This is a genomic window from Actinokineospora cianjurensis, assembly GCF_003663795.1.
Taxonomy (GTDB): domain Bacteria; phylum Actinomycetota; class Actinomycetes; order Mycobacteriales; family Pseudonocardiaceae; genus Actinokineospora; species Actinokineospora terrae.
Genome location: NZ_RCDD01000003.1, coordinates 115343 through 346028 on the forward strand (window position 1 = coordinate 115343; position 230686 = coordinate 346028).

Here is a 230686-nt window from a genome sequence, read left to right on the forward strand (position 1 = left end):
TCGTGGTCGGCGCGTCCTGGGTGTTCGCCGTGGTGGTGGGGATGATGTCGGTGGTGCCCGCCGGACTGTCGCTGGGCGTCCTGCTCGGCGTTGCCGCGGCGTTCTTCCCGATCGCGGGCACCACCGTGATGACCTACCAGCTGACCAGCGTCCCGGACGAGCTGCGCGGCAGGCTCTCCGGCGTGGTCGGGCTGTGCACGGACCTGGCGGGCACGGCGGGACCGCTGGTCGGCGGCCTGTTGATCACGGTCACCGGCAGCGCGCGGACGGGCATCCCGGCCTGCGCGGTGCTGCTGGCCGTCGCCGCCGTCGGCGCCTCGCTCAGCCCGACCCTGCGCCGCTTCCCGAAAACCCCGTCCGGCAGGAGGAACCCGCCTTGATCCGACTTGAACTCACCGAACAGGACATCGTCGAGGTCGACAAGGTCGTGCGGGAGGTGGCGAGCCGGTTCTCCTCGGTGGAGGACCCGGAGTTCCACCGCGCGAGCCAGCTGCACGCCCACGAACTGCCCCGGCGGCTGCGCCAGGCCCTGGTGGACTTCCGGATGAGCGAGCCGTCCGGGGTGTTCGTCGTCGCCGGCCTCCCGGTGCACGACGGCGCGCTCGGCCCGACCCCCGCCGACTGGCGGGCCCCGCGCGACGGTGGCACGACGCTGCGCCACGACATCGCGTTCTTCCTGATCAGCTGCCTGCTCGGGGAACCGATCGGCTGGGCCACCCAGCAGGACGGCCGGATCATGCACGACGTGTTCCCGATGGCGGGGCACAAGCACGACCAGATCGGCTGGGGCAGCGAGGAACTGCTGGTCTGGCACACCGAGGACGCGTTCCACCCGCTGCGCACCGACTACCTGGCGCTGATGTGCCTGCGCAACCCGGACGGCGTCGAGACCACCGCGGCCGACATCGCCGACGTGGTCATCGACGACGAGACCCGGGCGGCGTTGTCGCAGGAGCGCTACCTCATCCTGCCCGACGACTCGCACCGCCCGGAGAACGCGGGCGCGGGCGATGCCGGGGCGGACCCGCGCGTGGTCGAGTTGCGGCGCCGGAGCCTGGAGCGGGTCGACAACGCCTTGAGTTCTCCCGAGCCGGTCGCGGTGCTGTTCGGCTCGCCCGACGACCCGTACCTGCGGCTGGACCCGCACTACATGAAGGACGTGCAGGGCGAGCAGGAGCAGCGGGCGCTGGACACCATCGGTGCCGCGGTGGACAAGGCGATGGGCGGGGTGGTGCTGGAGCCCGGGGACATCGTGTTCATCGACAACTACCGCGTGGTGCACGGTCGAAAGCCGTTCCAGGCCCGGTTCGACGGCACCGACCGGTGGTTGCGGCGGTTGAACGTGACCAGGGACCTGCGCAAGTCCCGGCACGCGCGGTTGACGGCCGAGTCGAGGGTCATCTACTGATCCTGGTGCCCGAGAACCGGCCGCCGTGGTGCGCGGCCGGTTCTCGGGGGCTAGCAGAAGGCGTAGCGGGTGATCAGCTCGTCGGCGTCGTCGACCAGGTCGCCGGAGCGCAGGCCGGTCTTGTCGACGTAGCGCTTGAGGTAGGCGGCGCCATCGGTGCCGCCGGAGCCCGCGATGTCGGGCAGGTAGGTGCGGCCCAGGCCGTAGTGCCTGCCGCGCAGGACGAGCAGGTGCTGCTCGACCTCAGCGAAACCCCGCGTCAATCTGCTGTCCACACCGGACAGTGCGGCATCGCGCAGGGACTGGAGTTCGCGCAGCCGGGCGTTGTTGATCTGGTCGAGGTGGGCGAACCGGGTGTAGGTCTCCAGCTTGCGCTCGTCGTAGCCGTAGAGCACCAACTCCATCAGGTGGTAGTTCAACGACTGGAGAGCGCTGGCGTCACCCGTCGCGTCGCGGAAGCCCAGGAACAGCTCCGGCGACAGGGTCTTGAGCATGTGGAAGACGCGGTTGATCAGGTCGGCGAACGCGGCGACCTGGCCCACCAGGAACCCCAGTCGTGACCTGTCCCCGCGCAGGGCGGCCAGCACCCGGCGGGCGCAGTGGCGCACCAGGTAGAACGCGAGTTCGCAGGCCAGGACGGCGCGGATGAAGGCGTGCTCGTCATGCTTGTCCGAGCGCCGCAGGCCGCAACAACGCTTGAGCACCAGCAGTTGCCGCTGCTTGCGCTCGTCGAGCCACGCGGCGCGCACGAGGTCGTCGGTCGTGGTGCCGGGTGTCACGGCGAGGCTGCCCACGTGGTCGATCAGCGATTCCAGCCTGCGGATCCGCTCGGCGATGTGCTCGGGGACGACCGTGTGCCTGGCGGCTTCCTCGTGTTCGATCCTGGCCAGTTCCGCCAGGGTGGCGTGCGCGGCGAGCAGACATCCGGCCACGACGTCGTCCTGGCGGGCGATGAACCAGTCGTGCACGTGCAGCGCGGTGTAGCGGTAGTACTCGGGGATGACCAGCCGCGTGCTGAACGGCCGGGTCAGCAGCCGCAGGGTCTCGTTCTCGTCGGTCGACGGTCCGGCCAGGGCGTCGTCGTAGGTGCGGGACAGGGCGTCGATCTCGTCGCGGGTCAGTTCCGAGAGAGCGGTACTGGCGAGCCGGGTGGCCAGCTCCTCGGCACTGCCGGGCAGCCGTTGCAGTCCAGTGTGGAGCGCGGTGTCAGGGTGCATGGTCCCCTCATCGGTCTCGGGTACTCAGACGCGGCGGCCGATCACCAGGTGCTTGTCGGCACTGGAGCGGCGCACCGCGCACTCGGTGAAACCTGCACCCCGCAACAGGTCTGTGTACTCCGCGGGTGTGCGATGGCGCCCCTCGGTCTCGAAGTGCATCGACAGGTTCATCACCGCGGTGGGCAACGGGCCGGTGCGGCCCTCGTCGAACAACCGCTCCATGACCAGCACCCGCCCACCAGGCACACAGGCGTCGTACGCCTTGCGTAACAGGGCGGCGCAGGTCTTGTCGTCCCAGTCGGACAGGATGTAGCCGAACGCGAAGGTGTCCCCCTCGGGCAGCGGATCGGTGAAGAAGCTGCCCGACGCGAACCCGAGCCTGCCCTCCAGCCGGTACCGGTCCACGGTCTCCTTGAGGAACTGCTCAACCTCAGGCAAATCGAACACGGTGGAAGTCAGCTCCGGGTAGATGCTCAACGCCGCCACCGAGAACGGCCCACTAGCCCCACCGACATCGACGAGCCTTCGTGCTTCACCGAGCTCGGCAAGCCCCGCCAACTCGTGCGAGACATGGAAACTCAACTGCCACATAGCATCGAGGAACCGCCTCGTGGAGGCCACATCCCGATACAACTCATCAAACGGCGCGGGCCGCTCAGCATCCACGGCCTTCTTCCCCCGCGCGAGGTAGTCCGCCAAGACCCCGAACTGCTCCGCGGCACTCCCCAGCAAGTGATCAACAAACCCGAGCACGTACTGCGGTTCGCGCTTGTCCAGGTAGGGCCGCGCATCCTCGGGCAGCCGGTGCCCGCCCTGGCCGTCACGCTCAACAACCCGCAACGACACCAGAACCAGCAACAACCGCTCCAGAGTCTCCCGATCCACCCCCAGCGCGCCACCCACATCACCCGACGTCGCGCCCCCGTGATCGGCGAGGTAGACGAACACCCCGGCCTTGTCAGCAAGGTGCAACGCCCGCGTGGCATACACCCCGAACACCGCCGTCCCCAACTCCGGAGGCATCACGACGACCACCTGCGCTTCCAGCCCACGACCCCACCCCGCAGTCCATCGACCAACCCGCACCACCCAGCACGCCGAAGTATCGAACCCGGCAACCGGCCCCCACCACGTGTTTGCGCTGCGAACAAAAGACCCTGCTCACCCACCCGCCCACCCCAAGGCCACACGAGCAGTGATCCACGTCACTCTCGATTGCCTGTGGGTGCGACCCCGCACGCGAGATGGACCGGACAGGCGTGCGGAAGGCCCGCGACCGAGGCGACACCGCCCTGCACCTGGTCAGCAGCGCCGGAAGGCATGGTGGAACTCTCCGAGTGGACTTCGCCGCAAGGTCATGTGGGCGATCCTCAAACGCAAGGTCTTCACCTAGTGGCAGGCAAGGGAAACCGAACGGAGCCACCACCACGGGCCCGGCTGGGCCGAGATCGACGAGGAGTCGAACGCTGGTATCGAACCGCCCGGACAGGCCGGATACTCACGCCGAGAGTTGGAACAACGGCAGTCACCGGCTGATGGCCGAGCCGGCAGTTCGCGCCCGGGAGTCACTTGGCGTTCTGGCGGCGGACTACCTCGGTGATCCAGGCGGGGGCGTAAGGGGAGGTGCAGTTGGGTGGGGTCGGGTAGTCCTTGAGGACTTCCAGGCGTTCGCCGATGGAGAGGGCTCGGGGGCGGTAGTGGGGGTGGGTGATGCCGATCTGGGCCAGGCAGTGGTTCATGGCCCATTGGAGGCGGGCGGCGGCGGGTTTCATCTCGGCTTCGATGGTGTCGAGCAGGGTTGGCAGGTCGAGGCCATCGGGGGTCTTGGCCACGCGTTCGACGGTGAGGGACCAGCCTGCGCTCGCGACCACGGGATCGGGGTCGGCGAGCCAGGTTAGGCGTAGGTGCTCGCAGTGCGGGGACTTCTTGACGACGTAGTTCACCAGCCAGTCGTGGGTCTTGGGGGTGCGGGACTGGCGGAGCATCGCGTCCAGTTCGGCGAGTGGGAACTCCTTGGGGCGACAGATCAGGGTCGCCAGCAGGCGGGCGGCGGTGTCGTCTGTTGCCCATAGTTCGCACGCGAGGGCGTGCTGGGTCTTGAGTTGCTTGGCCAGGGCGCGCAGCTTGGTGAGGTTGACGCCGTGGTCGTCGCCGTGGCGTTCGTTCACCGCGCGTGACCTCGGGTCGTCCAGTGCGGTCAGCTCGGCCAGCACCTCGGCCGCCGTGGTTTCGGTCATTTCGCCCTCCTGGGGTCAGCCTACGACCACCGATCGGGTGAACCGAGGCGGATCCCGGGCGTACGCGGTACGAATCACGCGAGGATGCTGCCGCCCGTCCCCCGTCAGCACCGGAAAGGCCCCAGCGTGACCGGATTCGCCGCGGAACTCGGCAAGCTAGCCGAGGGCGCGACCGCACTGGACGATCTCGCCAAGCGGACCGAGGAGCTCGCCGTCCGGCTCCAGGGTGCGTGCGCCGCGCCGCCGCAGGTTGGTGATGTGCAGGCGACGGCGGTGTACCAGCAGGGGCACTTCGACTGGACGCAGACGCGGTTCGAGGATCTGGTGGCGTCGGAGGTCGAGGTGGCCGGGTTCGCCAGGAAGCTGCGGGAGACCGCGGCTGCCTACAGCGGGGACGACACGGCCACCGCGCGGGCACTCGGGCGGATCATCGGTGGGCTGGGATGAACGTCTTCAAGTACTTCGGCATCGACGACATCCGCGACCTCGCCGACCGGGTGCTCAGCGGCAAACCGGCGGACCTCGACGCGCGCGCCCGGCTGTGCGAGGCCGCGCAGGCCACCACCAGCGCCACCGGTCGCGAACTGGCCGAACTCGCCGACGCGCTAGCAGCCGTGTGGACCGGACCGGCCGCTGACGCTGCCGTGGCCAGGCTCAAGACGGCGAGCGGTAAGCGGTACGAGCAGGCGGCTCAGTTCGCGGCGTCGGAGGTGTCGTTCCGCGCGGTGTGCATCGCGCTGATCAAGGTGCAGGAGCAGGCCAGGGACCTGGTCGACACGGCGAACCGGCTGGGGGCCGCCCTGGACCGGGCGCTGTCGATCGCCGACGACGCCATCTCGGTCCTGTCCGGGGCGGGCATCGCGAACTGGGCCCTCAAGAAGGCCACCGGGGTCGACCTCAAGGCGAAGGCCAAGGAGATCGTGCTGGACCTGACCAGGCCGATCCTCGACGAGGCGCTCGGCCTCAACGCCATCCTGGAGGCGGACATCCGGGCGTACGAGCGGGTGCTGCGCGCGGAGGCCGAGACCATCCGGAGCATGCCGGGCATCGTGCGACCGGACGCGGGACCGGTCGACCAGCCCGGCGACGCCGACCTCCGCCGTGACGCGCTGTTCCGCTCGGTCTACGGCCGCGACCCGGTGTCCGCCAACGACAAGCTCATGGCCGAGGCACTGGACCTGCAGGGCGGCGACGCGACCAACCGCGACCTGAACGCCCGCGTGGTCGTCATCCGGATCACCCCGGTCCCCGGTGCGGGCGTGGTGCACGGTTCGGCGTTCATCGGCGGCGACGAGGTGCTCAACCCGAAGCTCGACGGCACGCTGTTCGACAAGGGCGACAACCGCGGGTTCGACCGGTCCGCTCGTCCGGACCAGAGCCGCGTGTCGTTCTACGTGGACTACGAGACTGGCGTCGTCGTAGTGCGGCAGAACGCCTCGCACGCGACCAACGGCGACGTCGAGGTGGGCAATCCGTCGGTGGGTGTGGAGCAGGATGCCGCGGGCCGGGTCCGACTACGGGTGGACGCGGCCAATCCGCTGTCGCCCCAGATCGCGCAGGACGCCAACATCTCGGTGCGCGGCGACGTGGTGATCGACCCGCACGGCGGCCACGGCCCGGCCGAGGTCAACGGCAAGGTCACCCGCTTCCCGTCCTGGGAGGCATACCAAGCCACCAACGACGGCTCCCACAGCACACTGCTCACCCGCCCGGAGGAAGCCCACCCGGGCGGCACCGGCCCGCTCATCGGCCTCCCCCAACCCACGGTCCCGGTGGGCGAACACCCCGACACCCTCACCGACTGGCGCACCCACCACCACCCCGACCACGGCCACGACACGGTCCTCGACGAGATCCTCGAGTTCCCCACAACCCGCGGCGACGACTTCTACGACTACCCCGTCGACCGCGCCCCGTACCCCAGCATCGACAGCAACGGCCACATCATCATCCCGAGAGGCCACCCGGTGGGCTGAGCCCCATCGCGGCAGGCTCGATGTGATCGGCAGATGCCGAACAGGATTCCCCCGAGTCCTGCGACGCCTGCTGGACAACGGCGAGCCCTGGGAGCGTCACCATGCCGCCGCCAAAGCCATCGACCTGCTCTCGACTTCTGCGGCCGCGCCTGTGGACGGCAGAGGCTGACAGGTAAGGCGGGCCCGGCGGAGGGGTTGGCCGCCGGGCCTGCCGTTCAGGGGGTGGGGTGGTCCAGGTGGGTGTCCAGGGCCAGGGCCGCGGCGATGAGGGATAGGTGGGTGAAGGCTTGGGGGAAGTTGCCCAACTGCTCTCCAGTGGGCCCGATCTCCTCGGCGTAGAGGCCCACGTGGTTGGAGTAGGTCAGGAGTTTGTCGAAAGCGTAGTGGGCTTGGTTTAGGCGGCCGGAGCGGGCTAGGGCTTCTATGTAGAGGAAGCTGCAGAGGTTGAAGGTGCCCTCGGAGCCTGCCAGGCCGTCCGGGGATGCTGCGGGGTCGTAGCGGTAGACGAGGCTGTCGCTGACCAGGTCTTCGGTCATCGCGTCCAGAGTGGACAGCCAAGACGGGTCCTGTGGGGACAGGAAACCCATGCGGGGCATGAGGAGCAGCGAGGCGTCGAGGACGTCGGTTGCGTAGTGCTGGACGTAGGCGCGGCGTTCGGGGCTCCAGCCTCGGGTGGTGATCTGGTCGAAGACGGCGTCGCGGGCCGCGGTCCAGCGGGGTAGGTCGGCGGGGCGGGAGTGGGTGGTAGCGGCGCGGATGCCGCGGTCGAACGCGACCCAGGTCATCAGGCGGCTGTAGGTGAACTCCTGTTGGCCGCCGCGGGTCTCCCAGATCCCCTCGTCCGGTTGGTCCCAGTTGGCCGCGAGCCAGTCCAGCATCCCCGAGAACGAGCGCCAGCCCTCGATCCCGGCCATGTCGCCCACCTGGGCCAGCGCGTCCGCCGCCTCCCCATAGATGTCCAGTTGCATCTGACCGGCGGCCGCGTTCCCCACCCGCACAGGCGAAGACCCCCGGTAGCCCTCCAGATGCGGGAGGACTTCCTCCTGCAAGTTCGGATTACCGTCCACCCGGTACATGATCTGCAACGGTTCACCGGTGGCGGTACCTTCGTCGACACGGTCACGCAGCCAACGCCGGTACGCGTGCGCCTCTTCCGTGAACCCCAAGTCGATAAGAGCCCGCACGGACAACGACGCGTCACGGATCCAGGTGTACCGGTAGTCCCAGTTGCGTTCCCCACCAATCTGCTCCGGTAGGCCAAGAGTCGCGGCGGCGATCGGAGCGCCCGTCGGGTGGTAGGTGAGGAGCTTGAGCGTGATGGCAGACCTGTGGACCATCTGTTGCCAACGGCCGCGGTAGGTCGAGGAACGCAGCCAGGACAACCAGAACTCGCGACACCTCTCCAGCTCCTCCGCCGCGCTCTGCGGTGAGGGCGGCACAGGCGCGGAGCCTCCACTGTTGACGCTCGTCAACGCCACGACAGCGCTCTCCCCCTCGGACAGGGTAAACCGCGCCTGGATGTCGTCACCGTCAGCCAGTGGGTCGATGGGCGCGCTGACCTGTAGGTGCAGATCCGTCCCCGGCCCCTGGAACACCGCGGACCGGCCACCGGTAAGAGACAGGGTGTGCGAGGCGCGGCCGTAGTCGAACCGGGGTCGGCAGGTGAGGGTGAACGGCAAGGTACCCCTAACGACGCGCACAGCCCGAACGAGCCTGTGACGGTCAGTTGGCACGCGGTCGGTGATGGGAGCCATGAAGTCGACCAGCTCGCCAACCCCGCTCGGTGCCATGAAGCGCGTGACCACGACCGCGGTGTCCGACAGGTAGAACTGCCGCACCACCGTGTCTTCCGACAGGTCCGGTGCGATGCGGCAGTACCCACCGCGCTCGCTGTCCAAGAGCGAGGCGAACACGCTGGGTGAGTCGAACCGGGGCGCGCACCACCAGTCGACGCTGCCCTCGGCGGAGACGAGCGCCGCTGTCTGCAGGTCGCCCACCATCCCGTGCTCGGCGATCAACGGGTACCGGTTCACACAGTCTCCTTCGCTCGGTGCGGCCGACGACCACTGCCAGCGTGCGCGACGCCCCCGACCCCGCACCTCACCCGGAAGGGATCGAACCCCCGACGCGGCACCCGATCGGACTACACCGGCCCGGCAACTCCCGCGCTGTTGATCCGAGCGGCTGCGAAAGTGGAGCCGATCGGCGTCTTATCTCGTCGCGCGAATCGCCGTTGGATATGGGAGACAGGGCGTGCCGACACCACGCCGCTGACGCGCGGAGTTCCACCGGGCGGGCCCCAGGCAGGCCCACCGCGGAGCGGACCGCCGTCGCCGCACATCCACGTCGAGGGTCATCCGACACGAGGACCACAGCCACGCGCGGAGTCGCGCCGCCCGACCCCACGGAGAGGACCATGCACCTCATGCGCGCCGCGGTGATGCGGCGGGTCGGCGGCCCCGAGGTGATCGAGGTCGAGCGGGTCCCGGTCCCCGAGACCGAGGACGGCGAGAGCCTGGTCGACGTGTCCTTCGCGGGCATCAACTTCGACGACCTGGAGCGGCGGGCCGGGGACGGTCCGCCGCCGGAACTGCCTGCCGTGCTTGGGGTCGACGTCGTGGGCACGAGGCGGCGGGACGGACGGCGGGTGGTCGTGCTGATGCGCCACGGCGGCGGGTACGCGCAGGTCGCGACCGCTGACGACGCCCACTCGGTCGAGGTGCCCGACGGGATCAGCGACGAGCAGGCGGTCGGCATCTTCGAGCAGGGCGCGACAGCGTACGGCGCGTTGACGCTGGCGGGAAGGCTGAAGCCGGGTGAGACAGTCGCGGTGTCCGCCGCGGCGGGCGGTGTGGGACATCTCGCGGTCCAGATCGCGGTCGCTCTAGGCGCAAGAGTCATCGGGATCGCGTCAACACCCGCCAAACGCGCGCTGGTCGCCGGGCTCGGTGCCGACGAGGTCCTCCAGCCCACGAACCTCGACGAACAGCTAAGAGCCGTGACGGACGGTCGCGGTGTGGACCTGGTCGTGGACGCCACCGGCGGCGACCAGACCCGGGAGTTGCTCCGCGGCCTCGCTCCCTTCGGCAGGCTCGTCAGCTACGGCTGGCGCACCCCCGAACCGGGCAGGGGCACCATCTCGGTCACCACAGAGGAGCTCACCGACCGCTCCATCGGCTGCGCCGGGTTCTGGATGCGACATGTGGTCGACAACCGGACACTCCTGCGGCGGATCGCCGACCACCTGTTCCGGCTCGCCGCACGGCACCACCTGCGCGCCCACATCGACCGGATCGTCCCACTCGACCAGATCGGCGCCGCCCACGCCGCGATCGCCGCCAGGGCCACGGCGGGCAAGGTCCTCGTCGACGTGAACCGGGAGACCTGACGGTGTTCTCCCGCTACTGCCGCTCGGTGCTCAGCGTCCCCGCGACCGCGCCGCACCGGTTCACCTCCTGCCACGACGCGGGCGCCGACATGTGCGTGGTCGACCTGGAGGACTCGGTCCCGCTCAACCGCAAGGAGGAGGCGCGCCAGAGCGCGGCGGCGTTCTTCAAGGAACGGTCGCGGTGCGGCATCCGGGTCAACGCGGTCACCGACCCGGACGGCCTCCGCGACCTGTTGGCGCTACCGCACTACCCCGTGCGCCCGACGATCGTGCACCTGCCGAAAGTGGAGTCGCCGCGCGACGTCGAGATCGTCGACCAGGTGCTCGGCGCGGACGGCGACCCGCTGGAGCTGTTCGCCGTCATCGAGACCCCGCGCGGCGTCCAGCGCCTCGCCGACATCGCCACCGCCTCGCCCAACCTGCGCGGGTTGATCTTCGGGGCCGCCGACTACGCCGCCGCGCTGGGCATCGGCCTGGACTGGGAACCACTGGCCGCCGTGCGGGCGATGATCGTCAACGCCGCGCGGGCCGCCGGTCTGCACGCGATCGACTCCCCCACCTTCGAACTCGTGGACATGGCCCTGGTGCGCGCCGAGTCGGTCCAGGCGCGCAGGCTCGGGTTCAGCGGCAAGATCGCGCTGCACCCGCGGCAGGTGCCCGTGCTCACCGAGGTCTTCTCCCCCGACGCCGACCAGCTCGCGCACGCGGGCCGGGTGGTGGCCGCCGCGCGGCGCAGCGGTCACGGGGTGGCCACCGTGGACGGCAGGATGGTCGGTAGGCCGTTCTTCGCCGAGTCCCGGCGCCTGCTCGACGAGTTCGGCTCCCCCGCCGCCGAACCGCCCGCGCACCAACCGCCCCTGCTGCCCCACCCCCCAGGAGGACTCCGATGACCGAGACCGACGTCCGGGAGGTCACCGGCCCCCGGACCTTCCGCAACAGCACCGCGCTGGTGGACAACGCCGACCCGGTCTGGCAGGCGGCCGCCGACAACGGGCTGATCAACATCGCCGTCGACCACGAGTCCAACAACCGCTTGGTCGTCCCGGCGACCGGGCACGCGTTCGCGAACATGTGCTCCTGCTCCTACCTGGGCCTCAACCGCCACCCCGCGGTGCTCGACGGCGTGGTCAAGGCCGTGCGCGACACCGGCACGATCGAGCTGATGACGTCCACCACGCGCATCCGCCCGACGATCCAGCTCCAGCTGGAAGAGGAACTGGGCGACCTGTTCGGCGCGCACATCCTGCTCAGCACCACGTGCAGCACGGTGACCGCGGGGTTGCTGCCGCTGCTGGCCTCCGGTCACCTCGCGCCGGGCGGGCCGCGGGTCATGATCTTCGACCGGTACTGCCACTTCTCCATGTCCTACGTGAAGGCCACCTGCGCGCAGGAGAGCCTGGTGCTCACCAGCGGGCACAACGACATCGACTTCATCGCCGACGCCTGCCGCAAGTACCCGAGCGTGGCCTACATCGCCGATGGCGCTTACTCGATGGGCGGATCGGCTGCCCTCGAACAACTCCTCGAACTCCAGGACCGGTACGGGCTCTACCTCTACCTCGACGACTCGCACTCGCTGTCGATCATGGGTGAGCGCGGCGAGGGCTTCGTCCGCTCCCGGACCGCGCCCGGTCCGCTGACCACGATCGTCACCAGCCTGGGCAAGGGCTTCGGCAGCGGCGGCGGGCTCGCGATGCTGCACAGCGCCAAGCAGGTCGAGCTGCTCGCCCGCCACGGCGGACCGCTGGGCTGGTCGCAGAACCTGTCCGTGCCCACGATCGGCGCCGCGCTGGGCAGTGCCGCGATCCACCGCTCGCCGGAACTGGGCGAGTTGCAGGCGAGGCTGCTGGCCAACCTCGCGCACTTCGACGAACTGCTGCCCACTCCCCTGTCGGGCAACGGGTTGCCGGTGCGGCGCATCGACGTCGGCGACGCGGAGCGGGCCGTCCGGCTCTCCAGCGAGCTCTACCAGCGCGGCTACTACAGCTCGGCGGTGTTCTTCCCGATCGTACCGCGCGGGCAGGCCGGTCTCCGCGTGATGATCCGGTCCGATATGGAGCACGACGAGCTGACCACCTTCGCGGGCCACGTCACCGACCTGCTCGCCGCCGACCCCTCGTGACAGGAGAAGTGCCAGTGCGGCAGGAACACCCCATCGGGTATCGGCAGGTCGGCGAGAACCGGTTCCGGGAGGTCGTCGGGTTCTGCTACGAGGACCTCATCGTCGGCGCGGTGATCGAGCACCGTCCCGGGCGGACGGTGACCGAGATGGACAACGTCCTGATGTCCCTGCTGCACATGAACGCCGCGCCGCTGCACATCGACGCCGCCTACAGCGAAAAGGGCGCGTGGGGCAGGCCGCTGGTGTCGAGCCTGGTGACGCTGAGCATCGTCGCCGGGATGGCCGCCCGCAGCACCAGCGGCCGGGCCACGGCGAACCTCGGCTGGGAGCGGATCCTGCTGCCCGCACCGGTGTTCGTCGGCGACACGCTCTACGCCGAGAGCGAGATCACCGGCAAGCGGCTGTCGAAGAGCAGGCCGGGCGAGGGGATCGCGCACTGCCGCACGACCGGGAAGAACGCGACCGGGGAGGTCGTGCTCAGCTTCGAGCGCAGCTTCCTCGTCCCGACCCGCGACCACGACGGCGCCGACGCGGCCGGGTACTGAGCCCCCGTGCGCACACAACGCCATCCTGTTGACTCAGCCGACCTGCGGCGCTTCCGGGTGCTGGTGGCGGGCAACGCCACCTCGTCGTTCGGCAGCTTCCTGAACATGGTCGCGCTGCACCTGTTCGTCTACCAGGCCACCGGCAGCGCGTTCGCCACCGGCGTGTTCCTGGTGGTGCGCATGGCGTGCGGGTTCGTGGCGGGCGTGTTCGGCGGTGTCGTCGCCGCGCGCCTGCCGCGCAAGGCGGTGATGGTCACCTGCGACTTGGTGCAGGCGCTGGTGTTGGTCGTGTTCGCCGTGCTGCCGTCGGACGCCAGGGTGCACATGCTGCCGGTGGTCGCGGTATCGATCGGACTGCTGACCACGACCAGCGGGGTGGTGCTGCGCAGCAGCGTCCCCGATCTCGTCGGTCCGGAGAACCGGTTGCACGCCAACGGGTTGCTGGTGACCGGGCGGGCCATCTCGATGGCGGTCGGGTTCGCGTGCGGCGCCCTGCTGGTGTCCGCGGTCGGCTACCCGGTGGCGTTTCTCATCGACGCGGCGACGTTCGTGGTGTCGGCAGTGGTGTTGTTGTCCACACCGCTGCGGTTCCCCGGTCGCAGCGAAGCCCCAGCGGCGAAGGGCGGACTCCCCGGGCGCGCCGCGGTGGTGGCGCTGGCCGCGGCACCCGCCGTGCTGGCCATCGTGTTGATCCGGCTGGTCGACGCGTTCGGGTCGGCGTCGCACCAGGTCGGTGTCCCGGTGCACGCGACCCAGGTGCACCCGGGCGACCCGGCCGTGTTCGTCGGCGGGTTCTGGGCGGCGTGGGCGGTCGGGCTGTTCCTCGCCCACCGGGTCGCCAACCGGGTGTACCGGGGCGATCTCCGCCGGGGCGCCTGGGGGTTCGTGGTGGGGACGGCGGTGATGTCGTTGGCGTTCATCGGGGCGTTCACCGACGCGGCCTACCCGCTGGTGCTGCTCCTGCTGGTCGTGGCCGGGCTGGCCGACGGCTTCACCGAGATCAGCTACACCACCCGGGTGCAGGCCGAACCGGAACCCGCGCGCGGGCAGTACTTCGGTCTGGTGGCGATGGCCGAGAACGCGGGCTTCGGCATCGGCGTGCTGGTGGCGGGCGGGCTGCTGGACGCGTGGCGACCACTGACCGTCGTCGGGCTCATGCACGGGGTCGTCGTCGTGGTCGCCCTGACCTACCTCGCCACCACCCTCCTGCGCCGCCGCACGACCCGGGAAGTCCCCACCGCGAGTCCGAGGAGTTGACATGACCGGACCGAGCGACCGGCGGATCGCCATCATCGGCATGGCCGCGCGGTTCCCGGGCGCCGACACCCTCGACCGCTACTGGCAGAACCTGCTGTCCGGCGTGGTGAGCACCCACAGATCCACAAGGGACGAATTGCTGGCGGAAGGCTTCTCGCCGTCCACTGTGGATGACCCGGGGTTCGTGCCGGTGACCGGGGCGCTCGACGACATCGCCGGGTTCGACGCCGCGCTGTTCGGCATCAGCCCGGCGGAGGCCGCGGTGCTCGACCCGCAGCACCGGCTGTTCCTGCAGATCTGCCACGAGGCCATGGAGCACGGCGGGTACACCGGCACGGCGGGCCGGGTCGGGGTGTACGCGGGCAGCGGGATGAACCTGTACTCGCTGCGCAGCTACCTGCGCGCCCGCCTCGCCGACACCGACGCGGACGACCAGGTGGCCGCGCTGCGGGTGGTGATCGGCAACGAGCCCGACTTCCTCCCCTCGCGGGTGTCGTACCGGCTGGGGCTGACCGGCCCGGCCATGTCGGTGCGGGCCGCGTGCTCGACCTCCCTCGTCGCCGTGCACACCGCGATCTCCGCCCTCCTCGCGGGCGACGCCGACCTGGCGCTCGCGGGTGCCGCGGCCCTGCACGTGCCCCGCCTGGCCGGCTACACGTACCAGGACGGCTCGATCCTGTCTCGCAGCGGCAAATGCAGGCCCTTCGACGCTGACGCGGACGGAACCGTTGGTGGCAATGGGGTCGCGGCTGTCCTGTTGAAACCGTTGGCGGCCGCGCTGGCCGACGGTGACACGGTGCACGCGGTGATCCTGGGCTCGGCGGTCAACAACGACGGTTCCGCCAAGATGAGCTACACCGCACCCGGCCTCACCGGCCAGATCGACGTCCTTCGCGCCGCACTCGCCACCGCCGACATCGACCCCGCGTCCATCGGCTACATCGAGGCCCACGGCACCGGGACCGCACTGGGCGACCCGATCGAGGTCGACGCCCTGCGCGAGGTGTACGGCGACCGGCGGGACCCGCTGGTGCTCGGGTCGGTGAAGGCCAACATCGGGCACCTCGACAGCTGCGCGGGCATGTCCGGCTTGATCAAGACGGTGCTGGCTCTGCGCCACGGAACCGTGCCGCCACTGGCGAACCTGCGCACACCGAGCCCAGCGCTCGGCCTGGGTGAGGGGCCTATCGTGCTGCCCACCGAGGCGCGGTCGTGGCCGGTGGCCGGGGTTCGGCGGGCCGCGGTGACGGCACTCGGCGTCGGTGGGACGAACGCGCACGTCATCCTCGAACAGGCCCCGGCAACGCCGGAACCGGGTGGGCCGGTGCCGTGGGTGGTGCCGCTGTCGGCGCACGATGAGACGGCGTTGGCCCGGTTGGCCGAGCGGATGGCGGATGTCGTGGGCACCGTGCACTCGGCGGACGTACTCACCACGCTCGGGGCAGGTCGGCGTCGGTACCGGCATCGGTCGGTGTCGTGGGGTGATGACGTCGCCGAGGTGTTGCGCGCGGGCGGATCCGTGACGGGCACGGCGACCGACCCGGGGAAGGTGGTGTTCGCGTTCGCCGGGCAGGGTCTCGACTGCACCGGCGCGGCGCGGGGCCTGATGCCGTACCCGGCGGCCGCCTCGGTGTTGCGGCGCTGCGCCGAGCAGCACCGCCGTGCTTCGGGAACCGACATCCTCGGGCCACTGCTGGCCGACGCGCACTCGTGGACCACCGCCGAACTCCAGCCCGCGCTGCTGGCACTGCAACTCGCCCAGGTCGCCTTGCTGGAACGCCTCGGTGTGCGGCCGGATCTGGTGGTCGGGCACAGCGCAGGCGAGTATGCCGCGTTGTGCGTCGCGGGCGCTCTGTCCGAAGAGGACGCTGTGCGATTGGCCGGTGCGCGCGGCCTCGCGTTGCAGAGTGTCGCCGACGGTGGGCTGATCGCGGTCTTCGGCGACGTTGGCGCGTTGCCCGGACTGGAGATCGCGGTGCGCAACGGACCGTCGCACACCGTCTTCGGCGGGCCGATCGAGGCGGTCGAGGCCGCGGCGGAGACACTGACCGCACGCGGTGTCGACTGGACTCGCGTACCCGGCAACCGGGCGTTCCACACGGGGATGGTCGAGCCCGCGCTGGATGAACTCGCGCGGCAGGCGTCCCTAGTGGACTGGCGGCCGTTACGGCTGCCGCTGGTGACCGGGGTCGGTGGGGCGCTGCTGGCTCCCGGTACCGCGTTGGGTGCCGATCACGTGCGCGACCAGACCCGGGCGACCGCCGACTACCGCGCCGGCGTCGACCGGTTGGTGGCAGGCGGATCCCGCACGTTCGTCGAACTGGGCCCGTCGGGTGCGCTCAGCGCGCTCGGCAGGCAGTGGCCGACGACGGCCTGGCTCCCGCTGGTGCGCCGGGGTGCGGACAGCGTCGTACCGGGGCTCGCGGGGATGTTCTGCCACGGCGTCGAGGTCGACTGGGCCGCGCTGCACCCCGGTCGGCGCGTCCCGCTGCCCACCTACCCGTTCACCCTGGTCCGGCACTGGGCCGAGCCCGCCGTCGAGGAGGCCCCCGTGTCCGAGGTGCGCGAACTGGTCCTGCACAAGGTGCGCGAACTGACCGCACACTACCTCGGCGACAAACCGGACCGCGTCAGCGCCGACGTCGCCTTCGTGGACATGGGCGCCGACTCCCTGCTGATGGTCAACATGGTCCGCGACCTGCACACCACCTTCGGCATCCGAATCCCCATGCGAGACCTCTTCACCGACGCCGACACCCCGGACCGACTGACCGCCGCGATCGTCGCCCGCATGCCCGCCGCACAGCGCGACACCTTGTCGCCACCGGCGAGCCCCACCATGCCGATCACCCGGCCCGAGCCCCTCGTCCCGGCCGCGCAGCCGGTGCAGGCGCCCGTGTCGACACCCTTGGTCACGGGATCAGGGCACGAGGAGGTCACGGGATCAGGGCACGAAGGGATCATCCGCGAGCAACTCGCGCTGATGGACCGGTTCGCCCGGATCATGTCCGACCAGGTCGCCCTGCTCGGCGGCTCTCCCCCGTCACCCACGACCGGCGCGGCCCGACAACCCGCGGCCGACAGGGTCCAGGATCCCCTCGCCGACACAGTTCCGCGGTCCGCGACCAACACAGTCCGGCAACCTGAAGCCGCCCAACGCACCCTCGTCCAAGCGCCCTCGGTCCCGTTCCCCGCGACCACCACCCCGGACTTCAGCCTGTACTTCTTCGGCGACTACCCCCACGACGCCACCGGTGACAAGTACGCGGCCATCCTCGCCGCCGCTCGGTTCGCGGACCGCGCGGGCTTGCACGCGGTGTGGTTGCCCGAGCGGCACTTCGACTCCTTCGGTGGCGTGTTCCCCAACCCGTCGGTGCTCGCCGCCGCCATCGCCGCGCAGACGGAGCGGGTGCGGATCCACTCCGGGAGTGTCGTGCTGCCGTTGCACGACCCGATCCGGGTGGCCGAGGAGTGGTCGGTGGTGGACAACCTGTCCGGCGGCCGGGTGTCGCTGGGGGTGGCCCCCGGGTGGCACGCCAGGGACTTCGTGCTGGCGCCCGGGGTGTACGGGCGGCACCGGGAGGCGATGTACGAGCACGTCGAGACGATCAAGGCGCTGTGGCGGGGCGAGGCCGTCACCAGGACAGCGGGCAACGGCGAGCCGGTCGACGTGCGGCTGTTCCCCCGCCCGGTCCAGCAGGAGCCCGACTTCCACACCGCCATCCTCGGCAACCCGGACAGCTACCGGCAGGCGGCGGCGCGCGGGCTCGGGGTGATCACGAACCTGATGTCGCAGGGCGTCGACGAACTCGCCGACAACATCGCGCTGTACCGGGCGGCTCGGGCAGAGCACGGGTTCGACCCTGCGGCCGGGCGGGTGGTGGTCCTGCTGCACACCTACCTCGGCGCGGACACCGAGCGGACCAGGGCGGCGGCGTTCGGCCCGTTCTGCGCCTACCTGCGGTCGTCGCTGTCGTTGTTCAGCCAGGTCACCAACAGCCTCGGGTTCAGCATCGACCTGGACAACACCCCGGCTGACGACCTCGACTTCCTGCTGACCCGCGCCTACGACCGGTACTGCGCCGACCGGGCGCTGATCGGCAACCCCGCCGACGTCGAGCCGATCGCGCGCCGGTTGGCCGCGCTCGGCGTCGACGAGATCGCCTGCTTCGTCGACTTCGGCCTCCCCCCGGACCAGGTGACCGCCGCGCTACCCGCCATCAGCCAACTGCGATCCGCGTTCGCAGGCAAACCGCCACCCAGCGAGACGGCTCCCAGCCAGACAACAGCCAGCGAGACGGCTCCCTGGGAGACAACAGCCAGCAAGACGGCAACCGGCGAGACAGCCAGCGAGGCAATACCCGGGGAGACAACAGCAGGCGTGAGGACAGCCGGTGAGCGGGCACCCGGGGCGACGACAGCCGAGGAGATGACCACGGCCGAGCGGCAGATCTGGTACCTGGAGCAGGCGTTCCCCGGCAGGCCGACGCACAACGAGACGATCGTCGTCCGCCTCGACGGCGCGCTGGAGGTCCCCGCGCTGCGGTCGGCCGTGGCCGCGGTGGTGGCCCGACACCCGGCTCTGCGGTCGGTCTTCCGCGAGGTCGACGGCGAGCCAAGGCGGGTGGTGGCCCCATCGGCGGCGGCCGGACTGCCGATGGTGGACGACCTCGGGGCTGATCCCCGGCAGGCGGCGGTGCGGATCGCCGCCGAGGAGACCGCCCGCCCGTTCGACCTGGCACGGGGTCCGCTGTTCGAGCCCTGGCTGGTCCGCCTCGGCGACCACCGGCACCTGCTCGTGCTGCGCATGCACCACCTGGTCATCGACACCTGGTCGGCCGGGATCCTGTCGGAGGAGATCGCCGCCTGCTACCGGGCCGCGGTGGCCGGTGGCACGCCCGAACTGCCCGAGCCCGGCGCGCGGCGGACGTCGACCGCGGTGTCGGCCGAGTCGCTGGCGTACTGGACGGACCTGCTGGCCGACGCGCCGACCGAGCTGGCCCTGCCCATCGACCGGCCCCGGACCGCGCGGCCGACCGGCCGGGGCGCGACCACCCCGGTCGAGCTGGACGCCGCGGCGACCAAGGCGGTCCGCGACCTGGCCAGGCGGGTGCGGGCGACGCCGTTCATGGTCGTGCTCGCCGCGTTCGCGGTGTCGCTGCGCAAGCTCAGCGGCCAGACCGACGTCGTGGTCGGCACGCCGATGGCGCACCGGCCCGAGGGCACCGAGCGCACGGTCGGGTTCTTCGTGCACACCCTGCCGCTGCGGTTGGGGGTGCCGGACGACGCCACGTTCACCGACCTGGTGCTGGCGGCGCGTGAGCAGGTGCTGGGCGCGCAGGAGCACCAGGAAGTGCCGCTGCCGGACATCGTGCGGGCGCTGGGCGGTCCCGCCGACCCGTTGCGCAACCCGCTGTTCGACGTCCTGGTGCGGATCAACAACGAGGCACCGTTCGAGCTGGACCTGCCGGGGGTCGACGCGACCCTCGCCGACGCCGCCGTCGACCGCGCGGTGACCGACCTGGCGCTGCTGCTGACCACGACCGGCGACACCATCCGCGGCAAGCTGAACTACTCCGTCGACCTCTTCGACGCCGCCACCGCCGAGCGCGTGGCCTCGACATTCCTCGCGGCCGTCACCGCGGGTGTCGCCGAACCCGACCAGGTTCTCGGCGAACTCATCACCCTCACCGGCGTCGAGGCCGGCGAGCTGGCCGCGTGGCAGGACGGCGGCCCCAGAGTCGCACCACCCTCCGCGCTGCACGCCGGTGTGTCCGAAGTGGATGGTGTGGCGGTCGTCGACGAGTCGGGCGAGCTGACCAGGGCCGAGCTGTTCGACCGGGCGGCGGCGATCACGGCGGCAGTCGGGTCGGGGCCGGAACCCATCGGCATCCACCTGCCCCGCAGCGGTGACGCGGTCGCCGCGCAACTCGGGGTGGCGCGCGCCGGGCGGGCGTTCGTGCCGCTGGACCCGGCGCAACCACCGGCCCGGCTGGCGTTGATGATCGCCCAAGCCGGGGTCACGACGGTGGTGACGCGCTCGGCGTCCACCGCGCCGGAAGGGGTCTCCCTGGTGCTGGTCGACGACCTGCCCGCGCCGACCGACACCGTTGTGCTGCCCGCGCCGGACGAGGTCGCCTACGTGCTGTTCACCTCCGGCTCGACCGGCGCGCCCAAGGGTTGCGTCGTCGAGCACCGGGCGATCGCCAACACGATCGACTGGCTGTGCCGGGACCTGGGGCTCACCGCGCAAGACCGGCTGGCCTGGGTCTGCGCGCCCGGGTTCGACATCTCGCTCACCGAGGTGTGGCCCGCGCTGCGCTCCGGCGCCACCCTGCACATCGCCCCGGCCGAGCTGCGACTGGACCCGGTCGGCTTGCGGGACTGGATGGTGCGCGTGGGGATCACGATGACGTTCGTGCCCACGCCGGTCGGCGAGCTGCTGCTGGAGCTGTCGTGGCCGGAGGGGTCGCTGCGGCACCTGCTCACCGGCGGCGACCGGCTCCGCCGCCGTCCGGCACCGTCACTGCCGTTCACGGTGTGGAACGTCTACGGGCCGACCGAGGCGGCGGTGGCGTCCACGTGGACCCGGGTGTCCCCCGCTGGCGACGGTCCCCCGTCCATCGGCGGTCCTGTGCCGGGGACCTGGGTGCGGGTGCTCGACGCGGCCGGGCGGCAGGTGCCGGTGGGGGTCGCGGGCGAGCTGTACCTAGGTGGTGCGCAGCTGGCCCGCGGCTACGTCTCGGCGCAGCAGACCGCGGCCAGGTTCGTCGACCACCCCGAGCACGGCAGGCTCTACCGCACCGGTGACATCGTGCGCTGGCGGTCTGACGGCGAGCTGGACTTCCTGCACCGCAACGACTCCCAGGTCCAGATCCGCGGCTACCGGGTCGAGCCGGGCGAGGTCGAACACCAACTGCGGGCCCTGCCCGGCGTGCGGGAGGCGGCGGTCCGGGTGCTCGACGACGTCTCGCTGGCCGCCTATGTCGTCACGGGCGAGTCCACGGCGTCGCTGCGGGCCACGCTGGCGGCGCGGTTGCCGGACTACATGGTGCCGTCGGCGTGGATGGTGTTGCCCGCGTTGCCGTTGACCACCAGCGGCAAGCTCGATCGGGCCGCGCTGCCGTCGATCTCCACGGCGCCGGAGGTCACCGCGCCTGTCGGCGAGGTCGAGCGGCGGCTGCACGAGGTGTGGTGCGCCGAACTGGGGTTGGCGGCGGTGAGCGTGACAGCCACGTTCTTCGAGGTGGGCGGGCACTCGCTGAGCGCGATCCGGATGGTCAACCGGCTGCGCGCGGAGTTCGGCCCGGCGCTCGGCGTGCTGGACTTCCTCCGCACACCGACCATCCGGGGGCTGGCGGCACTGCTGGCGCCGCCGGTCGAGGTCGAGCGGACCGGGCCCGCGAGCACGGGGCAGCTGCACGGGTATCGGCTGACCCGCGCCAGCACCGTTCCCAACGTCCTGACCATCGCGATGCGGTTCGCGTTGCGGGGCGAGGTGGACCGGGAGGCGCTGGTGGGCGCGCTGACCGCGCTGGTGGCCCGGCATCCCGCGCTGCGCACCCGGTACCGGCGTGAGGGCGACTCACTGCGGCAGGAAGTACTGGCCAAGCGGCCGGTCACACTGCCTGTTGTCCCTGTTGCCGCTGGGGTTCTGGATGACGTTGTGGCCGAGTGGGCGGCGCGTGGGTTCGACCTCGACGCCGAACCCGCGTTCCGACCGGTGCTGTTCACGGTGTCCGAGTCGGTGGGTGAGCTGCTGCTGGCGATGCACCACTCGTTCAGCGACGGGTGGTCGATGGCGGTCCTCATCCGGGACCTCGGCGAGCTGTACCGGGCGCTCGTGACCGGCACACCGCCGGTGCTGCGTGAGGTGGCGGTCGACTACCTCGACTACACCCTGTGGGAACAGTCGTACCTGGCCCAACAGTCCACACAGGACCTTGTCGCGGGCTGGGCTTCGCGGAACGTTGGTGCACAGCCGTTGTTGCTGCCCACGGAACGCCCTCGCGAGGAGGTCCTCACCGGCGTCGGGGCATCGGTGGTCACGTCACTGTCACCTGAACTCACTGCCAGGGTCAACGCGGCGGCAGCGGCCCGGAACACGACTCCGTTCGTCGTCCTGCTCGCCGCTTTCGCCGCTCTGGGGCATGAACTGACCGGTGCCGACGTCATCGCCCCGCACAGCAGCGCCGCGAACCGCCCCGACGCGCGCTTCGAGGACGTGGTGGGCGTGTTCACCCACACGACGTGGGTGATGATCCCGGTCGCCGGGGCGGCGTCGTTCGACGAGCTCGTCGTCCGGGCCACCGAGGCCGTCTGGGAACGCCTCGAACTCCAGTCGGTCCCGGCGGTCGTCCTCAACGAGGCCCTCGGGTTTGCCGCGCACCCACCTCGGGTCCTCTTTGGTCTCTACGGCACCCCGCTGCCCGACTTGGAACTCGCGGGATTGTCGCCCGCCCACCCGGTGGACGTCACTTTCCCGGTAGCCCGCGCCGAACAGGGCTGGGCACTGTCGCCAACCCCCGACGGCGGCCTGTCGCTGTACGTCGAGTACTCCACCGACCTGTACACCGCCGACACGGTCAGGACCTGGACCGACCGCTTCATCACCCTGCTCGACCGCGGCCTGTCCACACCGAACAGTCGAACCTGGGGCAATGGGCCAGCCTGACCGATTCCGCGACCACGGTCGCCGCGGCAGGCAGCAGCACGACGTTCGAGCCGGTCAGCCTACTGGACCGGAAGATCCCCAACCGCGATAACGGACCCCGCCCACGGCGCCCGTCGCTGAGCCCTGGTGTACGTTCTCCCGGCGGCCGGTCCGACTGGGGAGAGTGGATCACGTGCGAGGCAAGGCTTTGGCGGCGGGCATCGCCGTGCTCGTGGCGTTGGTGGGATGCGGGCCCGTCGAGCAGGCGGGGACGAGTTCCTCGCCCGCACCGCCGAGGCGGTACGCGGATATCGCGGCGCTCGTCAAGGCGCTTGAGGCGGGCAACGCGGGTGGGTCGGTGTCGGTCGCGCTCGAGGGCGGGGACAGTGACCAGACGCGGACGGCCGCGGGCGTGCTCAACGTCGGCGCGGGCACCATGAAGGGCAGCACGACCACGACGGCGGGCGACGCTCCGTGGGACCTGCTCATAGTCGACGACCGCGTGCTGTTCGGCCGCAACGCCGAGGGCCGGTGGATGCAGGCGAACGCCACCGCGCGCGACACGGTCATCGCCGTGGTGTCGAAGTGGCCCGACGCCTTGACCGAGATCGACCCGAAGCCGGACGAGATCATCACCTACCCCTGACCCGCGGCGCGGCTGTCTCCGAACGCGACCTCTGCGGACCGTGGTCAGGTGCGACCACAGCGGCCGTGATCACCAACCCGTTGCCACGCAAGACCCCGCGTCAGAACGGGTACTGCACGAACGCCTCGCCGTCGAACAACCGCGCCGCGTGTTCGGTCATTCTCCGTCCGTAGACGCCGTGCGCGGTCAGTGCCGTGTAGCCGGATCCGGGTAGCTCGACGAGCCCCGCGGTGTGGGCCAGGTAGACGTCGAAACCCGGGTACATCAGGCCGAGGAACGGCAGGTCGTCGAAGTCCAGGGCCAGCACCGGGTGCTCCCCCGCCGAGTCCGGTTCGCCCACGGCCAGTACCCGGCGCGAGTCCGAGCCGCCCGGCAGCAGGAAGCACTCCGGGAACCGGGGCGCCAACACCGCGAAGTCCTCCGCCCACGCCTCGCTCATCTCCTCGGCGACGAACCGGTCGAGCGGCCGCGGTGACAGCGAGCCGTCGTCGGCGAACCAGCCGTGTCGGTCCAGCAGCGTGGTGTCGTAGGCGAGCCACGTCCGCAGGCTCGGCGACAGCGGGCGACCGGACGGGAAAGTCAACCGCGCCAGCGCATCGGCGGGCATGGGCCGCGGTGTGCCGTCGGTCACCCAGGGCACCGGCAGGTAGTCGTACATCGACCGCCCCGGGTCCGCGCGGACCGCGTCGAGCACCCGTCCCACCAGCTCCACACCGTGATCACGTCTTGTCACGGCCGGGAAGTTAGCAGGCAACACCGGCAGGTCCGATGTGGTCGAGAAAATCCCTGGCCAACTGTGTTGGACCGCGGTGTCCACCTGGGCCAGTATGTGCCTGCACTTCTGACTGAGGGGAAACATGAAACGTAACATCGCGTCCAGACGCCTCGCGCGTCTCGGCGTCGTCGTGGCCGCGGCCGTGGCCGGGACCCTGGTGGCGGTCAGCCCCGCGCAGGCCGAGCCGCAGCTCCCGTCGACCGGTCTGCGCCCGCTGGCGTGGGTCGGTGTCGACTCCCGGGACCCGAACGGCCGGATCACCTCCGGTCCGGTCCGGCTCGGGTCGTGGAAGGACGAGCAGGGCCGCAAGCACGTCGGCAAGGCTTACCTGACCTACGACATCTCGGCCTTCCGCGCCGCGAAGCTGTTCACCGCCAACGCCTTCTTCCGGGAGACCGCGGCGGCCGACTGCGCCAAGAAGCGGATGATCGAGGTCTGGGAGACGACCCCGGAGGACCACAGCCCGACCTGGGCCGACCAGCCCATCGAGCGCAACATCCTCCCGGGGACGAAGCCCACCCAGTGCGTGTCCCAGAGCCTGTCCTGGGACGCCACGGACGCGGTGCAGCACGCGCTCACCCGCGGTGACACCACCGTCACCCTGGCCATCCGCATCGCGGGTGACCAGGAGGGCAACGTCGCCTTCGGCCGCACCGTCGACCCGCCGTGGTCGACGCTCGGCCTGCGGTACAACCACACGCCCGACGTGCCGACGGAGTTCGCCGTCGGTGGGTACACCGGTTCCCCGGCGTGCCCGGCGTACCTGCCCGGCTACGACATCCAGGTCAGGGCGAGGGTGTCCGATCCGGACGGCAGCAACGGCCTGCGCGCCAGGTGGGCGTTCTGGCCGGTGGCCAACCCGTCCCAGCGCACGGAGGTCGTGCAGGACGCCAGCTTCTGGGCCGCGACCTCCGTGCCCAAGGCGCTGCAGGTGCACAACAGCAAGATCGCGGTGGCCGTGCGCGCGGAGGACGGGTTCGCGGTCTCGGCGTGGACGACGCCGTGCGAGTACACCACCGACACGCAGAGCCCCACCGCCGCACCGACGGTGACCTCCTCGGTGTACCCGCCCAGCACCGGCCAGTTCCCGCTCACCGGCGGGACCGGGGTGCCCGGTGAGTTCACCTTCGGCGCCAACGGTGTCGACGACATCGCGTCGTACCACTACGAGGGCCCCGGGGTGTGGGCCGATGTCCCCGCCGACCGCCTCGGCGGCTCGGCGACGGTGACGATCACACCGAAGTCCTGGGGCAACTTCCGGCTGTCGGTCACCGCGATCGACCGGGCCGGGCTGCGGTCCCCGGTCACCGAGTACGAGTTCCTCGTGCGCGAGACCGGGCCGTACCTCGAAGGGCCGTACCAGGTCATCGCGGGCCAGGCGACGGCGTTCACCGTCCGGGCCAACCAGGACGGCGCGGTGAGCGTGACCTACCGCCTCGACAACGGCCAGGAGACCACGCTGCCGCTGAGCGCGGAGGGCACAGCCGCGCTCTCGCTGACCATCCCGACGCTGCAGCCCGCGTTCCGCCAGGTCGTGCTGTGGACGACCGACGGGGCGGGGCGCCGCTCGGGGGTCATGAACCGCACGATCGCGGTCAACCAGGCCGAACCCGAGGTCACGGTGACCCCGGAGGAAGCCGAGGCGGGCGTCGAACGGACGATCACCTTCACCTCGTCCCGCTCGGACATCGCCTCGTACACCTACAGCCTCAACTACGGCGCGCCGACCACGGTCCCCGCGGTCAACGGCAAGGGGTCCTTCACCTGGACCCCGCCGGTCTCGGGCTACATCTCACTCGACGTCCACGGCACGACGACCTCGGGTGAGCGGACCGGCACCACGTACTCCTCGGTGTACGTCTCGCCGTCCAAGCCCGCGGTCAGCAGCGCGGAGTACCCGGAAGGCGCCACCTCCGGCGCACCCGGAACGCCGGGCACCTTCCACCTCGCCCTCACCGGTGCGGCGGAGTACGTCGTCCAGTTCGAAGGTGAGTACAAGTACGTCACCGCCGACCAGGACGGCAACGCGACGGTCGAGCTGACCCCGACCTCCGCGGGCCAGAAGTCCGTCTTCGTCACCGCCTACCTCGTCACCTGGGACTCGTCGGACACCCGCGAGTACCGGTTCACCGTGGGCGACGGCGCCTGATCCGAGCACGAGGCCGGGCCGCCCTCTCCGGGCCGCCCGGCCTTGTGCTGTCCCGGGGTGCTCGGGTCGGCGTTCTGCCTGCACCTCGGCGGTGGCGGGCCAGGCGGGTGGGTGGGAGAAAATGGGTAGGACCTACCTATATCGGCGTCCCTTGACCGTGTCAGGGTGCACGGGTGATGAGGCAGGCGGCCGAACCGGGCACCCGCCAGTCGGCGGAGACCTTCGGGGCGGACTGGTGGGTCGCGGCTGCGCCTGGGGTGACCGGTAGGCCCGCCTGGGTGGGGGTCGTCGAGGCCGCGACCAACGCCGTGGTGGTGGGTGAGACAGCGCAGGACTGGCGGAAAGCGCTGGCCCAGGCCCTGCACCCCCTCGTCGACGCCGCAACGACCGCCGCGCTCACCGACCAGAGCGCCAACGCGCAGGTCACCTTCGCCGACTGGCTGGGCAAGGAGCTGGTCAGGCTCGCCACCCGAGCCATCGTCGACACCCTGCACGCCCGCCGGGACCGGCTCATCGGCACCACGCCGCGCGAGCGGTTCGACGACTTCGTGCGCCTGCTGAGCACCCCCACCGGCCTGGCCGCCCTCTTCACCACCTACCCGGTCCTCGCCAATCTCCTGGCCCGGACCTGCGCACGGGCCGAGGCCGCCACCACCGAGCTGCTCGCCAGGTTCGACAGCGACCGCGCGGACATCGTCGAGACCCTGCTCGACGGCACCGACCCCGGCCAGATCACCCAGCTGACCCCCGGCCTCGGCGACCCGCACCGCGGCGGCCGGACGGTGACCAGGCTCGGGTTCGCCGATGGGCGCTCGGTGATCTACCGGCCCCGCGAGGTCGCCACCCACGCCACGTTCACCCGGTTCGTCGACCAGCTCAACGCCCACGTCCCCGACCTGGCCTTGCGCACGCCCGCCACGGTCGTCCGGCACGACTACGGCTGGGTGGAGCACCTCAACCCCGCGCCGCTGCCCGACCCCGCGGCCGCGACCGTCTTCTACCGCAGACAAGGCGCCCTCCTAGCGCTGCTCCACCTCCTGCACGCCACCGACATGCACTACGGCAACGTCGTCGCCTGCGGTGACCAGCCGGTGATCGTCGACGTCGAGACCCTCTTCCACCCCGTCCTCGCCACCCAGGGCACCGGGTGCCCCGCCGCCGCGACCCTCGCCGAGTCGGTGCACCGGACCGCGCTGCTGCCCGTCCCGACCGTCGGCGAGCACGGGACGATCGATATCTCGGGCATCGGTGCCGCCCCGGGTGGTTTCTGGCCCGGAACGGCCGTCGACTGGGCGGACCCCGGCACCGACGCCATGCGCGCGATCCGACGGCCGATCCCGTTCGTCGGTGGTGACAATCGGCCCACCTTCGCCGGGAGCCGCCTCGACCCGCTCGAACCAGCCCTGATCGCGGGCTTCCGCATCGCCTACGACGCCGTGCTGCGCCACCGCGAGGACTACCTGCGCCTCATCACCGAGTGCGCCGACCTCCAGGTCCGCGTCGTCCCCCGCCCCACCCGCGTGTACGCCGCGCTACTCGCCGAGTCCACCGACCCGGCCCTGCTGCGCGACGCCGAGGCCAGGAGCCGGGCTTTCGCCAAGCTCATGCCGTCCGAGCAGGCCGACCTGCTGGCCGGTGACATCCCGCTGTTCGCCTGCCGCGCGGGCGATCGCGACATCACCGCCACCGACGGCACCGTGATCACCGGCGCCATCACCAGGTCCGGCCTGGACTCCGCCCTCGACAAGGTCGCCGCGCTGAGCGAGTCCGACCGGCGCGACCAGGCGTGGGTGATCGCCGCGACCATGGCCACCGCGCACGCCGGGACCGAGCACCACACCCCGGCACCGTCGACGGGCCAACTAACCGGCACCGCGGCCGACCCGGAACGGCTGCTCGCGGCCGCCTGCGGGCTCGGCGACCAGTTGATCGCCGCCAGCCACGCCCGCGGCGGCCGGGTCAACTGGCTCGGCCTCGACCTGGTCGACGAACGGCAGTGGCTGGTGCTGCCGATGGGCGCGTCCCTGGGCAGCGGCTACCTCGGGGTCGCGCTGTTCCTGGCGCAGCTCGCCGAGTCCAGCGGCATCGCCAGGTACCGGGAGGTCGCCGCCGAGGCGATCACCGCGGTGCCCGGGCTCCTGGACACCCTGGCCGGGGCGCCGCACCTCGTCGCGGCCGTCGGCGGCGGCGCACAGCAGGGGCTCGGCGGCATCGCCTACGCCCTGGCGCGGCTGGCGCGGCTGCTCGGCGACGACGAGGTACGCGGCTGGGCGGCGCACGCGGTCGAGTTGACCGCGCACGCCACCACGCCGGGTGACCCGCACGGCTGGGACGCCGGCACCGCGGGTTGCCTGGCCGCCATGCTCGCCGTGCACACCGAACTGGGACTGCCGGAGGCGGCGCGGGTTGGGGCAGCCCGCGCCGCGACGCTCCAGCGGTACCTGGCGGTGGTCGACGAACCCCAGGGCGTGGGGTTCGCCGACGGCGCGGCGGGCATGGCGCTGGCCCTCTCCCGGTACGCGAGGTGGGTGCCAGGAGGGGATAGTGCCGCGTCGGGCATGGCGCGGCACGTGCTGGAAACCGCGGCGGCACCAGCCGACGACGTCGGCTGGTGCCGGGGCGCCGCGGGGATCGCGGTGGCGGCGCACGCCACCGGAGCCGGGTGTGATCTCCTTGGCGTGCTCGGCGCGACCGACCGGGCGGTGCCCGCGGACCTCGGTCTGTGCCACGGCGAGTCCGGGATCACCGAGGCGCTGCTGGTGCTGGCCGCGGCGGGGCGCTGCCCCCGGTCGGCGCTGCGGTCGCGGGCGGCCCTGCTGCTCGACGCGCTCGAGCGGCACGGCCCGGTGTGCGCGACACCGGGCGGGGTCACCACACCCGGCCTACTGCGTGGGGTCGCCGGTGTGGGGTACGGGCTGCTGCGGTTGGCTTTCGCCGACCGGGTGCCCTCGGTGATGACGCTGGAACCCGGGGTTCCGGCGGATGGTTGAGCACGAGTGACTAAGGGGAGTAACGGATATGCGTGACGACGATTTCCTGGACCAGGGTCGCGCCGGGGCGTGGCGGGTCATGCCCGCGGTGACCTTCGGTGTGCGGGCAGCCGCGCTGGCCGGTCTGGTGATCACCGCCGGTGCGGCGTCCGCGGTGGCGTTCGGGGCGCTCGACGACCCCGCGGCGGCGGTAGCCTTCGATTGGCCCGGTAGCACTACCTGCTGCCCGGAGCTGCCCAACTGACAAACGGCGCCGATCACTCGCGTGGCGCGACCGGCGGAACTCCTGGTGGTCGCTACCGATTCCGCCGGTGACCGCGCCACGCGACCATCGGGGTCTCCAGTGAGCATTCGCACTGCCGTTTGGTGGATAGACCGGAAATCGGGCCGCCACTACTGTCACGGCTCGTGGTGAACCGGTCGTCGCTGGTCGTGGGTCGCGACGATGAGCTCGGGACGATCGAGGACGCGCTGACCGCGGCCCGTGCCGGGCAGGGTGGCGCCCTGTTCCTGGTCGGCGAGAGCGGCATCGGCAAGACCCGGCTGGCCGCGGCCGCCGCGGACATCGGCTACGGCGCGGGTATGCGGTTGCTGCGCGGCCGCGGCAGCGTGCTCGGCCCGGCCGTGCCGTACCGGTCGCTGACGGAGGCGCTGCTGTCGCTGGTGCGCACCGGCGGCCCGATCGACCTCGACGCGCTCGGTCCGTATCGGCCGGTCCTGGCCGCGCTCGTCCCGGACCTGGGTCCGGTGCCCGCGGGTCAGGAGGTCGGGTCCCTGGTGATCCTGGCCGAGGCGGTGCTGCGGCTGACCGCGCTGGCCGGTGACGGCCGCGGCTGCCTGGTGATCCTCGACGACCTGCAGGACGCCGACCTGGAGACGCTGGCGGTCGTGGACTACCTGACCGACAACCTCGCCGGGCAGCGGACCGCGCTCGTCGGCACCATCCGCGCCGACCAGGGCCAGGCGTTGAGCTTCGCCAGGGCCGCGGGGGTGCGCGGCGCGGGCACGGTCCTGGAGCTGGGTCGCCTCGACCGCTCCGACGTGCGGCGGATGGCGGCCGCGCGGCTGTCGGTCGAGCCGCGGCGGCTGCCCGACGCGGTCGCCGACCTGCTGTGGGCCGGGAGCGGCGGCAACCCGTTCCGGGTCGAGGAGATGCTCGACGGGATGGTCGACAGCGGGCTGCTCGCCCGCGACGAGCAGGGCTGGCGGGTCACCGAGACCGACCGCCCCACTCCCCCGGCGACCCTGCTGCGCACCGTCGGCGCCCGGCTGGGGTCACTGGGGCCGACGGCCCGCGACGTGCTGTTCACCTGCGCCGTGCTGGGCAAGCGGTTCCCGCTCACGGTCCTGCAGGAAGCGACCGGGCTGACCTACCGCGACCTGCTCGGGCACCTGCACGGCGACAACGCGGCGCACCTGGTCGCCCCGGACGAGCAAACCCCGGACTGGTACGCGTTCCAGCACGCGCTGATCGTCGACGCGCTGCTGACGCTGGTGCCCGCCGCGGACCGGGCCGCGCTGAGCGGCAGGGTCGCCGACGCGGTCGAGTCGGTGTACCCGGGGTTGCCCGGCGAGTGGTGCCAGGTCACCGCGTCACTGCGGCTGGACTCCGGCCAGGCCGTCGCGGCGGGTCGGTTGTGGGCCATGGCGGGCAAGCGGGCGCTGCGCCAGGGCGCGGCCCAGTCGGCGGTGGCGTTGCTGGCCCGCGCGTGCGACCTGCTGGCGCCGGACACCAGCGAGCGCGCGGCGGCGCTGGAGGCGCAACTGCACGCGCTGGCCGAGGCCGGGGAGGTCGACCGGGCGCTGGCGATGGTGTACCTGCTCGACGAGGTGACCGGGCTGCCGCCGGACCGCCGCGCTCGCCTGCACACCCGGTTGGCGTGGGTGGCGGTGCACGCCGGGCGGCCGGAGGTGGGGTTGCAGTCGGTGGCGGCGGCGCGGGCGCTGCTCGGTCCGGGAGCGCCGGACGCGGAGATCGCGCCGATCGACGTGGTGGCGGCGCACCTGGAGATCGACGTGCCCGGCCACAACCAGCTGGGCAAGGCCGAGGAGATGGCGCGGCGGGCGGCGGTGGTCGCGGAGTCGGCCGGGTTGCCCGCGGTGGCCTGCCAGGCGTGGCAACTGGTCGGCGCGTTGACCCGGCAGCGGGATCCGGCCGAGGCGACGGCGTTGTTGGAGCGCAGCCGGGTGATCGCGGTCGAGAACAACCTGCCCATCTGGGAGGTCCACGCCCTCGTGCGCCTGGGACACGACGACGCGCTGCGCGACGCCGGGATCGACCGGCTGGAGATGGCGAGGGACTCGGCGTCGCGCATCGGGGCGGTGACCGCGCGGTACCAGGCCGAGGTCAACATCGCGCTGCAACTGATCCTGCGCGGCGACTTCGACGAGGCGGACCGGCTGACGGCGCAGGTGCTGACGGCGACCACGCGGTTGAAGCTCGTGGAGACCACGCAGTACATGCTGCTGCACCGCACTGTCCTATCAGGACACCGCGGTCGGCGCGCGGACATGGAGGCCGAACTGGCCCAGGTCCGGCACTGGGGCGGCGACCAGGCCCACCACGCGCCGCGCATCCACGGCCTGGCCGGGGCGTTCTGCGCGCTGATGGAGGAGAACCACGACCTGGCCCGCGCCGAGTGCGCGGCCGCCATCGACGCGGAGAACCAGAACCCGACCACGTTCCACCTGTCCGGCCGCTACGGCCTGGACCTGTTGCTGCGCGCGGTTTCCGGCGACCTGACCCCCGACGAGTTCACCACGATGACCGCCGCCCCGGCCAGCCGCCTGCGCTGGGACCGCATGTTCTCCGACTTCGCCGCCGCCGCACTGGCATCCCGCGCGGGCCGCTTCGAGGACGCCACCGCCGCCGTCACCCGCGCCATCGCCACCGGCGCCCCCTATGCGATGGCCCGCCACCTCGGCCTGCGCCTGGTGGCCCCGATCGCGTTGACGGCGAACTGGGGCACCCCCATCGACTGGCTCCGCGCCGCCGAAGACCACTTCCACCGCACCGGCGTCCCCACCGTCGCCGGAGCCTGCCGAACCCTCCTCCGCAAAGGCGGCGCCTCAGTAGCCCAACGCCGCGAGGGCACCGACGAAATCCCCCCCGCCCTCCGCTCCGCAGGCGTCACCGTCCGCGAGTACGAGGTCCTCCGCCTCCTCGTAGACCGCCTCTGCAACCGAGAAATCGCCGACGCCCTCCACCTCTCCCCCCGCACAGTCGAGAAACACGTCTCCAGCCTCATCGCCAAAACCGGCGAACCCAACCGCATAGCCCTCAGCAAATACGCCTCCACCACCGTCCAATCCTGACACTCCCCGGCTGATCCAGAAACGCACCCCCGACCCGGTAACGCCGACTCTCGGCCGCCGCGACGGAAGTGCTAGCGGGCGCGATTCGCGATGCCCTGCGGCCTGCCCGCATGTCAGTGACAGGTTGACCCCGACTACGACCTGCGTGGCGCCCACCGCCGCTATCGTGGTGTTGCGCCGACGATAACGTCGGTCATTCCCCTCAGTGAGGCCGAGTCGACGTACCAGTAGTCACCATGAGCGCTCACCGGCGATCTGACATCGGATAGGAAGAACCGCCCGCCGAAGTCGCGCATGGCGGGATCTGGGCCGTGCGCGTCGATCGGGTCGAACGGTATGTTGGAGAAGCCGATAGGGTCAAAGGCGGATACTGTGGCGTGCACGCGACCGCCCATGTCCCCAGGACGCACTCCGTCGAGGTGAAGCTGACTGGCGTGCTCGACTCCGACCCCGGGGCTGGCCACGAACACGAGATTGTCCGCGTTCAGCCCTAGGTCACGCGCGGTGTGTCCGATGACGGTGGTGCCGTAGCTGTGGCCGACAACCGTGGTGTTCACCGGTCCGGGATCGTGGGTGAGGGCGAGTCCGTCCTGGAAGTCACGCAACAACTTCTCGGCGTCGTCGGCGAAGATCGGGTCTACTGCGTACCCGATGGTCTGGGGAGCGTGGTAGCCGGCCCAGGTGATGACGGCGGTCGTGGCGCCGGGACTGGCTTTCGTCGCCGCATCCTGCATGACCTCGGCGCGGGCAAGATCGACACCGAAGCCGTCGTGTCCGCTGAACGTTCCCGGCACATAGGTGGCGACATTGTCCGCGTGTTCGGGGTTGCCGATGGCGACGATGGCCAGCCCCGATCTTTCCGCGCTCAGGCCCAACAGGTAAGCGGGCGGCTGCCCTGGTTGCGCGCTGTGCAGCCGGTCGCTGATGGCGTCGAGACCTTGCAGCCTGCCGACCATCTGCTCGATGCGATCGGCGAGTTGGATGGCCCTGAAGTGATCGGCGGGCGTGCGCAGATCTTGCACCATCCCGTACCTCAGTACCGCTCGTTTGCCGTCGACAGCGGCGAACTCGCGCCGCAGTTCGTCGATCGCACCTGGCAGGGTGTGTCGCAACCGCTCCAGTTCGACCCGGTTCGCCCTGTCCCGCACCACGGTCGGTACCCCGTCGAGCTTGCCGATCCACTCCGGGTGATCCCGCAGCACGGCCTCCCGCGCCGCGGGGGACAACGTGGCCCAGTAGGTGGCATTCTGGGCGGCGGTGCCGTTGGGCGGCGGCGCCTGCGGGGACAATTCCCACCGGGTGTCGAGAGCCGCGGCCTCCGCCGCGGCGGAGGCCGTGCGATCACCGGTGCCGGATGTGGATGCCAAGTCGGTGCCGCGGTGGAACGCGGCGTTCAGATCCGAATCGATCTCGTTCGCGGTGCGGATCGCTTGCTCGATCTCGAAGGCGACTCGATCGTGTGCGCGCTTGCGGTCCTCGGGGTTCCCTCGGTCCACACGGCAGAAGTCGTCGATCACGGCGCCAGTCTCGCTGACCGTGAAGTCGTAGCGGTGGGCCAACGCCTCGGCCTGGCGAATGACGCTCTGGACCGCGTCGATCGCGTCGACGGCTTGGTGCAATGCCTTGACGATGGTGGTGGTCGCCTCCGCCATGGTCTCCAGCCGCCCCAACAGCACGCGTTGCGTGGCACGCGCGGCATCAGCGGCCGATCCGGTCCAGCCATCGGTGGGAACCACCCTGCACAAGTCGTCGCCAGAGTGGATCAACACCAGGTTGCGCTTGCGCACGGTGTCCGCGATCGCTTCCAGCGCCGCGGTGTTCCAGCGCTTCACATCAGCGAAAGCCACCATCAACGAGGCCGAGGCGTGCCGCTGCCGATGATCGCACCCTCGGCTTTCCTGTCGGCGGCGAGGTACGCCCGTGCCGCCGCCTCCAGCGCGGTCACATGCGCGTCGGCGACGCCGCACCAGTCAGTGAACTTCCGCGTCCAGGTTCCCGCGAAACTGTGGGAGGTCACCGCCGTTCCGCTTCCGGGCATGGCCGCCGCGACATCGAGAACCGGCGCGCCGCTGTCCGCGCCGCGCAGTCCTCCCATGATGTCCTTGCCCCTGTTTCCCGCGGCAAGCACGTTCTCGGGTAGTACTTCGAACCCCATCGCCAGCCCCTGTCTTCCGGGTCGCACGCGGATCGGATCGGTGAAGCAGGAGAGTGCCTGAGCACAAGCCTCGATGTATCCCATCGTGATCAACTCGCTACCGCAAGTACCAGGACGTGTACACGTGGCCGGTTGAGTAGAAGTACTCAGGCCACAATCGGCAGGTCTGCGGAATTGCGCCGAGATCACGTGGCCCGCCGTGGCTCATGGGCAGAATGCGAGACGATCCCATGTTCGTCCGTTCATGCTGCTCCGGCCGTCAGAGTCACGAGGCTGTCTGGAAAAGACCGGCCAAGCCGTGGGATCGGGAGTGGGCGGGCCAGACGATGCGGGTGGTTGCTGGCGGGGCGTCGAGTAGGGGGATCGCGGTGCGTTCGGGCCAGAGCGAGGTGCGGGCGGAGTCGGGGGAGATAGCTGTGTTGTGCGCTGGGGCGATGAGGTGAGCTCGCGAGCCGGGGGGCGCGGCAATCCGGCTCTCCGCTGGCCGAAGTTGGACAAGATCGGCCGTATGCGAGGGCCCCTCCGCCCGAGGTCAGGTGGAGGGGCGCGGTTTCAGAACGCGGTGATCGTGCTGGGTGCTCGTTCGGCTCGGCTGAGGGCGCGGATCACCGCGACCGGACCATGTCGGCGGGCAGCCAAAGTACTCAGCAGATCGATGACGACCGCGTTGGTGTAATCAGGGAACTCCGGTGTCGGAAGGTCCACACTCACCGCGAGGTCGTCGGCGTGGACGACCAGTTCCATGGTGCGGGTGACGAGGAGGTCCTCAAGGGACAATGACCACGATCCCCATAGTCGCATTCGGACGGTTCGAGAGATCAGCGGCAGCGAGAGTGATGACAGGGCGGCCTCGTAGCGGTCTGCCAGAGCCGCAGGGCCGTCGGCGGCCAGGCGGTGGCCGCCGTCGCGGATGCCGGTGTTGGCGGGGCTGTCTAGGCCGGAGTCGATCCAGGCGGCGCGGGCGTAGTGGTCGAGTAGGGAGATCTGCTGCTCTTGCGGCAGCGGGTCGGCCAGTACCTCCGGTACCACTAGGACCTGGTACGCCAGGTGTGCGGCCAGGCCACCGACGCTGAACTCGGGGAGGGCGCTGGGTTTGTCCCAGGCGGCGGCCACGGCCGGGTCACGGAGCAGGGGCAGGGATGTCTGGGCGGCGGCGAGGAAGGCTTCGGTGCTCATTCCTCGATCGCCCCGCCCACGGTCCGGAGGTGTTCGCGGAAGGACACCGGCGGGTCGGTGGCGAGGTAGCGGTCGAACTGGACCTGCGACCGCAGGCTGTTGCCGGAGCGGATCCGGTCCGCCTGGGCGCGTTCGACGTCGCGGATGCCCTCGGCCAGGTCGAACAGCTCCTCGGCGCGGTCGGCGGGCACGAACAGGATCCCGTCGTCGTCGCCGAGGACCAGGTCGTCGCGCGTCACGGTCCACGGGCCGACGTCCGCGGACTCGAGCGCGTCGGGGCGGCGGACCTCTGGCACCAATGGGCCGGTCGGGATGGCGCCGAGGCTGAACACGGGCAGTCCGATCACCCGAATGTCGGCGGTGTCGCGGTGCAGCCCCCACACGACCACCCCCGACACCCCGGCCGTCCGCGCCTCCAGCACGACCAGGTCACCGACGCACGCGTGGTCCCGCCGCCCGCCGTTGTCCACCACGAGGACGTCCCCCGGTGACGCCGACTCGAACGCCTCCAGGAACACGTCCACGCTGCCCGCGTGCCGAGCAGGCAGGACCCGCCCGAACACGCGGTCCGCCGGGTGCACCCCCACCAGCGAGACCGTCCGCACCTCGACACCCGCGCGCACGCACGCGTCGGTCACGTGGGCCGTGGTCAGCTGGGCGAAACGGTCGGCGAGGTCGCTCACGAGGTCAACTCCAGTGCGTGGCCGGTGGTGGCGTCGACGTGGTCGGGGACGTCGTCGTGGTCGTCGCCCACCGACAGCGTGCCGGTGGGTTCGACCAGCAGGACCTGGGCGCCACCGGCGGACGACGGCTTGTGGTAGGTCCCGCGCGGCACGACGAACAGCGACCCCTGCGGCAGCACGACGGTCCGCTCGTCCGGGTCGCGCAGGGCGATCTCGATCTCGCCCGCGACCACCAGGAAGAACTCGTCGGTGTCGTTGTGCACGTGCCAGACGTGCTCACCGGCGAACCTGGCCAGCCGGATGTCGTAGTCGTTGACCCGCGCCGCCAGCCGGGGGCTCCATGCCTGGTCGAACGCCGCGAAGGCCGCAGTGAGGTCGATCGGTGTGTTCACCCCGCCCATCGTGGTGGTGCGCGCGGCGGTCGGCGAGTGCTAGTAATCGCACATGTCGAAAGGATCCTCGCACCGGGTGGTGGCCATCGTCGAGGACGGGTCGAACCCGTTCGAACTGGGCGTGGCCACGGAGTTGTTCGGTCTGCGCAGGCCGGAGCTGGACCGGACCTGGTACGACTTCGGGCTGTGCGCCGCGGAGCCGACCGTCCGCATGCACCTGGGGATGTTCACGCTGTCGGGGGTCCGCGGGCTCGACGCGGTGGACGGCGCGGACACGCTGATCGTGCCCAACCGGCCCGACCCGGTCGTGCCCGTGCGGCCCGAGGTGCTGGCCGCGGTCCGCCGGGCCGCCGATCGGGGCGCCAGGCTGGTCAGCTTCTGCACCGGCGCGTTCACCCTGGCCGAGGCGGGCGTGATCGAGGGACGGCGGGTGACCACGCACTGGCGGTGGGTGGACGAGTTCGCGCGCCGCCACCCGGGGGTGCGGCTGGAGCCGGACGTGCTGTTCGTCGACGACGGCGACGTGCTCACCGCCGCCGGGAGCGCCGCCGCGCTCGACCTGGGGCTGCACCTCATCCGCCGCGACCACGGCGCCGAGATCGCCAACATCGTCAGCCGTCGCCTCATCTTCGCGGGCCACCGCGACGGCGGCCAACGCCAGTTCGTCGACCGCCCCCTCCCACCCCGCCTGGACACCTCCCTCGCCCCGGTCCTGGCCTGGGCCCGCACCCGCCTCGACGAGCCCATCACCATCGCGGCCCTCGCCACCGCGGCCGCCACCAGCCAGGCCACCCTGCACCGCCGCTTCCAGGCCGAACTCGGCACCACCCCGCTGGCCTGGCTCACCACCGAACGCGTCACCCTCGCCTGCCGCCTCCTGGAGCACGGCACCCTCCCCCTGGACCACATCGCCCAAGCGTCCGGGTTCGGCACCGCCACCAACCTCCGCACCCAACTCCGCCGCCACACCGGCTTGACCCCTACGGCCTATCGCCGCCGCTTCGGCACTCCGACCGGGCCAAGGTAGGCCGGGCCGCCCTGTCCGCATCAGCTCACCCCAGGACAACCCGAACCGGTCCTCGGGTGACCGCGTCGTCTCCCAGTCGTACTTGCCCTCCGTGTTTCTCCAGTTCGGAGTGGTACGAGACGAAGCTCGCGATCTCGTGCGCGGAGAACATGAACAACCCCACCCACCCCGGCTGCTCCCGGCGTTCCCGCGAAGCCGGAAGGGCGGCCGTCGAACGGGTGGCATGGGTGCCACGGCAGGGTGGTCGTGGGGGCGGGTTGTTGACCGGTCCGCCCACCGGTGGGACGGTCCGTGCGACGATTGGCCCCCTCTCCTGGGACGGCGAAATGTTCAGACGCAAGGGTTTCCCGGTCGCGATCTCCGCGATGGCCGCGGTGGTGGGCCTGGTCGTGGCGCTGGCGCCCAATGCCATCGCGGCACCTGTCAGCTACAAGTTCGCCACTTGGAACATGCAAGGCGCCACAGCCTCGGGAGCCTCCTTGTGGCAGGTGAGAGTGGACCAACTCGGTGTTGCCGACCTGGCGGTGACCAATGACATCGTCGCGCTCCAGGAAGCCGGGGCCACCAAGGTGATCGACGACCGGGCAGGCACGAGTTGGGGTTGCGTCAAGCAGGTGAAGATGTTGCGCCTGGCCCGCGTCTGCGAGTGGACGATCTCCAAGGGCGGGAAGAACTACAAACGGGTCCTGTACTTCGTGGAGGCGGACGATCTGGCAACTGGGACCGGCCCGGCGGCGCGGAAGGCGAACTTGGCATTCGTCATCAATCCCACAAAGGTCGAAGTGCGGTCTTGGAACTACATTCCACCGGTTCGGTCCTCCACCTATCACGACGGTGATCGCGGTCTGCTGCAACTGGTTCTCAACGACGGCACGGTCGTCTACTCAGGACACGCCGATGCCCGGCCCGAGGGGATCAACATCGCGACCATGCTGCTCAAGGCGCGCGAAGCCACCGAGCGCCTGAAGAACGTGAACGCGTGGGTGTTGCTGGCCGACTTCAACGCGACGCCCAACTACCTCCGTCCGCACCTGCGGGAGCACGAACGCCTCGCGATACCCGGCAACTACACCATCAGAGGAACCCAGAGGGTCGTGGACTACCTGGTGTGGTGGGACGAAGCCCATCCCAACCGGTTCGCCGCGACGGTCGTCGAGGTCGCGAGCCCGACGCCTGCGCAGAAGTACGCGTCCGACCACCGCCCTGTGCGGTTCGTGAAGGTCTGACAGTGAGGATCCCCAGCGTGCCACGTGTCGCCGCGAATCTCGCGGTCACCATCGCCCTCGTCGCAACCACCATCGTCTCGGCGACCGCGCCCGCTGCCGCCGACCAGTACGCGTACCGGTACGGCCCGTTCGAGTTGCGACGGAACGCGAACTGCCTACGAACAGTTCCCAATCTGGCCCTGGTGATCGCTGGGCACGACGGGTTGAAGCTGAAGTGCGATACGTCGCACCGGCTCTTGGTGTTCACCGAGACAGATGATGGGCGCAGCACCTACATCCAACCTGTTGGCGGTGGGTGCCTGCGCCCGCAAGCTCATTCAGAGTCGATCGAGGTAGTGACCTGCGCCAAGGCGGATGCGGCCCAGCGGTGGAGGGTGACGACCTTCGATGATGGGGTCACCATGAGCATCAAGAGCAGCGACAACCGCTACATCACCATCGTGGGGGCAACTCCCGCCTCCCGCGTGATCGAATTGCACGCGCGAAGTGAGACGCTCAAGCAGTCTTGGGAGATGACCTACGTGAGTTACCCCGTGCTACCTCCTCTTCCCTGATGCCGGACGAGTCAACACAACGGGGAACTGGGCCGTCGAGTGCCGTGGCGGGCCACGGCGGTGATCAGGCATGCGAGAGCCAGTACCGACAGTGCGGTGCGGATGACGTTCCAGGTGACCCACGGGCCTTCGTAGGCCGAGCGCACAGCCGCCAGTTCCGCGTTGGCAGCTTCGGCTAGCTGCACGTTGAGTGGCACGTTGACCGTCAGCGTGAGGACGAACGCCGCGCCGTAGAAGGACAGTGCGGCGGTGGTCCAGGGGAGCAGCCCGCGGAGTGGGCGGCGGGTGTGGAGTGCGGTTGTGAGAGCGGTGAGTACGAGTGCCCCGAAGAAGCTCGGCGCGAAGGCGATGTTGCGGACCACCGCGTTGATGCCGCGCATCGCGATCACGAACGTCTCGTCGTCGACGGTGGCGAGGCCGGGCATGACCGAGCACGAGTAGGCGTAGAAGAAGCCCGCGATCAGGGCCATGAGGGTGGTGGCCAGCCACAGGGCGAGCAGGCTGCCCGCCGAACCGCCGCCCTGGACGTCGCGCTGGTGTTGCTCACCGAGCACGGCACCGATGGCCTCACCATGCAGGCGATCGCCGCGGCGGCGGGGTCGTCCAAGGAGAGCCTCTACAGCTGGTTCGGCAACCGCACCGGTCTGCTCACCGAACTCGTGCAGCGCCAGGCCGACACCGTCAACGCCGCGGTCACCGCCGCCCTGGACGTCCCCGGCGCCCTGGACTCCCGCTTGACCGCGATCGCCGAAGGGCTGCTGACCCTGCTCCTGAGCCCCTCCGCCCTGGCCATCAACCGCGCCGCCATGTCCGACCCGGACCTCGCCGCCCTGGTGCTGCAACACGGCCGTCACACCACGGGCCCCCTGATCGAGTCCTACCTCGCCGCCAACGGCATCCCCAACCCCCAGGACTCCTTCCGGCTCCTCTACGGACTCCTGGTCCGCGACCACCACATCCGCTGCCTCCTAGGCGAAACCCCACCCACCCCACCCCACCTCCACACCATCGCGAAGACGGCCGTCGACCACTTCCTCACCCTGGTCCCCACCAGCACCCGGTGAGTCAGGGGAGGCGGCCGTCGCAGTGGGGGTCTGTGGTGCCTTGGGGGGGTTTGGCGGGGAGGAGCCAGTCCAAGGCGGCGTCTTCGAGGAGCCAGCCGTGGGCGGTGAGGAGGGTGTTGGGGATTTGGGCGGGGCCTGGGCAGAGGACCTTGGCCAGTAGGCGGTTGTTGGGGACGAAGCGGACGTTGTGGTTGTTGTCCAGGAGGGTGGTCATGGTGTCGTCGACGGTGACCACGTTGCCGAGGGCGACTTCGGTGGGGGTGCGGTCCTCGCCTCCGGGGCCGAGGACCAGGGCGACCGACGGCAGCACCGGGACGTTGAGGAACATGGCGAGGAGGATGAAGGGGGTGACGAGGGCGCCCAGGGTGGCGATGCCGTGGGTGCCTGCCCAGGCGACGCGGTCGGGCAGCGGGCCGGTGAGGAACGGCGCGAGCAGCGGCGGGGCCAGCAGCAGCAGGGCGGACGCGACGTCGCCGGTGGTGATGGCGTCGATGATGGCCGGGAAGAACCACAGGTACTCGAGCACCGCCACCGCGACCGGCAGCAGGACGCACACCGGGAACACCAGGTCGTCGCGGCCGCGCCTGCGGATCGTCAGGCCGGCGATCGCGCAGCCGAGCAGCAGCAGCGTGGGCACGAACCGCAGTTCCCACACCAGCAGCGACCACAGGACCGCCGCGGCGACCAGCCAGTTCGGGGTCCGCTCAGCCGCCCGTTCCAGCCGTGACACGCGGCCCCGGTCGCTGCTGACCAGGGACATCAGCCCGAGCAGGTGCGCGGTGAGCAGGACAGCGGGCGGTACCTCCAGCAGGCTGATCACCAGCGAGCTGGCCAGTTCCAGCGCGTGCACGTGCTGCACCAGCAGCAGCATCGTGTTGAGGTCCTGGCCGCTGAGCTGCCAGAGCCGCAGGACGAGCAGGACGATCGGGAAGGCGGGCAGCAGCGTCAGGGTCCACTGGAAACCGGGGGCGTCATCAGACCCGCCAGCCTTTCCCACGGCCATTGCCGCACCTCCACCTCTGCCACGTCGGGTTGCCGGTCCGGCGGGATCAGCTGCGGCAGGCTGTGCTTGGCCATCGGCAGCAGGTACTTCGCGAACGCGTTCTCCCAGCGCTTGTCCTCCGGGTCGTGCGCGGAGCGGTAGAGCGACAGGTCGACGAGCTTGCGCAGCGCGTCGTTGCCGCCGGTGTTGACCGCCCACATCTCCTTGGCCTCCAAGGCGATGTCGTGGTGCAGCAACTCGGTCGGGTACTTCTGCACGAAACCGGCCAGGATCGCGGCGTCGGTGGTGACCGCGTCGGCCTCGTTCGCGCGCATCGCCTCGACGCAGGCGGCGATGGTCTGCCGGTAGACGATCTGCGCGCCCGCCTTCTCGGCCGCCGCCACCGAGGTCGACGTGGTCAGGGTGCACACCCGCTCGCCCTTGAGCTCGGTCAGGTCGAGCACCGGCCGGTGGCCCACCCTGGTGGCCACGGACTGCTCGGTCTCCAGGTACGGCTGGGAGAAGGTGACACCGGCGACCGCCACGCGCTCGGGGGTGACGCTGTAGGTGGCGATGACCAGGTCGACCCGCTGGCCGTCGACGCCGCGCATCTTGGAGCGGTCCTCGTTCTCGATCTCGATGAGCCGCACCTTGCGCGGCTCGAACCCGAGGTCGGCGCCGATCAGGTACGCCATCTCGACGTCGAAGCCGGAGATGTCGCCCGACTCGTCGCGGTAGCCGATGCCCGGCATGTCGGTCTTGATCCCGACCAGCAGCTCGGCCCGACCGCGCAGCCCGGCGGCCTCCTTGAGCTCGTCCTCGGTGGGCACCTGCTCCCACCACACCGCGACACCCACCGCAGCCACCACGGCGACGGCCGCGATCAGGGCGGCGAAGCGCAGCCACTTGGGTCGATCCGACATTGCGTGATCGTTCCACACCGGAACGCGACCCCGGGGCGGAATCGACGATCCCGGCCACCGGCGCGCAGGCGCCGCCACCGGGCGCGCGTGGTCCGCAGTGGACCTTGTCCCGGTCGTTCCCGCACGTCGGAACCACGAGGGGTGACCACCCGGATGCCTGCTGTTCGCGGGCCGAGCACCGTGCGACCGTGTCCCGACCCCCTCGGAAAGGACGGGCATGAGACGAGCCCTGACCCCCTTGGCCCTGGCCGCCGTCGCGGTCGCCACCGCGCTGTCCCCGGCCGCTGCCGCCTCCTCCGTCACGGTCAACTGCGACTCTGGCGGCAGCCAGTTCGTGTGCACTGTCGGCTACTCGGGCGCGAGCAACGCGACGATCCGCTGGTACCTCAACGGCTCCGCACTCCCCTGGCTCAACGACACCTCTAGCACCGGTCGTATCTCTTGCACCGGCGGCCAGGGCTTCACCGTCAGCGCTACCGTCACCGATGCCAACGGCCCCGCGACCGGCTCGGCCTCCTACTACTGCAATCCGGGCGACTGGCCGTAACCCTGAGCGTGTCCGCGTGGGCTGTTCAGGTGAAGGCACGCCAATCGGACATCCGGGGCGCGGCGTAAGGCGTCTACTCGAGGCGACGTGCCCCGCTGAGGAGGACGTGCCCCGCCAAGGGAGGAAGATGGCCGACCAGGAGCGTGTTCGGGGGATCGCCAGGGCGATCGTGGGCAAGCTGGCGCCGGAGGAGTTGGTGTTCTTCGAGCCCGCGAGCGAGGCGTACTTCCGCGACCGCGACCGGGATCCCGACGGCACCGGGGGGCGGGCCAGGCGCGATCCGCTCGCGTTCGGGGTCACCGAGGTCGTCGCCCTGGTCACGCCCGTCGCGCTGGTGGTGTCCGCCGCGATCGCGGACGAGGTCGTGGGGCGGACGGCCACCGCGGTCGTGGACCGGGGTGTGCGGGGCGCGCGGTGGTTGCGGCACAAGGTCAGGGGCGGGAACCGGCCCGAACTGCCCGCGAGGGTCGAGTTCGACGAGCACGAGTTGGCCCGCATCCGCGCGTCCGCCGCCGAGAAGGCCAGGGCCATGGGGCTGGCCGAGGAGCAGGTGTCGCTCTTCGTCGACGCGCTCATCGGCGGGTTGACTGATCCCAGCGACGGCTCGTGACCCTGGCCGAGGAGCGGACCCGCCGGACGGGGCCGATCCCGACCGGCATGGTCACCCTGTTCCTGCTGCTCACGGCCACCGTGTGCGCCACGGTCGGGCTCCTGGGGATGCTGGCCTGGTTGACCGTCGGCGACCACGTGGGCGACATGGTCGCCGCCTACGAGCGGTGCGCTCCCCCGACCACCGCGACCGACGAGTCGTTGTTCGAGGCCAACGACGCCGCCCACCGGTCCGTGAACTGCCTTGCGTCGATCACCGGGCAGCAGGCGGCGTGGGCGCTCTATGCCGTGCTGCTCCTCGCCGCGGTAGCGCTGTGCTTCTACCTGGCGTACCCACGCCTGCTGATCCGCCGCCACCGCCTGGTGCTCTTACGCGAACAGGGCGACCTGGCGGCTTACCTTGCCGAACTGCGTGACCTCGTCGGCCTGCGCCGCGCGCCGGTCTACCTGCTGGGTTCGCGCAGCGGCACGATGGACGCGCTGACCTTCGGCGCGTTCCGGCGCCGGTATGTGGTGCTCGACGCGGGCCTGCTGCGGGCATACACCCTGGACCGGGCCCGGTTCCGCGCCGTCGTGCTGCACGAGTTGGCGCACGCGCGCGGCCAGGACGTGCACCTCACGTACCTGACGAAGTCGCTGTGGTGGGCGTTCGTGCTCGTGGCGTGGGTCCCGGTGCTGGTGCAGGTCGCGGTCCTGCGGTCGTGGTGGGCGTTGATCACCGTCGCCGGGCTGGCCGTGGTGACCGCGCTGGTCCTGTTGACGCGCAACGCGATCCTGCGCGAACGGGAGGTGCACGCCGACGGTGTTGCCGCCCGGCACGACGGCCCGGACGGCATGCTCGGTGACCTGGTCTCGGCCGAGCCGCGGCCCGCGTCGCGGTGGCGGCTGCTGCTGGCGCACCACCCGGACCCGGCGTGGCGTCGGCGGGTGATCGACGACCCCGCGCTGCTGCTGCGGCCCCGGTGGTGGGAGATGCCCGCGGCGGGCCTCGCGGTCGGGGTGATCGCGCCGAACCTGTGGTTCGTCATCGTGTCGAGTCTGGTGTCCGTACCGGGCCTCAACTCGCTTGTGGTGGGGTGGCTCATCGGGCCCGCGCTGGCTGTACCGGTGGCGGTGGCGTCGTGGCGGACGGCGGTTCTTACTCCGGGCAGGCGCGCGGTGCGGGTACCGCTAACGCACGCGGTATGCCTTGCCGCCGGGTTCATCGTGGGTCAGCAGGTAGCGCTACGGGTGCTGATCCAGATCTCCACGCGCACGGACCTGGAGTGGCCGCACCCCGCGTCCGTGCTGCTGTTGGTCGCGGGCCTGGCGGTGGTGGCGCTATGGGCGTCGACGGTGTCCACGGCCTTCGACCACCCGCCGCGGTGGGTGCTGCCGGTGGTGGTGGCGGGCGTGGCGGGGGCGCTATGGCCATGGCTCGCGTCCTGGTGGGTGTGGACCGATGTCGACCGCGTCGGCTGGTGGGTCTTCCTCGACCAGGCTTCCAGCTACGACCTGACCATCCCGGACGTGCCGGGCTGGGTGAGCGCGCTCGCGCACTGGACGCAGGTGCGGTACGTGCCGCTGCACATGGCCACGTGGATCCCGTTCATCGTCCCGTTGCTGGCCCTGCTGTGGTTGGTGCCGATCCTGATCACCCGCTCGGTGTTCGACACGCGACGGGCGCTGCGGGCGGGGGTGATCGGCGCGGCGGCTTTCACCGTCGCCGCGGTCGTGGTCGTCGTCGCGGCCCGGCTGTGGTTGTCCGGGCAGGCCCGCGGCAGCGACGGGTTTCGCGTGGGGCTGCACTTCACGTTGGTGGCGGTCGCGGTCGTGGCCCAGGTCGGAGTCGCGGTGGGATTGCGCGGGCCGCACCGGGCTGTGCTGACGCCGCTGGCCGTGGTGACTACCGGGCTGCTGTCGACAGTCGTGCTGCTGTTCGGTGTGGACACGTTGGGTCGCGCGGTGGACGTGTGGCGGCGGCCCACCCGGTCGCTGTTCGCGTGGCCCGATCTCGACCTGGTGGTCGAGACGCTGAACCAGGTCGTGCTGACGGGGGCGGTGCTGTCCGCGTTCGGTGTGCTGGTGGCGGCGGGTCGGAAGTCTGCCCAGGTCGCGCCCCGGGGTGGGGTCGTGTTCCCGGCGCTGGTGGCGGTCGGGGCGGTGGCCGTCGGGGTGTTGACCGTGCCGAGCGCGTACCGGACCTGGGTGACCAGCACCGCCACCGGGGTCCAGCCGGTGACCGGCGCGGAATGCCTGCTGGGCACGTGGGTGGAGGTGGACCGCACCTCGGTGATGACGCTGAGCACGGAGGTCGGCCCGATGCGGTTCCAGAGCTCCGGCTCCGTGCAGGCTTTCGACTCGGACGGCACCGTAGTGCTGAGCCTCACCCCGATCCGCTCTGACCACAACGGGCACATCGCGCTGATGACGTACTCAGGCGCCGTTACCGCCGACTACCACGTAGACGGCGCCCAGATCCGCTACGACAACATCCGCCCCGGCACGACCTGGTCCGTCAGCGTCGACGACCACCCCGCAGTCCTGACCGGCCCCGTCACCACCTTCACCCCCGACGCATTCACCTGCACCAACAACACCATGACCCAAACCGGCACCGGCTACACCATCACCCTCACCCGCACCGCCCACCCCAACTGACCACGGCTTGGAGTCCGTCACGGGTTCCTGACGGAGGTGCGGGCCGCGAGGCGGTCGCGGCGGTCGGTGAGGCGGGCGATCTCGGCGTCCATGGCGGCCAGGCGGCGGTGGACGGTGCCGGTGGTTTGGGTGCACACGGCGGAGGCGTACTCGGGGAGGGTGTCGCCTTCGATGAGGTGCAGGCGGTCGGCGCTGGCCCGGATGTCCTCGATGGTGAGGCCCAAGCCGAGAAGTTGGCGGATGATGCGGACGCGTTCCACGTCGCGGTAGGTGTAGCGGCGCTGGCCGGTGTGAGAGCGGTCCGGCGGCGGCAACAGGCCGCGTTCCTCATAGAGCCGCATGGCGCGGGGGGTAGTGCCCGCTGCTGTTGCCGCGTCGCCGATCCGCATCTGGCCTCCTAGAGTTCCACGACCACCGTGCCCAGGTGGCGTCCCTCGAACACCTCCTGCAACGCGCGGGGCGCCGCGTCGATGCCCGGGACGCGCACATGGGGGAACGTCAGCGCGCCGCTGCGCAGCCAGCCGCCGAACCTGACCAGCCACTCGTCGCGTTCGTGCTGGTCGGGGCGGGTGGTCACGCCGTGCAGGCTGATGCCGCGCAGGATCAGCCCGAAGCTGTCGATCTCCACCGGCGCCTCAGTGCCAGAGCCGTCCACCTGCCCGGCCAACGCCCCGACCATCGCCACCCGCGCCCCCGGCCTGGCCACGTCGAGCACCGCCCGCAGGTGCGCCCCGCCCACGTTGTCGATGATCACGTCCGCCGCCTCGACCGGCTCCGCACCCACGACGAACGCCGCGTCGAACCCGAGCTCGTCCACCACCCGCCGCGCCTTCTCCCGCGTCCGCGCCGTGGCCACGACCCGGCCAGCGCCCAGCACCCGGGCGAGCTGACCCGCGATCGACCCGACCCCGCCACCCCCCGCCGTGACCAGGACCGTCTCACCCGCCCGCAGCTTCGCGAACCGCGTCAACGCCGCGTACGCCGTCCACGCCGACCCCAGGTGCGCCACCGGATCCGGCAACGCGTCCCCCAACGGCGTCACCCCCGCCGCGGGCACCACGACCTCCTCGCGCCACCCGGCCCAGTGCGACACCAACTCCCCCACCCGCCGCCCAGCCCCATCCCCAACCGCGACGACCTCCCCCACCGTGATCGACGGCGGCACCTCCCCGACCCACACCGGCGGCAACGGCGCCCCCTCGACACCTCCCGCGAACAACGTCCGCAACCGCGCCGACACCTGGAAGTACCGGTTGCGCACCAACACCTCCCCCGGCCCCGGCTCCCCCACCGCCACCTCGACGACCTCGAAGTCCTCCGGCCTGGGCAACCCCTCCGGCACCGCCACCAACCGAACCACCCGACCCACGACAGCCCACCTCTCCCCCACGCGACCACCACGCGGGCGCGGGCACGCTAACCCCTCACCCGCGGGTCAAGGGCAAGCCTGGAGTCGCCGACTGATCCTCTCGGCCAACTCCGGGCGGTTCTGCCCCGTGGCCAGGTCGAGCGCGCGGCGCCAGCAGGCCGCGGCCTCGGTGATGGAGCCCAGCGTGTGCAGGCTCTCCGCGAGCTTGTCGAGCACGACGGCCTCGTGGAAGACGTTGCCGAACTCGGGGAGCAGCTCCAGGCACCGGCGGTAGTGCTCGACCGCGTCCTCGTGCCTGCCCTGCCGCGCGGCGACCGAGCCGAGGTCGCTCAACGCGTAGGCGACCCCCTCGGTGTTGCCGATCTCGCGGTGCAGGGCCAGTCCGTACTCCAGGTACCGCGCCGCCGCGTCGTACTCGCCCGCGTCCGCGTGGTAGAGCCCCAACTGGCCGAGGACCTCCGCCTCCCACACCCGCAGTCCCGCCGTCTGGCACAGCTCCCGCGCGCGGCGCAGGCTGCTGATCGCCGCCGCGCGGTCACCCGCCTGGTCGTGGGCCCCCGCCATGGCGCGCAACGTGGCGACCTGGCTGGGCAGCGACCCCACCCGCTCGGCCAGTTCCGCCGCCTGGGCCAGGTGGACCACGGCGGTGGCGTGGTCGCCGCGGGCCAGCTCCACGTACCCGAGGTGGCGGTGGGTGACGGCCAGGACGGCGTCCACGTCGCGGTGGCGCCCGATCAGCTCGGCCGCGGCCAGCGCGGCCCGCCAGCTCGCCTGGCCGTCCGGTCGTCCCTGGCGGTGGTGGAACCCGACCAGCGACCACGCGATCTGCCACGCGGCCTCGGGCAGGCCCCGGCGCAGCGCGTACTGCTGGGTGTCGAGCAGCCCCTGGTGCTCGACCGCGAACCAGGTGATCGCGTCCCGCGCGGTCGCCAACACGACCAGACCGGGATCAGCGCCCCCGACGGGGATCTCGACAGGCGGCCGGTACGGCGCGAGCTTGCGCGCGCCGTCGTGCGCGGTGTGCACGAGGAAGTGGACCAGCCTGTGCACCGCAGTCGTCGTCTCCGGGTCATCGGTCGAGGTAAGACCGCCCGCGTAGAGACGAACCAGGTCGTGCATGCGGTAGCGGCCAGGTGCGTGCTGCCGCACAAGGTGCGCGGCCTCCAGCGCGCGCAGCAGCGATCGGGTCTTCGCCCGCGAGTGGCCGGTGAGCACTACGACCGAGTCAAGTCCGATGTCGTTGCCCGGTGCCGCGCCCAACAACCGGAACAACGCGGCTACCTGCGGCGCGAGCGACTGGTAGGACCAGGACAGCACCGCACGCAGGCTCATACCCGTGTCGCCCACATCCAGACCGTCGAGGCGTTCGGACTCCTCCCGCAACTCCTCGGCCAACCCCGCCAAGGACTGCCCCGGTTGCGTCACCACCCGCGCGGCCACGATGCCCACCGCGAGCGGCAGTCCCGCGCAATAGCCCAGCAGCTCCGCCGCCGCGTCGGGCTCCGCCGCCAACCGCTCGGCCCCGACGTGCTCGGTGAGCAGTTGCCGCGCCTGGGCACCGGTCAACACGTCCAGATCCACGATCCGCGCTCCCTTGCTGATCAGCTCGCCCAACGGCAGCCTGCTCGTCACCAGGACGGCGCACGACGCGCTGCCCGGCAACAACCGCAGCACATCGGCGCAGTCCTTGGCGTTGTCCACCACCACGAGCACCCGTTTGCCCGCCACCAGGCTGCGGTAGGTCGCGGCCTGCGCCTCGACGTCGGCGGGCTGGTTGTCCTCACCTACGCCGAGCGCGCCGAGGAAGCCCCGCAGCGCGCGGGTCGCGGGAACCGGCTGCTCGAAGGACGCGAACCCGCGCATGTCCACGTACAGCTGGCCATCGGGGAAGCGGTCGAGGTGCTGGTGCGCCCATCGCAACGCCAACGACGTCTTCCCGATCCCGCCGCTCCCGGTGACCACCGACAACGGCACCGCGGGCGCGCCACCGTCGACCACCGCGGTCAGCTCGGCCAACTCCGCCCGCCGGTTGACGAAGCACCCCGGCGGCGCGGGCAACTGGCGGGGCGTCGGCCGGTCGACCGCCGGGGTGGGGTGCAGGTGCAGCGCCCCGGTCACCGACCCGATCTGGATCACCGGACCGGTGTGCGACCCGCTGATGTCGTTGACCCTGACCTCGCCCCGCCCCTGGAACTCCCCTTCCGCCATCGGTTCCTCCCAACGCCGTGGCGCACCGTCGCCCCACTCGACCACAGGTGTCCTGCTGCCCGCAGCTGTTCGTGCCGGTGTGACCGGTTTGCGCGACACCTGGTCGTGAGCCTCCGTACACAGTGGTCCGTCACGGCCGCCTGCACCGACGGCCGGGTTGCGCGGTCCTGCACGGGCTTTGAACGCAAGCGGAACCGGAGGGGCGCCTGGGGGTGATGAGTACCGTGTCACCCGGCGTGCCGCGAGGGTCGTGGTGGTCGGGGCGGGGGCGGGAGAACGGTGGTGGGGTCTGCCGGGGCGCGGGAGTTGGGGGAGCGGCTCGCTGAGTTGAAGGCCAGGAGCGGGCGCAGCTACGACAGCATCGGGCGGCGGGTGAACCTGGGGAAGTCGACGGTGCACCGGTACTGCACCGGGGCAGCGGTGCCGGAGAAGTTCGGCGTCGTCGAGCAGATCGGGTTGACCTGCGGGGCCACCCCGGCGGAACTACTTGAGCTGCACCGGCTCTGGGCCCGCGCCGTGGATGCGAGCCCGGAACTCCCCCAGAAACCGCCCAAGCCAGCCGAACCGGACACGCCGCCACCGGCCCGATTACGCAGACGGTGGTGGCCCGCACTGATCGTCGCCGCTGCCGTGCTGGTGCTGATCGGCGGGTCGACGCCGATACCGCCCGCGCCCGTCCCGCAATGGGTCTCCGGTCCTGTGTGGATGCGGCCACCCACCCCGGTGCCGCGGGAGCTGTTCGGGGTCACGATCAACAGCGCGGTGGGCGCGATGCCGTCGTTCCGGGTCGGCGCGGTGCGGCTGTGGGACAGCGGGACGCGGTGGTCGGAGGTCGAGCGGCAGCGCGGCCGCCCCGACTGGACCACGCTCGACCGGCTGGTCGACGGGGCGAACCACGCCGGGCTGCCGGTGTTGTTCGTCTTCGGCGGTACACCCCACTGGGCCGCGCCGAACGGACCACCCACCCCCTACAGCGACAAGTCCTCGTCCGCGCCACCGGACGACCTCGCCGACTGGGACGCCTTCGTCACCTCGGTCGTCGAACGGTACCGGGGCCGGATCGAGTCGTACGAGCTCTGGGTTCTGGGCAACGACAAGCGATTCTACACCGGCAGCGTCGAGTCCCTGGTCGAGATGACGCGGCGAGCGGCGAGGATCCTGCGGGCCACCGACCCCGCCGCCACCCTGGCCTGCCCCGGCATGGGGCAGCTGTGGACGGACGAGGGCATGGCCGTGCTGCGCCGGTTCGCCGAGCTGGGCGGGTACGGGTACTGCGATGTCGCGAGCGTCAAACTGTTCCAGCGCCGCGCTTCCGACCCGCCGGAGTCGGTGCTCGAGCTGACCGACACCGTCGACCGCGAGCTACACGCCCTCGGGCTGCACCCGCCGATCTGGAACACCGGGACGACCTACACCATCCCGCTGGAGGGCAAGCTCGACGAGACCATGAGCCGCAACTACGCGGTGCGGTTCTTCCTCGCGGGTCTGTTCGCCCACGACACCAACCTCGAGCGCATGTACTTCTACAACTGGGGCGGCACCCGCATCCCGCTGGTGTTGCAGGCGGTCGGCGGCGCACCGACCTCGGCGGCCCTGGCGGTGGAGCAACTCCAGGTCTGGCTGGCCGACGCGCGGGTGCAGGGGTGCGGGCGTGGGCGCGGCAGCGGACTGCCGGACGCGGTGTGGCAGTGTGACTTCCTGATCACCGAAGGTGAGCGCGACTACCCGGCCGGCATCCTGTGGACCCACACCGGAACCGCCACCACGACCGCTCCCCCGGGCACCCGCGCCATCCGGCACCTCGACGGCACCACCGACGCCTTGCGCGCGGGCGAGCCGTTGGTCGTCACCGAGGAGCCGGTGCTGGTCGAACGCGGCTGACCGGCGTCCCACGGAACCCCGTCCCCGCAGGTCAGCGCCGAGACGACGTCCCACCGTCCCGTCTTGGTCCGCGGGGCCCGCCGCCTGCCCCGGGCGCTCCTAGAGTCTGGCCACCACAGGCAGTTCGAGGAGAGGACCCCCGTGCGCGTCAGATCGAGACTGCTCACCTTCCTGTCAGCCACCCTGATGCTGACCGGCCTGACCTTCGCGTTGACCCCGACCGTGGCCCAAGCCGACGCCTGCCGAGTCGGTGTGATCTGCGGCGAGGTCAAGAACGAGACCAACCGCACGCTCTACGCGCGGTACAAGGACCACGACAGCGACCCGTGGACCGTGCGGTCCCTGGCCCCCGGGCAGAAGCTGGGCGGGTGCTCGTCGCCGACCAACTGCCTCGACATCGACCAGGTGGAGATCCCCGCGGGCTGCGTCGCGCGGGTCAGCGTCGGCGGCAACGAGCGGTACTTCCCGATGGGCTGGGACCGGTGGAGCTCCGGCGCCTACGTCCGCGTCCTGGAGCTCAGGTGCCGCGACGGCAGGGTGTACGCCTGGGAGAACATCTGGAACGACGAGACCAACGGCGGGCTGAGCTGCAGCTGGCCGGAGGACGACTACAACTGGGGTGACAACTGCGGCAACTTCCGCAACCGCGCCAGCGCCGTGCAGAACAACGGCAGCACCACCTACAACAACGCGATCAACCTCTACTACCACACCGACCACACAGGAGCATGGGCCTGCCTCGGCCCCGCCAGCGTGTGGCGCGACATGCGCTGGAACTACTTCAGCTGGGGCGCGGGCCGCGACGGCTACACCTACTCCATCAACGACCAGGTCGCCTCGTCCAAGTGGGTCAGGACGTGCGGTACCCCGTAGTGGGGTCGAAGGCGGTGGCGTGGCCTCTTCACGGGGCCACGCCACCGCCGTTGATGCTGATCGTCCAGCAGGCAGGACAACAACGGGACACCAGCAACGCCAACCCGTTCGGACCTGTTCGCCCCGTGGCGGCCCATGCCTTCATAGGTCCATGACTGTGGTCAAGCGGCTGGCGGCAATGGCGGTGGCGGTGGCGGTCAGTGTGGTGAGCGCGCCCGCGGCGCTCGGGCAGACCGGGCCGCGGTTCCAAGTCAGCTCGGCGGCCGGGCGTCCCGGGATGGAGGTGGTGCTCAGCCAGGTGGACCCGTGTCCGGCGGGCACCGACAACACCGTCGCCAGGTTCATCGATGCCGCCGGTGGTGTGTTCACCTCGATGGGCACCTGGATGCCCACCAACCCGGACGGGTCGTGGCTGGCCGCACCCAGGTTCCTGCTGCCCGTCAACGGGATGGGCCAGGGTGGCCCTTATCTGCCCAGCCGTGAACCCGTGCCCGGTGCCGGGCAGTTCACCGTCGACTGCCAGCGCGAGGGCGGCACGACCCACAGCTACGAGCCCGAACCCTTCACTGTCACCGCCCGTTCGCCGCGGTTCACCGTCGATCCGCCGCTGGTGCGGCCCGGCAGCACCGTCACGATCCGGTCCACCGACGGCTGTCCGACCGGCCAAGCCGTGCGCGGCCAGATCGGCAATCTCAACCTGCACTTCGCCGAGCCCTTCGACCCGGCCGACGCCTCGTGGCGCGTCGAGGTCGAGATCCCCACCAAGTACCAGGACTTCATGCTCGGCGAGGTCGACTTCCCACTCGGCACCTACGCCATCTCGGCCACGTGCGTCACCGACGGGTCGTGGGCTCCTCTGGCCTACTACGCCACCGGCCTCCTGGAGGTCCGCACCGCTCCCGTCCGCTACATCGCCCTGGGTGACTCCTTCAGTTCCGGCCAAGGCGCGGGCAACTACACCGACGGCTGCTACCGCTCCGGCAACGCCTACGCCCACGCGGTGGCCGTCGGACTCGGCTTCGGCACACCGAACCTCGCGGCCTGTGGAGGTGCGGTCACCGGGGAGGTCACCCAGGCGTCGCTAGGTGGCCAGGCGTTCGAGCTCACCACGCTCACCGAGGCCGTGACGCTCACCGTCGGCGGCAACGACGCCCAGTTCGCCGATGTCATGGCCGCCTGCGTCAGCTCGCCGCTGCACACCGGTGCGGGCTGCGGCACCGACCAGGCGCTCAACGACGACGTCGCCGCGCGTCTGGCCATCCTGGACGGCACGGCCTGGGACCCCATGGACTACCGCCACCGGCCCCTCCTGCACGTGTACCGGACCATCCACGGCCAGGCCCCCAACGCGCACATCTACGTCGCGGGCTACCCAGACCTATTCGGCGACGACTACCGCGACTACACCTTCACCCCGGTCGGCTACGAGTGCTGGTTCGGTGGCCCCTTCATCTCCATCACCTACGCCGACGCACTCTGGCTGAACCAGCAGGCGCTCGCCCTCAACATCAAGATCGGCCAAGCCGTCAACGCCGCCCGCGCCGAAGGCATCCCCATCACCTACGTTCCCCCGACCCCGTTCGACGGCCACGGCCTCTGCGACACCGACACCGCCTGGTTCACCGGCGTCCTCCTCAACCCGGACTGGTCGGTCAACCCGGAAACGTTCCACCCCAACGCGAGCGGCCAGTCCGCCGGGTACGCCCCGGCCTTCCTGGCCGCCATGACCCCGCGGTGACGACTCCGGTGGACCGCCTCCCACTGTGGAGCGACCGGCGGTGGTGCAGGATCTGAGGCACGCCACCCGATCGGAGACCTCCATGGGCCTGTTCGACGTACCCCTGGAAGACGACCGCACCCAGCTCGACGCCGTCATCGAGGACTACCGCGGCGCCATCGAGGCGACTCTCGACGGGCTCAGCGAGGAGCAGGCCCGCCGCAGGCTCGTGCGCTCGGCGACGACACTGCTCGGGCTGCTCAAGCACGTCACCTGGATGCAGCGCGTGTGGTTCGAGGAGTGCGTCGGCGGCACGCCCCGCCGGGAACTCGGCCTGGTGCCGAGCCCCGATGAGTCCTTCCGGCTCGCCGACGACGACACCATCGCCTCGATCACGGCCGCCCACCAGCATGCCTGCGCCACCGCCCGGGCCGCAACCGCCGATCTCCCGCTGAGCACGGTCGTGACCGGCCACCGCGCTGGGCCGCGCACGCTGCACTGGGTGTACCTGCAAGTGCTGCGGGAGCTGGCCCACCACTGCGGACACGCCGACATCCTGCGCGAGCAGGTGCTCGTCGACTGAGGTTGCACGGAGCGTCACTTGGAGGTTCACCGCAAAGAGTGGTGACGACGATCGTCCGCTTGGGACGCACGGTGCCGGGTACCACTTATGGACGGCAGATCCGTGAACCGAGGGAGTGGCGATGAGACGCGCTAGAACACTGCTGACCGCCGTCGTCGTGACGATGGCGACATTCGCACCGGTCGCGCAAGCACAGCAGGCGAGACCGTTGCGCTGGGTGGCACTGGGCGACGCCTACACCGCGGGCGGCATCGACGCGGCAGGCAGAGAGGTCAGTGGCGTGCGCGACGGTTGCGTCCGTACGTCCGGATCTTATCCCGAACTGTTGCGCACCAGACTATCCGGCCGCTACGAGCTGACCAACGTCAGCTGCGCCGGGGCATCGATCGCGAACATCACGTACCAGCCGCAGATGCCTCCCGGCCACCTCATCCCGTTCTTCGACGTGTTCGACCCCGACTTCCCGTTCCCGCCCGTCCCCCGCCAACTCGACGCCGTCACCGCCGACACGGACCTGGTGACCGTCGGGGTCGGCGGCAACACCCTCGGGTTCGTCGAGCTCGTCTTCGCCTGCCTGCAACTGGGCGAGTGGGCCGATCCCGTCGCCGATCACCCGTGCGCCGACCACTTCAGCTTCGGCTGGGACGGCGTCCCCACCATCACCGACCGCCTGTCCCTGCTGGCGGCCGAGTACGACGGCATGCTCACCATGATCCGCAACGCCGCCCCCCGCGCCACCGTCCTCGCCGTGGGCTACCCGACGATCGTCCCCGCCGACCCCACCGCCTGCGACCACGGCCTCACCCCAGCGGGCCTGCGCCACTTCGCCACCGTGAGCTACCCGGACCTCACCTGGCTGCGCACCCAGGTCGTCGAGCAGATGAACCGCGTCATCGCCGAAAGCGCCGCCCGCCAAGGCATCCGCTACATCGACCTCTACACCCCCAGCGACGCCCACGACGTCTGCGAACCCGACGGCGTCAACTGGGTGGAGGGCGTCGTCGACCGAACCGGCCGCTGGGCGATGGTCCGGCCCAACACCAACGGGCACAACAACGCCGCCAACGCCATCCAGGCCGCGCTGGGCTGAGGTCCTCCGCCCATCTCATCGCGACAGTGACAGCCGAAGGTCCCCACCGGCTCCCCGCTGTCGAACACCTGGCGCGACGCGATCCGATGTGGATGTGGAGCATGGAGGAAGCCCCACTCCCCTCCACCTCAACATATAGCGCACCGGGGGGCTTGTGGCAAGACCCCGGGTGTGCCGCACAATTGCCCGCGCTATGGCCAGGAGCTGGGGAAATGGAGATCCAGAAGTGCGTGTGCTGTTGACGACGTGGGGATCGCGTGGGGACGTCGAGCCGCTGGTGGGGCTCGCGGTGGCGTTGCGGGGGCTAGGGGCGGAGGCGCGGTTGTGCGCGCCGCCGGATGGGGAGTTCGCGGGGTTGGCGGAGCGGGTCGGGGTGGAGTTCGTGCCGTTCGGGCCGTCGGTGCGGTCGGTGGTGGCCAATCCGAAGCCGCCGACGGCCGAGGACGCGTTCAAGCTGGCTCCCGCGCTGGTGGCGGCCCGGTTCGAGACGTTCGCCGCGGCCGCCGAGGGGTGTGACGCGCTGGTGGCGACCGGGCTGATGCCCGCGGGGGCGCGGGACGTGGCCGAGAAGCGGGGCATCCCGTACGTGCTCGCGTGCTTCCACCTGCTCGGGTTGCCGTCGCGGCACTCGTCCCCCGGGCAGCGGCCGGGCACGCCGTCCCCGGACGGGGAGACCGACAACCGGAAGCTGTGGGAGCAGGACGCCCAGCGGGTGAACGCGCTGTACGGGGCGGCGCTCAACAGCGGCCGGGCGGCGATCGGCCTGCCGCCGGTGGACAACGTGCGCGACCACGTCTTCACCGACCAGCCGTGGCTGGCGGCCGACCCGACGCTGTGCCCGTCGGAGGGCAAGACCGACCTGGACGTCGTGCAGACCGGGGCGTGGACCCTGCCCGACGACCGTCCACTCCCGACTGACCTGGCGGCGTTCCTGGACGCGGGCGCCCCGCCGGTGTACGTCGGGTTCGGCAGCATGGCGTCCTACATCCCGAAGGACATCGCCCAGGTGGCCATCCAGGCGGTCCGGGCCCACGGCCGCCGTGTCGTCCTCGCCCGCGGCTGGGCGGGCCTGGCAGCGATCGACGACGCCACCGACTGCTTCGTCGTCGGCGATGTCAACCAGCAGGCGCTGTTCCGCCGGGTTGCCGCCGCGGTGCACCACGGTGGCGCGGGCACCACCACGACCGCGGCCCAGGCGGGTGCGCCCCAGGTGATCGTGCCGCAGATCGCGGACCAGCCCTTCTGGGCCGCGCGCATCGCCGCCCTGGGCATCGGCGCCGCCCACGAAGGCCCCGCCCCGACCTTCGAGTCCCTGTCCGCCGCCCTCACCACGGCGCTGACCCCCGAGACCCGCGCCCGAGCGACCGCCGTCGCCAGCACGATCCGCACCGATGGAGCCACGGTGGCCGCGAAGCTCCTTGTGGCTGCGGCAAGTCGGAACTAGCTGCCGATCGGATGGCCGTGGCAGTGCCTGAATGGACTGCCACGGCCAACCTCGCTCAGCCGAACACACGCGCCACGACCCGTGCGGTATCGGCGACCAGTGCGTCCGAGCGTTCGGCGCCTTCTTTGTCGCGGCTTGTCAACACGGCGATGACGATCGGATCCCGGCCCGGCGGCCACAGCACGGCGATGTCGTTGCGACCGCCGTAGTCGGCGCTACCGGTCTTGTCACCGACGGTCCAGTCGCGGGGCACGCCAGCTCTGATGACGTCTTTGCCGGTGGTGTTGTTGCGCAGCCAGTCGTTGAGCAGCATCTGGTCCTCTTCGGACAGTGCACTTCCGACGGCGAACTGGCGAAGGTTCGTCGCCATGGCCCGGGGCGTGCTGGTGTCCCTCGGGTCTCCCGGAATGGCCGAGGAGAGGTCGGGTTCGTACCGGTCGGCGGACGTGACCTGGTCGCCGAGCGCGGCCAGGCCCGCCTTCAGTCCCGCGGGTCCGCCGATGCGCCGCAGCAACAGGTTTCCCGCCGCGTTGTCGCTGTACCGCACCGCCGCGTCACACAGTTCGCGCCAGGTCATCGTGCCCCCGACCGCCCGTTCGACGACCGGCGAGTTGGCCACCAGGTCTGCCGCGCGGATCGGCACCGACTCCTCAAGTTGCTGCGGCGTGGTCGCGTCCAGCACCAGGGCCGCAGCGAACGCCTTGAACGTCGACGCGTACGCGAACCGCTCATCCGCCCGGTAGGCAACCGCGCGCCCGCGCCCGGTGTCCACCGCGTACACCCCGAGCCGCGCGTCGTACTTCCCCTCCAACTGCGCGAACTCACGCACCAGCGCGGCATCCACCGCCTCGGCGCTGGAAGCAGTCGTCGTCCCGGCAGGCGGCGCACCACCCGAAACCTGCCCCGCCGAACACCCCGCGACCAGCACCGCCACAACCCACAAGCACCTCAGTCCAGACAAAACTCGTTGCCCTCAACGTCCTGCATCACGATGCACGACTCGTTGTCATCATCGGCAAGCAGCAACCGCACCCGCGTCGCCCCAAGCGCGATCAGCCGCGCGCACTCAGCCTCCAGCACAGCCAACCGCTCCTCCCCCACCAACCCAACCCCGACCCGGACGTCGAGGTGCACCCGGTTCTTGACGACCTTCCCCTCCGGAACCCGCTGGAAGTACAACCGCGGCCCCACCCCCTCCGGATCCCCACAGGCGAACGCCGCCCCCCGCCGCTCCCCAGGCAGCGACAGATCAAACTCCGCCCAAGACCCAAACCCCTCCGGCGGCGGCGCGCCATACCCCAACACCGCACACCAGAACCGAGCAACCCGCTCAGGCTCCGCACAGTCGAAGGTGACCTGGACCTGCTTGACCGACCCCATGCCCCCACCATAACCCCGCACGTCGCGGTCGCCTTCGCATTTGATGTTCCGGACGGTGCCCCTGGCGTCAATGGGGTGGTGTCGCGCTTGCGGGCGTCGCTAGGCTCGGGGTAGCAGTCGTTTCCCCGGGGAGGAAGCATGGCGGTCTTCCGGAGCAGGTTCGCGCGGGTGTTGGCGGTCATCGGGCTGGCGGCGGCGATGTTGGTGGGGGTGTTCGTCGGCACGGCCAGTGCCTGTAGTTGTCTGCCCGGCGGTGAGGGCGCGAAGTACGCCCGGGCGACGCACGTGTTCACCGGGGTGGTGGTCGGGCGGGCGTTGCTCTCGGGCGACCCGGATACCGCGCACGACGACAAGTACCGCTACCTGGTCCTGAACTACCGCAACCACAAGGGTTCCGCGCCTGCGCTGGTCGGCGTGGAAACCGCCGTCGGGGGCGCCACCTGCGGTATCGAGCTGGCCCTGTGGTCGTCGTACGTGGTGTTCGCCCAGGGCGACGCGAGCGATGGCGTGGTGGAGACGACGCTGTGCTCTGGCACCCGCCTCGCCTCGGGCGGGCCGCCCGTGACCGAGGAACCTCCGACCACGACGACACCGCGACCCACCGCCCTGGGTGGCTCGTCCCCGGCCTGCCCGCCCATCGCGTAGCACCGACGGCAGCCACCAACCGTGCTCGTTGACATGACACCGTTCTGACTGGTCAGCGGCGCGGTCGGTATCGGCTAGCCGCCCATGACCCGTTCCACACCCGCGCGGTCGTACCAGGACCGGTCGAACAGCACCATCTCCCCCGCCGTCGGCAGATGGGCGACCTAGCGCTGGAAGTACCACTGGCCGCGCTCGCGTTCCTTGGGCGTGCCCAGCGCCACCACGCGTGCTCCGCTCACGTCGCAGCGGTGCTCCCCGGTTCGCGGCCCACTTCGTTGACCCATCGCGACGGGGTGTCACCGGGGGGCACCGGTGACACCCCGTCGCCGGGTGGCAGGGCTAGGACGTGGGGGTCGGGTAGTAGGCGGAGTGTTCGATGAAGCCGTCGCAGACGCGGCCGAAGACGAAGCGGCCGAGGTAGCGGGTTGTCGAGGTGGGGGGTGTGACCCAGACGGCCGAGGAGACGTGTTCGAACTCGTGGCAGCCGTAGAGCAGCCAGTGGAACTTCTTGTCGGCGGTGTCGCCCGGGGCCAGGTAGATCTCGGTCGGGCCGGGGGCGGTGGGGACGGCGTTGGTGCGGTTGTAGGTGCCCGCGCCGGTGATGAGCTGCAGGTCACCGTAGCCGTTGAGGGCGCAGGGAGTCGTGCTGGTGTTGCGGGAGCGCAGGATGATGTAGGCGTCCCCGCCCTCGGAGCTGCGGTCGCGGAACTCGCCCTTGAGCTGGCTGCCGTCGCACGCCGGGACGGTGGTCTGATCGGGTGGTGCGGCCGAGCCGATCGCGGGTTGCGTCAGGCTTGCCGCCAGCGCCAGTGCGCTGAACAAGGATCCCCACATGGTGGATTCCCCCTTCGTTCGGGGAAGTTTGTACCAGTTCGCCGGGATGCGTTGGCACACAAGGAAGACCGGTTCACCCCATCGGCCGCCGCAGTCAGGCAGCCCGCCCATCGCGTTGCCCGGTGCGGCCCAGGCGCCATCGCGCAACCGCGCCAACACACCGGGCGCCCGAGGCTTCACGCTCTACACCCGTTGACACTCACCCTCGCGAACGCCTTCAAGCATTCGGCCACCGACAGTTCACGCACCAGCAACCTTCAAGCGGGGAAAGGGCGTCCACCCAGTGCGCGCTCACGACCTCCAGGGCATCCCGAATACGCGGTTCGTCAACCTCCGTGACGGCGCGGCGCAACCAGACCCAAGCGAGGACACGTCGACTCGATGCACTACCCCAACGACCCGCCCGGCATGGCTTCCTTGACAAGGGTTGCCCGGATCATGTGGTCGAGTAGGTCCGGATAGGACAGTCCGGCGGCGGCGAACATCTTGGGGACCTGTGACGCCTCGGTCATGCCCGGCATGGTGTTGACCTCGTTGAGCACCGGGCCGTCCGCTGTCAGGAAGAAGTCGACGCGGGCTAGGGTGCGGCAGCCGAGGGCTGTGTAGACGCGGAGGGCGGCGGTGGTGAGGGCTGTCGACTCGCTGTCGGAGAGGGGGGCCGGGATCAGGAACCTCGCGGCGCCGTCGTACTTGGTGGTGGTGTCGAACAGCGGGCCGTCGATGAGGATCTCCAGCGGGGGGCCGGTCCGCGCGGTTCCCGAGGGGTCTTCGAGGACCGCGATGTCGATCTCCCGGCCGGTCACCACGTGCTCGACCAGTACCCGGTCGTCGTGCTCGAAAGCCGCCAGCAGGGCGGGCCGCAGCTCCTCCTCGGTGCGCACGAGCCGGACCCCGAAGCTCGACCCCGCGGCGACCGGCTTCACGACCACCGGACGCTCGAAGGCCACCGGGTCCGCGGCCGTCACCAACCTCCCCGGCGCCGTGCGCACGCCGACCGCCTCGGCGACCAGTTTCGTTGCCCACTTGTCCATCGCGAGCGCCCCGGCCCGCGGCGGTGAACCCACGTACCGCAAGCCAGCCAACTCGAACAGCGCCGCCATCGCCCCGTCTTCGCCGAGGGAACCGTGCAGCAGCGGCAGCACGACCTCGCAGGTGGCCAGCGCGTGCAGCGCCCCCGCGAGACTATCCACTTGCGACGTACCGAACGGGCGCCGCTCGGCATCGCACCAGACGCCGTCCCGACCGATCGTGAACGCCACCGCCTCGTACTTCACCGGGTCGAGCGCCCTCGCCACCGACGCCGCCGAAGCCAGCGACACCTCGTGCTCGGCACTCTGCCCGCCCCCCACCACAGCCACCCTGACCCGCTCGGTCATCGCCCCAGCACCCCGCTCCCCACGCCTTCCACCAAAGGACACCCCCACGTCACCGGACGCTCCGGCTCACCCGGGAGCCGATGCCGGTCATGACCTCGTGCGGGATCGTGCCCGCCCACGCCGCCCACTCGTCCACCGTCGGTTCGCCGTCGCCGGGGCCGAACACCACCGCCTCGTCGCCCGGCTCCACCGGGCACTCGCCCACGTCCACCACGGTCTGGTCCATCGAGATCAGGCCGACGACCGGGCACCGCCTGCCCGCGACCAGCACCTGGGCCCGACCGGACGCCGATCTCGGCAGGCCGTCCGCGTACCCGAGCGGGAGCAGGGCCAGGGTGGTGGGGCGGCAGGTCACGCGCGTGTGGTCGTACCCGATACCGACCCCTGCCGCGACGCGCCTGACCTGGGCGATCGGTGCGGTGAGCCGCAGTGCCTGCCGCAGGGTGGTGCTGTCGGACGGGTCGATGCCCACCAGCCCGGCGCCGATCCGGACCATGTCCAGGTGTGCGGAGGGCAGGGTGAGCGTCGCGGCGGTAGCGGCCAGGTGCCGCACGGCGGGACGCAGCCCGGACTGCTCGGCCATGGCGACCCCGCGCAGGAACGCGTCGACACCGCGCGAGTTCGCCGGATGGCCGGGCCACCCGGCCATCGCCAGGTGCCCCATGATCCCCACGACCGTCACCCGACCGGCCACCTCAGCCCGTCGAGCGGCGGCCATCAGCGAGGACCACTCGTCCGGCGCGGCGCCGTCGCGAGCCATCCCGGTGTCCAATTGCAGGTGGACGCGCATGGGGTGACCGGCCGCGACGATGGCGTCGAGGTGCCGCGGGCTCGGCACCGCGAGATCGATCCGGTGCCCGGCCGCCGTCGCCACGTCCACCTCGACCGGGTTCAGCCAGCTCAGCACCGGCTCACCCACCCCGGCCGCGCGCACGGCGACGCCCTCGGCCAGCGACGTGACCCCGAGCCACGTCGCGCCATTCGCCACCGCCGTCCTGGCCACCGCGGCGAGCCCGTGGCCGAAGCCGTCCGCCTTCACCACCGCCATGACCTCCCCGGGCACGGCACGCACGAACCGGCGCGTGTTCTCGGCGACGGCGGACAGGTCGACGGTCAGCGTGGGAGCGGTGCGCGCGACCACGCGGGCGGGCGCGCTCACACGGTCACCGGGGCCTCGACCGGGCCGTACAGGGCGTGCGCGGCGCTCGTCATCAGCGCCCAGTAGCGGTCGCCGTACGACCAGTGCCACCACTCGGTCGGGTAGTTGACCAACCCGGCGCCGCCGAGCGCGTGCGCGAGGAGGGTCCTGTTCCGCCGCGCCTCGGCGTCGACCTCGGCGTGGAAGTAGCACGCCCCCGCGCTCTGCTCCGGGGTCTCGTCGATCCGCGTCCCCAGCCACAGGTCCACGCCCGCCCCGTCGACCAGCGTCAGGTCGGCCGCGGCCCCGGCCACGTGCGGCGCGACGGCGACCGGTGCGACGAACCTGCTGGAGAGCCGCGCCAACTCCACCTCGTCGGCGGCCGGGTGCAGGGACCGCAACTCGCGCGTGTAGTCGTCGATGATCGCCCGCTGGTCCACAACGGACCGGTACCCCTCGACCACCCGAAGCCCCACCCCGGCGGGCAACGCGGCCCTCGCCCGCACGAGCCTGCGCGCCAGGCCCGCCCGGACCAGCACCTCGGGCGCGAAGGGCAGGGGTACCAGCGGGTCGCCGTTGTCGACCACGCGCACGGCGTGGACGACCGGGTCGGAGAGCAGGATCGCCATGCCGCCAGATGCTAGGAACGCCGACCCGGCCGGGGAGTCGGCCGGAAGTACCCGGTCACTGACCGATCGGCCGACCCACGTCCAGCCGATCGGCCGAAACCGCAGCGCCGCCCGCGCTCGTCCACAGCGAACCGCGCGGCTGGTCCGGACCACGGTCCTATCGACCGTCGACTATCTCGACAATCGAATCGATCGCCATTCCGGGAACACCTGTCAAGTGCTCGTCAAACAGGCCGCGGCGCCGCCGGATGTCGGAACTCGTACCATCGCCCCAACCACCCAAGGACAGGAGTCTGCGCACACCCGGGGCGGTTCATACCCGTCATCGGCCCGGGCGGCATTGCTTTTCCTGCTCGGGTTCCACTAGATCACGATTCGTCGGCCGCATTCCCGGATCACCCCGAACGCACGGCCCTGACCAGGCGATGTCCCGCCGGGAACCCTTCCCCGCGCCGCCTGGACCACAAGGCGGAGTGTCGTTGACGTGCGCGAGTATGGACATTGACTGGAAGTTTCATGATAATCACTGTATGTGGAACTTTTCTTTGCCATCGAGATTGATGAGATCCCAGAGAATAGGGATCGCGATGGTTGCCAGTATTGCCATTGTCGTGGGGACGACGCTCGCCGTGGCGGGTACCGGGCAGGCATCGGCGGCGAACGCCCTCGCCGCGTGTGACGCCCCGGCGTGGGCCGAGGGCAACACCTACACCTCGGGCACCAGGGTGACCTACCTGAGCCGGACCTACAGCGCCAAGGTCACGCACACCGCGTGGCCGGGCGCCGGGTGGAACCCGGTCGCGGGGCAGTCGCTGTGGACGGACCTGGGTGCCTGCGACGGCAACCCGCCCACGTCGACCACCCGCCCCACGACGACGACTACGACGACCACGCGTCCGACGACGACCACCACCACAACCACCACGACCCCACCGACGACCACTACCACCACGACGACCACCCCGCCGACGACAACGACGACCACCGACCCCGGTGGCGAGACCTGCGCGGTGAAGTCGAAGCCCGCGGGCAAGGTCCTCGTCGGCTACTGGGAGAACTGGGACGGCGCCTCGAACGGCGTGCACCCGCCGTTCGGCTGGACGACCGTCTCGAACCCGGTCATCCGCCAGCACGGCTACAACGTGCTCAACGCCGCGTTCCCGGTGATCCGCTCCGACGGCACCGCGCTGTGGGAAGACGGCATGGACAGCACCGTCAAGGTCGCCACGCCCGCCGAGATGTGCGCGGCCAAGGCGCAGGGCCAGACGATCCTCATGTCGATCGGCGGCGCGACCGCGGGCATCGACCTGAACTCGGCCACGGTCGCCGACAAGTTCGTCGCGACCATCGTGCCGATCCTGAAGAAGTACAACTTCGACGGCATCGACATCGACATCGAGACCGGCCTGGCGGGCTCCGGCAACATCAACACGCCGTCGGCGTCGCAGGCCAACCTGATCCGCATCATCGACGGCGTGCTGGCCCAGATGCCGTCGAACTTCGGCCTGACCATGGCACCGGAGACCGCCTACGTCACCGGCGGCAGCGTCACCTACGGCTCGATCTGGGGCGCGTACCTGCCGGTCATCAAGAAGTACGCGGACAACGGCAGGCTCTGGTGGCTGAACATGCAGTACTACAACGGGAGCATGTACGGCTGCAGCGGTGACTCCTACCAGGCGGCGACCGTGCAGGGCTTCGTCAAGCAGACCGAGTGCCTGAACCAGGGCCTGGTCATCCAGGGCACCACCATCAAGGTCCCCTACGACAAGCAGGTCCCCGGCCTGCCCGCGCAGCCGGGTGCCGGTGGCGGCTACATGTCCCCCGCGCTGGTGTCCCAGGCGTGGAACAGCTTCGGCGGCAACCTCAAGGGTCTGATGACCTGGTCGCTGAACTGGGACGGGTCGAAGAACTGGACCTTCGGCGACAACGTCAGGTCGTTGCAGGGCCGCTGACCCCCGGTCACGACCCCGCGACGCCAGGAGCCCGTCCGGCCACACACCTGAGTGGCCGGGCGGGCTCTGCGCTTCCCGATCATTCGTAGCAGGCCGCGATCGCGACAGCGCGGTCGTGCAGCGAGATTCGCAACCATTGCGGGGTAAGGGCTTCCGCGTTGGTTCCAAGCTGCCACAACGCCCACTGCGCGTGCCTGGAATCCTGAAAGGACACTTCCAGCCGGAGCCAGCCGTCCACTTCGGTCTCCTCGGCGAGAACAGCCAGAGCGGTCTCCACCAGGTCTTCCCGCCGCGCCGGGTTCACGCGTGCCAGCACGACGACCTGGTCCCCGCCGGCGCGGAAGCGTGCGCCGCGTTCCTGCCACGCCCGGTCCAGGTCGACCCGGTCCGGTCGTTGCGCGGGTTCGGCCAGTGCCTCGGCGGCAAGGATTCGGGACAGTCGGTAGGTCCGGTCGGCGCCTTCCCTGATCGCCAACAGGTAGCCCAGACCGCGCACGGTGACCAGTCCGACCGGGTCCACGGTGCGCCACTTCGGGGCCTGATCCGTTGCCGCGTAATGGATGCGCAGTTTGCGCCCGGCGAACACCGCGCGCCGGACCTTCGCCGCGATCGCGTCGGGCACCTCCTCGCCCGCCTGCCCGCGGGAGAGCAGGTCGGTCGCCGGATCCACGAGCAGCCGTTGGACCGCGCCCGCCGCGGTGGCCCGATTGCCCTCCGGCAACGCGTCGACCACCTTGCGCATGGCCGAGGCGAGCGCGGAACCGAGGCCGAACACCTGCGCGCCGCGCCGTGATCCGGCGATCAGCAGGGCGAGCGCCTCGTCGTGGCTCAGGTCGGTGAGCTCGGTCCTGAATCCGGGCAACAACGCGAACCCACCGTGCCTGCCGCGTTCGGCGTAGACCGGGACCCCCGCCGCGGACAGCGCCTCGATGTCGCGCAGCACCGTCCGGGTGGACACCTCCAGCTCCCGGGCCAGCGCGGTCGCGGACAGCCGATCGTGCCGGCGCAGCAGCAGCACGATCGAGACCAGCCGGTCCGCGCGCATGGCCGGAGCCTACCGGAATACATGACACAAGATGTCGTGATTACTTGGCAGGCTCGGCGCACACCCACTCGAATGGAGCTCGACATGGCAGTGCGGCGAACGGCCGTCAACCCGGTGACCTGGTCGGCGGCGATGGGGTTCAACCAGGGCGAGATCGTCTCCGGGCACACCAGGACCCTGTACTGCTCCGGCCAGACCGCGACCAGCGCCGAGGGCACGCCCCAGCACGACGGCGACATGGGCGCGCAGCTGGCGCTGAGCCTCGACAACCTGGAGGCCGTCCTCGGCGCGGCGGACATGTCCCTGGCCAACCTGATCCGACTCACCGTCTACACCACCGACGTCGACCACCTCTTCCAGCACTACGGCGTCCTGGCGGCGAAGCTCGGCGCCGCCCAGGCAGCGCCACCCACCACCCTGCTCGGCGTGACCCGCTTGGCGCTCCCCACCCTGATGGTCGAACTCGAGGCAACCGCCGTGGCCTGACGCCCCGGGAGTCAACGGCCTAGCTGACGCGGGCGCGGTTCGCTACCTCCACGGGGGTACGTCATCGCGCCCGCGGCCAACTGGCGACGAACACCTGGTGACGGCGGGGTTCCGCCGCTGGAACAGGTGATCGACAGCGCCCTACGGTGCCGCCATGAGCTGGTTGCGACGTGGCGCGCTCGCCGGTGTCCTGGTCCTCGTCTCCGCGGTCCCGGCCGCCGCCGTGGGCTACGGCCTCGACCCGACCGCCTACCCGGTTCGCGAGCCCATCAGCTCACGGGTCGTCGACGACTGGAAGCTGGCGGGCCCGGCGTTGGCCTCCGGGGTGCAGATCGCGCCGCGGTGGGTGTTGACGACCGCGCACGCGCCCGGCCGGGTCGGCGGCACGTTCACCAACGCCTACGGCACCGCGACCATCGACGCGGTCACCTCGTGCGCCGAGTCCACATGCGACCTGAGCCTGTCCCACCTGGCCGCTGCCCTGCCCGCGCCCGCGTTCCCCGACCTCGTCGACGGCGGCCTGCCGGACGACAACAGCTTCGGTGGTCACGTGCTGGCGGTCGGCATGGGCGGCGGCCCGCTCACCGCCGGGTGGACGACCGTGACCGGCGCGCCGCGCCTGTTCTCCCTCGGCACCCCACCGTCGGCGATCTCCGGCGACAGCGGCGGTCCCGCGTTCTACCACCGCCCCGGCGACACGACCGGGCACCTGGTCGGGTTGATGACCGCCGCGGCGCTCGGGGTGATGCCGGGGGTGTACGACTTCTCCCCCGCCGCGCGCGCGTTCATCGACACGACCACCGGCGGCGCGGTCCGCTGGACCACGGCGGCCCAACTCGGCCCGTGGCCGACGCTGCCGCTCGCGGTCACCGACTTCACCGCCACCGCGACGGCGACCTCGATCACCCTGCGCTGGAACCCCGTCGTCACCGACCCGCCGGTCACCCGGTACACCGCCGTGCTGGTCAACCCGGACAACCCGCAGGGCCGCTGGTCGCAGCAGACGACGGGGACCAGCGCCACCTTCACCACCTCGCCGGGGCCGTGGGCGGCCTACGTGCTCCCGGAGAACGCCAACGGCCAGGCCGTCATGCCCGCCACGATGTCCGCGGCCTGGCCCGTCGTCACCATCCACCACCCGCGGTTCGTCTCCGCGGGCACGGTGCCCGGGCCGGTCGACATGGTCCAGGGCAGCGCGACCCCGACCGGGGTCCGGGTGAGCTGGGCCAGGGACCACAACGCCGCGGCGGGGGTCAACCGGAGCGAGGTTCGGTTGTGCGGGGGGACGGCTCCCACCTGCGCCAGTCCGCTCCTGACGAAGTGGACCGAGACGAACACGGCGGACTTCGAGTGGCCGCCGAACCTCGGTTACGGGGCCCCGTACACGGTGTCGGTCCGCGACACGAACCTGGCCGGGGTCGGCCCGGAGGTCGTCGCCAACGGCAACTACCTCCCCCTGCTCCCACCGACAGCACCGCGCCAGGTGACCGCGCGGGTCACCGACAAGGCGATCGAGGTCACCTTTGACCCCAGCGGCGACGACGCGGCCACCCTCGGCGTACCGCTGGAGACCTACCGCCAGCACGCCGCACCCGACATCCACCTCGTCTACACCACCGACCCGAACGGCGTGCGGCAGTTCCTGACCGCGACCAAGCAGGCGACCTTCCGCTTCCCCGTCGCGGGCCGCTTCTCCCCCGGCCGCCACCTGATCACGCTGACCCCGCGCAGCAGCATGTGGGGCGAGGGCCTGTCGATCACCATCCCGGTGGTCGTCGGCACCCCCGGCACGACCACCCGGGTCTCGGCACGGCCACCACAACCGGTCCTCACCGGGACCACGCCGCTGCGGTGGACCCAACCCCACCCCACCGACGACCAGGTCCCCGCGACCTCCTTCCTCGCCGTCGACCGCGCCACGGGCCGGGTCGTCGAACTGGGCGCCTCGACCAGGGAACTCGCCCAGCCGGGCCGGTGGTCACTGATCGCGGCGCACCGGGACTACGGCCAATCGCTGCCGGTGGGCTGACCCAGCCGCCACGCGAGCCCGGGTCGCCCAGCCTGTGCGGGACGGCCCGGTGTCAGTGTGTTGACTACCGGGCCCGCAGCGGTCGCCTGTCCGCCAGTTGGCGATGGCGGCGTCCAAGCGATCGCGGACGCTCCCGAAATCGGTGACGCGGCTGTCGAGGCGATCGCGTACAACAGCCATGCACGGTCGACGGCGTTGTCCATGTAGCGCCGCTGGCCAGTGGGACTGCGTCGCGAGATGAGCAGATCCTGTTCCTCGTAGTAGCGCGGCGATCGGACACCCGTGCCGGTGCCGAGTGCACAGCTGCGGCGCGCGCCCACGTGTGAGGGCTTCCGCGCCTGCGGCCGGAAGCGGGTCGCCGGTCACCGTGTTCTCGCACGGTCTCGGGTCCCCACTGGACGGCCATGGCCCGCTGGTCGACTTCTGGGCCGCCTACGGTTCCGCGATTGTCCAGCCGACCCACCTCGACTCCAGACCCGTGTGCCCGCCTCTCCGCTCCCCGCAGGGGTCCTCGCACATCGCGGTTCTGACGTGTCCGGTTGCAGGACACGCCAGGACGTCCTCGACCAACTCGACCTGCTGGAAGGCGGAGTCCCCGGTCTCGCAGGGCGCCTGGATCGAACCCGCGTCGCCGCGGCTGGGCGCTCTTTCGGTGGCCAGAGCGCGGGCAGCCTGCTGGGACTGCGCGTCCTCGTGAACGACCAAGTGGAGGACCCTGTCCGACTCACGGGCCAAGGCAGGCCGATCTGCCCCCTTCGCGGCGGTGAACTTCTCGTGGTTGTCCAAGCGCGGACCTCTAGGTCACGGTCCGTGGTCGGGTCGCCTCGACGGGGGTGAGAGGCAGGTCGCAGGGGTGTCAATGTCGCGTAAAGGTCCTGGTCGGGGGCGTCAAGGACGCGTCAGGCAGCGTCGAACGGGGTGTTCCGGCGTGCACTCTTCCGGCGTCGCGGTCCATCGGATGGGTCGCTCGAGGTCGGAAGGGAGCGCGCCGTGGCGGATCTTGCCTACGCGTTGCTGCTGGTCGGGGTGTTCCTGCTGCTGGCGTTGACGGTGCGCGGTCTGGAGAGGTTGTGAGCGGCACGGGCGTGGTGGCGAACGTCGTCGGTGGCGTGCTCGCCCTGGTGTTGATCGGGTACCTGTTCGTCGCGCTGATCAGGCCGGAGAAGTTCTGATGTCCTCGACTGTGGCGGGCCTGCTCCAGGTCGGCCTCCTGATCGTCGCCTTGGCCGTGGTGTACCGGCCGTTCGGTGACTACATGGCCCGGGTCTACACCAGCACCAAGCACTCCCGGGTGGAACGCGTCGTCTATCGCACGGCGCGGGTCGACCCGGACGCCGAGCAGCGGTGGGGCACCTACGCCCAAGCGGTGATCGGGTTCTCGTTCGTCGGCGTGGTCCTGCTGATCATCCTGCAACGCGTCCAGTCGATCCTCCCGTTCGACTTCGGGCGCGGCGACGTCGCGCCGGGCATGGCGTTCAACACCGCGATCAGCTTCGTGACCAACACGAACTGGCAGTCCTACGTCCCCGAGTCCGTCATGGGCCACACCGTGCAGATGGCGGGGCTCACGGTGCAGAACTTCGTCTCCGGCGCGGTCGGCATGGCGGTCGCGATCGCGTTGGTGCGCGGGTTCACCCGCGACCAGACCGACCGGCTGGGCAACTTCTGGGTGGACCTCACCCGCGGCACCATCCGGATCCTGTTGCCGGTGGCGGCCCTCTTCGCGATCGTGCTGGTGGCCACCGGTGTCGTGATGAGCCTGAGGTCCGGGGTCACTGTGGACGGTCACACGGTCGCCACGGCACCGGTGGCGTCGCAGGAGGCGATCAAGGAACTCGGCACCAACGGCGGCGGCGTCCTGAACGCGAACTCGGCGCACCCGTTCGAGAACCCGAACGGCTGGTCGAACCTGATCGAGATCTTCCTGATCCTGCTCATCCCCGTCTGCCTGACCCGCACGTTCGGCACGATGGTCGGCAACCGCAAGCAGGGTCACGTCCTGCTCGGTGTCATGGGCATCTTGTGGTCGGCGATGCTCGCGGTGATCTGGACCGCCGAGGCGAACGGCCTGCGTCCGTTGGAGGGCAAGGAAACCCGGTTCGGCGTCCCGTCGAGCGCGTTGTTCGCCGACACCACCACGGCGACCTCCACCGGCGCCGTGAACGCGATGCACGACAGCTTCACCGGCCTGGGCGGCGGTGGGACGTTGCTGAACATGCTCTTCGGTGAGATGACGCCGGGCGGTGTCGGCACCGGTCTCTACAGCATCCTGGTCATGGCGATCATCGCGATGTTCCTGGCCGGGCTCATGGTTGGCCGCACGCCGGAGTACCTGGGCAAGAAGCTCGGCAAGCGCGAGGTCACCGCCGCGGCGATCTCGATCCTGGCGATGCCGACCGTGGTGCTCGTCGGCGCCGGTATCGCAGCGGTCCTACCGAGCACGCAAGGCGCGTTGAACAATCCTGGCTCGCACGGGCTCTCGGAGATCCTCTATGCCTACGCGTCGGCGTCGAACAACAACGGCAGCGCGTTCGCGGGGATCACGGTCACCAGCGACTGGTTCCAGGCTTCCCTGGGTGTCTGCATGGCGCTGGGCCGGTTCATCCCCATCATCGCGGTGCTGTGCCTGGCCGGGTCGTTGGCCAAGCAGAAGAGGGTCCCGGAGACCGCGGGCACGCTGCCCACGACGGGTCCGCTGTTCGCGACCTTGTTGACCGGGGCGATCGTGCTGGTCGCCGCGTTGACCTTCGTCCCCGCTCTCGCTCTCGGTCCCATCGCGGAGGCCCTGCTATGACAACGACGACCCAGCGGACTCCCGAGAAGGTCCGCCAGACCCCCACCCCGGGCAGGCAGGTCTCGCCGGGCATCTTCAACCCCCGGCAGCTGCTCGCCTCCTTCCCCGACGCGCTGCGCAAGTTCCACCCCCGACACCAGCTGCGCAACCCGGTCATGTTCGTGGTCTGGGTCGGGTCGATCCTGGTCACGGTGTTCGCCCTCGGCGACCCGAGCGTGTTCACGATCGCGGTGGCGGTGTGGCTGTGGGCGACCGTCCTGTTCGCCAACCTGGCCGAGGCGGTCGCCGAAGGACGCGGCAAGGCGCAGGCCGAGTCGCTGCGCAAGACCAAGAAGGACGCCGTCGCCCGCCTGACGACCGGCGAGACCGTGCCCGGCACCGAGCTCAAGATCGGTGACCTCGTCGTGGTCGAGGCGGGCGAGGTGATCCCCGGCGACGGCGACGTGGTCGAGGGCATCGCCACTGTCGACGAGTCCGCGATCACCGGTGAGTCGGCCCCGGTGATCCGCGAGTCCGGCGGCGACCGCTCAGCCGTGACCGGCGGCACCACGGTGCTGTCGGACCGGATCGTCGTCAAGGTCACCACCAGGCCGGGTGAGTCCTTCGTGGACCGGATGATCGCGTTGGTGGAGGGCGCCGAACGGCAGAAGACGCCGAACGAGATCGCGCTGACCATCCTGCTGTCCACGTTGACGATCATCTTCCTGCTCGCGGTCGTGGCGCTGCAACCGTTCGCGATCTTCTCCGGCGGGCAGCAGTCGGTGATCGTGCTGACCGCGCTGCTGGTCTGCCTGATCCCGACCACGATCGGCGCGCTGCTCTCGGCCATCGGCATCGCCGGCATGGACCGGCTCGTGCAGCGCAATGTCCTGGCGACCTCCGGCAAGGCGGTCGAGGCCGCGGGCGACATCGACACCCTGCTGCTCGACAAGACCGGCACCATCACCTGGGGCAACCGCCGCGCCACCGGGTTCATCCCCGTCGGCGGAGCGTCCTTGGACGCCCTGGTCGACGCGGCGCGGCTGTCGTCGCTGGCCGACGGCACGCCGGAGGGCCGCAGCATCGTCGACCTCGCCGTGACCGAGTACGGCCGTTCCGCCGAGCCGACCGACCAGGAGAAGACCGGCGAGTTCGTCCCGTTCACCGCGCAGACCAGGATGAGCGGCATCGACCTCGGTGACCGCCGGGTCCGCAAGGGCGCTGCAGGCGGGTTCGTCCTCACCGACGAGACCAGCCGGGTGGTCGACGAGATCAGCGCCCAGGGCGGCACACCGCTGGTGGTCGCGGACAACGACGCTGTCCTGGGCGTGATCCGGCTGTCCGATGTGGTCAAACCGGGCATGAAGGAGCGCTTCGCCGAACTGCGCGCGATGGGCATCCGCACGGTCATGGTCACCGGCGACAACCCGCTCACCGCGAAGGCGATCGCGGCCGAGGCCGGCGTGGACGACTACCTCGCCGAGGCCAAGCCCGAGGACAAGATGGCCCTGATCCGCGCCGAGCAGGAGGGCGGCAAGCTGGTCGCGATGACCGGCGACGGCACCAACGACGCCCCCGCCCTCGCGCAGTCCGACGTCGGCGTGGCGATGAACACCGGCACCTCGGCCGCGAAAGAGGCCGGGAACATGGTCGACCTGGACTCCGACCCGACCAAGTTGATCGAGATCGTGGAGATCGGCAAGCAGCTGCTGATCACCCGGGGCGCGCTGACCACCTTCAGCGTCGCCAACGACCTGGCCAAGTACTTCGCGATCCTCCCGGCCATGTTCGCCGCGATCCACCCCCAGCTCGGCGGGCTCAACGTCATGGGGCTGCACTCCCCCAACTCGGCGATCCTGTCCGCGGTGGTCTTCAACGCGCTGATCATCGTGGTGCTCATCCCGCTCGCCCTGCGCGGCGTCCGCTACAAGCCCGCCAGCGCCTCGGCGCTGCTGCGGCGCAACCTGCTGATCTACGGTCTCGGCGGCATCGTGACGCCGTTCGCCGGGATCTGGCTCATCGACCTGCTCGTGCGACTCATCCCCGGGATCGGCTGACATGACCACCTTCGGCAAACAGGCACTGGCGGGACTGCGCGTCCTGCTCGTGCTCACCCTCATCACCGGCATCCTCTACCCGGCCGCCGTGTGGGCGGTCTCCCGGCTCCCGGGGCTCCAGGCCAACGCCGAGGCCGTGGACACCACCCTGGTCGGCATCGACCGCGAGGGCGACCAGTGGTTCCACACCCGCCCGTCGGCGGCGACGCTCCCGGCCTCGGGCGGGTCCAACAAGGGCGAGCTCAACGAGGACTACGACGCGGTCATCGCACAGCGCCGGGCCGAGATCGCGCAGCGCGAAGGCGTGCCGGAGGACCGGGTGCCGCAGGACGCCGTCACCGCGTCGGCCTCGGGGCTCGACCCGCACATCAGCGACGCCTACGCGCTGTTGCAGGTACCGCGGGTGGCCAGGGCGAACGGCATGTCGGAGGATCGGGTGCGGGAGCTCGTCACGGACAACACCGACGGCCGGGGCGCCGGGTTCCTGGGTGAGCCGGGGGTCAACGTGACCGCGCTCAACCGCGCGGTGCAAGCCGCCGGGTGACAGCAAGCCGCTGTGGATATCGGCGCTGTGGGTATCGGCGCTGTGGGAATGGACGAGATGAACGAGCGCAACCGCGGCGAACTGCGGATCTACCTGGGCGCGGCGCCCGGCGTCGGCAAGACCTTCGCGATGCTGGGCGAGGCGCACCGGCGCCGCGACCGCGGCACCGACGTGGTGGTCGGCCTGGTCGAGACGCACGGCCGGGAGAAGACCGCGCAGCTGGTGGCCGGGTTGGAGGTGCTGCCCCGCGCCCAGGTGCGCCACCGGGGGCGTGAGTTCGCGGAGATGGACGTCGACGCGCTGCTGGCCCGCGCGCCCGAGGTCGCCGTGGTCGACGAGCTGGCGCACACGAACGTCCCCGGGTCCCGCAACGCGAAGCGCTGGCAGGACGTCGAGGAGTTGCTGGCCGCCGGGATCGACGTGCTGTCCACGGTGAACGTGCAGCACCTGGAGTCGCTCAACGACGTCGTCGCGCGCATCACCGGCGTCGAGCAGCAGGAGACCGTGCCGGACGCGGTGGTGCGCCGCGCCGAGCAGGTCGAGCTGGTCGACCTCACCCCGGAGGCGCTGCGGCGGCGGCTCGCGCACGGCAACGTCTACGCCGCCCACAAGATCGACGCGGCGCTGGGCAACTACTTCCGGGTCGGGAACCTGACCGCGCTGCGCGAGCTGGCGCTGCTGTGGGTCGCCGACCAGGTCGACGTCGCGTTGCAGCGCTACCGCGCCGAGCAGCGCATCACCGACACCTGGGAGGCCCGCGAGCGCGTCGTCGTCTCCATCACCGGCGGTCCGGAGAGCGAGACCCTCATCCGGCGGGCTCGGCGGATCGCCGTTCGGGCCGGGGCTGAGCTGATGGTCGTGCACGTCATGCGCGGCGACGGCCTCGCCGGGCCGTCCCCGGAGTCGGTGGCCAGGTTCCGCAGGACCACCGAGGACGTGGGCGCGACCTTCCACAGCGTGGTCGGCGACGACGTCCCGAGCGCGTTGCTGGACTTCGCCCGGGGCGTGAACGCCACCCAGCTCGTGCTCGGCACCTCGCGGCGGTCGAGGCTGGCGCGGGCGTTCGACGAGGGTATCGGCTCGGCCGTCGTGCGGGAGTCCGGCTCGATCGACGTGCACATGGTCACCCACGACGAGGCCCGCCGGGCCCGCCGCTGGCAGGTCGGCACCAACGCGCTGTCGGGGTCGCGTCGGCTGTTGGGGTGGGCGTTGGCGTTGGTCCTGCCGTTCGCGGTCACCGGCATCGGGCTGCTCACCCGCGGTGAGGTGGCGTTCTCCACGGACCTCATCGGGTTCTTCCTCGCCACGGTGGTCGTCGCGCTGGTGGGCGGTCTCGGGCCCGCGGTCGGGGCGGCCCTGCTCGGGGCCGGGTTGCTGAACTTCTTCTTCACCGAGCCGTACTACAGCCTGTCGGTCAACACGCCGGAGAACCTGGTCACCCTGATCGCGATGCTCATCGTCGCGGTCCTGGTCGCGCTCGTCGTGGACCGGGCGGCGCGGCTGGCCGAGCAGGGCGCCCGGACGCGCACCGAGGCCGAACTGCTGGCCTCTTACGCCCGGACGGTGTTGACGAGTCCGCACCCCTTGGAGCGGCTGTTGGAGAAGGTGCGGGAGAACTTCAGCCTGGAGTCCGTCGCCTTGCTCGAACGCAGTGGCGGCGCGTGGAGTCGGGTCGCGTGCGTTGGTCCGCGGCCGTGTGATCAGCCCGAGGACGCTGACGTGAACGTGCCGGTGACCGCGGAGGTGCAACTGGCCCTGCGCGGGCGCGCTCTGCCTGCCAGTGATCAGCGCGCGGTGGAGGCGGCCGCCGGGCAGGCGCTGGTGGCGTTGCGGCAGCAGCGGATGGCGACCGAGACCGAGCAGGCCAGGCGACGGGCCGAGACCACCGAATTGCGCACCGCGCTGCTCTCGGCCGTGGGGCACGACCTGCGCACGCCGTTGACGTCCATCAAGGCCGCGGTCGGCAGCCTGCGCACGCCTGACCTGGTGCTGTCCGAACAGGACACCGCCGACCTGCTGGAAACCGTGGAGATCTCCGCCGACCGACTGACCGGGCTCATCGACAACCTGCTCGACTCCTCCCGGCTGGCGACCGGCGCGGTCGCCCCCCAACTGCGGGCGGTCACCTACGACGAGGCCGTCGCCCGGGCGCTGGCGGGCATCGACGAGCGGGACGTGTTGGCGGTGGACGTGCCCGAACACCTGCCGCCGGTCGTCGCCGACATCGGCCTGCTCGAACGCGTCGTGGCCAACGTCATCGACAACGCCCTCCGCCACGGCCGCCAGACCCCGCGCCGGGAAGTCGCCGAACCCGAGATCGCCATCCGCGCCAGCACCTACCGCGACCGCGTGGAACTCCGCGTCGTCGACCACGGCCGCGGCCTCCCGAAAAACACCGCAGACACCGTCTTCGCCCCCTTCCAACGCCTGGGCGACCGCGACAACACCCCCGGCACCGGCCTGGGCCTCAGCGTCGCCAAGGGCTTCACCGACGCCATGAACGGCACCCTCACCGCCGAAGACACCCCCGGCGGCGGCCTCACCATCGTGATCTCCCTGCCCGTGGCAACGCAGTGACGGGCGAACTCCTTACACTCGATACAGCTGCCGCTGTATAGTCGCGGCTATGGTGAAGTGTGAGACGCGCGAGGACGCGCTGGCGCGGCTGGGCAAGGCGTTGGCCGATCCGACCCGGTGCCGGATCCTGGTGGGCCTGGTGGACGGGATCAGCTACCCCGCGCAGCTCGCCGAACACCTGGGCCTGACCCGGTCCAACGTCTCCAACCACCTCTCCTGCCTGCGGGGGTGCGGACTGGTCATCGCCACCTACGAGGGCCGCCAGGTCCACTACTCCTTGGCCGACGAACACCTGGCGCGGGCGCTGAGCGAGTTGGTCAAGGTGGTGCTCGCCGTCGACACAGCCCAGCCCTGCCTCAACGAGGACAGTGCGAGCACGTGAGCGTCGAGCCATCTGCCCCGGCCTGCTCGGACGGGTGCCGCACCCCCGCGCCCGGCCCGGACCCACGACGACGGGCGGTTCTCGCGCGCCGAGTACGACTGCTGGTGGCCGCGACGATCACCTACAACGTGGTCGAGGCGGTCATCGCGATCACCGCGGGCACCATAGCCTCCTCCACCGCCCTCATCGGCTTCGGCTTGGACTCCGTCATCGAGGTCGCCTCGGCAACGGCGGTGGCCTGGCAGTTCTCGGGTGCGCGCCCCGAGGCGCGGGAGCGCACGGCGCTGAAGGTCATCGCGGCGTCATTCTTCGCGTTGGCGGCCTACGTGACCGTCGAGTCCACGCGCGCCCTGCTCGGGGCCGACACCGCTGACCACTCCACCGTCGGCATCGCACTGGCGGCGGTGTCGCTCCTGGTCATGCCGTTCCTGTCAGCGGCCCAACGACGCGCGGGCCGTGAGCTCGGCTCCGCCAGCGCCGTCGCGGACTCCAAGCAGACGCTCCTGTGCACCTACCTGTCCGCCGCGTTGCTGATCGGGCTCCTGACCAACTCCCTCTTCGGTTGGACCTGGGCAGATCCGCTGGTCGCACTGATCATCGCCGCCGTCGCGGTCAAGGAAGGGCGCGGGGCATGGCGCGGTCAGCATTGCTGCTGAACGCGGCGACTGGGATGGGTCCGTGGTCGGCGCCCGCTGGGGAGTGGACGCCGACCACGGGTTGTCGCTGGGGTCTATGTGAGGCAGGTCGGTTCGCCGGCGCCGGCAGGGACGGAGACGGCGTTCCAGGCGTTGCGGACTGTGGTCAGTTTGGGGCAGTCAGAGGGGTAGAGCTGGCGGGTGGCGTTGAGGGTGGCTGTGCGGGCGTCGGTGTAGGTCCAGGAGGGCTTCTTGAGCAAGAGGGCCTGCATCCAGATCTTGCCTGCGTCGCGGATTCCTATGCCTGTCACCGAAGGCGGGCCTCCCGCGCAGATGGGGCTGGCGGGCTTACCTGCCGGTGTTGAGCCTTCCGCCAGTAGGTAGAAGAAGTGGTTGGCGGGGCCTGCGCCGTCGTGGACCTCTATGGAGTTCATGTTGGGGAGGTAGCAGTCGGGTTCGTCGCGGGGGCCCAGGGATGGCTGGTACATGACGCGTTCTGGGCCGCGGCCCAGGGGGTTGGACTCGTTGGCCACCAGGTAGTCGGGCGGGTCGTTGGGGTTGTTGGCGTAGTGCTCGGTGAGGGCGCCCATGATGTCGCTGCTGGCCTCGTTGAGCTGGTAGGTCTGCGCGCCGCCGTCGAAGCCGCCCGGGGTGTGTTGGAAGACGCCGTGGGCGAACTCGTGGGCGACGATCTCCAGGTTCACCAGCTGCCTGGCGCCGTCCTTGGTGCGGCCGAAGTTGGCGGTGTGGCCGTTCCAGTACGCGTTGACGGCGGTCATGCCGACGAACATCGGCGCCCACTTGCCCTTGCCGTCCAGGCCGTCGCGCCCGAGCCAGTCCCGCAGCATCCCACCGAACCGCTGCGCGGCGTAGTACCCGTCGGCGCACGCGGTGGTCAGGTCGGTGCCGGAGCGGTTGCCGAACACGCCGGTGCCGTTGGTGACCGGGCCGTTGCCCTGGATGCCGCAGAACAGCACGCTGCTCGGATCGCTCAACGAGTACTTGCCCGACTCCAACCGCACCGAGATGGGCGCGTTCGGGTAGTAGTAACCATTCGCGGTCCCCGGCGCGCGAGCCCCCGGGCCGGGCCCGGCCACCGCCGACCACCCGACCGAGGTCGCCCCACCGAGCCACCCGACTTCGGCGGCCGCGGGTACGGGAATCAGCGGAAGCAACAACAATGCGCCCAGCACGGAATACGCGCGTTTCACGGTGGACTCCTCGCAGCAGAAGCAGGGACCACCGATAATCGCCGTTTACCGACCACCGCACAGCCGCTGTTCAGGGCCATAGCACAGTGGACTGAATCAACAGGAATAACCGGTACCGGCAACCACCGCAACAACATAAACTCCGACCGTGCGCGCCCAACACAAGTTGACACTGAACGAACTCGATGGCGACTGGGGCCCGCCACCGCCGGACACCACCCGGCTGGTCAGGACCACGCACCAGTTGCGCACCGTCCCGGTGGGCGAGCTGGACGACGAGGCGCTGCGCCTGCTCGTCCTGCAGAAGATCAGCCTGCGAATCCTGCTGCCCCACGCCCTCACCCTGCTCGAGGCGGACCCCTTGCTGGCGGGCCACCTGTACCTGGGCGCGCTGCTCGACGCCGTGCTCCTGGTCCCGGCCGAGCACTGGAGCAGCTACCCCGAGCAGCGCGCCCGCCTGGAGCGGATCGTCGACACCGACCTCCCGGCGGAGGTCCAACCCGCCCTGGCCGCGTTCCTGGCACCCGGGGAAGCGCCGAAAACCCAGGTCAGGGATGCTGGTGGTGGTCGAGCCAGGAGGAAATCGGATGAGCCCAGTTATCGCGGTGACCGGCGCAACAGGAAATATCGGCGGTAGGGTCGCCCGCCTGCTCAGCGACAAGGGCGCCACCCTGCGCCTGCTCGCGCGGGACCCGAGCGTCCTACCGAGCCTGCCCGGCGCCACCAACGTCCAGGGCGCTGAGTACGCCAACGGGCCCGCGCTCCAGGCAGCCCTGACGGGTGCCGACACGCTCCTCCTGGTGTCCGCGCGCGAGGCGGCCAACCGCGTCCACGAGCACACCACGGCCATCGACGCCGCGGTCGCCGCCGGGGTCGGCAGGATCGTCTACACGTCGTTCCTCGGGGCCGCGCCGGACTGCACCTTCACCTTCGGCCAGGACCACTGGCACACCGAGCAGCACCTCAAGGCCACCGGCGTGCCGTTCGTGGTGCTGCGCGACAGCATGTACGCCTCCGGGGTCCCGGCCATGGCAGGCGCGGGCGGCGTCATCCAGGGGCCCGCGGGCGACGGCAGGGTCAGCGTCGTCTCGCTCGACGACGTGGCCGCGGTGGCCGCCGGGGTGCTGCTCGACCCCGCGCACGACGGCCAGGTGCTCGACGTGACCGGCCCGGAGGCCATCACCTTCGCCGAGGGCGCCCGGATCCTCACCGACATCACCGGCCGCGAGGTCCGGTACGTCGAGGAGACCGAGGACGAGGCATACGCCTCCCGCGCCCACTACAACGCGCCGGAGTTCGAGGTGGCGGGTTGGGTGACCTCTTATACCGCCATCGCCGCCGGTGAACTGGCCACTGTTTCCGACACCGTCGAGCGGGTCACCGGGCGCCCCGCGCAGACCCTCGTCGAATTCCTGCGCGCGAACCCGGACAGCTACGCGCACCTGCTGAAGTGAGCACGACGGAATAAGCCCCGCGGTCCCCACCGCCGTTATCGTCGACAGGTACGGACCTGCGAGCGGATGGGGTGGACATGACCGTCACCGAGGTGCCGGACCGGGCGACCGACCGTCCACACCGGATCGCGCTGCTGGTCTTCATGGTGGTGGTCGTCGCGCACTGGGTCGAGCACCTGGCCCAGGCCGCGCAGATCTACGTGTTCGGCTGGTCCTCGGCGCAGGCGCGCGGCGTGCTCGGGCTGCCGTTCCCGAAGCTGATCTCCTCGGAGTGGCTGCACTACGGGTACGCGCTGGTCATGCTGATCGGCCTGTTCGTGCTGCGCAAGGGGTTCAGCGGGCGCGCCAGGCAGTGGTGGGACCTCGCGCTGGTGCTGCAGTTCTGGCACCACATCGAGCACCTGCTGCTGTTCGTGCAGGCGCAGAGCGGGTGGCGGCTCGGTGGGGCGGCGGTGCCGACCAGCATCGTGCAGCTCATCGTGCCCCGGGTGGAGCTGCACCTGTTCTACAACACCATCATCACCATCCCGATGGTGATCGCGGTCGTGCTGCACCAGCGGGCGCGAGCAGCGGCGGCGTGAGGCTCGCGGGACTGCTCGCCGCCCTGTTCTGCTGGGTGGTCCTGGCCGCTCCCCCGGCCGCGGCGCACGTCGACGTCCTCGGCTCCTCCCCCGCCGACGGCACCCGGCTCACGACGCCACCCACCCAGGTGAGCATCCGGCTCTCGGAGAACGTGGGTGTCCAGAAGGACGCGCTGCGGGTCGTGGACGTGCACGGCGAGGTGGTCAGCGAGGGCAGGGTCACCCAGGGCGCGACCGCCGAGGAACTGACGATCCGGCTCAAGCCCGACCTCCCCGACGGCACCTACCTGGTGCACTACGCGGTCGTGTCCGCCGACTCGCACCCGGTCCGGGGTGGGTTCGCGTTCGTGGTCGGCGACGGACCGCTGATGAACGCCGGTGGCGCTGTCTCCGACGCGGACGGCACCGACACCGCGGTCGACGTCCTCACCCGCGTGGTGCGGTGGATCGGGTATGGCGGTGTGCCACTCGCGGGCGGGTTGGTCTTCCTGCTGTGTTGCCGACCGACCCGAGACAGCGTCGGGCAAGGCGCCGTCCGCGCCGGGTGCGTAGTGATCGCGGTGACCGGGGTGCTCGCATTGGGCCTAGAGGGCGCATACGTCACCGGAGCCGGATTGTCCCGTGTCTTCGCCCCGGACTTGCTCGCGAACACGCTGGAGTCCGCCTACGGCAAACTGCTCGTCCTCCGCGTCATCGCCGCGGTAGTGCTGATGGTGATCGCGCGCCGCATGCTGCGCGCCGACGCGGGTCACGAGAAGCCCGCGCACACCAACACCGCCATCATCGCCGGGTTCGTGGTCCTGCTCAGTTCGGCCGCCGCCGGGCACGCCATCACCACGAAGGTCATGTTCGTGTCGCTGCTCGCGGACCTGTCGCACTACGGCGCGATGGCCGTCTGGATCGGCGGTGTGGTGCAACTGGCGCTACTCGCCAGGCATGAGGACCTCGCGGTCGGGTTGACCCGGTTCTCGCCGATCGCCAAGGTGTCCGTCGCGGTCATCGTGCTCAGCGGCGTGCCCATGACGGCCTCGTACCTCGGTTCCGTGCAGGCACTGTGGAGCAGTACGTACGGTTTGCTGTTGCTGGGTAAGACAGCCGGGTTCGTGATCCTGCTCGCGTTGGCCGACCGCTGCCGGGTGGCGGTACGCGAGGGACTCGCGGGTGGCACGACCTTGGTCGGGGTCCGCACCGAGACGCTGCGCCGCGTGTTGGTCACCGAGGTGGTCATCGCCGTGGCGGTGCTCGGGATCGCCGCGGTCGTCGCCACCACCGGAACCCCCGGCTAGATTCACCTTTCAGGGCGAAGGCACCCACCCGCCCGCGGTGCTAACGTCGACAGCGGTCGGCCGCTCACCCCGCCGACGGACAGTCCACTGTGGAAGTCCCCATCCCCGAACTCCCGGTGCGAACCCTTCACGACCAAGGGGCGGTCTTGGACGAACTGGCGGTGCGCGCCGTCGAGCGGGCGATCGAGGACATGCGCGGGCGGCTCGCCCAGTCGCTCACGGTCGAGGACATGGCCAGGGTCGCGCTGTTCAGCAAGTTCCACTTCAGCCGGGTGTTCCACCGCCACACCGGTGTCTCCCCCGCGCGGTTCCTGTCCACGCTGCGCTTCGCCGAGGCGAAACGGCTGCTGGCGACCACGACCCTCAACATCGCCGACATCAGCGCCAGGGTCGGCTACCGCAGTCCGGGCACGTTCAGCGCCCGGTTCAAGACCCGCGTCGGGGCGTCCCCGACCCAGTACCGCCAGTCCGCGAGAGGACACCGATGACCGAGCGCGTGCCGATGGTGCCCGAGACCGAGGCGACCGGCCGGGTCGCCGCACTCTACGAGCGGGTGCGCGCCGCGACCGGCCTGCCGTTCGTGCCGGACGTGTTCCGGTTGGCCTCCAGCACACCCAACCTGTTGGAGGTCGTGGTCGGCGGCTACACCAACGTCTTCGCCGACAGCGCGCTGTCGCGCGACACCAAGGAACTCGTCGCCGCGTGGACCTCCCGGCTCAACGACTGCGGCTACTGCACCGCCGCGCACAGTTGGTTCCTGCAACAGTTCGGCGGCTCGGCGGAACTGGCGGACGCGATCACCTCCAGCACCCGGATCGAGGACCTCCCGGTCGACGAGCGGACGGCCGCGCTGTTGCGGTTGACCGAGAAGGTCACCACCGGAGTGCCCGATGTGGACACCGAGTGGACGGAGGCGGCCCGCGGGTGGTCCCAGGAGGAACTCCTGGAGGCCGTGTTCTGCGCCGCCCTGTTCGCGTTCATCAACCGGCTGGTCACCACCCTGGGCCTGGCCGCGCCCACCCCGGAACCGGCGCCGTAGCGGGACACGGCGCCGGCTCGCGGGCGGTTCAGCTCAGAAGATCAGTTCACACACCGAGTTCGGCCGCGGCCAGCTCCGTGCCCCGCACCCGGGCGGCGACCTTGGCGAAGGCGACCTCCCGGGAGGTGGACACGTCGTCGGCGAACGGCGAGAACCCGCAGTCGTCGCAGGTGCCCAGCCGCTCGACCGGGATGTGCCTGGCGGCGGTGAGCACCCGGTCGCGGACCTCCTCGGGCGTCTCCACCCTCGGGTCGATCGGGTCGATCACGCCGACGAACACGAACTGGTCCGGCCGCGAGTGCTCGGCCACCACCGACAGCACCCGCTCCGGGTCGGGCTCGCTGGCCAGCTGCAGGTAGAAGCGCCCGGCGTTGAGCCGGAACAGGTGCGGCAGCAGGTCGGCGTAGTCGACGTCGAGGCTGTGCACCGAGTCCTGGTCGCCGCCGGGGCAGGTGTGCACGCCGATGCGGGCGCGCTCGACGTCGGTGAACCGGTCGAGCACCTGGTTGTTGAGCGCCACGAACGACTCCAGCAGCCCGCCGGAGGGGTCGAGCTTGAGGGAGAGCCTGCCCTCGGTGAAGTCGAGCTGCACGGAGTCGGCCCCGGCGTCGAGGCTGGTGCGGATGTCGGCCTCGGCGGCGTCGACCAGGTCAGCGAGGAACTGCTCCCTGGGGTAGCCGTCGATGCCGTCGGCCGGGTAGATCAGGCTCAGCGCGGACGGCGCGATGACGGCCTGCTTCACCGGCACGGTCGCGTGCTTGCGGGCCGCTTCCAGGTAAGAGACCGCGTTGGCGCCATAGCGGAACGGACCCCCGGTGAGCACGGGCAGGGTGCGGGTGTGGCCGTCGGCGAACGGGATGACCGCGCCGTTGGGGTCGAGCGCGGTGATGCCCTGCAACGGGTAGCTGACGAAGCTGGGCTTGGCCTGCTCCCCGTCGGTCACCACGGGTGATCCGGCCGCCGCCAGCGCGTGGATGGTGTCGGCGACCGCGTCATCGACCGCCACGGCCAGTCCGGCGTCGTCCAGGGTCCCCGCGGTGTGCGCGTCGAAGGCGTCCAGCAGGGTCTTGGGGCGCGGGATGCTGCCGATCAGCTCGGTCGGGATGGGCATGGGCTTCCTCTCGGGTTCGTACGGGGTGGTGCCGGTGGGGTTCGGGGGTTACAAGCCCGCGGTGAGCGCCGTGGTGAGGTCGTCGGCGAGGTCGGTGGGGTCCTCGATGCCGATGGAGAGCCGGACCAGGTCGTCGGTGATCCCGGCGGCGACGCGCACCTCGACCGGGATGGGGCGGTGCGTCATCAGGGCGGGGCACTCGATGAGCGAGCGGACCCCGCCGAGGCTGACCGCGCACGCGAACAGGTCGGTCCCGGCGAGCAGCTTCTCCACCTGGCCCGCGTAGCGGAAGCTGATGATCGACCCCGGCGCGCTCAACTGCCGGGCGGCGATCTCGTGGCCGGGGTGCGTGGGCAGCCCCGGGTACAGCACCTCGGTGACCCCGGGGGCGTCGAGCAGCAGGTCGACGAGGGTCTGCGCGGTGCGGACCTGGCGCTCGACCCGCACGGACAGCGTCTTCACGCCCCGGTGCACCAGGAAGCAGTCCATGCCGCTGGGCACGTTGCCCGCGAGGGTGCGGTGGTCGGTGAACGCCCGGTGCAGCGCGGGGTCGTCGCACACCAGGGCGCCACCGAGCACGTCGGAGTGCCCGGCGACGAACTTGGTGGTGCTGTGCAGGCTGACGTCGGCGCCCCAGCGCAGCGGCTGTTGCAGCGCTGGACTGGCGAAGGTGTTGTCCACCACCACCAGCGCGCCCCTGGCGTGCGCGAGCCGGGACACCGCGGCGATGTCGATGACCTTGAGCAGCGGGTTGGTCGGGGTCTCCAGCCAGACCATGGCGACGTCGTCGGCGAGCGCTGCGGCGGCGAGGTCCTGGTCGGACAGGTCGACCTGGTCGACGAGGACGCCGAACCGGCGCAGGCCGGTGATCAGCGCGTGCGTGCCGCCGTAGACGTCGTCGCAGCACACCAGCCGCTGCCCTGGCGAGAGCAGCGACAGCGCGGTGGTGGCGGCCGCCTGGCCGGAGGAGAACACGGCGCAGTGCGCGGCGCCCTCGACCTCGGCCAGGCACCGCTCCAGCGCCGCCATGGTCGGGTTCTCGCCGCGGGAGTAGAAGTGCGTCGGCGGGTCCTGGGCGAACCGGTCGTAGGTGGTGGCCACGTGGATCGGCGGCACGACCGAGCCGTGCGGACCGTCCACCTCGTGTCCACTGTGGACGACCCGGGTGGCGAACCGCATCAGACGAACCGCTCGGTCGGGTGCTCCGCGGTCCAGAACCCGGGCGCGACGGTGCGCAGCGCGTCGCGCACCACCTCGACCTCGGCCTCGGTGTTGTAGACGCCGAAGGAGAGCCGCACGGTGCCGACCACGTCGAAGGTGTCGACGAAGGTGTTGGCGCAGTGCACACCGCTGCGCACCGCGACCCCGTGCGCGTCGAGGTGGCCGCCGACGTCGTAGGGGTGGATGCCGTCGACCACGATGGACACGATGCCGCTCGGGTCGGCCGCGGGGTCGCCGACGACGCGGACCCGCGGGATGTCGGACACCGCGGCCACGGCGGCGTTGACGAGGGCGGCGTCGTGGGCGCGGATGGCGTCCCAGCCGAGATCGGCCAGGTAGTCGAAGGCGGCGGCGAGCCCGACGGCACCGGCGATGTGCGGGGTGCCCGCCTCCAGCCGCGCGGGAACCGGCACGTACCGGACCCGTTCGGTGGTGCTGATCCCCTTCACCGTGCCGCCGCCGACCTGGTACGGCTCCAGGGTGCCCAGCAGCGCGCGGCGGCCGTAGAGGACACCGATCCCCATCGGGCCGTACATCTTGTGCCCGGAGAAGACGTAGCAGTCGGCGTCGAGGTCGCGCACGTCGACCTGGCGGTGCGGCACGGCCTGCGCGCCGTCGACGACGACGGGGATGCCCAGCTCGTGGGCGCGGGCGACCATGTCCCGCACCGGGTTGACGGTGCCGAGCACGTTGGACACGTGCGTCACCGCCGCCAGCCGGACCCGCGGGCCCAGCGCGGCGGCGAACACCGCGGCGGGCACCGAGCCGTGCTCGTCGGCGGGCACGACCACCAGTTCCGCGCCGACCGACTCGCACAACCGGCGCCACGGCAACAGGTTCGAGTTGTGCTCCATGCCGGTGACCACGACCTGGTCGCCCGCGCCGACGAGGTCGCGGCCGAGGGTGTCGGCGAGCAGGTTGACCGCGGCGGTGGTGCCGGGCACGAACACCACCTCGTCGGGGTGCTCGGCGTTGATCGCGCGGGCGACGGTGGCGCGGGCCTGTTCGTAGACGTCGGTGGCGAGGTGGCTGAGCTGGTAATAGCCGCGGCCGACGTTGGCGTTGGCGTTCGTGTAGTGCGCGGTGATCGCCTCGAGCACGCGCAGCGGTTTCTGCGCGGTTGCCGCGTTGTCCAGGTACACCAGTGCCCGCCCACCCACCCGCGTGCCCAGGATGGGGAAATCGGCGCGGACCGATTCCCCCGGGGTCGCGCGACCGCGCGGCGCGGTGTCCAGCAGGTCGACCATGCGCTCTCCCGTCTCACCTCGGATCGGCCGCGCCCGGACCGTGTGCGGGCGTGCCGGTACCACCGGACCGGTCTCGTGCCCACCAGCCCGCCGTGCACCAAAGGAGGAAACGACCACGCTGGTCGCCGTCGCGGAGCTTACCACCGAAGGCAGGAGCGAGATACCCGCGCGCTCCCACAAAGGACTCCCGGCGAAACATGCTACAAACGGGGGAAAGGCCAGGTCTTCCCTTGACACGGGACCGCGCGGGCGGGGCAAGATCGAGCGCGGCTCACTATGTATTCCGTAAGTATGTTCTCCCGCTGCCGGGCAGTTGTGGCGAGCCAGAGATGAGAACACCATGAGCACTCAGCACGGTTCTCCCGACCGGCCCGGTGTCGTCGACGCGCCCCGGCGGGGCCGGGGGTTGGCGCCGCGGCTGCCGCTGGGCATGGCCGACTTCACCCGCCGGGGGTTCCGGGTGGACCGGCCGCAGCCGCGCGAGCACCTGGAGCGGCACGCGAAGTCGTTCCTCACCGGCTACAACCTCGCCGCCGCGCACTGGCCGCACGTGCGGGCCGCGGTCGACACGATGCCCGCCGAGGAGCGCGGGTTCGCCCACGAGGGCACCGCGATGTACGCGGGGCAGCGCGATGTGTTCACCCGGGGCCGCTCGGTGGCCGCGCTGCTGGCCGAGTCCGGCGCCGACTACCCGCACCTGATCCACGTCGGGGCCGGGTGGGCGCTGGCGGTGAGCGGGTTGCCGTTGCCGGTCCGGCTGACCGACACCCCGCTGCTGCGGTGGCTGGCCTACGACGGCGCCGGGTTCGCCGAGGTGTTCTTCGGCGGCCGCCGAGCGTTGCGCCGCCGGGCCGAGCGGGCGGGCGCCGACCCGCTGCGGCTGATCCGGCTCGCCGGGTCCGGCCGGGCGCTGTGGTTCATGACCGCGGGCGACCCGGACGACATCCAGCAGGTCATCGCCGAGGCACCGGCCGCGGCCAGACCCGCGCTGTGGAGCGGGGTCGGGCTGGCCAGCGCCTACGCGGGCGGGGTGCCACCCGCCGAGTTGGATACCCTGCGCGCGCACTCGGGCGCGCACGTCGGGCACCTGGTGCAGGGCGTCGTGTTCGGCGCGACCGCGCGCACCAGATCCGGCATCGTCCCGGCGCACACCGCGCTGGCCTGCGAGCGGATCGCGGGCACCACCCCCGACACCGCGGCCGAGTGGGCCGCCAGGGCCGCCGCCGACCTGGGCGAGCGCGCCGACGTCACCGCCTACCTGCGGTGGCGCGAGGGCGTGCGGGCGCTCGGCGCCTGACGCCGCCCCGGCACACACCACCCGGGACACCCGGGAACACCCCCATCCGACATGTCCGGCCGCGCGGCTTGCCAGCGCGCGGCCGATCGCGAGAGGTTGCCATGCCGTCCGGAAGCATCCGGCGCTCGTCGAGCGCCGTCGTCGCGGTCGCGCTGTGCGTGGCCGCGGGGCTGGTCACCGCGTTGCCGGAGACCAGCCAGGCCGAGCAGGACACCGTGGCGGCCCGGTTCGGGTTCCGCCAGGTGCCGGTCAACACCACCCCGGCGGGCGCGCGGTACGTGCGGCCGGTGCAGCCCGGCCTGGTGGGGATCCAGTCGTGGATCTCGGCCGTGGGCGCCGCCGTCGCGCTGACCGACCTGCGGGGACTCGGCCGCCCCGCCGACCTGTGCCTGGTGGACCCGCGCGACGACACCGTGCGGATCAGCCCGGTGCCCGAGGCCGGTGGCGCCCAGTACCCGGCGTTCGAACTGAAGCCGCAGCGGTGGGACGCGACGATGGCGCCGATGGGTTGCGTGCCCGCGGACATCAACGCCGACGGCGCGGTCGACATCATCGTCTACTACTGGGGCCGCTCGCCGGTGTTGTTCCTCAACCAGGCCACGCCGGGCCAACCGCCGTCCGCGGCGCTGCTGCCCGGCGCCGAACTGGTCGAGCCGATGCAGGTGTGGAACACGACCGCGCTCAACGTCGGCGACCTCGACGGGTCCGGCGACCTGGACATCGTGGTCGGCAACTACTTCCCCGACGGCGCCAAGGTCCTCGACCCGAACGCCACCGGCGACGCCAGGATGCGGATGCAGGACGGCATGGGCGACGCGGCCAACGCCGGGCCGAGCCGGGTGCTGCTGACCACGCCGACCGGGGTGCGGGGCGCCAAGCCCACGATCACCGACGTCAGCGCGGACGTCCCGGCCGAGGCGCTGCGCGGTTGGACGCTGGCGGTCGGCATGCAGGACCTCACCGGCGACGGGCTGCCATCGCTGTACCTGGCCAACGACTTCGGCCCGGACACGTTGCTGGTCAACAACTCCACGCCGGGCCGGGTGTCGTTCACCCCGGTCAAGGGCGCCAGGGACATGGTCACGCCGAAGTCGGAGGTGCTCGGCCGGGACTCGTTCAAGGGCATGGGCGTCACGTTCACCTACTCCTCGGGCACCGGGCTGCCGGACATCGCGGTCAGCAACATCACCGAGACCTACGCCTTGCAGGAGAGCAACATGCTGTTCGTCCCGGATGGGACGGTCGAGGATCTTCGCGCGGGCACGGCCCCTTACACCGAGCACAGCCAACGTCGAGGTGTCGCGCGTAGTGGCTGGTCGTGGGACATCAAGGCGGGCGACTTCGACAACGACGGCACCGACGAACTGACCCAGGCCACCGGATTCGTCCTCGGTGACCCCGGTAAGGACCGTTGGGCGCTGCTACAAGAGTTGGCCATGGGCAACGCGGAGCTGTTGAAGTACCCGGTGTCCTGGCCCAACTTCGGCCCTGGCGACGACCTGTCCGGCGCCCGCGACGCGAACAAGTTCTGGGTCGACGGCCCCGACGAGCGCTACCTCGACCTGGCCGGACAGCTGAAGATGACCCAGCAGGCACCTTCACGCGGGTTCGCGCTCGGCGACGTCAACGGCGACGGGTTGCTGGACATGGTCGTGGCCAACCAGTTCGCCGACTCGATGCTGCTGCTCAACACCGCGACCGGCGCGCCACCTGCCGCCGAGGTCGAACTCGTCGCCCCCGGCGGTACCGGGACCAGGCCCGCGATCGGCGCCCAGGTCGAGGTACCCGCGACCAAAGGGGTGCCCGCGCAGAAGACACAGCTCTACCCGGCCAACGGACACGCGGGCGCCTCAGGTGCTCAGCTGCATCTCGCGCTACCTCGCGGCGGTTCGGCCGACGCGACAGTCACCTGGCGGGACGCCGCGGGCCTTCACCGCGCGCCGTTGCGCCTGTCCGCGGGACACCACCGGTTCGAGCTCAAGCCCAACGGAGAGGTCGCGGCGCGATGACCACCGAGGCAACCAAGTCCACCCAGGTCCACCCGAACGGCATCACCGCGCTCCCGACCGCGCAGACCGCACCCGAGACGGCCGCGCCTGCGGTTGCAGAGGCCGCGCCTGAGGTCGCCCCGGTGAAGCGCAAGCGCGACCCGCGAGTGCTGGCGCTGCAACGGTTCGCCATGTCGATCTCGGCGTTCACCATCCTCGGGCACGTGTTCTTCGGGTTCGAGCAGGCGCCGATCACCCCCATCGTCTGCCTGCTGGTCGGGTACGCCAGCGCGATCGGTTTCGAGACCCTCGACGCGTGGGCGTATGAACGGCAACCGGAGTACGCGGGCGGCGCGCGCGCCCTGGGCGTGTTCCTACTACCAGCCCATATCGGCGCGTTGGCGTGCGCGATGCTCCTCTATGGAAACTCCTCGCTCTGGCCCTACCTGTTCGCGGTTGTCGTGGGCAACGCCAGCAAGTACGTGGTGCGGTTGCGGATCAAGGGCAGGCTGCGGCACGTCCTCAACCCGTCGAACACCGGCATCGCCGTCACGCTCGTGGTGTTCGACTGGGTCGGTATCTCCCCGCCGTACCACTTCACCAACTGGCTGCACGGGACGCTGTCCTGGTTGATCCCGCTGGGCATCCTGATGCTGGGCACCATGCTCAACGCCGGGCTGACCAAGAAGATCCCGCTGATCGCCGCGTGGGTCGGCGGGTTCGTGCTCCAGGCGCTGGTGCGGTGGCTGGTGCTCGACCACGCCCTGGTCGGCGCGCTGCTGCCGATGACGGGGGTGGCGTTCATCCTGTTCACCAACTACATGATCACCGACCCCGGGTCCACGCCGACCGCCCGGCGCGGGCAGGTGGTCTTCGGGCTCACCGCCGCCGCGATCTACGGGGTGCTGGTGTCGCTGGGCATCGTGTTCGGCCTGTTCTTCGCGCTGGTGATCACCTGCCTGCTGCGCGGCGGCGTGCTGCTGGTGGCCAGGGCGCGGGGGCGGGTGCCCGCGTGAGCAGACCGGGGGTCGCGATCGTCGGGATGGCCTGCCACTACCCCGAGGCCCACGACCCGGACCAGCTCTGGCAGGCAGTGCTCACCGGCCGCCGGGCGTTCCGCCGCATCCCGGCCGCCCGGCTGTCGCCCGCCTACCTCGGCGAGCGCGACGACCCGGACCGCACTTACGTGACGCACGCCGGGGTGTTGCGGGACTGGGAGTTCGACCGGTCCGCGTTCCGGGTGCCGGTGGGGGTGCACCGGGCGGTCGACCACACGCACTGGTTGGCGTTGCAGACCGCCGCCGAGGCGTTGGCCGACGCCGGCGTGCCCGACGCGGAGACGCTGCCGCGCGACGAGGTGGGTGTGGTGCTGGGCAATTCGCTCGGCGGGGAGTTCAGCCGGGCCGCGCAGCTGCGCACCCGGTGGCCGTTCGTGGCGCGGGCGGCGGGCGCGGCGCTGCGCAAGGGCGCGGTGGCCGACGAGGTGGCCGCGGTGGTGCTGGCCGAGCTGGAGGCCGAGGTCAAGGGCCGGTTCCCGGCGCCGACCGACGAGACCCTGGCCGGTGCGCTGGCGAACACGATCGCGGGCCGGGTCGGTAACCACTTCGACCTGCGCGGCGGCGGGTACACCGTGGACGGGGCGTGTTCGTCGAGCCTGCTGGCGGTGATCCACGCCGCGCGCGCGGTGGCCGCCGGTGAGCTGCGGTTCGCGTTGGCGGGCGGGGTCGACCTGAGCATCGACCCGCTGGAGCTGGTCGGGTTCGCTCGCGTGGGTGTGCTCGGGGTGGACGAGATGCGGGTCTACGACGCCGACCCGACCGGGTTCCTGCCCGGCGAGGGCTGCGGCGTGCTGCTGCTGACCACTGTGGACGAGGCGCGACTGCGCGGGATGCCGGTGTACGCCGAGCTGCTCGGGTGGGGGATCTCCGCCGACGGCGCTGGCGGGCTGACCAGGCCGTCGGTGGCCGGGCAGCGGCGGGCGATGGACCTGGCGTACCGGATGGCCGGGGTGGAACCGTCCGCTGTGGACCTGGTGGAGGGGCACGGCACGGGGACCGCGGTGGGTGACGAGGCCGAGCTGTTGGCGCTGTCGGGGTTGCGCGGGGCCGGTGCGCCGAAGGCGGCGTTGGGGTCGGTGAAGGCGAACATCGGGCACACCAAGGCCGCGGCGGGCGCGGCCGGGTTGATCAAGGCCGTCCTGGCCGTGCGGGCCGGGGTGCTGCCGCCGACCACGGGCTGCGTCGATCCGCACCCGGTGCTGCACTCTCCTGACACCCCCCTGCGCGCGCTGGCCGCCCCTGAGACGTGGGACCGGTCGACGCGGCTGGCGTCGGTGTCGGCGTTGGGGTTCGGCGGCATCAACTCCCACGTCGTCGTCGGGTCGACACGTCCGGCCGCGGACGTGGTGGCGCCGGTGGTGGCCGCGCCCCGGTACGACATCGTGCTGATGGCGGCCGGGACGGCGGCGGAGTTGGCGGAGGTGCTGGCCTCGCGCGCGGACTGGTTCGCCGGGTTGAGCGACGCCGAGCTGCATGACGTCGCCGCGAGCAGTCGCGCGGACGGGCCGGTGCGGTGCGCGTTGGTCGCGTCCCGGCCTGCCGAACTGGGTGCCGCCGCGGTGGCGGCCGCGGCGAGGTTGACCGCGTGGGATGGGACGCTCACGGTCGCCGCGAAGGCCGGATTCGTCCTCGCTCAGGGCGCGCCTCCCGCGGTCGGTTTGGTCTTTCCCGGTCAGGCAGCCCCGGTTCGGGCAGAGCTACCCGCGTGGGCCGCGAACCTGGACGTGCCAGCGCTACCTGTGGCCGTGCGCGCTGGGGACACCGATACCGCTGCCGCGCAACCCGCGATCATGCGGCAGTCGCTGGCCGGTCTCGCGTGGCTGGAGCACCTGGGGTGCACCGCCGTCGGCGCGGTCGGCCACAGCCTGGGCGAGATCACCGCGTTGGTCTGGGCGGGAGCTCTAGCCCCTGCCGCCGCGATGGGGCTGGCCGCTGCAAGAGGGCGGTTGATGTCCGAGCATGGCCTGCCCGGTACGTCGATGGCGGCCTTGGACGTTCCCGCTGATCGGCTCGCGGCCATGACCACGGGCACCTCGGTCGTGCTGGCCTGCGACAACAGCCCGCGGCGGACCTCGGTCGCAGGCCCGGCCGCCGAGATCAAGACCGTGCTGGACCGCGCGACCGCGTCGGGCGCGGGCGGGACCACGTTGGCGGTGTCGCACGCCTTCCACAGCGCCGCGATGGCCCCCGTGCGGGAACCGATGCGCGCGACGCTGGCCGGGATCGACTTCCGCCGCCCGTGCCGTCCGGTGATCTCCACCGTCACCGGCGCCTTGCTGGACGACGCGGACCTGCGCGCCGTGCTGGTGGCGCAGCTCACCGAACCGGTCCGCTTCCGCACGGCCGTCACCGACCTCGCGAGCCGGGTCGGGCTGCTGGTGGAGGTCGGCCCCGGCCGCACCCTCAGCGGCCTGGTCGCCGACTGCGCCCCGCACGTCCCGGTCGTCACGCTCGACTGCGGCGGATCGGGCCGCCCGCACGCCGTCGCCACCGCCGCCCTGGTCGCGGCAGGGGTGGCCGACCCGGCGCCGTGGTTCGCGGGCCGCTCCGACCGGTACCTGCCGCCCGGCACGCCCATGTCGTTCCTGCGCAACCCGTGCGAGGCCGACGGCGACCTCGAGCCCGTGTCCGCCAAGCGGGAGCCGGTGGTGGTGGCGACCGCGGACACCGGAGGCGACCCGCTGCTGGTCCTGCGGACCCGGCTGGCCGACGAGTGCGAGTTGGCGCTCTCGGGCATCACCGGGGAGACGTCGCTGTCGCGGGACCTGCACCTGAGCTCGTTGCGGATCGTCACGCTCATCACCCAGGTCGCCGCCGACCTGGGCCGCAAGACCCCCCGGGCGTTCCCGGCCTTCGCCGACGCGACCGTGGGCGAGGCGGCCGAAGTGCTGGCGGAGCTGGACCTCGCCGACACCCATACCGAGACCGGGGTGCGCGGGGTGGACACCTGGGTCCGGCCGTTCACGCACCGCTGGGTGCCGGGTGTCGCGCGCCGCGCCGCGAGTGGGGTCGAATGGTCGTCCCAGTCGACATGGCTCGGGTCGCAGGCCGGCTCGCCAGGTCGGACTGGATTCGTCGCGCATCTGGCCGACGACGCCGGCATCGATGAGGTCGCGGCGCTGCTCAGAGAGATCGGGGAGCGGCAGCCTGCGGTGGTGGTCGTTGTTCACCACGGTCACCCCGCTGCGGCGGCGGTGGCACGCAGTGCGCAGGTAGAGCTACCTGACGTCGCTACGACCGTCGTCCAGGTTCCGGCCGGGACGACCTCGCTGGATCCCACGTGGGTCGCGGGCAGTGGGCACCAAGAGCTGCGGGTCGGTTCGGACGGCTCCGTCGAGCACCTGACCACGGCCTTGTTCCACTCGGACGACCTCGGCGGCCTGCCGATCTGGGCGGGCGAGGTCTGCGTGGTGACCGGCGGCGTCACCGGGATCACGGCGCACACCGCGATCGAGCTGGCCCAGCGGACCGGGTGCGTGCTGCTGTTCACCGGGCGCAGGCCCGCCACCGATCCCGGTGTCGTCGATGGTCTCGCCGCCGCGCGCAGGCAGGTCGACGCGCACTACCACCCCGCTGACATCACCGACCCGCGCGCGACCGAGGGGACGATGGCCGCGGCCCGGGCCCTGGGGCCGTTGCGGGCGGTGCTGCATGGTGCGGCGGTCAACGAACCCCGCGTGATGTCGGCTGTAGAGAGCACCACACTGCGCCGTGCCGTGTCACCGAAGGTCGACGGTCTGCGCAACCTGCTCGACGCGGCGGGTGATGAGCTGCGACTGGTGGTGGCCTACGGGTCGATCATCGGCAGGACGGGTCTTACCGGGCAGGCCGAGTACTGCGTGGCCAACGAGTGGCTGCGGCACGCGCTCACCGAGTGGGCAGCCGCGCACCCGGGGTGTCGCGCGCACTGCGTCGAGTGGTCGTTGTGGTCCGGTGTGGGGATGGGGGCCCGCATGGGGGTCGTGGACGGCCTGGCTGCCCGGGGTGTCGTGCCGATCACCCCGGCCTCCGGTACGGCCGCGCTGCTCGACCTCTTGGGGCAGCCGGACGCTCCTACGACTGTCATGCTCAGCGGCCGCTTCCCCGACACGGCGACGTTGGCCCTATCGCACCCGGATGTTCCGCTGCTGAGGTTCTTGGAAGACACGCGAACCGTCACCCCGGGGGTGGAGGTCGTCGCGGACACAGTGCTGACCTCTCGCGATGATCCCTACCTGGCCGAGCACAGCATCGACGGGGTGTCCGTCCTACCGGCGGTGATGGGCTTGGAGGCGGTCGCTCAGACCGTGCAGGCCACCACGGGCTCACGCGACGGGTGGACCTTCCGAGACCTGGAGCTTCCCGCACCCATCACCGGTGGCGACGGTAGGAAGGTACGGATCGCGACCCTCGCCGCCGGCGACCAGGTGCGTGCGAGGGTCAGTGACGACAGTGACCGCTTCGACCTCGCGCGCCTGTCCGTGACAGTCGCACCCGCCTCTGCACCGCCGGCCGCGGAGCCCTGCGGGACTCCCCCAGCTCGTAGTGCGCCGCATCCCTACTACGGCCCGCTGTTCTTCCACACAGGACGATTCGAGCGCCTTCTCCGGTACGACTACCTCTCCGCCTTCGAGGTAGGGGCCTGGATAGACACATCTGGCACCGACTGGTTCGCCAGTGTGCACGCCCAACAGTTGCTCTTGGGGGATCCCGGGTTGCTCGACGCCAGCATTCACGTGCTGCTCGCCTGTCTACCGCACCGCACAGTGCTCCCGGTTGGCGCTGACGCGATCACGGTGTGGCGCAAGCACAACGGACCGGCCTACGTCCGCGCGCGGGAACTCGCCCACACGGCCGACGAGTTCACCTTCACCGTGGACGTCATCACTCCCGACGGGGACTACATCGCCCGCTGGGACGGACTGCACCTGCGCGCGGTCGGCACCCGCGAGTGGTCGACGCCCATCCCGGCACCGCTCGTGGGCCCGCTGTTGAGCAGGCGGCTCATCGAGTGCGGTGTCGCCGACCGCCTGGAAGTCCGCTCCCACCTGGCAGACGGCCAGGTCGAGTTGGACGCTCCCGTGTGGACGGCGATCGCCGGACCCGGCGAGCCGGATCACCTGTCGAGCACGCTGCAGGACAAGACCGGCGAGAACACCGAGCACTCCACGGCCCGGTCCCGAGCCATCCAGCGGGCACTGGCGCGAGCGGGCCTGACCGCCGACCCGGCCATCCTGTCCGTCGACGGCACCTGCGTCACCCTCCGCGCTGACGACCACTTCCGCGTCGCCAGCCTGCTCGTCGACGGCCACGCCCTCGCCGCGGTCGTCCCGTGACCCGCGCCTACACCTACCGCCACCGCGTGACCTTCGACGAGACCAACCTCGTCGGCAACGTCTACTTCACCCACTACCTGCACTGGCAAGGCCACTGCCGCGAACACTTCCTCGCCGACCACGCCCCCACCGCCCTCGACGCCCTCCGCGACGGCGACCTGGCCCTGGTGACGGTGTCGTGCGGGATGAACTTCTACACCGAGTGCTTCGCCTTCGACGAGATCGAGGTATCGATGCGCCTGGCCACCCGCGGCGGCAACCGCATCACCATGGACTTCGACTACACCCGCGACGGCGAGACCATCGCCACCGGGACCCAAACAGTGGCCTGCATGCGCAGGACCGAAGGGGGAATGGAACCGGTCCACCCCCCCGACGACCTCCGCGCCGCCCTGGACGACTACAGCTAGGGCGCGAGGTTGCCGCGCAGCCGCCCCGCGTAGCCGTTCTCGGCGTACCAGTCGCCGCGGCCGGTGGGGAGGAGGTCGAGGATGTGCCACACCGGGCTGAGCTGGTCGAAGCCGCCCTCGGCGTCGTCCATGAAGTTGGCTCGTTGGGTGTAGAAGTGGCGGACGCGGGTGCCTTCCCTGCGGAAGACGCTGGCCATGGGGAGTTGGTCGCCGGTGTCGGTCTCGGCGCCGACGTCGGTGTTGAAGGTGGTGGCGTGGCTGGACAGGAAGCGGATGCCGTCCCAGCCGCGGCGGTTGGCCCAGCGGCGGATCTCGGGCACGGGGGCCTTGGCGATCACGGCGAACGCGGCGTGGCGCAGGATGTGCCGGGACACGCCGTGGAAGCCGTCGACCCACAGCGAGCACATCGGGCAGACCTGCTCCTCGCCCGGGTGGAACATCATGTGGTAGACGAACAGCGTGTCGTGGTCGCCGAACAGGTCGAGCAGCGTGGTCTTGGTCAGCGGCTCGGTCAGGCCAAGATCGAGCGGGCCCTCCTCGAACTCGTAGTCGTCGAGCAGCGGTCCCTGGGGCATGTCGCGGCGTAGTGCGGCCAGGCGGTGGACCTCCGCGTGCAGCGCGTGCTCGGCGCGGTCCAACTCGACCCGCGCGGCGACGTACTCCTCGCTGGCCCCTTTCGGCCACATCGTGACCGAGTGCTCGGTGCTCACTGTGGTTCTCCCTGTGCTCATCGCCGGTTCCCCTCGTGATCGCCGGCGAGTCTATCGGCACCGGGCGTCACCGCGCGGGCTGGACCTGGCTCAGGAACTCGTCGAGAAAGGCTTGCGGGTAAAGGAAGACCTTCTGCTCGGGGTAGCGCGGTCGGCCCGTGGCGAGGTGGTCGCCGTGGAAGTACCAGCAGATCTGCCCGACCTGCTCGGTGAACAGCGCTGGCCACGCTTCCGCGGGATAGAGCCGCAGGTGACCACCGGTAGCGGCGAACTCGCCTCTAGGCCCGAACCCGGCACGTAGTGCGACGTGGCCGAACAGGTCGTGCACCACGCGGAGGATGTCGTTGTGGCACAGCGGCTCGCCGTCGACCTCCACGCCGCTGGGTTCGAGCATGGGGTGGTCGGCCGCGGTCGCGGTGCCATGACCGCATCGGGTGAGGTAGAGCCAGAGCACCCCGGTGCGGGTCACCTGGTCGATCAACGCCCGCGAGTCGGCATAAGGCTGGCCTTCACCGCGCCAAGGCCGGACGACAATGCCCGCGGCCTGGATCGCGGCGTACTGGGCCAGGTCTTCGCGGCACAGCGCCTCGTACGCGTCGCCGACGTCGGCGCGCAGGGGTGCCCGGTCGTGGTGGCGGGCCACGCGGCGGCAGAAGTCGGTGTCCACGCGGACCGCGGGGCGCAGGTAGTCGGGGCCACGATCGGGGAACCGGGTGGCCAGGTAGTCCGAGGCCACCGCGCGCAGGTCGACCGCCACACGATCAGGCTATCACTTTCCGAAGCGATCCGACCGCCGCGCGTGACCTCAGGTCAGGCCGAGCAACCGGGTGCACCGGCGGATGGCGTCGGCCGGGCCCTCCAGCTTGATCTGCCCGGCGGCCAGCGCGTCGAACGGGCTGACCATGCCCGCGCCGATCTGGATGAACGTGTCCGGGTCGCTGGAGACGACCACCCGCGCGCCCTCGGCCGGACCGGGCACGAACCGCACCTCGCCCGCGGCGACGATGACGCCGAAGGTCTCCTCGCCGACGCGGAACTCGTAGGTGTCGTCCAGCTCGGGGACCCGCCCGGTGTCCACCATGGCCTGCACGGCGATGATGCCCCACTCGGCGCGGATCTCGCCGCCGTCGCGGTCGTCGGCGGAGAGGAACTGCATGCCCCAGCGGGCCAGGCCGAGCACCGGGCCGCGCAGCTGCTGGCCGCGGTCGGTGAGCCGGTACTGCTTGGCGCGGCCGTCCCCGGCCACCGGCAGCTGCTCCACCAGGCCGTGCTCGGCGAGGGTGCGCAGCCGTTCGGCGAGCAGGTTGGGGCCGATGCCGGGCAGATTCTCCAGCAGTTCGGTGAACCGCAGCGCGCTCACCAGCAGCTCGCGGACCAGCAGCAGGGTCCAGCGCTCGCCGATGATGTTCAGCCCGGCGGCCAACCCGCAGAACTGCCCGTAGTCGCGCTTGCCCGCCATCACCGTTCCCCTGGCACCTGTGGAAGAACTGCCCGGGCGAGGACTTGCCCGAACCGGTCGCCGCCCGACGAACCCGATCCAAATAGTAACACCGAGAACCACCCGATGGTATTAACAGCTCGCCCATTGGGAGGACGGCAACCCGGGGAATGCCTGGTCCCACCGCGAATCGGGGTTGACCTTGGGGCTATACATTATAGGAGCTAACTCCCCATCCCCGGAGGTCTCGTGTGACCGTGACGGATGTGCTGACCCCGGCGATCGCCCCCGGCGCGGTGCCGGTGCTCGGCCACGCGCTGCTGATGAAGCGCGCCCCGCGCGAGTTCCTGCTCTCGTTGCAGGGCACCGACCCGGTGATCGGGATCCGGCTTGGCAGGCAGACCGTGTACGTCATCAACGACCCCGGGCTGATCAGGTCCGCGCTGCGCGACCCGGACACCTTCGGCAAGGGCGGCCCGATCACCGAGCGGTTCCGGGCGATGTTCGGCAACGGGCTGGGCATCTCGGACGGGGAGCTGCACCGCAGGCAGCGGGCGCTGATGCAGCCCGCGTTCAGCCATTCGCGCATCGTCGGTTACGCGGCGCAGATCACCGAGCAGGCCCGCGCGCGGTTCGGCGGCTGGCAGGACGGGGTCGAGGTGGCGGTGCACCAGGAGATGGCCGACCTGGCGCTGACCAACCTGACCAGGGCGATGTTCGCCGCCGACGGGGGCGTCGAGGTGGACGCGGACCGGTTCCGGGAGGCGACCGCGACGGTGCTCAACGGCCTGTACCGGCGGGTGATGGACCCGACCGGGGTGCTGGCGCGGCTGCCGACCCCGGCCAACCGGCGCTACCGGGCGGCCGAGTCGCACCTGCGCGGGGTGATCGACGGTGTCGTCGCGGCGTACCGGGCGGCCCCGGAGGACCGCGGCGACCTGCTGTCGATCCTGATGCTGGCCCGCGACGGGCAGGCCACGATGTCGGACCGGCAGGTGCACGACGAGGTCATGACGATCTTCATCGCGGGCGCGGAGAGCATCGCGAACACGCTGGCCTGGGCGTGCCACGAGGTGGCTGCGCACCCGGAGGTGGAGGCGCGGCTGTGCGCGGAGGCCGACCGGGTGCTGGCCGGGCGCGCGGCGGAGTACATCGACCTGGCGAGCCTGGGTTACACCAAGCAGGTGATCAGCGAGACGCTGCGGCTGCGCACCCAGGGCTGGGCGTTGAGCCGCACGACCACGCGGCAGACGACCATCGGCGGCTACCGGATCCCGGCGGACGCGGCGATCATGTACAGCCCGCACGCGCTGAACCACAACCCGGCACTGCACCGCGATCCCGGCGTGTTCAACCCGGACCGGTGGGAGGTGGGCGTGGCGCGCGCGGTGCCGCGGGGCGCGTACATCCCGTTCGGGACCGGTAACCACACCTGCATCGGTGAGCCGTTCGCGCTGACGGAGATGACCCTGACCCTGGCCTCTATCGCTTCCCGCTGGCGTCTGGAACCGGTCCCCGGCCACACCCCTCGTCCCAAGGTGGCCCTGACGATGCCGGTCGACGCTCTCCCCATGATCCCCCGCCGCCGCTTCCCGGCGACCGGTTGAAGCCCGCGGCGGGCTAGGCGGGCTTCTCGCAGGCGATGACGTGGTAGCCGATCTTGTCGCGGCACAGGGAGAACATGGTCGTGATGGCCGTGCTGAACATCGTGACGCGGTCGGAGCCGTACTCCTCGGCGAGGGTCGGGCGTTGCTCGGCCAGCGTGGTGAGGAACTCGTCGTAGGTGCGGCGGACCCGCTCACTCCAGTCGAGCGCGGCGGTGACGCGGAACCCGGCGCTCTCGGCCAGGGCCACGGACTCGTCGAGGGTGGCGGGTGGGTGGGCGATGGTGTTGGCGGTGAGGACCTCGCGGTCGGCGGCGGTCAGCTCGGCGGTGTGGGGGTACTCGGTGAACACCAGGCGGCCGCCTGGGCGCAGGACGCGGTGGATCTCGCGCAGCCACCGGGTCTTGTCCTGGGCGCTGGGCAGGGAGTCGAAGGCGAGCGCGGCGTCGAAGACCCCGTCGGGGAAGGGTTGGGCGGCGGCGTCGGCGTAGCGGGTGGTGACGCGCCCGCGCAGGCCCGCGGCGACCACGCGGCGGGCGGACTCGGCGACCTGCCAGTGGCTGACGGTGATGCCGGTGATGGTGACGGCGTGCCGCTGGGCCAGCCGGACGGCGGGTTCGCCGACGCCGCAGCCGACGTCGAGGACCTGTTCGCCCTTGCGCAGCGCCAGCAGGGCGCCGACCTCGGTGGTGAGGCGCTGCATCGCGGCCAGGAACGGGGTGTCGTCCTCATCGGACTCCCAGTACCCGACGTGCAGGTTGCCGCCGACCAGTTCCACGAGTTCGCCGATGTCGTCGTAGTACTCGCCGACCTGGTCGATGACCTGTTCCGACACGTCACTCACCCCTCGCCGCGTTGTCACTCCTGGCTTGTATAGCAGTTGGGCCGGGGATGACCAAGGGATCGCTCACCGTGCTATGTTCCTGAAGCAATCGTGCCCGGTGACGCGGGAGGTCGGCAGTGACGACAGCGGTGGTCCGCCGCACGGTCCCCCTCCCCGGCGACTACCCGTGCGGGCTCACCTGGGACGGCACCCACCTGTGGCACTCCGACCAGCCCGCCGCCGAGCTCTACGCGCTGGACCCGGCGGACGGCTCCGTGGCGCGCACACTGCGCTGCCCGGGTCTGCGCGCGGACCTCGCGTTCGACGGGAACCTATTGTGCCAGGTGGGTTATCGGCCCAAGCGGTTGCTCCTGGTGGACCGCGACACCGGCGAGCAGGTGGAGCGGCGGGCGGTGCCACCGGCCAACGGCAGGCTCACCGGCGTCGAGTTCGGTCCGGACGGCATCTGGATGGTGCTGCGCGGCCCGACCGTGCTGCAACTGCGCGACTACGAGTCGATGGCGGTGCTGGTCGAACACCCCGTTGGCGGCGGGGAACCGTCCGGGCTCACCTACGCCGACGGGGTCGTCGTGCACGGCGACTACGTCGAACGCCGCCTGCGCGCGACCGACCCCGCCACCGGCGCCGAACTCGGTTCCCTTGTGGTGGAGGGCAACCCGACCGGGATGACCTGGGACGGGAACCTGCTGTGGTACTGCGACTTCCCCGGCAAGCGGGCCTGCGCGCTCGACTTGCGCGACATCGTCGGTTGATCGACCTAGAAGGGGACACCACCGAAGTGGATGTGATGGAGGCGGGCCTGCGCGCCCGTTCGTGGTCGGAGATCAGGTCGTTGTTCGCGCTCGACGCCGACTCGACGCACCTCAACACCGGCACGGTGGGCGCGATGCCGTTCGAGGTGCTCGACGTGGTGGACCGGGTCACCCGGGAGTGGACCGGTGGGCTGCTCGACGTGTACCCGCCGGGGCTCTACCCGGAGCACCGGGCGACGATCGGGCGGTCCTACGGGGTCGACCAGGACGAGATGGTGATCACCCACAACGCCACCGAGGGCATGGCCAGGGTCATCCACGGCCTGGACCTGCGCGCGGGCGACGAGGTGATCACGACCAGCCACGAGTGCTACTCGGTGCTGTCGAACCTGAACCTGCTGCGCCACCGGCACGGCGTGGTGGTCACCGTGATCACCCTGCCCACCGGGTACGACGTGCGCGCCGAGGACGTCGTCGAGCGGTTCGCCGCGGCGATCACCCCGCGCACCAAGGTGCTGGCCTTCGCCGGGATCACCCTGTTCACCGGGACGATGCTGCCGATCAGGGCGCTGTGCGAACTGGCGCACCGGCACGGGCTGACCACGGTGATCGACGGTGCGCTGATGGCGGGCATGCTCGACTGCGACTTCCGGGCGCTGGGCGCGGACTTCATCTCGTGTTCGGGGTCGAAGTTCCAGTGCGGACCGCTGGGCACCGGGTTGCTGTACGTGCGCAACAAGGTCCACCCGGAGCACAACCCGCTGCCGCTGCCGACGTTCTGGCCGATCATCTCGACCTGGTACCCGATGCAGGGCACGCCGCCGCCGCGCACGACGACCTCGGTGGAGAGCTGCAACATCGGCGACTTCCTGCAGAGCGCGGGCAGCGCGAGCATCGCCCGCGGCGCGGCACTGGCGCGGGCGTGCGAGCTGTGGGACGAGATCGGCCGCGACCGCATCGAGCGGCGGGTGTTCGAGTTGGCCGAGCACGCCAGGGCGGCGGTGGCCGAGCGGTTCGGCACGGCCGCGATGTACTCCCCCGGCACCGACCAGCGGCTGCGGTCGCCGCTGATCGCGTTCCACCCGTTCCGCGACCCGGCCGACGCGTGGAACGTGAAGAAGGTGGCGGAGTTCGTGTCCCGGTTGGAGTCCGAGCACCGGATCTGGACCCGCTGGACGGAGTTCGACGTCGAGGGGTCCCCGCACCAGCACTACGCGGCCCGGTTGACCACGCACCTGTTCAACGACCACGCCGAGATCGACCGGGCGGTGGCGGTCATGGGCCGACTCGCCGAGCAGATGTCATGAGGGGCCCGGTGGAACGGTTGCGCCTGAGGGCGGGGATAGACCTACCTGAGCCGGTCGCCGCGCACCGCCACCCCTTGGCGGCGCTGACGAGGTTGCACGCCCGGCAGCTGTTCACCTACCGGGGCGACGCGGCACCCGGGAGTTGGCAGTCGGTAGCGCCAGTGGCGGACCTGGCGACCGCGGTGCCCTCGATCTACAACGCGGGTCTTGGCGCGCGCGGCACCTCTTACGTGATCCACCTGCGGCCCGACGTGTACTGGGACACCACCCCCGCGCGGCGGGTGACGGCACAGGATGTGGTGCGTGGCCTCAAGAGGCTGTGCACGCCGTTCTACCGTTCGACCGCGTTGCCGTACTTCCTCAGCACTGTCCGGGGGATGGCGGACTACCGAGACGGGCACCCGGCGTCGTTGCGCACCGCGGCTGACCTGGCCGAGCACGCCAACACCCACGACATCGCCGGGGTGTTCGCCCTCGACGAGCAGACACTGGTCGTCGAGCTGGACCACCCGGCGGTCGACGTCGTCGACGTCCTGGCCCTGCCGTGCGCCTCGCCAGCGCCGGTGGAGTACGACGCGTTCCTGCCCGACAGCCCGCAGGCGCGGGCGGCGTTGCGGTCGACGGGCCCGTACCGGCCGGTGTTCGACGGCGGACTCCGGTTCGAGCCGAACCCCGCGTGGAACCCCGAGTCCGACCTGGTCCGAGGCCAGCGCGCGTCGATCATCACCGTCAGCCCTGACGAGCCCACGCCGCACGTAGACCTGACAGTCGAGGGTGAGCCCACCTCCACGCTGCTCGGTGTGGACTACCTGGTGCTCAACCCGCGCGGCCCGTTGAGCGAACACACGGCGCGGCTCGCGATCGCGGACGCGATCACCCGCACCGCGCACACGATCATCCCGCCCGGCAACGACGGCCACCAGGCCACCGCACCCGCCAAGGCCGGGACCCTCCCGGCGGCGCTGTCGCTCACCCTCGCCCACCCCGACACCCCGCACGCCACCGCGGTCGCGTCCGGGATCGTGGCGGACCTGGTCGCGGTCGGCCTCACCATCGTGTCGCGGCCGCTCTCGCCCGCCGAGTCGCACCAGGCGGTGACCGGGCAGGCGGGCGGCTGGGACCTCCTGCTCGACAGCTGGTTCCCCGACTGGGGCCACGACAACGCGCGGGCGTTCCTGCTGCCGCTGTGCCACTCGGCGCACTCCCCCGCGGGCTCCGGGCAGCGGCGGGTCGACGAGCTGATCGACGCCGCGCTGGCCGCGTTGGACGACCCGACCCGCTCCACCTCGGCGTTGCGCGCGGCGGAACTGCACGCCCTGGCCGACGCCGTGATCGTGCCGCTGGCCTTCCGCGCCCCACCCGCGCCCCCGGGCGAGGTGGTGGTGCTCGGCGCGCTCGGCGGCCTGCCCGACCTCACCGCCCACGCCCCCACCGCCGAGGGCCCCGTCCCGTCCCCACGCCGGATCAGCGAGGTCAGCCGATGAACGACCACCCGCGCCGCGGCGGTGTGCTGCGGCTCTACGGCCCGGGCAGCATGGACCACGTCGACCCGGCCAGCTCGTTCTTCATGCTGTCGGGGCAGATCATCCGGCTGTTCACCCGGCAGCTGTTCGCCTACCCGCCGATCAAGGGCCTGCGCGACTGGCGCGACCTCAACCCGGTCGCGGACGTGGCCACCGAGATCCCCACGGCGGCCAACGGCGGCATCAGCGCCGACCGGCTCACCTACACCGTGCGGCTGCGCGCCGGGGTCCGCTGGGACACCACCCCCGAGCGGGAGGTGACCGCCCAGGACTTCGTGCGCGGCTTCAAGCGGATGTGCAACCCGGTGCTGCGCAGCGGCGCTATTCACTATTTCACCAGCACCCTGGTCGGAATGCAGGAATACTGCGCCGACTACACCGCCGCCGTGCCCGACAATCCCACCGCCGCCGATCTCGCCGAATTCCAGAACGCGCACGAGATCGCCGGGGTGACCGCCCTCGACGACCGCACACTGCGATTGCGACTACTGCGCCCGGCGACCGACTTCATCCACATCCTGGCCACCGCGTTCACCTCGCCCGCGCCGGTGGAGTACGACGCGTTCATCCCCGACAGCGACGACTTCCGCCGCGGCGTGCGCTCCTGCGGGCCCTACCGGCTCACCGAGTACGTCCACGGCGAGATGCTGCACATGGAGCCCAACCGCGCCTGGTCCAAGGAGTCCGACCCGGTCCGCTGCCAACACCTCGACGGCGTGCACGTCACCATGGACCGCGCCGCCACGCCCGCCGACGTCGGCCGCGAGATCCGCTCCGGGCGCGCCGACCTGTCCTGGGCGTCACCGGTCACCGAGCCCTACGACATCAACCCCGACGACCCCGCCGACAACCTCGGCTACGCGGTCAACCCGTACCTGGCGTTCAACATGGTCAGCCCCAACGCGGGCGGCGCGGTCACCAAGCTCGGCGTGCGCCGGGCCATCGCCTACGCGGTCAACAAGACCGCCATGATCAAGATCTTCGACGAGCTCGCCGCGGGCACCGTCATGTGGACCGCGCACACCGCCATCCCACCCGGCAACTACGGATACCGCGACTACGACCTCTACCCCACCCCCAACGACGAGGGTGACCCCGACCGCGCGCGGGCGCTGCTGGTCGAGGCCGGGTACGGCGACGGACTCGAACTCACCGTCGTGCACCGCGACATGGACGCCAACCCCGAGGTCGCCCAACAACTCCAACTCGACCTGGCCCGCATCGGCATCACCCTGCGGCTGGTCGGCTTCGGCCACGCCGAGCACTACCCGCACCTGCAGAACCCGGCCAACGCCCGCGCGGGCACCTGGGACATCGCCGTCGCGGCCTGGACACCGGACTGGTTCGGCGACAACGGCCGCGCGTTCCTGCAACCGATGTTCCAGACCAACGCCGTGCACGGCACCGGGAACTACGGCTGCTACAGCAACCCCGACGTCGACCGCATGATCGACCACGCCCTCTCGCGCACCGACCCCGACGAGGCGAGTGCCGCCTGGCACGAGGTCGACCACGCGATCATGCGCGACGCCGCGATCGTCCCGGTCCTGGTGCACGCCCCGACCATCCCCCACCTGCGCGGCGCCCGGGTGCGCGACGCGGTCGCGATGCCGACGGTCGACCGCTGGTTCGACCTGTCGAACCTGTGGCTGGCCGAACCAGACCCGCCCGCGCCCACCGTGGGTAGTTCCGCTGTGCGCTGATCGGGTAAATAGCGCGCTGGATCTGGTGACTTGTCAGCGGTTGCCACCGGAGTAACATCATTTCCGGCGGGTCGGGGACCGGGTCCGAGGAACCGCGACGGCGGGAGCGGTGCACATTCACGCGGGGACGACGGTGGATTACGCCTGTCCGCGATATCCGGGCAGCGATATCCCACCCGGCGACCAGTACGACAGCGACGACCACAGGAGTGCCGACTGGTGACCACCACCGGGTTCGAACCGGCCAGGTTCAAGGCCACCCAACGGGCCAACTGGAACGCCATGAGCGGCGGCTGGCTGTCCTGGCAGGACAAGTTCGAACGCGGCGCCACCCCGGTCAGCGAACACCTGATCGCGCTCGCCGGGCTGCGCCAAGGGCACCGGGTGCTCGACGTCGGCACCGGCGTCGGCGAACCCGCGCTCACCGCCGCCCGCGTCGTCGGACCGACCGGGCACGTCACCGCCATCGACCTCGCCGAGGACATGGTCGCCATCGCCACCGAGCGCGCCGCCCGGCTCGACGACACCGCCGCGCCGGTCGAGGTGCGCCAGGGCGACGTGGAGACCCTGGACCTGCCCGCGGGCAGCTACGACGCGGTACTGAGCCGGTGGGGCCTGATGTTCGCCGTCGACCACATCGCCGCGTTCCGCGCCGTCGCCGCCGTCCTGCGCCCCGGCGGCACCCTGGCCGCGTCCGTGTGGGGCGAGCCCGCCGAGGCACCGATGGTCTCGCGCGGCTTCCGCGTCCTGGCCCAGCGCCTGGACCTGCCCAAGCCGCCCCCCGGCGAACCCAACCCGTACAGCATGGCCGACCGCGAGCAGACCGAGCTGGAACTGCGCGCCGCCGGGTTCACCGACGTCGAGGTCACCGACTTCACCGCGCCGTTCTGGCTGGCGGACGCCGACGAGTACGTCGAGTTCTACCGCAAGTGCTCCCCACCGGCGCTGCTCGGCATGATCGAGCAGCGCTACGGCAGCGCCGACGACCCGGGCACCTGGACCGCGATCGCCGAGTCCATTGCCGACCTGCGCGCCACCGACGGCACCATCCGCCTGCCCAGCCGCACCCGGGTCATCCGAGCCCGGCGCTGATCGTGGACACCCACCGCGGCCGCGCGGACCCCGTCCTGCTCGACGGAGCGGTGGCCACCGAGCTGCAGCGCGCGGGCATCCCGGTGTGCGCGCCGTGGTGGACGACCAGGGCGCTGCTGGCCCCGGCCGATCAGCGGGTGCTGCGCGGCATCCACGCCGCGCACCTGCGCGCGGGCGCCGATGTCGTCACCGCCAACACCTTCCGCTGCCACGACCGCACCCTGCGCGGCCTGGGCACCGACCAGGCGACCGTCGTCGACACCGCCGTCGGCCTGGCCAGGGCCGCCCGCGCCGACACCGACAGCCCCGCGCTGATCGCCGGGTCGCTCGCCCCCGTCGCCGACTGCTACCGCCCCGACCTGGTGCCGCCCGACGAGGTCCTGCACGCCGAACACGGCAGGCTCGCCGCCGCGCTGGCCCGCGCCGGGGTCGACCTGGTGCTGGTGGAGACCATGAACACCCTGCGCGAGGCCAGGATCGCGTTGGCGGCCGCGCTCGCCGCGGGGGTCCGCGCCTGGGTGTCGTTCGCCTGCCGCGGTGACGCCCGGCTGCTGTCCGGGGAGCCGTTGGCGGACGCCGCGCGCGAGGTCGAGCAGGCGGGCGCGGGCGCGGTGCTGGTCAACTGCTCCACGCCCGCCGACACCGAGGCGTGCCTGCCGGTGTTGCGCCGCGTCTGCGCGGGCCCGGTGGGGGCGTACCCGAACATCGAGGACCGCACCGGCGTCGACGGCCCGGTCGACCGGCACCTGCCCGCCGCGCTGCCCGAGGGCGAGTTCGGGGCGCTGCTGGCCCGCTGGCACACCGAGGGCGCCGACGTCCTGGGCGGCTGCTGCGGAACCACCCCGGCCCACCTGTCGCAGGCCAGACCACTCATCCCCGCGGAGGCCAGCACGTGACCAGCCAGAAGCAGCGCAACATCGAGGCGATGCTGGAGATCTTCGACGTCGGCGGCGACGGCTACCTGACCGCCGCCGACTTCGCCGCGCACGCCGAGAGCACCTGCGGCGCCTTGCGGCTGCCCGCCGGGTCGCCGCACTGGACGACGATCCACACCGCGCTCGACGCCTGGTGGGACCACCTGGTGCGGCACGGCGTCACCCTCGCGCACGCCGACGGCACGGCGATCCCGACCGGCGAGTGCGTGGAGATCATGGAGGACCGGTTGGTCGACGACGACGCGTTCTTCGCCGCGACCGTGGGGCCGATCGCCGACACCGTGTTCCGGGTCCTCGACGCCGACGGCGACGACGAGATCAGCACCGACGAGTACGTGGCGGTCTACCTGGCCTCCGGGCTGACCAGGGAGATCGCGGTGGACGCGTTCACCAGGATCGACACCGACGGCGACGGGCGCATCGACCGGGGGGAGTTCGTCGCGGTGGTGCGGGAGGCGTTCACCTCCGCGGACCCGGACTCGCCGGGGGCGTGGTTCTTCGGCGTCCGCCCGGACTAGACAACAGAGCCCGCCCGGACCAGATAGCAGAGCCCGCCCAGACCAATAGCACGGCCCGCTCGGACCAGATAGCAGAGCCCGCCCGGACCAGAGAACACAGCCCGCCCGGGCTGATCGGGGAGGCCGGGTGGACCACATCGGATGGCACTGTCACGAATGGAGAAGGACACGATGGCGACCCAACTGCAGCAGCGCAAGTACGAGAAGGCGTTCGAGCGCTTCGACGTCGACCGCGACGGGGTGCTCCAGCGCAACGACATCACCGCGATGGCCAAGATCTGGCGGGAGACGTTCGCGGTGGCCGAGGCGTCCGAGGAGGCGACCAGGATCGAGCACCTGGCCGACCAGCTCTGGCAGGACATCACCTCCGCGACCGACGCCGACGCCGACGGCACGGTGAGCAAGACGGAGTGGAACCAGGCGATGGAGCGGCCGGAGTTCGTCGACAAGGTGGCGCTGCCGTTCGCGTTGGCGGTGTTCGACCTGGCCGACAAGGACGGCAGCGGCAGGCTCAGCGTGCAGGAGATGATCGCCGCGCAGAGCCGGTCGGGGATCAGCGAGCAGGAGACGCGCCGGATGTTCGACGCGCTCGACGCCGACCACGACGGCGAGGTGCACCGCGACGAGTACGCCTCGGCGATCCGCGAGTTCTACCTCAGCGACGACCCCAACGCGGTCGGGAACCTGATGGTCGGGGACCTGGACTGAGCGCCGGACTCCCCGGTGGACCCACCTCGCGGCGCGTCCACCGGGGACCCGCTCACCTGGTCCCGACCGTGATCAGGGTCTCGCCGGTCATGACGACCGGGCCGCCGCCGAACTCGGCGCGCAGGGTGGCGATGGCGTCGGCGCGGATGGCGGCGCGCAGGTCGTCGCCGAGGGAGCGCAGCAGCAGGATGAACGGTCCGGCGCTCTGCTCGCAGACGTCCCAGTACTGCTCGGCGGTGTCGGCGCCGACGATCGGGTGGTCGGCGACCTCGGTGCGCACGTCGGTGAACCCGGCGTCGCGGTAGAGGGCCTCCAGGTCGGCGGGGTCGGAGAGGGCGACGGTGCCGGGGACGTCCTTGTCCGGTTCGGGGATCAGCGCGGGCATGGTGATGTGCCTGGCGACGACTTCTTCAAGAATCCGCAGCGATGTGCACCGTTGCGGCGAACCGACCGTCATCGCGACCATCCGGCCACCGGGCCGCAACGCATCCCGCATCGCGCGCAACGCCGCACCGGGTTCGACCATGTACTGCAATCCCGCCCGGCACGTGCCGATGTCGAAGGTGCCCGGCTCAACGCCCAGATCGCGTTCACTCGGGACCACCCGGAAGTCCACTGTGTCCAGTCCGGTGGCCGCCGCCCAGGCGCGGGCCCCGGCGACCATGCCCTCGGCGATGTCGAGCCCCAGCACGTAGCCGTCCGGCCCGAGCGCCTCGGCCAGTTGGTGCGCGGGAACCCCGACCCCGCAGGCGAGGTCGAGCGCGCGCTGACCCGGCCGCGCGCCGGAGAGTTCGACCATGCGGCGCGCGCTGGGCACGGCGGCGTCGGCGAAGTTCGCCCGGTACCGCACCCAGCCGACCGCGGAGAGCCGCCACTCCTCGAGTTTGTCCGCTCGCAACGCAAGCACGCTCATCCGCGTCCTCCATCAGGGTGTCATCGACGGCGATCATGGTGCGGTATCGGGCGAATCGGCGCGCACCGCCTCGACGCGGGCGCCGAACGCCTTATAAGCTCTGGGAAAACTACACCCCCGCGGCAAGACCCGCGTCGTCCGCGCGGGGGTCGACCACCGATCCGGACGAGGGGCTCATGGCCATCAAGCAGGATCTCCGACGCGGCTGCGGTCTCACGGTGGGGCTGGGCGTGGTCGGCGAGCGGTGGACGATGCTGGTCATCCGGGAGCTGCTGATCGGCCCGGCCCGGTTCACCGCGCTGCTGGAGAACATGCCCGGTATCGGCCCGAACCTGCTGTCGGACCGGTTGCGCACGCTGACCGTGCACGGGGTGGTGGAGCAGGTCGGGATCCCCGGCGAGGGCCGGGCGATGCGCTACCAGCTCACCGAGTCGGGTGAGCAGTTGCGCCAACCGCTGCTCGGGTTGGCCAGGTGGGGGCTGGGTTTCCTCAGCGACGACGACCGCGGCGGCACCACCAGGGCCGAATGGGGGTTCCTCGCGGTGCAGTCGATGGTGTCGCGGGAGGCGGTGCCCGACGTCGACGACACCTACCGGTTCCGGGTCGACGACCAGGACTTCACCATCGAGGTGCGCGCCGGGCGGGTGCGGTTCACCCGGGGCGCGGCCACCGAGCCGGACCTGACGGTGGAGTGCGACGCGGAGACGTTCATCCGGGTGGGGGCTCGGTTGACCAGCCCGGCGGAGGTGATCGCCAGCGGCGCGGTGCGGGTGTCGGGCGACCCGATGGCGGCGGTGCGGTGCATCCGGATGCTCGGGCTCGACTAGCCCACTTCGAGTTCCTATAGTCGGCGATGGCTGTGGTGGAGGTCGTTGGCTGTGGTGGAGGGAGTTCCCGGTGGGTGAGCGGCCGCTGATGATCCTGGTGGGCATCGGGTACGAGCCGCACCGGGGCTACCTGCTGCGCTCGATCGCGGCGACGACCGACGTGTGGCTGCTCGACCACTCGGCGCTGAGCTGGGAGGAGCCGTACGTGGTCGGCGGGACGGCGGTGGACATCCGGGACGGGGCGGCGCTGCTGGCGGCCGCGCGGGAGGTCGCCGACGGCCGGACGGTGGACGGGATCCTGTGCTGGGACGAGCTGAAGATGGCGAACACGGCCGTCGTCGCCCAGCACCTGGGGCTGCCGGGGGTGTCGCCGGACGTCATAGATCGGTGCCGCGACAAGCACCGGACCCGGGGCGCGCTGGCCGCCGCCGGTGTGCCGCAGCCCCGGTCGGTGGCGGTGTCCTCGCTCGCGCAGGCGGAGTCGGTGGCGGCGGACATCGGGTACCCGGTGATCCTCAAGCCGCGGGCGTTGGGGGCGAGCATGGGGGTCACCAAGGTGGACTCACCTGGCGCGCTTCCCGCTGCCTACGAGCACACGCGGGCGCAGCACGTGGACCAGGCGCGGTACTACGAACTCGGCGTGCTGGTGGAGGAGTACGCGTCCGGGCCGGAGTTCAGTGTGGACTGCGCGGTCGTGGACGGTGCCACTACGCCGTTGTTCCTGGCGCGCAAGACGAGCGGCTTCGCCCCGTACTTCGAGGAGACGGGTCACCTGGTCGACGGGGCGGACCCGTTGTTCGCCGACCCGGAGCTGCGCGCGATCCTGTCGGCCGCGCACACCGCGCTGGAGTTCGACTCGGGCATGACCCACACCGAACTGCGCCTGACACCGCGCGGCTGGTCGGTCATCGAGGTCAACTGCCGCCTCGGCGGGGACCTCATCCCGTACCTGGGCCTGGAGTCCACCGGCATCGACGCGGGCCGGGTAGCCGCCGCCATCGCCTGCGGCCGCCCCCCGGTCCTGACCCCGACCCACAAGACGGTCACCGCCATCCGCTTCCTCTACCCCACCACCCCCACCACCGTCGCCGACATCCACATCGACACCACGGCCCTGCCCCGCGGCACCCTGCTGGCCACCCCCCTGGCCACCCCCGGCACCACCCTCGCCCCACCCCCCGAAGGCCACGTCTGGGGCCGCTACGCCATGACCGCCATCACCGCCCCCACCCCCGCCGCCTGCCCACCCCTGCTCGACACCGCCGAAGCCGCCATCACCCTCATCCCCGCCTGACCCGATCCCCGACTCACCCCGCGGCCACGCCTCAGGCCGACCACGCGGTCGTCAATCGGCTGATTCGCCAGTACCAGCGCTATTTCCAGCCCCCACTGCCGCCCCACTTCCGCCCCACCACCGCCGCCCCGCGGCCACCCCCGGCGGACGGCAGACCCCCACCCACCCGGGGGCCACCCGCATCCAGCGTATCGCTTTTCGCGTTCTGTCAAGAGGGTGAACCTGGTGGCTGTGGACAGCTCGGACCCATGTGGACAAACCAGAGCGCTCGGGGCACGCGGCGAACCGGAGCGAGCGGGCACCACCGAAAGGCCGCGCAGTGGGGTGGCCACTCGTTGGGGGCGTTGACTCTTACTTCGGAAATATATAGCGTCATGGTCGGAGCCGGTCTCGTGCGGATGATCCGCCAGGCGCGGCCTGCCTCGTGCTCACCCAAGTCCTGCCCCGCTTTGGAGGCCAACCGTGGCAAGGGAAACCTACGAGTCGCTCAACCTCGCGCCGAAGCCGATCCGGCCGCACATCCTGGCCGCGGCGACCATCGTCTACGGCGACGACTACTACAACGGCAAGCGGGAGACGATCAACCTCTCCGGCTTCGTGCAGATGAACAAGTGGCCGATGCCCGGGTTCGAGCACCGGGTGGACGCGACCGGGCGGGCGGTGTTCGACACCGAGCTGATCAGCGCGCCGGAGGTCGGCATCAAGGGCTTCAGCTACGAGCTCAACGACCGGATCCAGATCCTGTCGAACCCGTTGCTGCCCAACACCGGGCACGTGCGGCAGATCTCGCCCGGCAAGAACTTCCCGGCCGAGTTCCACATCCAGCGCTTCGGCATCCTGGAGACCAGCACGCTGCGGTTGGTGCACCGCAACGTGATCGACATCTACGGTGTGGTGGACGCGATCCCGCCGTTCAAGAAGCCGTTGACCGGCGGGTACCTGGGTGTGCCGCGCGGGGACCAGCCGATCGAGTTGGTGCAGGCGCCGAACGTGGTGCGCGGGACGACGCTGCCGGAGGCGTGGTACCCCTCGACCGACGACAACGAGTCGATCGGGATCACCCCGACGGTGTTCTTCGCCGACAGCCCGGCGGCGTGCATGTCGATGCTGGTGGACCCGTCGATGATCATCCAGACCTCGACCGAGGCGACGCTCACCCTCCAGGTCGAGGGCCGCACGGTGCGGGTGGAGCTGCAGGGCAGCCACGGGTTGGCGGCGGGCATGGAGATCCTGCTGTTCGGCCCGGACAAGCACGACGAGGGTGTCGGGGTGCTGGCGCAGATCGCGCGGGTCGCCCTGGTCGGCGAGTGCGCGGAGCTCGGTGGCCGGGTCATGCTGCGGGCGAGCTGGCCCAAGCCGTCGGGCGGCACGCTCGGCGAGGGCAACGAGGACTCGCTGTCGCGGGTGCGGTTCCCGGCCGAGCTGCACTTCGACGCCGAGTTCGACCTGGTGACCCCGCGCGGGGTGCTGTACTCGACCAACCCGGTGCACCTGTCCGGTCAGCTGCGCGACCTCGACCCGTCCGGCACCGACCTGGCGCTGTCGGGGCAGGGCACGCCGCTGGTGACCACCGAGGACGTGGAGAAGGCCAGGATCACCGGGCTGTCGCTGGTCATGCGGGAGTCCATCGTCGGTGAGCACGCCGCGGTGAACGTCTGACCCACCGCCCTCCCCCGACCTCGCCCGGGCCACCGCGCCCGGGCGAGGTCCTGGCGCGTCTGGAGCCGTGATGGACACACGATCGCTGGTCATGCACCAGGCGATGCTCGCCGACCGGACCCGGTTGCGCGCCTACGACGACGCGCTGGCGTGGGCGGTGCGACCGGGCGACGTGGTGGTCGACGTCGGCGCGGGCCTGCTGGTGCTGGGGATGATGGCGCTGCGGCACGGCGCGAGCCACGTCTACGCCATCGAGGGCGACCCGGTGACCGCGGCGGTGGCCGCGCGGATCGCCGACGACAACGGCCTGTCCGGCAAGCTCACCGTCATCCAGGGCGACGCGCGCACGGTGGACCTGCCGCGGCGGGCCGATGTGCTGGTGGCGGAGCTGATGGGCAACATCGGCCCGGAGGAGGAGATGCCGGAGATCGTCGCCGCCGTGGCCAGGCGGGCGCTGGTGCCGGGCGGGCGGGTGGTGCCGCAGCGGCTGACCACGACGTTGACCGCGATCGAGTTCGACGACGAGGGCTGGGGCGTCTGGGGCGGCGACGCGCTGGGCTACCGCCTCGACGTGGTGCAGCAGTACGCCGAACCGGCCGCGCACCTGCACTTCTTCCAACGGCCGCCGACCAGGCTCAGCGCCGCGGTCCCGATCGGCGACAGCGTCCTGGGGGCGACCGAGCACGGGGTGTCGACCGCGCCGCGCACGTTGCGCATCACCCGCCCGGGGACGCTGCACGCGGTCATGGGGTCGTTCACCGCGGATCTGGCGCCGGGGGTGTCGCTGTCGAACTTCCCCTCTTACCTGGGCTGCAACTGGGGGGTGTGGATCTGGCCGGTACGCCACACCCCGGTCGTGGAAGGTGACGCTATCCGGGCGCGGGTAGTGCTGCCGGAGGGCGTCAGGGTGGCCACGGACTGGCGGCTGGAGTGCGGGATCAGCCGCAGGGAGCCGTCGTGACCATCCTGGCCGGGATCGTGCGGGACCTGCCGCTGCGGGCGTTGGAACTGTGCGGGGTGACCTGGTCCGGGGAGTTCCTGTGGTACTCCGAGGCGTTCACCGGGCTGATCACCGCGATCGACGCCGTCACCGGGGCGCGGTCCGGGGAGATCCCGTGCGCCGACATCCGCGCGGACCTGACCACCATGGACGGCTACCTGGTCCAGGTCGTCGGGGACGGCCGCGACCTGCGGATGCTGGCGCCGGAAGACGGGCGGGTGATCGCCGAGTTCGCCAACCCCCGCCCGGGGCACACGCTGACCGGCATCGAGGCGGGCCGCGACGGGCTGTGGCTCGGGTACGCCGACCTGAAGGTGCTCGACCTGCGCGACCCGTCGGACTTCCACCTCATCGACTGCGTCGCGGTGCGGCGCCCACCGGCGGGGCTGACCGTCTCGGACGGGTTCCTCGCCTACTCCGACACCAACGGGGCGACGATCACCCTGGTCGACGTCGCCACCCGCCGCGAGCAGGTGTCGGTGCGGGTGTGGGGCAAACCCGCGGGGTTGACCTGGGACGGCAGCCTCATCTGGTACTGCGACCTCGCCACGCTGCAACTGCGCGCGGTGGAACTACCCGGATTCCAGCGGTTCTGAGGTAAGGGGAGTCGCAGATGCGGGATGTCCTGCGCGCGCTCAGGGTCGTGGCCACCACCGTCGTGATGCTCGCGCCCGCCGGGGTGAGAGTGCTGGTGCGCGGTCGAGAGAGAGGGCTGCCGCACCTGTACCGGCAGATCGGCCTGTTGTCGATGGCGCTGGGACCGGCGTTCGTCAAAGCAGGGCAGGTACTGGGCACGCGCCGCGACATCCTGCCGCCCGCGTTGTGCTCGGAGCTGGAGGTACTGCAAGACGGCGTGCCACCGTTGGACCGCGCGCGCAGCGAGGAGGTCCTACGCGACATCTATGGGCCGCGGTTGACCGAGCTGTTCCCTTCGATCGACTACGAACCCGTCGCGGGCGGCAGCGTCGCCTGCGTCTACCGCGCCACCGACCACGAGGGCCGCGAGGTCGCCCTGAAGGTGCTGCGCCCGGAGATCCGCCCGATCCTGGAAGCCGACCTGCGGATCATGCGGCGCGGCGCTCGCCTGGCCGCCCGGCTGCCGCTGCTGCGCGGGGTCCCGGTCACCGACGTGGTCGACGCGATGTGCGCCGCGGTGCTGGCCCAGCTCGACTTCCCCCGCGAGGCCGACAACCTGACCCGGCTGCGCCGCGACCTCAGCGCCGTGCCCCGGGTGTGGGTGCCGACGGTGTACCCCGAGCTGTGCGGCCCGACCTGCGTGGCGATGGAGTTCATCCCGGACCTCGACGTGCGCACCGCGCACCGCTGCCCACCGGCGCTGCGCCGCCGCTTCGCCCAGTCCGCGCTGGCCGCGATCTACCACATGCTCTTCGTCGACGGGTTCGTCCACTGCGACCTGCACCCGGGCAACCTGTACTTCACCCGCGGCGGCGACGTCGTCGTCCTCGACGCCGGGTTCAGCGTGCAGCTCACCGAGCGGCTGCGGGTGCTGTTCGCCGAGTTCTTCCTCAACATGGCCGTCGGCCGCGGCGACCGGTGCGCCGAGATCGTCGTCGCCAGCTCCACCGGGCGCCGCCCCGACGCCGACCTGCCCGGGTTCCTCACCAGGATGGCCGAGCTGGTGGTCCGGGTGCACGGGCTCTCCGCGCGCGAGTTCAGCCTGATCGGGTTCGCCACCGAGATGTTCGACCTGCAACGCCGCCACGGCGTGCACGCCGCACCCGAGCTGATCTTCCCGCTGCTGTCGCTGCTGGTCATCGAGGGCACCATCCGCGAACTCGACCCCGGCGTCGACTTCCAGGAGACGGCCAAGCCCGTGCTCAACCGGGGCCTGTTCGGCGCCCGGCGCCCCACCTGAGAGGACCCACCCGCATGCGCCATGGCGGCACGCTCACCCTCGTCGGCGCCGGTGACGCCGACAACCTCGACCCCGCGCTGTCCGTGCACACCGCCACCCGCGGGATCCTGCGCGCCTACACCCGCCAGCTCGTCACCTACCGCGCGGGCCGCGACCAGGCCACCGCGGGCGAGGTGGTCGCCGACATGGCCACCGAGCTGCCGACCCGCGCCAACGGCCGCCTCGACCCCACCGGCCAGGAGTACGTGTTCACCATCCGCCAGGGGGTCCGCTGGGACGACCACCGGCCGGTGACCGCCGCGGACCTGGCCAGGGGCATCAAACGGCTCGCGCACCCGGACGCGCCCAGCCCCGCGTTGACCTACTTCGCGGCCACGATCCGGGGGCTGGCCCGGCTGCGCGACGAGCTGGCGACGCTGGACCCGACGGAGGTGACCACCGCGATCGAGTGCCGCGTCATCGAGGGCATCGAGGTGGTGGGCACCGACACGATCGTGCTGCGCACGCTGGGGCACTCGGTGGACTTCCTCAACATCCTCGCGCTGCCGAGCGCCTCCCCCGCGCCGATCGAGTACTCCGGGTTCCTGCCGGGCAGCGACGACATCGTGCGCAGGCTCCGGTCCAGTGGGCCCTACCTGGTGCGGGAGTACGTGCCGGGCAAACAGCTGGTGCTGGGTCGAAACCCGGCGTGGGACCCGGCGACCGACCCGGTGCGGGCCGCGTACCTGGACGAGGTTTCGGTGCGGATGGGGGTCGCCGAGGCGGAAGCGTTCCGGCTGGTCGACACCGGCGAGGTCGACATGCTGTGGGACATCCAGCCGGTGACCGCCGAGCTGCCGCGGCTGTTCGGCGACCCCCGGCTGGAGATCCACCCGGCCGGCCTGTTCAGCCCCTACCTGGCGGTGAACATGCTCAGCCCCAACGAGGACCGCGCCACCAGCAAGGCGCAGGTGCGGCAGGCGGTGTCGGTGGCGCTGGACCGGTCGGCGGTGTCACGGGTGTGGGGCGGGCCGCGGTTGAGCGAGCTCGCGTGGCGGGTGCTGCCGCCGTTGTGCTCCGCGCACACGCCGATCGACCCGGTGCCGCCCGGATCGCCGACAGGGGACCCCGAGGCGGCGCGGGCGTTGCTGGCGGAGGCCGGGTACCCGCACGGGGTGAGGTTGCGGATGGTGCACCGCGACCGCGACATCCACCCGGAGTCGGTGCACGAGATGGGGATCGCGTTGGCGCGCGCGGGGATCACGCTGGAGCCGGTGCCGGTGTCGATCACCGAGCTGTTCACGACCTACTTCGCCTCCGCGGAGCCCGCGGTGCGCGGCGACTGGGACCTGGCGTTCACCGGCTGGGAACCGGACTGGCACGGCGACAACGCGCGCACCTACCTGCAGCCGCTGTTCGAGAGCAGACCGGAGGGCAGCTGGAACCTCGGCTTCTACACCAGCCCCCGGGTGGACCGGCTGCTCGCGGAAGGCCGCGACTCGTCGGACCGCGACACCGCGAACGCGGCGTACCGGGCGGTGGAGGCCGAGGTGCTGCGCGACATGGCCGTGATCCCGGTGCTGTTCGCCCACCAGTACTGGTTCCACTCGCCTCGCGTGCGCGGCTGGGAGCCCTACCCGGTGCTCAACGGGGATCTCACGACCGTGTGGCTGGAGCCATGAGGTCCGCGGCGGTGGTGCCGCAGCAGCCACCGATCACGGCCAGGTCGTAGTCCAGGCGCCACCGGGCGAGCGCGTCGGCCAACCGCTCCCCGGTGGCGTCGGGGTAGGCACCCAGGGGACCGTCGTAGCGGTCCCGCACCGCCTTGAGCGCGTCCTCGACCTGGCGCGGGGTGCCGCAGTTGAGCAACACCACCGCCGCACCGCGCTCCCACGCCCGCAGCACACCGTCCACAACGGACTCACCGGACGGGAGCCTGGCATCGTCGGCGCACTGGAAACTCACCCACACCGCGGCCTCCGCCCTGGTGGCGTGCTCCACCACCGTGATCGCCTCGGCCACCCCGGGCATCGACTCGGCCAGCACGACGTCCACACCGCACCGCGCCAACTCCGTCACCAACCACCCGTGCCCGGCCGGATCCCCAGGCCCCACCGACCCGATCACCTCGGCCGAGTTCCCCGCAGCCGCCCGCGCCACCCCCACCGCGGCGTGCACCATCCACGCCGTACCCGACCCCGGCGCCAACCCGAGATCCAGCAGATCCCGTTCCGCGCACCGGAAAGTCGCCGCCGTCACCACATCGGCCCCCGCCGCGACATCGGCCTCGTGCACCGCCCGCAACGCCGCCCGCCCAGCCCCCGTGAGCAACGCCCGATTCGTCCACCACGGCGCCTCGACCGCGATCCCCGCATCCCGCAACCGCCCAGGCACACTGGCGTCCAGCAACACGGCGCACCTCCTCAGTCACGCCAAGTTACCACACAAAACTGAACCATCCGGCGGTCAACCGCCCCACAACCCCAGCACCCGGCGCAGCAGATCACGAGCCTGCCCCGGACTGGTGTACCGCCGCGCCTGCCTGGCCGGAGCCGGCGCCCCCGGAGTGATCAACACGGTCGCGTCCGGCCGGTAGCAGGCGAACTTCACGAACAGCGTCACCACCGGCGCCCCGATCGGAACCACCCGGTGCAACACCCGACCACTCGTCGCGTACGCGCCACCCCGGTGCACCCGCTGCGCCCCCGATGGCCGCACGGCCACCCGGTCGGCGATGTCGAGCAGGTACGGGTCCTGCGGGGAGGTGGGCAACCGGTCGACGTACCGGTCCAACACCTCACCCCCCTCCGCCGACGCGTACTCGTACGACTCCGCGACCAACGCGCCGTGCACGACCGTCGAGACGAAGTCGAACCGGTGGTCGTGGATGTCCTCCCGCTCCCCCACCACCTCCGGCCAGTAGTTCATCCGAACCTGGAACGCGGCGTTCGACAGCACCAACACCTTCACGAACCCCAACGGATGCCACTGCGACCGCCGCGCGCACACCGCCAGCAGATCCTCGTCGACGACCGTGCGCGCCACGACATCCCGTACCGCCGCCCGGAACACCTCACCACCGACCACACCGGTCAACTCCACGGCGCGCTCTAGCGGTGAACCGACCAGGTAGGGCGCCAACGCGCCGCGGACACGCTCGTGCGCGTCAGTCCACAGCGGGTCGTCCGGGAAGTCCAGCAGACTGCTCATCCGCCCTCCCAGTCACTCGTACCGGTGCTCCGGTCGCCGGATGTACTGCCCGATGGTCGCGAAGCCCTCCTCCGAGATCCCCGAGTGGTCCAGCCCCAACGCGGTCAACGCCTCCTTGACCGACTGGGTCGTCAAGTCCTCCGGCCGCGGCAGGCGCACCGACGGATCCAACACCCGGCACCCGGCCATACCCGCGTCGAACTCGTCGCGGTGCGCGTTGTAGAACGCGGTCCCCTCCCGGTGCTCCAGCGCCGGGTGCCCCTTGAACTGCCCGGTCACCAGCGCCCGCTGCTGCGACATGTCCAGACTCATGATCCAGAACGTCGGGCTGAGCCCGATCTCGATGTCGAGCCTCGGGAACGCCTCCCGCCAGGCGTACACCGACAGCACCGTCGCCAGGATCTCGTGGCGCACCCGCGCGACGTCCCACTTGCGGGCCGCGCCCTCGCGGGTGTTGAGGTACCGGATGTAGGTGGTGAGCAACCGCTCGTCGTCGGGGTCCATCAGCTGCGCGCGGACGGTGATCGACACGTTGCGGGCAACGGTCGCCTCCGCCAGCCAGGGCAGCGTGCGCGAGCGGAAGTAGGACGCGGTGCGGGCGCGCACCCACCACTCACGGGCAGCCGCGGCCTCGGCGCGGATCAGCGGTTCGATCTCGCGGGACTCGACCACGTCGGACTCGGGAACCCGATCGTCGGCGGGCAGCAACCACACCAGCAGCACCGCGATGAACGCGCCCGCCACGGTCGCCGCGATCAGCGACTCCAATACCTGCGCCGACACACTGCGCAGCGGCGCCCCCGTGCCGGGGTTGACCTCACCGACCACGAAGAACCGAACGAGCAGCAGCACGACCAACGCCGCGAGCAAGCCCGCGAAGTACCACCGCCGCAGGTACCTGAGCTTCGCCGGATGCATCAGCCCCCCATCTGTTGCCCCGAGGGCATCGTAGGCCGTTGTTGACCTTGGTGCACCACGCGGGCAGGGACCAAAGTCCCGACCGACCCCGGTCATCCGGGGCGCGCGGGGGTGGGGTGGGGCACCTACAGTGGGGGCGGCAGCGAAGGAGTGGGCATGCGGGTGTTCCTGGTCGACGACCACGAGATCGTGCGGCGCGGGGTGGCTGACCTGTTGGACGAGCCGGGGATCGAGGTCGTCGGGGAAGCGGCCTCGGTCGCCGAGGCGCTGGTGCGGGTGCCCGCGGTCAAGCCGGACGTGGCGGTGCTCGACGTGCGGCTGCCGGACGGGACCGGCGTCGAGCTGTGCCGGGACCTGCGGTCCACGCTGCCCGACCTGCGGTGCCTGATGCTGACCTCGTTCGCCGACGACGAGGCCCTCTTCGACGCGATCATGGCCGGGGCGTCGGGATTCGTCCTCAAGCAGGTGCTGGGCACCGACCTGGTCGCCGCCGTGCGCACCGTCGCCGACGGCGGATCGCTGCTCGACCCCAGGACCACCGCCGCACTGCTCGACCGGATCCGCCGCGAACGCACCGAGACCGACCCGCTCGCCCAGCTCACCGACCAGGAACGCGCCGTGTTCGACCTCATCGGCGAGGGCCTGACCAACCGGGAGATCGGCGAGCGGATGTTCCTGGCCGAGAAGACCGTCAAGAACTACGTCTCCCACCTGCTCGCCAAGCTCAAGATGCAACGCCGCACCCAGGCCGCCGTCCTCGCTGCCGAACTCCGCCGCCGCTGACCGACCACCGTCAGCCCTAACAGGCCACGGCCAGAACACCACTGGCTGCCCCGGTTGACCAGTCAGCTGTCGTTCCGCAACCAGCCGGCGCTAACCAAGAGGGACCTCCCACCGCACCGCGGTCCCACCGCTCTCCGACGACTCCACCTCGAACCGCCCATGGCACTGCTCCGCGCGCCTACGCATGTTCTCCAGCCCACTACGCCGTAACGGTGCCCCCACACCCACACCGTTGTCCCGCACCGTCACCGCCAACGCGTCCCCCGCGGACACCTCCACCACGATCTCCGCCGCGCCCGAGTGCCGTACCGCGTTGCTCAACGCCTCCCGCAGCACCGCCACCGCGTGCTCCCCCACCTCAGGCCGCACTAACGTGTCGATCGCCCCCGCCATCGACACCGCCGGAGACGTCGCCGCACCGGCGCCCACCTCGGCCACCACGTCCAGCAACCGCCGCCGCAGGCTCGCCGAGTCGTCCACCGCCTGCAGGTCGAAGATCGACGTCCGGATCTCCCGCACCGTCTGGTCCAACTGCTCCACCGACCGGTGCACCCGCGCCCGCGCCTCCGGGTCCTCGATCCGCCGCAACGTGCCCTGCAGGCTCATCCCGGTCGCGTACAACCGCTGGATCACGTGGTCGTGCAGGTCCTGCGCGATGCGGTCGCGGTCGGCCAGCACGTCGAGCATCCGCTGCGCCCGCTGCTTCTCCGCCAACTCCAACGCCACCGCCGCCTGACCCGCGAACGACGCCAACATCGGCGCGGTGTCGGCCCCGAACGTCCGCGCGCCCTTCTCCCGCGCCGCCAACAACACACCACCCGCGGTCCGCAGCGGCACCACCACCGCCGGACCCAACGCCCCGAACTCCACCTCCACCGACAGGTCCGCCACCGCCCGCGGCTGCTCCGCCCGCAACACCGCCTCGATCAACGGCCCGTACGCGGACACGTCCAGCTCCGCCGACACCTCCCCGGTCGCCGCCCCCACCCGCAGCAGGTCCCTGGTCGTCTCGTCCACCAGCAGGATCAACGCACAATCCGCCTCGGTCAGCTCCAACACCCGCCGCGCGATCAAGTCCAGGGTCTCCCCCTGCGACGCCCCCGCCAACAGCTGCGTGTTCACCTCACCAGCCGCCGTCAACCACCGCTCACGGTCACGCGACCGCTCGAACAGCCGCGCGTTCTCGATTGCCACACCCGCCGCGGCCGCCAACGCCTGCACCACGGCCTCGTCGTCGGCGGTGAACGGCCCACCGCGCTTCTCGGTCAGGTACAGGTTCCCGAACACCTCACCGCGCACCCGCACCGGCACACCCAGGAAGCTGCCCATCGGCGGGTGGTTCGGCGGGAACCCCACCGACGCCGGGTGCTTGGCCAGGTCGGTCAACCGGATCGGCTCCGGGTGCTCGATCAGCAGACCCAGCAACCCGCGCCCCTCCGGCAGGTGCCCCATCCGCGACCGCGTGCCCGCGTCGATGCCCTCGTGCACGAACCGCGACAACCCACCGTCACCGAGCACCCCCAATGCCCCGTACTGGGCGTCCACCAGATCGGTGGCGGCTCGGACGATCCGCTGCAACGTCGAGTCCAACTCCAGGCCCGCGCCCACCGCCATCACCGCGTCCAACAGCCCCTGCAGGCTGTCACGGGTGTGCATCAGGTCGCCGAGCCGCTCGTGCAACTCCCGCAACAACTCGTCGAGCCGCAGCCCGGAGATCAGATCGGTTGCCCTACCGGGCTGCCCCATGGCGACTCTCCCGCGATCGTGGCTACGGCAGAACGCAGACTGTCACGGACCACCCCACCCCGATAGGGGCACCCCCAAAGATCACCTCGTCCGGGGAGGCGACCCCGAACCCGCTAGAACCCGCCACGCGCAGTCACCACCACTGCCGCCGTCCCCTGTGGACACCCCCGGAATGCGGTAGACCGGGAGACGACGAACAACCGCACGAGAGGGGTTCACCGTGGGAACGGCCGGGTACCGCCGAGGCGTGGAAACCGAGATCACCACCCGCGTGGACGGGATCACCCGCACCACGCGCGTCGACACCCGCACCACCCTCCTGGACCTGCTGCGCGAACGACTCGGCAACACCAGCCCCAAGAAGGGCTGCGACCACGGCCAGTGCGGCGCCTGCACCGTCCTGCTCGACGACCGCCGCGTCCTGGCCTGCCTCACCCTCGCCGTCACCACCCACGACCACGACATCACCACCGCCGACGGCCTCGCCCCCGACGGCCACCTCCACCCCGTCCACCAGGCGTTCCTCGACAACGACGCCTTCCAGTGCGGCTACTGCACCCCCGGCCAGGTCTGCTCCGCCGTCGGCGCCCTCGCCGAACTCGCCCAGGGCCACCCCAGCCACGCGGGCGACATCACCGCCGACCCCGAGCCCACCCGCGCCGAGATCGCCGAACGCATGAGCGGCAACCTCTGCCGCTGCGGCGCCTACACCAACATCATCACCGCCGTCGAACAGGCGGCCCGCGGATGAGGCCCTTCGACCACCAGACACCCGAGAACGCCCACACCGCGGTCCACCTCGCCGCCGCGCACCCCACCGCCGCGTTCCTCGCGGGCGGCACCAACCTCGTCGACCACCTCAAACTCGGCATCACCCACCCCGACCTGCTCATCGACCTCAGCACGGCCACCACCACCGAGATCACCGAGGTCGACGGCGGCCTGCTCATCGGCGCTGGCGCCCGCAACAGCGACATCGCCGCCGACCACCGCGTCCGCACCCGCTACCCCGCACTCGCCGAGGCCCTGCTCTCCGGCGCCTCCGGGCAACTGCGCAACATGGCCACCGCGGGCGGCAACCCCCTCCAACGCACCCGCTGCGCCTACTTCCAGGACACCACCACACCCTGCAACAAACGCCGCCCCGGCTCCGGTTGCGCCGCCCTCGGCGGCTTCACCCGCGGCCACGCCATCCTCGGCGCCTCCGACCACTGCGTCGCCACCCACCCCTCGGACATGGCGGTAGCGCTAACAGCCCTCGACGCCACCGTCCACGTCCTCAGTCCCGACGGCGAACGCACCATCCCCTTCGTCGACCTCCACCGACTCCCAGACGACGACCCCACCCGCGACACCGTCCTCGACCACGGCGACCTCATCACCACGATCGAGCTCCCCGACTCCCCCATCGCGAGGCAATCCCGGTACCGCAAGGTCCGCGACCGAGCGTCCTACGCCTTCGCGCTCGTCTCCGTCGCCGCGGCGCTCGAGGTCACCCACGGCGTCATCACCGACGCCCGCCTCGCCTTCGGCGGCGTCGCCCACAAACCCTGGCGAGCCCACGCCGCCGAACAGATCCTCATCGGCGAACCGGCGACCGACGACACCTACCGCCTGGCAGCCGAGACAGAACTGGCCGACGCGCGCACCCTCGACGGACTCGACGGCGGCAACGCCTTCAAGGTCCCACTCCTCATCCGCACCACCACCGCCGTGCTCCGCCAACTGGCCGAGGAACCACGATGAACACCATCGGACAAGACATCCCCCGCCGCGACGGCCACGCCAAAGTCACCGGTACCGCCACCTACGCCTACGAAACCCCCGCCGACAACGCCGCCTACTGCGCACTCCTGCAAGCAACCATCGCCAAAGGCCAAGTCACCGAGATAGACATAACCGACGCGTTGGCCCTACCAGGAGTCCTCACGATCCTCACCCCCGGCGACGTCCAGAAACTCACCCCCGTAGAGAACACCGAACTCCACGTCCTCCAGGACAACGAAATCGCCTACCGGGGACAGATCATCGGCGCCGTCATCGCCGACACCTCCGAAATCGCCCGCCACGCCACCGAACTCGTCCACTTCACCTACCACGTCGACGAACACGACAGCGCCTACTCACCCGACCGCGACGACCTCTACACCCCCGACAGGCTCATCACAGGCGCACCAGCGGATACCACTACCGGCGACGTCGACGCCGCCATGCGCGCAGCGACCCACACCATCGACCACGTCTACTCCACCGCCACCAACCACCACAACCCGATGGAACCCCACGCCACCACCGCGCTGTGGCAGGACGACACCCTCATCCTCTGGGACTCCACCCAGGGCGTGCACGCCGTGCGCACCACCCTCGCCGAGGTCCTCGACCTGCGCCCCGACCAGGTCCGCGTCATCTGCCCCTACGTCGGCGGCGGCTTCGGCGCCAAGGGCGAGCCCCACGCTCCCGTTGTCATAGCCGCACTCGCCGCGCGCGCCCTGCCCGGCCGCCCTATCCGGCTCACCCTGACCCGCGCGCAGATGTTCGTCCTCGTCGGCTACCGCACGCCCACCACCCAGCACACCCGCGTCGCCGCCGACAACACCGGCCGACTCACTGCCATCGCCATCACCGCGACCGGCCAGACCGCCAGGATCCGCGAGTACGTCGAACACGCGGGCGCCGCCACCCGCATGATGTACGCCGCGCCCAACCGCGCCACCAGCCACCGCGTCGCCGCGCTCGACGTCGCCGTCCCCACCTGGATGCGCGCGCCCGGCGAGTGCCCCGGCATGTTCGGACCCGAGGTCGCCATCGACGAACTCGCCGACGCGCTCGGCATCGACCCCATCGACCTGCGCGTGGCCAACGAACCCGACGTCGACCCCGAGTCCGGCAAGCCGTTCTCCAGCCGCAACCTGGTCGCCTGCCTGCGCCAGGGCGCCGACCGGTTCGGCTGGGCCGACCGGGCACCCCGCCGCGACGGCGACTGGCTGGTCGGCACCGGGGTCGCCGCCGCCGTGTTCCCGGCCTTCACCATGCGCGCCACGGCGGCCATCCGCTACGACCAGGGGCGCTACACCGTCGAGATCGGTGCCGCCGACCTGGGCACCGGGGCGTGGACGGTGCTCCCCCAGATCGCGGCCGACGCGCTCGAGGTGCCTCTCGATCAGGTCGATGTCGGCATTGGCGACACGTCTTACCCGTACGCGTCCACGGCTGGCGGGTCCACCGGTACCGCTACCTGGGGGTCGGCCGTCCTAGCCGCTGTCGAGGCGTTCCGGGACAAGTTCGGCATGGACCCGGACGACGGTGACGAAGCTGAGGGGACCCACGACCAGGGTCCGTTCAACGAGCGGTACGCGACCTACGCGTTCGGTGCGCAGTTCGCGGAGGTCCGGGTACACGTTGACACCGCCGAGATCCGGGTGCCGCGGCTGCTGGGCGTGTTCGCGGCCGGGCGCATCATCAACCCGCGCACGGCCCGCTCGCAGTTCATCGGCGGCATGACCATGGGCCTGTCGATGGCGTTGCACGAGAACAGCGAGCTCGACCCGCGCTTCGGCCACGTCATGAACCACGACTTCGCCAGCTACCACATCGCCTCCTGCGCCGACGCCGCCGACGTGCGGGCGTTCTGGATCGACGAGGAAGACCCGCACGTCAACCCGCTCGGCGCCAAGGGCATCGGCGAGATCGGGATCGTGGGCACCGCGGCCGCCATCGTCAACGCCGCCCACCACGCCACCGGGGTCCGCGTCCGCGACCTCCCGCTGACCCTGGACAAGCTCCTCCCGGGCCTCCCCTGACCTCGACGGCTTGGCCGCCACCCGGCTCGGCGGCCAAGCCGGAGTCCCCTGGTCAAGGTCCTAGATCGCCTGGCCTCCCCCTTCATGGCGTTTGTGCGTTTGTGCTGATTGGTGACACTGGCTCTGTGACCAACCATCGGTTATCTTGATAGTTCATAGTGGATATACAAACAGGGGAGTTGGATCTGGTAGGTTCGCGCAGGTCAGGGCGACATCGCATGGCCAAGGGACCGCGCCCGATGGGGGGCGGGTTCCGTAGACTGGGGACATGGGCGCCCACTACACCCCCGGTACGCCGTCGTTGCGGGTCCGGCCGACGCTGACCTGGACCGATGCCGGGGAGCCCCTCCCCCGCACCGCGAGCCTCGACGAGGTCGTGGCCGTCGTCGGCAGGGGCCGGGTCGCGGTGTTGAGCGGGGCGGGGCTGTCCACCGAGTCCGGGATCCCGGACTACCGCGGCGCGGCCGGGAGCCTGCGCAAGCACATCCCGATGACCTACGGCGAGTTCGTGGGCACCGCGAACGCCCGGCAGCGGTACTGGGCGCGCAGCCACATCGGGTGGCGCACCATCGCCGCGGCCGCCCCGAACGCCGGGCACCACGCGATCACCGCGCTGCACGCCGCGGGCCTGCTCAGCGGCGTGATCACCCAGAACGTCGACGGCCTGCACCAGGCGGCAGGCACGCCGGATGTCATCGACCTGCACGGCAACCTGGACCGCGTGGTCTGCCTGAGCTGCCGGGAGACCACGCCGCGCGCCGCGCTCGACGAACGGATGCGCGCCGCCAACCCCGACTTCCAGGCGGCCGTACCGGACACCGTCAACCCTGACGGCGACGTGTACCTGTCAGAGGAGGAGACGATCGGGTTCACCGTCGTCGGGTGTGTCTCGTGCGGGGGTGTGCTGAAGCCGGACGTCGTGTTCTTCGGGGAGAACGTGCCGCAGGGGCGCGTACGGCAGTGCAACGACGTGGTCGACGCCGCCGCGGCGCTGCTGGTCCTGGGGTCGTCGTTGACGGTCATGTCCGGCCTGCGGTTCGTCCGCCGCGCCGCCACGCGGGGCACACCGGTCCTCATCATCACCAAGGGCCCGACCCGGGGTGACGCGCACGCGGCGGTGCGGGTCGACCGGCCGCTGGGCCCGGCGCTCACGGAGCTGGTCGACCGGCTGGCGTAGCCGACGGACGGTAGCGGGCGTTCACCGGTTGGCGGGGCCGTGGTTCCCGGCTGCCCGAGTCCCGGGCCGGGCTGGCTCCACAGTCGGTCACCGGAAATCACGTTGGGGTGGTAGGCGGCGTTCTCGCATCACCAAACCGCACCTGGAACATCCCCCAACCGCAACCGAGAACCGCTCGTCCCAGCCAGAGAGGTCGCGTCATGGCTCGTCCACTCACCTCCGCCATCACCGTCGCCACCACCTTGCTCGCGCTGTTGACCACCACCGCCGTCACCTCCTCCGCGACCGCCGCCGCCGCGACCGACTCCCTCCGCCCGTCCGTCGTCCGCCAACTCCTGCTCCGCAACACCAAGCTGATCCTGAAGCTCAAGCTCGTCGGCAGGAACAACCAGCAGGACGAGGGCCAGTTGGGCGAGGGCGACGCGCAGATGGCCGAGGACGGCACCGAGTACCCGAACCACTGAGGACCGATCATGAGCTGGATTCCGGACCCAGCCTGCCCAGAACCCGCTGCCCCGGCGGGAAACGGCCGTCCAGGTGGGCCTGTGGACAAATCCGCGCACGGCGCGACCGACCCCTGGTACCACTTGTGGCGCCAATCCAGGGGAACGGAGATCCGCCATGCGTCACCAGAGCCGGTACAGGGTGCTGGCCTGCCTCGTCGTGGGAACACTGCTGGGATCCGCGGTCCAGTCGACACACGCGTCGGCCACCGCGGCGCCACCACCGGGCGAGTCCCTCACGCTCGTCACGGGTGATCGACTGCGCGTCGTCCCGGGCCCGCGCGGGGAGTTCGTCGTCCAGGTCCTGCCGACACCCGGCCGCGACCACGTGGGCTTCCTGCGCGACGGGAACTCGTTGGTGCCGTCGGACGCACAGCCTTTGGTCGACGCGGGTCGACTCGATCCCCGGTTGTTCGACCTGGCGACGCTGCCCAGGGACAGACCCGCGCCTGTGATCGTCACGGACGCTCTTACGCGGTCTCCGCTGCCGGGCAAGGATGTGCGGGCGCTTCCTAGTGTCGATGGCGCTGCTCTTACCCCGGAGCCAGGGTTCTGGGGCTGGTTCACGGCTTCCGGCGCGTCTGTGTGGTTGGACGGTGTGTCGAAGCCTGCGTTGGACGTGAGCGTGCCGCAGATCGGGGCTCCTACCGCGTGGGAGAACGGTTACACCGGCCGCGGCGTGACAGTCGGCGTGCTGGACACAGGCATCGACGGCACCCACCCGGACCTGGCCGGGAAGGTAGTGGAGTCCCGGGACTTCACCGGTACCGGTCCGGCCGACCAGATCGGGCACGGTACGCACGTGGCGGGGATCATCGCCGGTACGGGAGCGGCCTCGGGGGGCCGGTTCCGCGGCGTCGCCCCGGACGCGGACCTGGTGAGCGGCAAGGTGTGCACGGCCATCGGCTGCCAGGACTCCGCGGTGATCGCGGGGCTGGAGTGGATCGCGCCGAAGGTGCGGGTGGCGAACCTGAGCCTGGGTGGCGGGTACAGCGACGGCACCGATCCGCTCTCGCGCGCGGTGGACTCGCTGACCGCGCGGTACGGCACGCTGTTCGTGGCGTCGGCGGGCAACGACCGGTCGCTGGGCAACCCCGACCCGCTCGCCTCGGTGACCACGCCCGCGGCCGCCGACTCGGCCATCGCGGTCGGCAGCGTGACCACAGAGGACACGACCAGTCCGTTCTCGCCCCGGCAGCCGCGGAAACGGGACTACGCGGTGAAACCGGACATCGCGGCGCCGGGTAGCGACATCGTGTCGGCCAGGGTCGTGGGGACTCCGGCGGGTGACAGGGCACCGGTCGACGAGCACTACGCGGCGTTGTCCGGGACGTCGTTCGCGGCCCCGCACGTGTCGGGCGCCGCGGCGTTGCTGGCGCAGCGCAGGCCGGACTGGTCGGCGGACCGGCTGAAGTCGGTGCTGGTGAGCAGCGCGAAGCCCACGGCGGACGTGTTCGAGCAGGGCGCGGGCCGGGTGGACGCGGCGCGGGCGGTCGAGCAGCGGGTGAGCGCGGTCGGCGGCGGTGTCGGGTACGGGTTCGTGCCGTGGCCGCGCACGGGCCGGTTGAGCAAGACGGTGACCTATCGCAACGATGGGGATGCCGCGGTGAGTGTGGTGCTCAGCAGCGATAATCCGGTGTTCGTGCCCGCGGTGGGCCAGGTTGTGGTGCCTGCGCGCGGCAGTGTGGACGTAACGGTCTATGCGGACACTGCTGGGCGTGCGCCTGGGCGGCAGAGCGGTCGGCTGACAGGTAGGGCTGACGGTGTGGTCGTCCAGACAGGGCTGACTGCTGTGTTGGAGGCCGAGAGCTACAACGTGGCGGTGACGCTGAAGGGCCGAACCGGTGCTACAGCGTCGACCGTGGCGAAGGCGGTCAACGTGGACTCGGGCGCGGCTGTCGGTGTGCGCTTGGTGAACGGCGCCGGTGTGGCGCGGTTGCCCAAGGGGCGCTACGACTTCCAGGCGGTGGAGGTGGCCGCGAGCGGTGAGGTGAGTCTGGTCGCGCGGCCCGGGGTTGCCGTGGACCGCGACGCTTCGGTCGGGTTGGACGCGACCGGCGGGCGGTTGGTGTCGACGACCGTTGACGGGACGCGGGCAACGCAGGTCAGCGGTGAGGTGTCGCTGGTGTCGGGGCAGGCGAGCGGCGAGCGGACCTCGGCGCTGGTGTGGTTCTTCCCGGCCGGGCAGAAGGTGTACCTGGTGCCGACCCGGGGGAAGGTCACCGACCACACGTTCCTGCTGGCCCACCGCGCCACCCTGGAAGCACCCGACTCGGTGTACCACCTGGCGTTCGTCTCCCGGGGCGGGATCCCCGACAGCCGGTACTCGGTGCGGCCGCGTGATCTTGCCCGGGTCGACGCGCGGTACTACGCGCAGGGGGCGCCGGGCAAGTCGCTCCGCGCGGACTACGCGCTGCTGGACGCGCCCGGGGTGAACACGGGGGCGCTGCAGGTGCGCGAGACGGTGCTGCCGGGGCGCCGGGCGGAGTACTTCACGACCGGGGTCACCTGGCAGCACGTGATCGCCGTGTTCCCGGCGGACACCTCGGACAGCGAGTCGACGGTGTCGTACCGCGGCTACCGGGCCGGGCAGTACGCGACGCACTGGAACCGGGGACCGTTGAGCCCATCCCTCGGCGCTCCCGAGATCGGCTTCGGGGTGTCCCGGGTCGGCGACGAGCTGTCCGTCGCCGTCGCCCCACTCTCCAGCGGCGACCCCGACCAGTCGACGATCCTCCCCTTGGCCGCGACCGGGACCACCGACCTGTCCCGCGACGGCGTGTCCCTCGGCCACAGCGACCTACCCGGGATCGGGACGTTCCCGATCCCCAGCACACCGGGCCGCTACACCCTGCGCACCGTCGTCGACCGGGTAGTCCCCTGGTCGGTACTGGGCACCCACGCCGACATCACCTGGACCTTCCACGAGGACGGCACCACTCCCCCACCCCTACTGGCCGTCCGCACCACCGCCGACCTCGACGACCAGGACACCGCCCGTCCCGGCACCCTCCTCCCCCTCCGCCTCCACACCCAACGCCAGGCCGGTGTCCCCGCGAGCAGTATCACCACCCTCCGCCTGGAGTACTCCACCACCGACGGCCGGACCTGGCACCCCACCCCCACCCTCCACATCCCCACCGGCGACGGCTTAGCCCTGGTCAAGAACCCCACCACCCCCGGCTTCATCTCCCTCCACATCACCGCGACCGACACCAACGGCAACACAGTCGACCAAACCGTCCTCCGCGCCTACCAAGTCCGCTGACCACCCCGTGGGTGCCGATCACCGGATCGGCACCCACGGGCCCAAACCCGCCCGCTGAGCGGTGCGAGCAGTTGGCGGGTCCGCCGGTGGCTCGCGGCGTTTCGGTTGAGGCGAGGCGGTTCTCGACCTCGGTTGTGGCGCTTACGGTCGCCGGTGTCGAGGCGACCATCGGCAGCTCCGCGCCGGTTGCGTTGTCAGTCGTGAGGTTCAGACCGGCTTGCCGACGAGGATCGGGAGAGGAGGTGCCGCTCCGGCCTACTCTCAACGACCGATCGACGCGGCGTGGTCGCGTCTCGGACCGCGGGAGGTTATCCAAACATCGGCCATGACTTGGATGGCCTCTCGCGGTCCGGCGCCGAGGCGAGTCCACCGGTGGTCGGTGCACGGCCTCCGGTTTCGGTGGGACATCTTCGGTGCGGTGCCGGTGGAACGGGTCACCGATGTGGTGCCGCCGCGCTGGTCATGGCGATGTGGCCGCCGGACTTGCCGCTCCGGTGGCCGTGCCATCACCCACATCCAAGGCGAGATCGTCCGCCCATGGCGAGAACCGCCTAGCGGAACTCGTGGACGACCTCGATGGGACCGACGATGTGGTGGTTGAACTCGGGGAGGTCCTCGGCTGGGACCCACAGCTCCAGGATGGTGCGGCCGCCCGCCTGCTGGACGGGGTAGCGCTGGAGGTGGGCGGTGTCGACGTGGAAGCGGGTCACGTAGCCGACGCCGTGGTGGGGGACGTTCCAGTCGCGGGCGATCCTGATGGCGTAGTCCTCGTTGAGGACCGGGTAGAAGATCGGCTGCTCCGGGAGGCGCGGTGGCCAGGCGGTCCAGTTCGAGCGGCGGACGAGGTCGAGTTCCTCGGGGCCGGTGGGGCGCCACAGCTCGGTGGTGTTCTCGTTCTGGACCACGGCGCACCTCTGCTCGTCCGACTCGCCGGAGGAGAACCTATCGAGCCGAACGGGGCCGGTGCCAGGTGTTTTAGGTCGCGGTGAGGAGGGCGCCGAGTAGGGAGAGGAGGAAGGCACCGCTGAGTAGTGGGGTCAGGAGGGAGGTGTGGCGGGACCACAGGGCGTGCCAGTCGTCGGGGTGGTTGAGGGAGGCCGTGGTCATGAGGGCGCGGCCGAGGCCGAAGCCTGCGCCCGCCAGGAGGGCTTGCGGCAGCGACGCGGTGAGCAGGACGGCGGTCGCGGCGATGTAGGGCAGACCGCTGGGCAGGTAGGTGCGGGCGCCGGTGCCCATCTCGATGCCGAACTGCAGCGGCCCGAGGTGCCTGCCGAGCCGGAACACGCCCTCGGGCACCAGCCGCCGGTTCTCCGGGAACCGGATCGTCACCAGGCCGAGCTCGTTGACCGCGACCAGCACCAGCACGACCCCGACCAGCCCCCACCGCCCCCACCACGGCACCGGCGCGCGAGCAACCGACCCGACCACCACCAGCACCAGCGCGGTGATCACACCACCAACCAGGAGTCCGACGCGGAACGCGAAGGCGGGAGAACCTCGCCAGACCGGCGAGCTCAGCACATGTGCCGAGTTCCGACTTCAAGTGGACCCCGACGTCGCGAACCCCGCCGTCACCCCCACGAACACCCAGGGCACCCACAGCACGCCGACAACCGCCGCCACAGCCAACCCCACCCCGAGCCCGACCGGGTGCCACCGCCTCCCCATCAGCCCACCACCCCGGCACGCAGCACGCCACGAAACAGCACTCCGCCACACGGCACTCCACCAAACAGCACCCTGGCAAACAGCACCCTGGCAAGCGGACCGAGGCGAGACACAGGCCCCACATCCAGCCTGCCGGGACATGCCACACGGCAGCGAGACGGGGTTGGCGCGGTGGGGTGCGGCATGGTCAGAGGCGGGTTCGGCAGATGGTGAGGTAGGTGTAGCCGGACTGGTCGGGGCCCCAGTAGGTGCTGAAGCCGTCGGAGCAGCGGTAGGTCTTGCCGTCGGGGGTGGTCCAGCGCCAGGCGTTCTTCATGGTCGTGGTGCCGCAGGTGGTGGAGACGGCGGTGTGGTCGACCTGGATGTCGCCCTCGGTGTGGGTGCCGTACTTGTGCCAGCCCGCCGCGCAGAAGTCGCTGCCGCGCCAGGCTCCGCCCACGCAGGCGGCGTAGGCGTTGACGTGGGCGCCGCTGGTGTCCGGGTCCTCGTCGTAGCCGACGGGGTAGGCGTCGCGGCAGTCGGTGCGGTCCCAGCCGGTGAGGGCGTTCGGGCCGACCTCGGCCCCGGCGCGGCGGGGGAAGGTCAGGGCGGCGGTGCCGAGGGTGAGCGCGCCCAGGGTGATGGCGCGCAGGACCGTGCGGCGCCTGCCGGTGGTCTTGAGGGCGCTGAGCGCCGTGGTCCGGCCGGTGCCGGACTCGTGGTCAGGTATCCGATCCAGCGTGAGCGCCACCGCGCACCCCCCAGTCGTCGAGCACGGAGTCCACCTGCTCGGCCCGCACGGGCAGCGACACCCGCCGCACCACCCCGTCCGCCCCGACCAACATCAACACCGGCGGCGCCAGGTGCGACACCGCCCGCCACGCCTCCCGATCACTCACCACGTCCAGCCCCACGTCCCACGCCGACGCCGGTTCGTGGGTCAGCAACACCGCGTCGGTGAGCCGCTCCGCCACCTCCCGGCACAACGGGCACCCGGTATCCGCCGCCAACACCACCCGCCCGGCGAACCGCGCCCCCAACTCGATGTCCCCCGCCCCCGAGAACCCACCCGCCTCCCGCCCGACGACGGCCCGCAACAACCGGACCTCCCGCAACACCGCCGCCAACCCCAGGAACAGCACCACGATGGCCACCCAGGTGATCACCAGGAACGCCGTCATCGCGCTCACCGCCCACCCCCGCCACCCGCAGGCACGGCGACCGCTTCCGACCAGCGAGACCGCCACCCACGCGACCGCGCCGGTTCAGCCACGCACGCGGCCACCCCGCTCCCCGCCGCGACATCGCCGTTTCCGGCAGCCATCGCCGACGAGTGCGTCCGAGCGGTAACCCAGTCGGTCACAGGCGAGATGACCATCCGTGCCTCTCGCGGCCGCCGCGGTGCCGCTGGAGTGGCGCGGGCGGGCGCGGTCATCGGGGGTTCCAGGCGATGTTGATGGCGTTGAGCCAGGCCAGGCGGGTGGGGGTTGGGGCTTGTGCCAGTTGGACTTCCGCGGCGGCGGTGGGGAAGCCGAGGACGAACATGTGGCCGGAGCCCGCGAGGGGGACCTTCCAGACCTCGCCGTGGTGGGTGGGGGCGCCTGCGTGGGTGGGGATGTGGGTGCGGGCTTGGGCGGGGCCGGGGATGGAGATCTGGCCGTAGCCGCGGACGGCGAGGATGAGGTGTTCGCTCATGGTGTCGAGCAGGGTTGCCCGGCGTGGGGCGACGAGCAGGCCCGCGGGGGTGTCGGTGACGCGGAGGGAGTTGAAGAGGGCGAAGACCCGGTCGCGGCGGGGGGCTGGGCCCGCGTAGACGGTCATCAGTTCGTGGTGGGTGCCGATGAGGGCGGCCGTCGAGGACTGGCCGTCGTCGGCCTCGGTGACGACCACCTCGCGGCCGTGGACCAGGAAGCGGTCGGTGGTCTTGGCCGGGGCGACGTGGGTGCCCGCGAACGCCTGGTAGCCGAGGGGTCCGATCTGGAAGCCGGTGCCGTACGAGCCGCCCGCGAAGCGGACCGCGGCGGCGATGCTGGACACCGGCTCCAGGCCGGGCAGCGTGATGGCGACCTCGGCGCCGCTGGGCGCCACCAAGTCGAGTCGCTGTGCCGTGGTCACGCGGCTTGACGCTAGAGCAGCGGGAACGCGTGATCAACCGGTTCCACCGAATGTCGGATTCCCAGTCGGCGCAAGGGGTCTAGCGTGATGACGTGCTGGGAACCGTGGCGGCCGGTGCGGCGATCCTGTTGCTGCTCGCCGCGTTCGACCACCGCTGGCTCGCGGCCGTCGAGCTAACGGTTGCCGCGTCGGTGTTTCTGACCCCTTACGCTGTCGTTGCCCTCTATGCGGCTTTCACGTTCTACCTCGTTGACCGGAAGAGGCGCCATCCCGGGACGCCGTGCGGCTGCTTCCGCGGCGAAGGCCCGGTCACGTGGTTGGTTGTGGCTAGAGCGGTGTTCTTCGCCGTAGGCGCCGCACTAGAGCCTGAGGTGCCGATAGCGCTAGCTCTAGCCGGTGGGTTTGTGTTGGCGATGGTGTGGTGGCTACTACCGCAGCTGACGAGTGTCGTCGGGCAGCCGCTTGGTCACGCCCGTGCGATCAAGCAACGCCAGTAGCGGCAACGCGACCCGCCGAGACGTCCCCAGTGCCTGCCGCGCCTGACTCGTGGTGAACGGCTGCGCGAGACCCGCCAACACGCGAGCGGCGTCCTCCACAGACCCGGGCAACAGGACGACTCCATCGGCGAGCTTCACCAACCGTCCCGCGCGCACCGCCACCGCGACCTCACGCGACCCCAACCCCAACTGTCGCAACCGAGTCGCGTCCGGAGCGGCGAACGGCGCGGCCGAGAGGTCCACAGTCAACGCGTCCAAAGCGACCACGACAGCCTTCGGTAAGTCAGGACTATCGTGGCCGGACAACAGCGGCGCCACAAGCTCAGCGCTAGGCAGCCGCAACTTCCGCCGCAAGGTCTCCGTCGGTAGCCCTACCTCCAGCGGATGGTCCAAGCGCCATACGGCCAACTCCGACCGTGCACGCGTCGACAATGCGTCCCACTGGTCGGTGTACCACTCCCCCGCGACCACTCGACCCGTGCGCCCCAACGGCGTGCGCTGGCAGGCCGTGAACACTGGCGATCGACCCAACCGGTCCAGGTCCACGACCGAACCCCCGACGATGCCGTGCGTACTCGGATTGCGCACCAGAACGCGATCCCCCACGCATAGAGGCAGCGGCCGCGTAAGAAACAGCCTGCTCCCATCAGGCAAGGCATGCGCGCGGGCGGGCACAGCGGCGGCACCGATGTGCACCACCACCTGCCGAGCCAGCCCCGCGCAGGTGACGTCGACAACCTGGGCGTCCCACCAGCCGCCTCTAGACACCAACGCGTCCCCGCGTTCCACCTCGGACCGCTCTACCCCACGCAGGTTGACCCCCACCCGAGCCACGGCCGACACCGACGACCGCGCCTCGCCCAACGCGTGCACGCCACGCACCCGCACAGACTTCCCGCGCAGCAGCAGCTCGTCGCCCGGCCGGATCGTGCCCGCCCGCAAGGTGCCGGTCACGACCGTGCCCGCTCCGGCGACGGTGAACGACCGGTCGACCCACAACCGGACACCACCGTCGACATCGGGCGCGGGGAGGCCCCCGACCAGGTCCGCGACCGCCGTCCGCAGTCCCCCGATCCCGTCGTTGGCGACGACCGACGGCACCGGCCCCAGCGAGGTCCGCGCGATCCTGGCCAGCGCGTCCCGTCGGATCGGCCCGGGGTCGGCCAGGTCGGCGCGGGTGACCACCAGCAGGCCGTGCGCCACCCCCAGCGCGTCGATGGCGGCCAGGTGCTCCTCGGCCTGCGGCATCCACGGCGAGTCGGCGGCCACGACGAACAGCACGGCTGGCGCGGGGCCGACCCCGGCGAGCATGGTGGGGACGAACCGCTCGTGCCCGGGGACGTCGACGAACGCGACCTCGCCGACCCCCGGCAGCGACGTCCAGGCGAACCCCAGGTCGAGGGTCAGGCCGCGGCGCCGCTCCTGCTCCCAGCGGTCGGGTTCCATGCCGGTGAGCAGCCGGACGAGGGTCGACTTGCCGTGGTCGACGTGCCCGGCCGTCGCGATCACCCGCACCGGGTCACCTAGTACTCGTCGCGCAGCCGCAACCACCGCATGGTCGGGTCCTGCGGCCAGCCTTCCGGCGAGTCCTCCCACTGCTCCTGCCGCCCGTACGGGGTGAGGTCGAGGAGGCTGAAGTCCAGCCGGAGACGGTCGACTCCACGCGAGGTGGTCTCGTAGGTGTGGAACACCTCGTCGCCGTCGCGCAGGAACACCGACAGGGCGAAGCCGCCACCTAGACCTATCTCCTCGTACAGGCCGTTGCCGTAAGCGGAGTACCACGGGGTGGTCCAGCCGAAGCGGGCGCGCACCGGCTCGATCTCCTCCTGCGGCGCGGGTGCCATGAGGATGAGCCGGGTGTCGCGGGCGGCGAGGTGGGGCAGGTCGGGGACGTTGTCGGTGAAGGTGGCGCAGCCACCGCAGATCGCGGCGCTGCCCGCGGCGCGCATGAAGTGGTAGACGACCAACTGGCGCTTGCCGTCGAACAAGCCGGGGAAGGCCACGGTGCTGCCGTCCGGTGCGGTGAACTCGTGGTCGGAGCGGACCCGCACCATGGGCAGGCGCCTGCGTTCGGCGGCGAGGGCGTCCTGCGCGCGGGTGAGGGCCTTCTCCTTCACCATCAACTCGTCGCGCGCGGCCTGCCACTCTTCTCTGGACACAACCTGGGGTCGATTCATCTGTCCTCTTCCATCGGGAGCGTTCATCGCACCACGACGGTGTGACAGTCGCGCGGCACCAGCTCGCCGATCACGGTCGCGCCGGGGATCTCACCGGCGATGAGCAGCCCACCGGAGGTCTGCGCGTCCGCGAGCAAGAGCGAGTCCGAGCCCAACGAGGTGTGTGGGGCTACCCATTCCAGGTTGCGCCGTGTGCCGCCGCTGACGTAACCGTCGCGGAGGGCTTCGCGGGCACCGTCAAGGTAAGGGACCGCTGCCGAGTCAATGACCGCCGTGACGCCGCTAGCGCGAGCGAGCTTGTGGAGATGACCGAGCAAACCGAAGCCGGTCACATCCGTCGCGCAGGTGACACCGGCAGCGACCGCTGCTGCTGCGGCATCCCGATTGAGCGTTGCCATCACCTCGACCGCGTGCGGGAACACCTCTCCAGTCGCCTTGTGGCGGTTGTTGAGCACTCCCAGCCCAAGAGGCTTGGTCAGCGACAAGGGCACTCCCGCGCGACCAGAGGAGTTGCGCATGATGTGCCTCGGGTCGACGACACCGGTGACAGCGAGGCCGTACTTCGGCTCCGGATCGTCCACGCTGTGCCCGCCGCCCAGGTGGCACCCGGCGGACGCCACGACATCCGCGCCGCCACGCAGCACCTCCGCCGCCAACTCCACCGGCAGCACGTCACGCGGCCACCCCAGCAGGTTCAGCGCGACCACCGGCCGCCCGCCCATGGCGTACACGTCGGACAACGCGTTCGCGGCGGCGATGCGGCCCCAGTCGTAGGCGTCATCCACCACAGGGGTGAAGAAGTCCGTGGTCGCCACCAGCGCGAGATCCGGACCGAGGCCCACGACGCCCGCGTCGTCGCCGGTGTCCAGGCCGACCAGCAGGTCACCGTGCGGATCGGCCGGCGTCCTGATCAGCCCGGCGACCACCCGCTCCAGCTCACCCGGCGGGATCTTGCAGGCACAACCGCCACCGTGGGCGTACCGGGTCAGCCGATCGGTCACACCCGGCAGTGTGTCATGATCACCGAGTGTCCAGGGGAGGCGTCTCCGGCCTGGTGGCCGGCTCGGTCTTCAACACCGGTGAGCGGCAGGTCCTGCCGCTGGCGGGTTCGATTCCCGTCCGCCTCCGCCGAGCGCGCCCATGACCGACCCGCGCAGGCAGGTACCCCGCACCGACGCCGTCCTGGCCGAGCTGGCAGCCGAGGTCGACACCCTCGGCAAGGACCCGGTCAAGGCCGCGATCCGCACCGCCCAGGACCACGTGCGCGCCGGGCGCATCACACCGGACCAGGTCGCCGACCACGCCAGGACCGCTCTGCGCGCCGCACCCCGACCGGTGATCAACGCGACCGGCGTCCTCGTGCACACCAACCTGGGCCGCGCTCCCCTGTCCGCCGCCGCGCGAGCCGCCGTGCAGGCCGCCGCGGGCACCACCGACATCGAGTTCGACCTGGCGACCGGCGCACGGCGCCGCCGCGGCCAGGGCACCATCGACGCGCTGCGGGCCGCGGTGCCCGCCGCCCAGGACGCGCACGTGGTGAACAACAACGCCGCCGCACTGCTGCTGTGCGCGATCGTGCTGGCGGGCACCAGGGACATCCTGGTCAGCCGGGGTGAGCTGGTCGAGATCGGCGACGGGTTCCGCATCCCCGACCTGCTGCGCTCCACCGGCGCCCACCTGCGCGGGGTCGGCACCACCAACCGCACCACGGTCCGCGACTACACCGACGCGATCACCGGCGACACCGGGTTCGTGCTCAAGGTCCACCCGTCGAACTTCGTCGTCTCCGGCTTCACCAGCACCCCCACCGTGGCCGACCTGGCCGGGCTCGGCGTCCCGCTGGTCGTCGACATCGGCTCCGGCCTGCTCGCCCCGCACCCGGCTCTGCCTGCCGAGCCGGACGCGGCCACCGTGCTGCGAGACGGTGCTTCCCTGGTCACCGCGAGCGGGGACAAGCTCCTCGGCGGCCCGCAGGCAGGTCTCCTGCTCGGCGCGGCGAACCTCATCGAACGCCTGCGCAGACATCCAGCAGCTCGCGCGGTTCGCGTCGACAAGCTCACCTTGGCAGCTCTAGAGGCAACGCTGCGCGGACCACGACCGCCAGTCGTCTCAGCTCTAGAGGCCAATCTGGACGACCTCACTCGACGGGCTGAACGGCTTGCGGCAGCACTGTCCGAACGCGGTGTCGACGTAGCGGTCGTCCCATCCATCGCGGTCGTAGGTGGCGGTGGGGCTCCAGGCGTAGAACTTCCCAGCGCAGCGGTAAGCCTGCCCGAGTCGTACGCACAACCTCTGCGCGTCGGGCTCACCCCGGTCGTCGGGCGAACCGAGCGAGGGCGATGCCTGCTGGACCTACGCAGCGTGCTCGAGTCCGACGACGACGCGGTGCTCAACGCCGTCCTCAGCGTCGGTTGAGTTCCAGCAGCGGTGATCCCACCTCGTCGGAGGCCAGGATCGCTTGATGCACACGCTCAACCCAACCAGTCGGCGACAGCCCCAACTCCTCCGCCAAGGCACAGCGCAGCTGCCGGAACACCTCTAGAGCCTGGTAGCGCCGACCAGCCTGGTACAAGGCGACCATGTACTGGGCATGCAGGTTCTCGTGCAGCGGCAGCTCCCTGGTCAGCCCGGCCAGCTCACCCAACATCCCCAGATGCCTTCCCAACCGGAGATCGGCGTCCACGCGCTGTTCCAGCACACTGAGCCGCTCTTGTTCCATCGTCGTCACATGGGTCTCCAGCAACCGTCCTACTCGGACATCAGCGAGCGCGGGACCACGCCACAGCGATAGCGCACTGTGCAACAGAGCAGCGGCCCTGGCGACGTCTCCCCCAGCAAGCGCGTCCGCACCAAGAGACGCACGCTGCCGAAAGCGCTCGTAGTCGATCTGCGTCGGCTCTAGACACAAGGAGTACCCACCCGTCGCCGTCGTGAGGATCGAGCGAATGGGAACGTCCGCAAGAGGTGTCAGCAACCGACGTAGACGCAAAACGTAGGTCTGGAGCGTCACAACGGCACTCTTGGGCGGGCGCGTCCCCCACAGCTCGTCGATGAGGCGCGGGGTGGACACCACGGTGTTGACGCGCAACGCGAGCAAAGCGAGTACTTGCTTCGGCTTGGTGGCACTGGGTGCCACGCCGACCGGCGCCGCGCCTGCGGACGAACCGATGGCTGTGAGCGGGCCGAGCACGGTGACCTGCATGATTACCCCTGGCTGGTGGCGGGACACGACCTGGCGGGCAGCAGGACGCCGGACCGCCGATCGTTGCCGGGTACCGGGGCGGCGGTCCAGCCGGTGAAACGTTCCCGATCACGGCAGTCAATCGGCTACGCGTGGAGACGGCAACCGCCATTGGCCCCTGACTTGCCCGGCGCCGTTCCCGTAGGCTGCGCCGATCACAGCTCGTACCGCGCGCCGTCCTCGGCGACCGCCGCCCCCGCGACGGCGATCCGGCCCCTGGCCGCGCAGTCCCGGGCGACAACCGGGTTGGTGTTGTTCAGGTGCGTGTAGAGCCAGCGCGTCGAACCCGGTCGCAGCAGAGCGAGCGACTCGACGATCGGCAAGTGCCCCATGCCGCGCTGGTCACCGCGACCGGTGGTGGTGGACATCTCGTCCGGACCGAGGAAGGTGCCGTCGAGCAACGCGCAGGTCGCGCCCGAGGTGAACTCGTCGAACCCGTCGGGCCACGCGGCCAGGCACGGCGCGTAGACCAGCGACCCGCCGGTGCCCACGTCCGTGATCCGGTACGCGACCACCCAGTCCGGCGCGTCTGCCGCGCCCGTCGCGTACCGGGGTCGTTTGCCGGACAACGGGAACACCGCGCATTCCAGGCGCCCCTCGTCCAACCGGAAGGTGCCATCTGCCGGAAACCAGTCCCAGCGCTGGTAATGCGCGACGAGCGGCCGCACGGCGGCAGCGTCAAGCACCGGAGGTGGCGCCCACACCGTCAGTGGACCCTCACGGAGCAATGCCAGCCCTAGAGTGTGGTCAAGTTCGGCATCGGTAAGCAGCGCACCACGAATCGGGGTCTGGCGCCTACCGGGACCAGGCGCAAGCTCTGGTGTGCAAATGATCTGGGCGCGTAGGTCCGGGGAAGCGTTGAGCAGGTACCAGTTCCGACCAGTCGCGCTTACCGCTACACAGTCCTGCAAACGCGGAAGCACGGCAGAGTCACCCTCGCGAGAGCGCTCGCACAGCTCGCACGCGCAGTTCCACTGCGGCAGCCCTCCCCCAGCCGCAGTGCCCAGGACGACGACCCTCATCCGCGCATCACGAACGGCACGTCCACCACCGGGACGACCGCCCGCTCGACCAAGCCGTGGTGCGGCGACAACGCGCACACCGGGTCGGTGTTCTCCGCCGCCCCGGTCAACAGGAACGCCTGACAGCGGCAACCACCGAGGTCGACACCACGGCGATCACACGACCGGCAGGGCTCACGCATCCACTCCTCGCCGCGGTAGGCGTTGAACGACGACGACTCGTACCAGATCTCGGCCAGCGGCCGCTCAGTCGCGTTGTCGAACTCCAACGACGTGATCACGTGCGCGGACGGGCACGGCAGCACGGTGCCGTCGGGCGCCACGGTCAGCTGCCGCGCGCCCCAGCCGTGCATGCAGGGCTTCGGGAGCCGGTCCTGGTAGTCGGCCAGCACGTAGACCACCTCCATCCGCCCCGCGAGCCGCCGCCGGGCAGCCCGCACGACCGGTTCGGCGGCGTCGAGCTGGGCCCGGGTCGGCATGAGCGCGGCCCGATTGCGCAACGCCCAGCCGTAGAACTGGGTGTTCGCCAACTCCAACCGGTCAGCGCCGAGCTCCTCCGCCAGGTCGATGATCGCGCCGACCTGGTCGTGGTTACGACGGTGCAAGACAACGTTCACTGTCAGCGGTAGACCTGCCTCACGGATGGCAGCAGCAGCCACCTTCTTGTGCTTAGCGGCACGCGCTCCGGCAATGATGTCCGCCCGCGCCTCGTCCGCGGCCTGCACCGAGAGCTGCACGTGCTCGACGCCGCGCTGGGCGAGATCGGCCATGCGCTGGTGGGTCAGGCCCAAGCCGCTGGTGACGAGGTTGACGTAGCAGCCGAGCCCGTGCGCGTGGCTGACCAGCTCGGGCAGGTCACGGCGGGCAAGGGGTTCGCCGCCGGAGAGGTGGACTTGCAGCACGCCCAGCGCCCTGGCCTGGGTGAGGACGGACCGCCACTGGTCGGTGCTCAGCTCACGGTCGCGCCGGACCAGGTCGAGCGGGTTGGAGCAGTACGGGCAGTGCAGCGGGCAGCGGTGGGTCAGCTCGGCGAGCATGCCGAACGGGGGTGACGCGGTCATCCGGTCCCTCCGGTCTCCTCGGGGCGCAGCACGCCGCGCGCGACGAGCCCGCGCAGCAGGGTCAGCACGTCGTCGTCGCGCACGTCCGCGTACCGCCCGGCCAGCCCGCCGACGATGTCCGGCACCGTGGCCACCCCGTCGCACGCGCCGACGACGGCCGCCGCGGTGGCGTTGAGGACGAGAACACCCTCGGGGAAGAGCACGACTGGGGCTCGCCGCACGGTGTCGAACCCCAGTCGCGCACCCCGCCGCAGCAGCGGCGCCCACGCGCTCACCGGGCCCCCGCCGCGTCGATGGCGCTGAGCATGGACCAGAGCACGTCGCACTTGAACGCCAACGCTGCCACGGCGGCGTCCTGCTCGGCCCGCGTGCGGCAGTGCGCGAGCACCAGGTCGACCGCCTGCTTGCCCTCGCCTGCCACGGCCTCGACCCGGGTGGTGAAGTACGCGAGGTCGTCCGGCGAGATCCACTCGTAGTGCGCGAGGACATCGGTGATCCGGCGGCGCATCAGGTGCCCGGCGAACATCTCGGTAAGCCCCGACGCCACCGCCATCACCCACGGCTGCGTCCGCGCGAACGTCACATACGCGTCCACCGCGAACCGCACCGCGGGCACCACGTGTCGTTCGTCGAGCACCTCGGCGCGGTAGAGACCCAGCGCCTCACACAACCGGAGCCAGTCTTCCCTGCCGCCCTCATTGTCACCGGCGCCGTCGTGGTAGACGATCCGCTCTAGCCACAGCCTGCGAACCTCGGGGACAGGGCAGTTGCTGATGATGGCGGCGTCTTTGCGCGGTAGGACACTCTGGTAGTACCACCGGTTCGCCGCCCACGTGCGTAGTTCGGCCGGGGTGAGGGTCCCGGCGTGCATGCGCACGTGGAAGGGATGCGAACCCCAGTAACGACTGGAAAGCGCACGCAACGCCGCAAGAAACTCTTCCCGCGCCAAGGGCTCCGTCAACGGTTAGTCCTGCCGCGCGACGTACGCGGTGACCTCCATCGGCGTGTCGTAGTCATCGAACTCCGGGACAACCCACGGCTCACGGTCGTCACCCATGGTCGCTCCTTCCCTCGGGACACCAACCCACCCAGCATGACCACCCGACCCTGAGCCCCGCTGGACCGCCGCTGGACCGCCTCAGGGCGTCGACTCGTCGGACTTCTCCGGCTCCTCGTCCGACTCCCAGCGCTCGATCAGCGGGGTGCCACTGCCGTCGTCCGCGGTCGAGTCGGTGCTCGGCGCGGCAGCACGGCTGCGTTTGGTCCGCTCCGACCACCTGCCCGCGACGTCGTCCGGGTGGTCGCCCAGGTTCGCCAACGTCCGCTTCGGTCGCCGCTCGCCCACCGGGGAGCCCGTGAGCAGCGACCCGGTCGCCACGGCTGCCTTGCTCTCGACCGGCGACTCCCGCTCCACCTCCTTCTCGCGCTCCACCTCCTTTTCGCGCCCCACTTCCTTCTCCCGCTCGGCGGGCTTCCCGAACACCACGGGCGCCCTGACCTCGACCGTGGGACGCTCCTGGAAGGGCTTCGGCTCGCGGGCGGTCCGCTTGGCGGTGCGCTTGGCGATCCGCCGCCTGGGTGCCGTCTCCGCGGCGATGGCCTCGAAGACCGCGACCATGGTCGTCAACCTGGCGACGAGCTCGGTGAGCGCGGACTCGGGGACCGCCCCGTGCTGCGCTGTGCGGGCCATCGAGTAGACGGACTCACCGACGGGCACCAGCACGCCTTGCACACGGGGGACGAACCGGTCGGCACCGCCCGTGTGCGCGGGCTTGCCCTCGTCCTGGGCCATGAGGTCCGTACCGAGGGTGAACGCCAGTTCGTGCAGGGCCTCGACCACGACCGAACGGGGAAGGGGGTCGACCGCGGGCAGCATCCCGGTCAGGAGCTCCAGCGGCTCGTGCTCGGCGAGGTGTGCCTCGACGGCGTCCTGGCCCGCGTGGTGGGCGGCCGCGCGGATCTTGGCGGTGACCGCGCCCGCCAGCGCACCGATCGAGTCGAATCGCTCCTTCTCGGCAGCGACCCGCAGGGCCAGCTCGGTGCAGCCGCGGGAGGCGTACCCGATGACGGTGTTCTGCGGGCCGTGCCCCAGGTTCAGGTTGAACTCGCACAGGTCGAGCGCCCGGGTCAAGCCGAGCGCGGCGGCGGCGAGCTCGTCACCGAGGTCCGGGGCGCGCTCGCCGGAGAGCAGCCGCAGCCGGGCGGTCAGGGAGTTGATCGCCACCGCGGCGATGCCCTGATCAGCGGGATCGATGAACCGCACGCGACCGAGGACGGCGGGCAACGTGCGGAACCACGACGACATCACCACGTGCCTGAGGTGGACCTGCCTGCGCTTGAGGTCGAGCTCCCGCGCGACGTGGTCCCGGTCGAACCTGGCCTCGACGTGGCTGTCCCACGGGTGCCGCTTGGACACCGGGAGCACGCCGAAGTCGCGGCCGGGCGTTCGCGCCAAGCGGGCTCGGTGCACGTTGATCGCCTGCACGACCGCGCGGGTCAACGGCATGCTGCCCACCACCGCGCTGACGGTGATGGTCGTGTTCGGGCTGTGCAGGTAGCCGGTGAACGTGTCCCAGGTCAGGCGGTGCACTTCAGGCTGGATGTGCTTGTGGAACCACCACGCGTGGTCGACCGAGGTGACGCCTGCCGCGGCGCGGCGCGAGTGGCGGCGAGCCCATGCCACCCGCTTCTGGGCGTGTGCGACGAGGGCGGGGTTCTTGGCCAGGACGTCGACCAGGTCGGCGCCCCCGACATCGATCACCCGCTGGACGGGCATCAGGCTCGCCACGGCGCGGTTGCCCGCCGCGCGTTGCAGGGCGAGCACCCCCGCGAGCCGCGGATCCCGGATGGGCGCGCTCCGACTCCTCGACACCTGGTCCTGCCGTGTCCGCTCCACGAGGACAGTAGGCGGCCGCCGCTGGTCGACGGTCAAGGAACGCGGGGGTAAGTCCCCCGACCGTGCTCGACGCCGTGGCCATCAGTCCGGCGGCGCCAGGTCGACCACCCCCGTCCCGTGCTGCTTTGTGCCTGGTTCCGTGGATCTCACGGGCAGACCGGACTATATTACTAGTTATCTTGATAGTGCATAGTCGATAAGGCGATCAGAGGAGTGATCGCCTCGGCGCGGGAGGGCGGGAACAGCGCTGTGGCCCGCGGGGGTGGAGATCCCCGCGGGCCACAGCGTCAGCACATCCGGCCGAAGCCGAACGTGGGTCTAGCTCTGGTTATGCCTTCTTGCGCCTATCGCGGCTGCCGAGCAGTACGAGCACGCCCGCGACCATGAACACCAGCGACCAGCCGAAGAGGGCGACCGTGGCCGTGGTGCCGGTGGCGGCGAGACCGCCCTGGGCGGCGGGTTCGGCTTCCTCGGCGTCTCCGCCGCCGGGGACGACGTCGTCCGCGGGGACGTTCGCCTCGGACGGCAAGGAGGTCACCGTGTCGCCGCCGCCGGTGTCGCCGGAGGCGGTGGCCACGTTGTGCACGGTGCCCGAGTCGACGTCGGCCTGGGTGACCACGTAGCCGAGCTTGGCGCAGGTGACCGACTCGCCCGGGTCGAGGGTCGTGTCGGGGCAGACAACGTCGGTGATCTTCGGGTCGTCGACGTGGATGCCGCTGAGCGCGACGTCACCGGTGTTGGTGACCAGGAAGGTGTAGTCGATCAGCTCGCCGACGTCGGCCAGGTCGTCGCCGTCGGTGTCGCGCAGGGCGGCCGACTTCACCAGGGTGATCGCCGGGGCGTCCGCGGCCTCGTTCGGGTCCTCACCGGAGACGATCTCGGTGGTGGGCACGTCCGCGGTGTCGGGCGGGGTCACGTACGGCGGGTCGGTGCCCGGGGGCTGCCCGGACGCGGTCGCCTCGTTGTGCACGACCCCGATCGCGACATCGGCCTCGGTGACCTCGTACGGCTCCGAGGAGCAGGTCGTGGTCTCCCCCGGCAGCAGGGTCGTCACCGGGCAGGTGACCACACCGGCCTTCGGGTCGTCGACCTGGATGTCGGTCATCGGCACGTTGCCGATGTTGACCAGCACGAAGGTGTAGACGATGGTCTCGCCGACGCTGGCGAAGCCGTCCTCGTCCACGTCGTCGAGGGTGGCGATCTTGTCCAGGGTCAGACCCGGGTACGCGATCGGGACCTCGGCGATGGCGGGCGGGGTCTGCACGACCGGGCCGACCGGCGGGGTGCCGTAGCCGACCGCGACGTTGCGGACGATCCCGGCGGCGATGTCGTCACCGGTCACCAGGTACGGCGCCGCGGTGCAGGTGGTGCTCGCGCCGGGGACCAGGATGGCCACCGGGCAGGTCACCGCCCCGGCCTTGGGGTCGTCCACCCGGATCTGGGTGAGCGTCAGGTTGCCGGTATTGGTGAGCACGAACGAGTAGTTGATGTACTCGCCCTTGTCGGCCAGGTCGTTGTCGTTGAGGTCTTGCAGGTCGGCCCGCTTCGACAGGGTCAGCCCGGGGTTCGGGCCCGCGGTCGGCGTCACCGTCGAGTCGGGCGGCGAGACGACCTCGGTCTGGCCCGCGTCGCCCAGGTCGGCGACGGCGAGCGCGGTGTTGGCGACCTCGCCGAGCAGGATGTCGCTCTCGGTCACCGGGTGCGGGGCGTTGGCCACGCAGGTCGTGGCCGCGAGCACGGCCAGGTCGGTGATCGGGCAGGTGACCAGGCCCGCGACCGGGTCGACGATGTGCAGCCGGAACAGCGGCGTGGTGCCGTTGTTGACCACCAGGAACGACCACTGGATGTTCTCGCCGAGGTCGGCGAGCCCGTTGCCGTTGGTGTCACCGAGCACCGCGATCTTGTCGAGCGCGAGGCCGGGGACGGCGACGAAGGTGGGCGTGTTGGTGCGCGACTCCAGCGACACCACGACCGAGGTGTCCGGTGCGGTGCCGCGGGCGGTGGCCACGTTGACGACCTCGGCTGCCGCCACGTCCGCGGTGGTGGTGATGTGCGGCGCGTTGGAGGTGCAGGTGGTGCTCTCCTGCGGGATCAGCGTGGTCTTCGGGCAGGTGGTGCCGGTCAGCAGTGGGTCGACGATGTTCAGGCCGGTGACGGTCACGTTGCCGACGTTGGTCACCGCGAAGGTGTAGTTGATCGGCTCACCCGCGTCGGCGAGGCCGTTGCCGTTGCCGTCGACCAGGATGTCGTCCTTGACCAGGCCCAGCACCGGCGCCGGGTCGAAGACCGGGATGTTGACGGTGATCGGCACCGAGCGGACCCGGGTGCCGTTGGGCGCGGTGCCGACCGCGGTGCCGATGCCCAGCACCGCGCCGACCTCGACGTCGTGCTGGGTGATCGTGTACAGCCCGCGCGGGCACGAGGCGCTGGCCTCGGGCAGCATCGACGCCTGCGGGCAGAGCGTTTCGGCGTTGCCGCTGAGCACGCCCTCGACGATGACGTCGGTGAGGGTCACGTTGCCGGTGTTGTTGATGGTGACGCTGAACTGGATCAGCTCGCCGAGGTCGCCGAGGCCGTTGCCGTTGGCGTCGATCAACTGGGCGGTGTGCGTGAGCCCGATCGAGGGGCTCGGCACGAACACCGGGATGGACGAGGTGACCGGCTCGGACAGCGCCACGACGCCGCCCGCGGAGGTGCCCCTGGCCCGCACGGCGCGCGTGACCACGCCCGCCGCCGCGTCCTGCGGGGTCACCACGTACGGGATGGACTGGGTGCAGACCGCGGTCGCCCCGGACTGGACGACCAGCGCGGGCGCGCACCCGGACGGCGACTGCGCCCCGGTGACGATGACGACGTTGACGTTGCTCAGCGCCACGTTGCCGTTGTTGGTGATGGTCGCCTGGAACCGGACGGTCTCCCCCGCCTCGACGCGGCCGTCGCCGTTCTCGTCGCCGGGGGTGTAGGTCTGCGAGATGGTGAGCGCGGGCGCGGGCACGAAGGTCGGCGTGGTCGAGGTCGACGGGGCCGAGGTGACGGTCGCGCCGCTCGGGGCGACACCGCTCACGGTCGCGGTGTGCGCGACCGACCCGTTCACCGCGTCCTGCGCCGTGATCACGTACCTGGTCGGGCGCACGCACTCGACGGTCTGGTTGGGCTGCAACGTGGTGATCACGCCCGCGCACGGGTTGCCGGTCAGGTCGTCGCCGGTGACGACGACGCCGGTGAGCGGCACGTTGCCCGAGTTCGACACCAGGAACCGGTAGTCGATCTCCTCGCCCGCCTCGCCGACGGTGTCGCCGTTGGTGTCGATCAGGTTCGCGGTGCGGACCAGGTCGATCGCGGGCGCCGCGGCGAAGGTCGGGATGTTGGTGACGGTGGGCGCGGACGCGACGAGTTCCCCGTCCGGCGCGGTCGCGGAGGCCGTGCTGGACGTAACCACCTGGCCCGCGGTGACGTCCGCGGCGTTGACCACGTGAGCCGGTGCGGAGCAGGTGGTGCTCTGCCCCAGTGACAGCGTCGTGGCGGCACAGGTGACGGTGCCCGCTCCGTTGTGCTGCACGGTGAGGTTGAACAGGGTCACGTTGCCCTGGTTGTGCGCCTCTAGGGCGTAGGTGATGTTCTCGCCGATGTCGCCGACACCGTTGCCGTTGGTGTCATTCAGGCTCGCGGAAGCCAGAAGTGCCACCGACGGCGCGGGGGCCGCGGTGGTGGTGACGGTGACGGCTTCGTTGTTGCCCGTGTTGGAGTCGCTGTCCGTGGGGCCAGTCGCCACCGACGCGTTATTCACGAGTGGGAAAGTGAAGGGCGTCGGCGTGGTCGCGTTGATTCGGAACGTGGCCGAGGCACCGGCGGCAAGCGCGCCGCCCGCACAAGAGACGAGAAGTCCGGCTACCGAACAGCCCGCGGTAGGGCTAGCGGCCCCGGTTACGGAAATGGGCAAGGTGTCGGTAACAGTGAAAGACGATGCCGACCCGGGGCCGTTATTGCGAACGGTCAGGGTCCAGGAAACCGGAGCGCCCGCGTTAGCGGCCTCGGCGGCGTAGACGCTCAGCGCGAGGTCGACTGTCGCACGCGGACCGACCTCTTGTTGGACGCCCGGCGCCTCCTCGACGACCGGGGCCTGCTCGACCGCGGGCTCCTTCTGGGGTTCACCCGAGGGGGTTTCCGCCGGGGGCACCGGGTCCACCGGCGCGCTCTCGACCGGGGGCTCCTCGACGGGCTGGGTGTCCACTGGGGAATCCCCGGTGGACGGCGTGGGGGACGCGGGATCGGACAGTTCGGACTCGGTGGTCGGCTCGGCCGTGATCTCGACTTGAGCGGGGTCCACCGGGTCCGGGTCGGCGAGCACGGGGCCACCCGTGGACACCAGGGTCGCCAGCACCAGCAGCACGACGGCGGCTTTCGCGCCGGATCTGCGGGTCATGGTGGATGGGAAAGGCCCATCCACCGCTTCTGGGGACTTGCGTTTGAACATCCCGCACCTCACCACATGGTCGGACCAACCAGGAAGTTCCCTGGGTGGATTCAAAGACTAGGGCCGGTGCGGCGGCGAACGGCGCCGGCTGCCACTGTCCACCCGGAAGAGTGGCCAATGGTGATTAAGGTCCGGGTGGTGGTCACCGATCTATTCCGAATTCGGCCGGGAGGGCTAACCCGATTTCCCGACCTTGCACCGGATCGAGGGAGATCGGTGCTGTAACGGTTCCATGATCACCGCGATTGGATCACTCGCGGCACGCTGAAGTAGGCCGTCAACGTGCCCCGGTCGGCGTCGATGTCGAGGTCGACCCGCTCGGCGACCCGGCTGATGACCCGCAGGCGCCGCTCCCCGGGGTGTTCGCCGTGCTGGGCGCGGGCGGTCCAGGTGAAGTGGTCGACCGCGGTGAGCACCACGACGTCGCGGTCCCAGTGCAGGGTGACGGTGGCGTCGCGGTCGTCGCGCGGCTGGTCGATGGCGTCGCTGATGGCCTCGTGGGCGGCCAGCACGACGTCCTGGCGCACCGCGGTGGGCACCCGGAGCCCGGCGAGCCAACCCCGGATGCGCCCGCGCAGCGGCGCCAGCTGCTCCGCCCGCGCGGGCACGGTCGTGCTGAACACGGCCAGGTCCTGGTGGGTCGTCATGTCCCAGGGACTGCCCGCCGTCGCGCTCCGCCACACCCGATGGTTCAACCAATCACATCGGGCTGCGCTGATCGGGTGACCGCCGCTGCCAGCGCGTGAGGACGCTCAGTCGCAGATGACGGACGGTTCGCCGGGCTGGGCGGGGACGCTGACGGCATTCCAGGCCGCCTTGACGGCTTTGTAGTCAGAGCAGTCGCCCGGGGTTAGATCAAGCGCGATCCTCAGCGTGGCGATGCGGTACTTCTGATAGGTCATGCCAGTGACCTTGCGAAGCATCGCGCCGTAGAGAATCTTGATAGCCCTATCGACTCCAATGCCGCGGATTGTGCTTCCGTCACAGGTAGGGCTAGCGGGCAAGCCGTTGTCGGGGCGCGAACCGGCCGCTAGAAGTGCGAACCAGTGGTCGCCGACCCCGGCAGCCGAGTACGGCTCGGAGGTGGGAACTGCGGCCGAGTAGCAGTTGATCCCACCGCTCGCCGCGGGGTTCGACATGTTGCGCGGGCTCGCGCTCGGCCGTTCGCCGATCAGCAGGTCCGCGGTGCTCTGACCACTGAACCACTCGGTGGCCGCGCCGAACGCGTCGGCGACGAACTCGCCGGTCCCGTTGCCGGACGCCCCGCCGGGTGTCGTGCGGTCGATCAGCTTGCCGTACTCGCGGCCGACCAGGTCGAGGGAACCGACCCACTGGCCTGCGGAGTTGTAGCCGACCCAGATCCGCTGGCCGGTGGTGCCCAGGCCCTGCCGCGGCTCCCCCACCCTGAGGCCGAGGCCGGGGCGCCCGTTGCCCTCGGCGCCGTTGCGGCCCAGCCAGCGGACGGTCATCCGCTGGAAGGTCTGCGCGGCGTAGTAGGCGTCGACGCAGCCGGTCTCGCGGTCGGTAGGGTTGCCGTTGCCCCAGGTGTCGTCCGGTCCGCTGAACACCGTGCCGGTGACCGCGTCCACGCAGTCCAGGCCGAGCCACCGCGGGTCGCGCATCAGGTAGGTGGTCCCGGACTGCGACGTCTCGATGGTCACCGGATTCTGGTTCCACGCCCCGGTTCCCGTGCCCGCGGGTCGGGCGTCCGCCGGGGTGACCACGGCGAGGCTCGCGACCACACCAATGATGAGTCCACGTACGTGGATTGTCCGGTTTCCCACGGTGTCCCCCAAGATTGTCGGCTCGGATCCAGGGTCGACCGGAACTGCTTGCGGCACAAGGGTTCACCAGCGTCAACAGATAACCAGGTGGACCGGTCGCCGGGGTTGGCGAATTCCCAACAGTGGACTTCGGACGGCCGTGCGGGTCATCATGGTCTAGACCTTTGTTCCCTGCCGCAGAGGAGACCGCAGATGGGCATCCGCCGTGCCGCCACCACCGTGGTGGCCATGACCGGGGCGCTGCTGGCCGCGACCGTGCTGGTCGCCGCGCCCGCGTCCGCCCACGGATCGATGGGCAACCCGGTGAGCCGCATCTACCAGTGCTTCACCGAGGGACCGGAGAACCCGCGCTCGGCCGCGTGCAAGGCCGCGGTCCAGGTCGGGCAGAGCTGGCCGATCTACGACTGGGACGAGGTGAACCAGCCCAACGCCAACGGCAACAGCCGCCAGATCATCCCCGACGGCAAGCTGTGCAGCGCGGGCCGCGACAAGTACAAGGGCCTCGACCTCCCCCGCGCCGACTGGCCGGCGACCACCCTGCCCACGGGCGCGTACACGTTCACCTACAAGGCGACCGCCGCGCACCCGGGCACGTTCGAGCTGTACGTGACCAAGCAGGGCTACGACGCGACCAAGCCGCTGAAGTGGTCCGACCTGGAGGCCACACCGTTCTACAAGCAACTCAACCCGCCCCGCTCAGGTGGCTCATACCAGCTCAAGGCCACGATCCCGGGCGGACACACGGGTCGGCACCTGATCTTCTCGATCTGGCAACGCCACCAACCCGACAGCGGCGAGGCGTTCTACTCCTGCTCGGACGTGCTCTTCAACTAGGCCGGAGGCCGTGGGGTGCCGTCCCACCCGCGGCCATCCGCTAGAACTGTTCCATGGTCGAGCAGCACAACAGGATCACCCAGTCCACGATCACCGGCCCCGTGCTGCAAGCCAGGGACATCGGCACGGTCGTGATCGGCGACGCCCGCCCCGCTCACCCGCCGCTGACCTCGTGGGCCGACCTGCCCGCGGTCGACGAGGACCTGCACGACCTGCTCGACGTCCAGCAGGACGCCTTCGACACCCTCCCCTACCGGCTGCTCGACATCACCCCGCCGGAACTGAGCCAGATCTACGTCCAGCAACGCATCCGCGCCAACGCCCCGGGCCAGGACCCCGACGACGCCCCGATCGCGGAGCGCGTGCTGTCCGCGACCGAGGCCCTGGACACCGAGTCGCACGTGGTGATCACGGGCGAGCCCGGCGCGGGGAAGTCGACGCTGGGACAGATGTACGTGCAGCGGATCTGCGCGTACTGGTTGGGCAAGGTGCGGATGGCGCCGCCGCTCCGTGAGCCGGTGCTGCCCGTACGCATCCCGGCTCGGGCTTTGGCCGCCGATTCGTCGTGGAGCGAACTGGTCGCCGCCGGGGTCCGCCAGGTGCTGGGCGGCATGCTGGCGACGCCCCCCGACCCCGCCCTGTTCGCCCGCCGCACCCTCGGCGCCCGGTGGCTGGTGTTCGTCGACGGCCTCGACGAGATCATCGACACCGGCACCCGCGAACGCGTGATCCGCACGATCGTCGCCCGGATGCGGCGCGGCACCGACCACCGGATCGTGGTGACCACCCGGCCGCTCCCCCGGTCCGAGATGGCCATGTTCGACCGGGTGGGGGCGCAGATCTACGCGATCCAGCCGTTCGGGGTGCTGGAACTGGAGGAGTTCGCGCGGGCGTGGTTCCGGGCCCAGGACTCGATCACCGCCCAGGACCGGGCCACCGACTTCATCCGCCAGGTGCGGGACGGTCGGCTGCGGGAGATCGTGCGCAACCCCCTGCTGGCGACCATCGCGGCGATCACGTTCACGCTGTCGCCGGATCGTGAACTGCCGCGCAGCATGACCAGCCTCTATGCGCGATTCATGGACCACTTGCTCACCGACAACGCCAACGGCAGGCGGACAGTCGCCGAGCTTGCTGCTTCCCGGGAGCCCCGGCGCGCGGAGTTGGTGCGCTGGGTGGACGAGCGGCGGGTGGAGCTGATCGAACACCTCGCCCGGCACGTGCTGGAGTCGGAAGGCTCCCTGGCCGAGTCGGCGCGGAAGTGGGTCACCGACCACCACGACGGTGAACCAGCCGGGTGGGCCGAGGACCTGCTCACGGTGTTGACCAGTAGCGGCATCCTGGTCCGCATCGAAGGCGACCTCCGCTTCCTGCACCACTCCTTCGCCGAGTTCCTGGCCGCCCGCTCCCACGCCCAAGAAATCGACCCCGAGTTCACCGAGCTGGACCGATGGATCTCCAGGGCGACCTGGGAGGCCCAGCGGGGATTCGCCATCTTCACGTTCCTGTTGTGGGGCCGCGAGAACAAGATCGACCGAGTCATCGAGCGGCTGCTGGATGGCGACGCGAACTCGGTGGCTGTTGCCGGGCGGCTGCTCACCGGGGACATCCCCGTTGCCGAGGAGGTCGCCGCGCCGGTCCTGAACCGGTTGGTCGATCTGCTGATCGGCGCTGGACTGGATCGTGCGCCCGCGAGCGAGTGCCGCGAGATCGGTCGGGTGCTGGCGGGTATCGGAATGCACGAGTGGATCGCCGAAGGCAGACTGCGGCTGCTGCGCGACGACGCCAGGATTGCCATGCCGATCCGGGTCGAATCCGCGATCGTGCTGGGCAGACTCGGGTGGGCGGGGGCCGTGGGATGGCTGGAGGACCTAGCGGCAGAAGTCGAACCGCAGCACGTCGAGCACATCGTTCTCGGCCTGATCGATCTGGTACCGGACGGGCGGGACCGAGCCGAGCGGCTGCTGCTCGCCGCCGGGTACGGCGCCGAGTACGCACTCACCCTCACCGTGGCGACGATGTTGCTCACCATCGAGCGTGGTCCTGCCGCGGCGGATCTGGTTCGCGACCTAGTGCGGCGGATGCGCACCGATACGAGTCTCGGCCACCGGATGCCGGTCCAGGCAGTCACCACGACCGCCCCGTTGCGCACCATGGACTCCTGGTTCGACCACAGGCCCAACTGGGATGACCTGGTGCGGGTCGCACGCGGGTCCCACTGCCCGGCAGAAGCGCGGTGGGCGGCCGAACACGCGCTGGCCTGCTCGGACGACCACGACGCGGTCGCCGAAGCGATCAAGGTACTCGTTGAGCACGATGTCGAGTCCGCGTTCGCGGCTGCCGCCACTCGGAAACCCTCGATAGTGGCGGAGGTGATGGACCACTTCACCTCCCCGCACCGCGAACAACTCGCACAGCGGTGTCTCAGGGAGACAACTGAGACCAGTGACTCCCGTATCCGCGTTCAAGCAGCGAAGGTCCTGTCTGCGGCCGGTATCGAACTGGAGGCGGTCTCCGGCCTCAGTCACGCGTCGATACTCGACCTCGCGGCCAGCCTGGCAGGCCAGCCGACGGCGACTATGCGAGCACTGGCAGAAGCCGCGATGGCAGACGCGACCTGCACTTGGTACACGTTCCGACGGGCGGCGAGCATATTGGCCCCGCTCCCCGATGGCGCCCGCCTGGTGGTCGAGCAGGCCAAGCGGCATGGCCCGAAGCACCAACTACAGGCAATCATCGCCCTTGCTCAGGCGGAACGCGAGGCTGAAGTGCACGACGTTGTCGATCTGCTGATCGAAGAACCCACTTCAGTCCAGTACGTGTGGGAAACGGTGATCACCCTTCATGCCAAACGATGGCGAGAAGTAAGGGATCGGCTAGTCGACAGCGCCATTCGATCGGAGAGGAGTTGGGAGACGCACGACATGGCCAACATGGCCCATGCCCTGCATCTGGTCGGCAGGAGAGCCGAAGCCATCGACCAGGCGTGGCGCGCGCTCCGCCGATCGCTGGTCAGCAGCCCGACTAGCGACTACTGGATGAAGCAGCCGGTTTCCGTGTTGATCGAGGTGGCGGGAACAGGCTGCGCGGTCGCTGTGACGGCTGAACTCATCAGGGCCGATGTGACCGTGTCCCATCGAATGGTGGTCGCCGATTGGTTTACAGAGCAGGGGCTGCTGCCGAGCGCGGTGGAGTTGTGGGAGGACGTGGTCGCGCATCACGGGCACTACGTCGAGCAGGGCGTGGCGGCGGCGCGGAAACTCGTCGCTACCGGGCACGCGGATGTGGCCGCGCGAGCGGTGGCGGCGGCGCTGGCTGAGGCGGGGCGGTCGAAGGCGGCGGTGGCGGGGCTCCGGGCGTTGGAGGCGTGGATCGGGGCCTGGTGAGGCGCACCCGTGGTGCTACGGAGTGGCACCCGGCGCGGTACCCCTGAGCAGGCGCAATTGTCGGGCACAGCTGCCGGGGTGGGGTGAGTCCTCAGCTCAGGCGGGGTGCTGCCGACTCCAGCGGGGCAGGCAAGGATGCCGGCGGCTGACACAGGAGCGTGAGGGTAGGGCGATGGGCGCTAACGCAACCGAGATCGAGAAGACGCGGGGCCTGGGTGGGCTCGTCGCGAACTGGGGTATTCGGGCGAAGATCCTGGCCGCGTTGAGCGCGGTCGTGGCGGTGGCCGTGCTCATCGGGGTGCTGGCCATGATCCAGATGTCGAACCTGGACAACCAGCTCAACCGGGTCGCGACCGGGAACGCCGCCGCGCTCAGCGACCTCGGGGACATCCGGGGGGCGCAGGGGGACATCAACCACTGGGCCGCGATGTGGTACGTCGACAACAGCGCCGAGGGGCAGAAGCGCGCCCGCGACGGGCAGCACGCCGCTGACGGGCGGATCGACGTCTCCGTGGAGGCGTACCTGTCGCACACCACCGAGGAGGCCGGGCGGGTGCGCGCGGCGCGGCTGCTGGCCGACCAGAAGAAGTTCCGCGTGGAGCGCGACATCTCCTACGGGGACCCGGTGCCCGCGGGCTACACCCCGATCACGGACATGAACGAGTTCACCACCCTGATCGCCAACATCGACAAGGGCATCGACGAGCTCGCGGTCATCGAGCGGACCAGTGCCGAGCGCGCCGCCGCCGAGGGGCGCGACGCCTACAACTCGGCGTGGACCGTGGTGCTGATCTCGATGATCGTCGGCCTCGCCGCGGCGATCCTGCTGGCGCTGCTGGTCGCGGGTCGCATCGTGCGGCCGCTGCGCCAGATCACCGTCGTGGCCAAGCAGATGGCCGACGGCGACCTGAGCAAGCCCGCCATCGTGCAGGGCCGCGACGAGGTCGGGCAGCTGGGCACCGCGTTCAACCAGGCGCGGGAGAACTTCAGCGCCGCGGTGGCCGCGCTGGCCACCACCGCGCAGACCCTGCAGTCCGACTCGACCCGCCTGGTGCAGGTCAGCGACCGGCTGCTCGACAGCACCACCGGGGCCAACACCCAGGCGACCCAGGTCGCCGCGGCGGCCGACAACGTGTCGCTGAACCTGCAGACGGTGGCCACCGGCGCCGAGGAGCTCGGCTCGTCGATCAAGGAGATCGCGCACAGCGCGAACGAGGGCGCGAACGTGGCGTCGCACGCGGTCGAGGTCGCGGCGTCCACCACCGACGTGGTCGCCAAGCTGGGTGACTCCTCGGCGCAGATCGGCAACGTGGTCAAGGTCATCACCTCGATCGCCGAGCAGACCAACCTGCTGGCCCTCAACGCCACCATCGAGGCGGCGCGGGCCGGGGACGCCGGTCGCGGCTTCGCGGTCGTGGCCAGCGAGGTCAAGGAGCTGGCCCAGGAGACGGCCAAGGCCACCGAGGACATCGCCCGCAAGGTCGAGGCCATCCAGTCCGACACCGCGCAGGCGGTCGGCACGATCGGCGAGATCTCCGAGATCATCGCCAAGATCAACGACTACCAACTGGTCATCGCCTCGGCGGTGGAGGAGCAGACCGCCACCACCAACGAGATGAGCCGCAGCATCGCCGAGGCCGCCTCGGGCAGCTCGCAGATCGCGGGCAGCATCGGGCACGTCGCCAGCGCCACCGCGACCGCCTCCCAGGAGATCGACCGGAGCAAGCAGGCCGCGGTCGACCTGGAGCAGCTCTCGGCGCACCTGCGCGAGCTGGTGGCCAAGTTCCAGATCTAGTTCTCTCCCCACCCCCTAGCCGACGGCGGACCGGTCTCACCGGTCCGCCGTCGGCCGTTTCCGCAGGTCGAGACCCTGGCGCCACCCGGATGGGCCAACCGGGAGCCGACCGACATAGGCTGCCGGTGGCCCTGAGCAGAAAAAGTTCTCGCCCGCTGTCGATCCGCGTCCGCGCCGTTCGACGCAGGGGTGAGCGGGGCTGAGGAACGGGTCCGCAAGAGCGTCAGGGAGACCGACGATGAAGTACATGCTGATCATGCGCGCCACCGACGAGGCATACGCCGCGATGGGCGACATCGACTTCGACCAGATGCTGGCGACGGTGGGCGGGTTCAACGAGGAGCTCATCCGGGCGGGCGTGCTGGTGGCGGCCGAGGGCCTCGGGGACGCGGCCGATGGCGTCGTCGTCGACTACTCCTCGGAGCCGCCGGTGGTGACCGACGGCCCGTACGGGGAGACCAAGGAGCTGTTCAACGGCTTCTACATCCTCAACGTGGCGTCGAAGGAAGAGGCCGTGGAGTGGGCGCGGCGCTCGCCGATCAGCGGGCCCGGGTTCAAGACCGAGATCCGGCGGGTCGCCTCGATCGACGAGTTCCCGCAGGACAACGAGTGGATCAAGAAGGAGCGGGCGTGGCGGGAGTCGACCGGTCAGCTCTGACCGGGAGCACTGAGCCGAGCCGTGGCAGTGCCGGTCGAGAAGCTGTCACGGCCGTCTGGCGGATCGAGTCGGCGCGCATCGTCGGCGCGCTGGCCCGCTACACCGGGGACTTCGGCGTCGCCGAGGACCTGGCCCAGGAGGCGCTGGCCGAGGCGCTGGTGACCTGGCCGCGCGAGGGGGTGCCGAACAACCCCGGCGCGTGGCTGCTCACCGTCGGCAAGCGGCGCGCGGTCGACGCGTTCCGCAGGCGCTCCGCCCTCGACGACCGGTACGCCGCCCTCGCCCACGACCTGGGCGAGGGCGCCGTCGAGGACGCGGCGTGGGACCCGGACCAGATCGACGACGACGTGCTGGCGCTGATCTTCACCGCCTGCCACCCGGTGCTCGCGCCGGAGGCCAGGGTGGCGCTCACGCTGCGCGTCGTCGGCGGCCTGACCAGCGACGAGATCGCCAAGGCGTTCCTGGTGCCGACCGCGACGGTGCAGGCGCGGATCACCAGGGCGAAGAAGGCGCTCGGCGCGGCGGGGGTGCCGTTCGAGGTGCCGCCCGCCGACGAGCGGCGGGCCAGGCTCGGGTCGGTGCTGACCGTGCTGTACGTGATCTTCACCGAGGGCTCGTCCGCCAGTTCCGGCAGCTCCTGGATCCGCTTCGACCTGGCGGGCGAGGCGCGGCGGCTGGCCAGGGTGCTGGCCAGGCTGGTGCCGGACGAGTCCGAGGTGCACGGCCTGCTGGCGCTGCTGGAGCTGACCGCGGCGCGGTTCCCGGCGCGGACCGGGCCGGACGGGCGGCCGGTGCTGCTGCAGGACCAGGACCGGCGGCGGTGGGACCGGTCGGCGATCCAGCGGGGGCGCGCCGCGCTCGCCACGGCGTCGCGGGGGCGGGGTCTCGGCGCGTACGGGCTCCAGGCATCGATCGCCGAGTGCCACGCGGTCGCCGACTCGGTGGCGGACACGAACTGGGCCAGGATCGTCGTGCTCTACGAGGCGCTCGGCACGCTGGCCCCGTCGCCGGTCGTAGACCTCAACCGCGCCGTCGCGGTGTCGATGGCCGAGGGGCCCGCCGCGGCCCTCCCGATCGTGGACTCCCTCGTCGACGCCCTCCCCCACTCCCACCTGATCCCCAGCGTCCGCGGTGAACTGCTCACCCGCCTCGGGCGCGCGGCCGAGGCCCGCGCGGAGTTCGAGCGCGCCATCCCGTTGTGCGCCAACACCCGGGAACAAGCCGTCCTGCGGGAGAAGCTCGACAAGCTCGCTTAGTCCGGAAACGGTCCACATCAGACCGGTACCACTCCATTGAGGACACCGTGGCGGCCGGAAAGGGCGCGTTGGCCGAGCGCGGGGGGCGTGCTAGCGTGGGGCCGGTTCTTGCGTGAAAAGCCGGGGTGAGCGGAGGGAATTCGGTGGGGACGACCATTCCGAGTGCGCACGGCGAGGTCGCGGTCGGGGATGTGTTGCGGGTGTCGCGGACCTATACCGTCGACGAGGTGCGGGAATTCCGGGGGCTTTCGGGGTATCCGGACAATTCCGAGCCGCGGTTCCTGCCCTATCTGCTGGTGGTGGCGCCGTTGACCAAACTGGGCGGGGACATCGACTACCTGTCCGGGCGGATGACGTGGGCGGTGCGCAGGCCGGTCGCGGTCGGCGAGGAGATCACCGCCGAGTTGGAGATCACCCGGCTCGAGCCGGGGCCGGGCGTCACCAAGATCGCGTTCGACGCGCGGATCCGGTGCGGCGACGAGGTCGTGGTGACGGGGACGAGCAAGGGTGTCGTGCTCAGCGGCGAGGGGGCCGGGCGATGATCGGGGTCGGGGCAGCGCTCAGCGCGCTGCGGACCGTCAGCGAGGACGACATCGCCGCCTGCGCGCGGCTGACCGGGGACTTCGGGGCGCACCACATCGGCGGGATGGCGGGCAAGCAGGTCGCCCAGGGCCTGCTCACCCTGTCCGGGACCCCCCTGCTCGCCGACGACGGCGTGCACGTGACCGGTATGGACCTGCGGTTCCTCGCGCCGGTGTTCGTCGGCGACGAGATCACCACCTCGGTCACCGTCGACTCCCTCGACGGCGCGGCGGTCGGCTTCACCGTGGTGGTCACGACCACCGCCGCCGAGGTACTGCGCGGCACCGGTACGGCCGTCCTGCTCGACTAGCACCGACCGACCCCCTTACCGGGTATTGCGCCGATACCCCTACTCCGGACAGCGCGAACAATTCCCGCGCGCGCATACCCCATGCCATCGGCGCGTGTCCACTGTCCACAGCCGGATTGGTGCGTTCCGGTTTTCCCAGCCGGCAATTCCTTGCGGATCGGACTGGGCGTCGTGTTCACTGAGTGGGGAATGGGGCCATTCCGCCGCCTGCGCCGGGGTATTCGGCGCGCACACCAGGAAGTCGCCGGTATTCGGGGGAAAGGGCGAAGATGACGGATCAGGTCGGCCAAACCACCTTACTCAGCCGCGCGGTGATGAGCGACCCCTATCCTGCCTACGCCCGGTTGCGCACCGAAAGCCCGGTGTATTACGACCAGCAGCTGAACGGGTGGGTCATCACCCGTTACGACGATGTCACGGCCGCGCTGCGCGACCACGAGACGTACTCCTCGCGCCGGTTGGGCCTGCTGGTGGCGCAGCGCGGCGGCGCGGACCCCTCCCCCGCCGTGGCCAGGTTCCTCGAGCTCGCGGCGCACTGGATGTGGATGCTGGACCCGCCGACGCACACCCGCATGCGCAAGCTGATGAACCAGGGGTTCACCCCGCGCGCGGTGCGGCTGCTGGAGCCGATGGTGCAGGGGATCGTCGACGACCTGGTCGACTCCATGGTCGAGCGCGGCGAGTTCGACCTGATGGCCGACTTCTGCTTCCCGGTGCCCGCGCTGGTCATCTGCGGGCTCTACGGGCTGCCCACCGAGGACGCGAAGCTGGTCACCAAGTGGTGCGACGCGATCAAGGTGTTCGTCGGCGCGGCGCCCGACCTCGGTGGCGCGCAGAGCGCGGCGGAGGCCGTGCACGAGATGATCGAGTACCTGACCGCGATCATGGAGCAGCGCCGGGTCGACCCGCGCGACGACCTGGTGTCGCGGCTGGTCAGCGCGGACGAGGACGGCGAGCGGCTCGGCACCGACGAGCTGGTGTCGAACCTGCTGCTGCTGATCACCGCGTCGTTCGAGACCACCATCGACATGCTGGGCAACGGCCTGGCCGGGCTGCTCACCCAGCGCGACCAGTGGGAGCTGCTCAAGCGCGACCCGGGGACCATCTCCGGCGCGGTCGACGAGGTCATCCGCTGGGACGGCCCGGTCCAGCTCACCCACCGGCTGCTGACCGGGGATGTGCGGCTGCGGGGTGAGCAGCTGCGCGAGGGCCAGCTGGTCTACCTCATGCGCGGATCGGCGAACCGCGACCCGGAGCGGTTCGCCGACCCGGACCGCATCGACGTGACCAGGAACGACACCGGGCACGTCGGGCTGGGGCTCGGCGTGCACTACTGCATCGGCGCGGGCCTGTCGCGGATGGAGGGCCGGATCGCGCTGACCGAGCTGACCACGCGGCTGCCCGGCCTGGTGCTGACCGAGCCGGAGCGGTTGAACTGGCGCGCGGACAACCTCCAGTTCCGCGGTCTGTCGGACCTGCGCGCGAGCGCGTCATGACCTCGGTGGCCGTTCACGTCGTGTCGCTGCGCGACCTGGACCGGGTGCGCGGGGACGCCGAACCGGCGCTGCCCGCCGCGGACCGGGCCGCCATCGCCCGTCGTGCCCACGGCAGGCGCCGCGTGCAGGCCCAGGCCGCGCGGGTGCTGGCCACCGCCGTCGCGGCGCCGGGGTCGGTGAACGCCAGCCACGACCAGGACTTCCTGGTGCTCGCGGAGAGCCCGGTGGCCTGCGGGGTGGACGTCGAGGACGCCGCGGAGGACGAGTTACTCGAGGTCGCCGACCGGTTCTGCGCCGCGGGCGAGTTGCGGGAGCCGATCCCGGCGCGGGGGTTGTGGGCGGCCAAGGAGAGCGCGGCGAAGGCGTGCGGCCGGGGGCTGCGCGCGGGCCTGCGCACCATCCGGTTCGACGGCGACCCGACCGCGACCTGGTCCGCTGTGGACTGGCCGTTCGGCTCGGGCTTCCTGACCAGGGTGCTCGACCTGGGCGACCGGCACTGCGCGCTCACCGTGCGCGCGGCCACGCCGCCGCGGGTGCGGACGCGGGTGTGGACCCCGACCACCTCGGGTGGGCGGTGGACGTTCGTCCCCGCGACCAGGCCCGCCGGGGATCCGGCGCACGAGGTGGCGGCGGCGTTGAGCGCGTTCGGCGGCGACCGTGGCTGAGCCGGACACCCTGCACGCGGCGTTGGCGGCAGCGGTGCGACGGCGACCGGGCACGCCCGTCACCTTCCACACCGGGCGCGAGACGCTCAGCCTGGGCGAGCTCTTGGACCAGTCGCACGAGGTAGCCGGTGCACTGGCGGAGGCCGGAGTGCGGCGCGGTGACCGGGTCGGGCTGTTGTGCCAGAACGAGGCCGACTTCTTCCGTGTGCTGATCGGGCTGGGTGTCCTGGGGGCGTGCGCGTGTCCGTTCGCGCTACCGACGACCGCGCGCGATGGCTACCAGGAGCGGATCGCCAGCATCATCGCCGCGGCCGGCATCCGGACGGTAGTGCTGTCCGAGCGTTTGGCCAGGTTGCGTGGTGTGTTGGGTTCGGCTCTAGATGGCATCACCGAGGTGTCGACCGCGAACCTGCGCGGCGCGCACGCAGATCCACCCGCGAGTGGCGTGACCGGCGACGACGACCTGATCGTCCAGTTCACCTCCGGCAGCACATCGGCCCCGAAGGGGGTTCGGCTGACGCACGCGAACGTGCTCGCTTGCCTGAACGCGATCGGCGGCGGTATCGAACTGACCGACGACGATGACGCGGGCAACTGGCTGCCGCTGTTCCACGACATGGGCCTGTTCGGCTCACTCGCGGCGTTGAACCACCCGATCCCTCTTACGGTGTGGCAGCCGTCGGTGTTCGTGAAGGACCCGGCACACTGGCTGCGGACGATGTCCGAGGCAGGCATCACGGCGTGTCCGATGCCGAACTTCGCTTACGACGCCCTCGCCAGGGCAGTCCCAGAGGCCGAGGTCGCCGACTACGACCTGAGCCGCTGGCGGGTGGCGTTCAACGGCGCGGAGCCCATCGCGGTCGACACGCTTGAGGGGTTCCTCGACCACTTCGCGGCCGCCGGTTTCCGGCCGGAGTCGATGCTGCCGGTCTACGGGCTCGCCGAGGCCACGCTCCCGGTGACGTTCTCGACGCTGCACGCACCACCGCATGCGGATTGGGTAGACCGCGCGCGGTTAGCGGCAACGGGCGAAGCCGTTGCGGTCGCGCGTAACGCTCCTGGCGCACGTGGTGTGGTGTCGGTAGGGCGACCAGTGGCCAGGATGAACGTCCGCGTGACCGATCCGGACACCGGTGTCCCGCTGGCCGAACGGGTCGTCGGCGAGGTCGAGATCCGGGGCGCGTCGGTGACCCCGGGGTACCTGCGCGGCGAGCAGCCGTTCACCGCGGACGGCTGGCTGCGCACCGGCGACCTGGGCTACCTGGCCGGTGGCGAGCTGCACATCACCGGGCGCCGCAAGGAAATGATCATCGTGCGCGGCGACAACTACTACCCCGAGGACGTCGAGGCCGCCGTCCGCACCGATCCCGCCGTGCACCGCAGGCGCTGTGTGGCCTACCTGGACGAGGCCGCCGAGCGGATGGTGCTGGTGGTCGAGTCGACCGCGCCGGACACCGAGGAGTTGCGGTCCCGGCTGCGGGCCAGAGTCGGCGCCGCCACCGGGCTCGACGACGTGCGGGTAGTCGTCGCCGGACCACAGGCGATCCCGCGCACCAGCAGCGGCAAGCTCCAGCGGCTCGCGTCGCGATCCAGATTCGGCTGACGCCACCAGGCTCGCCTTGGACTAGAGCCAACGCCCGGGCATAGCGCCGCGGCAACCAGAGGACATGCCTGCACCAGAGGAGAAGGGGCCATGCACAGCTTCGACGTCTTCACCCACTACGAGCGCGTCCACTGGCAGCTCAAGGACATCGACTTCGGCAGTGTCGACAAGGACCTGGTCAAGCCAGAGCACGTGGTGATGGCCAAGAGCGGCGTGATGGGCGAGTCCAATGTGATCGCCGCGGTGCACGGGTTCCTCAACGAGTTCGTCGACGACTACGACTTCTCCACCTTCGCGGTGGTGTGGGGCTACCAGGAGGTCCAGCACCACTACGCGTTCAAGTCGTGGCTAGAGGCCATCGGCGAGGCTGTCGACGACGCGCCCGTTCAGGCTATGCGCGAGCCGTACGCCCCTGGCTCCACCCCAGCCGCGACGCTGGCCACGAACATCATCTCCGAGCTGACCGTGAACCACATCTACCGCCGGGTGTCCGCCGCGGTGGAAGAGCCGGTGCTGGCCGACATCCTGCTGCGCGCCAGCCGGGACGAGGCCGGGCACGCCAGGGAGTTCATCCACTACTGCCGCCGGCGTTTGGAGCGCAAGCCGGAGGAGATCCCCTCGGTGCTGGAGACGCTCTACGTCTACACCTCCGACCAGAAGATCAAGCACCCGGTGAGCCTGTTCAAGAGCAACCTCACCGAGCTCGAGGACCACGCGACCATCGACACCGGGTTCGACCTGTTCCTGGAGCAGGTCGCCGACCAGGGCGAGCTCGACGAGTTGCAGGGCAAGATCCGGCAGGTGTTCGGGTCGCTGGTGGACAAGGACCTCAGCACCAACGGCAAGGTCCGCCGGGCGCTGGCCGAGGTGCTCGGGTGAGCACCGGGACGCCGATCGAGGTGCCGTGGCGGGTGCTGCCGGACTACCGCTGTTTCGGCTGCTCCCCCAGCAACGAGCACGGTCTGCGGTTGAGCTTCACGCACTCCGGTGACGGTATCGAGTGCGTGCTGCGGGTAGACCGCACCTTCGAGTCTTATCCGGGCGTGGTGCACGGCGGGATCGCGACCACGGTGTGCGACGAGATCATGGGCAACCTGCTGGTGCTCAAGGTCGGCACATCGGTGTTCACGACCACCTTGCGCACGCGCTACCTGTCTCCGTTGGCGGTAGGCGTCGAGTACCGGTGCGTCGCGACCGCCGACGATGTCGACGCACCCCCCTACCGCGCGTACGCGGAAATCACCGACCCCGACGGCGCTACCTGCGTTACCGCCGTCGGTACTTACCAGCCCGCGACCGCGGCCCAGGCGCGCGAGCGGATGGACCTGACCGACACCGAGGCCGACCTGATCGAGAGCGCCCTGGCCGACCTGCGCCGCGGCCAGTGAGAACCGGAGGAGACACCGCAATGTCCGACGACGTGATCACCACTGTCACCGGGATCGTGGCCGGGGAGTTCGGCCTGCCCGCCGCCGGGATCAGCCCCGATGTCGACCTGAGCTCGCTGGAGGGCGCCGACTCGGTGAAGGTGCTGCGCGCGGTCGCCAAGATCGAGCGGACCTACGACATCGAGCTCGAGGACGACCAGGTGTTCGGCCTCAAGTCGGTGCGCGACGCGGCGACGCTGGTCGTGGCGACCCTCGCGGAGAAGGAGCCCAGCGGTGGCGGTCGCTGACACCAACGTCCACTACGACCTGGACCCGGAGATCTTCGGGCTGTACCTGGACCCGATGCGCAAGTACTCCTCGGGGCTCTACACCTCGCCGGAGGACACGCTGGAGCAGGCGCAGCGCACCAAGCTGCGGTTCGTCGCGGAGCGGGTGAACCTGGGCCCCGGCAAGCGGCTGCTCGACATCGGCAGCGGGTGGGGGTCGCTGATCCTGTTCATGGCCCAGGAGTTCGGCGCGAAGACGGTCGGGATCAGCCCCGCGCCCAACCAGCACGCCTACATCCACGAACTGGTGCGCGAGCGCGGGCTCGAGGACCTGGTGTCCACCAGGGTCGGGCACATCGAGGAGCTGGAGATCGAACCGCGCTCGTTCGACGCGGTGACCATGCTCGGCTCCATCGTGCACATGCCCGACCTCGGTGCCGCGTTCGCCCGCGCGCACGCGGCGCTGCGCACCAAGGGGATGCTGTACGTCTCGGAGAGCTGCTACCGCAACGCGGCCAAGCGCGCGGAGTTCGGCGAGCTGGACTCGTCGGCGTTCGTGCGGGACGCGATCTTCGGCTGGGGCGACATGCGCCCGCTCTCGGAGCTGGTGCGCGGCGCCGAGGACGCCGGGTTCAGCGTGGTGGCGGTGGACGACCTGACCGACCACTACCACCGCACCATCGAGGACTGGCTGGCCAACGTCGCGCGCTCGGCCGAGCGGCTCGACGAGATCGAGGCCGGTCTGGCCGACAAGCTGACCCGCTACCTGCGCACCGCGAACGCGGGGTGGGGGTTCACCACCAAGCACTACGCGTTGACCTGCGCGAAACGCCGCTGATCCGGGGGAAGCATGGCTGTGCACAAGCAGGTGGGCGGGCCGCTGCTGCCCGCCGCCGAGGTGGACGCCGCGGTCGGCTCGTTCCTGCGCGCCGGGCCCGCCCGCGCGCGCTGGGACGAGTTCGACTTCGACTGGGCGGCGGCCGACGCGTCCCGGTTGAGCGACGGCCAACGCTCGGCGGTCGAGTTCATCACCATCATCGAAGACCACCTACCCGGCTACTTCGCCCTCTATGACGAGAACTTCCCGTTGAACGACAGCGTCGAGCGGGAAGTGTTCGTGCACAACAGGGAGCTGTACCACTTCTCGATCCGGTGGGCGCAAGAGGAGGACACGCACGCGCGTGTGCTCTACCGGTACCAGGTGGAATCGGGCCTGGCCGAACCTGAGCCGTTGCGACTATCGCTGGCGACGGAGGGACAGAAGAAGTTCGCCGTGGACTACGCGGACGCGGTGCAGTTCTTCACGTACCCGCTGGTGCAAGAGAAGGCGACGCAGCTCTACTACCAAAACCTGCGCCAAGTGGTCGACGAACCGGTCCTGGAGCAGATCCTCAACCGCCTCAGCCGCGACGAGGCCAGGCACTTCACCTTCTTCGCCGACATGCTCCACCGCTACCTCGTGCACCACGGCGACGCGGTGGTGGAGCCGATCCGCTCGGTCATCGCCGACTTCCGGATGCCCCTCGCCGACACCATCCGCGGCTACTGGCGCTGGGCCCTCAAGATCGCCGACACCGCCCGCTACGACCACACCGACGCCTATGACCACCTGATCCGGGTCCTCAACCGGGCGGTGGACAGCCGCTCGGACAAGGTGGACGAGCTGATCACCTTCATCGCGGCCTGCCGCACGATCACCGCGTGACGACCGCACCCGTCAGCACCTCGGCCGCACCCGGGAGCTCCGTGTCCACCCGGCCACAAGCACTCGCGGCCGGGTGGACGCGGAGCGACTCCAGCAGTCCCGTCAGTTCACGACGCCGTGCTCATGCGGTCTCGATCCCGTAAGCCGCCCGGGTGTCGCCCCAGGAACACGAGGAGATCGACCACTTGGGATAGGTCGTGACCTCCCAGTTTCCGTAGCGCATGTAGCCGCCGCCATACCATGTGGTGCAACGTGTATAAGAACGGTACGCGCCGGATCCGGTGGTGCACACCGCGTACGAGCCGCGAGCGTCCATCGCGCCCCAGGTACACCCGGAGGGGTATGCCTGTGCGGGCGCGGCAGTGACCAGCGCGGTCAGGATCATCAGCCCAGCAACGACACAAGCACGGATACGAGTTCTCAAGCCGGACACCTCCCTGTCGGACAGAGACGATTCACCCAGGATGGTCAGGTCCTGCCTGCTCCCCGTCAACGAGGCGGGGCGCGATGTCCTGGAACCGACGTGCCTACGTCCAGTTCCTGTCATGCCAAGTGACAGCACAAGACAGCAGAAGGGGCGGCCGGTGCGCCGCCCCTTCTGCTGTCGCTAAGGACTCGTTGGTACCACGGACGAGCCTTCACTTGAAGGTGGTGGGCTTGTCGTCGGTTCGTCGGTCGATGACGAGGGTGGGGAGGTGCTCGACGATGGTGGGGTCGAGGACGACTCCGTCGGGTCTGGCGTGGTGGTTGGGACTGTCGTGCTCGTCGGGGCGGATGGCGGCACGGCTGTGGTGGTGACCGGGTCGTGGTTGCGCAGGACGGTGAGGATGTCGCGTTTGACGGTGTCCAGTTCGGCCTGGATCTGGGCCGCGGTCATGCCGCGCACGCGGTCGGCGAGGCCGGTCATGCGGTTCCAGATCGCGGCGATCTCCGCTTTGGCGGCCTCGTCCGGCTCGCCGGAGAGGGTGACCACGAGCTGGGAGGCCAGGGCGTAGGTGAGGCAGTCGACGCAGGTGTGGTTGACCGCGACCGCGACGTTCTCCGGGACCACCACGTTGGCCTTGCCGACGATCAACACGATCTGGAACGCGATCGCGACCGTGGCGCAGTTCTGGCAACTGGCCAGCGCCCACGCCTCGTTGCGGTTGTCCACATCCCCCTCAGTTGCCCACACCAGGCCGAAAGCCACCTCGTACTGAACGGACCCGTCCGTGGTGTTGATGACGACGGCCTGGTTGTCGCCGGGACCCGGCGGTTCGGGCCGTTGGAACGGGTACACCAAACGAGGGGCGGTGGGGTTACCGACCGGAGTCAGCACCATCGCCGGGATCGGCTTGTCCTTTGTGGGCAGAGCCGAACCCTGGGGTAGCACTACCTTGCGCTTGGCCGCCACCGCGACGGGTGCGGGGGAAGTCTCGGCAGGCAACGCACGCGGCGCACGAGCGCCCATGGGCAGGGCGTCTTGCACCGTGCCCCGCTCCCCCGGCTGGATAGGCCGGTAGCGGTCACCCTCGGGCCACCACGCCCAGGCGAGCCCGGCCAGGACCGCGACCAGTGCCACGACGGCCACCGCCCGGCGACCCGGCCTGCCCGAGGACCACTTGACGACCTTCGACACCGCCCGCTTCACCATGCGGGACAGCAGGTAGACGATGCCCGCCATCGGCACCGCGATCGCGACCATCCCGAGCACCCGCACCGCGGACAGCGCCAGGTCGCCCTTGTCGAACGCGGCGTCGAGGCCGATCAACTGCTGCTCGATGCCGTTCACCGCCGTGCCGATGATGCGCGGCAGCGTCAGGACCATCAGCACGAAGCTGAGCAGCAGGACCGGGACGACCACCACCACCCACAGGGTCACGACCGCCCGCGCCCACGGCTTGAGGATCGTGGTCTCCGGCGAGCGCCACCGGTGCGGCAGCAGCCCGAGCAGCGTCGGCTTGATCCGGTGGAACAGGTCGGGCACGCCGGTCAGGTCCGCGAGCACGTGGTAGCCGTCGAAGCGGACCAGCGGGGTCAACTGCCGCACCATCTGCAGCAGCTGCGTGGCGATGACCAGCAGCAACGCGTCCCAGCCGGTGAACAGCCACACACCGAACACCGCGACCGAGACGATGGCGTTGAAGTACAGCCCGCCCAGGTCGGTGCGCAGCCGACCGGCCCGGCCGAGCCGGTAGCTGTCGGTCACGTCGGTGTAGAACGCGGGCCACATCAGGTACATGCCGAAGCCCATGGCCCCCGGCGTCGCCCCGCCGTAGCGCGCCGCCGCCGCGTGCCCGAACTCGTGGAACCCGGCCGAGACGATCGTCACCGCGAACACCAGCAGCAGCAGCGACGGCTGCTGGAACGCCTCGTAGGCGGCCCCGGCCAGCCCCTTCTCGAACAGCACCCAGAACGAGACGCCGACGAACGCCGCCACCAGCGCGACCACCACCAGCGGGTGGAACAGCCAGGTGAACGGCGCCGTGACCCGCTTGGTCGTCTCCTCGTTGGAGATCACGCAGCGCATCCGCAGCCCGAGCAGCGGGTTCGCCTTGCGCGGCGTCGGGTCACTGCCGTCGGGCAGGCGCAGGACGCCGAGGGGCCGCAGCTTGTCCAGCAGCACCTCGACGTCCCGCGGGCCGACCTGCCGGTGCACGGCGTGGCCGACCCGGTCGGCGATGGTGGCGTGGTCGGCCGTCCCGTCGACGGCCTCCAGCACCCGGTAGAGCAACGGGGTGAGTTGCAGCACCTGGCCGTCGGCGCGGCGGACCAGGGCGGGCGGGCGCCGGTAGCCGGACCCGCTCATCTCCCCGATCAGCCGCACACCGTCGACCCTCGTGGGCACCGCGTCGGGCCGGGGCGCCTCGACGTCCCGGTCCGGCGCGGTGCCTGAGGTGACGCTCATGCGGACCTCTCTCGTTGGTCGACCTCTTACTGGTCGACGTCGCTGATCTGGTCCGCGGTCGCGGTGGCGTTGCCGGTGATGTCCTGGGTGATGATCGCCTGCTGCTGGGCGACGGCGGTGGCCTCGGACCCGGTGGAGCCGATGTTGGCCGACACCGCGGCGTCGATCGGCGCCGCGACGTTGGCCTGGGCGGCGATCGCGCCGTTGATCGGCGCGGTCAGGTCGAGGTCGGCGTTGACGTTCACGTCCAGGTTGAGCAGACCGCCGTTGAGCGCGCCGCTGATGTCGTCGGGGATGTCCACGGCGTGCACGCCACCGGCCTGGGCGGGCGGGGTGGTGGGCACCGGCTCGGACTGGTCGATGGCGCTGTCCTGGGTGGAGTGCGCCGTGGAGTCGCCGGTGATGCCCTGGGTGATGGCGACGCCCTGGTCGGCCAGCGCCTGCGCGGTGGAGTCCGACGACAGCACGTTGGCGCCGACGGCGGCGTCGATCGGGGCGGCGACGTTGGCGTTGGCGGCCACCGCGAGGTCGATCGGGGCGGCGAGGTCGAGCGCCAGGTCGAGGTCGACGTTGAGGTCGAGCAGCGAGTAGACCTCCTTGTCCGGCAGCGCGGAGCCGGTCTCGGCGGCGAGGTCGTCGGCCGAGAGCGGGAGCGGGTTCAGCTGGTTGGTTCGGTCCATGCCGGGTCGATACCCCTGGCCGCGAGCGCCGAAACGGATTCCCCGGGGAGTGAGACGTCGTCGGGTCGACGTTTCTCGATGGCCGAGGGAATCATTTCGGCGGCCGCCGCCGCGGATCACGGACGTGCGACGACGACCCCACTAATGGAGCACGTCGGTTGTCCAGTGACTTCGGGGAAATGCGGCTCCCGAGTGCCGAAATCAATTCACGTTCCTCCGCGTCACCATTATGGACAGTGCGCCGGTACACCTCACGGCCACCTGCCGTTCCACTGAGGATCACCGGGTCCGCCACCCGAATGTCTCAGCGCGATCACACGGTTGGGAGCGTTGCCATCCCACACCGTGGTCCGGTGTCCTGGTCCGTTCGGCCGTGGTGTACGTGATTGGGCCGATCGGGTGGTCACCCCGACGGGGGTATCCCGCGCTGTCGGTATCGCCTTTATCCTGCGGCGCGCACACCACGAAGAAGTGAGGAACGTGAGTCGAGAAGTCCAGTGGCGGGGGCGGACCCGCTCGGACCACCGCGGCACCGGCAGCGGCACCGAATGGGACCGGTGCCCGCGATGACCGCTCCGCAATACCGCAAGGCGATACCGGGACTGCTCGCCGACGAGTTCTTCCTGGCCGGTCTCGACGACATGACCGGTGAGCAGCGGTTGGAACCGCAGGCACTGGCCGCGGGGCTGGCCGCCGCCGTGCTCGGCGAACTGGTGCTGACCAGGCACATGGTCGTCGAGGGCGGCGCGCTGCGGGTCGCCGACGTCGCGGTCGCCGACGGGCTGCAGGAGAAGGTCCGGCTGTGGGTGCGCAAGGACCGCAGCGTGGTGCTGGCCAAGGACTGGATCATGGTGCTGGTCGGCAGGGACATCGCCACCCTGGTGCGGCACCGGATGCTGGCCGCGGGCAAGGTCGTGCGGACCTCCCGCAAGCGGCTGCTGCGCAAACCGCTCGAACTCTACGTCCCCCCGTCGCTGAGCACCGCGGCCGCCGCCGGTGTGCGCATCGCGGGCAACCTCAGCGTGCCCCGCCCACTGTCCACACCGGACCTCCTGCTCGCCGGTCTGCTGCGCGCGACCGGCCGCGACCGCGAGATCCTCAGCCACTGCGAACCCGGTGTGCACGAGGAGCTGGACCGCCAACTGCGCGAGAACCTCTGCCCCAGCGCGGCCCAACTCGTCGACCACACCACCGAGGTACTCGTGACAGCAGCGGTCACCCCGCTGTTCTAACCACGACCGGCGACCGACCGCACCACAGGTACGGCTGCCCACTGTCGTCCCCTTCCCCCAACATCTGGTCCACAAAGGAGTGAGCGTGTCCACAACCGCAGCCCAGACCTTGGCCGGGCAGCGCGTGTCGACCGCGGGCGTGGTGTTCTTCACCGCCTCGGCCGCCACACCGCTGACGGTCTGCGCGGCGATCGTGACGACCGGGCTCGCCGCCACCGGCAAGCTCGGTCTCCCGCTGGCGTTCGTGATCATCGCCGCGGTGCTGGCGGTGTTCAGCGTCGGCTACGTCGCGATGGCCCGCCGGGTGCCCAACGCGGGCGCCTTCTACACCTACGTCAGCCTCGGGCTCGGCAAGCCCGCGGGGGTCGGCGCGTCCTGGGTGGCGCTGCTGGCCTACAACACGCTCCAGATCGGCCTGTACGGGGCGATCGGCACCCTGGCACCGATGCTGAACAAGTGGTTCGGCATCGACGTGCCGTGGTGGGTGCTGGCCCTGGTGGCCTGGGCCGTCGTCGCCGTGCTCGGGACGCGGCGGATCAAGCACTCGGCGCGGGTGCTGCTGGTGCTGCTGGCCGCCGAGGTGGCCATGGTGCTGCTCTACACCGTCGCCAACCTGGCCAACCCGGCCGAGGGCGGCCTGTCGCTGGACGGCTTCGCCGTCGGTGACCTGCTCGGCTCGGCGCTCGGCCCGCTGCTGGGCCTCGCGGTGCTCGGCTTCGTCGGCTTCGAGCAGAGCGCGGTGTTCTCCGAGCAGGCCAGCCCCGGCGCGGTGCGCCGCGCGACGATCATCTGCATCGGCGGGCTGTGCGCGCTCTACGCGCTCTCGTCCTGGTCGACCATCCAGGCCGCGGGCCCGGACACGGTGATCGGTGACGCGCAGAGCTCCCCCGCGGCGATCCTGTTCGTGCTGGCCGAGAAGAACCTGGGCCCCTGGGCCGCCGAGGTCGGGCAGGTCCTGCTGGTCACCAGCGTGCTCGCGGCGCTGATCAGCTTCCACGCGACCTGCGCCCGCTACAGCTTCGCGCTCGGCCGCGACCAGGTGCTGCCCGCCTGGCTCGGCCGCACCACGCCGCGCACCGGCCAGCCGGGACCGGCCTCGATCACCCAGAGCGCGCTGGCGCTGGTCGTCATCATCGCCTACGCCATCGGCGGCTGGGACCCGCTCACGGAGATGTTCTACCTGGCGGGCACCGTCGGCGCGCTCGGCGTGCTGCTGCTGCTGGCGGCGACCGCCTTCGCCACCGTCCGCTTCCTGCGCGAGCACAACGTCGAGGAGAACACCGGCCTCCAGCGCTTCGCGCCCCCGCTCGCGGCCGTCGCGGTGACCGCCATCCTGGTGCTGGTGGTGGCCCACTACGCGCTGCTGCTCGGCGTGCCGGAGGACTCGCCGCTGCGCTGGGGCGTGCCCATCGTGTTCGCGGTGGTGGCGATCAGCGGCATCGTCTACGGCGTCGTCCTGCGCCGCACCCGCCCGCAGGTCTACGACGCGATCGGCAAGGGCCCGGCCCGCACCCCGGTGGGGGCGCGGTGACCGGCATCGTCCGCGCCACCGGCTCGGACGTGCGGCAGGGCGCGTCGGTCGTGGCCAGGGCGTTCGAGGCCCTGCCGCAGACCGAGTGGCTGATCGACACCCCCGCCGACCGGCTGGCGATGCTGACCGCGGACTTCGAGATCCTGGTCGGGCACGCCATGGAACACGGGCACGTCGACGCGATCGGCGACCACGCGGTGGCGGTCTGGTTCGACCGGACCGCGGGCGCGCCACCCGCTCCCGCGGACTACGCCGCCCGCGTGCTTTCCGCTACCGGCCGGTACGCCGACCGCTTCCACGCACTGGACGCGGCGTTCGCGGCGCACCACCCGGCAGACCCGCACCACCACCTGGCACTGCTGGCCGTCGTACCGGAGAAGCAGGGCCAGGGCCTGGGCGAGGCACTGCTGCGGCACCACCACGCCGTGCTGGACTCCTCCGGTGTCTCGGCGTTCCTGGAGGCGAGCACACCGTCGAGCGTGCGGCTCTACGAGCGCGAGGGGTACACGCCGCTGGGCGAGCCCTACGCGCTGCCGGACGGACCGCTGATGTGGCCCCTGTGGCGGCAACCCCGGTGATGCCGGGAAGGGCGGCGGCCCTTTCTGTCAGTGGTCCGTGGCACCCTTCACCGGCCGACCGAGGAGACCCGCTCCCCGTCACCGCGCCCCTGCGCTTCCTCCAGGGCCGCGGTGACGGCGACCGGCCCCCTCGCGCGGCGTGGACCGCGTGATCCCGGATCACCGCTCCACCGGGGACTCGACCAACCCCACGACCGCGCCGAACGGCTCTGTTCGGCGCGGTCGCCACCCGGAAGCGGTCGTGGGACCGGCAGGGGTGGCGGTCCGGCTAGGGTTCTCGCGTGCGTGACGGCGACGTCGTGGCGGTGGTCCGGCGTCGGGGGGAGTTCGTTCTCGCGGTGGTGGCTGTCGTCGGGCTGGTGGGGGCCGGGCTGTGGTTGGGGGCGTTCCCTGTTCAGGTGACGAGCTACGGGGTGACCGCGCAGGCGTTGGTCGCCATCTGGGCGGCGGGGTGGGTGGGGATGTTGCCCGCGTTGCAGACGCGGCTGGTGGTGACGACCGGGGGGCTGGAGGTCACCAACTCCTACTTCCGCTACTGGGTCCCGTTCGGGGCCGTCTCGTGGGTGCAGCGGACTGACGAGGTGATCCTGCACCTGGTCGGCGGGGCGCGGCTGCGGGTCGCCGCCGGGGCCTGGTCGCACGCGTCCCGGTCGCGGGGGAACCCGGTCCAGCGCGAGATCGAGGACAAGGTCCAGGTGGCGATGCGGGCGGCCAAGGCGGACCCTGGAGCGGACGTGGAGGTCCGGCGGCGATTGCACCTGCGGCCGGTGCGCGCGGTGGCCATCCTGGTCCTGCTCGAGGTCGTCGCCTTCTTGGGGGCGCGGGATTAACCCAGGTGCCGCGGGCGTTGTGCTGGAAGACGGCGACGAAGGGTGGGCCATGCTGTTCGGTGACGAGCACGTCCGGCGGTACGAGGAGACGGACGGGGCGGAGGGGCACATCTGGGAGAAGGGGGCGCCCGTTCTCATCCTCGCGACGACGGGGCGCAAGAGCGGGCAGGAGCGGAAGTTCCCCCTCATCTACCAGCAGCACGGCGACTCCTACGTCATCATCGCCTCCAAGGGCGGCGCCCCGACCCACCCCGGCTGGTACCTGAACCTGCTGGCCACGCCCGAGGTCCGGATCCAGGTCGCGGCGGACAAGTTCGCCGTCCGCGCGCGCACCGCCGAAGGCCCCGAGCGCGACGAGCTCTGGGCCAAGATGACCACGGTCTGGCCCGACTACGACGAGTACCGCAAGAAGACCGACCGCGAGATCCCAGTGGTCATCCTCGACCGCGTCTGACCCGACCCGCGCCCTGTTCCGCGAGATCGTGGGACGGGGCGCGGGTCGGGATCGCCGGAGCGCGTTCGGTCCGCGGCGCGGCCGACACGGCCACTACGCTCGGCGGGTGCGCATCGTGTCGCTGTTGCCCGCCGCCACCGACATCGTGGCCGAGTTGGGGTGCCTGGACGACCTGGTCGGGCGTACCCACGAGTGCGACTGGCCCGCGGCCGTCGCGTCGGTGCCGGTGGTCACCGGGACGGGGATCGACCCGGGGCGGCTGAGCAGCAGGGAGATCTCGGCGGCGGTGGGTGGGCACCGGGGGTCGTCGCTGTACTCGCTGGACGTGGGGCTGCTGGCCGCGCTGGCGCCGGACCTCGTGCTCACCCAGGACCTGTGCGACGTGTGCGCGGTGTCCTACGAGCGGGTCGCCGAGGCGGTGCGGGTGCTCGACGCCGGGCCGCGGGTGGTGAGCCTGGAGCCGCGGACCATCGCGGGGGTCCTCGACTGCGTCCGCCGGGTCGGGGCCATGCTGGGGGTCGAGGACGTGGCGGACCGGATCGGGGCGCTCGAGGTCCGGTTGGCCGCGGTCGAGGCGGCGGTGGCGGGGTTGGCGAGGCCGCGGGTGGCGGCGATCGAGTGGCTGGACCCGGTGTGGCCCGCCGGTCACTGGGTGCCGGAGCAGATCACCGCCGCGGGCGGCACCCCCCTGCTGGCCTCGGCCGGTGAGCACACGTCGCCGGTCGACTGGCAGTCCGTTGTGGACAGTCAGCCGGATGTCGTGCTGCTGCTGCCGTGCGGCCTCACCCCGGAGCGCACCCTCGCCGAACTGGACACCCTCACCACCCGCCCCGGCTGGTCCGACCTCCCGGCCGTCCGCGCCGACCGGGTCTGGGTGCTCGACGGGCCCGCCTACCACAACCGGCCCGGTCCGCGGGTCATCCGGGGCGCCGAGGTCCTCGCGCACGTCCTGCACGGGGTGACCGTGGGCGAACCGGTGACCCCGGCGCAGGCGCGGCGGTGTCAGGTCCTGTGGGCGTGAGCAGGGAACTGGCCTGGGACGGGTGCGTCAACGTCCGCGACCTGGGCGGACTGGGGCAGATCAGGTCGGGCGCGGTGGTCAGGATGGAGGCGCCGACCACACTGAGCGAGACCGGATGGGCGTCGGCCTTGGCGTACGGGGTGCGCACCGTGGTCGACCTGCGCAGCCCCGAGGAGTACGAGCGCGAACCCGACCTGCGGCCCGCCGCGATGACGACCGTGCGCACGCCGCTGGACCCGCTCGGCACCCCGTTCTACGACCACTGGCTGCAGGTCGACTACCTGGCCTCCCCGCTGTACTACTCGCCGCAACTGGCCGAGCACCCGGAACCGGTCATCGCCGCCGTCCGAGCCATCGCCACCGCCACCCCCGGCTGCGTCGTCTTCCACTGCGCGGGCGGCAAGGACCGCACCGGCCTGCTCGCCCTCATCCTCCTGACCCTGACCGCCGCCACCCCCGCCGACATCATCGCGGACTACCTGCTCACCTTCGCCCGCATGAAAACCCGCCCCCAGGACTTCGGCGACCGCCCACAACTCGACGTGATCACCGAACTCCTCGCCGCGCACGGCACCACCATCGAGGCATCCCTCACCGCGACCATCACCACCCTGTCGATGCCCGACTTCCTCCTGGACAACGGCCTGACGGAAGCAGAACTCACCGCCCTGCGAACACGCCTGACCGGCACCGCCTAGGCGTTGGTGGTCAACAGGTGGCGGGGATCGGACTGTCCTCCTCCACCTCAACGATTCGCCTGCCGGTACTGCCGCTCGACGCGGGCTGCGGCGGGGCGAGGCGTGCGGGGGGCTCGTCGGGCGATGGACGGTGGCGGCGATGGTCTTGGGGCTGGTGGTGCTGGGCGTGGCAGGGCGGGAATGGCGTCGGGCGCCGCGGGCCACCGCCTTGACCAAGCTGACCAGACCTGGATCGCCAGGCCGATGATGGCCAAGCCGAGAACGACATCCACCGAACGCGTGCCTCCCAGTCCGCACGGAGGTACGACGTGCGGGCCTCACAACTCCGTGCGGACATCGCGGGAAGCGGCCGATCAGGTGCCGACGGGCAGCGGGCAGACCCGCTGGGTCGCGAACCTCGACCAGGGAGCTGGGAGTACTCCGCAGTCCGGGTGATGGGTCAGGCGTTGGTGGCCAGGACGTAGTGGTCTTGGTCGAGTCGGGTCAGGTCGAGGGGGACCTGGTGGTCTTCGGTGGGGGTGATGAGGCGCCAGTACTCGTCTGTGGGGGTGTTGAGGGAGAGGAGGGCGCGGAGGGTGAAGCGGCGGGCGAGGGCTGTGGCGGTGGCCGGTTCGGTGGGGCCCGGGACGGTGTCGTCGGCGCCTATGTCGAGGCGGTAGGGGAAGTCGCCGCCGTCCAGGGGCAGGTAGGTGCAGCTGACGGTGGCGGGGGGGCCGCCGTCGTCTTCGTAGAGGCGGCCGATGTGGACTTGGGCGGGGTCGACGGCGAAGACCTCGGCGATGGCGAGGCGCAGGTCGGCGGGGGCGGGGAGCCGGTCGATGAGGAAGCTGTAGCTGAGCATGGCGGTCTACTTCCCTCTGTGCCGGAAGACCTCGGTGGCCTTCTCGAACGCCCGCGGCGGGATGCCGGGGTCCCGCGAGACGCCGCGCATGGCCGCGTCGACGTCGCCATTGTGCTTGACGATGGCCTGCAGCGCCTTGTACTCGGCCCGGTCGAGCTGCACGAACCCCGGGCCGTCGACCGGGTACAGGGTCCCGTTGGACTCGACCCCGTACCGGCGGCCGCTCGCGGTGGTGTAGAGCCCCGACTCCCAGCGGGCGTGCCCGGCCTGGATCTCGACCTGATCCGCCCGGACCGCGGCGCGCACCTGCGGCAGGATGACGGTGTTGCGCTCCTTGGCTGGCGCGTTCGGCGAGATCTTGTCGAGGTGGTGGCGGTCCACGGGCCCCTTGAGCCGCATCTTGCCCGCCGGACCGGCGACCGGGTTCGGGGTGCTCGGCGCGGCAGCGGGACGTCCGGCGTTGATCTCGGTCTCGATGGCGGTGTGCGCCTTCGACACGCTCGTGCCCGCGTCGAGGCCGCCGGGTCCGTGGTGGGGTCTGCGGTTGCCTGGCCCACCGCCGCGCGGCGCCTTGGGTTTGGGCGTCATCGACCTATCCCTCGAGGAGCAGTTGCAGGTTGCGCAGGCTGGCGTACAGGGAGGTCCCGAAGTCCACGACGCGCGCGGTCCACTTGGCCACCATGGTCGCGACGCCGCGCACGATCTGGAACAGCGCCAGGCCGAACACGGCGGACAGCACGAACTCGATCACCTGGGTGACCAGGTCCGCGATGAGCGTGCGCACCAGCTCGCGGGTCATCCGCACCAGACCGCCCGCGCCGGTGGTCGCCGCCGCCATCGCCGAGGCGGTGGCACCGAGGCCGCCGATCGCGTTCACGTTGTGCGCCATCATGTCCTGGTACGCCTCGGACGCGGCACCGGACCAGCCCGGCAGGTCATCGGCCAGCGCCGTCCGCAGGTCCGACGCGATCGACCGCAACTCCCCCGCCATCCGCTCCCAGGTGGCGGCGTGCGCGGCGACCACGTCCGGCATACCGGTCAACGCGTCGAGCACCTCGCGCAGCGGCCGGAAGTACTCCATCGCCCAGCCGATGCCGTTGGACAGCAACGCCCCCAACGGGTCGATCGCGGTGGCCACCACGTCCCCACCGAGCACGGCCGCGGCGAGCAGGTCATCCACCCACCCCTCGCCGCGGATCGCCTCGACCAGGCCCTCGACGCTCTCGGCGAGGCTGATCCCGGTCCACGGCTGCCGGGTCGAGGTGACCGGCGCGATCAGGTCGTTGGTCATCGCACTCCCCTGCCGATGTTCTCCAGGGCTTGGTTGATCCGGCCGAGTTCGGCGCTGATCTTGCTGAGGGTGTCGGCCGCGGAGTCGTCGTTGGCCGTGTAGACCTCGGCGGTCTCGCGGAGGGAGGTGGCGGAGAGGGCGAGGTTCTCGGCTACCTGGGCCACCAGTTGGTGCTGCTTGGTGTGCCGGGCGGCCAGGACCTGGGAGATCCACTGGCAGAGCGTGCCGTAGGCGCGGGCGTCGCGGGTGATGTGGGTGCTCGCGGACTGGACCGAGGCGAGGCGGGTGTGGAGGGCGTCCAGTCGGGCGGCGTGGCGGCGGATCTGGTCGACGTCGACGGCGTACCCGTCAGACATCGTCCCGCCCGAAGACGCGGGTCTCGTTGTCCTCGTCCGCGTCGACCCCGGGGCGGCGGGGGTCGGGGCGGCCGCGCAGGCGCTCGGTGACCTGGTCGGCGATGGCCCTCGCGACGGGGGACTCCGGGCCGAGGGTGTCGTCGAGGATCACCCTGGCCCGGTCGGCCAGGTCCGACTTCGCCGCCTGGATCGTGCTCATGATCGTCGCGGCGACCACCGACGGCGCCGCGCGTTCGATCTCCCTGGTCAGCGTCAACCCGACCAGCACGCCACCGGAGTCGACGACCACCTCGGCCATCCCGGCCGGGTCGGTCTTGGTCACCCGCAGCTGCTCGAACCGCTCGCCCATGGCCTGCGTGTCGGCCGCCAACTGCTCCGCCCTGGCCTGCCAGCCCGCCAAGCGCTGCCGGGCGGCGTCGTGGTCCTCTGGCATCGGTACGGCCGTGTTCAGGACGCGGTCATCCATGTGCTTCCTCGTGCTCGGGTGGTCACCGGCCGGGACTATAGCCACGGCGTCGGCCCCCGATCCCGGGAATCGCACTGGCACCACCCGATCGCAGGCAGCGGAACGCCGGGAACTAGGCCGAACGGGTTGCGCCACAACATGTCCACAGTGGACCCATGGCCGCCTGACGTGGGCCGTTCGGGTGACATGGAGCGGACAGGCAACAGTACCCGAGCCGAGGAGTCCCGGCAGGCGGGTTCACGCGAACCGGTGACGTTCCACTTCGGACTGCCGGGCGGCGGGAAGCCCGGTAGCGTCGATCGAGATCGCCGCGGTGGAAGGGAAGTCGATGTCCACGATGAGGTCGCACGCGCTGGACGACGAAGAGGGCAAGCGGGTCAGTCGACGTACGTTGGTTCTCGGCGGGCTCACCTTGGCCGGGGTGGTGGCGGCCTGCGGCGGCGAGGAGTCGGGGACCGGCGCGACCACGACCACGAGGGCGGCTGCCGCCGCGGCGGCCGTGGGGGACGATCCGGCCGCGCTGCTGGCGGGTGCCACCACCTGCGCGTTGTCGCCGACCGCGACGCAGGGGCCGTACTACTTCGACGCCGACAAGGTACGGGGGGACATCCGCGAGGACAAGGTGGGGACGCGGCTGGACCTGGCGTTGAAGGTGGTCGACAGCGAGGGGTGCGCCGCGATCAAGGACGTCGTCGTGGAGATCTGGCACTGCGACGCGGCCGGGGTGTACTCGGGCGCGGAGTCCCAGTCGACCGGCGGTGGCGGTGCGGGGATGCCGAGCGGGGGCATGGCCCCGCCCAGCGGTGGCGGACCGGGCGGGGGCGGCCAGCCCCCGAGTGGCGGACCGGGTGGTGGCGCGCCTCCGGGCGGGGGTGGCGGGGCGGCGGACCTGGTGCCCACCGACGACAAGCGCTACCTGCGCGGCGCCCAGGTGACCGACGCCCAGGGCATCGTCCGCTTCACCACCATCTGGCCCGGCTGGTACCGCGGCCGGACCGTGCACATCCACGCCATGGTGCACATCAACAACACCAAGGCGCTGATCACGCAGCTGATGTTCGACGAGAAGCTCAACGACGCCGTCTACACCGCCGCCCCCTACGCAGGCCACACCGGCCGCGACACCACCAACGACAAGGACAGCATCTTCAAGGAACCGATGCTGCTCACCGTCCAGTCATCCGGCGCGGGCTACCTCGCCGCCAAGGTCCTCGGGGTCGATGCGGACAAGGACGGGGCTTAGGCGCCTAGTCCCACCAGAACGTCCAGGAGTGGTCGCCGACGAGGCGCTGGGCGTAGGCGTAGAGGGTGTTGGGTTCCTCGCCCTGCCACACGTTGTCCGGGCAGAACGCGAAGTGCTCGGCGGCGACGGCCAGTGCGTCGGCGTGGGTGGCTGGCGGGGCGGCGACGCTGAGCAGCAGGGTGTCGAACCCGGCGCTGACCAGGCGGGCGCCGAAGCGGTCCTCCCAGTCGCGCAGGACGGCCGAGACCGCGCCGGTGTCGGCGATGTGGTTCGTCGGGCCGGTCCAGCCCGCCACGGCGGGCGCGTCGGCTCCCCGGTCGGCGGCGACCAGGCCCAGCCGCAGCGAGGAGTGCCCGGCGAGCAGGTGGTGGGCGAGGTCGTCGGCGGTGCGGCCCGGGTCGGCGGTGGCGCTCGGCGCGGGGGCGCGACCGGGCCACTGGCGGCCGTACGGGCTGGTGACGGCCTGGCGTTCGGCGGGTGAGAGCAGGTCGTCCTCGTCGTGCGTGGTCGCGTCCGCCCACCACCGCGCGAGCAGCGCCGGTACGTCGTGCCCGGCGGGCGAGGTCATCTCGTCGGGCAGCACCTCACCGTTGCCCCACGGCCGGTACTCCTCGTCCTCGTCGTCCAGGGCGTCCAGCAGCAGCGGCCACAGACCGGACCGGGCGTGGTCCTGGCGCAACGCGGCCCACAGCCCCGGCGCGGCGGGCTTGTCGCTGAGCCACAAGGCGGGCCTGTCGCCGCCGTCCTCGGGGAACACCACGCGGCCGGGCGGCAGCGGCACGGACAGCGCCCGGTTGCCGCCTGCCAACAACGCCTGAATCTCTGTCGTCACGGCCAGGATCGTAGTTGGCGGCACCGACGGGCGAGGCCCGTTCCCGACCTTGGGGCAGGCCGGGAACGGGCTCGTCGATCAGCGCCAGGTCATGTCGATCTGGCGTTGGAAGGTGACGTAGCCCGCCTGGGCGAACGCGGCCGCCATCGGGACGTTCTCGACGTCGGTGGCGGCCCGGATCCGGGGGACGTCCTCGGCGGCGAGCAGGGCGGTGCCGGTGGCGAGCAGGTCGTGGATGTGGCCGTGGCCGCGGTGCGCGGGCAGGATCCCGATGTAGGCGATGATCGGGTTGTAGCCGTTGTGCGCGGGGATGACGAACCCGACCGGGTCGCCGCCGGGGAGGGTCGCGACCCGCCACCAGTCGTGCGGACTGGGGTAGCGCTCGAGTTCGTCGTGGTACTGCTCGCGTGCGGCCTCTTCCGGGGTCACGCGGGTCAACTCGTCGCGGCTGTGCGCGTCGAGGGTGCCGTCCAGGACCTCGGTCATGAGGCCGATCAGTTCGTCGGCGTCACGCGGTTGCCGGAACTCTAGGCGACCGGTGAGCTCGGGGATGGGCGTGCCGGGACGCCATTCGAGCCGCAACCGCTCGACGAACAACTTGGCGCCGACACGTCCCAGGACGGCCATCCGGTCCTCGACACCGCGCCTGGTCTCGGGGTCGTCCCGCCAGTCCGGGGTCAGGAACCGACCGTACTCCGGCGGCTTGGACCCCGCGGGGACCACGGTCGCGAGCGCGGTCTCCAACAACCGCACCCCGTCCTCGGAGTCACCGTCGTAGATGTCCATCAGCACCGGGTGCTCACTGCCGGGCCACGACCACCACCCGACCCGAGCGACGACGCGCTCCCCCCGCAGGGCGACCCACAGCCACTCGGGCTTGCGGCGGCCCGCGTCCAGGTCGCGGGGGATCTCGTCGTTGAGGACGTAGGGGAAAGCGGTGAACAGGTGCAGCTCCTCCGGCCCGCTGATGGGCCGCAGGACCAGGTCTTGCTGGTACTTCGTCAAGGCAGTCTCCAGGTGGAGGCGCCCGTCCCCGGGTTCAGTCCCGACTGTCCCGGGGGGACACGAGCGCGATGTGCGTGCGGTACATGGCTCAACCCTCCCTTCTCTAGGTCCGGCCCCCAGTGTCCCCCGGCGCGCAACCCATTTACGCGCAGCCACGCCCGTCGTCGGCCAGGATCCGGCACACCCGCGCCGCCACCACCTCGGGGTCGAGGTCCCACAGCCCCACCGTGCTGTCGGCGCTCGCCGAGGCCAGCACCTTCCCACCCTTGGCCACCGCGACGACGTTCAGCGGACCGCGATGCCCTTCGATCTGCGCCACCAGTTCGCCGGTGGTGTAGTTCCACTGACGGATGACGGGGTCGTTGATGGTCCCGGTGACCAAGGTCTGGTCGTCCACGAAGGCGAGTGTGCGGATCAGCGAGGTGTGCTCGCCGAACTCGCCCTTCTTGGCCCCGGTGTCGACGTCCCACAGCCGGACCCGGCCATCGTCGTGACCGGTGGCCACCGTGCGCCCGTCCGGACTGATCGTCATCCCCCCGATGCCGATGTCGGTGTTGATGAGGTCCGCCTGTACCGCGACGGGGTCGACGGTCCAAGCACGGATGCCGTGTCGGGTCACAGCATCGACAGTGGAGCTGAACTCCACCAACAGGCGACCACCATCCGGCGTGAACAGCACAGTGCCCATCATCTCGTGCGGGGCAGGCGACCACTCGGCCACCGGGACGAGACTGCGCGAGTCCCACACGTGGACGCGCCTGCCGGTCTGACCTGTGAGGTCTAACGACACGGCAGCGACCAGCCTGCCGTCCGGTGAGACCCGCACGTCGAGGAACGTCCGTCCCGGCGCCGCGATCGTTCCGGACAGCGCCCGCCCTGGCCACCAGACCCGCACGCCCGCACTTGCCAGCACCTCCGTGCCGTCCGGGCCGAACATCACCTTCGCACCAGGGGGTTCCACGGACTCGGGCACCACGGACAGCAAGCGCAGCAGCGGCATCGCTGACCGGTCGTCGATATCCCAGTGGCGGAGGGTACCGTCGGCATCGGCCGAGGCCACGGTGTCTCCGGCGGGGGACACCGCGAGCCCGGTGACCGCCCAGACCTCGTTGCGCGCCCAACTCCCGTCGTGAGACCTCGCACCGCGGCCGAGCACCGTGGCCTCTCCGCTCGCGGCCGTGGTGAGGATGGTCGAGCCGTCCTGTGACATGACCAGGTCCCACACCATCTCGGAGCCGACCGCGATGGTGCTGTGGACCCTCGACGACCTGGTGTCCCACAGGACGATCTCCCCCCTGATCGAGGAGGTCGCGAGCAGGTCCAACCCGGGCAGGAAGGCCAATCCCATCGTCCGCCCGCCGACATCGCCCGCGCCCAGGTCACCCATCCTCGCCCCGGTCCACGCGTCCCAGAGCCGGAGGTGCGACGCGGGGCTGGACGCCGCCAGGACACCGCGGGCGGAGATGGCGATCGCCATCACGGTCCCGATCGGCCCGTCCGTCGTGAGCCGGTGCAGCCGGATGCCGGTGTCGGCCCGGTACACCTCGACCACCCCCGCCGAGGTCCCCGTCGCGATCAGGTCGCCGTCCGGGCTGTACGCCAGGGTGGGAACCGATTCCTCCTTCGGAATCACGATCCGCCGGAGCACTCGGCCGGAGCGGACATCCAGTTCGACGACGTCCTGGAAGTTGGACTCGTCGAGACTGAGTATTGCCTGCCCGTCGGGTCGCCACGTCACGGTGAAGACACCGGGGACGGTGGAGATCAGCACTCCGGTGGGGACCTGCCACACAAGCAGGTGCGGACCGTTCAACTTCCCCGGAACCAGGTAGGACGCCGCGGCCAACATGGTTCCATCCGGGGAGAATGCGAGCGAGTGCACAACACCGACCTGGCTGGGGAAGGACGCGGGGAATCGTTGGCGGGTACGAGTGTTCCACAACTGGATCTGGCCGTTGGGACCACCGAAGGCGGCCATCGAGCCATCAGGGCTGACGGCAAGCGCGGGAGACTCCATGCCGGTCAGCAGCCTGCCCTCGTAGTCCAGCGACTGCGTGGACAGCAACGCGCCCCTGGCCTCCGCGGTGGGGGCGGTGCGCCAGGCTTCGAGGGCGTAGGACATGGCTTCGCGGGGGTTGTTGGCCATGGCCAGGCGGGAGTCGGCGGCTAGTTGGCGGGAGATGGCGAGGTTTCGCTCGTGTTCGGCGTTGGCGCGTTCGATGACTGCGGCAGTCCCTGCGGCCAGGGAGAGGACGAGCATCAGCACGACCGCGGTCAGGCGGCGGCGGAGGCGGCGGTTGGTGCGGCGGGCGGCGGTGAGGGTGGCGTGGGCGGAGTCGGTGCTGGCGCGCAGGAAGCGGTGTTCCAGGGGCGTGAGGTCGGTGCGGTGCTCGGCCCACTCCTGGGCGGTGGCGAGTTGGCCGCCGCGGTAGAGGGTGGTGGGGTCGTGGCCGGAGGACTCCCAGTAGCGGGCGGCGTCGTCGAGGTGTTGGCGGAGCAGGATGGTGGCTCGGTTGTGGGTGATCCAGTCGTGCAGGCGGGGCCAGCTGTGCAGGAGGGACTCGTGGGTGATCTCGACGGTGTCGGTGGTCTGGGTGAGCAGGCGGGCGTGGGTGAACGCGTCGATCACCGCGGCCGTACGGGCGGGCCTGCGCACGGGCGGGCCCGGTTCGGCGGTCCGCGCGGGGAAAGCGTCGACGGGATGCCCGGCGGTGGTACCCGATGAGCCGGACGGCGGGTGCGGGTGCCCTGGGGCAGCCCCGGCAGCGGGAGTCGCAGGGCCGGAGGGGGCAGCCTGGGCGAAGGACACCCACTGCCCGGAGGGGGCCGAGCGTGGACGGGCGTTGGCAGGGGTGATGCCGAGCAGGTGAGAACGGGGGACGCGTCGGCGGGTGTTCTCGGAGCCCTCGGCTATGGCGACCAGGCGGAGGAAGACCGATTGCGCCAGCGACTGGTCCTGCGGTGAGAGCCGCCGGAAGATGTCCTCCGCCGTGGTCGCGACCGCGCGGGCGATCCCGCCGGTGCTCTGGTAGCCCTGCACGGTCAACGTCGAGCCGTGGCGCTGCTGCCAGGTCACCCGGAGCGCGTGGGCGAGCAGCGGCAGTCGGCCCGCCTGACCGGTGGGCGTGTCCGCGCCGTCGCGCAGGGCCCCCAGGTCGCGCAGCAGCAACTCGACCAAGCCCGGCTCCACCGTCAGGCCCTCGCGGTGCGCGGGGAACAGGACCGCCTCACGCAGCTCGGCCTCGGTCATCGGCCCGACCAGGACCTGGCTGTCGAGCGCGGCCGCGCGCAACGGCGGGTAGTCCGCGCACCTCGGGTAGAAGTCCGCGCGGAGTCCGAACAGGACCAGGGCGACCGGCGGCTCGCCACCCGGCCCGTGCCGCGCCAACCTGTCCAGCAGGTCCAGCACGGCCACCCGCTGCCAGTCGTGCGCGCAGACGGTGAACAACTCCTCCAGTTGGTCGACGATCACCACCAGCCGCACCTGCGGCCCGGACGCCCGCAACGCGGCCCGCACCCGGTCCACGACCACCGCGGGCTTGCGAACCACGAGATCGGCCGTCCGCCTGGCATCCATGCCGACCAACGTCGCCAGGTACCGCGCCAGCACCAGCACCGGCTGTTCGGTCGGTGTGGTCAACAACGACGGCCAGGCGCGCGACCCCGGCAGTGCCCCGCGGGCCAGCGCGGGCAGGACCCCGGCCCGCAGCAGGGACGACTTCCCCGCACCGGATGGCGCGACCACCAGCAACGGGCCACCCGCGCTCGTCCGCCGATCCAGCCGCTCCAGCACGGTCGTCACCAGGTGGCCGCGACCGAAGAACCACTGGGCCTGGTGCGGACCGAACTCGGCCAGCCCCGGATAGGGGCACTGGTCCGCGACCGGCCCGGACAGCACGCCCCGCACGCCGCGCAGCCCGTCCCGGAAGTGCAGGTGGACATCGCGGCCCGCGACGAACTGGTCGGCGTCGACGGAGTAGATGGCGACCGAGTCGGCCTGCACCACGTCCCCGGAGACGGTCCCGGTGACGGTGTTGACCACCTCGGGCCGACGAGCGGACTGGTTCTGGTCTGTCATCATCCCCACCTGGAGACCGCGCCGACGAGCAGATCGCGATCATCGTGGCGCAACTGCTCGCCCCGGGCTCCGCCTGGCGGGAAAGTGACCTCCATCGGACGAGTCGCCGCGACTTGTGTCCACTGGACGGATACCTGACAAACACGAATCCGCGGCGCGTGAATGTTCACGAGCGCATGGCTCATTCCTCCGGCGGCGGAGTTTGTGTAGTGCGCAGGACCGTGAGGGCCAATACGACACTCAACGCCATGGCCGCCGCGGCGGCTATCGCGGACCACGAGAGGCCGGAAACGAATGCGTTCGAGGCGACATCGAGGATTGTGTTGTGGTGGGGTGGGGAATTGTCGGCGAGGGTGCGGGCGGTGGTGATGGAGTCGGCCACGGCGGTGCGGGTGTTGTCGTCGAGGGGGGCTGGAGAGCCCTGGACGGCGGCGCGGTAGGCGAAGACGGAGATGGAGCCCATGATGGCGACGCCCAGGGCGACGCCCAGTTCACCGGCGGTCTCGGACAGGCCCGCGGCGGCGCCCGCGTGGCGGGTTGGGGCCAGGCCGACGACCAGGTCGGTCATGACGACGCCGATGGCGCTGATGCCCGCGACGATCGCGCAGCCCAGGAGGGTGAGGGTCAGGGTCGACAGCGGGCCGGAGTGCAGGGCGAGGACGACGAAGCCCGCGCCGGACAGCGCAGCGCCGCCCGCGACCAGGAAGGGTGGGCGGACCGCGCCGAGCAGCGGCGGGACCGACAGCGAGGCCACCACGGCGGCGATGGCCAGGGGCAGCATCAGCAGGCCGGTCGAGGACGCCGAGCGGCCCTGGACGTGCTGGAAGTACTGCGGGACCAGGAAGTAGAAGCCGTTGACGGCGGTGATGCTCATCAGCAGCAGGCCCAGGCCCGCGAGCAGACGGCGGTTGGTCAGCAGCGTGGGCTCGATCAGCGGGTGCGGGGTGGTGAACTGGCGGCGCACAGCGACGACCCCGGCGCCGACGGCGACCACGAACACCGCGACGGTCAGCACGCCCAGGTCGCCGACGGCGGCCGACTTGATCGCGTACGCCGTGCCCAGCATCGCCCCCGCGATCAGCCCCACGCTGGGCAGGTCCAGCGGCGCCGGGTCGTCGGCGCGCTCCTCCGGCAGCGTGCGGTGCGCGAGCACGGCGAACGCCACCAGGAACGGCACCGGGAACAGGAACACCGCGCCCCACCACAACTGGTCGATGACCAGGCCGCCGACGACCGGGCCGATGGCCACCGACGCGGAGAACGTGGTCATCCAGATGGCGATGGCCTTCTGCCGCTGCCCCTCGTCGGGGAACAGGACCCGGATCAGCGCGAGCGTGGACGGCATCAGCGTGGCACCAGCGAGGCCGAGCAGCGCCCGCGCCGCGATCAGCAGCCCGGCGTTGGGCGCGAACGCCGCCAGCACGGATGCCCCGGCGAACGCCAGGCACCCGATGACCAGCAGCCGCCTGCGGCCGACCCGGTCACCGAGCACGCCCATCACGATGAGGAACCCGGCGATGGTGAAGCCGTAGACGTCGGTGATCCACAGCAGTTCGGTGGGACTCGCGCCGAGGTCGCGGCTCAGCGCGGGCGCGGCCAGGAACAGCACGCTCACGTCGAGGGCGAGCACGATCAGCGGGAAGGTCAGCAGGGCCAGGCCGCGCCAGGGCCGGGTGGGCTGCCGGTGCGCGACGGCCCGCCCTGGTTCGCTGCTCATCACTGGTCCTCTCGGCCGGGCGGGTCCGATCGATCGGACCCGCGATTCCTACTGCACCCGCACCACCGGTGAATCCCCCATTCGCCGACGATACCGAGCGTTCACCTCAGGTATTTCACTCAATCAGGGACTTCATGCACGTTCTGCACTATCTGTCCGCAGGCTTTAGGGTTGTCCCCATTCGACCGAAGGGGGAAGGACTGTGCTGGGTGGTGGGCCGCGGGTATTAGTTGTCGCAGACTGTGACGGTGCCGAGGAGACCGTCGTGGATCTGCGCAGGCACGGGTTCGAGCCCGTCGCGGTCACCACCGGGGCCGAGGCGATGGCCGCGCACCGCGAGGTCGACGTGGTGCTCGTCGACCTCGACCTGGCCGACTTCGACGGCCTCACCCTGTGCCGCGAACTGCGCGCCGCCAGCGACGTCCCGATGATCGGCTTCGCGTCCTTCTCCGAACTGGAGCGGGTCCTGGCGCTGGAGGCCGGGTGCGACGACTGCGTGGAGAAGCCCTACCGCAGCCGGGAACTGGTGGCCCGCCTCGGCGCGCTGCTGCGCCGCGCGCGGGTGCTGTCGCCGCCGACGATCACCGCCGGTGAGCTGCGGATCCACCCGACGCTGCGCGAGGTCAGGGTCGGCGACCGGGTGGTCGAGACCACTCGCAAGGAGTTCGAGCTGCTGCTGTTGCTGGCAGGCGAGTGCGAGCGGCTGTTCAGCCGGGCCGAGCTGCTGCGCCGGGTCTGGGAGTACGACAGCGTCGACGCCGAGATCACCGCGCTGGCCAGCCGCACCATCGACACCCACGTCAGCAGCCTGCGCAAGAAGCTGGGCTCGCCGCACTGGATCGTCACCGTGCGCGGCGTCGGCTTCCGCTTCACCGACGACGCCCGCGCCGACCCCGACAGCCCGGACGACAGTACCGACAGTACTGACAGCACCGCCGAGCTCGACGAACCGGCGGCGGCGCGCCAGTCCTAGCGGAGCCATCAGTCGCCAAGCCGGGAACGATGCCGGGCGGGGCGAGGGGGCGGGCGGCGGGGGAGAGTGAATCGGTCCCTGCTGTGGCGCTCGGCGAACTCGGCGATGATGGCGTCCCGCTCCAGCCGCAGGTCCCGTCCCGCGCACACCCGGTCCAGGGCGGTGCTGAACTCCTGGTGCACGCGCTGCGCGGTGTCGTAGGACGTCGTGCTGAAGGCGACCAGTTGGTACAGCGGGGTGAACAGGTCCGGGTGCAGTTCGTGCAGCCGCCGTTCCAACGCGCGGCGGGCCAGGAAGGTCGAGCTGTCCACCTGCTCTGACAGTTCCTCCAGGTTGCGCAGCGACAGGTCGGCCAGCGCGTGCCCGGCCCTGACCCGCACGGCGCTGTACTCGGCGAGCGTGACGTCCACCGGGTCGCCCGCGGCCGAGGCGAACCGGGACCTGGCCAGCAGCGCCGCCAACGCGGCGGTGTCCTCGAAGCTGCAGTTCACGCCCTGCCCGAAGAACGGCACCACGGCGTGCGCGGCGTCGCCGACCAGGACGGCCCGGCGGTGGTGGTACGGGGCGCAGCTGATGATGCGCAGGCGACCGGGCCGACGATCGGTGAGGTCGTGCTCCACTTCGGCCATCCGGTCCACGACATCCGGGAACTCGGTGGCGCAGTAGTCGCTGACGGCGTCCGGGGACGGCAGTTCGGCGAAGTGGCGTTCGCGGGACTCGCCTTCCACGGGCTTGAACAGACTCGTGGTGAACGTCCGGTCCCGGTTGGGTTGTGCTTGCAGGAAGTGGTCGCCGCGCGGCCACAGGTGCATGCCGGTCGGGTCGGCGTCGGCGTAGTCCATGGTGATCTCGGCGTGGCCGTGGGCGATGTGGTCGCGGGTGACCCACAGCTCGGTGGGGTGCGCGGTGGCGATGGCCTCGCGGACCGAACTGTTGGCGCCGTCGCAGCCAACTACCAAGTCGGCCTCGACCCACCCGGTGGCACCGTCGCGGTCGCGCAGCAGGACAGCCGGGCGCGCGGTGTCCACATCGACGCAGGCGTGTTCGTAGTGGATCCTCGCGCCCGCTCGCAAAGCCTGGTCGCGCAAGGTGTCCTGGAGGACTCCACGCGGGATGGACACCAGGTGGTGGGCGTCGTCGGTGCCGTACGGCTGGGTGGAGATGGCACCGTCGCGGTGGTGGATGATCCGTTTCGTGAGTACCGCGCCCTGTAGGTAAAGGCGCCGTTTGACCGAACGCGGTAGGCAATCCAGCCCACGCGAGGTGAGGGTCAGGTTGAACGAGTGACCGGACCCGCCCGAGGACTCACCGCCACGTTCGTAGACGTCCACCGCGACGCCCTGGCGGCGCAGCAGTGTGGCCAGGGCGCAGCCGACCGGCCCGGCTCCGATGATCACCACTGAGCGTGTCGTGCGGTCAGGCATCGCGACCTCCCCGGTTGGCTGCGTCAGGCCGCGGCGCGGTGCCGTTCGCCCGGAAGTAGTCGAACATCCGGCGGACCCACTCCGTGTCCTGCTCGGGTTGCGGGTACCCGAGATCGGCCAGGGCACGCCTGGTGCGCGCGTTGTCGAAGGTGTGCGTGCCCAGGCGCATCACGCCCTCGCGCATCAGCGGCACGAGGGTGCCGAGCCCTTCGCCCCGGTCATCGTCTTGCACCTGCTCTTCCAGCGCGGCGAGCCACTGCGGCCGCGTGGTGGCGGCCATGGCGTAGCCCTGCTCGCGCAGCGAGTCGATGATCTCCGACCAGGTGAGGCCGACACCGTGGTGCTCGTGCCAGTTCTCGTTCTCCGGTGCCCGGTCCGAGAGCCGGATGATGGACTGGGCGACGTTGTCCACCGGCAGCAGGTCGACCGGCGGCGCGTCGGTGATGTCCTCGGGGAACTGCCCCAAGAAGGCGAACCCCTTGAGCTGCAACCAGAAGAAGTCGTCGTGCCTGCACGCGCCGGTGCGGCTGTGCCCGCCGATCCGGCCGACCCGGTGCAGGGTGACCGGCAGCCCGGCCGCCCGCGCCTGGAGCGCCAGGTGCTCGGCGACCCACTTGCTCTGCGAGTACCCGATGCCCAGTGACGCCGGGTCGCCCGGGATCGTGTCCTCCGCGACGGTGTCCGGTGTGGAGTCCGGCGGGAACACGCCCAGGGTGGAAATGAGCCGCAACGGGGTGCGGTTGATCCCGCAGAAGTCGAGCAGGTGGCGCAATCCGTCGACGTTGGTGCGCTTCACCGTGTGGTACGGGACGACGAAGTTGATGTGCGCGGCGGCGTGGTAGACCTCGCTCACCGACCAGGCGAGCGACTCGAACCCCTCCCCCAGGCCGAGTCGAGGCTGGCTGAGGTCACCGAGCACGATGCCGACCTGGTCGACGCTGGTGGTGATGGCGAACTTGTCGAACGCCTCGCGCAGGCGACCCCCCGCGGCCTCGACACTGTCCGAACGGACCACACAGGATACTCGACGGCCCTGGCGCAGCAGTTCGTCGAGCAGGTGACTGCCGAGGAATCCCGTGGCACCGGTGAGCAACACGACGCCGTCGACCGGCGCTTGGCGCTCCCCGACCTTGAGGTCGTGCAACTGGGCCTCGGAGCGCAGGTCCGGCGCCACGGGTGCGCCACGGTCGCCCAGGCTCGCCGTCATCCCGCGCACGGTCGGCGTGTTCAGCAAAGCCGACAGCGGCACGTCAGCGCTGAATCGCTCCCGGACGAGCCGGTGCAACCGGGCCGCGAGCAGGGAATGACCGCCCAGCAGGAAGAAGTCGGCGTCCGGGTCGGCGGGCGCGTCACCCAGAACCTCGGTCCACAGTTCGGCCATCGTGCGCTCTATCTCGCTCCAGGCAACCTCGGAAGCGGGCTCCTCCTCTTCGTGCTCGTCGAGCCAGGCGCGCAGCGCGCGGTGATCGGTCTTGCCGTTGGGCGTGACCGGGATGGCGTCGAGGCGGGTGACCTGGCGGGGAATCATGTACCCGGGCAGGTCCGCGCCGAGCCGCGCACGCCAGTCCACGGGCGGCTCGGCGCCACGGACGAACGCGTGCAACGCGCGGTCGGCACCGGCGGGGACCACGACCACCGCGGCGGCCTCGATGTCCAGCACGCGTTCCAGCACGGCCTCGATCTCGCCGGGTTCCACGCGGTACCCACGGATCTTGACCTGATCATCGGCGCGACCTCGGTAGTGCAACCGGCCATCCGGAGCGAGAACCACTACGTCACCGGTGCGGTACATCAGCTGACCAGGGGCGAACGGGTCGTCGACCATGGCCTGGCTCGTCTTCTCCGGCAGCCCGATGTACCCGGGCGACACGACCGGCCCGGCGACGCACAACTCCCCCTCGACACCGAACGGCACCTGTTGACCGTCGGCGAGCACCCGGGCGTCGACCCCCGCGACCACCCGGCCGATCGACGGGAGCGTGGGCCACTCGTCGGGATCGGCGGGCAACTCCTCCCCCGTGCACAGGTGGGCTTCGGACGGCCCGTAGATGTTGCTCAGCCGCGCGTTCGGGTAGCGCTTGAACATGGCGCGCAGGTCATCGGTGATGGTCAGCCGCTCGCCGGTGACGTACACCTCGCGCAAGTCAGCCAGGTCCACTGTGGACGAGCGCAGCACGGCGGCGAGTTCACGCAGTGCCACGTAGGGGAAGAACGCCCGCTCGACGCGGTGTTCGGCGAGGAACTCGGCCAGCGCGACGAAGTCCGTGCGGGTGGCGGCGGGCGGGATGACCAGTGTGCCGCCGGTGCACAGGGTGCCGAACACCTCCTCGGCGATCACGTCGAACGCCGGGGACATGTACTGGAGTGTGCGCATCCGGCGCCCTGCCGACATGGCGGCCTGGTTGCGCACCAGGTTGGTCAGCGTGACCTCCGGTAGCACGACGCCCTTGGGCCGCCCGGTGGAACCCGACGTATACACGGTGTACACCGGATCAGTCGGCGACTTCCGCGCCGAGACAGCGAACGGCAGCTCACTGTCCACATCAGACGGAGACACCACGTCGAGCCCGTCGGGCAGGTCCACCTCGACATCGGCGGCCTTGACCAGGATCCGGGCACCGCAGTCGTCCAGGGCGAAGTTCAGCCGCTCGCGGGGCTGCCCCACGTCGAAAGTGACGTAGCTGCCGCCCGCGCGCAGGATCCCCAGGATGGTCGTCACCAGGTCCAACCCGGGCCGCAGCAGCACAGCGACCGGCCGCGACTCCCCCACTCCCCTGGCGGCCAGACCGGCGGCGATCGAGTCGACCCGCCGGTCCAGCTCGGCGTAGGTGATCTCGACACCATCGGCGACCACGGCGGTGTCCGCACCGGCCTCGGCGATGGCGGCGTTCAGCAGGTCGTCGGCCACCTCGGTCCCCAGGGTGGGCGCGTCCGCCTGGCGCTCGCACAGCGTGGCGATGGCCCGCTGTTCCTCGGCACTGACCCACGGCAGGTCACTGACCAGCGCGTCCGGCTCGGCAACGACCCCGTGTAGCAGCGTTTCCAGGCGCGCCACCAGGTGGCCCGCGAAGGCACCACCCTCGGCCGAGCGCGAGTTGTGCTCGATGATCATCGTGTAGTGGTCCGAGGACTCGTCCACGACCAGCGCCAGGTCGTACTTCGCCCCACCCGGCGTGTAGTCCCAGGTCTTCACACCCCAGTCCGGCAGGTCCAGGCGCCGCGCCTCGGCGGGCATGACGGTGACCATGGCGGTGAACAGATCAACAGTCGCGCCCTGCCCCCGCAGGTCGCCAACAACAGCCTCTAGGGGCGCGTGCCGGTGCCGCAGGACCTCCAGGAGTTCCTGCTTCACCGATCGCAGCACGTCCCGCGCGGTCGCGTCCTCGGCGAGCCGGTGGCGCAGCACGGTGGTGTTGGTGAGGTGCCCGACGACCCCGGTGTCGGCGCCCTCCCGCACGGTGACCGGCATGCCGACCAGCACGTCGTCGTGGCGGGTGTGCCGGTGCAGCAGCATTAAGTACAGGGCGACGAACACCATGCTCGTCGTGAACCCCTCGGCCTTGCAGAACTCCCGCAGTCGCGTGGTCAGTTCCGCGTCCAGCACCAGGTGTCGGGTGACGTTCCGCGCCCGCCTCTCCCCCGGCAGGCCGATGCGCGTGGCAACGGGGGCGTCGGCGAGTTTGTCGCGCCAGTACGCCGCCGTCGCCGGGGCGTCTGCGCGCTCGGCCCACCGCGCGTAGGACTCCACAGCTTGCCGCCTGGCGGCGCGCTCGGGCTCCTGACCAGCGGCGATCGCGGTGTACGCGGCCTCCACCTGGCTCAGGTACGGCTTCCAGGACATCCCGTCGAAGACCGTGTGGTGGACGTTGAACACCAGCACGCTCTTGCCCTCGTCGGCGAGCCGCAGGTGCCGGACCCGCACGAGCGGCCCGTCGCGCAGGTCGAAGACGGTGCCCGCGACCTCGGCGACCTGTGCGGTCACCCAGCCTGAGTGCTCACGCGGCTGGTCCCGCACGTCGACGATCGGCGGCAGGTCCGTGTGCACGACCTGTCGGACGTCCCCGTCCAGTTCGAACACCGTGCGCAAAGCCGAGTGGTCACGGTGGACGACGCTCAGTGCCTCGACCAGGTGGGCGTGGTCCAGCGGCACCCGGGGGCGCAGCACCAGGGGCTGGTTGTACGCGGTCGGGTCGTCGCCGTAGGTGCTGGCGAACCACAGGCCCGCCTGGGCCGGTGAGGTGGGGAACCGCTCGGTCGCGGGGTCGGCGGTGGTCGTGCCAGCAGCAGTCCTGTCAGCAGCACTCGTGCCAGCGGTGGTCGTGTCGGCGGTGGTCGTGTCGGTTCTGGTCATGTCAGCGCCGCGCCCGCTGGGTGCGGATCAGGTCGGCGATGCCACGCGCGGTGCCGGCGTCGACGATCTCGTCCGGCCCGAGCTTGACCCCGACGATCTCCTCCAGCCGCGCGCCCAGGTCGATCAGGTGCAGCGAGGTGACCCCGGCCTCGATCAGCCGGTCGTCCAGGCCGATGCGCGCGTCCCCGGTGACCTCGACCAGCGTCGACCGGACCGTCTCCGCCAACCGGTCGCCCGAGGACTCACCCGCGGGCTCGCCTGTCCGGTCGACAAGGCGGCCGGACAGTTCCTTGCGGTCGACCTTGCCGTTCGCGTTGAGCGGGAAGGTGTCGAGGAACTCGACGACGGCGGGGACCATGTAGTCGGGCAGCGCGGACCGCAGGTGGTCGAGCAGCTCACGGTCGCTGGTCTCGTGGTCGGGCGCCCGCAGGCACCACAGCGCGAGCTGGTCAGCGGCACCGTCACTCGGCACGGCCTGCGCCACGGCGCGCTGCACCCCGGCAAGCTCCTCGGCCGCCACCTCGACCTGACGCGGCTCCACCCGGAACCCGCGCACCTTCAGCATCTGGTCGGTGCGGCCCGCGAGCACGATCGCGCCGTCGTCGGTGCGCTTGGCCAGGTCGCCGGTGCGCAGCAGGCGGCGGCCGTCGTGCTCGGTGAACTTGCGGTCGGTCAGCTCGCGGTCACCCAGGTACTCGATGGCGACGCCGTCCCCGGCGATGCACAGCTCCCCGATCTGACCGGGCGGGCACTCGGCGAGGTGTTCGTCGCGCACGGTCAGCTCGACGGTCGGCATGGGCGACCCGACCGGGACCTCGGCGCTGGCCAGGTCAGCCGCGGTGATCTTGTGCACGGCGGTGAGCGCGGAGTTCTCGGTGCAGCCGAAGGCGTTGAACAGGTCGCCGCCGACCAGGTCGAGCGCGCGCTCCAGGTGCGACACCGAGGGGAAGTCGCCGCTGACGATGATCGACCGCGCCTGGGCGATGGCCGCCGGGTGGTGCGCCACGAGCAGGTTGAACAGCCCGACCGGGAGGTTGAGGACCGTGGTGCCCTCGGCGGCGATCAGCCGGGCCAGGTCGCCGAGCGGCGGGACCTGCTGGGGCGCCACGGTGAGCCTGCCGCCGCGCAGCAGGCAGGTCCAGATGTCGGTGGTCGATGCGGCGAACGACGGCTGCGCGAGCTGCAAGAACCGGTCGCCTGGCCCGGGCGTGAAGCCGGTGAGGTGCCGCGACACCCGGGCGATCCCCCGGTGCGCGAGCACGACCCCCTTCGGCTCGCCGGTCGACCCGGAGGTGAACAGCACGAACGCGGGCTCCCCCGCGTCCACCTCCATGCCCAGCGGGTCGGTGGATAACGACCGCGCGGCGTCGAGCAGGTCCGTGAGGGATAAGCAGGTGTCCGCGAGCAGACCGTCTGCGGCACTGTCGGTGATGGTGAGCGCTGGCTCGGCGACGCGATGCATGCGCGCCTTGTGCTCGGCCGGGTGGCCTGGGTTGAACGGGACCACCACCAGCCCCGCCTTGAGGCCGCCCAGGAACACCTCGTACGTCGCGAGCGAGCGGTCGAGGTGCACGCCGACCCTCTGCCCGGGCGTGAGGCCGCGGTCGCGCAGCGCGTGGGCGATCTGGTTCGTGACCGCGTCCAGTTCGGCGTAGGTCACCGTGGTGGTGCCATCCGAGATCGCCTCGCTGGTGGCGTGCTCTCGGGCAGTGCGCATGAACGCGCCGTGGATGGTGTCAGTGGTGACTGCTCCAGGCTGGGCTGCCCTGGCCTGGGTGGTGGCTGTCATGGGCTGTCAGCTCCTCTCCTTGGCGAGATGGCGTCCGGTGAGGCTGTTCTTCTGCTTGGCGAGGTCGGCGGGCACGCCGGTGAAGACGATCTCGCCGCCCTCGGAGCCCGCGCCGGGGCCGAGGTCGATCACCCAGTCGGCGACCTTGACCACGTCCAGGTCGTGCTCGATGACGATGACGGTGTTGCCCGCGTCGATGATCCGGTCGAACAGGTCGACCAGGTGCCGCACGTCGGCCATGTGCAGGCCGGAGGTCGGCTCGTCGAAGACGATGACCGAGCCCTTCGCGGTGAGCCTGCTGGCCAGCTTCACCCGCTGCCGCTCGCCGCCGGAGAGCTCCGAGAGCGACCGGCCCAGCGTGAGGTAGCCGAGGCCGACGTCGAGGAAGGCGCGGAGCCGCTCGGTGACCGTCTCGTCGGAGAACTGGTCGACGGCCTCCTCGATGGTCGTCTCCAGCACGTCGGCGATGGACCGGCCACCCACCTCGTACGCCAGCACGGCCGGGTCGAACCGGCGGCCGCCGCAGGTCTCGCAGACGACGGTGACCGGGTCCAGGTAGGCCATGTCACTGGTGATGGTGCCCCGGCCCTTGCAGGTGGGGCAGCCGCCCTCGGCGTTGAAGCTGAACAGGCCCGGCTTCACGTCGTGCTCGCGGGCGAACAGGGTCCGGATGTGGTCCCAGATCTTGGCGTAGGTCGCGGGGGTCGAGCGCGGGTTGATGCCGACCGCGCTCTGGTCGATCACCACGACGTCCGGGTGCTGCTGCGGCAACACCTTGGTGGCCAACGTGCTCTTGCCCGAACCGGCCACGCCGGTGACGACGGTCAGCACGCCGAGCGGGAAGTCGGCGTCGACGCCGCGCAGGTTGTGCAGGGAAGCCCTGCGCACCTTGAGGTGCTCGGTGAACTCGCGCGGCTCGCGCTCGGGGATCGGCTTGCGCAGCTCGCGACCGGTGACCGTGTCGCTCTTGGCCAACGCGGCGGCCGTGCCCTCGAAGGTGACCGAACCGCCACGTGCCCCGGCGCCGGGGCCGATGTCGATGACGTGGTCGGCGGCCTCGATCACGGCGCGGTTGTGCTCGACGACGAGCACGATGTTCCCCTTGTCCCGCAACTGGTGCAGCAGCGTGATCAGCCGTTCCACGTCGCGCGGGTGCAGCCCGACGCTCGGCTCGTCGAACACGTAGGTCATGCCGGTGAGACTGGAACCCAGGTGCCGCACGGTCTTGAGCCGTTGCCCCTCGCCGCCGGACAGGCTCAGCGACGACCGGTCCAGCGACAGGTACCCCAAGCCGACCTCCTCCATGCGCGTCAACGCCGCGATCGGGGGACGCAGCACCGAGCCGTCGCCGATGGTCTTCTCCATCTTGCGCAGCACGTCGACGAGGTCGGTCACCTGCAACGCGGACAGATCGGCGATGTTGTGGCCATCGATCTTCGACTTCAGCACCGCCTGCGCCAGCCGGGTGCCCTTGCAGGCGCGGCAGGGTTTCTTGTCGACCAGCGGCTCGACGTGCTTGCGGTCCTTGGGTTTGAGCGAGTCCAGGCCCGGCTTGACGAACCGGCGGGTGAACCGGTCGACCAAGCCCTCGTAGTCGTTGACCGCCACGTTGTTCAGGTCGTCGAGCCGGTCGGTCTGGAAGTCGCTGCCGTACAACAGCAACTCCAGTTCGTCCTTGGTGTAGTCCTTCACGGGCTTGTCCGCGTCGAACAGCTCCTTGCCGAGCCTCTTCGCGGGCTGCTCGACGTGGTAGTGCGCGGTGGCGTAGCGCTTCCAGTAGTTGGTGCCCACGGCGAAGTTCGGGTGCGTGATCGCGCCCTCGTTGAGCGACTTCGTCTTGTCCAGCAACAGGTCCACCTCGACGGTGAGCACCTCGCCCAAGCCCTCGCACTCCGGGCACATGCCGTCGGGGGCGTTGAACGAGTACGCGGTGGACTCACCCGCGCTCGGGTTCCCGTGGCGGGAGAACAACACCCGCAACATCGCGTGCACCTCGGTGAGGGTGCCGACGGTGGACCGGGCGCTGCGCCCCAGGTTGCGCTGGTCGACCACGATGGCCGGGGCCAGGTTCTCCATCCGCTCGAAGTCGGGGCGCTCGAACTTCGGCAACCGGTTGCGGATGAACAACGGGAAGACCTCGTTGAGCTGGCGCTGCGACTCCTTGGCGATCGTCTCGAACACCAATGAGGACTTGCCCGACCCGGACACGCCGGTCACCACGGTGAGCGCGGGCGAGGGGATGCTCACGGTCACACCGGTGAGGTTGTTGGTGCGGGCGTCGTGAACGACCAACGGCGGCCGGGCACTGTTCACAGGTGGAAGTCCTTCCTCGGTAAGGATTTCGGCGGCGCTTGGCGGCTACGGCCCGTTGGCGCGCACCAAGCGGCCGCCCCGCGTCAGCAGGCTAGCGGCGAACCGGCTCAGGGGTCGGTCGAGCTCGTCCACCGCCTGGGTGAACCACTCGGCGCTCGCCCGGCCCAACCCCTGGGCCTGCTCCACCACCGGACGCCGCAATGCCTCGTAGTCGCGCAGCGCAGCAGCCACCGTGTTCGCGCCCGCCACGGCGTCCACCAACGCCTCCGCGTCCGCGAACGCGAGGTAGGTCCCGTGGCCGATCGAGTAGTGCGTCGTGTGCGCGGCATCTCCGACGACCACGATATTGCCCAACGCCCACGGCCGCACGACTCGCTCGCGGAAGGTGCGCCACTGGTAGGTGTCATCGCCCGTGCCGGTGCTGACCCGCACCCCGAACAGCGCCCGGATGTCGTCGGGGTCGATGGCGCGCTGGCCTTCCAGCAGGAACGTGCTCGCCGTGGCGCTGTACGGGTAGGCGTGGGCCATGAACAGGCCACCCGCGACCGGCCGGGTCAGGAACGTCAACCCGTCCACGGCGTCGTCGAGCCCCAGCCAGGCGAACCGCGGACCGACCTGGTTCAGCGACACCTCGAACCCGGCCTGGTCGGCCAACGATCCCGCGCCGTCCGCGCAGACCACCAGGTCGTAGGAGGTGGCCAACGCGGACAGCCGCGGCGCCGCGCGTTCCCGCAGGATCACCCCGGCCGCCGCGCATTCCTGCCACAGCAACCGGTTCAACGTGGCGCGCGCGATGGCGGCCAGGTCCGGCGTGGCGGAGGTGGTCCACGAGTCGCCTTCGCGTTCCACGGTCGTGGTCTGCCACCGCACGACGTGGTCGGCGAACTCGTCGGCCAGGTGCGGTGCCGCGCGGCGCAGCAGTTCGGTGGCCTCCGGGGGCAGGATGACGCCGAACCCGGCGTTCTCCTCACGGTCGCGTTCCCACACGACCACCTCCTTCGCCACGCCGCGCCGGGCGAGCAGCAGCGCGGTCATCAGCCCGGCGGGACCGCCGCCGACGACCGCGGCTCTCATCGCCGCCCCCCGACCCGCTCGACCTTCCCGGCCCGAACACCCGCCTGCTCGACTGGAACACCCGCCTGAGTGGCTGGAACACCTTCCTCGGCGACTGGAACACCTGCCTGGGCGGCTGGAACACTTGCCTGGGCGGCTGGAACACTTGCCTGGGCGGCGACGATCGCGGTCACCCTGGTGGCGACCTCCCGCACCGACGGCATGCCGTGCATCTCGCGCTGCACGGCCCGTGCCGCCGCGCGCTGCTCCGGCGAGGTCAGGGCGGCCACCACGGCCTTGGCGAGCTCGTCGGAGTCGAGGGCGTTGAGGTCGAGCATCGTGCCCGCGCCGGAAGCGGCCATCGACTGGGCGTTGCCGACGCTGACCGTGCCCGGCATCGGGATGCCCACCTGGGTCAGGCCGGAGTCGAACGAGGTCAGCACCGTGCCGGAGCCTGCGTGGTGCACGATCGTGTCGGAGTGGTCGAGGGTGAACTTCAGCGGCAACCACCTCTCCAGCCGCACCCACGACGGCAGCGGGTCGGGCAGCAGGTCGAGCTGCGCGCTGCCCGCGAGGATCACCGCCTCGCACGGGGTGCCGTCGAGCGCCTCGATGATCGTCCGGTAGGTCGCGCCGCGCCGGGACTGGGCCTCGGTCGACCCGCAGGTCAGCACGATCCTGGGCACCGCGCGCTCACCCAGCAACCAGCGCGGCACGTCGGCGGCGCCGTTGAACGAGCCGTACCGCATGGTCAGCCGGTGCTCAGGCACACCGTTGGTCCAGGGCAGCTCGGCGTTGTTGGGCAGCGACGGCGGCAGCACGTCGATCTCGACCGCGGCCTCGGGAACCCGGTCCGGCAGGTCGGGGCGGGAGGCGAGGATGTGCGCGAGTGCGGGCTCGAAGGTCGGCAGCGGCGAACCGTACCCGTGCAGCACGCCGACCGCGCCGAGCTGGTGGGCGGCAACGAGCGCGGCGGAGTGAATGCCCGGGTAGACGATCGCCTCGGCACCCCAGGCCCGGCCGATGTCGAGCAGGTCGTCGAGCATGCGCAACCCGACCTCCCCGAAGTACTCGCCGTGCAGCGTGAGCGAGTCCTCGTCGACCGGCCCGTGCCCGGCATTGCCACTCTCGATGATGTCGAGCAACCGGTCGTACGGCGCCCGCGCGTCACGGGACCCACCGGCGTCAACCGTGGTGAGCCCCGCGCGACGAGCCGCGTCGGCAGCGGCCCCACTGGTCGCGACGAGCACGTCGTTGCCGTCGAGGACGAGCTGCTGGGCCAGCGGCACCAGCGGCAGCAGGTGCGACAGGACCGGCATGGAAGTGATCAGGTATTTCATCGGGATGAGCTCACCTTTCCCTTCTGTGTCCGAGCGACCCGGTGCCGCGCGGCGACCCGACCGAACGCGGTCGACGGGTCAGCCAGGTCCAGCGGCAGGTCGAAGTGGTCCCGATCAGGCACGATCCGTGCGGTGACCGGCACCCCGAGCGCACCCAGGTGTGCCGCATAAGCCGCGTGTTGGCGCAGGTAGCTGCCGGTTTCGTGCTGGCCGACGGCGAGGAGTACCGAGTCGCAGCGGGGTGCGGGCATTGTCAGTGGGCTGTGTGCCCCGGCTTGCTCCTGGGTGAGGCCCACGGCGTCGTTGACGTAGGTGCGGGGGATCTCGGTGAGGTCGTAGAGGCCGCTGACCAGGCACGCGGTGCGGACCCGCGGTGTGCTCGGGCGGGTGAGGGCGGCGGCGAGCAGGTGGGCGCCTGCGCTGCTGCCCGCGACGTGGACCTGGGTCGGGTCGATCCCGTACCGCGGGGCGGTCTCGGCCAGCCAGTCGAGTGCCCGCGCCACCGAGGTGATCATCTCGGGCACGGTTCGCGCCGGGGCGAGCCCGTAGCCGATCGCGACGTACGCCAGGCCCTGGGCCACGGCGTCCTCGGCGGCGAAGCAGGCGTCGTCGATGCCGGACTCCTGCCAGTGACCGCCGTGCACGAACACCAGCGCCTCTGGACCTGCCGGGAACACGTGGCACCGTTCGCCCGGGTCTGCGCCGTAGGGCACGGACTCGTGCACTACGAGCCGGGCGCGCGCCGCGTCCCCCCGGGCCCGGTAGTGCCGCAACGACCCTTCCGGGTCGCGGGCTACCGAGCTCGGGGAGTACTCGCGGTCCAGCAGGGCATTAGCCATGGCTCTTGGTTCCCAGAAGCACGCCGTGCGGGGTCCAGCTGTTGCCCTTGACCCGGGTGATGTCGGCGAACCCGGCGCCAGTGAACCACTCCTCGTGCTCGCGCCACTCGTAGATGGTCGAGTCGACCGAGGGCAGCGTCGCGAAGTAGACGTTGTCGAGCGCGGAGTAGAGCGGGCCGCGGCCGTCGTCGTCGGCGAAGGCGTTGAACACCGCGACCTGACCGCCGGGCGGCAGCGCGTCGTGCGCCCGCTTGAGCAGCGCCTGGTTCTGCTCGGGCGACCAGATGACGAACTGGTGGGCGAACAGCACCATGTCGTACCCGCCGGGCAGCTCGCCGCCGAACATGTCGCCGACGACCACATCGATCCGATCGTCGAGCCCGGCCGCGGCGATGTTGTCCCTGGCCACCTCGACGGCGCCCTCCAGGTCGAACACGGTGATCCGCAGGTGCGGGTGCGCGGTGGCCAGCGCGATCGCGTTGACCGCGTCACCGCCGCCGACGTCGAGCAGGCGCCCGACCCCGCTGTAGTCGACCTGGCCCAGCAGCACCGGGTTCGACAGCTCCGACCACGAGTTCATCCCCCGGAAGAACAGGTTCTCCAGCTCCGGGGTCTGCTCAAGGCGGGTGTACATGTCGGCGCCGGTGCCGGGCAGGTGCCGGATGCCCTCGTTCTTGCCGGTGCGCAGCGACTCCGCGTACTCCTTGGCTGGCAGGTACGACAGCCGCTGCTGGAAGTCGATGATGTTGCGGATCAGCGGCCAGGTGCCGTCCTCCAGCGCCTCGCGCAGCGGCCCGGCGGGGACGTAACCATCGGTGTCACGATCGGTGAGGCCGAGCGAGGTGGTGCCGAGCAGCAGTTTGCGCGCCGACTTCACCGGCAGGCGTAAGCCGTCGGCGACCTGCTCGACGGTCGACGGGCCGTTGAGGGTCAGGTACTCGAACAGCTGGAGCTCCGAGGCCGCGCGCAGTTGCTGGAAGGCGGAGAACCCGAACAGCACCGGCACCAGCGGCCCGAGGTCGGCTTTCGGCTCCACCGCGGGGGCGATGGTCTGCTGGCTCATCGGCGGGCCCCCGTCGTCACCGCACCAGCCGACGCGGCGAGCTCCTCGGCGCCGACCAGCCGGGGTTGCGGGATGGGGACGAAGAACCGGCCGCCGCGCTCCAGGAAATCGGCCTCCTTGGCGAGGATCTCGTCGCGGTAGTTCCAGGCCAGCAGCACGTACACGTCCGGCTCCCGCTCGCGGGCCTGCTCCGGGGAGACGACCGGGATGCCGAGGCCGGGGATGAGCGTGCCCTGCTTCTCCGGGGTGGTGTCGCTGCAGAACTCGAGCGAGCCGGGCGGGACCTGGCTGGTGGTCAGCAGCGTGACGCCCTTGGCGGAGGCGCCGTACCCGGCCATCCGCAGGCCCTCGCCGCGCAGGTCGAGCATGCCTGCGCGCAGCGCGGCCCGCAGGTTGTCGACGATGTCGGCGAACCCGTCGTAGGCGTCGTCGCGGTAGAGGCCCGCGTCCGCCTCGGCCTTGATCCGCGCGTCGACGGTGTCGGGGTTGGTCGGGTGCCGGGAGTCGTCGTGCGCGACGGTGACCACGATGGAGCCACCGTGCACGTCGAACTCGGCGACGTCGACCACCCGCAGGTCGAACTCCTGGAACAGCCGCTTGAGCGTGCCGACCAGGAAGTACGACAGGTGCTCGTGGTAGACGGTGTCGAAGGCGCGCCGGTTGATCAGCTCGACCAGGTACGGCACCTCCAGGGCGAAGAACCCGTCCGGCGCCAGCAGTTCCCGCACCCCTGCGACCAGGTCGTGCAGGTCGTCGATGTGCGCGATCACGTGCCTTGCCATGATCAGGTCGGCACGGCCCCGGTCGCCGCGCACGGTCTTGGCGACCTCGGCGGTGAAGAAGTCGGTGCGGGTGTCCACGCCGCGGTCGCGGGCCTGCGCGGTGATGTTCCGCGCCGGGTCGATGCCCAGCACCTGGCAGCCGTGCTGCTGGAACTTCGCCAGCTGGTCGCCGTTGTTGCTGCCGATCTCCACGACCAGCGACTCCGCGCCCAGGTCGAGCGCGCCGCGGTAGTGCTTGGCCAGGCCCTCCATGTGCCGGTGGATCAGCCGCGACGGGGAGCTGACGTAGAAGTAGTGGTCGTAGAGGTCGTGCTCGTCGACCACGTGGGTCAGCGACATCAGCCTGCACTCGCGGCAGGACATCAGGGCCAGCGGGAAGATCTCCTCGGGGACGGACTCGTCGGTGACGAACGAGTTCGCCAGCGGGACCCGGCCGAGTTCGAGGAACGTGTGCCAGTCGTCGGCACCGCAGACCCGGCAGGATCGGACCGGTGTCACACGGGTGTGCTGCATCGTCTCTCCGTTTCCGTTCAGCGGTCAGTTCGGTGGTGCTGGTGCGGTCATGGCCGGAAGTCGGTGACCGCGTCGATGACCATGCGCTGGTAGTCGGCCGCCATGCCCGCGTGCATCGGCAGGCGCACCAGCCTGCGCGGCACCGTTTCCGCGACAGCGCACCCACCCGGGCCGGGTCGTCCGAAACGGCGACCGGCGGGGGTGTCGTGCAGAGCCAGGTAGTGGACCGTGGCCGTGAGCCCCTGTGCCGCCAGGTGTTCCAGCAGCGCGGACTTCGAGTCCTCTGTGGGCAGTATCAAGTGGTACAGGTGCGCGGAGTGGGTGGTGTGCGCCGGGATGTGCGGCGTGGCCACTCCGTGCTCACGGGCCCAGCCGGGCAGGGTCGTGTCGTAGGTGCTCCACCAGTGGCCGCGGATGGCCTGGACCTCGTCGAAGGTCTCCAACTGCGCGGCCAACAGCGCCGCCAGCAGCTCGTTGAGCATGGAGCTGGAGCCGAGCTCGACCCACTGGTACTCCTTGACCAGGCCCCGGAAGTAGTGGTGCCGGTCGGTGCCGCGGTCCTGGATGGTCCTCGCCCGGTCGGTGTCGGCCGGGTCGTTGACCAGCAGCGCGCCGCCCTTGGCGCAGTGCACGTTCTTGGTGGCGTGGAAGCTCAGCGTGGCGAACCGGCCGAAGCTCCCGGCCGGGCGGCCGCGGTAGGTGCTGCCGAACGCCTGCGCCGAGTCCTCCACCACGGCCAGCCCGTGCTCGCGGGCGATGGCCATGATCGGGTCCAGCTCGCACGGCACGCCCGCGTAGTGCAGCACCACGATCGCCTTGGTGCGTTCGGTGATCGCGGCGGCGATGTGATCGGCGGCGACGTTGAGCGTGTCCGGGTGACTGTCCACATAGACCAGTCGAGCACCGCGCAGGGCGAACGCGCACGCCGTCGGGGCGTAGGAGAACGCGGGGACGATCACCTCGTCGCCCGGCTCGATGTCCAGCGCGATCGCCGACATCTCCAGCGCGTGCGTGCACGAGGGCGTGAGGAGGACCTCGGCGGCCGCGGTGACCCTGCGCACCACCGCGGCCGCCTGCTCGGTGTACGGCCCGTTGCCGTCGAGCTTGCCGGTCTCCAGTGCGTCGCGGAGGTAGTCCCACTGGCGCGGGGCCACGTAAGGCTCCGTGAAGGGCAGCAGGTCCGTCATCGCCTTGGTCATCGGACCAGTTCCACGAGCGAGAGGTCGATGACGATCTCACCGCGCTCGTCGGCAGCGCGCCGGAACACCTCGGCGGTGCCCATCTCGTGCTGCGGCACCGAGAAGCTCTCCGACCGGAACGGTCGCATGTCCATCCCGTTGCGCTTGGCGATCGCGGCGACCTCGTCGGCGTCGCCCATCGCGGAGCTGAAGCCGAGGAAGGCGCGGCCGCCGTCGGTGAGGCGCTGGGGCAGTTCGGTGAGGAACCGCTCGTGCAGCCGGTAACCGGGGTCGAAGAAGTGATCCGCGAAGTAGTCGCCGTCGGCGCGCTCAGTGTCGCCGTCGATGAACGGCGAGTTCCAGAACACCAGGTCGAACCGGGCGTTCGGGTCGACGCCCGCGAACAGGTCGCTCGCCACGCAGTCGACCCGGTCGCCCACGCCGTAGCGCTCGGCGTTGAGCCTTGCGCTGGCCACGGCGTGCGGGTTGATGTCGACCGCGACCACCTCGCGGCAGCCCGCCAACGCACCGGTCACCGCCGCGACCCCGCAACCGCAGCCCATCTCCAGCATGCTCACCGCGCCCGCGTACGGCAGCCACTCGGCGAACAGCCCGGTGGAGGTGTTGTACTCGCTGCCCACCACGCCCGCGAGCTGGTGCCACTCCTTGCCGTGCAGGGTGAACACCTGGTCTTGGTCGCACAGGCGCCGCGCGTCCTGGAGGGCCCCTGTCGCCATCTCCCTACCGAGCTCCCTCATCCGTCCCTCCCGTTCAGTCGGTGTCGCTTGAGTTCCGGTTCAGAGCTGGGTGCGGAAGGTCCACAGCTCCGGGAAGAACCGGTGTTCGTTGATCGCGCGCAGCCAGGGCGCGCCGTCGCTGCCGCCGGTGCCGTTCTTGCCGCCGAGCATCCGCTCCACGACGAGCAGGTGGGTGGCCCGCCAGTGCGAGAACTGGTAGGCGACCTCCAGCAGCGCCTCGCCCAGCCGGTGAGCCGCGTGGTGCTTGGTCGAGTCGCGGTACACCTCCAACCAGACACCTTCCACCCCCGCGCTCAGTTCATGCTGCTGCGCGGGAGTTTTCTCCAGGCAATCGGCCGGGACCGCGTAGCCCTGCCTGGCCAGGTGCGCCAGAGCGGCGTCGTAGAGCGAGGGCTTGGCCAGTTCGGCGCGCAGCAGCGGGTGTCCATCCACATAGGTCGCGTCCACCTTGTCGCGCGGGCGGTTGCCCATGACGAACTCCAGCGTCCGGTACGCGAAGGACTGCACCCCGGAGGCGTCGCCGAGCACGTGCCGGAACGCCACGAACTCGTCGGCCGACATGCCGTTCATCGACTCCCAGCAGGCCACCAGGACCCGCTGGGTGCGGACGGCCCTGGCCAGCGCGAGGCAGGCGTCGGGGACGTCGTCGCGCCCGAGGCCGGCCCGCGCGGTGTCGAGGTCGTCGGTGACCGCGCGGAACAGCAGTTCCTTGACGTGGCTGAGCAGGATGAAGTTCAGCTCGCCGCGGGCGTCGCTGCGCGGGTTCTGCAGTTCGTGCAGTTCGTCCATGCGGGCGTAGGCGACGTACTCCGGCGCCTGGGTCATGGTGTTACCTCCACGGCGTCAGTTCGGCGGGGCGAGCACGCTGTGGATCGCCTCGGCGGCGCGTCGCACGTGCTCGGGGGTGACGTACAGCGGCGCGAACGCCACGCGGATCAGGTCGGGTGGCCGGGCGTCGACGAGCACGTTCCGTTCCGCCAGGCCGTGTTCGACCGCGTCGGCGTCGGGCACGCGCAGCGCCAGGTGTCCGCCGCGCTGCTCGGGATCACGCGGCGAGACCACCTCGACGTCCGGGTGCAGCGCGTCCAGGAACGCCTCGCCGAGGGCCTTGGCGCGCCGGTGCAGCTCGTCGATGCCGACCGCCACGAGCGGGTCCAGGGCGTGGTCGAGCGCGACGAGGCTGAGCAGCGGCGGGGTGCCGTTGCGGCCCCGGTCGATGCCCGCGGCCGGGACGTAGTCCGGCGTCATGGCGAACGGGTCGGCGTGCCCGTGCCAGCCGGCGAGCGGGAAGTCCACTTCGGACTGCCAGCGCTCGGCGACGTAGAGGAACGCGGGCGCGCCCGGTCCGCCGCCGAGGTACTTGTAGCCGCAGCCGATGGCCAGGTCGACGTCGTTGGTGTCGAGGTTGGTGGGCAGGACACCGGCGGCGTGGCAGAGGTCCCACACCGACAGCGCGCCGACGGCGTGGCACAGCGCGGTGGTCGACCCGATGTCGCGCCGCCGCCCGGTGCGGAAGTCGACCGGCGCGGCCAGCGCGACCGCGACCTTGTCCCCGTGCTCGCCCAGGTAGGTGTCGAAGCCGTCGCGGGTCTCGACGACGAGTTCGCGGCCGAGCAGGCGCGCCACGGAAGCCGCGATGTACAGGTCGGTCGGGAAGGCGTCGCCCTCGATGAGCAGGACCGGGCGCTCCCGCAGCCTGCACGCGGCGATCAGCGCGTTGAACAGCGTGGTCGAGGTCGTGTCCCCCGCGACGACCACCTGGCCCGGCGCGGCACCCAGCAGCGGCGCGAGCTTGTCGCCGACGGTGCGCGGCAGGTCGAGCCACCCGTCGCGGAACCACGCCCGCACCTGTCCCCTGGCCCACTGCTCGGACACGACGGTGCCCAGCCGGTCGAGCAGGTCCGTCCTCGGCGGACCGAGGGAATTGCCGTTGAGGTGGATGAGATCACCGGTGGCGAACCCACCGATCACTTCCCCGGGCACGGACATGGCACCTCCTTCCGCTGTCTCGGCTTGCGTCGACGGTATCCGGGATCCATTCTCGGTGACCATCAGACAACTGTCAGATCGAGGTGAACAATCACCGCGTGATCGCGTATGCCTGATTTCCATTCGGACTGGCGGCGGCCCGGCAGGAATCGTCGGCCCCCACGGCGGAGAAACACACCTTGCCCAAGGTCCGGTCCGGCACGACCTTGACCGTGTGCCCCTTGGCCTCCAACGCGGTGATCACGTCCCGGCCGATGCCGGACTCGACCGTGATCACCCCGGGCGCCGCGCGGCGGGGGGCGAACGAGGTCGGCACGTGGTCGCTGTGGAACGCGGCGGCCTCCACGCTCTCCTGGAGCCCGAGCCCGAACGCGGTGTGCGCGAGGAACGCCTGGAGCGTCCACTGGTCCTGCTGGTCACCGCCGGGGGTGCCGAAGGCCAGCTCACCGCGGCCGCCGCGTTCGACGATCGTGGGGCTCAGCGTGGTGCGCGGCCGCTTGCCGCCGACCAGCGCGTTGGGGTGCCCCGGGTCCAGCCAGGCCATCTGCCCGCGCGTACCCAGCGGGAACCCGAGGCCCGGCAGCACCGGCGAGCTCTTCAGCCATCCACCGCTGGGGGTGGCGGCGACCAGGTTGCCCCTGTCGTCGGCGGCCGTGGCGCAGCAGGTGTCGCCGCTGGTCTGGGTCGCCAGGAGCGCCACCGGCACGGTCACCGGGATGCCCTCGCGCAGCTGCACCAGCCACGGCGGGTCGGTCGGCTCCAGCTCGCCAAGCGGCAGGTCCGGCAGCCGGGGCTGACGGCCCGCGATGACGCCCGGACGCAGGTCCAGGGACGCTGTGTCGCCGACCAGGGCGGCGCGGGCGCGGTTGTAGTCGGGGTCGAGCAGCCACGGGGTGAGGTCGTCGGTGAAGCGGGGGTCCCCGTACCAGGCTTCGCGGTCGGCGAAGGCCAGCTTGGTCACCTCTGTCATCCGGTGCACGTAGTCCGCGCCAAGGAAGTCGGTCGAGCCGATGCCGTCGAGCAGCGCGAGTTGCTGGAGGAACACCGGCCCCTGGGTCCACGGGCCCGCCTTGTGCACGACCCGGTCGCCGAAGGCCAGCGTCAGCGTCGCCTCTTCCTCGGCGGTCCATCGGGCCAGGTCTTGCCCGGTGAGCAGACCCGCGTGGGTGTCGCCGGTGGCGTCGAGGACGGCGTGACCGGTGACGTAGTCGTCGATGACCTCGGCGACGAACCCCCGGTAGAAGGCGTCGGAGGCCGCGCGGATGACGCCCTCGCGGGTCCGGCCGGTGGCCTCACCCTCGGCCAGCAGCCGCCGGTAGGTGTCGGCGAGGTACGGGTTGCTCCACCGCTGCCCGGCCCGGGGCGCGTGGCCGTCGCGGTCGAGGAACACCCGCCCGGACTCGGTCCAGTGCTCGGCGAACACGGGCTGGACGGCAGCGATCATCTCCGCAGCCTTGGGCAGCAGCGGAACACCGGTCGTCGCGTAGTGGATGGCCGGTTCCAGCACCGTCCGCAGCGGCAGGGTGCCGTGCTCCTCCAGCAGCAGCATCCAGGCGCCGAACGCGCCGGGGACCGTGGCCGCGAGCAGACCGCTGCCCGGGACCGCGGTCAGGTCGAGCGCCTGGAACGCCTCGATCGAGGCGGTCGCGGGCATCGGGCCCTGGCCGCAGATGGCGCGGGTGGTGCCGGTCGCCGCGTCGTGGAAGACGATGCTCACGTCGCCGCCGAGGCCGTTGAGGTGCGGCTCGACCACCTGGAGCACCAGCCCCGCGGCGACCGCGGCGTCGAACGCGGTGCCGCCGTGGTCGTACATCGACGCGCCCGCCGCGCTCGCCAGCCAGTGCGTCGACGAGGTGGCGCCCCGACTCCCCCACATCTCCGGTCGCGTGGTCATCCCTGCCCTCCCCTGTCCGCGGTGCCCCAGACCCGGCCGATCACGTTCACCGTCGCGGTGCCGTCGTCGACCACGCTGACGCAGGTGAACACGGACTCCGTGCCGCGCTCGGTCACCTGGCGGACCATCACCGGCGCGCCCTGCTGCTCGGCGTCGAGCGCCACGGCCAGCACACCCAGGGCCGCGGCGACGGGCAGGCACCCGGCGTCCTCCGGGATGCCGAACCCGGGGGCGAACACCCTGGCCAGCACCTCGCCGCGCTCGCGGTCCCAGCGGAACAGCGTGAGGTCGGTGAGCTTGTTCGCCCACATCAGGTCGAGGTCGGGCGCGGGCGAGTCCCGCGGGTCCCGCTCGACCTGGACGAAGGTGAACGCCCTGCCGACGCCGGCGGCGATCGCGGTGCCGCCGTAGGGCTCGAACACCTCGCCGGTGATCTCCTCGTGCAGCGCGGGACCGTCGAACGGCACGCGCACCTCGCGGCCGTCGGTCCACAGCCACTGGCACCCGGCGTCGGAGATCCGGCCCACCGAGCCCGGCGCGAGCCTGCCCGCACTGACCAGGTGCGCGGCGGTGCCCGCGAGGGAGTGCGTGGCGAACGGCGTCTCCCCGCTCGCGGTGAACACCTGCGAGGCGAAGGTCCGCTCGGCGCGGTCGCACAGGTTGACCAGCACGGTCTCGTCGGCCCGCGACTCGCGTGCGTGCTGGGCGGCCTCGTCCGGATCGCCCGGGAACAGGATGTCGAGGGCGCTGCCCCGGCCCGGCTCGGCGCCGAACATGTCCACTGTGGTCACTCGGGTGTCGGTCACGCGCATGCCACACCTACCAGGTGCTTCTCGGCGAAGTCGACGACGACCTGCTCGTCGCCCTGGTACGGCTGGTCCGGGCGCGGCCAGTGCACGACCAGGTCGGTGAACCCCGCGTCGGCCAGCTCACCGGCGGCGTCCTCGTACGCGGCGACCGACGAGGTCACGCCACCCACGGCCGCGTCGGCCAGCAGCAGCCTGCGCAGCGAACCCGGGTCCCGGTCCACCCGCTCGCACGCCGCGTCGACGGTGGCCTGCTGGCGCTTGAGCACCGGCATGACCTCGCGCAGCGGCTTGGGGTCGAAGTCGTTCGGCGGCCCGGAGGTGACCCAGTGGCGGCCGAACCGCGCGGCCAGGTCCATGCCCTTCGGCCCAGCGGCGGCCACCGCGAACGGCAGGCGCTCACCCTGGCCCGCGCGGGGGTGGAACGTGGCGTTGGCCGTGGTGTACCAGTCGGAGGACTCGTCCACGTCGCCGTGGACCAGCAGCCGGTCCAGGAGGTCGACGAAGGCGGTGAAGCGGTCGGCGCGGGTGCGCGGGTCCAGCGGCGGCTGACCGAGCAGGCTCGCGTCGTGCCCGGGAGCGCCCGCGCCCAGGCCGCAGATGAGCCTGCCGTCGGCGACGTCGTCCACGGTGACCAGGTCCTTGGCCAGGGCGGCCGGGTGGCGGAAGTTCGGGGTGGCCACGAGCAGGCCCAGGCCGATGGTGTCGGTGACCGTCGCGGCCGCGGTGAGGGTCGGGATCGCGCCGTACCAGCGGCGGTCGGCGAACCAGCGCCACATCAGGTGGTCGTAGGTCCAGGCGTGGTGGAATCCCAGGTGGTCGGCGGTGCGCCAGCGCTGCTCGGCGACCTTCCACTCGTGCTCGGGCAGGACGACGACGCCGAAGCGCATCGAGCCCACGTCCACAGCGGTCATGACCGGGCTCCCGCGTAGTGCATCCCGGCGACGAGGTGCGCCGCGCGGCGCAGGGTGGCGGGCATCTCGGCGATCAGCGGCCGCAGCGCCGGGTCCGGTCGACCGGTGACCACCGGGTGGTGCCTGCCGTCGACCTCGGGGTACAGGCCGTGGTGGGCCAGGTCCTCCGCCAGCTCCGCGACGCGGTCGTCGAGTTGGGTGACCAGTTCCGCGTGGCCGACCGGGCGGCGGATGGTCAGGAAGAAGTTGTCGTAGAGGTCCTCCTTGTCCCGCGAGACGCCCTGGCGCACGGTCCCGGCGGACTTCTGCAGCAGCGAGCGGCCGTCGGGGACGAGGTGGTCGGCGATGAAGTCGTGGGTGCGGCGGTTGCGGGCAACGGCCTCGTCCAGCTCCCGGCACGACGGGTCGTCCTGCCAGTCGAACCGGCCGCGGAACAGCAGCCGGATCGGCTTGTGGTCCGGGGCCCACGCGCCGCTGAACGACGGGTGCTGCAACGCCATCCTGGTGCGGATGTTGGCGTGGTAGTGGTCGCGGGGCACGGTCGCGGAGTACAGGAGCATGGCGCTGTAGCCGTCGACGCAGGACGTCAGCACCTCCAGTTCGCGCTCCGAGGGCAGGTCGTCACCGCGGCGGGTCACGACGTCGCTCATCGCCCGCCACAGCGCGAACGAGATCTGGTGTCCCGCGAGCCAGCGGTACCAGAACACCCGGCGCGCCTCGACCGGGCGCGTGCCGAAGAGGGTGTAGTCGGGTAAGTGGTCCAGGTCCGCGCCGTGCGCGGTGTCGTCGCTGTCCGCGTAGTCCCCGTCGGTCGCGGGGAGGAACAGCAACCGCGGCTGGAGCGCGGGGTCGGTGGACGCCTGGGGGCGCCTGCGGTCGTGCGTCACGAGTCCGCCTCGGCGAAGTGCAGGAACTCGAACTCCAGGCCGTTGGGGTCCAGCACGTAGAGGCTGCTCATCCCGGACGAGTCGATCACGATGTCCGACGGCGGTTCCTCCCGCTGCCAGGTGACCTGGGTGGCCTCCTTGGCGCGCAGCCAGCGGTCGCGCAGCGCCGCCAGGTGCTCGACGTCGTCGACGACGATGCCGACGTGCTGGAACTGGTGGTCGAGCGGCCCCGGGCCGTGCCCGCTGTGCTCGGTGCGGTCGAACACGTGCAGCCGGACGTCCCCGGCGCGCAGTTCGGCCAGCCGCCCGATCCCCGGAAGGCGCGAGCGGGTGAGGTCGGAGAACTCGTCGAGTTCCCATTCCACGCTGCTGTCGAGGAATTCCTTGTACCAGGCGATGGTGCCCTCGACGTCGTCGGTCTGGATGGCGATGTGGTTGACTGTGAGCGCGATGTCCAGTCGGTTCACCGTGTCCCCTTTCGGTCGCGAACGCCGCGTGCGTCTTCGTTCTCCCGACTTCGTGCCGGGCTCAGCCGAGCCGGACTGTGCGGCACCGGTCCCGGTTCGCGCCCCGGTCAGCCGAAGATGGCGGGCCCGGGGGTGAGGATGCCGCTGGGGTCGTAGCGCCGCTTGGCCGCCTGGAACGCCTGCCACCGGTCCCCGTACTGCAGCCGCCAGTCCCGCGCGGTGAACGGGACCGAGCCGATCGGGTACAGGGTGGCGCCGTGCGCGTCACGGGCGCGGGCGAACATCCTGGCGTTGCGGGCCAGCATCTCCTCGACGAACGCCGGGTCCGGTCCCGCCTTCTCCGCGACGGTGTTGATGTCGAGGACGAACGCCCACCGCGTGCCGTCCGGCCTCGGGAGCCGGGGGAACGGCCTGGTGGTGAGTGAGCGGCGCTGCGGGTAGATCAGTCCGGCGCCGTAGGGGCCGATGTCGCGCGGGGTCAGCGTGGGGACGACCTCGGCGAGGTAGTTCTCGAGGGTCGAGCCGGGCAGCCAGATGTCGTACCAGGGCTTGATGAGCCGGTCCCAGCCCATCGTCGCGCGCAGCTCGTCGATCGCGTTGTCGATGGTGAAGGCGTAGTCGAGGTAGCCCGCGTCGGTGATCTGCGGGGTGGCGGACAGGCCCCGGGTGATGGCGGCGTTGTCGGGCTGGGGGCCGTCGAAGAACGCTGTGGCGTAGAGCTTGTAGGTTGCTGTGGTGCCGGGCGGGAAGAGTTCGGCGTAGACGTGGTCGACGCCCTGGCGGTCGATGAGCGTGCGCAGGTCCCGGCAGAACGCGGCGGTGTCGCCGTACTCCAGGGCGTAGGTGCGGGCGTTCTCCTTGGCAGGAGCCAGGTCCAGCGCGGCTTTGGTGATGACCCCGCACTGGCCGAGTCCACCGAGTACGGCCTCGAACAGGTCCGACTTCTGGGTGCGGGAGCAGCGTTCGACGTCCCCGGTGCCGGTGACGACCTCCAGCTCTCGCACGTGGTCAACCTGTAGCCCGGAGTTCAGACCCCCGACCAGGCCACCGATCCCGCCCACGGAAAGGGTTCCGCCCACGGACAGTCCTGTGTAGGCGGTCAGCGTGGGCGGGGTCGTCCGGGGGGTCTGCGCGTAGGTCGCCTTGGTGAGGTCCATCCACTTGATACCGGAGTCGACCACGGCGGTGCGCGGGGTCAGCGAGTGCACCCGGTTGAGGTACTTGTTCTCGATGAGCACACCGTTCGACAGACCCTGCCCGTGCGTGGTGTGCCCTTGGCCGCGCGTGGATACACCGAGACGGTGCTCCCGGCAGAACCGGACCACGGTAGCGATGTCCCGGGTGGACCCGGGCCGCAGTACCGCGTGTGGCTTGCGGTGCACGATGTTGCCCAGGTCGGTCGCCACAGCCTCGCGGGCGGCATCGTCGACCACCAGCTGACCGTCCAGCGGCGGCACCCGGTCGAACGGCGGCGCGGACGGTGGGGCGGCGGACGCCTCGGTGACCCACACGCGGCTCGATGGGTCGAATCCCACCACCGCTGCCGAGGCCGCCGCCCCCAGGAATCCGCGCCTGCCTAACATCCCGCCTCCCTCACTCGCCGCCGGTCCACTCGCGGCGAAGACCTGTGCACTCCTTGCTCTTGGGTGACCTACCCGACCTGATGGCGACCTAACCGGTGAAAGACTCACGTCTCTGTGAAGTTCTCTTCAAAGACTCGTGAAGTGCGAAGGAGGGCGACCCGACGCGGGCCGCCCTCCTTGGTGCACAGGGGAAATCGTCAGTGACCGACCGAACCGTCGAGTCGTTGGCGGATCAGGTCGGCGTGGCCGGTGTGCCGGGAGTACTCCTCCAGCACGTGCAACACCGCCACCCGCAACGTCATCTTGTCGCCGTCCTCGTCGACCACTGCCTCGTCCAGGTCGCGAGTGGTCAGCGCGGCCCGGACGTGGTCCATCTCGGCCAACAAGACACCGTGGTCCGCCTCGGGATCCGCGTCCGCGAGGTCGGTGAACGCGGCGTCGGGGTTGTCGTCGGTGAAGAAGCAGTCGTCGTCGGGTCCGCCGGTGAACAGGCGGCGGATCCACCGTTCGTTGTCGGCCATGTGGCGGAGCAGGCCGTGCAACGTCAGGTTGGACGGTTCGGAGTTGACGGTCTTGAGCTGGGGCTCGGTCAGGCCGGAAATCTTGTAGAGGAAGGTCTCCCGCTTGTGGTCGAGCCACGCCATCAGCAGCGCGCGCTCGTCACCACCGGCGGGGAACGGGGTCCGGTCGATGTCCGGGGTGCGCCACATGGTCTCGGGCCCTTCCCTAGCGGTGCGCGTCGTAGTAGCGGCGGAGCGCGTCGTGGATCTCGTCCTCCACGAAGAACAGCAGCTCCGGCGGCGGGACGAAGTCGTGGTCCATCTCGTCGAGCACCTGGCGGAACGAGCGGCGGAACTGCTCCTCGATCAGCGGCGGGAAGTCCTCCGGCAGGTGCCAGTCGTGCTCGACGCCGACGGCCATGGTGTGCGTGACCGCCGTCTCCAACGCCTCTTCCCTGGTCATCGACTGCAACGGCGGCCGGACCGGGGTGAACACGTCGAGGTCGGTGTCGTGGGGCTCGCCCAGCACCCTGGCGGCGATCTCCTCGGCCAGCATCGGCGACTGGTGCAGACCGTCGCGGTAGGTGCCGGTCATCAGCCACAGCCCGTCGACCCCGGCGGGGCCGAGCAGCGGGTAGCCGTCGAGCGGGATCGGCCGGTTGCCCACGTTGATCTTCAAGATGTGCCCGTTGACCAGGTCCGCGCGCATCTGCCTGATGCCGCTGAGCAGCAGGTTGACCTCACCGATCGCGGCCGTGGAGATGGGTTTGGGCAGCACCTCGTTGGTGGCGCCCAGGTAGATGACGCCGTCGCCGCGCGGGACCACGTGCAGGCCGCAGGCGAAGGCGCGGTTCGGGGTGCGGATCACCGAGTCGGGGATCAGGCCGTTCTCGGTGCGCACCAACAGCGACACGCCGCCGCCCGCGACCATCGACGGGATCTTGTCGCGGATCTCGGGGTCCACAGCGGACAGCAGCTCGTGCGACGAGACACCCGCCGCGAGCACGACGTTGTCGGCGGAGAGGACCTTGCCGTCGCCGCGCAGCACCACACCGGTCGTGCGGCCACCCTCGACCACGACACGGTCCACATGGGCGTCGACCAGCACTCCCCCGGCCCTGGTGAAAGCGGCGGGTAAGGCGCGCAGCAACGCGGGCGTGTCGACGGCGTGCTCGCCGGGGATGAACATCGCCTTGAGCGGCCGGGACTTCGGCTCCGGCGCCAGCCACTCGATGTCCTCGGGTTCGAGGTCCTCGTAGGGCTCCTTGTAGTCCTGCATCGCCTGGCGGATCGCGGCGTACCCGGCGCTGTCGATCCCCGGCACGCCGATGGTGTTGAGGATGACGATGGTGCCGGTGGCGCTGCGGATGCGGGTCTCGTCGGACTCCTCGATGAGCGACTGCGCCCACTGGTCCCACATGCTCGTGGCCCGCACGTCCATCGCCAGCTTGAGCCTGCCGTACTCACTGCGCACCAGGGTCGGGGTGACCTCGCCGAAGCAGCCGTTCATCGCGCCCGCGGCGACCGACGCGGCCAACGGCCTGCTCGCCTCGCCCACCACAGCGACCCGCTGACCGCGGCGGGCCAGCACCAAGCCGAGCGACAGGCCGAGGCCACCGTTGCCGACCACGATGGTGTCGAAGGTGGTGGGGGCTTGCGAGGGATCGGCCGTGGCACTCACAGGAGAATGGGACATGGGCACCCGTCACTCAGGTCGACAAGGGACTGTGGCTTGCATCAGCCTGCGGCTCGCACCGGACCGCGGCCCGGACAAAGACCGCGACTCGGACAGGACTGCGGCTCGGACAACCGGTGTGGCTCGCGTCACCGGTTGTCCGAGCATAGCTCGACTTCCCTTGCGGGAACAGCGTTTCGACAACTTCCAGAGCCCTGGGCTCAGCCGTCGACCATGGCCATCCCCGGCACACCGTCCTGAGTGGACGGTTCGTGGTGATAGGGCAGCGGGTCGTCGCGGCCGGTCGCGGAGTTCACCGAGGCGCGGCCGGTCATCGACAGGGCGAGCGCCTCGGCGGTCTCCGGCCTGGTCGCCGGGTGCGTCGGCAGCAGGTCCGGCAGCCGATAGCTGTAGAGCCTGCCGACGAACACGTTGATCCGGCTCCACTCGTCGCGGTGGTTGACCGGGGCGATCGCGCGCCGGTGCGCCCTGGTCGCCTCGATCACCCGCTGCCACGCCGCCGGGTCACCGGCGCACGGGCGCGGCGGCTGGGCGAAACTGGGCAGGCTGACGTCGATCCACGCGTCGGTGTCGGCCTTGATGCCGTCGGCCAGCTCGCGGATCGCGGTGTCGGTGTCGGCCCCGTCGGCCCGCCTGCGCCAGTACGTGAGTACCCGTGCGGCGTGGCCGAGGATCCCGGTGTTGATGCCGCCGCTGGTCAGGAAGTCGCCGTTGCCGAACGAATCCCCCGCCACCACGCCGTTGCGCGCGACCAGGGCGTCCACACCGGACTTGGCCTCGACGGTGAACAGCGTCGGCGTCGAGGCGATGCTGGTGCGCCGGACGTCGCTGAGCGGGATCTCGGTGATGATCGAGACCTGGCGCAGCCAGTAGTCGCGGATCAGGTGCTGGTACCCGGCGAAGTACTCCGGCGAGTCCGGGTCGGTCCCGTCCGGGACCAGACCGGCCAGGACCGGGTCGAAGGTGCGGAAGTCCGGCACCTGCGCGCCGATCCAGCCGATCTCGGCGTCGTCCTCGTGCCCGATGGCGACCTGGCGGACCCAGTACTCGGTGCCGTCGCGGTCGTGCTCGGAGGCGACCCGCTGCCGGATGCGGCTGTCGACGTAGATGGTCATCAGCCCGACCAGGTAGTCCGCCTCCACCCGGACCGGGCCGCGGCCGTCGCCGTGGTCGACCAGCCGGTGGTCGAACTCCATGCCCAACCGCTTGGCGTCGGCGCTGTGCAGCCCCTCGGCGACCATGAACAGCTCCGGCACGCCCAGGTCGATGACCTTCGAGCCGGGCGCGCGGACGCGGCCGTAGCTGCGCTTGCCGTCCATCTCGCGGATCGCCTCGATGTGCACGCGGACCCGGCCGTCGGCGTCGCGGGTGAAGCCGTCCGGCTCGCCGCGGCCGCGCCTGGTCTGCTCGACCACCCGGTGGAAGCGGAACAGCCTGCACCGCGGCTCGACCCCGGCGGCGAGGTCCATCTTCTCGATCGCCTTGAGGTAGCGGCGCAGGATGATCAGCAGTTCCTGCGCGCCGGTCTGGAAACCGGAGCGCTCCCGCAGGACCTCGCCCATGTCCCGGCCGATCCTGCTCGGGTCCGGCGCGGCAGGGGCGGTGTACTCGCCGAGCGCCTCCACGGTGCGGGCAGGCTTGCCGTCGACGTAACGGTCGTCGACGAACTCGGCCTTCTGCACCACACCGGCGATGTGCGAGTCGGGAGTCCAGCCGGAGACGACCTCGTCGGCGCGCGCGTCGCCGGGGCTCTCCGGGTCGGGGTTGTAGAAGCACTCCCCCAACAAGAAAGGCGACCCGTCACCGCGGCGCGGTAGCCGATCCTCGCCGAAGCGCTCCGCCATCAGCCGGTCGATCTCACTGAGGTGGTGGTACATGTCCTCGCGGAGGTTCCAGTGCATGACCGCCATGTACGGGTCGCCGCGCAGGTCGACGCCCACGGCGCGCTTGCCCATCGCGATCGACCACAGCATCGCGGTCATGTTGGCGCCGCTGAGGCCCAGTGCCAGGAAGTCCGCGTCCTTGGCGCCCGCGAGGGTGGGTTTGCCCTCGATCGGGGCCCGGCGCAGGGTCGGGTCCAGTTCGGTCGGCGCCGTCTTGGGCACCGCGGGCTTGACCAGCAGCGCAGCAACGGCGAGACCGGCCAGCATGATGCCCGCGCCAACCACGAAGGCGAGGCTGTAGCCGCTGGTCAGCGCCGAGTCGACCGCCGCACCCGCGCCGAGTTGGTCCTTGGCGCGGGTGGTCGCGACCGTGGCGAGCACCGCGAGGCCGACAGCCGCGCCCAACTGCTGGGTCGTGTTCACCAGGCCCGAGCGGACACCGGCGTCGAACCGGGTCGCGCCCGCGACAGCGGCGGCCAGTGTCGCGGGAACCGCGAGGCCGGTGCCGAGACCGATGAGCAGCAGACCGGGCAGCACGTGCGCGGCGTACACGCCGTCGACCGGGATGAACGCGAGCGCGCCGAGACCCACGGCCAGGCAGGCGAGGCCGATCACCATGACCTGCTTGGGGTCGACCTTGCGCATGACCTTGGGCGCCAGCTTCAGCGTCACCGCGGCGATGGTCACCGCGACCGGCAGGAACGCCAGACCGACCTGGACGACACTGAACCGCAGCACCTGTTGCAGGTAGAGCGCGCCGAGGAAGAACGTGGCGGTCGGGCCGGTCACCGCTAGCGCGAGCGTCACGTTCGTCCACACGACATTGCGTGCGCGCAGCACCTCCGGCGGCACAAGCGGATGCCTGGCCATCCGCTGCCGCACGGCGAAGCCGATCAGCAGAACCAGCGCGCCGCCCGCGAGGGCGAGGGTGCGGCCGGAGGTCCAGCCGTGGTCGACGGCCTGGACGATGGTGTAGACCCACAGCATCAGCGAGCCGACGACCAGCACGGAGCCGGTCACGTCCACGCCGACCGTGTCCTCGTCGCGCCGGTCGTTGAGCAGCCGCACCGCGAACAGCACGGTCACCACGCAGATCGGCACGTTGACGAAGAAGATCCAGTGCCAGTCCACCCCCTCGGTGAGCAGCGCGCCGACCAGCAGCCCGATCGCCGCGCCAGCTGAGGCAACGAAGGCGTAGAACGCCAGCGCCTTGCTCTGCTCCTTGGGCTTGGGGAACATCGACACGATCATGCCGAGCACCACCGACGACGCCAACGCACCACCGACGCCCTGCAAGAACCGGGCGGCGACCAGCACCTCCTTGGTCGCGGCAAGTCCACACAGGACCGAGGCGGCGCCGAACAGCGCCAGGCCGCCGAGGAACACCCGTTTGGCGCCGACGATGTCGCCGAGCCTGCCGCCGAAGAGCAGCAGCCCGCCGAAGGGCACCAGGTAGGCGTTGACCACCCACGCCAGGTCCGACTCGGAGAAGCCCAGGTCGGCGCGGATGGACGGGAGCGCGACGTTGACCACCGACGCGTCCAGGATGATCATCAGGGTGCCGACGCACAGCACCACCAGGGCCTGCTGGCGCTCCCGCAGGGTGCGCAACGGCCCGGCCCGCAGCGTGCGCGCGGCCACGGTCTCCCCGAGTGACCCGAACGCGTCGCCCTTGGGCCGCTGGACGTGGTCGGTGTTCTGCTGCTCGTTCACGACCGCGCGACACCCGCCATCGGGGCAGCGGTGACATCCGGCTCGGCCGCGGCATTCGAGTCGGCTGTGACACTCGGATCGGCTGTCACACTCGGGTCGGCGATGAGCACCTCGTCGGTGTCGCGGCACAGCGGGTGGGTGTCGAGCAGCGGCGGCAGGTCGTGGGTGTGCAGCCTGCCCGCGTAGATCACCAGCCTGCGCCAGTCCGACGGGTTGAGCGGCACCAGTGAGTGCCGGTGGCGGCGGGTCGCGTCGATGGTGTGCGCGCGCAGGCTGCTGGAGCGCCCGGTCTGCTTCTCGATCGCGGCGATCCGCTCCTGGCCGAAGTTGATCGGCACGGCCTGGCTGAACTCCTGGGCGCTGACGTGCAACCAGCCGTCGGTGTCCTTCTTGATCGCCTCGGCCAGACCGCGGATGGCCCGCTCCGGCGCGACACCGGCGTCGCGGTCCACCCAGTACCGGTACACCCGGGAGGCGTGCCCCACCATGCCGGTGATGGCGCCGCCGCTGGTGAGGAAGTGGCCGTTGCCGAAGGAATCCCCGGCGACCACGCCGTTCGTGGCGACCTGCGCGTCCGCGCCGACCCGCTCCACCAGGCTGAACAGCTTGGGGCCGTAGGGCATCTGGATCTCGTCGAGCTCGTGCACCGGGATCTCGGTGATCAGCGCGACCTGCTCCAGGTAGAACTCGCGCAGCAGGTGCTGGTGCGCGCCCAGGTACTCCTTGGACTTGCGGTCGGTGCCCGGCTGCACGAGCCCGGCGAGCACCGGGTCGAAGGTCTTGAAGTCGGGCACCTGCACCAGGATCCAGCCGACCTCGGGGTCGTCCTCGTGGCCCACGGCGATCTGGCGCACCCAGTACTCGGTGCCGTCCTTGTCGAACTCGGAGGCGATCCGGCGGCGCAGGCGGCCGTGCACGTTGAGCTCCATCAGCCCGGCCAGGTAGTCGGCCTGCGCGACGACGGCGCCGCGGCCGTCGTGGTGGTCGACCTTGACGTCCTCCTGCTTGAAGCCGAGCCGCTCGGCGTCGTCGCTGTTGAAGCCCTGCGCGATCATGAACAGCTCGGGGGTGCCCAGGTCCATCACCCGGGTGCCCGGTACCCGGACCCGGCGGAACTTGCCCTTGTAGTCCAGTTCCCGCACCGCTTCCAGGCGCAGCGACTTGCGCCCGTCGGGCAGGCCGACGAAGCCCTCCTCCTGGCGGAACCACGTGAGGTAGCCCTCGTCGCCCGGGTCGCTGGTGACCACGCGGTGCGACAGGAACAGCCGGACCCTGGGCTCGACGCCCGCGGCCAGGTCCATCTCCTCGATGATCTCCAGGTAGCGGCGCATCATCACCAGCGCCTCGGAGGCGCCGATCTGGAAGGTGGACGGGCCGTCGAGCACGTCAGCGATGTCGCGGCCGATCTTGCCCGGGTCGTGGCACTCCGGCGGGCGCGGCGGGTCGGTGATGGTCAGCACCCGGGTGGGCTTGCCGTCGGCCCACCGGTCGTCGATGAACTCGGTGTGGTGGATCAGGCCCGCCACGTGCGTCTCGTCGCCGAGCGAGCTGAGGAACCCGCTGATGACCTCGTCGGTGTAGATGCCGCCGGGCTCGGTGTGCGGGGTGTAGAAGGTCTCCCGCAGCTTGAACGGCCTGCCGTCGGCGCGCCGGGGCAGCCGCTGCGGCGGGTAGTGCTCGGCCATCAGCTGGTCGATCAGGCCGAGGTGGTGGTAGAAGTCCTCGCGGATGTTCCAGTGCACGCCCAGCGCCGGGTCGCCGCGCAGCTCCACGCCCACCACCCGGCGGCCCATGGCGACGCTCCACAGCATCGCCATCATGTTGGTGCCGCCCAGGCCCAGCGCGACGAAGTCCGCGTCCACCGCGCCGTGGGTGTCGTCGAGGCGGACACCCGCGTCGACCGCGGTGTCCAGGTGCTCGGTGAGCGGCGCGCGCCCCCTGGCCCGGCGCCACCAGCCCGCGAAACCGTTGTTCGATCCCATACCCATCCCCAAAGGTCACGTCGTGTCGGGGTGGCACGTGGTTCGCGCTACCCCGAAGGATGCAGCCCTCACCCCCGACCGGCGCCGGGGGTGTGCGGGAAGGGCCACACCACGCCACGACGAGCCAGGTCGGCCCGCCGGTGGCCTGGGGCCCCCGCGGATCACGCGCCCGCGATGAGCGGTCACGAACGGCGCGACGGGAACCCGGTTCGTGGGAGGACGAAACACGGGGTGGCGTGGCGCCGCGTCGATAGTAGCAACCCGGCTCGGCCGCGTGGGCGAAATCGGCGAACCGGTCGCGGGTGGACTCCTCGCGCGGGTCAGACCGAAGTGGACCAGAACCGGCCACGCGCGGGGATCCTCTTGCTACGCTTGCGATCCGTCCGCCCCTGACGAGTCCTGGGTTACTCCTGGTGGACTACTCGCGTTGCTCTGTCCGAGTGTTCCCCCTCCCTGACCTGTTCCCGACCTAGTCCCGAGGTGTGATCGCGTGCGCAGACCGATGGCCACCACGGCACCGCCCGAGGGCGCGACCGGCGACCCGGCGCAGCTCGACCGGATGGCCGAGGAGGTCGGGCACCTGCTGGCGCGGCTGCTCGCCGGTGCTCACCCGAGCGTGGCCGACCGGCTGCTCGACGAGGCGGCCTGGTGGTCGGATGTTTCCGGCACCTCGCTGTTGACCGCGGTGCAGCGCGGGTTCGCGGTGCGGCAGCTGGTGCTGCGCACGGCCGACAGCGACGGGTCGTGGCGCAACTCGCTGTCCTACATCGGCGACCCGAGCGGCGTCGACGAGGCGGTGTGCACCTACGACTACGAGCGCGCGGAGGTGCGGTTCCCGCCGGAGTCGCCGCTGGCCCGCCCGTACAGCTGGGTGCGGGGCGAGGACTGCGCGGTGGAGACCTGGTACGCGCGCAACGGGATGTCGGCGATCACGGCGTGGTTGATCGCGGTGGCCAGGATGGCCAGTGAGCGCGGTCGGCCGCACCTGGTGCTGACCAACCGGCTCTACCACGAGACCGAGATCCTGTTCCACATGGCGCGGCTGTCCGGGGTGGTCGTCCACAAGCACGACACGGTGGGTGAGCTGCTGGCCGCCGCGCACGCCGCCGAGGACCCGGTGACGGTGTTCCTCGACTCCAGCAGACCCGACGGCGGGGCGGAGGCGCTGACGCGGGTGCTGCGCGAGCTTGACCCGGGCAAGGTCGGCTGCGTCCTGTGGGACAACACGTGCTGTTCCAGCGCGGACAACCCCTTCGAGACGGTCGACGGCAACCGCGAGTCCACTGTGGAGTCGCCGGTGGTTCGCGCGGGGTTGACCACGACGTTGGTGGTCCTGCGCAGTCACGCGAAGCTCGACCAGTTGGGGCTCGAACTGTGCTCGCTCGGTTCGGTCGCGATGGTGACGACGGAGGCGAACACCGGTGAGGGTCCGCTGTGGTTGGAGGGCATGCAGCGGTTCTTCGCCGACGCGCTCGCCGTCACCGGTGCCTGCGTGTCGCCCGCGACACTGCGCCTGTTGGCCGCGGTGGACTTGCCCAACGAGAGGCTGTCCGCTCGGGCGAACCGGCACCTGCGCGCGGCGAACGTGCTGGCAGGCGCGGTGCTGAAGGACCGGCTCGACGGCGCGCGGTACGGCGTCGAGGAGAACGAGCACGGCTGCTTCGTCGAGATCCACCTGCTGGAGCTGCCCGGCCCTGAGCCGATCGGGGGTCCGCCGACCTGGCCGCTGTGGGACGACCTGGACGCCGAGCTCACCCTGGTGGAGCAGCACGCGGCCCGGCGGTCGATCCCGGTGTGGAAGTCGGCCAGCTTCGGGTTCCACTACACCGGCCTGAGCTGGTACGCCGCCGAGGACCCGCCGCGCCCGCAGGGCCACCCGCACACGGTGCTGCGGGTGTGCTTCGGGATGCACGACCCCGAGGTCACCACCGAGGCCGCCGAGATCATCGCCGAGCACCTGACGAGGAAGCAGTCCTGGACATGACCGACGTGATCACCGCGGCCCTGCTACCCGCGGACCGCCTCTCCCCCGCCTTCCGCGACGTGCTGCTCGACCGGTGCGCCTCGGGGTCGTACGGCCTGGTCGCGGACCTGACGACCCTGGACGACCGGTATGCCGCTGGGGCGGCCGCCGCGCAGCGGCACGGGATCCGGCTGCTGTGCGCGGTGAAGGCGTCGACCCACCCGGAAGTGCTGGCGGGCGCGGCGCGGGCGGGCCTGGGGTTCGACGTGGCGAACGCCTTCGAGGTGGCGGCCGCCCGGGAGGCGTCGCCCAGCGCGTTCCTGAGCCTGACCTCGCCAGGGTTGCCGTTCGGTGAGCGGGCGTCGCTCTACGCGGCGTTCCGGCGTGGGGAGATCGACCGCTGGCACTGCGACTCGTTGGCGCAGCTGGAGGAGCTGGCGCGGGAGTGCCCCGGGTCGTCGGTGGGGGTGCGGGTGAACCTGGACGGGCTGGAGATCCCGGAGGGCATGCCGCTGTGGCGTCCCAGCCGGTTCGGGATCCGGGTGGACCAGTTGCCGCTGGCCAGGGACATCGCGGCCCGGCACGGGTGTTCGCTGCGGTGGGTGCACGCGCACAACGGGTCGGAGGAGAACGACCTGGCGAGCTACGTGTTCACCGCCTCGGCCATCGTGTCGGCCGCTTCGGCTGCCGGGCTGGCGTTGGAGTCGGTGGACCTGGGTGGCGGGCTGCTCTCGGAGTTGGCGGACCTGGACCCGTTCTTCGGCGCGGTCCGGGCGGCGGTCCCGGCGGGGGTGGAGGTGATCCTGGAGCCGGGGCGGTTCTGGATGACCGACTGCATGGCGCTGGTGGCGCAGGTGCTGGACGTGAAGGAGACCGCGTCGCAGGTGGTGCTGCTGCTGGACCTCGGCCTGATGAGCCACCTCCAGTGGGCCGACCACATCCGGATACCGGTACTCGGCACGCTGGTCCCCGGCGACACCCGCCCGTGGCGGATCTGCGGGCGCAGCTGCTTCGAGGAGGACTGGCTGGACGAGTGGGAGCCGATCCCCGTGGCCGAGGGCGGCCCCCTCCCCCGCCCCGGCGACCCCTTCGTGCTGGGCAACATCACCGGCTACGCCATCGAACTGGGCTGCGACTTCAACGGCGTCCACCGACCGGCCGCGTCCTTCCTGCGCACCTGACTACCCTCGGCGCGGTGGACTTCCCGGACTCCCCCACGGTGCTCGACGGTGGTCTGGCCAGCGAGCTGCGGGCGTGGGGCCACGACATGTCGGACCACCTGTGGTCGGCCCGGTTGCTGCTCGACGAGCCCGCGGCGCTGACCGCCGCGCACAAGGCGTTCTTCGATGCCGGGGCGGCGATCGTGACCACGGCGACCTACCAGGCGTCGTTCGAGGGGTTGGGGGCTCGGGGGCTCGGGCGCGCCGACGCGGAACGGGTGCTGCGCCTGGGGGTCGAGGTGGCGGTGGCCGCGCGCGCCGGTTTCACCGACGGCGTGGACCGCTGGGTGGCGGCGTCGGTCGGCCCGTACGGCGCGGTGTTGGCGGACGGGTCGGAGTACCGGGGCCGGTACGGGCTCAGCGTGGCGGAGCTCGTCGACTGGCACCTGCCGCGGCTGCGGGTGCTGGCGGCCGCGCGACCGGACATCCTGGCGTGCGAGACGGTCCCGGACGCGGTGGAGGCCGAGGCGCTCGGGGTGGCGCTGGCGGAGGTGGACGTACCCGCGTGGATCACCTACACCATCGAGGGCGACCGGACCCGCGCTGGTCAGCCCCTGGCCGAAGCCTTCGCGGTGGCCGCGGCGAGCCCGTCGGTGACGGCGGT

The 230686-nt window shown here is 71.0% G+C and carries 191 protein-coding genes, 2 tRNA genes and 4 pseudogenes (2 of these 197 cut by a window edge); 106 read left to right on the plus strand and 91 right to left on the minus strand.

Features of this window, described 5'->3' with window-relative positions:
- Positions 1-380: the 3' portion of an MFS transporter gene (locus CLV68_RS20235; RefSeq protein ID WP_211346693.1), read on the plus strand. It extends 943 nt beyond the left edge of the window; the window shows 380 of its 1323 coding nt (coding positions 944-1323); its start codon lies beyond the left edge, outside the window; it ends in the stop codon at positions 378-380.
- Positions 377-1408, plus strand: coding sequence for a guanitoxin biosynthesis L-enduracididine beta-hydroxylase GntD (gntD, locus tag CLV68_RS20240; protein ID WP_121392487.1), 1032 nt, complete (start codon positions 377-379; stop codon positions 1406-1408). Before CLV68_RS20235 ends, gntD begins: the two co-directional genes overlap by 4 nt.
- Positions 1409-1458: 50 nt before the next feature.
- On the opposite strand, the gene CLV68_RS20245 is transcribed toward gntD, so the two are convergent.
- The 3 genes from CLV68_RS20245 to CLV68_RS20255 all read right to left on the minus strand — a co-directional run bounded on the left by CLV68_RS20245 (position 1459) and on the right by CLV68_RS20255 (position 4862).
- On the minus strand, positions 1459-2625 hold the full coding sequence (locus tag CLV68_RS20245; protein WP_121392488.1) for a tryptophan 2,3-dioxygenase family protein: 1167 nt from the start codon (positions 2623-2625) through the stop codon (positions 1459-1461).
- A 24-nt stretch (positions 2626-2649) separates the two neighbouring features.
- Positions 2650-3648: a methyltransferase gene (locus CLV68_RS20250; RefSeq protein ID WP_121392897.1), complete on the minus strand. Its 999-nt coding sequence runs from the start codon at positions 3646-3648 to the stop codon at positions 2650-2652.
- A gap of 542 nt (positions 3649-4190) precedes the next feature.
- Positions 4191-4862 carry a DNA alkylation repair protein gene (locus tag CLV68_RS20255; RefSeq protein ID WP_121392489.1) on the minus strand — a complete coding sequence of 224 codons (672 nt, stop codon included), beginning with the start codon at positions 4860-4862 and terminating at the stop codon, positions 4191-4193.
- A 126-nt stretch (positions 4863-4988) separates the two neighbouring features.
- Between CLV68_RS20255 and CLV68_RS20260 the strand changes: the two genes are divergently transcribed.
- Positions 4989-5309 carry a hypothetical protein gene (locus tag CLV68_RS20260; protein WP_121392490.1) on the plus strand — a complete coding sequence of 107 codons (321 nt, stop codon included), beginning with the start codon at positions 4989-4991 and terminating at the stop codon, positions 5307-5309.
- Positions 5306-6838: a hypothetical protein gene (locus CLV68_RS20265; RefSeq protein WP_121392491.1), complete on the plus strand. Its 1533-nt coding sequence runs from the start codon at positions 5306-5308 to the stop codon at positions 6836-6838. Before CLV68_RS20260 ends, CLV68_RS20265 begins: the two co-directional genes overlap by 4 nt.
- Positions 6839-7053: 215 nt before the next feature.
- Here CLV68_RS20265 and CLV68_RS20270 read toward each other — a convergent pair whose 3' ends face one another.
- Complete coding sequence (locus CLV68_RS20270) at positions 7054-8871, minus strand: glycoside hydrolase family 15 protein (protein ID WP_121392492.1); 1818 nt, start codon at positions 8869-8871, stop codon at positions 7054-7056.
- A 383-nt stretch (positions 8872-9254) separates the two neighbouring features.
- Here CLV68_RS20270 and CLV68_RS20275 point away from each other — a divergent pair, with 383 nt between their 5' ends.
- The 7 genes from CLV68_RS20275 (at position 9255) to CLV68_RS20305 (ending at position 23449) form a co-directional block, all read left to right on the plus strand.
- A complete protein-coding gene (locus CLV68_RS20275; protein ID WP_211346694.1) occupies positions 9255-10226 on the plus strand; it encodes a quinone oxidoreductase family protein in 972 nt (323 codons plus the stop codon).
- A gap of 2 nt (positions 10227-10228) precedes the next feature.
- Positions 10229-11116 (plus strand): HpcH/HpaI aldolase/citrate lyase family protein, encoded by an 888-nt coding sequence (locus CLV68_RS20280; RefSeq protein WP_121392493.1) that lies wholly within the window; start codon positions 10229-10231, stop codon positions 11114-11116.
- Positions 11113-12348 carry an aminotransferase class I/II-fold pyridoxal phosphate-dependent enzyme gene (locus tag CLV68_RS20285; protein ID WP_121392494.1) on the plus strand — a complete coding sequence of 412 codons (1236 nt, stop codon included), beginning with the start codon at positions 11113-11115 and terminating at the stop codon, positions 12346-12348. The genes CLV68_RS20280 and CLV68_RS20285 overlap by 4 nt, the downstream gene beginning before the upstream one ends.
- Positions 12349-12362: 14 nt before the next feature.
- On the plus strand, positions 12363-12893 hold the full coding sequence (locus CLV68_RS20290) for a MaoC family dehydratase (protein WP_170224486.1): 531 nt from the start codon (positions 12363-12365) through the stop codon (positions 12891-12893).
- Between the two features lie 6 nt (positions 12894-12899).
- Complete coding sequence (locus CLV68_RS20295) at positions 12900-14150, plus strand: MFS transporter (protein WP_121392496.1); 1251 nt, start codon at positions 12900-12902, stop codon at positions 14148-14150.
- Position 14151: 1 nt separating this feature from the next.
- Entirely contained in the window at positions 14152-22824 is an 8673-nt protein-coding gene (locus CLV68_RS20300) for a non-ribosomal peptide synthetase/type I polyketide synthase (protein ID WP_121392497.1), read from the plus strand.
- Positions 22825-22996: 172 nt separating this feature from the next.
- Positions 22997-23449 (plus strand): hypothetical protein, encoded by a 453-nt coding sequence (locus tag CLV68_RS20305; RefSeq protein ID WP_147460079.1) that lies wholly within the window; start codon positions 22997-22999, stop codon positions 23447-23449.
- 100 nt (positions 23450-23549) lie between these two features.
- On the opposite strand, the gene CLV68_RS20310 is transcribed toward CLV68_RS20305, so the two are convergent.
- Positions 23550-24182 carry a hypothetical protein gene (locus tag CLV68_RS20310; RefSeq protein ID WP_211346695.1) on the minus strand — a complete coding sequence of 211 codons (633 nt, stop codon included), beginning with the start codon at positions 24180-24182 and terminating at the stop codon, positions 23550-23552.
- Between the two features lie 124 nt (positions 24183-24306).
- On the opposite strand from CLV68_RS20310, the gene CLV68_RS20315 reads away from it, so the two are divergent.
- The 4 genes from CLV68_RS20315 (at position 24307) to CLV68_RS35710 (ending at position 32678) form a co-directional block, all read left to right on the plus strand.
- On the plus strand, positions 24307-26373 hold the full coding sequence (locus CLV68_RS20315; protein ID WP_147460080.1) for a hypothetical protein: 2067 nt from the start codon (positions 24307-24309) through the stop codon (positions 26371-26373).
- 176 nt (positions 26374-26549) lie between these two features.
- Positions 26550-29363 carry a type 2 lanthipeptide synthetase LanM family protein gene (locus CLV68_RS20320; protein ID WP_121392501.1) on the plus strand — a complete coding sequence of 938 codons (2814 nt, stop codon included), beginning with the start codon at positions 26550-26552 and terminating at the stop codon, positions 29361-29363.
- A 28-nt stretch (positions 29364-29391) separates the two neighbouring features.
- Positions 29392-29607: a hypothetical protein gene (locus tag CLV68_RS20325; protein WP_121392502.1), complete on the plus strand. Its 216-nt coding sequence runs from the start codon at positions 29392-29394 to the stop codon at positions 29605-29607.
- A gap of 164 nt (positions 29608-29771) precedes the next feature.
- Positions 29772-32678 carry an ATP-binding protein gene (locus tag CLV68_RS35710; RefSeq protein WP_121392503.1) on the plus strand — a complete coding sequence of 969 codons (2907 nt, stop codon included), beginning with the start codon at positions 29772-29774 and terminating at the stop codon, positions 32676-32678.
- 161 nt (positions 32679-32839) lie between these two features.
- Here CLV68_RS35710 and CLV68_RS20335 read toward each other — a convergent pair whose 3' ends face one another.
- The 5 genes from CLV68_RS20335 to CLV68_RS20355 all read right to left on the minus strand — a co-directional run bounded on the left by CLV68_RS20335 (position 32840) and on the right by CLV68_RS20355 (position 37093).
- Entirely contained in the window at positions 32840-34465 is a 1626-nt protein-coding gene (locus CLV68_RS20335) for an alpha/beta hydrolase (protein WP_170224487.1), read from the minus strand.
- Between the two features lie 62 nt (positions 34466-34527).
- Entirely contained in the window at positions 34528-34917 is a 390-nt protein-coding gene (locus CLV68_RS34080) for a hypothetical protein (protein ID WP_170224488.1), read from the minus strand.
- Between the two features lie 468 nt (positions 34918-35385).
- Entirely contained in the window at positions 35386-36009 is a 624-nt protein-coding gene (locus CLV68_RS20345; protein WP_121392506.1) for a maleylpyruvate isomerase N-terminal domain-containing protein, read from the minus strand.
- On the minus strand, positions 36006-36692 hold the full coding sequence (locus CLV68_RS20350; RefSeq protein WP_121392507.1) for an RraA family protein: 687 nt from the start codon (positions 36690-36692) through the stop codon (positions 36006-36008). The genes CLV68_RS20345 and CLV68_RS20350 overlap by 4 nt, the downstream gene beginning before the upstream one ends.
- Positions 36689-37093: a cupin domain-containing protein gene (locus CLV68_RS20355; protein ID WP_121392508.1), complete on the minus strand. Its 405-nt coding sequence runs from the start codon at positions 37091-37093 to the stop codon at positions 36689-36691. The genes CLV68_RS20350 and CLV68_RS20355 overlap by 4 nt, the downstream gene beginning before the upstream one ends.
- Positions 37094-37136: 43 nt before the next feature.
- Here CLV68_RS20355 and CLV68_RS20360 point away from each other — a divergent pair, with 43 nt between their 5' ends.
- The 3 genes from CLV68_RS20360 to CLV68_RS20370 all read left to right on the plus strand — a co-directional run bounded on the left by CLV68_RS20360 (position 37137) and on the right by CLV68_RS20370 (position 39891).
- A complete protein-coding gene (locus tag CLV68_RS20360) occupies positions 37137-38111 on the plus strand; it encodes a helix-turn-helix domain-containing protein (protein ID WP_121392509.1) in 975 nt (324 codons plus the stop codon).
- A gap of 326 nt (positions 38112-38437) precedes the next feature.
- Entirely contained in the window at positions 38438-39337 is a 900-nt protein-coding gene (locus CLV68_RS20365) for an endonuclease/exonuclease/phosphatase family protein (RefSeq protein WP_121392510.1), read from the plus strand.
- Between the two features lie 17 nt (positions 39338-39354).
- Positions 39355-39891 (plus strand): RICIN domain-containing protein, encoded by a 537-nt coding sequence (locus CLV68_RS20370; RefSeq protein WP_147460082.1) that lies wholly within the window; start codon positions 39355-39357, stop codon positions 39889-39891.
- Between the two features lie 11 nt (positions 39892-39902).
- Here the strand turns inward: CLV68_RS20370 and CLV68_RS20375 are convergent, their stop codons facing one another.
- On the minus strand, positions 39903-40445 hold the full coding sequence (locus CLV68_RS20375) for an anthrone oxygenase family protein (protein ID WP_211346696.1): 543 nt from the start codon (positions 40443-40445) through the stop codon (positions 39903-39905).
- On the opposite strand from CLV68_RS20375, the gene CLV68_RS20380 reads away from it, so the two are divergent.
- Entirely contained in the window at positions 40428-40955 is a 528-nt protein-coding gene (locus CLV68_RS20380; RefSeq protein ID WP_170224489.1) for a TetR/AcrR family transcriptional regulator, read from the plus strand. The genes CLV68_RS20375 and CLV68_RS20380 overlap by 18 nt on opposite strands.
- A 1-nt stretch (position 40956) precedes the next feature.
- Here the strand turns inward: CLV68_RS20380 and CLV68_RS20385 are convergent, their stop codons facing one another.
- On the minus strand, positions 40957-41958 hold the full coding sequence (locus CLV68_RS20385) for a hypothetical protein (protein WP_121392513.1): 1002 nt from the start codon (positions 41956-41958) through the stop codon (positions 40957-40959).
- Positions 41901-42860, minus strand: a complete 960-nt coding sequence (locus CLV68_RS20390) for a transporter substrate-binding domain-containing protein (RefSeq protein WP_170224490.1) — start codon at positions 42858-42860, stop codon at positions 41901-41903. Before CLV68_RS20390 ends, CLV68_RS20385 begins: the two co-directional genes overlap by 58 nt.
- Positions 42861-43077: 217 nt before the next feature.
- Here CLV68_RS20390 and CLV68_RS20395 point away from each other — a divergent pair, with 217 nt between their 5' ends.
- The 3 genes from CLV68_RS20395 (at position 43078) to CLV68_RS35715 (ending at position 46656) form a co-directional block, all read left to right on the plus strand.
- Positions 43078-43407, plus strand: a complete 330-nt coding sequence (locus CLV68_RS20395; protein ID WP_147460084.1) for a hypothetical protein — start codon at positions 43078-43080, stop codon at positions 43405-43407.
- A gap of 127 nt (positions 43408-43534) precedes the next feature.
- Complete coding sequence (locus CLV68_RS20400; protein ID WP_121392516.1) at positions 43535-44017, plus strand: hypothetical protein; 483 nt, start codon at positions 43535-43537, stop codon at positions 44015-44017.
- On the plus strand, positions 44014-46656 hold the full coding sequence (locus tag CLV68_RS35715) for a M48 family metalloprotease (protein ID WP_121392517.1): 2643 nt from the start codon (positions 44014-44016) through the stop codon (positions 46654-46656). Before CLV68_RS20400 ends, CLV68_RS35715 begins: the two co-directional genes overlap by 4 nt.
- A gap of 17 nt (positions 46657-46673) precedes the next feature.
- Here CLV68_RS35715 and CLV68_RS20410 read toward each other — a convergent pair whose 3' ends face one another.
- The 3 genes from CLV68_RS20410 to CLV68_RS20420 form a co-directional block, all read right to left on the minus strand.
- Positions 46674-47045 (minus strand): MerR family transcriptional regulator, encoded by a 372-nt coding sequence (locus tag CLV68_RS20410; protein ID WP_121392518.1) that lies wholly within the window; start codon positions 47043-47045, stop codon positions 46674-46676.
- Positions 47046-47053: 8 nt separating this feature from the next.
- Entirely contained in the window at positions 47054-48025 is a 972-nt protein-coding gene (locus CLV68_RS35720) for an MDR family NADP-dependent oxidoreductase (protein ID WP_211346697.1), read from the minus strand.
- 66 nt (positions 48026-48091) lie between these two features.
- Positions 48092-50233, minus strand: coding sequence for an ATP-binding protein (locus CLV68_RS20420; RefSeq protein WP_121392520.1), 2142 nt, complete (start codon positions 50231-50233; stop codon positions 48092-48094).
- 282 nt (positions 50234-50515) lie between these two features.
- On the opposite strand from CLV68_RS20420, the gene CLV68_RS20425 reads away from it, so the two are divergent.
- From CLV68_RS20425 to CLV68_RS20450, 6 genes are all read left to right on the plus strand, one after another.
- Positions 50516-52114, plus strand: coding sequence for a helix-turn-helix domain-containing protein (locus tag CLV68_RS20425; protein WP_211346698.1), 1599 nt, complete (start codon positions 50516-50518; stop codon positions 52112-52114).
- A 141-nt stretch (positions 52115-52255) separates the two neighbouring features.
- On the plus strand, positions 52256-52987 hold the full coding sequence (locus CLV68_RS20430) for a hypothetical protein (protein ID WP_121392522.1): 732 nt from the start codon (positions 52256-52258) through the stop codon (positions 52985-52987).
- 151 nt (positions 52988-53138) lie between these two features.
- Positions 53139-54725 carry an SGNH/GDSL hydrolase family protein gene (locus CLV68_RS20435; protein ID WP_121392523.1) on the plus strand — a complete coding sequence of 529 codons (1587 nt, stop codon included), beginning with the start codon at positions 53139-53141 and terminating at the stop codon, positions 54723-54725.
- Positions 54726-54807: 82 nt separating this feature from the next.
- The gene (locus tag CLV68_RS20440; RefSeq protein WP_121392900.1) at positions 54808-55287 is read left to right on the plus strand and encodes a DinB family protein; all 480 of its coding nucleotides are present in this window, start codon (positions 54808-54810) and stop codon (positions 55285-55287) included.
- Positions 55288-55408: 121 nt separating this feature from the next.
- Positions 55409-56377, plus strand: coding sequence for an SGNH/GDSL hydrolase family protein (locus tag CLV68_RS20445; protein WP_147460085.1), 969 nt, complete (start codon positions 55409-55411; stop codon positions 56375-56377).
- Between the two features lie 226 nt (positions 56378-56603).
- Complete coding sequence (locus CLV68_RS20450; RefSeq protein ID WP_121392525.1) at positions 56604-57821, plus strand: glycosyltransferase; 1218 nt, start codon at positions 56604-56606, stop codon at positions 57819-57821.
- 55 nt (positions 57822-57876) lie between these two features.
- Here the strand turns inward: CLV68_RS20450 and bla are convergent, their stop codons facing one another.
- Together bla and CLV68_RS20460 are read right to left on the minus strand one after the other, a co-directional pair.
- On the minus strand, positions 57877-58782 hold the full coding sequence (gene bla, locus CLV68_RS20455) for a class A beta-lactamase (RefSeq protein ID WP_121392526.1): 906 nt from the start codon (positions 58780-58782) through the stop codon (positions 57877-57879).
- Positions 58770-59201 carry a VOC family protein gene (locus CLV68_RS20460; RefSeq protein WP_121392527.1) on the minus strand — a complete coding sequence of 144 codons (432 nt, stop codon included), beginning with the start codon at positions 59199-59201 and terminating at the stop codon, positions 58770-58772. Before CLV68_RS20460 ends, bla begins: the two co-directional genes overlap by 13 nt.
- Before the next feature lie 138 nt (positions 59202-59339).
- Here CLV68_RS20460 and CLV68_RS20465 point away from each other — a divergent pair, with 138 nt between their 5' ends.
- Positions 59340-59846, plus strand: a complete 507-nt coding sequence (locus tag CLV68_RS20465; protein WP_246010015.1) for a hypothetical protein — start codon at positions 59340-59342, stop codon at positions 59844-59846.
- Positions 59847-59926: 80 nt separating this feature from the next.
- Here CLV68_RS20465 and CLV68_RS20470 read toward each other — a convergent pair.
- The 5 genes and pseudogenes from CLV68_RS20470 to CLV68_RS20490 form a co-directional block, all read right to left on the minus strand.
- Positions 59927-60076 (minus strand): annotated as a pseudogene (locus tag CLV68_RS20470) (polyphosphate kinase 2); the annotation flags it as partial.
- A gap of 109 nt (positions 60077-60185) precedes the next feature.
- The gene (locus tag CLV68_RS20475; RefSeq protein ID WP_170224491.1) at positions 60186-60680 is read right to left on the minus strand and encodes a DUF4232 domain-containing protein; all 495 of its coding nucleotides are present in this window, start codon (positions 60678-60680) and stop codon (positions 60186-60188) included.
- A 386-nt stretch (positions 60681-61066) separates the two neighbouring features.
- The gene (locus CLV68_RS20480) at positions 61067-62056 is read right to left on the minus strand and encodes a D-alanine--D-alanine ligase family protein (protein WP_121392529.1); all 990 of its coding nucleotides are present in this window, start codon (positions 62054-62056) and stop codon (positions 61067-61069) included.
- A 49-nt stretch (positions 62057-62105) separates the two neighbouring features.
- The gene (gene alr / locus CLV68_RS20485) at positions 62106-63215 is read right to left on the minus strand and encodes an alanine racemase (protein WP_121392530.1); all 1110 of its coding nucleotides are present in this window, start codon (positions 63213-63215) and stop codon (positions 62106-62108) included.
- The gene (locus CLV68_RS20490) at positions 63212-63823 is read right to left on the minus strand and encodes a M15 family metallopeptidase (protein ID WP_121392531.1); all 612 of its coding nucleotides are present in this window, start codon (positions 63821-63823) and stop codon (positions 63212-63214) included. Before CLV68_RS20490 ends, alr begins: the two co-directional genes overlap by 4 nt.
- A gap of 587 nt (positions 63824-64410) precedes the next feature.
- Here CLV68_RS20490 and CLV68_RS35900 point away from each other — a divergent pair.
- Positions 64411-64629 (plus strand): annotated as a pseudogene (locus CLV68_RS35900) (carbohydrate-binding protein); the annotation flags it as partial.
- A 189-nt stretch (positions 64630-64818) separates the two neighbouring features.
- Positions 64819-65778: pseudogene (locus CLV68_RS20495) on the plus strand (chitinase); the annotation flags it as partial.
- A gap of 79 nt (positions 65779-65857) precedes the next feature.
- Here the strand turns inward: CLV68_RS20495 and CLV68_RS20500 are convergent.
- Positions 65858-66823, minus strand: a complete 966-nt coding sequence (locus CLV68_RS20500; RefSeq protein WP_121392533.1) for a helix-turn-helix transcriptional regulator — start codon at positions 66821-66823, stop codon at positions 65858-65860.
- A 90-nt stretch (positions 66824-66913) separates the two neighbouring features.
- Between CLV68_RS20500 and CLV68_RS20505 the strand changes: the two genes are divergently transcribed.
- The 10 genes from CLV68_RS20505 (at position 66914) to CLV68_RS20555 (ending at position 78327) form a co-directional block, all read left to right on the plus strand.
- Complete coding sequence (locus tag CLV68_RS20505) at positions 66914-67309, plus strand: RidA family protein (protein ID WP_211346726.1); 396 nt, start codon at positions 66914-66916, stop codon at positions 67307-67309.
- 154 nt (positions 67310-67463) lie between these two features.
- The gene (locus CLV68_RS20510) at positions 67464-69338 is read left to right on the plus strand and encodes a hypothetical protein (protein WP_121392534.1); all 1875 of its coding nucleotides are present in this window, start codon (positions 67464-67466) and stop codon (positions 69336-69338) included.
- Between the two features lie 918 nt (positions 69339-70256).
- Complete coding sequence (locus tag CLV68_RS34085) at positions 70257-70412, plus strand: hypothetical protein (protein WP_170224474.1); 156 nt, start codon at positions 70257-70259, stop codon at positions 70410-70412.
- Positions 70409-70510, plus strand: a complete 102-nt coding sequence (gene kdpF / locus CLV68_RS20525; RefSeq protein WP_121392537.1) for a K(+)-transporting ATPase subunit F — start codon at positions 70409-70411, stop codon at positions 70508-70510. The genes CLV68_RS34085 and kdpF overlap by 4 nt, the downstream gene beginning before the upstream one ends.
- Entirely contained in the window at positions 70510-72132 is a 1623-nt protein-coding gene (gene kdpA / locus CLV68_RS20530) for a potassium-transporting ATPase subunit KdpA (protein WP_121392538.1), read from the plus strand. The genes kdpF and kdpA overlap by 1 nt, the downstream gene beginning before the upstream one ends.
- The gene (gene kdpB / locus CLV68_RS20535) at positions 72129-74168 is read left to right on the plus strand and encodes a potassium-transporting ATPase subunit KdpB (RefSeq protein WP_121392539.1); all 2040 of its coding nucleotides are present in this window, start codon (positions 72129-72131) and stop codon (positions 74166-74168) included. The genes kdpA and kdpB overlap by 4 nt, the downstream gene beginning before the upstream one ends.
- 1 nt (position 74169) lies before the next feature.
- Complete coding sequence (locus tag CLV68_RS20540; protein ID WP_121392540.1) at positions 74170-74712, plus strand: potassium-transporting ATPase subunit C; 543 nt, start codon at positions 74170-74172, stop codon at positions 74710-74712.
- A 48-nt stretch (positions 74713-74760) separates the two neighbouring features.
- Positions 74761-77289, plus strand: a complete 2529-nt coding sequence (locus CLV68_RS20545; RefSeq protein ID WP_425454869.1) for a DUF4118 domain-containing protein — start codon at positions 74761-74763, stop codon at positions 77287-77289.
- A 49-nt stretch (positions 77290-77338) separates the two neighbouring features.
- On the plus strand, positions 77339-77671 hold the full coding sequence (gene cmtR, locus CLV68_RS20550) for a Cd(II)/Pb(II)-sensing metalloregulatory transcriptional regulator CmtR (RefSeq protein ID WP_121392541.1): 333 nt from the start codon (positions 77339-77341) through the stop codon (positions 77669-77671).
- Positions 77668-78327 (plus strand): cation diffusion facilitator family transporter, encoded by a 660-nt coding sequence (locus CLV68_RS20555; protein ID WP_121392542.1) that lies wholly within the window; start codon positions 77668-77670, stop codon positions 78325-78327. The genes cmtR and CLV68_RS20555 overlap by 4 nt, the downstream gene beginning before the upstream one ends.
- Positions 78328-78401: 74 nt before the next feature.
- On the opposite strand, the gene CLV68_RS20560 is transcribed toward CLV68_RS20555, so the two are convergent.
- Positions 78402-79517, minus strand: coding sequence for a M4 family metallopeptidase (locus tag CLV68_RS20560; RefSeq protein ID WP_121392543.1), 1116 nt, complete (start codon positions 79515-79517; stop codon positions 78402-78404).
- 148 nt (positions 79518-79665) lie between these two features.
- Here CLV68_RS20560 and CLV68_RS20565 point away from each other — a divergent pair, with 148 nt between their 5' ends.
- From CLV68_RS20565 to CLV68_RS20590, 6 genes and pseudogenes are all read left to right on the plus strand, one after another.
- Entirely contained in the window at positions 79666-80154 is a 489-nt protein-coding gene (locus CLV68_RS20565) for a contact-dependent growth inhibition system immunity protein (protein ID WP_121392544.1), read from the plus strand.
- Complete coding sequence (locus CLV68_RS20570) at positions 80105-80971, plus strand: SDR family oxidoreductase (protein WP_121392545.1); 867 nt, start codon at positions 80105-80107, stop codon at positions 80969-80971. Before CLV68_RS20565 ends, CLV68_RS20570 begins: the two co-directional genes overlap by 50 nt.
- 77 nt (positions 80972-81048) lie before the next feature.
- Positions 81049-81552, plus strand: a complete 504-nt coding sequence (locus CLV68_RS20575) for a hypothetical protein (RefSeq protein ID WP_121392546.1) — start codon at positions 81049-81051, stop codon at positions 81550-81552.
- Positions 81549-82838 (plus strand): copper resistance CopC/CopD family protein, encoded by a 1290-nt coding sequence (locus CLV68_RS20580; RefSeq protein WP_121392547.1) that lies wholly within the window; start codon positions 81549-81551, stop codon positions 82836-82838. Before CLV68_RS20575 ends, CLV68_RS20580 begins: the two co-directional genes overlap by 4 nt.
- 191 nt (positions 82839-83029) lie before the next feature.
- Positions 83030-83305 (plus strand): annotated as a pseudogene (locus tag CLV68_RS20585) (helix-turn-helix domain-containing protein); the annotation flags it as partial.
- A 17-nt stretch (positions 83306-83322) separates the two neighbouring features.
- A complete protein-coding gene (locus CLV68_RS20590; protein WP_121392548.1) occupies positions 83323-83877 on the plus strand; it encodes a carboxymuconolactone decarboxylase family protein in 555 nt (184 codons plus the stop codon).
- A gap of 46 nt (positions 83878-83923) precedes the next feature.
- Here CLV68_RS20590 and CLV68_RS20595 read toward each other — a convergent pair whose 3' ends face one another.
- Genes CLV68_RS20595 through CLV68_RS20605 form a run of 3 tightly spaced genes read right to left on the minus strand, consistent with a single transcriptional unit; the run spans position 83924 to position 87456 of the window.
- Positions 83924-84988 (minus strand): cobalamin-independent methionine synthase II family protein, encoded by a 1065-nt coding sequence (locus CLV68_RS20595; RefSeq protein ID WP_121392549.1) that lies wholly within the window; start codon positions 84986-84988, stop codon positions 83924-83926.
- A gap of 48 nt (positions 84989-85036) precedes the next feature.
- A complete protein-coding gene (locus CLV68_RS20600) occupies positions 85037-86167 on the minus strand; it encodes a trans-sulfuration enzyme family protein (RefSeq protein ID WP_121392550.1) in 1131 nt (376 codons plus the stop codon).
- The gene (locus CLV68_RS20605) at positions 86167-87456 is read right to left on the minus strand and encodes an aminotransferase class V-fold PLP-dependent enzyme (RefSeq protein ID WP_121392551.1); all 1290 of its coding nucleotides are present in this window, start codon (positions 87454-87456) and stop codon (positions 86167-86169) included. Before CLV68_RS20605 ends, CLV68_RS20600 begins: the two co-directional genes overlap by 1 nt.
- Positions 87457-87796: 340 nt before the next feature.
- On the opposite strand from CLV68_RS20605, the gene CLV68_RS20610 reads away from it, so the two are divergent.
- The 5 genes from CLV68_RS20610 to CLV68_RS20630 all read left to right on the plus strand — a co-directional run bounded on the left by CLV68_RS20610 (position 87797) and on the right by CLV68_RS20630 (position 97524).
- Positions 87797-88753 (plus strand): DUF1702 family protein, encoded by a 957-nt coding sequence (locus CLV68_RS20610; RefSeq protein ID WP_121392552.1) that lies wholly within the window; start codon positions 87797-87799, stop codon positions 88751-88753.
- 101 nt (positions 88754-88854) lie between these two features.
- Positions 88855-90762 (plus strand): FG-GAP repeat domain-containing protein, encoded by a 1908-nt coding sequence (locus tag CLV68_RS20615; protein ID WP_121392553.1) that lies wholly within the window; start codon positions 88855-88857, stop codon positions 90760-90762.
- Positions 90759-91757 (plus strand): enediyne biosynthesis protein UnbU, encoded by a 999-nt coding sequence (locus CLV68_RS20620; protein WP_211346700.1) that lies wholly within the window; start codon positions 90759-90761, stop codon positions 91755-91757. Before CLV68_RS20615 ends, CLV68_RS20620 begins: the two co-directional genes overlap by 4 nt.
- Positions 91754-97114 (plus strand): type I polyketide synthase, encoded by a 5361-nt coding sequence (locus CLV68_RS20625; RefSeq protein ID WP_121392554.1) that lies wholly within the window; start codon positions 91754-91756, stop codon positions 97112-97114. The genes CLV68_RS20620 and CLV68_RS20625 overlap by 4 nt, the downstream gene beginning before the upstream one ends.
- Positions 97111-97524, plus strand: a complete 414-nt coding sequence (locus CLV68_RS20630; RefSeq protein ID WP_121392555.1) for an acyl-CoA thioesterase — start codon at positions 97111-97113, stop codon at positions 97522-97524. The genes CLV68_RS20625 and CLV68_RS20630 overlap by 4 nt, the downstream gene beginning before the upstream one ends.
- Here CLV68_RS20630 and CLV68_RS20635 read toward each other — a convergent pair.
- The 3 genes from CLV68_RS20635 to CLV68_RS20645 are packed head-to-tail and all read right to left on the minus strand — an operon-like array spanning position 97521 to position 99693.
- The gene (locus tag CLV68_RS20635) at positions 97521-98255 is read right to left on the minus strand and encodes a DUF899 family protein (RefSeq protein ID WP_211346701.1); all 735 of its coding nucleotides are present in this window, start codon (positions 98253-98255) and stop codon (positions 97521-97523) included. The two genes, CLV68_RS20630 and CLV68_RS20635, sit on opposite strands and share 4 nt — an antisense overlap.
- Positions 98256-98301: 46 nt before the next feature.
- Positions 98302-98991 (minus strand): crotonobetainyl-CoA--carnitine CoA-transferase, encoded by a 690-nt coding sequence (locus tag CLV68_RS20640; protein ID WP_121392556.1) that lies wholly within the window; start codon positions 98989-98991, stop codon positions 98302-98304.
- Between the two features lie 48 nt (positions 98992-99039).
- On the minus strand, positions 99040-99693 hold the full coding sequence (locus CLV68_RS20645) for a winged helix-turn-helix transcriptional regulator (protein WP_121392557.1): 654 nt from the start codon (positions 99691-99693) through the stop codon (positions 99040-99042).
- A 236-nt stretch (positions 99694-99929) separates the two neighbouring features.
- Here CLV68_RS20645 and CLV68_RS20650 point away from each other — a divergent pair, with 236 nt between their 5' ends.
- Positions 99930-101279 (plus strand): cytochrome P450, encoded by a 1350-nt coding sequence (locus CLV68_RS20650; RefSeq protein ID WP_121392907.1) that lies wholly within the window; start codon positions 99930-99932, stop codon positions 101277-101279.
- A gap of 13 nt (positions 101280-101292) precedes the next feature.
- On the opposite strand, the gene CLV68_RS20655 is transcribed toward CLV68_RS20650, so the two are convergent.
- Entirely contained in the window at positions 101293-102111 is an 819-nt protein-coding gene (locus tag CLV68_RS20655) for an SAM-dependent methyltransferase (RefSeq protein WP_121392558.1), read from the minus strand.
- A 125-nt stretch (positions 102112-102236) separates the two neighbouring features.
- Here CLV68_RS20655 and CLV68_RS20660 point away from each other — a divergent pair, with 125 nt between their 5' ends.
- The 8 genes from CLV68_RS20660 (at position 102237) to CLV68_RS20695 (ending at position 110658) form a co-directional block, all read left to right on the plus strand.
- Entirely contained in the window at positions 102237-102872 is a 636-nt protein-coding gene (locus tag CLV68_RS20660) for an NHL repeat-containing protein (RefSeq protein WP_121392559.1), read from the plus strand.
- Between the two features lie 35 nt (positions 102873-102907).
- The gene (locus CLV68_RS20665) at positions 102908-104179 is read left to right on the plus strand and encodes an aminotransferase class V-fold PLP-dependent enzyme (RefSeq protein ID WP_121392908.1); all 1272 of its coding nucleotides are present in this window, start codon (positions 102908-102910) and stop codon (positions 104177-104179) included.
- Entirely contained in the window at positions 104176-105663 is a 1488-nt protein-coding gene (locus CLV68_RS20670; RefSeq protein ID WP_121392560.1) for an ABC transporter substrate-binding protein, read from the plus strand. Before CLV68_RS20665 ends, CLV68_RS20670 begins: the two co-directional genes overlap by 4 nt.
- Positions 105660-107405, plus strand: a complete 1746-nt coding sequence (locus tag CLV68_RS20675) for an ABC transporter substrate-binding protein (protein WP_121392561.1) — start codon at positions 105660-105662, stop codon at positions 107403-107405. Before CLV68_RS20670 ends, CLV68_RS20675 begins: the two co-directional genes overlap by 4 nt.
- Before the next feature lie 219 nt (positions 107406-107624).
- Complete coding sequence (locus CLV68_RS20680; protein ID WP_121392562.1) at positions 107625-108497, plus strand: class I SAM-dependent methyltransferase; 873 nt, start codon at positions 107625-107627, stop codon at positions 108495-108497.
- A 2-nt stretch (positions 108498-108499) separates the two neighbouring features.
- Complete coding sequence (locus CLV68_RS20685) at positions 108500-109393, plus strand: homocysteine S-methyltransferase family protein (protein ID WP_121392563.1); 894 nt, start codon at positions 108500-108502, stop codon at positions 109391-109393.
- The gene (locus CLV68_RS20690; RefSeq protein ID WP_121392564.1) at positions 109390-109950 is read left to right on the plus strand and encodes an EF-hand domain-containing protein; all 561 of its coding nucleotides are present in this window, start codon (positions 109390-109392) and stop codon (positions 109948-109950) included. The genes CLV68_RS20685 and CLV68_RS20690 overlap by 4 nt, the downstream gene beginning before the upstream one ends.
- 141 nt (positions 109951-110091) lie before the next feature.
- The gene (locus tag CLV68_RS20695) at positions 110092-110658 is read left to right on the plus strand and encodes an EF-hand domain-containing protein (RefSeq protein ID WP_121392565.1); all 567 of its coding nucleotides are present in this window, start codon (positions 110092-110094) and stop codon (positions 110656-110658) included.
- 52 nt (positions 110659-110710) lie between these two features.
- On the opposite strand, the gene CLV68_RS20700 is transcribed toward CLV68_RS20695, so the two are convergent.
- Complete coding sequence (locus tag CLV68_RS20700) at positions 110711-111571, minus strand: class I SAM-dependent methyltransferase (protein ID WP_121392566.1); 861 nt, start codon at positions 111569-111571, stop codon at positions 110711-110713.
- Positions 111572-111747: 176 nt separating this feature from the next.
- Here CLV68_RS20700 and CLV68_RS20705 point away from each other — a divergent pair, with 176 nt between their 5' ends.
- The 7 genes from CLV68_RS20705 (at position 111748) to CLV68_RS20735 (ending at position 119888) form a co-directional block, all read left to right on the plus strand.
- A complete protein-coding gene (locus tag CLV68_RS20705) occupies positions 111748-112398 on the plus strand; it encodes a winged helix-turn-helix transcriptional regulator (protein ID WP_121392567.1) in 651 nt (216 codons plus the stop codon).
- A 70-nt stretch (positions 112399-112468) separates the two neighbouring features.
- Positions 112469-113692, plus strand: coding sequence for an ATP-grasp domain-containing protein (locus tag CLV68_RS20710; protein WP_121392568.1), 1224 nt, complete (start codon positions 112469-112471; stop codon positions 113690-113692).
- A 462-nt stretch (positions 113693-114154) separates the two neighbouring features.
- Complete coding sequence (locus CLV68_RS20715) at positions 114155-115351, plus strand: DUF6004 family protein (RefSeq protein ID WP_121392569.1); 1197 nt, start codon at positions 114155-114157, stop codon at positions 115349-115351.
- A 70-nt stretch (positions 115352-115421) separates the two neighbouring features.
- Positions 115422-116312: a class I SAM-dependent methyltransferase gene (locus CLV68_RS20720; RefSeq protein WP_121392570.1), complete on the plus strand. Its 891-nt coding sequence runs from the start codon at positions 115422-115424 to the stop codon at positions 116310-116312.
- Positions 116309-116947 carry an NHL repeat-containing protein gene (locus CLV68_RS20725; RefSeq protein WP_121392571.1) on the plus strand — a complete coding sequence of 213 codons (639 nt, stop codon included), beginning with the start codon at positions 116309-116311 and terminating at the stop codon, positions 116945-116947. The genes CLV68_RS20720 and CLV68_RS20725 overlap by 4 nt, the downstream gene beginning before the upstream one ends.
- 17 nt (positions 116948-116964) lie before the next feature.
- Positions 116965-118227 carry an ABC1 kinase family protein gene (locus CLV68_RS20730; protein ID WP_121392572.1) on the plus strand — a complete coding sequence of 421 codons (1263 nt, stop codon included), beginning with the start codon at positions 116965-116967 and terminating at the stop codon, positions 118225-118227.
- Positions 118228-118241: 14 nt separating this feature from the next.
- Complete coding sequence (locus CLV68_RS20735) at positions 118242-119888, plus strand: ABC transporter substrate-binding protein (protein ID WP_121392573.1); 1647 nt, start codon at positions 118242-118244, stop codon at positions 119886-119888.
- Here CLV68_RS20735 and CLV68_RS20740 read toward each other — a convergent pair.
- The 3 genes from CLV68_RS20740 to CLV68_RS20750 are packed head-to-tail and all read right to left on the minus strand — an operon-like array spanning position 119863 to position 122334.
- Entirely contained in the window at positions 119863-120618 is a 756-nt protein-coding gene (locus CLV68_RS20740) for a homocysteine S-methyltransferase family protein (RefSeq protein ID WP_121392574.1), read from the minus strand. The two genes, CLV68_RS20735 and CLV68_RS20740, sit on opposite strands and share 26 nt — an antisense overlap.
- Before the next feature lie 54 nt (positions 120619-120672).
- Positions 120673-121416, minus strand: a complete 744-nt coding sequence (locus CLV68_RS20745; protein ID WP_121392575.1) for a hypothetical protein — start codon at positions 121414-121416, stop codon at positions 120673-120675.
- A gap of 12 nt (positions 121417-121428) precedes the next feature.
- Complete coding sequence (locus CLV68_RS20750) at positions 121429-122334, minus strand: hypothetical protein (RefSeq protein ID WP_121392576.1); 906 nt, start codon at positions 122332-122334, stop codon at positions 121429-121431.
- A 150-nt stretch (positions 122335-122484) separates the two neighbouring features.
- On the opposite strand from CLV68_RS20750, the gene CLV68_RS20755 reads away from it, so the two are divergent.
- Positions 122485-123117: a response regulator gene (locus tag CLV68_RS20755; RefSeq protein ID WP_121392577.1), complete on the plus strand. Its 633-nt coding sequence runs from the start codon at positions 122485-122487 to the stop codon at positions 123115-123117.
- Between the two features lie 90 nt (positions 123118-123207).
- Here the strand turns inward: CLV68_RS20755 and CLV68_RS20760 are convergent, their stop codons facing one another.
- A complete protein-coding gene (locus CLV68_RS20760; protein WP_121392578.1) occupies positions 123208-124863 on the minus strand; it encodes a sensor histidine kinase in 1656 nt (551 codons plus the stop codon).
- A gap of 247 nt (positions 124864-125110) precedes the next feature.
- Here CLV68_RS20760 and CLV68_RS20765 point away from each other — a divergent pair, with 247 nt between their 5' ends.
- The 6 genes from CLV68_RS20765 (at position 125111) to CLV68_RS20790 (ending at position 133611) form a co-directional block, all read left to right on the plus strand.
- Entirely contained in the window at positions 125111-125614 is a 504-nt protein-coding gene (locus tag CLV68_RS20765) for a (2Fe-2S)-binding protein (protein ID WP_121392579.1), read from the plus strand.
- Positions 125611-126609 carry an FAD binding domain-containing protein gene (locus CLV68_RS20770; RefSeq protein ID WP_121392580.1) on the plus strand — a complete coding sequence of 333 codons (999 nt, stop codon included), beginning with the start codon at positions 125611-125613 and terminating at the stop codon, positions 126607-126609. The genes CLV68_RS20765 and CLV68_RS20770 overlap by 4 nt, the downstream gene beginning before the upstream one ends.
- Entirely contained in the window at positions 126606-128663 is a 2058-nt protein-coding gene (locus tag CLV68_RS20775; protein ID WP_121392581.1) for a xanthine dehydrogenase family protein molybdopterin-binding subunit, read from the plus strand. The genes CLV68_RS20770 and CLV68_RS20775 overlap by 4 nt, the downstream gene beginning before the upstream one ends.
- A 301-nt stretch (positions 128664-128964) precedes the next feature.
- Positions 128965-129840, plus strand: coding sequence for an NAD-dependent protein deacetylase (locus tag CLV68_RS20780; protein ID WP_121392909.1), 876 nt, complete (start codon positions 128965-128967; stop codon positions 129838-129840).
- A gap of 200 nt (positions 129841-130040) precedes the next feature.
- On the plus strand, positions 130041-130304 hold the full coding sequence (locus CLV68_RS34090) for a hypothetical protein (protein ID WP_170224475.1): 264 nt from the start codon (positions 130041-130043) through the stop codon (positions 130302-130304).
- Between the two features lie 157 nt (positions 130305-130461).
- Complete coding sequence (locus CLV68_RS20790; protein WP_121392583.1) at positions 130462-133611, plus strand: S8 family serine peptidase; 3150 nt, start codon at positions 130462-130464, stop codon at positions 133609-133611.
- A 551-nt stretch (positions 133612-134162) separates the two neighbouring features.
- On the opposite strand, the gene CLV68_RS20795 is transcribed toward CLV68_RS20790, so the two are convergent.
- The 6 genes from CLV68_RS20795 to CLV68_RS20815 all read right to left on the minus strand — a co-directional run bounded on the left by CLV68_RS20795 (position 134163) and on the right by CLV68_RS20815 (position 137373).
- Positions 134163-134516 (minus strand): hypothetical protein, encoded by a 354-nt coding sequence (locus CLV68_RS20795; protein WP_121392584.1) that lies wholly within the window; start codon positions 134514-134516, stop codon positions 134163-134165.
- A 70-nt stretch (positions 134517-134586) separates the two neighbouring features.
- Positions 134587-135063: a hypothetical protein gene (locus CLV68_RS34095; RefSeq protein WP_246010016.1), complete on the minus strand. Its 477-nt coding sequence runs from the start codon at positions 135061-135063 to the stop codon at positions 134587-134589.
- 87 nt (positions 135064-135150) lie between these two features.
- Positions 135151-135279 carry a hypothetical protein gene (locus CLV68_RS35725; protein WP_281274682.1) on the minus strand — a complete coding sequence of 43 codons (129 nt, stop codon included), beginning with the start codon at positions 135277-135279 and terminating at the stop codon, positions 135151-135153.
- 187 nt (positions 135280-135466) lie between these two features.
- A complete protein-coding gene (locus CLV68_RS20805) occupies positions 135467-136009 on the minus strand; it encodes a hypothetical protein (protein WP_121392585.1) in 543 nt (180 codons plus the stop codon).
- Complete coding sequence (locus tag CLV68_RS20810; protein WP_170224533.1) at positions 135981-136439, minus strand: hypothetical protein; 459 nt, start codon at positions 136437-136439, stop codon at positions 135981-135983. The genes CLV68_RS20805 and CLV68_RS20810 overlap by 29 nt, the downstream gene beginning before the upstream one ends.
- 250 nt (positions 136440-136689) lie before the next feature.
- Positions 136690-137373, minus strand: a complete 684-nt coding sequence (locus tag CLV68_RS20815; protein WP_121392587.1) for a hypothetical protein — start codon at positions 137371-137373, stop codon at positions 136690-136692.
- Between the two features lie 92 nt (positions 137374-137465).
- On the opposite strand from CLV68_RS20815, the gene CLV68_RS20820 reads away from it, so the two are divergent.
- Positions 137466-137870: a MauE/DoxX family redox-associated membrane protein gene (locus tag CLV68_RS20820; RefSeq protein WP_121392588.1), complete on the plus strand. Its 405-nt coding sequence runs from the start codon at positions 137466-137468 to the stop codon at positions 137868-137870.
- Here CLV68_RS20820 and CLV68_RS20825 read toward each other — a convergent pair.
- Genes CLV68_RS20825 through selD form a run of 3 tightly spaced genes read right to left on the minus strand, consistent with a single transcriptional unit; the run spans position 137802 to position 141048 of the window.
- Positions 137802-139385 carry a selenocysteine-specific translation elongation factor gene (locus CLV68_RS20825; protein WP_121392589.1) on the minus strand — a complete coding sequence of 528 codons (1584 nt, stop codon included), beginning with the start codon at positions 139383-139385 and terminating at the stop codon, positions 137802-137804. The genes CLV68_RS20820 and CLV68_RS20825 overlap by 69 nt on opposite strands.
- Before the next feature lie 8 nt (positions 139386-139393).
- Entirely contained in the window at positions 139394-140047 is a 654-nt protein-coding gene (locus CLV68_RS20830; protein ID WP_121392590.1) for a DUF899 domain-containing protein, read from the minus strand.
- A 23-nt stretch (positions 140048-140070) separates the two neighbouring features.
- Positions 140071-141048, minus strand: a complete 978-nt coding sequence (gene selD, locus CLV68_RS20835; RefSeq protein WP_121392591.1) for a selenide, water dikinase SelD — start codon at positions 141046-141048, stop codon at positions 140071-140073.
- Between the two features lie 35 nt (positions 141049-141083).
- Between selD and CLV68_RS34100 the strand changes: the two genes are divergently transcribed.
- Both CLV68_RS34100 and selA read left to right on the plus strand, forming a co-directional pair.
- Positions 141084-141175: transfer RNA gene (locus CLV68_RS34100), tRNA-Sec, on the plus strand.
- 12 nt (positions 141176-141187) lie between these two features.
- Entirely contained in the window at positions 141188-142462 is a 1275-nt protein-coding gene (gene selA, locus CLV68_RS20840) for an L-seryl-tRNA(Sec) selenium transferase (RefSeq protein WP_121392592.1), read from the plus strand.
- On the opposite strand, the gene CLV68_RS20845 is transcribed toward selA, so the two are convergent.
- The 10 genes from CLV68_RS20845 to CLV68_RS20890 form a co-directional block, all read right to left on the minus strand.
- The gene (locus tag CLV68_RS20845) at positions 142449-143249 is read right to left on the minus strand and encodes an AfsR/SARP family transcriptional regulator (protein WP_121392593.1); all 801 of its coding nucleotides are present in this window, start codon (positions 143247-143249) and stop codon (positions 142449-142451) included. The two genes, selA and CLV68_RS20845, sit on opposite strands and share 14 nt — an antisense overlap.
- A gap of 194 nt (positions 143250-143443) precedes the next feature.
- Positions 143444-144310 carry a pyrroloquinoline quinone biosynthesis protein PqqB gene (pqqB, locus tag CLV68_RS20850; protein ID WP_121392594.1) on the minus strand — a complete coding sequence of 289 codons (867 nt, stop codon included), beginning with the start codon at positions 144308-144310 and terminating at the stop codon, positions 143444-143446.
- Positions 144307-145371: a pyrroloquinoline quinone biosynthesis protein PqqE gene (gene pqqE / locus CLV68_RS20855; protein ID WP_121392595.1), complete on the minus strand. Its 1065-nt coding sequence runs from the start codon at positions 145369-145371 to the stop codon at positions 144307-144309. Before pqqE ends, pqqB begins: the two co-directional genes overlap by 4 nt.
- Positions 145368-145646 (minus strand): pyrroloquinoline quinone biosynthesis peptide chaperone PqqD, encoded by a 279-nt coding sequence (gene pqqD / locus CLV68_RS20860; protein WP_121392596.1) that lies wholly within the window; start codon positions 145644-145646, stop codon positions 145368-145370. The genes pqqE and pqqD overlap by 4 nt, the downstream gene beginning before the upstream one ends.
- The gene (gene pqqC, locus CLV68_RS20865; RefSeq protein WP_121392597.1) at positions 145643-146332 is read right to left on the minus strand and encodes a pyrroloquinoline-quinone synthase PqqC; all 690 of its coding nucleotides are present in this window, start codon (positions 146330-146332) and stop codon (positions 145643-145645) included. Before pqqC ends, pqqD begins: the two co-directional genes overlap by 4 nt.
- A gap of 3 nt (positions 146333-146335) precedes the next feature.
- A complete protein-coding gene (gene pqqA / locus CLV68_RS20870) occupies positions 146336-146428 on the minus strand; it encodes a pyrroloquinoline quinone precursor peptide PqqA (protein WP_121392598.1) in 93 nt (30 codons plus the stop codon).
- A gap of 81 nt (positions 146429-146509) precedes the next feature.
- Positions 146510-148243, minus strand: a complete 1734-nt coding sequence (locus tag CLV68_RS20875; RefSeq protein WP_147460087.1) for a hypothetical protein — start codon at positions 148241-148243, stop codon at positions 146510-146512.
- 352 nt (positions 148244-148595) lie between these two features.
- A complete protein-coding gene (locus tag CLV68_RS20880) occupies positions 148596-152690 on the minus strand; it encodes a DUF7507 domain-containing protein (protein WP_147460088.1) in 4095 nt (1364 codons plus the stop codon).
- Between the two features lie 287 nt (positions 152691-152977).
- Positions 152978-153388 carry an ATP-binding protein gene (locus CLV68_RS20885; RefSeq protein WP_121392601.1) on the minus strand — a complete coding sequence of 137 codons (411 nt, stop codon included), beginning with the start codon at positions 153386-153388 and terminating at the stop codon, positions 152978-152980.
- A gap of 105 nt (positions 153389-153493) precedes the next feature.
- Complete coding sequence (locus CLV68_RS20890) at positions 153494-154483, minus strand: M4 family metallopeptidase (RefSeq protein ID WP_170224494.1); 990 nt, start codon at positions 154481-154483, stop codon at positions 153494-153496.
- 234 nt (positions 154484-154717) lie between these two features.
- Here CLV68_RS20890 and CLV68_RS20895 point away from each other — a divergent pair, with 234 nt between their 5' ends.
- The 15 genes from CLV68_RS20895 (at position 154718) to CLV68_RS20965 (ending at position 170469) form a co-directional block, all read left to right on the plus strand.
- On the plus strand, positions 154718-155359 hold the full coding sequence (locus tag CLV68_RS20895; protein ID WP_121392603.1) for a lytic polysaccharide monooxygenase auxiliary activity family 9 protein: 642 nt from the start codon (positions 154718-154720) through the stop codon (positions 155357-155359).
- Positions 155360-155412: 53 nt separating this feature from the next.
- A complete protein-coding gene (locus CLV68_RS20900; protein ID WP_121392604.1) occupies positions 155413-158745 on the plus strand; it encodes an NACHT domain-containing protein in 3333 nt (1110 codons plus the stop codon).
- A gap of 172 nt (positions 158746-158917) precedes the next feature.
- Positions 158918-160540, plus strand: a complete 1623-nt coding sequence (locus CLV68_RS20905; RefSeq protein WP_121392605.1) for a methyl-accepting chemotaxis protein — start codon at positions 158918-158920, stop codon at positions 160538-160540.
- A gap of 238 nt (positions 160541-160778) precedes the next feature.
- The gene (locus CLV68_RS20910; protein ID WP_121392606.1) at positions 160779-161198 is read left to right on the plus strand and encodes a YciI family protein; all 420 of its coding nucleotides are present in this window, start codon (positions 160779-160781) and stop codon (positions 161196-161198) included.
- Entirely contained in the window at positions 161195-162454 is a 1260-nt protein-coding gene (locus tag CLV68_RS20915) for an RNA polymerase sigma factor (protein WP_211346727.1), read from the plus strand. Before CLV68_RS20910 ends, CLV68_RS20915 begins: the two co-directional genes overlap by 4 nt.
- A 143-nt stretch (positions 162455-162597) precedes the next feature.
- Positions 162598-162996: a hotdog family protein gene (locus CLV68_RS20920; protein ID WP_121392608.1), complete on the plus strand. Its 399-nt coding sequence runs from the start codon at positions 162598-162600 to the stop codon at positions 162994-162996.
- Positions 162993-163346 carry a MaoC/PaaZ C-terminal domain-containing protein gene (locus tag CLV68_RS20925; RefSeq protein ID WP_121392609.1) on the plus strand — a complete coding sequence of 118 codons (354 nt, stop codon included), beginning with the start codon at positions 162993-162995 and terminating at the stop codon, positions 163344-163346. The genes CLV68_RS20920 and CLV68_RS20925 overlap by 4 nt, the downstream gene beginning before the upstream one ends.
- Before the next feature lie 314 nt (positions 163347-163660).
- Positions 163661-164842 (plus strand): cytochrome P450, encoded by a 1182-nt coding sequence (locus CLV68_RS20930; protein WP_121392610.1) that lies wholly within the window; start codon positions 163661-163663, stop codon positions 164840-164842.
- Positions 164839-165507 carry a 4'-phosphopantetheinyl transferase superfamily protein gene (locus CLV68_RS20935; RefSeq protein WP_121392611.1) on the plus strand — a complete coding sequence of 223 codons (669 nt, stop codon included), beginning with the start codon at positions 164839-164841 and terminating at the stop codon, positions 165505-165507. Before CLV68_RS20930 ends, CLV68_RS20935 begins: the two co-directional genes overlap by 4 nt.
- On the plus strand, positions 165500-167110 hold the full coding sequence (locus CLV68_RS20940) for an AMP-binding protein (protein ID WP_121392612.1): 1611 nt from the start codon (positions 165500-165502) through the stop codon (positions 167108-167110). Before CLV68_RS20935 ends, CLV68_RS20940 begins: the two co-directional genes overlap by 8 nt.
- A 90-nt stretch (positions 167111-167200) precedes the next feature.
- Positions 167201-167989, plus strand: a complete 789-nt coding sequence (locus CLV68_RS20945; protein WP_092787300.1) for a ferritin-like domain-containing protein — start codon at positions 167201-167203, stop codon at positions 167987-167989.
- Positions 167986-168498, plus strand: a complete 513-nt coding sequence (locus tag CLV68_RS20950) for a PaaI family thioesterase (protein WP_092787302.1) — start codon at positions 167986-167988, stop codon at positions 168496-168498. The genes CLV68_RS20945 and CLV68_RS20950 overlap by 4 nt, the downstream gene beginning before the upstream one ends.
- Before the next feature lie 20 nt (positions 168499-168518).
- Positions 168519-168785, plus strand: coding sequence for an acyl carrier protein (locus tag CLV68_RS20955; RefSeq protein ID WP_092787304.1), 267 nt, complete (start codon positions 168519-168521; stop codon positions 168783-168785).
- Positions 168772-169602 (plus strand): class I SAM-dependent methyltransferase, encoded by an 831-nt coding sequence (locus CLV68_RS20960; protein WP_121392613.1) that lies wholly within the window; start codon positions 168772-168774, stop codon positions 169600-169602. The genes CLV68_RS20955 and CLV68_RS20960 overlap by 14 nt, the downstream gene beginning before the upstream one ends.
- 12 nt (positions 169603-169614) lie before the next feature.
- On the plus strand, positions 169615-170469 hold the full coding sequence (locus CLV68_RS20965; protein WP_121392614.1) for an acyl-ACP desaturase: 855 nt from the start codon (positions 169615-169617) through the stop codon (positions 170467-170469).
- Between the two features lie 121 nt (positions 170470-170590).
- Here the strand turns inward: CLV68_RS20965 and CLV68_RS33445 are convergent, their stop codons facing one another.
- The 3 genes from CLV68_RS33445 to CLV68_RS20975 form a co-directional block, all read right to left on the minus strand.
- The gene (locus CLV68_RS33445) at positions 170591-170854 is read right to left on the minus strand and encodes a hypothetical protein (RefSeq protein ID WP_147460089.1); all 264 of its coding nucleotides are present in this window, start codon (positions 170852-170854) and stop codon (positions 170591-170593) included.
- 222 nt (positions 170855-171076) lie between these two features.
- Positions 171077-173356 carry a zinc metalloprotease gene (locus CLV68_RS20970; protein ID WP_121392615.1) on the minus strand — a complete coding sequence of 760 codons (2280 nt, stop codon included), beginning with the start codon at positions 173354-173356 and terminating at the stop codon, positions 171077-171079.
- Positions 173357-173382: 26 nt separating this feature from the next.
- Entirely contained in the window at positions 173383-174036 is a 654-nt protein-coding gene (locus tag CLV68_RS20975; RefSeq protein ID WP_121392616.1) for a peptidoglycan-binding protein, read from the minus strand.
- Positions 174037-174602: 566 nt separating this feature from the next.
- Between CLV68_RS20975 and CLV68_RS20980 the strand changes: the two genes are divergently transcribed.
- The 7 genes from CLV68_RS20980 to CLV68_RS21010 all read left to right on the plus strand — a co-directional run bounded on the left by CLV68_RS20980 (position 174603) and on the right by CLV68_RS21010 (position 180380).
- Positions 174603-175268, plus strand: a complete 666-nt coding sequence (locus tag CLV68_RS20980) for a GPP34 family phosphoprotein (RefSeq protein WP_170224495.1) — start codon at positions 174603-174605, stop codon at positions 175266-175268.
- An 85-nt stretch (positions 175269-175353) separates the two neighbouring features.
- The gene (locus tag CLV68_RS20985; RefSeq protein WP_121392910.1) at positions 175354-176799 is read left to right on the plus strand and encodes an APC family permease; all 1446 of its coding nucleotides are present in this window, start codon (positions 175354-175356) and stop codon (positions 176797-176799) included.
- The gene (locus tag CLV68_RS20990) at positions 176796-177377 is read left to right on the plus strand and encodes a GNAT family N-acetyltransferase (RefSeq protein WP_211346702.1); all 582 of its coding nucleotides are present in this window, start codon (positions 176796-176798) and stop codon (positions 177375-177377) included. The genes CLV68_RS20985 and CLV68_RS20990 overlap by 4 nt, the downstream gene beginning before the upstream one ends.
- 281 nt (positions 177378-177658) lie before the next feature.
- The gene (locus CLV68_RS20995) at positions 177659-178207 is read left to right on the plus strand and encodes a hypothetical protein (protein WP_121392618.1); all 549 of its coding nucleotides are present in this window, start codon (positions 177659-177661) and stop codon (positions 178205-178207) included.
- Positions 178208-178256: 49 nt separating this feature from the next.
- The gene (locus CLV68_RS21000) at positions 178257-178661 is read left to right on the plus strand and encodes a nitroreductase family deazaflavin-dependent oxidoreductase (RefSeq protein WP_121392912.1); all 405 of its coding nucleotides are present in this window, start codon (positions 178257-178259) and stop codon (positions 178659-178661) included.
- Between the two features lie 106 nt (positions 178662-178767).
- Positions 178768-179682: a cobalamin-binding protein gene (locus tag CLV68_RS21005; RefSeq protein ID WP_121392619.1), complete on the plus strand. Its 915-nt coding sequence runs from the start codon at positions 178768-178770 to the stop codon at positions 179680-179682.
- On the plus strand, positions 179679-180380 hold the full coding sequence (locus CLV68_RS21010) for a tyrosine-protein phosphatase (RefSeq protein WP_246010017.1): 702 nt from the start codon (positions 179679-179681) through the stop codon (positions 180378-180380). The genes CLV68_RS21005 and CLV68_RS21010 overlap by 4 nt, the downstream gene beginning before the upstream one ends.
- A gap of 439 nt (positions 180381-180819) precedes the next feature.
- Here CLV68_RS21010 and CLV68_RS21015 read toward each other — a convergent pair whose 3' ends face one another.
- From CLV68_RS21015 to CLV68_RS21035, 5 genes are read right to left on the minus strand one after another with little or no spacing between them, the layout of a single operon-like run.
- The gene (locus CLV68_RS21015; protein WP_121392621.1) at positions 180820-181221 is read right to left on the minus strand and encodes a hypothetical protein; all 402 of its coding nucleotides are present in this window, start codon (positions 181219-181221) and stop codon (positions 180820-180822) included.
- 6 nt (positions 181222-181227) lie between these two features.
- The gene (locus CLV68_RS21020) at positions 181228-181809 is read right to left on the minus strand and encodes a hypothetical protein (RefSeq protein ID WP_121392622.1); all 582 of its coding nucleotides are present in this window, start codon (positions 181807-181809) and stop codon (positions 181228-181230) included.
- Positions 181810-181813: 4 nt separating this feature from the next.
- Positions 181814-182512, minus strand: coding sequence for a WXG100 family type VII secretion target (locus CLV68_RS21025; protein WP_121392623.1), 699 nt, complete (start codon positions 182510-182512; stop codon positions 181814-181816).
- Entirely contained in the window at positions 182509-182868 is a 360-nt protein-coding gene (locus CLV68_RS21030) for a type VII secretion target (protein WP_121392624.1), read from the minus strand. The genes CLV68_RS21025 and CLV68_RS21030 overlap by 4 nt, the downstream gene beginning before the upstream one ends.
- A complete protein-coding gene (locus tag CLV68_RS21035) occupies positions 182861-183334 on the minus strand; it encodes a YbaB/EbfC family nucleoid-associated protein (protein ID WP_246010018.1) in 474 nt (157 codons plus the stop codon). The genes CLV68_RS21030 and CLV68_RS21035 overlap by 8 nt, the downstream gene beginning before the upstream one ends.
- A 328-nt stretch (positions 183335-183662) precedes the next feature.
- On the opposite strand from CLV68_RS21035, the gene CLV68_RS34105 reads away from it, so the two are divergent.
- A complete protein-coding gene (locus CLV68_RS34105; protein ID WP_246010019.1) occupies positions 183663-184577 on the plus strand; it encodes an intradiol ring-cleavage dioxygenase in 915 nt (304 codons plus the stop codon).
- Positions 184578-184581: 4 nt separating this feature from the next.
- On the opposite strand, the gene CLV68_RS21055 is transcribed toward CLV68_RS34105, so the two are convergent.
- The 4 genes from CLV68_RS21055 to CLV68_RS21070 form a co-directional block, all read right to left on the minus strand.
- Positions 184582-185409 (minus strand): DUF4253 domain-containing protein, encoded by an 828-nt coding sequence (locus CLV68_RS21055; RefSeq protein WP_246010020.1) that lies wholly within the window; start codon positions 185407-185409, stop codon positions 184582-184584.
- Between the two features lie 78 nt (positions 185410-185487).
- Positions 185488-186414, minus strand: a complete 927-nt coding sequence (locus tag CLV68_RS21060) for a GNAT family N-acetyltransferase (protein WP_121392628.1) — start codon at positions 186412-186414, stop codon at positions 185488-185490.
- Between the two features lie 142 nt (positions 186415-186556).
- A complete protein-coding gene (locus tag CLV68_RS21065) occupies positions 186557-190492 on the minus strand; it encodes an NACHT and WD repeat domain-containing protein (protein WP_121392629.1) in 3936 nt (1311 codons plus the stop codon).
- A gap of 181 nt (positions 190493-190673) precedes the next feature.
- On the minus strand, positions 190674-192209 hold the full coding sequence (locus CLV68_RS21070; protein ID WP_121392630.1) for an MFS transporter: 1536 nt from the start codon (positions 192207-192209) through the stop codon (positions 190674-190676).
- A gap of 215 nt (positions 192210-192424) precedes the next feature.
- Between CLV68_RS21070 and CLV68_RS34110 the strand changes: the two genes are divergently transcribed.
- Positions 192425-192517, plus strand: a tRNA-OTHER gene (locus CLV68_RS34110).
- A complete protein-coding gene (locus CLV68_RS21075) occupies positions 192475-193182 on the plus strand; it encodes a response regulator transcription factor (RefSeq protein ID WP_211346703.1) in 708 nt (235 codons plus the stop codon). The genes CLV68_RS34110 and CLV68_RS21075 overlap by 43 nt, the downstream gene beginning before the upstream one ends.
- Positions 193183-193190: 8 nt before the next feature.
- Here CLV68_RS21075 and CLV68_RS21080 read toward each other — a convergent pair whose 3' ends face one another.
- From CLV68_RS21080 to CLV68_RS21190, 23 genes are all read right to left on the minus strand, one after another.
- A complete protein-coding gene (locus CLV68_RS21080; RefSeq protein ID WP_121392631.1) occupies positions 193191-194606 on the minus strand; it encodes an FAD-dependent oxidoreductase in 1416 nt (471 codons plus the stop codon).
- On the minus strand, positions 194599-198957 hold the full coding sequence (locus CLV68_RS21085; RefSeq protein WP_121392632.1) for a non-ribosomal peptide synthetase: 4359 nt from the start codon (positions 198955-198957) through the stop codon (positions 194599-194601). Before CLV68_RS21085 ends, CLV68_RS21080 begins: the two co-directional genes overlap by 8 nt.
- A 1-nt stretch (position 198958) precedes the next feature.
- Positions 198959-200746, minus strand: a complete 1788-nt coding sequence (locus CLV68_RS21090) for a non-ribosomal peptide synthetase (protein WP_121392633.1) — start codon at positions 200744-200746, stop codon at positions 198959-198961.
- A gap of 6 nt (positions 200747-200752) precedes the next feature.
- Positions 200753-203059, minus strand: a complete 2307-nt coding sequence (locus CLV68_RS21095; RefSeq protein ID WP_121392634.1) for an ATP-binding cassette domain-containing protein — start codon at positions 203057-203059, stop codon at positions 200753-200755.
- Positions 203060-203104: 45 nt separating this feature from the next.
- The gene (locus tag CLV68_RS21100; protein WP_121392635.1) at positions 203105-204133 is read right to left on the minus strand and encodes an FAD-dependent monooxygenase; all 1029 of its coding nucleotides are present in this window, start codon (positions 204131-204133) and stop codon (positions 203105-203107) included.
- Entirely contained in the window at positions 204130-205452 is a 1323-nt protein-coding gene (locus CLV68_RS21105; RefSeq protein ID WP_121392636.1) for a glycosyltransferase, read from the minus strand. Before CLV68_RS21105 ends, CLV68_RS21100 begins: the two co-directional genes overlap by 4 nt.
- Positions 205449-206291, minus strand: coding sequence for an alpha/beta hydrolase (locus tag CLV68_RS21110; RefSeq protein WP_121392637.1), 843 nt, complete (start codon positions 206289-206291; stop codon positions 205449-205451). The genes CLV68_RS21105 and CLV68_RS21110 overlap by 4 nt, the downstream gene beginning before the upstream one ends.
- Complete coding sequence (locus tag CLV68_RS21115; protein ID WP_121392638.1) at positions 206284-207354, minus strand: methyltransferase; 1071 nt, start codon at positions 207352-207354, stop codon at positions 206284-206286. The genes CLV68_RS21110 and CLV68_RS21115 overlap by 8 nt, the downstream gene beginning before the upstream one ends.
- Complete coding sequence (locus CLV68_RS21120) at positions 207351-208649, minus strand: class I SAM-dependent methyltransferase (protein WP_121392639.1); 1299 nt, start codon at positions 208647-208649, stop codon at positions 207351-207353. Before CLV68_RS21120 ends, CLV68_RS21115 begins: the two co-directional genes overlap by 4 nt.
- A gap of 47 nt (positions 208650-208696) precedes the next feature.
- Positions 208697-209848 carry a dTDP-4-amino-4,6-dideoxygalactose transaminase gene (rffA, locus tag CLV68_RS21125; RefSeq protein ID WP_121392640.1) on the minus strand — a complete coding sequence of 384 codons (1152 nt, stop codon included), beginning with the start codon at positions 209846-209848 and terminating at the stop codon, positions 208697-208699.
- Positions 209845-210585, minus strand: coding sequence for a methyltransferase (locus tag CLV68_RS21130; protein ID WP_121392641.1), 741 nt, complete (start codon positions 210583-210585; stop codon positions 209845-209847). The genes rffA and CLV68_RS21130 overlap by 4 nt, the downstream gene beginning before the upstream one ends.
- Before the next feature lie 39 nt (positions 210586-210624).
- On the minus strand, positions 210625-211410 hold the full coding sequence (locus CLV68_RS21135; RefSeq protein WP_121392642.1) for a tryptophan 2,3-dioxygenase: 786 nt from the start codon (positions 211408-211410) through the stop codon (positions 210625-210627).
- 18 nt (positions 211411-211428) lie between these two features.
- The gene (locus CLV68_RS21140; RefSeq protein WP_121392643.1) at positions 211429-212574 is read right to left on the minus strand and encodes an aminotransferase class V-fold PLP-dependent enzyme; all 1146 of its coding nucleotides are present in this window, start codon (positions 212572-212574) and stop codon (positions 211429-211431) included.
- Between the two features lie 91 nt (positions 212575-212665).
- Entirely contained in the window at positions 212666-214468 is a 1803-nt protein-coding gene (locus CLV68_RS21145; RefSeq protein WP_121392644.1) for a gamma-glutamyltransferase family protein, read from the minus strand.
- The gene (locus tag CLV68_RS21150) at positions 214465-215274 is read right to left on the minus strand and encodes a phenazine biosynthesis protein PhzF (RefSeq protein ID WP_246010021.1); all 810 of its coding nucleotides are present in this window, start codon (positions 215272-215274) and stop codon (positions 214465-214467) included. The genes CLV68_RS21145 and CLV68_RS21150 overlap by 4 nt, the downstream gene beginning before the upstream one ends.
- Entirely contained in the window at positions 215271-216188 is a 918-nt protein-coding gene (locus CLV68_RS21155) for an LLM class flavin-dependent oxidoreductase (protein WP_246010022.1), read from the minus strand. Before CLV68_RS21155 ends, CLV68_RS21150 begins: the two co-directional genes overlap by 4 nt.
- Positions 216185-217075, minus strand: coding sequence for an L-tyrosine 3-hydroxylase (locus tag CLV68_RS21160; protein ID WP_121392645.1), 891 nt, complete (start codon positions 217073-217075; stop codon positions 216185-216187). The genes CLV68_RS21155 and CLV68_RS21160 overlap by 4 nt, the downstream gene beginning before the upstream one ends.
- Positions 217072-217542 carry a VOC family protein gene (locus CLV68_RS21165; RefSeq protein ID WP_121392646.1) on the minus strand — a complete coding sequence of 157 codons (471 nt, stop codon included), beginning with the start codon at positions 217540-217542 and terminating at the stop codon, positions 217072-217074. Before CLV68_RS21165 ends, CLV68_RS21160 begins: the two co-directional genes overlap by 4 nt.
- Before the next feature lie 107 nt (positions 217543-217649).
- Positions 217650-219125, minus strand: a complete 1476-nt coding sequence (locus CLV68_RS21170; RefSeq protein ID WP_121392647.1) for an FAD-binding protein — start codon at positions 219123-219125, stop codon at positions 217650-217652.
- Between the two features lie 197 nt (positions 219126-219322).
- Positions 219323-219835: a mycothiol transferase gene (locus CLV68_RS21175; protein ID WP_121392648.1), complete on the minus strand. Its 513-nt coding sequence runs from the start codon at positions 219833-219835 to the stop codon at positions 219323-219325.
- A gap of 16 nt (positions 219836-219851) precedes the next feature.
- Entirely contained in the window at positions 219852-221306 is a 1455-nt protein-coding gene (locus CLV68_RS21180; protein WP_211346704.1) for an NAD(P)/FAD-dependent oxidoreductase, read from the minus strand.
- A 215-nt stretch (positions 221307-221521) separates the two neighbouring features.
- A complete protein-coding gene (locus CLV68_RS35330; RefSeq protein ID WP_246010023.1) occupies positions 221522-224917 on the minus strand; it encodes an MFS transporter in 3396 nt (1131 codons plus the stop codon).
- Positions 224914-226899, minus strand: coding sequence for an FHA domain-containing protein (locus CLV68_RS21190; RefSeq protein WP_121392650.1), 1986 nt, complete (start codon positions 226897-226899; stop codon positions 224914-224916). The genes CLV68_RS35330 and CLV68_RS21190 overlap by 4 nt, the downstream gene beginning before the upstream one ends.
- A gap of 490 nt (positions 226900-227389) precedes the next feature.
- Between CLV68_RS21190 and CLV68_RS21195 the strand changes: the two genes are divergently transcribed.
- The 3 genes in view from CLV68_RS21195 to mmuM are tightly spaced (at most 14 nt apart) and all read left to right on the plus strand, a layout consistent with a single transcriptional unit that may run on beyond the window.
- Positions 227390-228883: a hypothetical protein gene (locus CLV68_RS21195; RefSeq protein WP_147460091.1), complete on the plus strand. Its 1494-nt coding sequence runs from the start codon at positions 227390-227392 to the stop codon at positions 228881-228883.
- Positions 228880-230043 (plus strand): hypothetical protein, encoded by a 1164-nt coding sequence (locus CLV68_RS21200; protein ID WP_121392652.1) that lies wholly within the window; start codon positions 228880-228882, stop codon positions 230041-230043. Before CLV68_RS21195 ends, CLV68_RS21200 begins: the two co-directional genes overlap by 4 nt.
- 14 nt (positions 230044-230057) lie before the next feature.
- On the plus strand, positions 230058-230686 hold the 5' portion of the coding sequence (mmuM, locus tag CLV68_RS21205; protein ID WP_121392653.1) for a homocysteine S-methyltransferase. The gene runs 256 nt beyond the window's last position; only the first 629 of its 885 coding nucleotides appear in the window; its start codon is at positions 230058-230060; its stop codon lies beyond the right edge, outside the window.

What these genes read in the sequence shown, in the direction of transcription:
- CLV68_RS20245 (WP_121392488.1), bottom strand. Translation starts at nt 2,625, where the DNA reads ATGCACCCTGACACCGCGCTCCACACTGGACTGCAACGGCTGCCCGGC.
- CLV68_RS20250 (WP_121392897.1), bottom strand. Translation starts at nt 3,648, where the DNA reads ATGCCTCCGGAGTTGGGGACGGCGGTGTTCGGGGTGTATGCCACGCGG.
- CLV68_RS20255 (WP_121392489.1), bottom strand. Translation starts at nt 4,862, where the DNA reads ATGACCGAAACCACGGCGGCCGAGGTGCTGGCCGAGCTGACCGCACTG.
- CLV68_RS20265 (WP_121392491.1), top strand. Translation starts at nt 5,306, where the DNA reads ATGAACGTCTTCAAGTACTTCGGCATCGACGACATCCGCGACCTCGCC.
- CLV68_RS20275 (WP_211346694.1), top strand. Translation starts at nt 9,255, where the DNA reads ATGCACCTCATGCGCGCCGCGGTGATGCGGCGGGTCGGCGGCCCCGAG.
- CLV68_RS20285 (WP_121392494.1), top strand. Translation starts at nt 11,113, where the DNA reads ATGACCGAGACCGACGTCCGGGAGGTCACCGGCCCCCGGACCTTCCGC.
- CLV68_RS20300 (WP_121392497.1), top strand. Translation starts at nt 14,152, where the DNA reads ATGACCGGACCGAGCGACCGGCGGATCGCCATCATCGGCATGGCCGCG.
- CLV68_RS20315 (WP_147460080.1), top strand. Translation starts at nt 24,307, where the DNA reads ATGAAACGTAACATCGCGTCCAGACGCCTCGCGCGTCTCGGCGTCGTC.
- CLV68_RS20320 (WP_121392501.1), top strand. Translation starts at nt 26,550, where the DNA reads ATGAGGCAGGCGGCCGAACCGGGCACCCGCCAGTCGGCGGAGACCTTC.
- CLV68_RS20325 (WP_121392502.1), top strand. Translation starts at nt 29,392, where the DNA reads ATGCGTGACGACGATTTCCTGGACCAGGGTCGCGCCGGGGCGTGGCGG.
- CLV68_RS34080 (WP_170224488.1), bottom strand. Translation starts at nt 34,917, where the DNA reads ATGGGATACATCGAGGCTTGTGCTCAGGCACTCTCCTGCTTCACCGAT.
- CLV68_RS20345 (WP_121392506.1), bottom strand. Translation starts at nt 36,009, where the DNA reads ATGAGCACCGAAGCCTTCCTCGCCGCCGCCCAGACATCCCTGCCCCTG.
- CLV68_RS20355 (WP_121392508.1), bottom strand. Translation starts at nt 37,093, where the DNA reads ATGGGCGGGGTGAACACACCGATCGACCTCACTGCGGCCTTCGCGGCG.
- CLV68_RS20360 (WP_121392509.1), top strand. Translation starts at nt 37,137, where the DNA reads ATGTCGAAAGGATCCTCGCACCGGGTGGTGGCCATCGTCGAGGACGGG.
- CLV68_RS20365 (WP_121392510.1), top strand. Translation starts at nt 38,438, where the DNA reads ATGTTCAGACGCAAGGGTTTCCCGGTCGCGATCTCCGCGATGGCCGCG.
- CLV68_RS20385 (WP_121392513.1), bottom strand. Translation starts at nt 41,958, where the DNA reads ATGGCCGTGGGAAAGGCTGGCGGGTCTGATGACGCCCCCGGTTTCCAG.
- CLV68_RS20390 (WP_170224490.1), bottom strand. Translation starts at nt 42,860, where the DNA reads ATGTCGGATCGACCCAAGTGGCTGCGCTTCGCCGCCCTGATCGCGGCC.
- CLV68_RS20395 (WP_147460084.1), top strand. Translation starts at nt 43,078, where the DNA reads ATGAGACGAGCCCTGACCCCCTTGGCCCTGGCCGCCGTCGCGGTCGCC.
- CLV68_RS20400 (WP_121392516.1), top strand. Translation starts at nt 43,535, where the DNA reads ATGGCCGACCAGGAGCGTGTTCGGGGGATCGCCAGGGCGATCGTGGGC.
- CLV68_RS20410 (WP_121392518.1), bottom strand. Translation starts at nt 47,045, where the DNA reads ATGCGGATCGGCGACGCGGCAACAGCAGCGGGCACTACCCCCCGCGCC.
- CLV68_RS20420 (WP_121392520.1), bottom strand. Translation starts at nt 50,233, where the DNA reads ATGGCGGAAGGGGAGTTCCAGGGGCGGGGCGAGGTCAGGGTCAACGAC.
- CLV68_RS20435 (WP_121392523.1), top strand. Translation starts at nt 53,139, where the DNA reads ATGACTGTGGTCAAGCGGCTGGCGGCAATGGCGGTGGCGGTGGCGGTC.
- CLV68_RS20440 (WP_121392900.1), top strand. Translation starts at nt 54,808, where the DNA reads ATGGGCCTGTTCGACGTACCCCTGGAAGACGACCGCACCCAGCTCGAC.
- CLV68_RS20445 (WP_147460085.1), top strand. Translation starts at nt 55,409, where the DNA reads ATGAGACGCGCTAGAACACTGCTGACCGCCGTCGTCGTGACGATGGCG.
- CLV68_RS20460 (WP_121392527.1), bottom strand. Translation starts at nt 59,201, where the DNA reads ATGGGGTCGGTCAAGCAGGTCCAGGTCACCTTCGACTGTGCGGAGCCT.
- CLV68_RS20465 (WP_246010015.1), top strand. Translation starts at nt 59,340, where the DNA reads ATGGCGGTCTTCCGGAGCAGGTTCGCGCGGGTGTTGGCGGTCATCGGG.
- CLV68_RS20475 (WP_170224491.1), bottom strand. Translation starts at nt 60,680, where the DNA reads ATGTGGGGATCCTTGTTCAGCGCACTGGCGCTGGCGGCAAGCCTGACG.
- CLV68_RS20480 (WP_121392529.1), bottom strand. Translation starts at nt 62,056, where the DNA reads ATGACCGAGCGGGTCAGGGTGGCTGTGGTGGGGGGCGGGCAGAGTGCC.
- CLV68_RS20490 (WP_121392531.1), bottom strand. Translation starts at nt 63,823, where the DNA reads ATGGCGATCCTGCTCTCCGACCCGGTCGTCCACGCCGTGCGCGTGGTC.
- CLV68_RS20500 (WP_121392533.1), bottom strand. Translation starts at nt 66,823, where the DNA reads ATGCGCGCGGACCGGCTGGTCTCGATCGTGCTGCTGCTGCGCCGGCAC.
- CLV68_RS20510 (WP_121392534.1), top strand. Translation starts at nt 67,464, where the DNA reads ATGAGCTGGTTGCGACGTGGCGCGCTCGCCGGTGTCCTGGTCCTCGTC.
- kdpA (WP_121392538.1), top strand. Translation starts at nt 70,510, where the DNA reads ATGTCCTCGACTGTGGCGGGCCTGCTCCAGGTCGGCCTCCTGATCGTC.
- kdpB (WP_121392539.1), top strand. Translation starts at nt 72,129, where the DNA reads ATGACAACGACGACCCAGCGGACTCCCGAGAAGGTCCGCCAGACCCCC.
- CLV68_RS20540 (WP_121392540.1), top strand. Translation starts at nt 74,170, where the DNA reads ATGACCACCTTCGGCAAACAGGCACTGGCGGGACTGCGCGTCCTGCTC.
- CLV68_RS20545 (WP_425454869.1), top strand. Translation starts at nt 74,761, where the DNA reads ATGGACGAGATGAACGAGCGCAACCGCGGCGAACTGCGGATCTACCTG.
- cmtR (WP_121392541.1), top strand. Translation starts at nt 77,339, where the DNA reads ATGGTGAAGTGTGAGACGCGCGAGGACGCGCTGGCGCGGCTGGGCAAG.
- CLV68_RS20570 (WP_121392545.1), top strand. Translation starts at nt 80,105, where the DNA reads ATGAGCCCAGTTATCGCGGTGACCGGCGCAACAGGAAATATCGGCGGT.
- CLV68_RS20575 (WP_121392546.1), top strand. Translation starts at nt 81,049, where the DNA reads ATGACCGTCACCGAGGTGCCGGACCGGGCGACCGACCGTCCACACCGG.
- CLV68_RS20590 (WP_121392548.1), top strand. Translation starts at nt 83,323, where the DNA reads ATGACCGAGCGCGTGCCGATGGTGCCCGAGACCGAGGCGACCGGCCGG.
- CLV68_RS20595 (WP_121392549.1), bottom strand. Translation starts at nt 84,988, where the DNA reads ATGCCCATCCCGACCGAGCTGATCGGCAGCATCCCGCGCCCCAAGACC.
- CLV68_RS20600 (WP_121392550.1), bottom strand. Translation starts at nt 86,167, where the DNA reads ATGCGGTTCGCCACCCGGGTCGTCCACAGTGGACACGAGGTGGACGGT.
- CLV68_RS20605 (WP_121392551.1), bottom strand. Translation starts at nt 87,456, where the DNA reads ATGGTCGACCTGCTGGACACCGCGCCGCGCGGTCGCGCGACCCCGGGG.
- CLV68_RS20610 (WP_121392552.1), top strand. Translation starts at nt 87,797, where the DNA reads ATGAGCACTCAGCACGGTTCTCCCGACCGGCCCGGTGTCGTCGACGCG.
- CLV68_RS20615 (WP_121392553.1), top strand. Translation starts at nt 88,855, where the DNA reads ATGCCGTCCGGAAGCATCCGGCGCTCGTCGAGCGCCGTCGTCGCGGTC.
- CLV68_RS20620 (WP_211346700.1), top strand. Translation starts at nt 90,759, where the DNA reads ATGACCACCGAGGCAACCAAGTCCACCCAGGTCCACCCGAACGGCATC.
- CLV68_RS20635 (WP_211346701.1), bottom strand. Translation starts at nt 98,255, where the DNA reads ATGAGCACAGGGAGAACCACAGTGAGCACCGAGCACTCGGTCACGATG.
- CLV68_RS20645 (WP_121392557.1), bottom strand. Translation starts at nt 99,693, where the DNA reads ATGGCGGGCAAGCGCGACTACGGGCAGTTCTGCGGGTTGGCCGCCGGG.
- CLV68_RS20665 (WP_121392908.1), top strand. Translation starts at nt 102,908, where the DNA reads ATGGAGGCGGGCCTGCGCGCCCGTTCGTGGTCGGAGATCAGGTCGTTG.
- CLV68_RS20670 (WP_121392560.1), top strand. Translation starts at nt 104,176, where the DNA reads ATGAGGGGCCCGGTGGAACGGTTGCGCCTGAGGGCGGGGATAGACCTA.
- CLV68_RS20675 (WP_121392561.1), top strand. Translation starts at nt 105,660, where the DNA reads ATGAACGACCACCCGCGCCGCGGCGGTGTGCTGCGGCTCTACGGCCCG.
- CLV68_RS20695 (WP_121392565.1), top strand. Translation starts at nt 110,092, where the DNA reads ATGGCACTGTCACGAATGGAGAAGGACACGATGGCGACCCAACTGCAG.
- CLV68_RS20700 (WP_121392566.1), bottom strand. Translation starts at nt 111,571, where the DNA reads ATGAGCGTGCTTGCGTTGCGAGCGGACAAACTCGAGGAGTGGCGGCTC.
- CLV68_RS20705 (WP_121392567.1), top strand. Translation starts at nt 111,748, where the DNA reads ATGGCCATCAAGCAGGATCTCCGACGCGGCTGCGGTCTCACGGTGGGG.
- CLV68_RS20720 (WP_121392570.1), top strand. Translation starts at nt 115,422, where the DNA reads ATGGACACACGATCGCTGGTCATGCACCAGGCGATGCTCGCCGACCGG.
- CLV68_RS20730 (WP_121392572.1), top strand. Translation starts at nt 116,965, where the DNA reads ATGCGGGATGTCCTGCGCGCGCTCAGGGTCGTGGCCACCACCGTCGTG.
- CLV68_RS20735 (WP_121392573.1), top strand. Translation starts at nt 118,242, where the DNA reads ATGCGCCATGGCGGCACGCTCACCCTCGTCGGCGCCGGTGACGCCGAC.
- CLV68_RS20745 (WP_121392575.1), bottom strand. Translation starts at nt 121,416, where the DNA reads ATGAGCAGTCTGCTGGACTTCCCGGACGACCCGCTGTGGACTGACGCG.
- CLV68_RS20750 (WP_121392576.1), bottom strand. Translation starts at nt 122,334, where the DNA reads ATGCATCCGGCGAAGCTCAGGTACCTGCGGCGGTGGTACTTCGCGGGC.
- CLV68_RS20760 (WP_121392578.1), bottom strand. Translation starts at nt 124,863, where the DNA reads ATGGGGCAGCCCGGTAGGGCAACCGATCTGATCTCCGGGCTGCGGCTC.
- CLV68_RS20770 (WP_121392580.1), top strand. Translation starts at nt 125,611, where the DNA reads ATGAGGCCCTTCGACCACCAGACACCCGAGAACGCCCACACCGCGGTC.
- CLV68_RS20775 (WP_121392581.1), top strand. Translation starts at nt 126,606, where the DNA reads ATGAACACCATCGGACAAGACATCCCCCGCCGCGACGGCCACGCCAAA.
- CLV68_RS34090 (WP_170224475.1), top strand. Translation starts at nt 130,041, where the DNA reads ATGGCTCGTCCACTCACCTCCGCCATCACCGTCGCCACCACCTTGCTC.
- CLV68_RS20790 (WP_121392583.1), top strand. Translation starts at nt 130,462, where the DNA reads ATGCGTCACCAGAGCCGGTACAGGGTGCTGGCCTGCCTCGTCGTGGGA.
- CLV68_RS35725 (WP_281274682.1), bottom strand. Translation starts at nt 135,279, where the DNA reads ATGGGGAGGCGGTGGCACCCGGTCGGGCTCGGGGTGGGGTTGGCTGTG.
- CLV68_RS20810 (WP_170224533.1), bottom strand. Translation starts at nt 136,439, where the DNA reads ATGACGGCGTTCCTGGTGATCACCTGGGTGGCCATCGTGGTGCTGTTC.
- CLV68_RS20830 (WP_121392590.1), bottom strand. Translation starts at nt 140,047, where the DNA reads ATGAATCGACCCCAGGTTGTGTCCAGAGAAGAGTGGCAGGCCGCGCGC.
- selA (WP_121392592.1), top strand. Translation starts at nt 141,188, where the DNA reads ATGACCGACCCGCGCAGGCAGGTACCCCGCACCGACGCCGTCCTGGCC.
- CLV68_RS20845 (WP_121392593.1), bottom strand. Translation starts at nt 143,249, where the DNA reads ATGCAGGTCACCGTGCTCGGCCCGCTCACAGCCATCGGTTCGTCCGCA.
- pqqB (WP_121392594.1), bottom strand. Translation starts at nt 144,310, where the DNA reads ATGAGGGTCGTCGTCCTGGGCACTGCGGCTGGGGGAGGGCTGCCGCAG.
- pqqE (WP_121392595.1), bottom strand. Translation starts at nt 145,371, where the DNA reads ATGACCGCGTCACCCCCGTTCGGCATGCTCGCCGAGCTGACCCACCGC.
- pqqA (WP_121392598.1), bottom strand. Translation starts at nt 146,428, where the DNA reads ATGGGTGACGACCGTGAGCCGTGGGTTGTCCCGGAGTTCGATGACTAC.
- CLV68_RS20880 (WP_147460088.1), bottom strand. Translation starts at nt 152,690, where the DNA reads ATGACCCGCAGATCCGGCGCGAAAGCCGCCGTCGTGCTGCTGGTGCTG.
- CLV68_RS20885 (WP_121392601.1), bottom strand. Translation starts at nt 153,388, where the DNA reads ATGACGACCCACCAGGACCTGGCCGTGTTCAGCACGACCGTGCCCGCG.
- CLV68_RS20895 (WP_121392603.1), top strand. Translation starts at nt 154,718, where the DNA reads ATGGGCATCCGCCGTGCCGCCACCACCGTGGTGGCCATGACCGGGGCG.
- CLV68_RS20900 (WP_121392604.1), top strand. Translation starts at nt 155,413, where the DNA reads ATGGTCGAGCAGCACAACAGGATCACCCAGTCCACGATCACCGGCCCC.
- CLV68_RS20905 (WP_121392605.1), top strand. Translation starts at nt 158,918, where the DNA reads ATGGGCGCTAACGCAACCGAGATCGAGAAGACGCGGGGCCTGGGTGGG.
- CLV68_RS20910 (WP_121392606.1), top strand. Translation starts at nt 160,779, where the DNA reads ATGAAGTACATGCTGATCATGCGCGCCACCGACGAGGCATACGCCGCG.
- CLV68_RS20925 (WP_121392609.1), top strand. Translation starts at nt 162,993, where the DNA reads ATGATCGGGGTCGGGGCAGCGCTCAGCGCGCTGCGGACCGTCAGCGAG.
- CLV68_RS20930 (WP_121392610.1), top strand. Translation starts at nt 163,661, where the DNA reads ATGAGCGACCCCTATCCTGCCTACGCCCGGTTGCGCACCGAAAGCCCG.
- CLV68_RS20935 (WP_121392611.1), top strand. Translation starts at nt 164,839, where the DNA reads ATGACCTCGGTGGCCGTTCACGTCGTGTCGCTGCGCGACCTGGACCGG.
- CLV68_RS20945 (WP_092787300.1), top strand. Translation starts at nt 167,201, where the DNA reads ATGCACAGCTTCGACGTCTTCACCCACTACGAGCGCGTCCACTGGCAG.
- CLV68_RS20955 (WP_092787304.1), top strand. Translation starts at nt 168,519, where the DNA reads ATGTCCGACGACGTGATCACCACTGTCACCGGGATCGTGGCCGGGGAG.
- CLV68_RS20965 (WP_121392614.1), top strand. Translation starts at nt 169,615, where the DNA reads ATGGCTGTGCACAAGCAGGTGGGCGGGCCGCTGCTGCCCGCCGCCGAG.
- CLV68_RS33445 (WP_147460089.1), bottom strand. Translation starts at nt 170,854, where the DNA reads ATGATCCTGACCGCGCTGGTCACTGCCGCGCCCGCACAGGCATACCCC.
- CLV68_RS20970 (WP_121392615.1), bottom strand. Translation starts at nt 173,356, where the DNA reads ATGAGCGTCACCTCAGGCACCGCGCCGGACCGGGACGTCGAGGCGCCC.
- CLV68_RS20975 (WP_121392616.1), bottom strand. Translation starts at nt 174,036, where the DNA reads ATGGACCGAACCAACCAGCTGAACCCGCTCCCGCTCTCGGCCGACGAC.
- CLV68_RS20980 (WP_170224495.1), top strand. Translation starts at nt 174,603, where the DNA reads ATGACCGCTCCGCAATACCGCAAGGCGATACCGGGACTGCTCGCCGAC.
- CLV68_RS21000 (WP_121392912.1), top strand. Translation starts at nt 178,257, where the DNA reads ATGCTGTTCGGTGACGAGCACGTCCGGCGGTACGAGGAGACGGACGGG.
- CLV68_RS21015 (WP_121392621.1), bottom strand. Translation starts at nt 181,221, where the DNA reads ATGCTCAGCTACAGCTTCCTCATCGACCGGCTCCCCGCCCCCGCCGAC.
- CLV68_RS21020 (WP_121392622.1), bottom strand. Translation starts at nt 181,809, where the DNA reads ATGACGCCCAAACCCAAGGCGCCGCGCGGCGGTGGGCCAGGCAACCGC.
- CLV68_RS21025 (WP_121392623.1), bottom strand. Translation starts at nt 182,512, where the DNA reads ATGACCAACGACCTGATCGCGCCGGTCACCTCGACCCGGCAGCCGTGG.
- CLV68_RS21030 (WP_121392624.1), bottom strand. Translation starts at nt 182,868, where the DNA reads ATGTCTGACGGGTACGCCGTCGACGTCGACCAGATCCGCCGCCACGCC.
- CLV68_RS21035 (WP_246010018.1), bottom strand. Translation starts at nt 183,334, where the DNA reads ATGGATGACCGCGTCCTGAACACGGCCGTACCGATGCCAGAGGACCAC.
- CLV68_RS34105 (WP_246010019.1), top strand. Translation starts at nt 183,663, where the DNA reads ATGTCCACGATGAGGTCGCACGCGCTGGACGACGAAGAGGGCAAGCGG.
- CLV68_RS21065 (WP_121392629.1), bottom strand. Translation starts at nt 190,492, where the DNA reads ATGACAGACCAGAACCAGTCCGCTCGTCGGCCCGAGGTGGTCAACACC.
- CLV68_RS21070 (WP_121392630.1), bottom strand. Translation starts at nt 192,209, where the DNA reads ATGAGCAGCGAACCAGGGCGGGCCGTCGCGCACCGGCAGCCCACCCGG.
- CLV68_RS21080 (WP_121392631.1), bottom strand. Translation starts at nt 194,606, where the DNA reads ATGCCTGACCGCACGACACGCTCAGTGGTGATCATCGGAGCCGGGCCG.
- CLV68_RS21085 (WP_121392632.1), bottom strand. Translation starts at nt 198,957, where the DNA reads ATGACCAGAACCGACACGACCACCGCCGACACGACCACCGCTGGCACG.
- CLV68_RS21090 (WP_121392633.1), bottom strand. Translation starts at nt 200,746, where the DNA reads ATGACAGCCACCACCCAGGCCAGGGCAGCCCAGCCTGGAGCAGTCACC.
- CLV68_RS21100 (WP_121392635.1), bottom strand. Translation starts at nt 204,133, where the DNA reads ATGAGAGCCGCGGTCGTCGGCGGCGGTCCCGCCGGGCTGATGACCGCG.
- CLV68_RS21105 (WP_121392636.1), bottom strand. Translation starts at nt 205,452, where the DNA reads ATGAAATACCTGATCACTTCCATGCCGGTCCTGTCGCACCTGCTGCCG.
- CLV68_RS21110 (WP_121392637.1), bottom strand. Translation starts at nt 206,291, where the DNA reads ATGGCTAATGCCCTGCTGGACCGCGAGTACTCCCCGAGCTCGGTAGCC.
- CLV68_RS21115 (WP_121392638.1), bottom strand. Translation starts at nt 207,354, where the DNA reads ATGAGCCAGCAGACCATCGCCCCCGCGGTGGAGCCGAAAGCCGACCTC.
- CLV68_RS21120 (WP_121392639.1), bottom strand. Translation starts at nt 208,649, where the DNA reads ATGCAGCACACCCGTGTGACACCGGTCCGATCCTGCCGGGTCTGCGGT.
- rffA (WP_121392640.1), bottom strand. Translation starts at nt 209,848, where the DNA reads ATGACCAAGGCGATGACGGACCTGCTGCCCTTCACGGAGCCTTACGTG.
- CLV68_RS21130 (WP_121392641.1), bottom strand. Translation starts at nt 210,585, where the DNA reads ATGAGGGAGCTCGGTAGGGAGATGGCGACAGGGGCCCTCCAGGACGCG.
- CLV68_RS21135 (WP_121392642.1), bottom strand. Translation starts at nt 211,410, where the DNA reads ATGACCCAGGCGCCGGAGTACGTCGCCTACGCCCGCATGGACGAACTG.
- CLV68_RS21140 (WP_121392643.1), bottom strand. Translation starts at nt 212,574, where the DNA reads ATGTCCGTGCCCGGGGAAGTGATCGGTGGGTTCGCCACCGGTGATCTC.
- CLV68_RS21145 (WP_121392644.1), bottom strand. Translation starts at nt 214,468, where the DNA reads ATGACCACGCGACCGGAGATGTGGGGGAGTCGGGGCGCCACCTCGTCG.
- CLV68_RS21155 (WP_246010022.1), bottom strand. Translation starts at nt 216,188, where the DNA reads ATGACCGCTGTGGACGTGGGCTCGATGCGCTTCGGCGTCGTCGTCCTG.
- CLV68_RS21170 (WP_121392647.1), bottom strand. Translation starts at nt 219,125, where the DNA reads ATGTTAGGCAGGCGCGGATTCCTGGGGGCGGCGGCCTCGGCAGCGGTG.
- CLV68_RS21175 (WP_121392648.1), bottom strand. Translation starts at nt 219,835, where the DNA reads ATGTGGCGCACCCCGGACATCGACCGGACCCCGTTCCCCGCCGGTGGT.
- CLV68_RS21190 (WP_121392650.1), bottom strand. Translation starts at nt 226,899, where the DNA reads ATGGGATCGAACAACGGTTTCGCGGGCTGGTGGCGCCGGGCCAGGGGG.
- CLV68_RS21200 (WP_121392652.1), top strand. Translation starts at nt 228,880, where the DNA reads ATGACCGACGTGATCACCGCGGCCCTGCTACCCGCGGACCGCCTCTCC.